Here is a 230,686-nt window from a genome sequence, read left to right as displayed (position 1 = left end):
GAAAACGCAAAGACGGAATCGAGAATCAATATCAATGAAAATACCCTTCATTCCTGAAGATGCACCGTTTAACGGTGAACAGAAATCCTGGCTGGCGGGGTTTCTCGCCGGGCTACACTCGCGGTTGTTAGTTATCGAAGGCACCCAACCGGCCGCAGGCAGCGCCGGCACGGCTAATGCGGCGCAGCTTCATATCCTGTTCGGTTCCCAAACCGGCAATGCCGAAGCGCTGGCGCAGAACGCCGCCGCCGCGGCACGGGCCAAGGGGATGGTGCCGGTGGTTCAGGCGTTGGGGGAAGTCGATCTTGACGTCTTCGCAACCATGCGTCACGTGCTGATCATCACCTCGACCTACGGCGAAGGTGAAATGCCGGACAACGCCCAGCTGTTTTGGGATGCGATTTCCGCCAGCACGGCACCGCGCCTGGAGCAGATGCACTTCGCCGTGCTGGCGATTGGCGACACCAGCTATGACGGTTTTTGCCAGGCGGGCAAATTCATTGATATGCGCCTGGAGCAACTGGGCGCCAAGCGGCTGACAGATCGCGTCGACTGCGACGTGGAGTACGAGCAGCCGGCCAGCGACTGGATCGGCAGCGCGATCCCGCAGTTTTCCGCCAGCGCGGGCGGCAGCGGCACGGCGCTCGCCAGCGCCCCAGAGGCCCCGGCGATCCCCGGCAGCAATAAACATAACCCTTATGCGGCGGCCCTGGTCACCAACCAGCGCCTGTCCGGCGAGCTCTCCGGCAAAGACATTCGCCACCTTGAGTTTGATCTGGCCGGCAGCGGGCTTCGCTATGAAGTCGGCGATGCGTTAGGGGTGATCCCGGTGAACGATCCGGCGCTGGTCAATCTGCTGCTCACCCGCCTGAACGTGGCGTATGACACGCCGGTTCCCGGCCATGACAGCAGCCTGGGCGATCTGCTGACCTACCAGTTTGAAATCAGCGAACCGTCACGCAAGCTGATTAAATGGGTCGGCCAGTATACGGCCAACGAAGAGCTACGCCATATTCTGCAGCATGATGATAAAGACACGCTGGCGGTCTGGCTGTGGGGCAAAGACACGCTCGATCTGCTGCAGTTGGATCCCAGCCGTGCGATCGGCGTGCAGGAGTTTGTGGCGCAGTTGCGCCCATTGCAGCACCGCGCCTACTCCATTTCCTCCAGCCAGAAAGCCCACCCCGATCAGGTGCACCTGACGGTGGCCGCCGTGCGCTACCACAGCGCCGGCCGGGCGCGCGGCGGCGTATGCTCGACCTATCTGGCCGATCGCGTCCGGCGCGGCGAAAAACCGTCCATCTTCATTTCGCCGAATAAAGCCTTCCGTGTGCCCGCCGACGGCGATGCGCCGCTGATCATGGTCGGCCCCGGCACCGGTATTGCGCCGTTCCGCGCCTTCTTGCAGGAACGCCAGGCCAGCGGCGCCAAAGGCAAAAACTGGCTGTTGTTTGGCGATCAGCATCATCAGCACGATTTCATCTACCAGGATGAACTGGCGCACTGGCAGAAAAATGGCCTGCTGACCCAGCTCGATCTGGCCTTCTCACGCGATCAGGCCGAAAAGATCTACGTGCAAACGCGGATGCGCGAACAGGGTGCGGAGCTTTACGCCTGGCTGCAAGAAGGCGGCCACTTCTATGTCTGCGGCGATGCAACCCGCATGGCGAAGGATGTCGATAAGGCGTTGCACCAGGCGATCGCCCAGCACGGCGGCCTTTCAGAAGAAAAAGCCGCGGACTACGTCAACCAGCTCAAAAAGGAAAAGCGCTACCTGCGCGACGTATATTGAGTGGTGACCACATCAATGGCAGCTCCGGCTGCCATTTTTTATGCCGTCTGCAACTTGAAGTATGAAGGGTATAGAACAGTATAATGGCGGATAACATTAACCATTACCTACCGTTCGCCAATCACAAACGAGGTCGATCCCCCATGAAACTTTTCATTTACGAACACTGCCCGTTCTGCGTCCGGGCCCGGATGATCTTTGGGCTGAAAGATATTGCCTATGAGCAGGCAGTGATTATGGAAGGCGATGCAGAACCCCCTATCCGCATGGTCGGGCGCAAAGTGGTGCCGATTCTGGCCAAGGATGACGGCAGCTTTATGCCGGAAAGCATGGACATCGTGCATTACGTTGATGCGCTTAAGGCGCCGTTAATCGCCGACCAGCCGGTCGATCCTGCGATCGAAGCCTGGGGCAAAGCCGCATCGGGCGCGATCTTCAAGCTGGCAGTGCCCCGCTTCACCCGCGGCGATTTTCAAGAACTGGCCACCCCACAGGCACGCCAGGCCTATCTGGAGCGGGAACAAAAAGCCTTTGGCGATCTGGACGCGCTGACGGCGGAAACCCCAGCGCTGGTCGCGCAAGTGCAGCAAAAACTCGCCGAACTGGAGCCGCTGCTGGCAGGAAAAACCGAGGTCAGCACAACGGACTTTATCCTGTTCCCGCTGCTGCGCTCGTTGAGCATCGTCAAAGACATCAGCTTCGGCCCGAACGCCAGCGCCTATATCACGCGCCTGAGCGCGCAAAGCAAGGTAGATTTGCTTAGCGGGCAGGCAATGTAACCCCCTGATGGCGGCCAGCGCACCGGCCGCCGTTATTCCTCGCCGTATGCCGCCTCTTCCAACAACCAACGGCAGAACAGGCGAATAGCACGCTCCTCCTTGCGCTGCGCATGCACCATCATCCAGGTGGCGCGATCCACCTCCACAAAGCCCAATGGGGCAACCAACGTCCCCTGCTGGATGTCTTTCTTGACCAACATTTGCGGCGTCATGATGATGCCAAGCCCGCTGCGCGCGGCCTGAATAGCCAGCATCAGGTTTTCAAAATGCCGGCCGGCCCAGAAGTCCCCCTGGGCGCCGGTTTTCCTGGCCCATTCGGCCCAGGCGTGAACCTTGGTGTCGGCGTGCAATAGGGGCAGCGTGGAAAAGTCCGTCGCGTAGGTAAAGGCCTGCGTGAAATCGGGCGCACACACCGGGCCGATGTAATCCACACTCAGCAGCGTGGTTTCGATATCCGGATCCACCGGCCGTTCGTGGCTCAGTAACAGCACATCGCTATAGCCGCTTTTCAGTTGTTCAATATCGGTACAGGTTTGAAACGTCAGGGGAATATCCGCATACCGCTCCGAGAAACGGCCGATGCGCGACAGCAACCATTGGGCCAGAAAGCTTGGCGCGCAGGCGATGGTTAGCGGGCTTACGCCCTGGTTTTTAATTTCATGGCAGGCGCGTTCAAGCTCGCCAAAAGCCTGCAAACAGCTTTTTTTCAGCCGTTCGCCGGCCGGGGTGAGGAATACCCGCCCATGGCTGCGGGTAAACAGTGGCGTGGCGAGCTGTGCCTCCAACTGCCGGATTTGGTGGCTGATGGCGCTATGAGTCACGTTCAGCGATTCAGCCGCCAGGCTGAAGTTTTCAAAGCGCGCCGCCTGCTGAAAATAGTGCAGCGCCCGCAACGACGGTAGATCGGCCATACCTCACCCTGTTAGAAAATCTCACATTCAGTGTGTGATTATATCATTACAACCGCAAGCCGAAACGTTTTAGTCTGATTACCAGCAACGGGCCAACGGAGTGACCCAATGCCGTTTTCACACGGGTTCCCGCTCCTCATTTAACCGAAGCACAGCAACATAGACGTGGTAATTATGAGTTCCTCACAGATACAACCCCAGTTAGTTATGTTCACCGGTGGCAGGGATAGCACCCTGGCAGCCTGTTATCTGATGTTACAAGGTATCCCGGTGCATTTATGGTCGGGCAACAGCGGTTGTTCACTACACCGCGGGATTTTGGCGCACCGAGTGGATGAACTGAAGGCCCGGTTCGGCGATCTGGTCTTGGGGCATACCGTTGCAGACATCAGCGGCGCCTTCCGTTCGATCGCCATCGAAAACCTGGAACAGGATATCCTCAACTACCGCAAAAACCTGGTGCTACTCGGCGAGAAGCTGGCGATCCACGCGCACTTGGTGGATTTCTGCCGTCACCATGGTATTACCACCATCAACGACGGCATCACCCATTACCAGAGAGAGTTCCCAGAGCAGCGGTTGGTCGCCAAAGAGTACCTGGTCGCACTGATGGCGGAATTTGGCATTCACTATCATTCGCCGATTTACGAATTCGCCCACTCGGCGGAAGACGTGAAATACCGGCTTTTGCAGCTCGGCATTTCGACTAAATCGCTGGAAGGCATCAGTATTTTCGCCGATAGCTTCACTACCCCCAGCGACGAGGTGATCCTGGCTTATTTACAGGAAAAAACCCCGCGGGCGATAGACATCATCAACTTCCTCTCCGGCAATACGCTTGTCGATATGGCGGCCAGCCCTCAGTTGACGGCCGTATAAGCAGGAGCATCCCGTGAAAGTTATTGTGAAATGCGCCGCGATTATTTTGCACCAACGTGCATTGCTTCTGACGCGCAAGCGCGGCACCCAGATTTTTATCTCACCGGGGGGCAAGCTGCACCCTGGGGAAGATCACCTCAGTTGCCTGCGCCGCGAACTGCGGGAAGAGTTAGCCGTCGGGGTGCGTGACGTCCGCCCTTTCGGCCTGTTCCACGGCCACGCCGAATTTGAAGATGTGATGATTGAAAATCACGTTTATCACGTCGAGATCGTCGGGCAACCACGCGCTAGCGCAGAAATCGAAGAGATCGCCTGGGTCAACTACCGGCAGCCGGCGAACGAGATCGCGGTGGGTTCGATCTTCCGCGACAACATTCTGCCCCTGCTCTATCAACAAGGGATTATCGATTGATGGATGCCTCCTCGTTATCGCCACTGCTACAGCAGGCCCACGGCGATCGGTTTTATAAACGGGCCGGCCAGTACCGCGATGAGCTGCGTACTGCGCTAACGCGCCTGTATAAACTGGACGAGTACGATGTCTTCTTTGTCCCATCCGTCCGGATCGGGATGGTGATCCTGTCGCACTTGTTCCGTAAGCAGAACGTTACGCTGTGCCTGGCCCGCCACGAACATTATCAGCCGATCAACCTGCTGTTCCCCGATGCCACGCTGAACGCCGCCTGGCCTGGGGAAATGCACATCATCACTCACGTCAACCCGTATACCGGCGCGGTGAATGCCATCCATCCCGGCCCCGGCAACGCGGTGGTGGACGCTTCGCACAGCTTTGCCACCGGCCTGCACCAAAACCTGGTGGCGCAAAGCAACGTTTTTATTGCGCCGTTGCATAAGCACGCTTCGCTGACCGTTGGGCTGGCGATCGTCGCGATGCGAACAGCGCAGTTCAGTACCCTGCTGCGCAGTGAGCTGCGGCTGTTTGAAGAGGCTACCGCGTCTCTCTGCCCACTGCAGGAAGCTCTGAAAAACGTGCATAGCAACCAATGGCAACCCTACAACGTGGCGCAGGTGGGCGCCATCCGGCTAACGACTCCGGGCGGCGCCGAGTGTGCCTCGGTCAGCGATCCCGGCCTGCCGTTCAGTTGTCTGGCGCTGCCGGCGCTTGATGCAGCGCAGCGCCAGCGGGCTAAAGCCCTCGGCGGCAGTTGGTTCCCGGAAACGCAAACGCTGCGGCTTTCCGGTTGGGCGCGCGGCCAGGCCGGCGAGCACCACGATGCCACCGACGAAATCATTTCAACACTAACAACACTCTGGAGTACACCATGAAACAAAACCCCGGCAACCTGATTGGGATAATAGGGGGAATTATTCTCAGCACCGATTCCGTGTTTATCCGCCTGATGTCCATCCCAAACTCCTGGCTGATTGTCGTGCTGCGCGGGTTGTGTATGTGGGGAATGTTCTTCGCCGTCTGGCTGTTGTGGAAGCGCAGCCGCAGCACCATCGGCACCCCTTGGTTAACGCGCGACAACTGGCTGTCGGCGCTGTTCTTCTGCGTGGCCTCGGCCTGCTTCGTCAATGCACTCAACCGCGGCAATATCGCCACGGTGCTGGTCATCATCTCCTCCACGCCTTTTATTTCCGCGCTGATCTCACGCTTGTTCTTCGGCGTGCGTATCGATCGTAGCCTGATGGCGGCAGCGCTGGCGGGGATTATCGGGGTGGTGATTGTGATGTTCGGCAAATCCGGCGATCAGAGCGCGGTGGCCAACGCCTTCGCGCTGGCGACGGCGGTATCGATGGCGCTGGCGTTTATCTTTTCCTCAAAGGTCAACAGCGGTACGGTCGGCTTGCCGTCTCTGGGCGGCGTGCTGGCATCGCTGCTGATCATGGCGTTCAACGGCAAACAGATGTTCGACACATCGCTGCTGCTCAGCGATACGCAATGGCTCTGGGTGGTAGTGGAAGGCGCGCTGATTATGCCGCTGGCGATGGGGCTGATTGCCTTGTCCACGCGCTTTGTTTCACCGGCGAACGCTGGGCTGTTTCTGCTGCTTGAAACCGCATTGGCGCCGCTGTGGATTTACCTGTTCCTGGGGGAAGCGCCGGCACCGCACGCTCTCGTCGGCGGGGTGATTATCGTGGCCGCGGTGATATCGCAAAGCCTGTATAGCCGCCGCCAGCAGAACACCGAGCGTTATGCCGATGCCGGTTAAGCGGGGTTACATCACAGCGCGCCGTTTTTTACCGGTGTGCCGATAACCCATCGCCAAGGGTGGCGTGTCCTTTTTATACGCAAGTAATAAGCAAGGAGCATGCCGCCTAAGGCGCAGAGGTTGTTGTTAGCTGTCTACTTGGCAACATGGCGTTATCGATTAAATTGAAATTCAGTTCCTCATCCTAGCTATAAATCGTAATGACATCAGCGTTACGCATATTGTATAATTAACATCCAGCGGAACACCCGGAGAATCACAATATGCCCGTTACGAATCACGTTTCCGGCAAGCGCGAAACATTGAATTTACGCATTAAACCCGCCGAACGCGATCTTATCGATCGAGCGGCGAAAGCCAAAGGCAAAAACCGAACCGATTTTGTTCTGGAAGCGGCTCGCGCCGCCGCAGAAGAAGCATTAATCGAACAACGCATTATTATGGCAGATCCTGAAGCCTATCAGGAATTTCTTACCCGTCTGGATCAGGCTCCTGCGCCAAACGCCGCGCTGCGAAAAACCATGCAAACGCCTGCGCCTTGGGATCAGAAAAAATGATCTCCCCCCCGGAGCCGCTTCATGCTGAACATGTACTCGGCCCGTTTTGTTGCGGCGTGGATTCTATGGATAACTGGCTGAAACAACGGGCGATGAAAAATCAGTTAACCGGTGCATCAAGAACATTTGTCTGCTGCGACGGTGCGAAAGTGCTGGCGTATTACTCACTGGCATCCAGTGCGGTAGTGGCAAACGCGGCGCCTGGCCGCTTTCGCCGTAATATGCCTGATCCAATCCCGGTGGTCATACTGGGGCGTCTGGCGGTAGACAAATCATTGCACAGTCAGGGTATCGGACGGGCACTGGTGCGAGATGCCGGCCTACGGGTGATTCAAGTGGCGGAAACTATCGGTATCCGGGGGATGCTGGTTCATGCCTTATCTGATGAAGCGCGGGATTTTTACCAACGGGTGGGGTTTGAGCCCTCGCCGATGGATCCGATGATGCTGATGATAACGCTGGGGGATTTGCTTGCCAGTGCTTAATATATATCCCCCTCATACTGCAAGTTGCAGGTGTGTTGGCTTTATTACTCGGCCCATATATGGACGCTCCGATAATGCCAATGTTTTTTTCTGAAAACGTGAACAGGTATTGCAGCCATATATCCGGTTTCTTTCGGGGTCTTACTGTGACCCGAACCATGATGAAATCCGCCAGGTGAGCGCCTAACCATCCCTACGGGCTACATTGCCCTGGCCGATTACGGTATGTCTCACCTGCGGTCTTACCTGTTTCGCCATCTTCTTGATTACACGAGCAACTACCGGACTGCGTTTACGCTTGCTGCCCCGACGCACTCATTGAGCTAGCCTCAATGGGCGCAGCGGGGCGATATTCTGTTCCCTTCACCAGCATCGACCACAGAATGCGGGCCGTTTTGCTCGCCTGGGCCACCACTGCCACGTTGTAGTTTTTCTTCTGTAGCAAGGCGAACAACCACGGCATCGTTTCCTTGTGCCGTTCAATCACCGCTGCAACGGCACGCGCACCGTGCATCAGCAGATAACGGAAGTATCTGTCCCCCCGCTTGCTGATACGCCCCAGGCGTTGCTTCCCGCCGCTGGAGTGCTCACGCGGCGTCAGCCCCAGCCAGGCAGCAAACTGCTTTGCACAATGAAATTGTTGCCCATTGCCTACCGACGCCACCAGGTAGGTCGCGGTCATCAGTCCCACTCCCGGCACTTTCATCACCCGCTGACAGGCTGGCTGGCTTTTCGCCCACTGACTGAGTTCTTGTTCAATCAGGGTAACCTGGTCTTCGAGCGCAAGGATATGCTCAAACTGGCGCGCAACGCTGCGGCGAACAAAGGGGGACAGGGTAATATCTCCGTTTTCCAGGATATCGGGAATGCCCTGATGAAAAGCACAATGTCCGGTTGGCATAATGAGACCAAACTCGGCCAGCATGGCGCGTAAACTGTTCACGCATGCCACCCGTTCCCGAACCAGTATGTCACGCTCGGAATGCAGAGCGAGTATCGCCTGCTGTTCGGCCGTCTTGACCTGCACAAAACGCATGTTGGGGCGAGTGACTGCCTCGCAAATGGCTTCGGCATCAGCCGCATCGGTCTTGTTGGTTTTCACGTAGGGCTTGACGTATTGCGGCGGCATCAGTTTGACCTGATGACCATACTGGCTGAAAAGCCGGGCAAAGTGATGGCTGGATGCGCAGGCCTCCATCCCAATCAGGCAGGGGCTGAGTTGCATAATGAAAGGCACCAGTTTGTCCCGGTTCAGTTTTTTCCTGAGCACCGTGTGGCCGGTGTGATCGATGCCATGAAGTTGGAAAACATTTTTTGCCAGGTCGATACCCAAAGTAGATACTTGCATTTGGACGCTCCTTCTGCTGAGTTTACGCTCGTATTTTGGCACTTGGATGCCGTCAACGTTGGAGCGTCCATCTCATTATCCCTGGTCCTCGCCCCGATGGGGCCGCTGCCCGCAGCCTTCAAATCTGCTCCCGACGAATTTGTCGCTGCGTTGCCGCCTACCGGCTCGCGGGATAGAAGCCCTGGTAGAGCTGTTCCGCCGCCTGGGCGATTCGCGGCCCCATGCCCAGGATCAGCGCCTGATCGATGGTCACAATATGGTTATTGCGCCACGCGGCCGTCTGGGCAACGCCGGGAATATTGCCCAGCAGTTTTTTCCCGCCGCCCCCGGCCAGGCTTTGCGTGGTAACCACGATGACATCCGGGTTAGCGGCAATAATCGCTTCACCGCTGTAAGTCCGATACTGGCTATGGTTGGCGACATTGCGCCCGCCGGCCAGGCGCAAAACGCCATCGGCCACCGTCCCGCTGCCGGCAATCTGCGGCGAACCGCCGCCTACCGATAACATGAACAACACCTTCACCGGCGCAGGCTGTGTTGCCGCTTTACGCGAGACGGCGGCCAGCCGCTGGCTGATATCGTTAACCAGCGCCTGGCCTTTTTCCGTGGCCCCCAGCGCCGTCGACAACGTTCTTATGTTGCCGAGTAACTGTTCCGCCGTGGCGGGCGTACGCGGTAAGGCAATAATATCCACGTGCTGCTGGCGCAGCTGTTCCAGCACGCTGCGCGGTTCGGCATCCTGCCAGGTAATCAGTTTATCGGGGCGCAACGCCAGCAGCCCTTCAGCGCTCAATTGCAGCCAGTAGCCAACGTGCGGCAGCGCCTGCGTTTGCGGCGGATAAGACGTTGTTTGATCCACCCCCACTACCCGATCCCCGGCGCCGAGCGCATACACAATTTCCACCAGCGAGCCGCCGACCACCACCAGCCGTTCCTGAGCCTGCGCCGCGGCGCACAGCCAACCGGCCAACAAAGCAATAACCAGACGTTTCATCATCAGTCCTTAAAATTGCACGCCAACGCCCAGGGCCGCATTAAAGCCCGCCGCCGGAATAGACTCATGCGCCGTCTGATAACGTTTATCCGTCAGGTTGTTCAGCGCCAACGTGGTTTGGTATTGATTGTCGTCGCCAAATTGCGTGGTAACGGCGAAATTCAGCGTCGCCCAACCGGGGTAACGCACCATTTCAGAGCCGGTGCTGTCTTTCGCCTGGCTAGCCGCGCGAATAAACAGATTGGACTCGACATCAAACGCGTTCAGCGCCAGCGTATGCTTAACCCCGGCACGCCCGGTCAACATCGGTTCGCCGGAATCATAGGTTTTCATCGTCGGCGTCTCGAACTGGCGGCGCATCAGGTTACCGCTGACGTAAGGCACAAACGACCAGCCGTTATATTCCGCAGTCACTTCCATCCCGTAGGTTTTGGCTTTATTCACATTGGCGTAATACTGATATGCCGTATTGCTGGTGTTGCTGTTGCCGTTACATATTGCCTGCCCGGTGCAGGCCAGGCTGGCGATGTAGTCTTTGGCCTCGGCATAGTAAACCGCGCTATCAATCAGCCACGCATGCCCTTTATAGCGGGCGCCAACCTCATAGTTATTGGAGTGTTCGGCTTTTAAGTTCGGGTTGCCGTACGTTGTACCGCCGCCCGCTGAGGTTTCAATATACAGATTCGACAGCGTCGGGAAGACATATCCCTGAGCGAAGGACATCCGCAGTTGCAGATTGTCGAAGCCGGAATAGCGCAAACTCGTGGCCGTGACAAAGGCGTTGTCGCGCACGGAATTATCGCTGAACGCGGTATAGCTTGCGCCGCCGAAGGAATCGGTAACCTGCTTATCGCCGCCGATTGATTTTGATTCCATCCAGTATTGGCGTGCGCCGACAATCCAGGACCAATTATCGGCAAATGCCCATTCATTCTGCCCGAACAGCGACCAGCTGGTTTGTTGCCAACGGTTATTGGCATAGGTCTCGGTGGTCTTATTGGCCGCAGACGGGAAGCCGGTGGTGGTAGAAGTCACCACATTGCCCCAGGCGTTTTGTTTCACCCGATCCTGCTGATACTGCGCGCCTAGGATCAACGCATCACGCTCAAATAAAGCCCAATCGCTCTGCAGGGTAAGGCCCTGGGTATTTTGCGTGTCATGGATCTGGGTTTGGTTGGCAACGTTCACCGTGCCAATCATTGGGCTCGACGGTGTGCTGACGGCAATCTCATTTTCAAATTTGCGCTCCAGCACCTGATGATAGGCATTCAGATGAACCTTTTTGAGAAAGTCGCCACCAGCATCATAGTCATAAAACAGGCCGATTTTCTCACGTTCAAGCTTCGGCAATTTAACGCTGAAGCTTTGATAGCCGGGATCGTTGAAGTAGGTTTGGGTATCCAGGCGGTAGCGATCCACCGACAAGCCAAACTGGTGCCGCCCTAACGTATAGCCCAGCCAGGCGCTCTGGCTTTGATTGCCATAGTTGGTATTCGTTAAACGGCCGTCCGGCGTTTTACGATCGCCATGATCGGCATAACTGCCGCTCAGGCGGTAGCTGAAGTTTTCTACCGTGCCATACACCGAGCCTGAACTGTTCCAGCCATTGGTGGCGCTGTCATAAACGGTTTTAATACTGCCGCCAAAAGGTTTGTCGCCCCCTTTGCGGGTAATAAAATTAATTATCCCGCCGATCGCCTGCGAGCCATATAAAACAGAGTTTGGCCCTTTTACTACCTCAATTCGCTCAATCGCCGATTCATCAATCAATAACCCTGGGCCGGAACCCATGCCCGAGCGCTGATATGTCACCTCTTGCCCATCAATTAATACCAATACCCGCGAGGCATCCTCACCGCGAATACGGATCTGTTTTCGACCGGCCAATGAATTATCGGAAACCTCAACGCCGGGAACATCACGCAGCAAGTCAGCAAGTGATTCGCTGGTAGACTTCCCCAATTCGTCGGCGCCAATAACCTGAACAGAAGCCGGGCTTTCCCATACTGATTTTTCAGAACGGCTGGTGCTCACCACCATCGTATCGCTGCTTTGCGCCGCATCCTCGGCGGTAGTCACTGGTTGAGCAAAAGAATAACCCCCTGATATCAGGAATAAACCACAAAATGAGATCGCATTTTTGCATGGCATGGCAATCAACCCCGAAGGCAAGTGAGAATCATTATCAATTGAATTGTGGTTTTACAGAAAACGGCGGGTGCGATCGAGAAATATTATCGGAAATGAAATGCACGTTGATTAAAATCAAAATGCCAAGAATTATTCTTAGTGGCATTCAAAGAAAAATATACTTACTATGAATGCCAAACTAATGTTAATAAAACTTATGTATGAGTATTATTGTTAAATTCCCATAAAAATAGACAAGCCAGGTTAATTAATCGCATCCCAGTGTTACTCTTTTTTCCCTATAACGTTTTATTTTCGTGATCGCGACACTTTTTATTTGATAAACGAGTTTTATTATCATTTAATTCCGTGAAATTGACCGACCGCAAAGGCGTTATATGGGCTCCCCGCTGATTGATTTCACCCCACACTATGCGCAAGCCGGTGCACAGCCATTTACAGATCGCCACGCCACCATGCCCTGGCGCCCCACGGCGCCCATACCGCCAGAACAGGTGCAGGCACAATGGCAATCACTGGTCAGACAGGCGGCCCCGGCGCGCAAGAGGCTGCTCTATTTGCATGTGCCGTTTTGCGCCACCCATTGCAAATTCTGCGCGTTTTATCAAAACCGCTATAAACCAGAAAGTTGCGAGCAATATACGCAATATCTGCTGCGGGAAATCGACATGGAATCCGGCAGCACACTCCACCAGTCCGCACCCATTCATGCGGTTTATTTTGGCGGCGGCACCCCTTCCGCGCTGGCGGCGAAAGACTTGTTCCGCATTATTCAAACCTTAAGAGCCCGGCTGCCGCTGGCGCCGGACTGCGAAATCACCATTGAAGGGCGCGTACTGGATTTTGATGATGAGCGCATTGACGCCTGCCTGGACGCCGGCGCCAATCGGTTTTCCATCGGCATCCAGACCTTCAATAGCCGCATTCGCAAACAGATGGGGCGAACATCCGACGGGCCGCAGGCCAGGCGTTTTATTGAAGGGCTAAGCAAGCGCGATCGCGCCGCGATCGTCTGCGATCTGTTGTTCGGCCTGCCCGGCCAAAACGCGGAAAACTGGGCGGAAGATTTAACCATCGCCCAGGGCATCGGCCTGGACGGCGTGGATCTCTACGCGTTGAACCTGTTGCCCGGCACGCCGTTGGCGAAAGCGGTCGAAAACAAACGGGTCACAATCCCCACCCCGCTCGAACGGCGCGATCTTTACCTGCAGGGCTGCCAGATGCTCGACGACGCCGGTTGGCGCCATATCAGCAATAGCCATTGGGCATGCACCACCCGCGAACGCAACCTATACAACCTGTTGATCAAACGCGGTGCGGATTGCCTGGCGATGGGCGCAGGCGGCGGCGGTTCGGTTAACGGCCGAACCTACATGGTCGAGCGCCAGTTAAGCAAGTACTACCAGGCGATTGAGCAACAACAGAAGCCGTTGATGATGATGATGCACAGCACGGCAGATAATCAGTGGCGCCATATCCTGCAGGCAGGGGTTGAAATCGGCCGCATTCCGTTGCCTGAAATTACGCCGCATGCGCAGCGGCTGGCGCCATTATTAAGCCAGTGGCACCAGGCAGGCCTGACCAAAGACGCCGGCACCTGCATACGCCTGACCGACGAAGGCCGCTTTTGGGCCAGCAATCTGCTGCAATCGCTGCAACAGCTGATCCTCCAGCTCAATCCCGAATCCCCTACTTCATTACCACAAAGGAGCACCCTACTATGACACCTTCGGATTCATCCTTATCTCTGGCCGAGTTTATGCGCACAGAGCCCGATGGCACGCTGGAAGACATTGCCGAAAAATATCAAACCTCGCTGCTGGCCGTGGTTAAACAGGTTCCGGTTCACCGGGTGGTCAGCGGGGAGCAATTTGACGCCGTGTGGGACGCCATCACCGGCTGGGGGAAAGTGACAACGCTGGTGCATAACCACGATGTGATTTTAGAGTTTTCCGGCGATCTGCCTTCCGGCTTCCACCGCCACGGCTACTTTAATCTGCGGGGTAAAAATGGCATGAGCGGCCATATCAAGGCGGAAAACTGCGCGCATATTGCCCTGATTGAGCGCAAGTTCATGGGGATGGATACCGCTTCAGTGATCTTTTTCAATAGCGAAGAAAAAGCCATGTTCAAGATCTTCCTGGGCCGCGACAGCCACCGGCAACTCCTGGCGGATCAAGTGGCGGCATTCCGGCAGTTGGCGGCAACACTACAGGGCTAAAAACTGCGCGCGCAAGCATGCCCCTGGTCAGCCGGGGGCGGCTCAGCCCAGGCAATGCAAATACAACTGGTTAAAGTTATTGAACCTGAGCTTTGCCACCAGGTTTCTCCGGTGGCCGTAAACGGTTTTTATATCGCAGCCGCACATCTCCGCTATCTGGTGCACGTTTTTCCCCATCATTAACCCTCTGAAGACATCCTTCTCTTTTACCGTCAATATCGGCCTAAACAGATCCTGGGTTTGCGCCATGCGTATTCTCCCGGCATCTTCCACCATTGCCTTAAGCAGGCTGGCGCGCACAGCACCAAGAGAAAGCGACATATCAATGCAAATATATTTTTCCTGCCAACGTTCAAGCTCGGCGGAAGAAAAACACAAGATAACAAAATGGCCATCGGGCCGTTCATACAACAGTAATTCCAGTTCCCACCGCGCCACTCTGGCATCAACAATAAACAGACATGCCGCATATTCGCTGTGCTTGCGTTTCAATAACGGATGATCAACGCCTTCATCCAACAATAGCGTAGACAATCCGTTGAATAGCATATTGTCATCAGAAACCAGATAAAAAATCACCGTTACACCTTTTCAGATGAGAATAATAAAATCAAAGATGCATTTATAATACCATTTATATGATAATGAAAAATTGTCGTGATCACATTGTTGAGGAAGTATTTACATCAGGCGCGGAGAAAAGGGGCAGAGAAAAGGAACAAAGAATAGGATAACGCAGGCATTGTGAGGAAAAGATTCACAGGGGATAGTATCGGCTACCCCCTACTGGCGCATTAGAAAGTCAGGCCGGCGCCGGCGTAAACCCCGTCGAACAAGGTATGGCCAGGGCGGCCATCTTTACCGTCAACGCCCGCATAGCGGTAACCCACTTTCACCGTCAGCGGGGTGAATGGCGCCCAGCTGACCCCACCGTTGGCTTCGGCGTAATTTTTAACGCTGTTGCCCAATCCTTGCGGCGCAGAATAACCTTCGCCGTAAATGGCGATGCTGTCGGTTACGTTGTAGGTAACGCCACCGCCGATCGGGAATACCATCCCGTTATCGCCCTTTTTCGGGCCGATGTAGAGCGCTTTGGCGCCCGCGTTCAGCATCAGCGGCCCCAGCGCCAGGTTATAACCGGCGCCAACGCCGCCAACCTGCGCACCGTCTTTGACGTTTTTAACCCAGTTGCTCTGCAGATACAGGCCGGAGCTGCTTTTCCCCAGTTCCATATCGAGGTTGGTGTAATCTTTGCCGACTTCACTGGTAAAACCCAAAGCAAAAGCGGAACCGGATGCGGCAATCAACGCAAGTGGGGCAAATTTTGCAATTTTCATAACGTATGGCCTCAAAATAAAACATAAATAATTAAACATGCGTAATACATGTAAAAGATGATCTTTGCGGAGCGTGCGGCCGTATCCAATAATGCCCGACTCTTGTCTTCAGGGCCAAAGTTCCGTAACCCCATACCTATATTGTGTAATAGACGGAGACATAAAAAATCACTATGTGACGACCACACCTCATAACTTAGAGGCATATTAACAACAAAACAAACCAGCGCCAAACCGATAATGGGTATTGTTTATCCGTTATTTATGTTAACCAACGCTAATATATCTTCTATTTTTTATCGGGGGGAAAGCGCTCAAAAGAGAAAAAAGAGGGAATGTGACGTTGCCGTGTAATGGAAATCCACGGCAGGTAGCCGGAATATTCATCTTCCTGCTACCTGCCGTATTTTAGCCAGCGATAAAAGATACGCCCATCAAAATCATCATCTTCAACCCGGCTTTATTCCGGGTTTGCGCTATCCACCTTCTCAGGATGCATGCAACTGTATATCACCGGCAGCACCAGCAGCGTCAGCACAGTGGCAAAGCCAAGGCCGAACATAATGACCACCGCCATGCTCTGGAAGAAGACGTCCAGCAGCAGCGGCGCCAGCCCCAGCACGGTGGTAAAGGCCGTCAACAGGATCGGCCGCAGGCGCGAGGTAGCCGCGTCGATAATCGCCGCCGTCTGGGGTTTTTCCCGTTTTTGCTGGTTGATCTCTTCCACTAGCACGATGCCGTTACGGATGAGCATCCCGCTCAGGCTTAGCAGCCCGATCAACGCCATGAAGCCAAAGGGGATGCCGGTCAACAGGAAGCCCAGAGTCACCCCGATCATCGCCAGCGGTACGGTCAGCCAGATGGCCACGGCATTTTTCAGCGAGCTGAACATCAACACGGTAATGATAAACATCACCAGGAAGCCCAGCGGCAATGTGGTGAACAGCCCCGATTGCGCTTCGCTGGAGCTTTCCGCGTCGCCGCCCCATTCGATGCTGTAGCCGAAAGGCAACGCCAGCGCCGCCACTTTTGGCTTGATGCGCGCCAGCAGATCGCCGGACGTTTCGCCGCTCAGCGGGCTGGGATCGGTTTGTACCGTCAGCACCCGGATGCGGTCGCGCCGCATGATCAGCGGCTCTTCCCACTCGGTGGTAAAGGCGCTCACCACGTTGTTTAACGGGATAAACTGCTGCTGCGACTGGCTCCAGACCATGATATTGGCCATATGGTCGGCATCAAGCCGTTCGTTGGCCGGCGGGCGCATCACGATCGGCAGCAAACGCGAGCCGTCACGGTAGATCCCCACCACGCCGCCTTCGAAATTCATCCGCAACGCGCTGTCCACCTCACGCTTATCCACCCCCAGTTCACGCCCCAGGTAAGTGGAAAACTGCGGGCGGATGACCTTGCTGCGCTCTTGCCAATCGTTGCGGCTGCCATCGGCCCCACCGTCGGCCATGATGATGTCATCGATTTGGCTGGCGATGTGCCGCAGCACGTCCGGATCCGAGCCTCTGATCCGCGCCTCGATGGCGCTGTCGTTGGAAGGCCCGAACATGATGCGTTTAATGCGCTCGTTCACGTCCGGATGGTTGGCGTGGATGTAATTCTGGATCTGCTGCGCAATGCCGCCGATGCGGCGCTGATCGTCCACCCGGACCATGATTTGCGCATAGTTGGTGTACTGGCGCTGCGAATTGTAGGTCAGCATAAAACGCATGCTCCCCTGGCCGATGGTGGTCACGGTGGTATCCACTCCGGGTTGCTGGCTGACGTTCTGCTCGATGTTTTTCGTCACCGCCGCGGTGTAGTTGATATCCGTGCCATAGGGCAGCCACAGATCGACAAAGAAAATCGGCGTATTGGCAGACGGGAAGAAGTTCTGCCGCACGTGACCAAAACCATAAATTGAAGCGCCCAGCAACCCAGCCAACACCACCAGCGTCACCGCCCGTTGGCGCAGCAGCCCGCTCAAGATCCCGCGGTAAATGCGGAACACCCGGCCGCTGTACGGCGATGCCGGCTCGCCGCCGGTCTGCGCTTTCAGGCTAAGATCCACCTTGCCGAACGCCCACTTGATAAATACCGGCGTCAGCGTCAGCGCCGTCAACCAACTCAGCATCAGGGAAATCAACAGCACCTGGAACAGCGATTTACAATATTCCCCAGTGGAATCCTGCGATAAACCAATCGGCGCAAACGCCAGCACCGCAATCACCGTCGCCGCCAGCAGGGGCAAGGCCGAGCGCCTGATGATATACCGCACGGCGTCGAGCGGCCGTTTACCACGCTGTTGCTCAACCAGGGCGCCCTCCACCACCACGATGGCGTTATCCACCAGCATGCTCAGTGCGATAACCAGCGCCCCCAGAGAAATGCGCTGCAGTTCGATCCCCAGCAGATACATGATTAACAGCGTACCGAGCACATTGATGGCAAGCGAGGCGGCAATAATCACCCCGCTGCGCATCCCCATGAAAATCAGCAGAGTGCCGATGACAATCACCAGCGCCATCAGGAAGTTAAGGATAAAACCGTTCACCGAATGCTTAACTTCGGCCGCCTGATCGTAAAACACCTTCAGTTGAATGCCCGCCGGCTTCTCCGCCTCCATACGTTTGAGCTGGGCTTCGATGGCATTGCCCACCGTGATGACATTCACGTTAGGCACAAACGAAATACCCATGGTCAGCGCATTGTGGCCATTGGCATGGTAGATATTGGTCGGTTTGTCATTCAGGCTGCGCGACAGCGTGCCGATATCACGCAGGTAAACGCTGTGCGTGCTGCCGGGTGGGCTGATCAGCAAGTTGCCCAGTTCCTCGATGCTTTGGAATTCGCCGGTGGGGTGCAGCCGAATAGATTCGCTGCCAACCGTAATGCTGCCCGCATCGGAAACGATATTCTGGCGGCTCAGGATATCCGCCAGCCGCTGCAGGGTGATGCCGTATACGCTCATTTTGGCGCGTGAGATCTCAAGGTGGATTTCCTCCGGGATCACGCCGCCGATCGCCACTTTGCCGACGCCGGGCAGCAAGACTAGATCGCGCCGCAGCTGTTCTGCATAGTTACGCAGTTCCTGGTTGTCGTAGTTGTCGCCGTAAATCGCAAAGAAAAAGCCGTACACATCGCCGAAATCATCATTCACAAAGGGGGCGGCGACCCCAGGCGGGAATTGCAAGGCGGCATCGCCGACGCGGCGGCGCAGTTCGTCCCAAATCTGCGGCAGCTCGGCGGCGCCGTATTGCGAACGGATATTGACGGTGATCTGCGACAGGCCAACGCTGGAAATAGAACTGACGTTATCCAGGTAAGGCAGGCGCTGGAGCGCGTTCTCCAGCGGCAGCGTCACTTCCTCTTCCACCTGCTGCGTGGAGGCGCCGGGGTATTGCGTGATCACCACCGCCGTTTTCACCGTGAACGCCGGATCTTCAAGGCGGCCAATATTAAAAAAAGCGATGATGCCGCCCACGCCCAGCAGCAAAATCATCAGCCAGGCACGGGTGCGATTATTAATGATGCCGTCAATCATGCCCATCATCACAGACCCCTTTCCCGCGTCCAGATGCGCACCGGCTGCTGCGCGCGCAACTCCCCGACGCCGGCGGAGACAATCCGATCGCCGGGCTGTAAGCCGGCGGTGATTTCAATGCCCTGCGAGGTTATCTGGCCAACCTTGACCACGCGGTCCTCCACCCGCAAGGCGCCGTTCTCCTCTTTAATCACCCAGACGTGCGCCTGGTTCAGTTGGCTTTTATCCGGGTTGAACACGGCTTCGACCGGCACCACCATGGCGCTGGCCTGCGCAGCGGTCGGTAAATTGCCCAGATTAATGGAAACGGTGCCGCTCATGCCGCCGACCACCGGCAAATCCGCCGGGCGCGGCATGGTCAAGGTGATCTGGTAGGTCAAGGTGCCGGAATCGGTATTGGTGGCATGCTCTTTATAGCTGGCGATAAACTCGCGATCCGGCAGATTATTGATGCGCACCCGCGGGCGATAATTGACGTTGCGCACGTCCAGGCTGGTAAACAGGCTTTCCGGCACATTGAACACCACGTCCAGCGATTGCAGGCTGCTCAAAGTGGCGATCGCCTGCCCGGCGGCAACCACCTGGTGGTTGCGCACGTTGAGTCTGGCGATCACGCCGTCAAACGGCGCGCGCAGCGTCAGGTATTGCAGCTCTTCCTGGGCTATTTTCAGCGCCGCGGAAGCTGAATCCCGATTGGCCCGTTGCACGTCCAGCTCGGCGCGGGAAACCACATGCCGCTGCGCCAAGGTGGAAAAACGTTCGAATTGACGCTGCGCCAGGTTAAACGCACTCTGGCGTTCTTTTACCCGCAGGCTGGCATCGCTCGCATTGAGCTGCGCCAGGATATCCCCAGCCTTGACCTTGGCCCCTTCACGTATATTCAACTGTTGTAATTGGCCGGCGCGCTTGAAAGACAGCGTGGTATCATCCCCGGCCAACACGCGGGCCGGAAAAACGCGGCTATCAAGGCGGTGCGTTTCATCGACGGTAAATACTTTTACCTGGCGTGGAGGGGAATTCACTTCCGGTTCGGAACGATCGCAGCCCGCCAGCAGCAGGGCGGAAAAAATGACAAGCAGAAAATGGATTTTCAACACTTCACCTCATTACGTACAGTACGGGGTATAGTTTTTTTGGCCCCAAAGCGCAAACGCTCGCCTTTTTCCTGTTAGAGCAGGCAAGAAGCCACCTGAAAATGAATGGCAAAGAGCAATATTCCCTATATTCAGCAGTGCTAACCTATATTGCTGCTTACCGCTGCCAGATTGAAGACAAACGGTTGACCCACGCAAATTCAGCGCGCAACAGGGTATGTATTCATTATTAACACACCATCTTTAACTATTGCGCGCCCGTAGGGAAATCGCCACATTTTGCGTTCAAAAAATTATAACTAACTGTTTTGAAAGACTATAAATTTGATTATAAGCTAAAAAACATCTGAATGTGGTATTTAATATATTATGGTTTAAGCTTGATTTATATTTTGATTTAGAAAAACCGTAAAATGCCTATTTATCGGATAAAAAAACTAATAAGAAAGTTATTCAAAATTCCCATACCGTTTTTTAACATTTTTTATATGAAAATTAAGGTTGTCCCCATGATGTCTAACCGGATTAACCGGAACAAACAGGAGTCAGACGTATGAGTGATATAAAGCCACCTGTCGTGGATCCTATTTCACCCCAGGAAGAATGGTATCAGCGCAGTGTTGAAGAAAGCCTGTCTGCACTCAACACCACACCCAGTGGCCTGAGTGCCGCTGAAGCACAGCAACGTTTAACGCAATATGGGGCGAATGTCTTACCGCAGGCACAATCCAAATCATTATTTATTAAATTTATTGCGCATTTTAAAGATGTGCTGATCTATATCCTGCTGGCGGCCGCGGTTGTCACCGCCATTATGGGCCACTGGGTCGATACGCTGGTGATCCTCGGCGTTGCGGTGATTAACGCACTCATCGGCTTTATCCAGGAAAACAACGCGGAAAAATCGCTGAAAAGCATTCAGAATATGTTGTCCAACGAGGCGCAGGTATCGCGCGATGGACAGCATATGACCCTCGGCACCGAACAGCTGGTTCCCGGCGATATTGTCCTGCTGCGCCCTGGCGATCGTATTCCCGCCGATCTACGCCTGATCGAAGTGCATAATTTGCGGGTGGAAGAAGCCATCCTGACCGGGGAATCCACCGTCGTATCAAAGAAAATCGATCGGCTCGAAGGCGAAAAATCACTGGGCGATCGTAAAAACCTGGCGTTCTCCGGCACCACCATCAGCTCCGGTACCGCCGTTGGGGTGGTGATCGCCACCGGCGGCAATACGGAACTTGGGCATATCAACGAAATGATCTCCTCGATTGAGGAGAACAAAACCCCGCTGCTGGTGCAGATCGATAAGCTGGGCAAGGCGATTTTCGTCATCATCCTGTTCATGATGGCCGGCCTGTTGATTTTTGGCTATATGCTGCGCGACATGCCGTTGCCGGAGCTGCTGCTGGCCGTGATCAGCCTGGCCGTAGCCGCCGTGCCGGAAGGCTTGCCGGCAATCATCTCGATTATTCTTTCGCTCGGCGTACAGGCCATGGCCCGTTCGCGCGCCATCATTCGCAAACTGCCGACGGTTGAAACCCTGGGCGCCATGTCGGTGATCTGCTCGGATAAAACCGGCACGCTGACCATGAATGAAATGACGGTGAAAGCGGTGATCCTGGCAGATAAAACCTGGCGGGTGGAAGGCAACAGCTACGAGCCGCAGGGCGATTTCTATATCGATGGCGAAACCACCGCAACCGCCCCAGACAGCTCGACGCTGTTGAGCCAGTTCCTGCGCGCCGTGGATTTGTGTAACGAAAGCCAGCTGCGGCAGGATAAACAAGGGCTGTGGTCCATCACCGGCGGCCCAACCGAAGGGGCGCTGAAGGTACTGGCGGCGAAAGCCAGGCTGCCGGCCACCCAGAATGAAATCACCACCAAGATCCCCTTTGATTCGCTGTACAAATATATGGCGATCGCCTGTAAGGTCGACAACCAACCGCAAATTCTGTTGACCGGCGCGCCGGACGTCCTGCTGAACCTGTGCCAATTCCAGCAAACGGCGTCTGGCGCCGAACCGCTGGATAAAACCTACTGGGAAAACGCCATTGCACGCTACGCACGCGAAGGCCTGCGTATGGTGGCCGCCGCCTGGAAAGCGCCGCAGGAGGTGATCGACAAACTCGATCACCCGATGCTGCACGACGGCATGATCCTGATCGGCATCGCCGGCATGATGGATCCGCCGCGCCCGGAAGCCATCACCGCGATCGACGAATGCCAACAGGCCGGCATCCGCGTGAAGATGATCACCGGCGATCACCAAGAGACGGCGATGGCGATCGGCAAAATGCTGGGGATTGGCAACAGCGCGGATTCCGTTACCGGCTATCAGCTTGAGCACATGGACGATGAAGAACTTAAAGGCGTCGCCCAGAAATACGACATCTTTGCCCGCACCAGCCCGGAACATAAACTGCGCCTGGTGAAGGCACTGCAGAAAACCGGTGAAATCGTCGGCATGACCGGCGACGGGGTGAACGATGCGCCGGCGCTGAAGCAATCCAACGTGGGCATCGCCATGGGGATTAAAGGCACCGAGGTAACCAAAGAATCCGCTGATATGATCCTGGCGGACGATAACTTCGCCACCATCGCCAATGCCGTCAAAGAAGGCCGCCGGGTTTACGATAACCTGAAAAAAACCATCCTGTTCATCATGCCCACCAACCTGGCGCAGGGGTTGTTGATCATCATCGCCATCCTGATGGGCAACCTGTTGCCGCTGACGCCGGTGCAAATTCTGTGGATGAACATGGCGACCTCCGCCACCCTCTCCTTCGGCCTGGCGTTTGAAGCGGCGGAAAGAAACGCCATGCGGCGCCCGCCGCGCAATGTTAAAAGCCATGTGATGGACGGCTACGCAATTTGGCGCGTGGTGTTTGTCGGGCTGCTGATCTCAATCAGCACCTTTATTCTGGAAGCCTGGCTGCAGCCGCGCGGTTACAGCCCGGAATTTATCCGCACCGTGCTGCTGCAAACGCTGGTCACAGCCCAGTGGGTGTATATGATCAACTGCCGTGATTCCGAGCACTTCTCACTCAACCGAGGCCTGTTGCAGAACAAAGGGATTTGGATCGTCACCGCCGCGTTGGTCGCGCTGCAAGCGCTGATTATCTACGTACCGCTGATGAACACGCTGTTCGGTACCCAACCGCTGCCGTTCCGTTACTGGCTGATTGCGTTAGGCATCGGCGTCGCGCTGTTTATCATTGTCGAAATTGAAAAACGCCTGACCCGCCGCTGGCGCAAGGCGTAACCGCAGCCGATAAAGGCGGCGCCTGCACACGGGCGCCGCCCCTTTCCCGCTTAAGATCAACGGCAGTAAATACGGAACAGGCGCGCCAGATGCGCCCCCACCGGCGTCAGCGTCGTGTCCTTACGCTGCACCAGGTAAAACGTCGCCATCGGCAGGCTTTCCGCCAAATCCAACGCCACCAGATGGCGCCCCATGATCGGATCCGAAATCACATCCACCGACAGGATGCTGACGAAATCGCTCTGCGCCACCAGACTGGTGCAACTCATGAAGGTTTCACAGGTCACGCTGACCGCAGGCAGTATTCCCATATTGCCGAACAGTTCATGTAACAGCCGGTAGTAGCTGCCCTGCGGCGTCGGCATGGTCCAGTCGCAATGTTGCAATTCTTGCAGCGTTGTCGCCCCTTCCAGCGGGTGCCCCTTGCGTACCACCACCTTGTACTCTTTATCCATCAGCCGTTCATAGCTCAATTCATTATCCTGGCCGCAGGGATAATAGGTATTGACGGTAAAATCCAGCTCCCCCTGGCGCAGCGCCGGGATCATCGAAACCAACTGCCCCTCGACGATACGCACCTTCACGTTGGGATACTCGCGGTGAAATTGCGTGATCACCTGCGGCATCACCGTGCGCGCAATGCTGCCGCCGATGCCGATGTTCACCGTGCCGCCGGCAAGCCCCAACCGCTGTTGAATATCCTCCTGCGCCACGCGCAGCTCTTCCAGAATCAGGCTGGCGTGCTGGAAAAAGTTATCCCCGCAGTCCGTCAACACCACCCCCTCGCGGCGGCGGATAAACAGCCTGGCGCCCAAAAACGCTTCCAGTTCCTGAATCGATTTGGTCAGCGCCGGTTGGGAAATATGGCAAATGCGGCTGGCGGCACGAATGCTGCCGTGGCGGCTAACGGCCACAAAGGCGCGCAGCTGATGCAGTTTTATTGCGGCGGGCATAGGCAATGGTGATAACCGTTGTTTATCAATAACAAGATATTGGCATCTTATTTATCCGGTTTCCATTGTGTACATTCGAGAAAAAGAATAATAAATAACCATCCGTTATTTTACACATTTATCAAAATTTTCCGCTTTTTCCACGGAAATAAGCAACATTTAACGCTTTTTCTCATGCAATTTATCAGAGCTTCAATGCTGCCTGCCTTTTGCGCAGGCGCGATAACTACGGAAAATCACGATGGATACACTCTCAACGTTAATCGCCGAACTTTCGCCCCAGCTCCAGGCCTGGCGCCGTGACTTCCACCGCTATGCGGAATCCGGCTGGTTTGAATTCCGCACCGCCACGCTGGTGGCGGAACAGTTGGATCGCTTAGGTTACCGGCTACAGCTTGGCCGCGAAGTCATCAAAGCCGATGCGCGCATGGGCTTGCCTTCGGCCGAAGCACTGCTGGCGCAAGAGCAACGCGCGCGCGAACAGGGCGCGCTGGAGAAATGGCTGCCGTACTTTTCCGGCGGCTTCGCCGGCATTGTCGCCACGCTGGAAACCGGCCGCCCCGGCCCGACTATTGCCTACCGCGTCGACATGGATGCCCTCGATCTGGACGAACTGCTGCAACCGGCGCACCTGCCGTTCCGCGAAGGTTTCGCCTCTTGCAACAGCGGCATGATGCATGCCTGCGGGCATGACGGCCACACCGCCATCGGCCTGGGGCTGGCGCACGTCTTCAAACGCCTGGAGGCGCAGCTCAGCGGCACCATCAAACTGATTTTCCAGCCGGCGGAAGAAGGCACGCGCGGCGCGAAATCCATGGTGGAAGCCGGGGTAGTGGACGACGTCGATTTCTTTACTGCCACCCATATCGGCACCGGCGTGCCCGCCGGTGAACTGGTGTGCGGCAGCGACAGCTTTATGGCCACCAGCAAGCTGGACGTCACCTTTCGCGGCACGGCCGCCCATGCCGGCGCCAAGCCGGAAGACGGCCGCAACGCACTGCTGGCGGCGGCGCAGGCCACCCTGGGGCTTTATGCCATCCCGCGCCACAGCGAAGGCGCTTCGCGCATCAACGTAGGGGTGCTGCAGGCCGGCAGCGGGCGAAATGTGATTGCCGATCGAGCGTTAATGAAGGTGGAAACCCGCGGCGCCACCAATGAAATCAACGAGTTTGTCTATCAACAGGCGCTGAACGTGATTCAGGGCGCCGCCCAGATGCACGGCGTCACCTGCGATATCGCCCTGATGGGGGCCGCGCAAAGCAGCAAACCAACGCAACCGTGGGTGGAATATATCCAGCGCCAGGCCCAGGGCATCAGCGAACTGCGCTCGGTGGTGCAACGCCGTGAACAGGCGGCCGGTTCGGAAGATGCCACCTACATGATGGAGCGGGTGAAAGCGCACGGCGGCCAGGCGTCATACGTGATTTTTGGCACCGAACTGAGCGCCGGCCACCACAATGAAAAGTTTGATTTCAATGAACAGGTCATGGCCGTAGCGGTGAAAACCCTGGCGACCTTGGCGCTCAACCTGCCAAGCTTTGGCGAGACACGATAAGCCCCCCCCGGCGGGGTAAACCCTCGCCGCTGTAGGTATAACCGCCCCCAGCCCAGGCGCCGGCTGGGGCGGCGGGAACAAGCACAACACAAAATAATTATAAATAAATCAAATAATAATAATTTCCCACGGCAAAAAACGGCGCAACGCCAACTATGGGATATCACAACAGGACAAACACCGAGGGTAGAATATGAATGAGGCGATTCACACAGCCGACAAAAAACCCAGCCGCATTTTTTACTGGGTTGAACGTATCGGGAATAAAATTCCCAATCCGTTTTTGTTATTCGTTTATCTGATTATTATTCTGATGCTGGCCACCGCGCTATTCTCCTGGCTCGGGGTCGTGGTGAAAAACCCGGCCAACGGCGCACAGATCCAGGTGAAAAACCTGTTGAGCGTGGAAGGGATCCAGTGGATTTTCCCCAATATCATCCACAACTTCAGCAGCTTCGCCCCGCTGGGGGCGATTCTGGCGCTGGTGATCGGCGCCGGGCTGGCGGAAAAAGTTGGGCTGTTGCAGGCGCTGATGTACAAAATGGCCTCGCACGTCAATGCCCGTTACGCCAGCTATATGGTGCTGTTTATCGCCTTTTTCAGCCATATTTCCTCAGATGCCGCACTGGTGGTCATGCCGCCGCTGGGCGCCCTGATCTTCCTGGCGGTTGGCCGCAACCCGATCGCCGGGCTGCTGGCCGCCATCGCCGGCGTCGCCTCCGGCTTTACCGCCAACCTGCTGATCGTGACCACCGATGTGCTACTTTCCGGCATTAGCACCGAAGCGGCCAAAGCGGTGGACGGCGCGCTGCACGTCAGCGTGATCGACAACTGGTACTTTATGGCCACCTCGGTGATCGTGCTGACCATCGCCGGCGCGCTGTTGACCGATAAGGTCATTGAACCCCGCCTGCCGGCCTGGGAAGGCGGCGCCGAAGACAAAATTGAAGCGCTGACCCCGCTGCAAAATCGTGGCCTGATGATGAGCGGCATTGCCGCGCTGATCTTTATTGCGGCGATCGCCGCGCTGGTGGTGCCGGAATCCGCGCCGCTGCGCGATCCGAAAACCGGCTCGATCATCCCTTCGCCGTTCATCAAAGGCATCGTGCCGATCATCATTCTGTTCTTTTTCGCCGTCGCCATTACCTATGGCGTGGTCACCAAGCAGATCCGCCGCGCAGACGACGTTCCTAATCTGTTGATCGATCCAATGAAAAATATGGCGGGCTTTATCGTGATGGTGTTTCCGCTGTCGCAGTTTGTCGCCTTTTTCAACTGGAGCAACATGGGCAAGTTCATGGCCATCGGCCTGACGGATATGCTCGAAGCCGCCGGCATGAGCGGCGCCCCGGCGTTTCTTGGCCTGATGTTCCTTTCCGCCTTCCTGTGCATGTTTATCGCCAGCGGTTCGGCAATCTGGTCGATTCTGGCGCCGATTTTCGTGCCGATGTTCATCCTGCTGGGCTTCCACCCGGCGTTCGCCCAGATGATTTTCCGCATCGCCGACTCCTCCGTCTTGCCGCTGGCGCCGATGTCGCCGTTTCTGCCGCTGTTCCTCGGCTTCTTGCAGCGCTATCGCAAGGATGCGCAGTTGGGCACTTACTACATGCTGATCATCCCCTACCCGCTGGTATTCTTCAGCGTCTGGATCCTGTTGCTGCTGGCCTGGTATGCGCTTGGCCTGCCGATTGGCCCGGGCATATACCCAAAACTGGGTTAATCTGCAATGCTCCCCGGCGCTTTACCGGGGAGAAAAGCAACTATTGCAAAAAAATGGCCCGATGACGGCTCACAATTTTGATCTGGTTAACATCTCTCAGATAATTTGTTGCATTGCTAAATCGGTTCTTCTATTTTAGCACCCCATCTATCTACGTTAAAAAAGCAGGGATTAATCATGGCTAATCGCGTGTGGGTTCTGGGTGACGCCGTCGTCGACCTGGTGCCAGGAAATTCAAACAGTTACCTAAAATGCCCCGGCGGCGCACCGGCCAACGTTGCGGTAGGCATCGCGCGTCTGGGGGGCAATAGCGCCTTTATCGGCCGCGTGGGTAACGACAGTTTCGGTTCTTTCCTGCAGCAGGTGCTGTGTGACGAAGGCGTCAACACCCAGCATATGACGCAAGACAGCGAATACCACACGTCGACCGTGGTCGTGGATCTGGATCAGCAAGGTGAGCGCTCATTCACCTTCATGGTCAGCCCCAGCGCCGATCTGTTCCTGCAACCCAGCGATTTGCCAACCTTCCAATCCAGCGAATGGCTGCATGTGTGTTCTATCGCGCTTTCTCAGGAACCCAGCCGCAGCACCACGTTTACCGCGATGGAAAACATCCGGGCCGCAGGCGGCTGGGTCAGTTTTGATCCCAACATCCGCGAAGACATCTGGAAAGACCCGGAAGAACTACGCCGGAATCTGGAACAAGCGCTGATGCTGGCCGACGTGGTAAAAATCTCGCAGGATGAGCTGAGCTTCATCAGCAAGATTGATGAATTGGAAAGCGCGGTTGACTGGATGATGGCCCACTTCCCGCTGAAGCTGTTGCTGGTGACCCTCGGCGGCAAAGGCGTTTGCATTCACGATGGCAAACAGCATCATCATTTCAACGCCATGTCGATCACCCCAGTGGATACCACCGGCGCGGGCGATGCCTTCGTGGCCGGGCTGCTGGCCGCACTGGCGGTGCTTGGCCGCCTGCCGAATGACGACGAATGGGCAGCGGTGATCGCTCAGGCCCAGGCCTGCGGCGCGTTAGCAACCACGGAAAAAGGCGCCATGACGGCGCTGCCGCGCGCCAACGAACTGATGGCCTTCCTGAAAAAACACCTGCATCAGCAAGCCTGAGCACCATATAGGCTTGCGCGGCAGGCCCGTGCGACAACGCCATTCATGTTTGTTGCGATGAATGGCGTTATGGCGAGTTCCTTTAGCGCTTATGTGTTTGGTCAATAAACAATCACATTTCGAGCTAAATTGGGCGCTTGATCACATTAGCGGGATCCTATTCGTCAACTTCGTTGCCAAGTTACACGGACATTTATTATCTTACGGCCAAGAAAAATCGGTTTAGCAATTTAGCAAACATCATAATGCGTTCATATAACGCATCAGCATGGTGAAAACCCACGCTATCTGGCTGGCATAACGGGGTTCCCCCCGTTTACCTGGCCCGGCATTTTGGTTTCGGCCGCAACCGTCTTGCGCGCGCTGCGACGCACAGACAAACCGGCGCCTGAACCGGGCTTTCAGTACGTTTCTCACGCTGACCGACTCATTTCCGCTGTGGCAAAGCCAACAGCGGCGTTTTTGTATATATAGGGGATAACATGGATATTACTGCAACCGCCAAGGCGTTGTTACCACTGCTCGGTGGTAAAGATAACATCGCTAGCGCGGCACACTGCGCAACCCGTTTGCGCCTGGTGCTGGTCGACGACAGCAAAGTAGACAAGGCGGCCATCGGTAAACTGGAAGGCGTAAAGGGCTGCTTTAGCAACGCCGGGCAAATTCAGGTGATCTTCGGCACGGGGCTGGTGAACAAAGTCCATGCGGAATTTATCAAAGCCGCCGGCGTCAGCGAATCCAGCAAATCAGAAGCCGCCAATATCGCCGCGAAAAAACTGAACCCGCTGCAACGCATCGCCCGCCTGCTTTCCAACATCTTTGTGCCGATCATCCCTGCCATTGTGGCATCCGGCCTGCTGATGGGCCTGCTCGGTATGGTGAAAACCTACGGCTGGGCCGATGCCGACAGCGCCCTGTTCATCATGCTGGATATGTTCAGCTCTGCGGCGTTCATCATCCTGCCGATCCTGATCGGTTTCACCGCCGCGCGCGAATTCGGCGGTAACCCTTATCTGGGCGCCACGCTCGGCGGCATTATGATCCACCCGGCGCTGACCAATGCCTGGGGCATCGCCAGCGGCTACCCGACCATGAATTTCTTCGGTCTGGATATCGCCATGATCGGCTATCAGGGCACAGTATTCCCGGTATTGCTGGCGGTATGGTTCATGAGCCTGCTGGAAAAACAGCTGCGTAAAGTGATCCCGAACGCGCTCGATCTGATCCTGACGCCGTTCCTGACGGTGATCATCTCCGGCTTTATCGCCATGCTGTTCATCGGCCCGGCCGGCCGCGCCCTGGGCGACGGCATCTCCTTCGTGCTTAGCAACCTGATTGCCCACGCCGGCTGGCTGGCAGGGCTGCTGTTCGGCGGTTTGTACTCCGTGATCGTCATCACCGGTATCCATCACAGCTTCCACGCGATTGAAGCCGGCCTGCTGGGCAACCCGAATATCGGCGTTAACTTCCTGCTGCCTATCTGGGCCATGGCCAATATCGCACAGGGCGGCGCTTGCCTGGCCGTGTATTTCAAAACCAAAGATGCCAAGATTAAGGCTATCGTGGTGCCTTCTGCGTTTTCCGCCATGCTTGGCGTGACCGAAGCGGCGCTGTTCGGCATCAACCTGCGCTTTGTGAAACCGTTCGTGGCCGCACTGATCGGCGGCGCGCTGGGCGGCGCCTGGGTGGTTGCCAACCACGTAGGGATGAACGCCGTCGGCCTGACCGCCGTTCCCGGCATGGCGATTGCGCAAGCCAGCTCACTGATGAACTATATTATTGGTTTGGTTATCGCTTTCGGCAGCGCCTTTATTGTTTCCCTGCTGCTGAAATACAACACGGCGGACAGTGAATAATGGAAGAATTGAGCTTGATGAAACAGGCGGCGCTGGCCCTGATGAATGGCCAGCAACGTGCCGCAAGCGATCCGCACCGCCCGGCCTGGCACCTGGCGCCAAGCGTGGGTTTGCTGAACGATCCCAACGGTTTTATCCAGCATAACGGCACCTTTCACCTGTTTTACCAGTGGAACCCCTTGGCCTGCGATCACACCCGCAAGTGCTGGGGCCACTGGCAATCGCGCGATCTGGTGCACTGGCAGCACCAGCCGGTGGCGCTGCTGCCCGGCAACTGTTATGACAGCCACGGCTGCTATTCCGGCTCCGCGGTGGCGCAAGACGGCGCCATCGTGCTGGTGTATACCGGCAACGTAAAGTTCCCGGACGGCTCCCGCACCGCCTACCAGTGCTTGGCACGGGAAGGCGAACTGGGCGAGTATGACAAACTCGGCCCGGTGTTGCCGCTGCCGGAAGGCTACAGCGGCCACGTGCGCGATCCCAAAGTCTGGCGCCACCAAGGCAGTTGGTACATGGTGCTGGGCGCACGCGATTTGCAAGATCAGGGCAAAGTGCTGCTGCTGCGCTCCGACGATCTGCGCGCCTGGCAACTGCTGGGCGAAATCGCCGGTTCGCGGCTCAACGGCCTAGGCGATTTCGGCTACATGTGGGAATGCCCAGATCTGTTCAACGTTGATGGCCAGGACGTGCTGATCTGCTGCCCGCAGGGGCTGGCGGCGCAAGAGGAATGCTACCTTAACGTTTATCAGGCCGGGTATTTTAGCGGCAGCCTGGATTATCAGGCCGCGCGTTTTGCCCATGGCGCTTTCCATGAGCTGGACGCCGGGTTTGAGTTCTACGCGCCGCAAACAACCCTGGCCGAAGACGGCCGCCGCCTGTTAATCGGTTGGATGGGCGTGCCGGAACAGGATGAAGACGACCATCCGACGGTGGGCTACGGCTGGATCCACACCATGACCTGCCCGCGCGAACTGACATGGAACAACGCGAAGCTGTACCAACGGCCGGCGCGCGAACTGCAGCAACTGCGCGGCGAACTCACCCAGTGGCAAGGCAAAGCCGGCGACGCCCCGGCGCTGGCGATCGGCAGCGCCGAGCTGCAACTGGCCCCAAGCGGCCCGTTCAGCGCCCGCTTCGGCGATGGCATGACTCTGGCCTGGGACGGCGAACGCCTGCAGCTCACGCGCGCCAACCTGCACAGCGGCAAGCCAGAGCACCGCTACTGGCGCGGCCAGGTGACGCACCTGCAGATACTGTTTGACCGTTCCAGCGTGGAAATCTTCATTAACCACGGCGAAGCGGTGATGAGTTCGCGTTACTTCCCAACGCCAGCGCCGCAGTTGGCATTGGCCGGAGATGCTACAGTCACGTTACAACACTGGCCGATGGCGTCATGCATGCTAGAATGAGTCACCCTGTGACGAATTCAGATGCTGTCAGTGAAAAAAAATAAACGCATTACCATCAGTGATATCGCAGCCTTGGCTGGCGTGTCGAAGTCGACCGCCAGCCTGGTGCTCAACGGCCGCAGCAAGGAATATCGCGTTTCGGATGAGACCCGCGATCGCATTATGGCGTTAGCCAATGAGCACCACTACCAACCCAGTTTCCATGCCCGCTCGCTGCGCTCTAGCCGCAGCCATACCCTGGGGCTGGTGGTGCCGGAAGTGACCAACTATGGTTTTGCCGTTATCTCTCGCGAGCTGGAAACCCTGTGCCGCGAAGCAGGCCTGCAACTGCTGATCGCCTGCACCGATGAAAACCCCAGCCAGGAAATGATGGCGGTTAACAGCCTGGTGCAACGGCAGGTCGACGGGCTGATCGTCGCCTCCAGCCAACTGAACGACACCGAATACCAGAAGATCAACGCCCGACTGCCGGTGGTGCAGATGGACCGCCTGATCGCCAATTCAGATCTGCCGCTGGTGATCACCGATTCGGTATCCGCAACCGCCACTCTGGCGGAAAACGTCGCCCGCCAGCACCCGGATGAGTTCTATTTCCTCGGCGGGCAGCCGCGGATTTCCCCCACCCGCGATCGCCTGGCCGGCTTCCAGCTTGGCCTTGAACGCGCCGGCGTGGCATGCAAACCCGAGTGGATCATCAACGGGCACTATCACCCCAGCGCCGGCTACGAGATGTTTGCGCAGCTGTGCGCCCAGCTTGGCCGGCCGCCCAAGGCGGTGTTCACCGCCGCCTGCGGCATCCTGGAAGGGGTGTTGCGCTACCTGACGCAGCATTCGCTGATGGAAAGCGACATCCACCTGTGCAGCTTTGACGACCATTACCTGTTTGACTGCATGACGCTGAAAATAGACACCATTGCCCAAGATTGCCAGGGCCTGGCGCAGTTCAGCTTTGACATGGTCACCGCGCTGATTGACGAGCGTGAGCCGGCCAACCGCAGCCTTTACCTGCCCGGCACCATCCACTGGCGCCACCCCGGCTCACAGGCACTGAACGCCTGATGCCGCCCGCCGGGCCCGCCCGGGCCTGGCGCAGCGCCAGCCAATAATGCACATTTGTGCCATTTCATTATTCCCTGCCAAAATAAAACTGTGATGCATCGCCGATTTTCGCTCACACGTGCACGCCTTTCCCTCTGCCACAAAAGTAAGTGCGATCAACCAAATAGATGAAAATGCACATTAGTGCATTATTTCATTCTGTATTTTTTTATTTTATAGAAAGTTAATGCCGGGAAATGGATAAATATTCGCGTGCGCTGTTTTGACACTGCCGGAGGGAAATGCTTATATCAAATCAGAAACAGCCTAACGCCATTTGCACATTTGTGCAAATTAATCCGGGGTAATATATGGAAAGCAATAACGATCTGCGCCTGTTGATAAAAGTTGCCCAAATGTATTATGAGCAGGATCTGACGCAGGCGCAGATCGCGAAATCGCTGGGGATTTACCGCACCACCATCAGCAGGATGCTGAAAAAGATCCGCGATCAGGGCATTGTGACGATCGCCATCAATTACCAGTACCATGAAACCCTGCAACTGGAACAACGCTTAAAACAGCGTTACGGCCTGAAGGAGGCGATTGTTTCCCCGGTGGGCGCAGAGCAATCGCCGCAGGAGAAACTCGACAGCATCGGCCTGCTGTGCGCCAACTTTCTCAATAATATCATTGAGGATCGTGATGTTATCGGCTTCTCGTGGGGCAGCGCGCTGGCGGCCACCGTGGAGCATATGGCTGATGGCTGCGGTAAGAAAAGCGCTATCTGCGTGCCGATGGTCGGCGGGCCTTCCGGCAAGCTGGAAAGCCGCTACCACGTCAACACCATTGTCTACAGCGCGGCGGTAAAAATGCGGGCGGAGTCTAAACTGATTGATTTCCCTGCCATTCTTGAACAAAAGTTGATCCGCGACGGCATTATGGAATCGCAGCATTACCGTACCATCGCTGAATATTGGGATCGGCTTGATATTGCCGTGTTCGGCATCGGCTCGCCAAATATCACCGGCCAGTCCACCTGGCGCGCCTTTTACGGCAATGACGCCATCGCGCATTTTAATAGCGCGGCGGTGGCCGGCGATATTTGCTCACGCTTTTACGATGCCGCCGGCAAGCGTATTGATACCTATCTTTCAGAAAAAACCATCAATATCACACTGGATAAAATCAAGCGTGCCAATTACGCCATTGGCGTGGCGCATTCCTATGAAAAATTATCCGGTATTATCGGCGCACTGCGCGGTGGCTATATTAATTGCCTGGTGACAACCAAGGAGACAGCAGAAAAACTATTAACCATTAATGAATAAGTAACAGACGGTAAAAACCACAAAGCGGTAATACACCGCTGACGGTCCCCTTTTGCCCAAAATAAATATCCGCGATGGAGAACACTATGCACGACTGGTTAAATATCAAAGACAAGGTGATTATCGTCACCGGCGGCGCTTCCGGCATCGGCAAGGCGATTGTTGAAGAATTACTGGCTAACGGCGCACGGGTGCAATTGGCCGATGTTAATCACAGCCAGGAAGAATTCGCGCCGCACCCGCAGTTGCGGTTTGTTCAAACCAATATCGCCGATCGCCACAGCGTGGCGAACCTGGTCGACCAAACGCTGGTTACTCACGGCCGTATTGACGCGCTGGTCAACAACGCCGGCATCAACCTGCCGCGCCTGCTGGTCGATCCCGCCCAGGAAAACAGCGACTACGAACTCAATGACGACGCCTTCGAAAAAATGACCGGGGTGAACCAGAAAGGCGTTTATCTGGCCTCACAGGCGGTGGCGAAAACGATGGTGAAGCAAGGTAGCGGCGTGATCGTCAATATCGCCTCGGAAAGCGGGCTGGAAGGCTCCGAAGGGCAAAGCTGCTATGCCGCCACCAAAGCCGCCATGTACAGCTTCACCCGCTCATGGGCGAAAGAGCTGGGTAAGTACGGCATCCGCGTGGTGGGGGTGGCGCCGGGCATCCTGGAAAAAACCGGCCTGCGCACGCTGGATTACGAACAGGCGCTGGCCTACACCCGCAATATCAGCGTTGAACAACTGCGCGCCGGCTACAGCAAAAACGCCATCCCGTTGGGGCGCGTCGGCCGGCTGAGCGAAATCGCCGATTTCGTCACCTATCTGCTTTCCGAACGCGCCAGCTATATCACCGGCGTCACCTACAACATTGCCGGCGGCAAGACGCGCGGCTAGGAGGATAGCGATGCCAACCCCCATCATCCTGTGCGCCCACGGCGAACTTTCCGCAGCGCTGCTCGATTCGGTACAGATGGTTTACGGCGCCACCGGCCCTATCTACCCGCTGGCCTTCCGCCAGGGGCAAAACGCCGAAGATATCGTGCACGCTATGCAGCACTGTATAGCGCAATTGCCACCGCAGCCCTGGCTTATTGCGGTCGATCTGTTCGGCGGCAGCCCCTATAACGCCGCAGCGGCGCTGGCCCAGCAAGATCCCACGCTGGAGGTGGTGACCGGTATTTCATTACCGCTGTGCCTGGAAATTGCCGATAACCAGCATGACATGAGCGCCACACAGCTTGCCGCCCATTTGCTTGAGGTGGGTAAAGCCAGCGTGTGCTCTCTGCGCGCCCTGCAACAGAACCTGGAACAAGAAGAGGCGGATTTCTTATGATCATTAACTTAGCCAGAATCGACGATCGCCTGATCCACGGCCAGGTCAGCACGGTCTGGGCCAAAGAGGCCAGAGCCGATCGCATCATTATTTGCAATGACGATGTTTATAACGACGAACTGCGTAAAACATTATTAAAACAGGCCGCGCCGCCGGGAATAAAAGTCAATATTGTTAATATTGAAAAAGCCGTTGCGGTTCACAATAACGAAAAATACGCCAACGATAAGGTTTTTTATTTATTCACCAATCCGACTGATGTACTGCGTATGGTTAACGCCGGTGTCGAGATAAAGAAAATTAATATTGGCGGCATGGCGTACCGTATTGGAAAAACGCAGGTCACCAAAGCCGTTTCGCTGGACAAGCAAGACATAGAGGCCTTTCAACAGTTGGCCGCCGCCGGTGTGGAATTGGATCTGCGCGTGGTGATCTCCGATCCGAAAATAGATTTTATCAGCAAAATTAATGCCGTTGAGTTCAGTTAAAAAAACAAATAGTCATTTTATTTAATCATTAATCGCATTTCATGCCCCGCATGAAACATGGGGTTGTTTTACACAAAAAACGTAAGGCGCACCATCATGGAAATAAGTATCCTACAAATCATCTTTATATTTCTCTTTGCCTGTATTGCCGGCATGGGCAGCGTGCTCGATGAGTTCCAAACGCACCGCCCGCTGATTGCCTGCACCATCACCGGTCTGATTCTGGGCGATATGACTTCCGGCGTGATTTTAGGCGGTACGCTGGAGCTGATCGCCCTGGGCTGGATGAATATAGGCGCCGCGCAGTCGCCCGATTCGGCGCTCGCCAGCATCATCTCCACCATTCTGGTGATTGTCGGCCAGCAAAGCATTCCCACTGGCATCGCCATCGCACTGCCGGTCGCCGCCGCCGGCCAGGTGCTCACCGTCTTCGCCCGCACCATTACCGTGGTATTCCAGCACGCCGCCGACAAGGCGGCGGAAAAAGCCAACTTCGGCCTGGTTGACCTACTGCACGTCTCTGCCCTTGGGGTACAAGCGCTGCGGGTGGCGATTCCGGTGCTATTGGTGGCGATGTTCGTCAGCGCCGACACTGTCAGCCAAATGTTGAACGCCATCCCGGAAGTGGTCACGCGCGGTTTGCAGATCGCCGGGGGCTTTATCGTGGTGGTCGGCTACGCCATGGTGCTCAACATGATGGGCGTTAAGTATCTGATGTCGTTCTTCTTCCTCGGGTTTCTGGTCGGCGGCTACCTCAACTTCAGCCTGTTAGCCTTTGGCGGCATCGGCCTGATTATCGCGCTGATTTATATCCAGCTGAACCCGAACTACCACCAATCGAACAACGCTGCCGCCCGCGGCAATAGCCAACGCATCGACGAGTTGGAAGACTAGGAGCATCGCCATGAACCATTCCCCAAAACGCCTGACCAAATCCGATCTGTTCCGCATGTTTCTGCGTTCGAACCTGCAGCAGGCGTCATTCAACTATGAACGGATCCACGGCCTGGGTTTCTGCTACGACATGATCCCGGCGATCAAACGGCTGTACCCGTTGAAAGAAGATCAGATCGCGGCGATGAAACGCCATCTGGTGTTCTTCAACACCACCCCGGCGGTGGTCGGCCCGGTGCTGGGCGTCACCGCCGCGATGGAAGAGTCGCGCGCCAATGGCGCCGACATTGACGAAGGCGCCATCAACAGCCTGAAGGTCGGCCTGATGGGCCCGCTGGCCGGCGTGGGCGATCCGCTGATCTGGGGCACGCTGCGCCCGATCACCGCCGCGCTGGGCGCTTCGCTGGCGCTAAGCGGCAATGTGATGGGCCCGATTTTGTTCTTTTTCTGCTTCAACCTGGTGCGGCTGGCGCTGAAGTGGTTCGGGTTGCAGTACGGCTTCCGCAAGGGCGTGGATATCGTCAAGGACATGGCGGGCAACCTGCTGCAGAAACTGACCGAAGGCGCTTCGATCCTCGGGCTGTTCATTATGGGGGTGTTGGTCACCAAGTGGACCAGCATCAACGTGCCGCTGGTGGTCTCGCAAACCCCCGGCCCGCAGGGCGAACCGGTGGTGATGACGGTGCAAAACATCCTCGATCAACTCTGCCCCGGCCTGCTGGCGCTGGCGCTCACGCTGCTGATGATGCGCCTGCTCAAACGCAAGATAAACCCGATCTGGCTGATCTTCTCCCTGTTTGGGCTGGGCATCTTCGGCTACGGGTTCGGCATTCTTTCCTGATTTTCTACCTGACAATACAGAGGGCCCTATGAAAACAACCGCATTACGCCTGTATGGCAAAAACGATCTGCGCCTTGAGCAGTTTGCACTGCCGGACATGGCGGAGGATGAAATCCTGGCAACGGTAATGACCGACAGCATCTGCCTTTCCTCCTGGAAAGAAGCCAACCAGGGTGCCGACCATAAAAAGGTACCGAATAACGTGGCGGAAAACCCGATCATTATTGGCCATGAGTTCTGCGGCGAGATCCTGCGCGTCGGCAAAAAATGGCAGCACAAGTTCGCCGCCGGTAGCCGTTACGTGATTCAGGCCAACCTGCAACTGCCGGATCGCCCCGATTGCCCGGGGTATTCCTTCCCGTTCGTGGGCGGTGAAGCCACCCATGTGCTGATCCCAAACGAGGTGATGGAACAGGACTGCCTGCTTAGCTACCAGGGCGACTGCTATTTTGAAGGCTCGCTGGTAGAGCCGTTGTCGTGCGTCATCGGCGCGTTCAATGCCAATTACCACCTGGCCGCCGGCGGTTATAACCACACCATGGGCATCAAACCCGGCGGCAACCTGTTAATCCTCGGCGGCACCGGCCCGATGGGGCTGCTGGCGATTGACTATGCGCTGCATGGCCCCGTGCAGCCGCAACGGCTGGTCGTGACCGATCGGCAGGAAGAAAAACTGCGCCATGCACAGCGCCACTATCCAGCCGATAACGGCGTGCAGGTGCATTATTTGAACGCCCACACGTTGGCAGATCAGCGCAGCCATTTGCTTGGCCTGACGGAAGGCGCCGGCTATGACGATATCTTCATTTTTGTGCCTTCGGCCGAATTAGTCACCCTGGCCTCTTCGCTGCTGGCGCCGGACGGCTGCGTCAATTTCTTCGCCGGGCCGCAGGACAAGGCCTTCAGCGCGCCGATCAATTTCTATGACATACACTATGCGTTTACTCACTATGTCGGCACCTCCGGCGGCAATACCGCCGATATGCGCGCCGCGGTGAAACTGATTGAAGAGAAAAAAATCGATGTCCGCAAAGTGGTTTCGCACATCCTCGGCCTGGACGCGGCGGCACACACCACCCTTAACCTGCCGCAGATCATTGGCGGCAAGAAAATGGTGTACACCCAGAAGGCGCTGCCGCTGATTAGCCTCAATACGTTGTTGCAGGAAGAGCCGGAAACGGACTTTCTGCGCCAACTGAAGCAGCTACTGGTGGCAAACGGCGGTCTGTGGTCGAAGCAAGCCGAGGATTTTGTGCTGAAAAACGCCCCCGGCATCTGAATCCTCTAACATTTGGCGTAAGCTGAATGGGTCAACCTTGTGTGAAAGAGAAGGACCAACCATGAGCCGTGAAATCAATAAAGACACCCAACTGTGCATGTCGCTGTCCGGCCGCCCCGGCAACTTCGGCACCCGCTTTCATAACTACCTGTATCAGGAACTGGGGCTGAACTTCATTTACAAGGCATTCACCACCCAGGATATTCAGGCCGCGGTGGGGGGCGTCAGGGCGTTGGGGATCCGCGGCTGCGCGATCTCCATGCCGTTCAAGGAGAGCTGCATCCCGTTCCTGGACGAACTCGATCCTTCGGCCAAAGCCATAGACTCGGTGAATACCATCGTCAATGACGCGGGATATCTGCGCGCCTACAACACCGACTATATCGCGATAGCCAAACTGCTGGCGCAATACCAGGTGCCGCCGACCACCCGCTTTGCCCTGCGCGGCAGCGGCGGCATGGCGAAAGCGGTGACGGCAGCATTGCGCGATGCCGGGTTCGCCGACGGCCATATCATCGCCCGTAATGAAGCCGCCGGCAAAGCGCTGGCGGCGCAGTACGGCTACTCATGGCAGCCCGAATTGGGGGATCTGCAAGCGGCGATGGTGATCAACGTCACGCCGATCGGCATGGCAGGCGGCGCGGAAACGGATCAATTGGCGTTTCCGCCTGCCGCTATCGATGCCGCCAGCATCGTCTTTGACGTGGTTGCATTGCCGGCGGAAACGCCGTTAATTCGCTACGGGCGGGAAAAAGGCAAACAGGTGATTACCGGCGCCGAGGTGATAGCGCTGCAGGCGCTGGAACAGTTTGTGTTGTACACCGGGGTACGGCCAACCGATGCGCAGGTGGCGCAGGCCGCCGCACATGCCCGCGGCTAGGCCACAATAAAAAAGCCAGCCAGGGAAACTGGCTGGCTTGATAGCCGCGGCGGCACCCTACCGCGATACCCTTCATACTTCAAGTTGCAGGTGTGTTGGCTTTCCTCGCTCACCCCAGTCACTTACTTATGTAAGCTCCTGGGGATTCGCTGCGTTGCCGCCTTCCTGCAACTCGAATTATTTTGGGTAGATACTATTTGCTGACGCTCTCCATCCCCACCAGCCCAACTTTCAGATAGCCCGCGCGACGTAAGGTATCCATTACGCGCATCAGGGTTTCATAGTTCACGCTCTTGTCAGCCTGGAAGAAAATGGTGGTTTCTTTATCGAAATTGGTCTGTTGCTCCAGCACGGAAACCAACTGTTCATAGGTGACCGTCTGCTCGCCGATGTACAGTTGCCCATCGGCTTTTACCGACAGGAATACCGGCTTTTCTGGGCGCGGCTGCGGCTTGGCGGAAGACGCAGGCAGATCAACACGGACATCCACCGTCGCCAGCGGCGCTGCGACCATAAAGATAATCAGCAGCACCAGCATAACGTCGATAAACGGCGTGACGTTGATGTCATGCATTTCACCCGCGTCGTCGATATCTTCATTCAAGTGCATCGCCATAACTCAACCCACCCGCAGTTGATGTGCGTGCTGAGAGCGCTTTGCTTCTGCCGTGGCCTCCAGATCCAGATCGCGGCTGAGCAACAGCAGCACCTGCGCCGCCACATCGCCAACCTGGGCACGGTGGCCGCCAATCACACGGGCAAAAATGTTGTAAATCACCACCGCCGGGATAGCCGCCACCAGGCCCAGAGCGGTAGCCAACAGCGCTTCGGCGATCCCCGGCGCCACAACCGCCAGGTTGGTGGTTTGCGAATGGGCGATGCCGATAAAGCTGTTCATGATGCCCCACACGGTGCCGAACAGGCCGACAAACGGCGAGATCGCGCCGATGGTGGCCAGGAAGCCGTTGCCGCGGCCCAGATGCCGGCCATAGGCCGCCACTTTGCGCTCCAGGCGGAACCCGGTGCGATCTTTAATCCCGCCGTTATCGTTAGAATCGGCAGACAGCTCCAGTTCGTTTTTCGCGTCGTTCAGCAGGGCGGCGCTGATGCTTTCCGCCGAGAATTGCTGCGCCAGTTCAGCAGCCTCATCCAGGGAACGCGCTTCGGCCAGCGCCTGCTGCTCGCGGCGTAAACGGCGTTTGGCGCGGAACAGTTCGCTGCCTTTGGCAAACAGAATGGTCCAGGTCACGATAGAGGCCAACACCAAGCCAATCATCACCGTTTTCACCACGGCATCGGCGTGCTCATACATGCCCCAGACCGACAGATCGGTGCTTAGCATTTCAGCCGGCGCATTGGCCGGTTGCTGCGGCGTCACCGGCGCCGCTGCTGCGGGCGCAGTAACCGGCGGTGCTGCATTTTCAGGCGCGGAGGGCGCGGGCGTTGCCGCCGGCGCAGCGCTTTCTGCAATGCCCGGTGCCGTTGCCGGCGCAGCATGCACATAGCCTGCCAGCCCCATCATTAACACCATCGGCGCAATGACACTGCGCCCGATTGCATCCCATACTCCCCGGCCAGTACCGTGAGATCCTTGATTCATCGCTTTGCCAGCCGTTTTCACGCTGCGCCTCCACCCATTACCGAAAATTAGAGAATGTACCGAATAAAAAACCAGAGAATAAATCAGCCTGCGATCATATCAAACCGACCGTGAATTGATAGTAGTTATCATTATTATTTGCGCAATAATGCATCTGTGGAAAAAAAATGATGCTTCCACAATAAAAGCAGGGAAATACATCCCCTTACCATGCAACATCAGCGCCTAAAAAGGTTAACAAAAAACCGCTATAACGGCGCCGACGCTTCACATTCCCGCAGGCTAACGGGCCACATCTTGCAGCTTGAAACAGCATGATGCTGCGCTACTGTGCCCCAGCGTAGCAGATTATAGCCACTTGCCACCATAGCAGTTAAAACGTCTGGATGGCTATTCTTGACCATGTTAACGTAAAGGCCATCAACATGACCAGCAGTGAAGCGTAACCAAGGTGAGCCACAGATGAAATCAGAACATATCGAAACCGCACTGATCGGCGCAGGCCGTACAAAACGCTATACCCAGGGCGCCGTTAACCCGGTGACGCAACGCGCCTCTTCACTGGTGTTCGATTCCGTGGCCGCCAAAAAGCACGCCACCGCCAACCGTGCGAAGGGCGAGCTGTTTTACGGCCGCCGCGGCACGCTCACCCATTTTGCCTTTCAGGAGGCAATGACCGAACTGGAAGGCGGCGCCGGCTGCGCACTTTACCCCTGCGGGGCGGCCGCGGTATCCAACGCCATTTTATCATTCGTCAGCGCCGGCGACCATGTACTGGTCACGGGCTCGGCGTATGAGCCTACGCAGGATTTTTGCACCCATATTCTCGGGCGCATGAACGTCAGCACCACCTATTTTGATCCGCTGATTGGCGCCGCCATCGGCGATCTGGTGCAGCCCAATACCCGGGTGGTGTTTCTGGAATCCCCCGGTTCCATCACCATGGAAGTCCAGGATATCCCGGCCATCGTGCAAGCGGTGCGGGCGGTTAACCCCGAAGTCGTCATCATGATCGACAATACCTGGGCTGCCGGCGTGCTGTTCAAGGCGCTGGAGTTCGATATTGATATCTCCATCCAGGCGGGCACCAAATACATTATCGGCCATTCCGACTATATGCTCGGCACCGCCGTTGCCAACGCTCGCTGTTGGGATCAACTGCGTGAATACTCCTACCTGATGGGCCAAATGGTGGATGCCGATACCGCCTACATGGCCAGCCGCGGCCTGCGCACCTTGGGCGTGCGCCTTAAGCAGCACCAGCAAAGCAGCATCGCGGTGGCGCAGTGGTTGGCGGCACGGCCGGAAGTGGCGCGAATGAACCACCCGGCGCTGCCCGGCAGCAAAGGGCATGAATTTTACCAGCGTGATTTCAGCGGCTGCAGCGGGCTGTTCTCCTTTGTGCTCAAGCAGCGCCTAAGCGACCAGCAGCTTGCCGACTATCTTGATAATTTCCGCCATTTCACCATGGCCTATTCCTGGGGTGGCTTTGAATCGCTGATCCTGGCCAACCAGCCGGAAGAACTGGCGGCTATCCGCCCGGCAGGCGGCATCGACTTCAGCGGTACCCTGGTGCGGTTGCATATCGGCCTGGAAAACATCGAAGATCTGATTGACGATCTGGCGGCCGGCTTCGAACGGATCAACCACTAAGCGGCAACCTCAACGATTTGTGCAGTAATTTTGTTTCCTGATACATATTTCTGCACGTCGTTTAATGTTCGCAACCGCGAATAGCGTTACACTGTGGGCAGTTTTGTTAATCGCGATACCCATAGTGATTGGCACGGCGGCAAAGCCGTAAACGCGTAAATCCTCAGGTGCGTTACCACCCGATACCGGTGTGCCTTCGCCCGCCAGCGGTTAGCTGCGGCGCCGAAGGCGGGCCGCCGCCGTGCCAAAAGCAATGGGTATAGACCAAATAGCCTCCAGAAAGTGACCAGGCGCAACGGGACAGAGAATGGAAGTATTAAAAGAGATTGTTCACGCGCTTTGGCAACAGGATTTTGCGGCCCTGGCCAATCCCGGCGTGCTTTGGGTGGTTTATGCAGTGCTTTTCGCCACCCTGCTGTTAGAAAACGGTTTACTGCCGGCGTCTTTCCTGCCCGGCGACAGTCTATTGCTATTATCCGGGGCGCTGATCGCCAAAGGGGTGATGGGCTATGTGCCAACGCTGCTGATCCTGACCATCGCCGCCAGCCTGGGTTGTTGGTTGAGCTACCTGCAGGGCCGTTGGCTCGGCCACACCAGTGTAGTTAAAGGTTGGCTGCTGCAGCTCCCCGCCCAATACCACCAGCGGGCGCATATGCTGTTCAACCGCCACGGCCTGACGGCGCTGCTGATCGGCCGCTTCCTTGGCTTTGTGCGCACTATTTTGCCGACCATGGCAGGCATTTCCGGCCTGAACAGCGCGCGCTTTCAGTTGTTCAATTGGCTAAGCGGGCTGATTTGGGTTACCGCCGTGGTCAGCCTGGGTTATGCCTTCAGCCAGATCCCCCTGGTTAAACGCTATGAAAGCCAGGTTATGACCGGGCTGATGATCCTGCCCCTGGCGTTGCTGACCATCGGTTTGCTGGGCGGCATGCTGGTGATCTGGCGTAAAAAACGCGCCTAATCCTAACGCGCGTCTCCTCAACCGGCGCAGCAGCACGCCGGTTGGGCGCTTCCGCTTTCTGCTTTAATCAACCACCACGGTGCCATTGCCGTCGCGCTGGCGGGCAAGTTCATCACTGGGCGTAATGCCAAAGAAACGCTTGAACTCCCGGCTAAACTGGGAGGCGCTTTCATACCCCACGCGGTTGGCGGCCGTACTGGCATTCAGGCCATCAAAGACCATCAGCAACCGCGCCTTATGCAGCCGGTAGGATTTCACATACTGCAACGGTGACGTATTGGTCACCGCTTTGAAATTATGGTGGAACGCCGACACGCTCATGTTCACTTCGCTCGCCAGCGTTTCGACGTTCAGGTTTTCCGCATACTGGCGCTCAATACGCCGCAGCGCCTTGGCGATCTGGCTAAAGTGCGTCTGGCGGTTAACCAGCTCCTGCAAGGATGCGCCGCAACGGCCCAACAGCACATAGTACAGGATTTCCCGCACGATCTTTGGCCCCAGCACGCGCGCATCCAGCGGGCGCGCCATCACGTCCAGCAAGCGCTCGGTGGCGCACAGCATCTCATCGGTTAAGACGGCGCAGCTCATCCCGGTGCTCTCGGCATGTGGCTTCATCAGGAAATCATCGTCGCCGATGTCGATCAGCAAATCCTGCAGCATCTGCGTATCGATATTCACCGCCATCCCCACCAGCGGTTGCTCCTGGCTGGCAAAGGTTTCGCATTCAAGCGGCAGCGGCACCGTCATCACCAGGTAATTACGCGGATCGTACCGGAACACCTTATTGCCGCAGTAGCCCACCTTATGCCCCTGGAACACGATCACGATACCTGGCTCATACATCACTGGCTGGCGCGGGCGGTGCTGATCCACGTATAAAATCTTCACCTGCGGCACCGGTGATGGCGTGTAGCCGTTGCCCCTGGCAAAGCGCGCCGCCTGGCTTGCCATACGGCTGCGCAGCGCATCAATGTCTGTCATCGCCCCCCCTATAAACTTCAAGAATAACCTAGCATCAATCATAATAAAAAGAATCACATTCCTACAGACAAATGTAGGAATAGGCAAGATACCAACAGGAATGTGCATTGCGATACCGGCCCGGCTTGCTGACAATAAAACCATTGAGAATGCCCGGCGCTGCCAAAACACGCCGGCCTAAGGGACCTTCAACTCAAAGGCAGGAACGTTATGAACCAGACTATAGAACTGCTCACCAGCCACCGCAGCGAACGTAGCTACCTGAATAAACCGATTGCCGACGATATCCTCGACAACATCATCGCCGCCGCGCACCTGGCGCCGACCTCCGTCAACTCACAGCAGGTATCGCTGGTGGTCACCCGCGACGCCAAACAGCGGGCGCGTATCGCCGAACTGGCCGGCGGCCAGCCGTGGATTGCCCAGGCGCCGGTCTTTATTACCGTGGTGCTGGACATGTACAAAACCCGGCTCGGCATCGAAATGAGCGGCAAACAACAGGTGGCGCATCAGAGCATCGAAAGCCTGATTTCCGGCACCACCGATGTGGGTATCGCGCTGGGCGCGTTAATGACCGCCGCCCGCTCTTATGGGCTGGGCATCGTGCCGATTGGCGGTATCCGCCGCAACCCGCAGGCGATGATTGAACTGCTGCAACTGCCGGAGCTTACGTTCCCGGTGGTGGGTCTGGTGCTCGGTTACGTTGACCAACCGGCGCACCAAAAGCCGCGCCTGCCTATCGCCAGCTTCCGCCATGACGAACATTACCACCCGGAAGCGCTGCCGGCGGCAATCAACGCCTATAACCAAACGCTGGCGGCTTACTGGCAGAAAATCGGCCGCAGCGACGGCGATGACTGGGGCCACAATACCGCCAGCTATTATCAGCATGTTTATTACCCGGATGTGCTGCCCGCGATTCAAAAACAAGGCTTTAAACTGGATAAATAACCCATGCAAAACTTTATTCTCCATACCCCGACCAAGATTCTGTTTGGCCAAGGGCAGATCGCCGAAGTGAGCAAACAGATCCCGGCCGATGCGCGCATCCTGATCACCTACGGTGGCGGCAGCGTGAAGAAAAATGGCGTGCTCGATCAGGTCTATGCCGCATTGGCGGGCCGCGACGTGCGTGAATTTTCCGGCATTGAGCCAAACCCGACCTATGAAACGCTGATGAAAGCCGTCAACATCGTGCGCGATGAAAAGATTGATTTCCTGCTGGCCGTAGGCGGCGGCTCGGTGGTCGACGGCACCAAATTCATCGCAGCCGCAGCGCATTACACCGCCGCCAGCGATCCCTGGCACATCCTGCAAACGCTGGGCCACGAGGTCACCCACGCGGTGCCGCTGGGCTGCGTGCTCACCCTGCCGGCCACCGGCTCGGAATCCAACAGCGGCGCGGTGATCACCCGCAAAGCCACCGGCGATAAGCAACACTTCCATTCACCCTATGTTCAGCCGCTGTTTGCCGTGCTCGATCCGGTCGTCACCTATACGCTGCCGCCGCGCCAGATCGCCAACGGCGTCGTTGATGCCTTCGTGCATACCATTGAGCAATACCTGACCTACCCGGTCGATGCCAAGGTGCAGGATCGCTTTGCCGAAGGCCTGCTGCTGACGCTGATCGAAGAAGGTCCGCGCGCGCTGGCGGAGCCGGAAAACTACGCGGTGCGCGCCAACGTGATGTGGAGCGCTACCTTAGCGCTTAACGGCCTGATCGGTGCCGGCGTGCCGCAGGATTGGGCGACCCATATGCTTGGCCATGAGCTAACCGCGATGCACAACCTGGATCACGCCCAGACGCTGGCGATCGTCCTGCCGGCGCTGCTGGTAGAGAAAAAGGCGCAAAAACGCGAAAAACTGCTGCAATATGCCGATCGCGTTTGGGGGCTGCGCGAAGGCAGCGAAGACAGCCGCATTGACGCGGCGATCGCCGCCACCCGCGCTTTCTTCGAAAAAATGGGCGTTGCCACCCGGATGGCCGATTACCAGCTCGACGGCAGCAGCATCCCAGCGTTGCTTAACAAGTTGAAAGAGCACGGAATGACCGCGCTGGGCGAGCGCCAGGACATTACGCTGGCTGTCAGTCAGCGCATTTATGAAGCCGCACGCTGATCACGATCCGCGATTTCCTGCTAGGCTTTAGTTTCCAGCTCGTTATCGCAGCCGGCTCCGCGCCGGCTGCACTCCCCGCACCACGGCGTTTCTGCCATATTCTGTTTACTTTTTCATTCTTCGCCAGTGGGAACGCGGGGCACCGGCAAAACCGGCAGACGGCCATTTTGCCATCTAAAATATAACGAGAATCTTTCCGGCATTTACCACGCCGGCAATCAGGTTAAAAGGAGAGACGCATGACAACGCAATCCATCATCAAACTGCACGATGGCAATCTGATGCCGCAGTTAGGCCTTGGCGTTTGGCAGGCGAGCATTGAAGAAACCACCAACGCGGTAGCCTGCGCGCTGGAGACCGGTTATCGCTCGGTCGATACGGCGGCAATCTACAAAAACGAAGAAGGCGTCGGCCGCGCCCTGCAAGCCACGGCAATCCCGCGTAACGAACTGTTTATCACCACCAAGCTGTGGAATGACGATCAGAGCAACCCGCAGGCGGCGCTGGAAACCAGCCTGAAAAAACTGCAGCTCGATTATGTTGATCTCTATCTGATCCACTGGCCACAGCCGGCGCAGGATCAATACGTTAATGCCTGGCGCGCGCTGATCAAACTGCGCGAACAGGGGCTGACGAAAAGCATCGGCGTGTGTAACTTCAACATGCCGCATCTGCAGCGCCTGCTGGACGAGACCGGCGAGATCCCGGTGGTGAACCAGATTGAGCTGCATCCGCTGATGCAACAGCGCCAGCTCCACGCCTGGAACGCGACCCACAAAATCGCCACTGAGTCCTGGAGCCCGCTGGCGCAGGGCGGCGCCGGGGTATTCGATCAACCGATCGTCAAACAGTTGGCGAAGAAATATGGCAAGACGCCGGCGCAAATCGTGGTGCGCTGGCATTTGGATAACGGCCTGATCGTGATACCAAAGTCCGTTACGCCATCGCGCATTCGGGAAAACTTCGACGTGTTTGATTTTAAGCTGGATAAGGATGAGCTAAGCCAGGTAGCCAAGCTGGATATCGGCAAGCGCCTGGGGCCGAATCCAGATACGTTTTAAGTCATCGCCTTCCCTTTTCCCTCACCCCAACCCTCTCCCAAAGGGAGAGGGAGCCGATAGTGCAAATCCTCAGCTATGACTCCCCCCTGCACTTTCTAACACAGTCTCGTCATCAATATGCACGTTCTAACAGAGAGCGAGAGTTAGTCACTTAACATGAATACGGCCGCGGGCTGCTCCCTCTCCCTTTGGGAGAGGGAGCCGATAGTGCAAATACTCAGCTATGACTCCCCCTGTACTTTCTAACACAGTCTCGTCATCAATATGTACGTTCTAACAGAAAGCGAGAATTAGTCACTTAACATGAATACGGGCGCGGGTTGCTCCCTCTCCCTTTGGGAGAGGGAGCCGATAGTGCAAATACTCAGCTATGACTCCCCCTGTACTTTCTAACACAGTCTCGTCATCAATATGCACGTTCTAACAGAGAGCGAGAGTTAGTCACTTAACATGAATACGGGCGCGGGTTGCTCCCTCTCCCTTTGGGAGAGGGAGCCGATAGTGCAAATACTCAGCTATGACTCCCCCTGCACTTTCTAACACAGTCTCGTCATCAATATGCACGTTCTAACAGAGAGCGAGAGTTAGTCACTTAACATGAATACGGCCGCGGGCTGCTCCCTCTCCCGTTGGGAGAGGGAGCCGATAGTGCAAATACTCAGCTATGACTCCCCCCTGCACTTTCTAACACAGTCTCGTCATCAATATGCACGTTCTAACAGAAAGCGAGAATTAGTCACTTAACATGAATACGGGCGCGGGCTGCTCCCTCTCCCTTTGGGAGAGGGTTGGGGTGAGGGCAGGCTACGCCGGCTGAACCACAAACTGGCCGGCAGAACCGCGATCGGCCATTTCCAGCGTCTGACTGTAGTAAAGGAACGGGAAGTGCTCTGAAGACACCTGCGGGAAATACACCAACAGCTCGACATCGCCGTCAACCCACACCGTATCTTTCCAGCCGCGGTCTTCCGCCATCGGCTGTGCGCCATTCACCCGTTTAATCAAGAACTGCACGCCCTGGATATGGAACGACTGCGGCGTATCGGCGTGGATCGTCCAGCGCTCCCAGGTGCCCTGCTTCGCCTGCACGTCAATACGGTTCATGTCCCAGATCGCGCCGTTGATGCCAGCCAGACTATCCCCCAGGCGGAACTCGCGCGAACGTACCGCGTTGCCATCCAGCAACTGATCCGCCATCAGGCGCATCGGCAGATTATCAGTCACCAGCGGCAGCAGCCCGGTGGGCTTCAGCGTCAGCACCTGCGTCGACACCAGAATACTCGATGGCTCGAACAGGCCGCGCAGGCGATCCATAATGCCCGCCGACTCGCCGGCGCTGATCGTCACTTCATCGCCCGTCGACATATCAAGCAGCACTTCACGCCGTTCCCCCGGCGCCAGCATCAGCGCCTGCACCACCACCGGTGCAGGCAGGAAGCCCTGATCGCTGGCAATCACATGGAAAGGCCGGCCGTCGCTCAATTGCAGCGTATAGCGCCGCGAGTTGGACGCATTCAGCAAACGCAGGCGCACCCAGCCACGCGACACTTCAACGTAGGGGTTCTGCACGCCATTGACCAACAGCGTGTCGCCGACGAAGCCGCCCTGCCCCGGCGGATCGTATTCCGGCATACCGAAGTTATCCAGGCGCTTGTCCTGAATAATCAGCGGGAAGTCGTCCACGCCGTAATGGTTCGGCAGCGGCAACGCCTTGCTGACGGCGTCTTCCACCAGCCACAGGCCCGCCAGGCCGTTATACACGTGCGGGGCCATACGGTTGGGGGTATTCGCGTGATACCAACAGGTGGCCGCCGCCTGCCGGATGGGGATCACCGGCGCCCAGTCAACGCCGGGGGACATCATGCGCGCCGCGCCGCCGGCCAGAGTGCCTGGCACCTGCAGGCCGCTAATGGTCATGGCAACCGGTTCCAACAGCCGGTTGCTATAGATGAGCTTAACGTCATCGCCGCTGTATACCCGCACCGTTGGCCCAAGATACATGCCGTTAATGCCCCACACGGAGGCTTTGCGGCTATCCATAAAGGCCCAATGGGCACGCTGCAGGGTTAAGAACAGCGGCTGGCCCCGGCGTGATTCCAGCAACGGGGGAACAGGTAAAGGGGTCTGCGTTCCTTTCGCTTCAGCCCTCAGCGGCACGCTACCCGCACACAGCGCCAGACCCGATGCCTGAATAAACCGACGTCGACTGAGTGACATAAACTCTCCATTAAAAAACAAAGATTGACCATGTGCAAAAAAGCCAGCCCCCAGGGATCATCAGGGGGCCTAAGCGTTAACAGCATCCAGTGCTGTTTAAAATACCTGTTTTAACGCCAGCGGATAATGTTATTTTTTAGCCGCTTCAAGCTGGGCGACTTCGGCATCCAATTCGGCGATTTTTGCCTGCATCAGATCGTGGCAATGCGCCGCCAATTCGCGCACGTTTTCCTTGCCATACTGGCTGATATCCACCGGCTCCAGCATTTCAACAATCACGTGGCCGTTATTCCAACGGTTCAGACTGATTTTATTGCTGGTATTGGAGACGCAGATCGGCACAATCGGCACCCCGGCGGAAATGGCCGCGTGGAAAGCGCCGGTTTTGAACGGCATCAACCCACGCCCGCGGCTACGGGTACCTTCCGGGAACATCCAGATTGAAATGTTCTTTTTCTTAATCTGCTCAACCACCTGGGCAATGGTGCCATGCGCCTTGGCACGGTTATCCCGATCGATCAGCAAGTTACCGGCCAACCAATACAGCGGCCCAAAAAAAGGGATCCACGCCAGGCTTTTCTTACCGACGGTCACCGTCCGCGGCTGCACTACATTCGACGCCGTGACCATATCGTAATTATTCTGGTGGTTGGCAATATAAATGCAGTTGCCGTAACTAGCCGCCGCCGCGGGCTTGCGTACCAGAACCTTCAGCCCCAATACGCGTGACAACCGGCCAAACAAATGCCCAAAGGTAGCGACATGGCGGGGGTTACGCGGGCTAAATAAACAATAAATAGAACCGAAAACGCACACCAAAATACAAAACAGAGTGACGAAAACGGCACGTAAAATTAATAACATAACAACCTCTTTAGCACACTGCCGGCACAGCGATAACTGCTGCGCCGCTCTTTGCTTATTTATACCCCGTGGGTTCGGGCTATTTTCCTGCCGGCCGCCGCCGCGCACAATATATTTATGCGTTTCAACGTCATTGATTTAACTATACCCTTCATACTTCAAGTTGCAGGGGTGTTGGCTTTCCTCGCTCACCCCAGTCACTTACTTATGTAAGCTCCTGGGGATTCGCTGCGTTGCCGCCTTCCTGCAACTCGAATTATTTTGGGTATATACCGGCACCCAAGGGAAAACGGGCGCAGCATGCAGCCGCGCCCGGGATTGTATTACTCCTCGCTGGCATCCGCACGCGGCGGCATATCCAGCTCGACGCGATCGATCCGCTGTAGCCCGCGCGGCAACAGCGTGCCCTTGCGGCCACGTTCGGCGCGGAACTTCTGCAAATCTTCCGGCCGCAGCGTCAGCTTGCGTTTACCGACGTGCAGGGTAACGGAAGTCTGCGGCGGCAGCACGAACAGCCAGGCAAGAATATCCTCGCCGGAAGATGCCTGCGCCGAAGGAATAGAAACGATTTTATTGCCCTTGCCCTTCGAGAGCTGCGGCAGATCGGCCACCGGGAACATCAGCATGCGCCCCGCCTTGGTGATCGACAGCAGCATATCGTCGTCGCTATAAATCTCCAGCGGCGGCAACGCCTTGGCGTTATCCGGCAGGGTGATGATCACTTTACCGGCGCGGTTGCGCGCCACCAGATCGCTGAAGGTACAGACGAAGCCATAGCCGGCATCGGACGCCATCAGCAGCCGCTGCTCGTCCGGCGCCATGATCACCTGTTCAATGGTGGCACCCGGCGGCGGCGTCAGCTTGCCGGTCAGCGGTTCGCCCTGCCCACGGGCAGAGGGCAACGTCAGCGGATCAAGCGCATAGCTGCGCCCGGTTGAGTCGATAAACACCACCGGTTGATTGCTCTTGCCGCGCGCGGCGGCGCGGAAGCTGTCGCCGGCTTTGTAATTCAGGCCAATCGGATCGATGTCATGGCCTTTGGCGCTGCGCACCCAGCCCATCTCGGACAGCACGATGGTCACCGGCTCGGACGGCACGAAATCGTGCTCACTCATCGCCTTGGCTTCGGCGCGCTCGGTAATCGGTGAGCGGCGATCGTCGCCATAGGTTTGCGCATCCGCCTGGATCTCTTTTTTGATCAACGTATTCAGCTTGCGCTCAGAGGCCAGCAGCGCCTGCAAATGATCGCGCTCTTTCGCCAGCTCATCCTGCTCGCCGCGGATTTTCACCTCTTCCAACTTCGCCAGGTGGCGCAGTTTCAGTTCCAGGATCGCTTCCGCCTGGGTATCCGTAATGCTAAAGCGCTGCATCAGCACCGGCTTCGGCTCGTCCTCGGTACGGATGATGTGGATCACTTCATCTATATTGAGAAACGCAACCAGCAAACCTTCCAGGATATGCAGGCGCCTGAGCACTTTTTCCAGCCGGTAGTTCAGGCGGCGGCGCACCGTCTCGCGCCGGAAGGCCAACCATTCGGTCAGGATTTCCACCAGCCCTTTCACCGCCGGGCGGTTGTCCAGGCCGATCATGTTCATGTTGATGCGGTAGCTGCGCTCCAGATCGGTGGTGACAAACAGGTGGCTCATCACCTGATCCAAATCCACACGGTTCGAACGCGGCACAATCACCAGCCGGGTCGGGTTCTCGTGATCGGATTCGTCACGCAGATCTTCTACCATCGGCAACTTCTTGGCACGCATCTGGCTGGCGATCTGTTCCAGCACCTTGGCGCCAGAAACCTGGTGCGGCAAGGCGGTGATCACCGCGCTGCCGTCTTCTTTTTTCCAGATGGCGCGCATACGCACCGAACCGCGGCCATTCTGGTAAATTTTGCGCAGTTCGTCGCGCGGCGTGATGATCTCGGCTTCGGTCGGGAAATCCGGCCCTTGCACAAACTCCAGCAGTTCGTCCAGGCCGGCGTTGGGTTTCTCCAGCAGCGCCACCGCAGCGGCGGCCACTTCGCGCACGTTATGCGGCGGGATATCGGTCGCCATCCCCACGGCGATGCCGGTGGTGCCATTGAGCAGCACGTTAGGCAGGCGCGCCGGCAGCATTTTCGGTTCCTGCATCGTGCCGTCGAAGTTCGGCACCCAGTCCACCGTGCCCTGGCCCAGCTCGCTCAGCAACACCTCGGCGTATTTCGACAGGCGCGATTCGGTATAACGCATCGCGGCGAAAGATTTGGGATCGTCCGGCGCGCCCCAGTTGCCCTGGCCGTCAACCAGCGGGTAACGGTACGAAAACGGCTGCGCCATCAGCACCATGGCTTCATAGCAGGCGCTGTCGCCGTGCGGGTGGTATTTACCTAACACGTCACCCACAGTACGGGCGGATTTTTTGAACTTGGCGCTGTTAGTCAGCCCCAGCTCAGACATCGCATAGATGATACGGCGCTGTACCGGCTTGAGGCCGTCACCAATGTACGGTAACGCCCGATCCATGATGACGTACATGGAATAGTTCAGATAGGCGTTTTCAGTGAATGTGTGCAGCGGTAAACGCTCTACACCGTCATGAGTCAGGTCGCTCATTACTCAAATATCCTCAGACCGTGGCTTGGCAATGCTTGTCGATTCTTGCCCGCGATAGTACCCCATCTGCGGGTCACTGTCACAATTGGTGCATTTCTCGTTCACCGGCGCCGGGCAAAATTTTATTTTGTGCAAAATGGCGCTACTGCCGGGCGCTTTTATTGATTTTTAGTCAAGACTGTTGTGCGCTGGATCTCATTTTCCCTTTTCTTGCTAAGTATTACACTGGCAGTCAGCGTAAGTTCTGTACGGCATGTGCAGGGAAAAATTCTTTTTATCGGACAGGAATGACAGACGATGAGCAACATACTGATTATCAATGCAAAAAAACAGTTCGGCCATTCTGAAGGCCGGTTAAACCAAACCCTGAGCGATGTGGCGGAAAACGTGCTGCGCGCCGCACAGCACGACGTTAAAGTCACCGTTGTCGATGATGGCTACGATATCGCCGCGGAAATCGAGAAATACCAGTGGGCCGATACGGTCATCTACCAAATGCCCGGCTGGTGGATGGGCGAGCCTTGGATCCTGAAAAAATACATCGACGAAGTCTTTACCGTTGGCCACGGCAGCCTGTATGCCAGCGATGGCCGCACCCGCTCCGACGCCAGCAAAAAATACGGCTCCGGCGGCCTGCTGCAAGGCAAAACTTACATGCTAAGCCTGACCTGGAACGCCCCGTTGGAAGCTTTTACCGATCCGGATCAGTTCTTCCATGGGGTGGGCGTCGACGGCGTGTACTTGCACTTCCACAAGGCAAACCAGTTCCTGGGCATGGAAGCGCTGCCAACCTTCATCTGCAACGATGTGATCAAAGATCCGCAGATCGAAACGTTCATCGCCAACTATAAGGCGCACCTGGGCAACGTGTTTGCCTGACCGCACATGCCCGCCCGCACCGCGGGTGGGCGTTGCCGCTACAGGTGCTGGGCGTCGATATGGGCGCTTACGTAGTCCAGGAAACAGGTAATTCGCGCCGCCAGCGGGGTATTGTGATAATACACTGCGTTAATTGGCCGGTGCCCACCCTGGGTTTGCGCTTTCAGCAGCGGCACCAGCCGCCCGGCGCGCTGATCTTCCCGCGTCATGAAATCCGACAGTTGCACGATCCCTTCCCCACACAGCGCCAGTTGCCGCAGGGTTTCCCCGCTTGAAGCCGAAATGGTCGGCGTGATGGTGAAAAATTCCGCCTGCTCGTCGCGCAGCGCCCATTGATTCAGCGATTCCGGCTGGCTAAAGCCCAGTAAGCAATGGTCATGCAGGTCGCTCACGCGCTGTGGCGCGCCAAAACGGGCAATGTATTCCGGACTGGCCAGGATGCGCAGCGTGCTGTAGCCCAGCAAGCGTGCGTGCAGGGTAGAATCGCGCAGGGTGCCGATGCGAATCGCAATATCGGTGCGCTTTTCCAGCAGATCGATAAACAGGTTATCGGTATTCAGCTCCAGCGTGATCTGCGGAAACTGACGGCGGAACCCGGCCACCAGCGGCACAATCACGTGCTCCATAAACGGCGCTGCGGCATTGACCCGCAGCCGGCCGGCCGGCAAGGTGCGCCGTAACGCCATCTGTTCCTCGGCATTTTCAACCGAGCGGATGATTTCACGGGCGTGGCTCAGGAAAGTTTGCCCTTCTTCGGTCAATTCAAGGCGGCGGGTCGTGCGGCGCAACAACGTGGTGTCGAGCTTTTTCTCCAGCCGGCTAAGGGCGCGGCTGATGCCGGAAGCGGTTTGGCCAAGCTGTTCGGCTGCCGCGGTAATCGAGGTGCAATCCACCACCGCGGTGAATGCCAGGAGTTCTTCAAGGGTGATTTTCATGCATTCCGCCCTGTTCAAGCGCAGAAAACCAAGCCCGGCAACCACCGGGCCTGGCCGGGGTTAGACCGACAGTTCTGCCATATCGCCCTTGTCTTGCAGCCAGTTACGGCGATCTTCCGACCGTTTTTTCGCCAGCAGCATATCCATCATGGCCAACGTCTGATCGACGTTGCCGTCATCCACCGTCAGTTGCACCAGCCGGCGAGTGTTGGGATCCAGGGTGGTTTCACGCAGTTGCAGCGGGTTCATTTCCCCCAGCCCTTTGAAACGCTGGACGTTAGGCTTGCCTTTCTTGCGTTTCAGTTGCTCCAGCACGCCCGCTTTTTCTTCCTCGTCGAGGGCATAGTAGACCTCTTTGCCAAGATCGATACGGTACAGCGGCGGCATCGCCACATACACGTGCCCATCTTTCACCAGGGCGCGGAAATGGCGCACAAACAGCGCGCACAGCAAGGTGGCGATATGCAGGCCGTCGGAATCCGCATCCGCCAGGATACAGATCTTGCCGTAACGCAGTTGGCTGAGATCGTCGCTGTCGGGATCGATACCTATCGCGACGGAAATATCATGCACTTCCTGTGAAGCCAGCACCTCATCCGAAGACACTTCCCAGGTATTGAGGATTTTGCCCTTCAGCGGCATGATCGCCTGATATTCACGATCGCGCGCCTGCTTGGCAGAGCCGCCTGCAGAATCCCCTTCCACCAGGAACAGTTCGGTCATGCTCAGGTCCTGCGCCGTGCAGTCCGCCAGCTTACCCGGCAGCGCGGGGCCGCTGGTCAACTTTTTGCGCACCACTTTCTTGGCCGCGCGCAGGCGGCGCTGGGCGCTGGAAATCGCCAGTTCTGCCAGCTGTTCCGCAGCCTGCACGTTCTGGTTCAGCCACAGGCTAAAGGCGTCTTTCACCACGCCGGCGACAAACGCGGCGCACTGGCGCGATGATAAACGCTCTTTGGTCTGGCCGGCGAACTGTGGATCCTGCATTTTTACCGACAGCACGTAAGCACAGCGATCCCAGATATCCTCTGCGGAGAGCTTCACGCCGCGCGGCAGGATATTGCGGAATTCGCAAAACTCGCGCATCGCATCCAGCAACCCCTGGCGCAAACCGTTAACGTGGGTGCCCCCCTGCATGGTGGGGATCAGGTTGACGTAGCTTTCGGTCAGCAGTTCGCCGCCTTCCGGCAACCACAACAGCGCCCAATCCACGGCTTCGGTATCGCCGGAGAAAGTACCGACGAAAGGCGCTTCCGGCAGCGTAATCAGGCCGTTGATCGCTTCCATCAGGTAATCGGTTAGCCCATCCTGATAACACCAACGCTGTTCGGTGTTGTTGAGCTTGTCGAAGAAATAGATTTCCACGCCCGGGCACAGCACCGCTTTGGCTTTCAGCAGGTGCGACAGGCGCGTGACGGAAAAGCGCGGGCTATCAAAGAACTGTTCGTCCGGCCAGAAGTGGACGCTGGTGCCGGTGTTTCGTTTGCCGCAGGTCCCGGTCACTTCAAGATCCTGCACTTTATCGCCGTTTTCGAAGGCCATGCTGTAGACATTGCCGCCACGACGCACGTTCACCTCAACGCGTTTTGACAAGGCGTTGACCACCGAAATGCCCACGCCGTGCAAGCCGCCGGAGAACTGGTAGTTTTTGTTGGAGAACTTGCCGCCGGCGTGCAGCCGGCACAGGATTAACTCCACCGCCGGCACGCCCTCTTCCGGGTGGATATCCACCGGCATGCCGCGGCCGTCATCAATCACTTCCAGTGACTGATCGGCGTGCAGGATCACATCGATGCGTTTTGCGTGGCCAGCCAACGCTTCATCGACGCTGTTATCAATCACCTCTTGGCCAAGGTGGTTCGGGCGCGTGGTATCGGTATACATACCGGGACGACGGCGCACTGGTTCTAGACCGCTGAGTACTTCAATGGCATCAGCGTTATAGCTGGATTGAGTCATCGTTGATTATTTTTTCGTGGTTAAAGGAAGGTGCCGGAACCGCCTGCTCAGACAGCGTTGAGCCCTAAAAAATCCACAATCTGGGGAAAATAGTGCTCGAAACCGACAAAGGCATGGTTTCCACCGGCCTCTACCGTTTGCCGGCAGGCAGTGTAATACGCCACAGCCTGGCCGTAATCGAGTATTTCATCCCCTGTTTGCTGCAGCAGCCAGATTAAATCTGGCGACTCCAAAGGATCGATCTGCATCACCTTCAGATCGTAAATGTGACGAGACTCTAACACATATTGCTGGCCGGTGTAGGGGTTCTCATTTTCCCCCAGGTAATCAATCAGCAATTCAAACGGTTTTACCGCGGGATTGACCACCACGGCGGGCAGGGAGAAACATTGCGACAGCCAGGTGGCGTAATAGCCGCCCAGCGAAGAACCGACGATCCCCATCTGCCGGCCGGCGCGCGCCATCACCAGGCTTTCGAGCATTTCCGCCGTTTCCGCCGGGTAGGCCGGCAGTTGCGGCACCAGCATTTCAACGCCCGGATGATGTTCGGCCAACCACGCCTTGAAGGCGGCCGCTTTGGCCGACTGGGGCGAGCTGTTGAAACCGTGCAAATAGAGTAGCGTTGACATGAGGCGGTATCTCGTCGTTGTGCGTGGGCCGTTGATGGCTATTTTAGGGCAAAACAGCGCGCGGGCGTAGCCAGGTGAATGAACACGGCAAGGAGCACCGCCCTAATAGCCATCGGAATTCATATCAGGGCGAAAATCGTCGTTATCCAGGCGATACACCTGGGTTTCCACCCGCCCGTCCGGCAGCAGATCCAGATAGCGCCAGCCGGGGGAAAGATCGTCAATGGCAAAGTTGGTGCAATGCGGTTTGAACTGCACGCAGGTTGAAGGGCTTGCCAACAGCCGCCGCCCCTGCCAGGCGATATCCATCTCCTGATGAATGTGCCCGCACAGCAACGTATTGACCTTCGGAAAGCGCAATAGGATCTCCCCCAGCGTATGGGGGTTGCGCAGGCTGTGTTGATCCAGCCAGGTGCAGCCGGAAGGCAGCGGATGATGGTGCAGCAGCAATAGCGTATAGCGCTCAGGGTGGGCCTGCAGGCAGCGCTCCATCCATTCAAGCTGATATTCGCTCAGTTCACCGTGCGGCACGCCGAAAACCTGGCTGTCCAGAAGGAGCACTTGCCAGTTATCGCCCAGCAGCACGTGTTTGGAAGGCGTGATGCCGGCAGCGGCCAATGCGTCCACCATCGCCGGCTGGAAATCATGATTACCCGGCAGCCAGACACAGGGCGCCGGCAGTTGCAAAATGCCCTCGGCGAAATGCCGATAGGCGGCCTGGGAATGATCCTGCGCCAGATCGCCGGTCGCGACGATCAAATCAACCCCCCGCTGCTGTGCCTTAATGGCTTCCAGCACCGCGAGGTAGCTGCGATAGGTATTAATGCCGAGCAGGCTTTCATCCTTGCCGGCAAAAAGGTGGGTATCTGTTATTTGCAGGATTCTGACCTTGGCCCCACTCGCCACGGGCAGTTTAAACAGGCTTTCCAAATGGTGTCCTTTGCTATTTCAGTCTGTCTAACAAACCGGAACCGCCATCGCGCCATGCGCTAAACAGTAGCGCAGCCAATCAGCAAGAAACTGGTTAATTTGATGCTTTTCGTCGCGTTGATGCAACTTTTTGTTCGGATAATCATAACGTGCTTTAAAACGGTAGATCTGCTGGCTGGAACACACTTCCGCAACCATGGCGTCGTGGTACAGCCGCACCGTCATTGCCGGCAGGCTCCAGTAGCTGACCGCCGGGAACACCTGCTTGATCTCCACCAGCGAGGTATAGCGCGTGGACTCAATAATGGTCAGACGATAACTGGCGCCGTTCACCTGATAAGTCACCGTTTCACCCACTTCATCATTACGCGGCAATAAGCGGCGCAATTGTGCGAAGTTGGTTTCACACAGCCTCATCATTTCCGGGAAATCAGGGGTATAGCGTTTTGTCATGAGTTGACCCATTCTTTTCTGAGCGATTCATGGTGCAGCGCCAACCACTGCAATGCAATCACTGATGCGGCGTTATCAATTACGCCCTCTTCTACCCAGCAATAAGCCTGTTCGCGGCTAACCACATGGACACGAATATCTTCATCTTCGGCCGCCAGCCCATGAATCCCTTCTGCGGTAGTGGCGTCAACTTCCCCCACCATAATCGATAGGCGTTCGCTGGTGCCGCCGGGGCTGGCCAGATAGCTTAGCACCGGTTTGCAACGCCCGACCGCAACGCCGGCTTCTTCCTGAGCTTCACGCCGGCAGACGTCTTCCACGCTTTCGCCCGTTTCGATGATACCTGCCACCATTTCCAGTAGCCAGGGGGAGTTACTGCTCTCCAACGCCGGGATACGTAATTGCTCAACCAACACAACTTCATCACGCAGTGGATCATAAGGTAGCAGCACTGCGGCATGCCCGCGCTCAAAAACCTCACGTTTCACTTCCCCGCTCATTTCACCATTGAATAAACGATGGCGGAACCGATATAAATTAAGCGAGAAAAAACCACGGTACAGCGTCTCTCGTGCAATAATTTCTACATCATCTTTACCGAAAGTAACGGGTGTGGTTTTGAGCTGCTTCATCGGTGGCATTCTCCTGCGTGAATGGAGTGGTAGTATAAAGAACCGGGGCTGATAGCGGAAACAGTAAGCCTGCCGCCATCCTCTTTGTGATAGATTGTGATACATCATAATATCAATTGAGGCGTGAGCAGCCAGCGCCATATGGCCCGTACTTAGGCCAGCAAGGCAAAAAAGTTGCGCCAGAGGGCACATTCAGCCACCTGATGCGCAGCCTGGACTCTGCTAAAATCGGCAACTATTCGCCTATCGTCAGCGCTAACATAGCAATATTGCTGCACAACAAGGAATGCAAATGAAGAAACTGCTCCCCCTTCTTATCGGACTGAGCCTGGTCGGGTTCAGTGCCATGAGCCAGGCAGAGAACCTGCTGCAAGTTTATAAACAGGCAAGGGAAAACAACCCGGATTTGCGCCAGGCAGCCGCTGTACGTAATTCCGCTTTCGAAAAGATCAATGAAGCGCGCAGCCCATTACTGCCGCAGTTGGGCCTGACCACCGGTTATACTTATAACAGCGGTTACCGCGATGCCAACAACATTAACAGTAATGTGACCAGCGGCTCGATCGCGCTGTCGCAGGTTATCTTCGACATGTCTAAATGGCGTGCGCTGACGTTACAGGAAAAAACCGCCGGGATTGCCGACGTGACCTTTCAAACCAGCGAACAGTCGCTGATCCTGAACACCGCCACCGCCTACTTCGATGTGCTGAACGCGATCGACACCTTATCCTATGTGCAGGCGCAAAAACAGGCGGTTTACCGCACGTTGGATCAAACCACCCAGCGCTTTAACGTCGGCCTGGTTGCCATTACCGATGTGCAAAACGCCCGTTCCAGCTATGACACGGTGCTGGCGAACGAAGTGACGGCCCGCAACAATCTGGATAACGCGCTGGAAAGCCTGCGCCAGATAACCGGCAATTTCTACCCGGAACTGGCTTCGCTGAATACCACCCGTTTCGCTACCCAGCGCCCTGAAGCGGTCAACAACCTGTTGAAAGAAGCCGAAAACCGCAACCTGACCCTGCTTTCAGCCCGTCTGAACCAGGATCTGGCGCGCGAACAGATCCGCTCGGCGCAAAGCGGCCACCTGCCGACGATCGACATGAGCGCCTCCAGCGGCATCACCAACACCAAATACAACGGTTCCGCCACCAGCGCCGGCAACTACAGCGACAGCGACGCCGGCCAGAACAAAATCGGCGTGAGCCTGAACCTGCCGCTCTATAGCGGCGGCCAGACCAGCTCGGTGGTGAAGCAGGCGCAGTACAATTTTGTCGCCGCCAGTGAACAGTTGGAAAGCTCACACCGCAGCGTGGTACAAACCGTTCGTTCTTCCTTCAATAACATCAATGCCTCCATCAGCAGCATCAACGCCTATCAACAGGCGGTGGTTTCCGCACAGAGCTCATTGGATGCCATGGAAGCCGGCTACCAGGTGGGCACGCGCACCATCGTCGACGTGTTGGACGCTACCACCACGCTCTACAATGCCAAACAACAGCTTTCCAGCGCACGCTATACCTACCTGATTAACCAGTTGAACATCAAATCCGCACTCGGGACGTTAAACGAAAACGATCTGCTGATGCTCAACGGCGCGCTGGGCACCCCGATCTCCACCTCGCAGGATGTGGTGGCGCCGCCAACCACCGCGCAGGATGCCTATGTAGATCGCAACAGCAGCAATACGGCTGCGCCGGTCGCCGCCGTTTCTGCCCCGGCCCCCGCTGCCGTGGCGCAGCCCGCCACCACCACGCAACCGCGCAACCCGTTCCGCAACTGATACGGGCCATTAAGCATCCAGGGCGGGTATTTACCCGCCCTGATTATTTCCCCCTTGCCCTGCAGGCTTCACATTCCCGTTCGGCATTCAGTGATATTATTCCCGGATACGTTCCTCAGCCCGAGCAGGATTGGATGGAGAATACTTCACGCTGGCAGCAGTTAATGGCAACCGGGGCACTCCCGGCGGAGCAGCGCCCTGCGTCTGCAATCTACGCCTCCTGGCTGCGTTGCTGTAACCTGATGCGCCCCGCCCCCTGGAAAGCCCCGCACTGTGCGCTTGGCACTACTTTCCACTCCATCTGCAAACGTAAGAACGATCTGCTGACGCTTGGCCAGGCGGCGCTGGAAGACGCCTACGAGTTTATGGAAAACCGCCTTTGTGTGTTGTTCATCCTCGATGAAAGCGGCTGTATGCTGTGGCTTTGCGGCGCCCCCGATACGCGGGAGCAGTTGCAACGGCTGGGGTTCAAACCCGGCGCTTACTGGGCCGAAGGAGATATCGGCACCAATGCGCCGGCGCTGGCCGCCGCAGAGGGCCACCCGATGCAGGTCTGCGGCAGTGAGCACGTGCGCCAGGCGCTGCACAGCTGGTCATTTTGCGCCACGCCGATTTATGACAACGGCGGGCGGCAACGCGGCGCCATCGCGTTGGGGTGCCTGCTGCAAGAGCGGGCAGCGGGCGATCTTTCCCTGACGCTGGCGATCGCCCGTGGCATCAGTAATTCGCTCAATGCCGACAGCCTGCTGGCTGAATCCAACCGCCACCTGAACCAGCTCTATGGCCTGCTGGAAAGCGTGGAAGACGGCGTCATGGCCTGGGATCACCACGGCAACCTGCAATATATCAACCAGCGGGCGGCAAACATGCTCAAGCTCAACGGCCAGCATAGCCAGGGCAAGCCGCTGGCGCAGTTGCTGACGTTTCCCGCGCTGCTAAGCCGGGCGGTCGCCCAGCGTCAGGCGCTGCACCATGTCGAAGTCACCTTTGAAAGCCAGCGCCAGTTTATCGCCGTCCTGCTGACCTTAAAGCCGATTCCCGACGGGGAGCGCTGCGGTTTTATCGCGCTGCTGCACCCACTGGAGCGTATGCATCAGTACGTCAGCAGCCAGCTCGGCCGCGTCAGCCATACCTTTGAACAGATGCCTTCGGCGTCGCTGGAAATGCGCCGCCTGATCCGCTACGGCCAACAGGCGGCGAAAGGCCACCATCCGCTACTGCTGTGCGGCGAGGAAGGAATAGGCAAAGAGTTACTCGGCCAGGCCATCCACAACGCCAGCGAGCGCGCCGCCGGGCCTTATATTTCGCTCAACTGCCAACTGCTGCCGGAAGCTCAGGGGCTGAGCGAACTGCTGGGCTGCGATGCCAGCGAAGAACAGGCCGGCCTGCTGAGCAAATTCGAGCTGGCCAACGGCGGTACGCTGTATCTGGATCAGATCGAATATCTGCCGCCGGACATGCAGGCCGCGCTGCTGCAGGTGTTGAAAACCGGCGTCGTGATGCGCCTGAATTCCAGCCGGGTGATCCCGGTGGACGTGCGCATCATCGCCACCAGCTCCGCCAATCTGCCTTTGCTGGTGCAGCAAAACCGCTTCCGCCGCCAGCTGTTTTATAGTCTGCAGGCCTTTGAAATCCAGATCCCGCCGCTGCGCCAGCGCGTCAGCGATATTCCGCTGCTGGTTAGGCACCATCTGCGCGCGCTGGAACAGCACTTCCAGTGCCGCTTTCGGGTGGATGATGAAGTTATGGCCCAGCTCAGCCTGTATCTGTGGCCGGGCAACGATCTTGAGCTGAAAGGCGTGGTCGAGCGGGCGGCGATGATTTGCCGCGGCCACCACATTCAGTTGGCCGACCTGCCCGCGCACCTTTTGGGGCATCAGCCCCTGCTGGAAAACGAAACGCAGCCAGGATCGCCGCCGTTGACGTTGGAGGAAACCGAACGCCAGGCCATTATCCGTGCGGCCAATACCCGCAGGGGCCAACTGAATGAGATGGCGCAGCTGCTGGGAATTGGCCGCACCACGCTGTGGCGAAAAATCAAGCAATACCAGATCGATATCAGCCAGTTCAAGCCGCACGCTTAGTGGCTAAGCTGCAGCACCCCGCGGGCCGCATCCAGCATCACCTTTTGGCCGCTGCGGGTTTTTTCCATGCAGCCGCTCAGCCCCACTACCATCGGGATGCCCATCGCTTTGGCCAGAATGGCGCTGTGCGAAACAACGCTACCGCCGCTCAGGCAAATGCCGAGCACCATGCGCCGATCCAGCATCACCACATCAGAAGGCATGATCTCATCCATCATCAGAATCACCGGTTCCGCCAGCGGGATCGGCGGGATCGTTTGCTGTTGCAGGTGGCACAGGGTGCGGCGCAGCAGATCGCGCACGTCCAGTTCACGCGCCCGCAGGTAGGCATCGTCCAGCGCCAGATAGTCATCGGCCACCGCCTCAAGCACTTCCCGCCATGCCCGTTCCGCACAGTAAAGCCGCTGGGCAATGCGGGCATAGGCCTGCTGCTGCAGATCCGGATCGTCCAACAGCATGCTGTGCGCACCGAAAATACCGGCCTGCGGCTTACCGATCAGCGTCGCCGTTCGCTCCGCCAACTTGTTTAGATCGCTCAGCGTATGTTGCAGGGCTTCCCGCAGCCGTTGTTGCTCGTTAATCACGTCATCGGCGCCGATCAATTTTTCAGCCACCGCCGGCCAGAAACTGGCGGCTTGCAACACCGGGCCGGTGCTGACGCTTTCCGCCACCGGCATGCCGTGCAGCGATGGCTGCTGCTGGGCCGATATCGTTTCGCCAAAATGCTGTTCCGCCAACGCTTTAAACGCCGCCAGCGCCTGATCGGCCTGTGTGCCGTTAGCGATCAGGCGGATGGTATCGCCGTGGCGCACCTGCAAGAGCGCCAGTTGGTTCAGGCTGCGCGGGTTAACGCATTGCCCGTTTTTTTCCAACAGCAGTTCGGCGTCGAAGGGCGCCAGGGTTTCCGCTAGCCGCGCCGCCGGCCGGGCATGCAGGCCGTGCGGGTTTTGCACCAGCCAACTGACGCTTTTCCCCTCGGTCAACGGCAGGCCGACGTTTTCCTCGGCGCCCGGCGCCTCGCCGAGCTGGGCCTGTTTGGCCTGCAACGCCCCCTGCGCCTCAGCCAGCACCTGCGCCAGCGGCGCACCGGCATTGGCGGCCACCACCGCCGCCAGAGTGCCTTCCACCAGCGGCGCCGAACACAGTTTGACTTTTGCCGCCACCGCCGGCTCCAGCAGTTCCAACGCCGTTTCCGCACTTAATAACGCGCTGCCCAAATCCATCAGCACCACAATTCCGTCGCCCTGGGCAACGCTGTTGATCGCGTCCATCACTTTGACGGCATCCGTGCCGATAGGGTGTTCTTCATCATCCACCCCGGCCGCCAACGCCAGTTGGCAACCATCGGCGCGCATCATCTGCTGCGCTAATTCCTGCACGCCGCGCGCCAATTGCGCACTGTGCGAAACCACCACGATATTGATCATCTCACCTCCCTGGGGTTGCCTTAACCAAGCCAAACGCCACGGTATACGCACCGCGGCAGGCATGGCTTAGCCAACCACCTGCGCCAATGTTTTTATCATCAGCATTACCGAGGTCGCCCCCGGATCCTGATAGCCAATGCTGCGTTCCCCCAGGTAGCTGGCCCGCCCCTTGCGCGCCTGCATGGTGATGGTGCTTTCCACGGCTTTTTCCGCCTCGCCGACGGCGATATCCAGCGCATCGACCAGGTTAAGCTGCTGCCGGGCGGATTGCCCCAGGCTCGCCACCACCGGCCACCAAACATCACACATGGTTTTATCGCCCGGCTCGGCTTTGCCGCGCATCACCACGCCTTCCACCCCTTGCTGCATCACCTGGTGCAATTCTTCCAAATCCAGGCTTTGCTTGGCATTGGCCGCCTGCGCGGCGCGGATGAAAAACGTACCGAACAGCGGGCCGCTGGCGCCCCCGACGCTAGACAGCAATGTCATCCCGGTATTTTTCAGGATAAAACCGATGTCCTTGTCCGCCACCGAAGGCAGTTTTTCCGCCACTTTATTGAAGCCGCGGTTCATATTCAGGCCATGATCGGCATCGCCAATCTCGGTATCCAGGCGCGTCAGAAAATCACGCTGTTCGGCAAACACTGCCGCACAGCGCATTAGCCAATCCACCACCTGCTGTTTCGTTAATGCCATGTTTCCTCCTCAGGCCATGACTTGCTGCGGGCTTAGCGCGGCAAGCGCCTCGCCGTGGGCCTTAACCCGGCCCACAGCCCTACGTTTACCTAACATCCCCAGCGTAATGCGGGCGTTTTTACCGGTGCATCCCACAACGACAGCACCTCGTCATCGGCTTTCAGTAAGGTGATGGAAACCCCCTGCATATCCAGCGAGGTGCAATAAGAGCCCACCAGATCGCGTTCAATGATAATGCCGGCCTCGGCGCAGAGCGCCGTCAGGCGGTGGTAAACACCGTACAATTCGGAAAGCGGCGTGGCCCCCAGGTTATTCACCAGCGCAATCACGCGATCGCCGCGTGCCAGCGGCTGCTTCTCTTGGATCTCTTCACGCCATTCGCCATGTTGGCGATCCCACACCCGCAGGGTGCGTTTGTAGTGGCCGTGTTCAATCAGGGTTTTGAACATGTCGTCCACTGCCTGGTTCAGGGTGGTGAACGGCCGCCGTGCGATGCCCGGTTCGCCGTGGATGCCCACGCCGAACTCCATTTCATTCTCCGCCAGTACAAACGACGGTTTGCCGGCCGCCGGTACCGTGCACGCCCCCAGCGCGATGCCGATTGAATGCCCCTGGTTGTTGATCTTGTGGCCGAACGTCACCAGCGCATCCAGGCTATCGCCACGCGCCGCCGCCGCCCCCAGCAGTTTTTCCATCAGCACCGTGTTGGCAACGCCACGGCGCCCGGCGGTAAACAGGCTGTCTTTTACCGCCACATCGTCATCAACCAACACCGTCGCGACCTGCACGCCGCTGTCGTGCAACAGCTCGGTGGCCGTTTCAAAATTCAGCACGTCGCCGGTGTAGTTTTTGACCAGAAACAACACCCCGGCGCCGCCGTCGATGGCCTGGCCGCACTCATACATTTTATCCGGCGTGGGTGAGGTAAAGATTTCCCCCGGGCAGGCGCCATCAAGCATCCCCTCCCCGACAAAGCCGCAATGCATTGGTTCATGGCCGCTGCCGCCGCCGGAAAGCACCGCCACCTTGCCCGGCACCGGCGCATCCGCACGCACCACAAACAGCGGATCCTGATGCACCTGTAGCTCGGGGTGAGCCTCGCCCAGGCCCCGCAACTGTTCCTCCAGGACCGATTCAACCTCATTGATCAGTTTTTTCACGGTTCATTCCTCTGTCTGGCATAGCGAGCGCGGCATGCCACGCCCGCGATGGTAGTTATGCGTGCTGTTGCAACCAGGCACGCCCCAGCCGATCCATGGTCAAAATGGCCGCCTGTACGCTGGCCGGCGTGACTTTGAACGGCATGTTATGAATGGTTTCGCCTTCCGCGCAGCTTGCTTCGGCAACCGCCTGGATTTTCGCCGGCAGATCTTCCGTCACGCCCATCTCGGCCAACGTGATCGGCAACCCCAGCCGGTGGCAGAAGCGCATCACCGTTTCGATCTGCTCTTCGGAGCTGTTTTGCAGCACCAGCTGCGACAAGGTACCGAACGCCACTTTTTCACCGTGGTAAAGGTGGTGGGTCTCTTTCAGCACGGTGAACCCGTTGTGGATGGCGTGAGCCGCCGCCAGGCCGCTGCTTTCAAAGCCCAGGCCGCTCAGATAGGTATTGGCTTCGATCACGCGCTCAACCGATTCGGTCACCACGCCGGCCTCAACCGCCAACTTGGCCTTGAAGCCCTCTTTCAGCAGGGTTTCATAGCACAGGCGCGCCAGGCTCAGTGCCGCCAGCGTTGATTTACCGCCGGCCATGCTGGTTGCCTGGGCATCAAAGCAGGCCTGTGCTTCAAAGTAGGTGGAAAGCCCATCGCCCATCCCGGCCACCAGCAAACGCACCGGGGCTTTGGCGATGATCGCGCTGTCCATGATCACCATGTTCGGCGGCGTGGGGTAAATCAGGTACTCTTCAAACTGGCTTTGCTCGGTATAGACCACGGAGAGCGCGCTGGTCGGCGCATCGGTTGAAGCGATAGTCGGGATCAGCACCACCGGGACTTTCTGGTAATAGGCAATGGCTTTGGCGGTATCCAGCGTCTTGCCGCCGCCCATGCCAATAACGCCGTTGCACCCCTGGTCTTTCAGTTCCTGACCAAGGCGATCGATCTCTTTATGGCTGCATTCGCCGTTAAAAACGCAGGCATGATGTTTAACGCCGTGCTGTTGCAGGCTACCCATCACGGTGTCGCCCGCCAGTTTCATCACAAAGTCATCGGCGATAATAAAATAGTGCTCAGCCAGTGATTTCGCATATTGGCCAACGGAGGCTAACGCGTTCAGGCCCTGGATATATTTACTGGGTGATTGGATGATTCTTAACATAACCGGCTCCTTCTGGGTTCATTGGCGATGTTCAGATTTCAGGTGAGGTTGTTGCCGGTCTTCCGCCGGCTGGTTGTTACCAATGACTATACGGCCGCCCACAGGCATTACGAGCCTGGCGATTTTCGTTCCATTGCGAAACGGTCAGCCCGGCAAAACGTTCCAAAACGGAACATTCAGGACAACGTTTTCGCGATTAAAGAGAACTGGCGCACACCGCCACGTAATCCTGCGTAAAGAGTCGATTTTCCGCGCGTTTCAGCTTTAATTTTGCACATCTTTCCCCTATTCTTACGCCACCTACTGGGAAAAGGCCGCATGGCTAAAATAATGAATAATGGAATTTAATGCCGATGAAACGGACAAAAAACATCAATAGAGAGACGTTCCGCAAATCCTGGCGTAACTACCGCATGGCCCCCGTCGCGCTGGCCGTCAGTGCGGTATTTATGTTGGCCGGTTGTGAAAAGGCCGATGAAACCGTATCGCTGTACCAAAATGCCGATGACTGTTCACGCTCCAATCCTTCTATGAGCGAGCAGTGCTCCACGGCTTACAACAATGCCTTGAAAGAAGCCGAAAAAACCGCGCCGAAATACGCCACCCGCGAAGACTGCGTGGCGGAGTTTGGCGAAGCGCAATGCACCCAAGCGCCGGCGCAAGCGGGCATGGCGGCAGAATCGCAAAGCAGCGGCAGCTTCTGGATGCCGCTGATGGCGGGCTATATGATGGGCCGGATGATGGGCGGCGCTGGCTTTGCCCAACAGCCGCTGTTCACCTCCAAAAACCCCGCCAGCCCGGCCAACGGTAAGTTCGTTGACGCCACCGGCAAGAACTATGGCCCGGCGACGGCCGGCGGCCGCACGATGACGGTGCCGAAAACCGCCATGGCGCCAAAACCGGCGGTCACCAACACCGTTACCCGCGGCGGTTTTGGCGAATCCGTCGCCAAGCAGGCCACCATGCAACGCAGCAGCGCCACCTCCAGCTCACGCACCATGGGCGGTTAATCGATGAAACGCGTTGCTATCACCGAACGCCCAGACTGGCGTGAAAAAGCCACCGAGTTCGGTTTCAATTTCCACACCATGTATGGCGAACCCTACTGGTGTGAAGATGCCTATTATCAATTTACGCTGGCACAGATCGAAGAGATCGAAGACGCCACCGCCGAACTGCACCAGATGTGCCTGCAGGTGGTGGAAAAAGTGGTCGCCAGCGATGCGCTGATGGCGAAGTTCCGTATTCCGAAGCACACCTGGGAATTCGTCCGCAGCGCCTGGCGCACTAACCAGCCCTCGCTCTATTCACGCCTCGATCTGGCCTATGATGGCGTCAACCCGCCAAAGCTGCTGGAAAACAACGCCGATACGCCAACGTCGCTGTACGAGGCCGCCTTTTTCCAATGGATTTGGCTGGAAGATCAGCTTAACGCCGGCCGCCTGCCGGAACAGGCCGATCAGTACAACAGCCTGCAGGAAAAACTGATTGAGCGCTTTGCGCAATTAAAGGCGCACCACGGGTTTAGCCTGCTGCATATGGCCTGTTGCCGGGATAGCGTGGAAGATCGGGGGACGGTGCAATATCTGCAAGACTGCGCGCTGGAAGCCGATTTGGCGACCGAGTTCCTGTTTATGGAAGATATCGGGCTGGGGGAAAAGGGCCAGTTTACCGATCTGCAAGACCAGGTGATCGGCAATCTGTTTAAACTGTACCCGTGGGAATTCATGCTGCGTGAAATGTTTTCCACCAAGCTGGAAGATGCTGGCGTGCGCTGGCTGGAGCCGGCATGGAAAAGCATTATCTCCAACAAGGCGCTACTGCCGCTGCTGTGGGAGATGTTCCCCAACCACCCGAACCTGTTGCCCGCCTATTTTGCCGAAGACGAACATCCGGCGATGGAAAACTACGTCATCAAGCCGCTGTTCTCACGCGAAGGGGCGAATATCCAGATCGTGCAAAACGGCCAGATCGCCGCGCAGGCCGATGGCCCGTATGGTGAAGAAGGCATGATCGTGCAGCAGTTCCATCCGTTGCCGCAGTTTGACGGCAGCTATACCTTGATCGGCAGTTGGCTGGTGAACGATCAACCCTGTGGTATCGGTCTGCGGGAAGATCGCGCGCTGATCACCCAGGATCTGTCGCGCTTCTATCCGCACATCATTCTGGATTAAAGCGCGCGGCCAATGCCAAACGGCAGAAAACCCGGGCACGTTGCCGTGCCCGGGCATTCCCTCCGGTTATTTCAGGGTCACATCAATGATTGGCGGAATATAACCGTAGTCATATTCTTCCACCACGAAGGTGCGATCGCCCACCAGCTTGATGCCCACCGTTGGCGCTTCAGTGCCGCCGACGCGGAAGCCGGCATCGGCATCATTGTCATCAAGCGGCACGTTGTCGATAAACGAGGTGACCAGCCCGTTCGGCATCACATAGTGGGAATAGGTCTGGAACGGCTGGCTTGACGGGTTACCCAACACCAGGCCGGAACCGTTCAGCGGCACGTAAGGGCCGAACAGTGAATCCGCGACAAAACCGTACACACCATCCGGGCCGGTCAGGCCATCGGCATAAGTGTACTGATGGCTGATGGTGAACAGGTAATATTTGCCGTCCTGGAACAACAGGTGTGGGCGTTCCGTCTGGTCATTAACGCCAACCGCTGTAATCAATGGCGGCAGCAGTTCCCAGTCATCGCCGTCTTCATCACGCGCAACCGCAATACCGACGCAGGCGGTCTGGTAACGCGAGTTGCCTACATCTTCGTAGCCCGGTGGCACGTCGCCGATTTCCGCTTCACCCACTTTGTGCGAACCTCGTTCCCCGGCCACATTGCCTTCAAACAGCATATACAGCTTGCCACTCTCCGGATCGCGGAACGGCCATGGGTCGCGGAAGCCCCAGTACGGGTTTTGCGCTTCGGTTTGATACATTTTGCCGTCGGCTTCGAACAGCGAAGACACTTTTTTGAAGCCAACCATGTCAACGCCGTGTTCAGTAGTCACCACGCGGCCACGCACTTTCACAATGGTCGCGCCAGGGGTAACGGCAGTGTAGTACAGATCCACATCGCCCTGGTCGTTGAGCAAAATCGGCGAGCCGGCCCATTCGCGGGTGGTCGGTGACACACCGTCCGCCATCACACGGCCGCCATATACCCAGTCTTTGCTGGTGCGGGAGAACCAGTAGCACATTTTTGCCCGGCCATGACGATCGTTCCAGTCGAGGTTGATGTCATAGTTGCCGTTTTCATCCAGGTAATCAGGATTGGTCGGCTGGCGGTCTGCCGTCAGGGTGAAAATCACTGACCAGCCGTCAACGGAAGTGACGTTACCGTTGATATCACGCAGCGGCATGGTATCCCAAATAAACACCGTATCGCTCAGCACCGGGAAATCAACGCTAACCAACGGTTGCGTGGTGGTCGGGTCATCGGCACGCACTTTCAGCGCGTCGGCACGGGTCCAGATGGTGGATTGATTCGGCTGTTGGCCGAACTTGGCAGTGGCCGCTTTCAGGGGTTGTTGGCCGAAATTCGTGGTGGTCGTTTTCATAGGAAATACCTCGTTAATCAATCAATTAAAATATGACTTTTGTTAAACACTGTATGTTTGTACAGTGAATTCACTATAGAGCGAGGTGATTTCCGGATCAAGACCAAAACCCCCTTTCCAGGCGGGTGCCGGCTTGCTGGCCGCTGACACAACGTCAGCGGCGATAAAAAGCTGAAAAAACGACAAAAAAATGCCAGTCAGCGACTGGCATTCAGAAAATTAACCCACCTGAACCGAGAGCATACTGAGCGCCCCCATTTCAATCCCATCTACCGGGATGCCGATCGGCTCGTTACCATCCCATGCGCCAAGCACGTACAGCAGCGGCAAGAAATGTTCCGGCGTTGGGTTGGCGAGTGCGGCCCCTTCATGCTGCATAAAGTTCACCAACGGGTGGTCATCCCCGCGGTAGGCCAGGTTGTCATGCACGTACTGGTTAAATGCCTGTGCCCAAGGGTATGGGCTGCCGTCCCCTTCCCACTTCACCTTACGCAGGTTATGCACCACGTTGCCGCTGGCGACGATCATGATCCCTTCATCACGCAGCGCCGCCAGTTTTCGCCCAAGCTCGAAGTGATAAGACGCAGGCTGCGTCCCGTCAACGCTTAGCTGCACGACCGGGATATCCGCCTGCGGGTACATTTTGATCAGCACGCCCCAGGCGCCGTGATCCAGCCCCCATTCACGGGTGTCGGCAATCACCGGCAACGGCGCCAACTGTTGCTGTATCCGCGCCGCCAACGCCGGAGAGCCCGGCGCCGGATATTGGGTATCAAACAGCGCCTGGGGAAAACCGCCAAAATCATGGATGGTTTTCGGGTTTTCCATCGCCGTTACCGCCGTGCCGCGGGTATACCAGTGGGCAGAAACCGCGATAATCGCTTTCGGCCGCGGCAGTTTCACCCCCAGTTCGCGCCACGCCTGGGTATAACGGTTGTCTTCCAATACATTCATTGGGCTGCCGTGCCCTAAGAACAGCGCAGGCATGCGGGACGTGGTCATCATATTCTTCTCCAGAGAGGTTAGCCGGTTTATGCCAACCACCTTACGCCCTTTGCCGCACCGGCACAGCCGGATAACCATGATGATGATATTCAATAATTTTGAATGGTGATATACCCAAAATAATTCGAGTTGCAGGACAAAAACGCAAAAGCGTTTTTGAACAGCGCTAGCGCTGGCCCCGTAGGGGTGAGGCCGTATGGCCGAATCACGCGGCAACGCAGCGAATCCCCAGGAGCTTACTTGAGTAAGTGACTGGGGTGAGCGACAAATCTGCCGGGAGCAGATTTGAACGCTGTTAACAGCGGCCCCTTTGGGGCGAGGCTCAGGGATGGGCCGAGTAACCAAGCCAACACACCTGCAGCTTGAAGTATGAAGGGTATAACGATGAGAACAATCAGCCAGATCCACTCGATTTATACTACTACTCTGTTAGTATCAGAAAATGCGAAATATTGATGAGATACCGAGGAGCCCACAATGTCTGTACCGCTGATCCTCACCTTGCTGGCTGGCGGCGCAACCTTTGTTGGCGCCCTGCTAGGCATTATTGGCCAAAAACCGTCTAACCGGGTGCTGGCCTTTGCGCTTGGCTTTGCCGCCGGGATTATGCTGTTGATCTCACTGATGGAAATGCTACCTGCGGCGCTACACACCCAAGGCATGTCGCCGATATTGGGCTATGGCATGTTTATGGTTGGCCTGTTGGGCTATTTCGCGCTGGATCGCATGCTGCCGCACCAGCATCCGCAGGATCTGGTGGATGCCCCGATTACCCCGCACAACCTGAAGCGCACGGCGCTGCTGCTGACACTGGGCATTAGCCTGCATAACTTCCCGGAAGGCATCGCCACCTTTATTACCGCCAGCGCCGATCTGGAGCTGGGCATGGGGATTGCGTTGGCGGTGGCCATTCACAATATTCCGGAAGGGTTGGCGGTCGCCGGCCCGGTGTATGCGGCTACCGGTTCCAAAACCAAAGCGTTGCTGTGGTCGGGGATTTCAGGCATGGCGGAAATACTTGGCGGCGTGCTGGCGTTCCTGCTGATTGGGCCGATGATTTCCCCGGTGCTGATGGCGGCGATCATGGCGGCGGTCGCTGGCATTATGGTGGCGCTGTCGGTGGATGAACTGATGCCGCTGGCCAAAGAAATCGATCCCAACAACAACCCGAGCTATGGCGTGCTGTGCGGTATGGCGGTGATGGGTTTCAGCCTGACGTTGCTGCAAAGCGGCGGCATCGGCTAAGAAAGGAAAAGCGCCTGTGGGCGCAATGCGGAAGAACCTAATGAACAACACCCTCCAATGGAGGGCGTTGGCGTAAATCAGCTGGCCTTTTGCTCATGCTGTTGGCGGTAAGCCACCAGATCTTCAATCGTCAGCACCAGCATATCGTGCTGTTTGGCAAATTCGATCACTTCCGGCGCATGGGCCATGCTGCCATCATCGTTGGTCAACTCGCACAGTACGCCGGCAGGTTTAAAACCGGCCATGGAAACCAGATCGATCGTGGCTTCCGTATGGCCGCGGCGGTTCAGCACCCCGCCCGGCTGCGCGCGCAGCGGGAAAACGTGGCCAGGGCGGTTAAGATCGCTCGGCGCGGCGTTGTCGGCGATGGCAGCGCGGATGGTCGTCAGGCGATCCGCGGCGGAAACCCCGGTGGTCACGCCCTGCGCGGCTTCAATGGTTACGGTGAACGCCGTTTGGAAATGGCTGGAGTTGTTGGCCACCATCATCGGCAGTTCAAGCTGCTGGCGACGTTCTTCGGTAATGCACAGGCAGACAATGCCGCTGCCGTGGCGAATGGTCAACGCCATTTGCTCAACGGTCATGTTTTCTGCGGCAAAGATCATATCACCTTCGTTTTCACGGTTTTCATCATCGAGCACCATCACGCCGCGCCCGTTGCGCAAAGCGTCCAGCGCGCGTTCAACGCGTTCTGTTGGCGTACCGAAATCTGAAAGTAGCGTCTGATTCATGGTAAAAAAACCTCAATTAACTGTATTGGATTACCAGAACCAGGGCGATCTTGAGGAGTAGCTGGATAGCTAAAAAATAACGCAAGCGAGCGCAAGCCCGACAGATGTCGTTACCCTCTCCCATCCGGACTATAACCGTCGGCCCCGGAATTACACCGGATCTGCTGACCTCTACCCAACCCAAAGGCTGGATGAGCGCTCGCGGGCTTTCATCATAGAAGATGATTTACCGCCGGTGGGGACTTTCACCCCGCCCTGAGAATAAGCTTAACGACTATAGCGCTAATGATTAATCAGGGCAATTAGCAAAAATTGCGATGCTAATACATTTAGCGTAAATACACTGAATCGGCCTCACACCGAGTACAAGATCCTGCGCCGAAGAGTGCCTTGTTGTTTATCCGCTGGGCAACTCGCATTACACTAATGCTATCGCCACCCAATATCAGAAAGGGATATACCATGATAGACCCGAAAAAAATTGAACAGATCGCGCGCCAGGTTCATGAGTCCATGCCGAAGGGTGTCCGTGAATTCGGGGAAGACGTCGAAAAGAAAATCCGCCAGATACTGCAAGCGCAGCTTACCCGCCTGGATCTGGTCAACCGCGAAGAGTTTGATGTGCAAACCCAGGTGCTGCTGCGCACGCGGGAAAAGCTGGCCCTGCTGGAACAGCGCCTGAACGAGCTGGAAAGCAAACTGAATGCGGCCCCACAGGCCAAGCAGGAAGACGAATAAGTTTATGTTAAGGGCGCAAGGCGCGCCCTTAACGTTGCCGCTCGCCACTCACGCGGGACGGTTACTCATGCCCGTTTTTGATGGCCTTGATGATGTTGGTTGTTGATAACCCGTCTTCAAAGTTCAGCACCTTCACATCACCGCCGTTGGCCCACACCTCGGCACTGCCGGCAATCTCTTCCGGTTTATAATCCCCGCCCTTCACCAGCAGATCCGGCAGGATACCGGCGATCAGCCGCTGCGGCGTGTCTTCTTCAAACGGCACCACCCAGTCCACGGCCTCTAGCGCGGCCAATACGATCATACGGTTTTCCAACGGATTGATCGGGCGGGTTTCGCCTTTCAGACGTTTGGTGGACGCATCGCTGTTGACCGCCACGATCAGACGATCGCCCAGCTTGCGGGCGTTCGCCAGATAAGAAACGTGGCCGGCGTGCAGGATGTCAAAAATGCCGTTGGTCATCACGATCTTTTCACCACGCTGGCGCGCCTGCGCAACGGCCGTTTTCAGCTGTTCTTCGCTCATCACGCCGAACCCGGTTTCGGCGCGGCCGCGAATGGCATTTTCCAGCTCGATCGGGGAAACGGTGGAGGTCCCCAGTTTGCCCACCACCACGCCGGCGGCGGCGTTAGACAGGAAGCAAGACTCTTCCAGCGTATTGCCGGCGGCCAGCGCAGCGGCCAGTACGCCGATCACCGTGTCGCCTGCGCCAGTCACGTCAAACACTTCCTGCGCCTGCGTCGGCAGGTGCAGCGGCTCGCGATCCGGTTGCAGCAACGTCATCCCGTGTTCGGAGCGGGTCACCAACAGGGCGGAAAGCTCATAATCCGCCACCAGCTTCATGCCCCGCAGCACCAGTTCCTGTTCGTCTTTGCAATGGCCGACCACGGCTTCAAACTCGGACAGGTTCGGCGTCAGCAGCGTTGCGCCGCGATAACGTTCAAAATCCGTGCCTTTGGGATCGATCAGCACCGGCACCTTGGCGGCGCGCGCCAGTTGGATGATGTCCTGCACCTTGCTCAGCGCACCCTTGGCGTAATCAGACAACACCAGCGCGCCAATCTGCGGCAGCGCCTGTTGAACGCGCTCCAGCAACGGCTGAGCATCCACGTTGGCGAAGCCCTCTTCAAAATCCAGGCGTATCAACTGCTGGTTGCGGGACAGCACGCGCAGTTTGGTAATGGTCGGGTGCGTCGGCACGGAAACAAAGTCACAGCGCACGTTAACTTCATTGAGCCGGGCGCTTAATGCACGCGCGGCGTCATCAATGCCGGTCAGCCCCACCAGGCGCGAGCCGGCGCCCAGAGAGGCAATGTTCATCGCAACGTTAGCCGCACCGCCGGGACGCTCTTCGATGGTATCCACCTTCACCACCGGCACCGGGGCTTCCGGTGAAATGCGGCTGGTCGGCCCATACCAATAGCGATCCAACATGACGTCACCAACCACCAGCACACCGGCGCGGCGAAAATCAGGCAGTGTAACTTTCATTCGATAACTCCAAACAGGTCATAAATTTAGTTGCGCCGATATTACCACAGACACCGATAATGCCGGCAAAAAGGTGAGCTATGCGCCCGCTACGCCCAGCCATTTTTCCCAGCTGCGGCGCACCCGATCGCGCTCGGCGACAAACAGTTCGCTGCTCACCTTGCCGGAGTGCTCCTGCAAGGCCTGCCGGTGAACTTCATCGCGCATCGTCACATAGGCACGGGTCAACGCCTGCGCTTCTTCGTCCGGCATAATACCGTAATGGGCCATCAGTTCGAAGATGCGCACGTTATCCGACCAGCGCGCCAGCCGCGGTTCGCTGCCGGCATAGCGTAAGACCAGATATTGCGCGATAAATTCGATATCGGTGATGCCGCCTTCATCGGTTTTGATATCAAACAGCTCACGCTGCTTGTTGCCCAGATGGTGGCGCATTTTTTCCCGCATTTCGCGCACCTCTTGCTGCAATGCCTCACCGGCGCGCGGCTTGCACAAAATATCGCGCCGGATCTCATCAAAACGCTGATGCAACGCCGGATCGCCATAGACAATGCGCGCCCGCACCAACGCCTGATGTTCCCACGTCCAGGCCTCATTTTGCTGGTAGTCGGTAAAGGCCTCGATGGTGCTCACCAGCATGCCGGCCGCCCCGGAAGGCCGCAGCCGGGCATCCACTTCATACAGAATACCGGAGGAGGTGCGGGTGCTGAACAAATGCATCACCCGCTGCGCTAGCCGCAGGTAGAACTGGCGGCCGTCAATGCAGCGCGCGCCGTCGGTCATCACTTCCGGCGGGCAGTCGATCAAAAACACCAGATCGAGATCGGAACTGTAGCCCAACTCCCAGCCGCCCAGTTTGCCGTAGCCGATCACGGCAAACCCGTGCCCCTGGCGCTCATGCAAATGCGCCGGCTGGCCGTAACGCGCCACCATATCGTGCCAGGCCTGCTGCACCACCGCATCGATGATCGCTTCGGCCAGATAGGTTAAGTGATCGCTCACTTTCATCACCGGCAGCACTTTGGCGATATCCGCCGCGGCGATGCGCAGCTGTTGCGCCTGTTTGAACTGGCGCAGCGCTTCCACCTGCTGCTCCTCATCGTCCGCCGGCACCCGCAGCCGATACTGGTGCAACTCGCTGCGGTAAGCGCCGGGTTCAACCGGCCGGTAGAGCGTCGCCGGATCAAGCAGCTCATCGAGCAGCATCGGGTAGCGCGCAAGTTGGTTCGCCACCATCGGCGAGGCGGCGCACAGGCGAATCAGGTGGCTGAGCGCCGCCGGATACTCCAGCAGCAACTCAAGGTAAGTGGTGCGGGTGACAATGCTAAGCAGCAGTTGAGTCAGGCGGGCCAGCGCCGTGGGCGCGTCGCTGCGCGGGCAGACTTCAGCCAACAGGCGCGGCATCAGTTGATCCAGCACCTCGCGCCCGCGCGGACCAATAGTACGCTTGCCCACGTCCTGGCGGAAATCGGTGATGATACGCAGCACCATACGCTGTTCTTCTTCCCCCAGATGCGGCAACAGCGGCGCCATGTCTTTTTCTTCCAGCGCGTCATGCCACAGGCCATAGTAGCGCTGACAGTCACTATCTTCGCCCACATCGGGGGTATCGTCGCCGATCATGTCGTCAAACACCGCCCGCACCGCGCGCATATGGGCATCCAGCACGGCCAGCAGCGCCGGCCAGTCCGCCAGCCCCATGCCCCAGACCAGGCGCGCCTGATCGAGCGCATCCTGCGGCAGGGTTTGCGTTTGCTGATCGGCAATCGCCTGCAGCAAATTCTCCAGCCGGCGTAAGAACAGGTAGCTGGCGCTCAGCGCCGCCACCGGTTGCGAGCCAAGCAGCCCCAGTTGGCCAATCGCCTGCAGCGTCGGCAGCAATGCGCGCCCCTGCAGGCTAGGCTCGCGCCCGCCGCGGATCAATTGGAACACCTGGGTGATAAATTCAATTTCGCGGATACCGCCGGCGCCCAGCTTGATGTTGTCTTTCAGGCCGCGCCGCCGCACTTCGCGCGCGATCATGCCCTTCATATTGCGCAGCGACTGGATCACGCTGAAATCAATATAACGGCGGAAGACAAACGGCCGCAGCGTGTTGCGCAGTTCCTGGCTATAGGGATCTTCCGCCCCGCCCATCAGCCGCGCCTTCACCATGGCGTAGCGTTCCCAGTCGCGCCCCTGTTCCTGATAGTAATCTTCCAGCGCGGCAAAGCTCATCACCAGCGGGCCACTGTCGCCAAACGGGCGCAGCCGCATATCCACCCGATAAACAAAACCATCAATGGTTTGCTGATCCAATGCTTTGATTAACCGCTGGCCGAGGCGGGTAAAGAACTGGGCGTTGTCCAGCTCGCGCCGCCCGCCCTGGGTTTGCCCGTTTTCCGGGTAGGCAAAGATCAGATCGATATCGGAAGAAAAATTCAGCTCTTCCCCGCCCAGCTTGCCCATGCCAAGGATCAACAGCGGCTGCGGAACCCCCGCCGCATTGCTCGGCGTGCCCCACTCGCGGCAGCAGGTTTGATACAGCCAGTCACGGGCGCGGATAATCAGCGTTTCAGCCAACCCACTTAGCTGACGCAGCGTTTGCTCGGTTGTGGCGCTATTCAGCGCCTGCGCCCAGGCAATACGCACCAGTATCTCGCGGCGGAACAGGCGCAGCGCGTGCATCAGCGCCGTTTCATCCTGCACGGCTTCCAGTTCTTCCTGCAGCCATGCGCCGTAGTGGCGCCACTCATCGGCCGCCGGCGGCTGGCTGCGCAGTTTCGCCAGCCATTGCGGGTGCGCCAGCAAAGCCTCGCTGACAAAATCGCTCGATGCCAGCACCGCCTGCTCCTGGCCGCTAAGCAGCACATCGGCGCCGTGGGTTTCCTGGAAACGCTGCACAATACGCTGTGCCTGCGCCTGTAACGCTGCAGAGAGTCGCGACATAATCAATCATCCGTGCGATGGCCCGCCGCAGCGGGCCGGGTATCATTAACGAACGGCGCCGTTTAACCAGAACGGCGCCTGGGACAGGGCCAGTTTACGGCTGTTTTCATAACTCCCCTGGCGCCGTTCCGCCACCGCCCGCAGCAGCTCACGCCAAGCGCCGATATAGGCGCCGCTTTCAGCGTCGGCATAGGCGCCGGAAAGCAGCATAAAGGCGGCCACCTGGCGCGTCAGGCGCGGCAATTGCCCCTGATAGTCTTCGTCGGTCAGCGGTTGGTTGAACGCGTCTTTCAACTCGGCAGCGCAGCGCCCCAACATCACATCGCTAAAACGTTTGAAGGAGCCATCCAGTTTCGCCTGGGCTTTGGCGTCGATAAACGGCCGCCAGGCACCGGTCAGCAACCAAGATGTGAGCACCAACTTACATTGCAGATACTCCGCGCTGTAACACAGGCTCTGCGGTTCGGCGTTGTGGTCTTCCAGTTGGGGCTCCAGCGCCGCCAGGCGGGCACGCAGATCGGTGCTGGCCTTGCGCGGCACCAGGCCGCCGAAAATCACCAGCGCCTGGCGCACCAGCACCATCGCGTCAAGCACGGCCGGGCGCGCCGCGGCGTTGCCACGCAGCCATAGCTCCTCATGATACTGCCAGTGGCTGAGCGCCAGCTCCAATGCCGCGATCATCCCCTGTTCCACGCTGGATTTCGCCGCTGGCTTCAGCACTTTGAGCGGGCGCAGTGCGAAAGGCGCATTGCCCTGCGCCAGGTGGTAACCACGCGCCGCCTTGCTCAGGCTGCCCTGGCGCAGGCCGCCGTGCTGTGCCAGCTGCTGCGCCAACGCCAGTAGATCCGATGTATTGCCCTGTTTCAGTTCCAGTTCGATCTCGCCTATCGGCTCGGCCAGCTCGCCGGCGCGCACTTCGCCCTGATCCAGGCCAATCTCGATTTCGCTTTCCCCCAGCGCGATCAGCCAGGTTTCACGCACGAAATCCGTGCGGAACAGCGGTTGCAGCGCCTGTTGCAATGCGCCGATATCGCACCCCTGCGGCCAGATATCGGCCGGAAATTCAGCCAGCGCCAGTTCAGGGCTGGCGATCGCCACATTGTATTCCGGGCGCTGATGCACCCCGCCCACCACCCGGCCGGCGGTTTTGATGGTCATCTCATACTGCTGATTACAGCCGCGGATACGTAGCCCGATATCGTGGCGGCGCAGGAAGTTATCGGCCGTCTCGTAGTAAATATTGGTGAGTTTCTGCGGCGCGGTATGCTGATGGGGCCAAGCGGCCAACTGTGCGGACAACCCGGCGGCAGCCTGCGCGGAGGCAATAAATTTCAGTTCTATTTCAACGGTCATATGTCTTTTACACCAATAAGTTACAAATTTGCAGCCAGAGCCTTGCCCTGGCCGAATGCTGCCTGAAAAGGCACCGTTGGCACTATAGTAGCGCGATTCGTTGGCGCTTAAGCCTGCAAACTGTAGAAAAAACCTGTTACGCTGTAAAACGCGGCGTAACGCACAGAATCCGCTACAGTAAGACAGTTCTCATTCCGGTTTTAGCGTTGCGTCGTCACACTGAAGTCTCTACTATCGTTCCATAAATTCACACAGAAACGATGAACTAATGCAGAAATTACGCCTAATTTGCCTCGCTGTGCTGAGCTTCAGCATCACTTGGGGTGCACACGCCGAAGAGAAGCGCTATATCTCTGATGAATTGAACACTTACGTCCATAGCGGCCCGGGCAATCAGTACCGCATTGTCGGGACGCTGAACGCTGGCGACGAAGTCACGCTGTTAAGCGTAAATAATGAAACCCATTACGGCCAGATCCGCGATGCCAAGGGCCGCAATATCTGGATCCCGTTGGATCAGCTTAGCGAAACGCCAAGCCTGCGCACCCGCGTGCCTGAACTGGAACAACAGGTAAAAACCCTGACCGACAAGCTGACGAACATTGATAACAGCTGGAACCAGCGCACAGCGGAAATGCAGGAAAAAGTCGCCGCCAGCGATAGCATCATCAGCGGCCTGAAGCAGGAAAATCAGGATCTGAAAAACCAACTGGTGGTCGCGCAGAAAAAAGTGAATGCGGTTAACCTGCAGCTTGATGACAAACAGCGTACCATTATCCTGCAATGGTTTATGTACGGCGGCGGCGTTGCAGGCGTCGGCCTGCTGCTGGGGCTGCTGTTGCCACACCTGATCCCGCGCCGTAAAAACAACAATCGCTGGATGAACTGACTGGCCTGTGCTGGCCAGGGGCATGGTTCGGCGCCCTCCTTGTTCAGGCCAGCATCAATCCCGCTTTCGCATTCTGAGCGCCAGGCCGTTACCCACGGCTGGCGTTGCGGCGTTTTTATCCGTGCGGATAATTGAGGTAAGCTGTGGCGCAGAGCGGCGATAATTTCAGGAGTGCAACAGTGCAGATTTATCTGGTTGGCGGCGCAGTCCGCGACAGCCTGCTTAAGCTATCGGTGGTAGACCGCGACTGGGTTGTCGTCGGCGCCACGCCCGCGCAACTGCTGGCGTTGGGCTACCAACAGGTGGGTAAAGACTTCCCGGTGTTCCTCAATCCGCAAACCCATGAAGAATACGCACTGGCGCGCACCGAGCGTAAATCCGGCCAGGGTTATACCGGCTTCACCTGCTACGCCGCGCCGGACGTCACGCTGGAAGAAGACCTACAGCGGCGCGATCTGACCATCAACGCCATTGCCCAAGCGCCGGAAGGCGAACTGATCGATCCTTACGGCGGCGTACAAGATCTCAACGCACGGGTGCTGCGGCACGTTTCCGATGCTTTTAGCGAAGATCCGCTGCGCGTTCTGCGCGTGGCCCGCTTTGCCGCACGCTTTGCCCATCTGGGCTTCACCCTGGCGCCGGAAACGGCGGCGCTGATGCGCAGCATGGCCGATGGCGGCGAACTTTCCGCACTGCCCGCCGAGCGCGTGTGGAAGGAAACGGAAAAAGCATTGCAGAGCCAAAGCCCGCAGGTTTACTTCCAGGTATTGCGCGCCTGCGGCGCTCTGCAGGTGCTGTTCCCCGAGATCGACGCGCTGTTTGGCGTGCCGGCACCGGAAAAATGGCACCCCGAAATTGACACCGGTATCCACACGCTGATGACGCTGGCAATGGCCAGCCGCCTCAGCCCGGAAGTGGACGTGCGTTTTTCCGCCCTGTGCCATGACGTGGGCAAAGGGCTGACGCCGAAGCAGTTTTGGCCGCACCACCATGGCCACGGCCCAGCCGGGGTGAAACTGGTCGAGGCGCTATGCCAGCGGCTGCGCGTGCCAAACCCGATTCGCGATCTGGCGATGCTGGTGGCGGAATACCACGATCTGATCCACACCGTGGATAAGTTGCGGCCGGAAACCCTGTTAAAACTGTTTGATGTGATTGATGTATGGCGCAAGCCGCACCGGCTGGAGCAGATGATCCTGACCAGCGAGGCGGATGCCCGCGGCCGAACCGGTTTTGAAGAGAACCCGTACCCGCAGGGTGACTATCTGCGCGCGGCCTTTCAGGTTGCCAATGCGGTTTCAGTGAAAGAGGTGGTAGCCAGCGGCCTGCAAGGGCCGGCGATCCGCGATGAGCTTAAGCGCCGGCGCCAGCAGGCGTTGGCCGCCTGGAAAACTAATCAGGCCTGACGGCGGCGCGGCCCCAATGGCCTGAATGCAAAAAAGCCAGTCAGCTAACCTGACTGGCTTTTTTTACCGCCAACGCCACCTTGCGTTGCCGTTTGGCCTTACATAAACACCACGTAGACCGCAGCCGCCACGATAAAGCGGTAAATTGCAAACGGCACAAACGAAATACGCTTGATCAATTTCAGGAAGGTTTTAATGGCGATCAGCGCCACCACGAAGGCGGTGATAAACCCAACGGCAAACATTGGCACGTCGGCCAGCGAAAGGAACCCCAGGCTCTTGTACACATCCAACGCGCTGGCGCCAATCATCATCGGCACCGCCAGGATGAACGAAAACTCAGAGGCCGCATAACGGCTAACGCCCACCAGCATCCCGCCGGAAATGGTGGCGCCAGAGCGCGAGAACCCAGGCCACAGCGCCAAACACTGGAAACAGCCGATCATGAACGCCTGGCGGTAAGTAATGTCATCCAGCCCAACAGCACGTGGCTTTTTAGGCTTCAGCCATTCCGCGGCCAGCAGCAGGAAGCCCCCCACGACCAACGCATACATCACGTTGCGCGGCTCAAACAGCGATTTAATCACCGAGTGGAACACCAACCCCAATACCACCGCCGGGATCATCGCCAGCAGAATGTGCCCCAGCTTCAAACGCCCTGCCGTATGCCCTTCATGCGCTACTGGCTTGCCGCCGAAATGAATGCCGATCAGGCCGAACAAACGGCGCCAGAACATCACCACGACCGCCAGGATCGAACCCAACTGGATAATAACTTCAAAGGTTTTCGCTTTGTCGCCGGTAAAGCCAAGCCATTCACCGACGATGATCATATGCCCGGTAGACGATACCGGCAAAAACTCCGTTAACCCTTCAACCACCCCAAGAACAAATGCCACAAACAGTGAATGCATGTCTGCCATGTGTGCGCCTACCCCATAAATTTACAGCTAGAAACATAAAATCCGCCCCCGAAGAAGGCGGCATTACTTTCCCATCACGGGAAAAAACCGACGGCCCCCCCTTGCGCACCTTAAACCGCACGCCCACAGGGCCGCAAGCTGGCGCTACGCGCCAGCCACTAACACAAGCATAGTAACGGCTAACAATAAAAAAGCGGCAGTATTCAATACATTGCCGCTAAACAATTCTCTATTCAGAGCAGAATAATTACCGTTAGTTGCACATTCATGACAGGCCATCACGCTGGGCGGGTGCCCCGTTCGATGATCACGCCCACGCTGCGAGCGTGCGCCACTGCCCCTGGCTTGCTGACCTTAATACGTACCCAGGGGGAATTAAAGCGCTGAAGCAATATTTCAGAAATTTCCTCAGCGACGCGCTCCACCAAAGCAAAGCGCCCGCCCTCAACGTGTTGGACAACGGCATCGCAGATATCGGCATAGCTCAAACAGTCGTTTACGTCATCGCTGGCGGCCGCCCGGCGATTGTCCCACCCCATTTCGATATCGAAAACCAGCTTCTGGCGGATGGTCTGCTCCCAGTCATAAACGCCAATGGTGGTGATTACAGTAAGTTCTTCAATAAATACGATATCCATCACGTCGTTCTCTGTTTTTAGCCTTGCCGGATACCACTTCCAGCGGAATATGCGTATTATCCATAGATATTACGAGCAAAACGACCATTATTAAACGGAACCGCGTTATGAGTGCTACCGCGCTTGGCATGATTATCTTCGCGTATCTCTGTGGCTCTATTTCCAGCGCGATCCTGGTATGTCGGATCGCCAGGCTGCCCGATCCGCGTTTACATGGCTCAGGGAATCCAGGGGCGACTAACGTCCTGCGCATTGGCGGCCGCCTGGCGGCGGCATCGGTGCTGGTGTTCGATATATTGAAAGGCATGTTGCCGGTCTGGCTGGCATATGAGCTTGAAATACCGCCGATGTACCTTGGCCTGACGGCCATCGCCGCCTGCCTTGGCCACATCTACCCGATATTTTTCCACTTCCGCGGCGGGAAAGGCGTTGCCACCGCCTTCGGCGCCATTGCGCCAATCGGTTGGGATCTGACCGGCCTGATGACCGGCACCTGGCTGCTGACCGTGTTGCTCAGCGGCTATTCCTCGCTGGGGGCGATTATCAGCGCGCTGATCGCCCCCTTTTATGTCTGGTGGTTCAAACCGCAGTTCACCTTCCCGGTGGCGATGCTCTCCTGCCTGATCCTGATGCGCCATCACGATAATATCCAGCGCCTGTGGCGTGGGCAGGAAGGAAAAATCTGGAATAAGCTGCGCAAGAAGAAGCCAGAAACGCCGGAAGAAGAAACCAAGAAGTAAACGGCAGGGCCGGCGCTCGCCAGCCCTGCATGGCGGCTTATACCGCAGGCAGTTCGGCCAGCGGCCAGCGGGGGCGGACGGAAACGCCAAGCGTGGGGCTGATGCCGCCGCTTTTCAGGCGCACCAGCCCGGCGTAGGCGATCATCGCGCCGTTATCGGTACAAAACTCCGGCCGGGCGTAAAACACCTCCCCACCGCGTTTTTGCATCATTTCCGCCAGTTTGCCGCGCAGCGTGCGGTTGGCGCTCACGCCGCCGGCCATCACCAGCCGGGTAAACCCGGTTTGATCCAGCGCGCGTTTACACTTGATCGCCAGCGTATCCACCACCGCATCCTCAAACGCGCGGGCGATATCGGCGCGGGTCTGCGCATCGCTGCCATTGCCGCGAATGGTATTGGCGGCAAAGGTTTTCAGGCCGGAGAAGCTGAAATCCAGCCCGGGGCGATCGGTCATCGGGCGCGGGAACACAAAGCGCCCGGCGTTGCCCTGCTGGGCCATTTTGGACAGCATCGGGCCACCGGGGTAATCAAGCCCCAGCAGCTTGGCGGTTTTATCGAAGGCTTCGCCGGCCGCATCGTCGATCGATTCCCCCAGCAGGGTATATTGGCCGATGCCGGTCACGCTGATCAGTTGGGTATGGCCGCCGGAAACCAACAGCGCGACGAACGGGAAGGCCGGTGGGCTATCTTCCAGCATCGGTGCCAGCAGGTGCCCTTCCATATGGTGCACCGGCACTGCAGGCACATTCCAGGCAAACGCCAGCGCGCGCCCAACGGTGGCGCCCACCAGCAACGCCCCCACCAGGCCCGGCCCGGCGGTGTAGGCGACGCCATCGATATCCGCGGCAGACAGGTTAGCTTCTTTCAGCGCCGCCTGAATCAGCGGCACAGTTTTGCGCACGTGATCGCGCGAAGCCAGCTCCGGCACCACGCCGCCGTAGTCCGCGTGCAGTTTCACCTGGCTGTACAATTGGTTAGCTAACAAACCGGCCCGATCGTCATACACTGCGATTCCGGTTTCATCGCAGGACGTTTCTATACCCAGTACTCGCATCACATTTCCCATCATTCACAGGCGGCCGCCAGTTTAGCACAACCGCGCCCGTTTACCGCCCCTAGCGCAACGGGCCAGATGCGTAGCCGAGATGTTTTTCCGATTAAAAGCGAGCAATTTTTTCTGATTAGTCTATAATCGGCGGCCATTGCAAAATTGCGTGCGCCAGTACGGTATGGGCTGGTAGGAATTTGTCATGGTGCTTTACAAAGCAGCACTCATTGGAGTAAAATTCCGCACCATTTTGAAAAGGCTGGCGCTTGGCCAGCAACAAACCGAATTCTATTGAGGTGAGAGGCACATGCCGGTAATTAAAGTACGTGAAAACGAGCCATTTGACGTTGCACTGCGTCGTTTCAAGCGTTCATGCGAAAAAGCAGGCGTTTTAGCTGAAGTTCGTCGTCGTGAGTTCTATGAAAAACCGACCACCGAACGCAAACGCGCTAAAGCTTCTGCTGTTAAACGCCACGCGAAGAAACTGGCTCGCGAAAACGCACGCCGCACTCGTCTGTATTAATTCCCTGGGGGTAACCCCACCGCGTGTTTTATAAGCGCAGACCGAGTAGTTGTATACGAAGGCCGTGCTTTCCGTAAGGAATGCGCGGCTTGTTCTCGTTTATAGGCAGTCGAATAAGGGCTTATGGCTGGACGAATTCCACGCGTATTTATCAATGACTTGCTGGCTCGCACCGACATCATCGATTTGATCGATGCCCGCGTGAAGCTGAAAAAGCAAGGCAAGAACTACCATGCGTGCTGTCCGTTCCATCATGAGAAAACACCTTCATTCACCGTTAACGGCGACAAGCAGTTCTACCACTGTTTCGGATGTGGCGCCCACGGTAACGCCATCGACTTTCTGATGAATTACGACAGGCTGGATTTTGTCGAAACCATCGAAGAGCTGGCCACCATGCACGGGCTGGAAGTGCCGTACGAAGCAGGCACCGGCCCCAGCCAGATAGAACGCCATCAGCGCCAAAGCCTTTACCAGTTGATGGAACAGCTAAGCGCATTCTATCAGCAGGCGTTGGTTCAACCCAACGGCAAGCAGGCGCGTGATTACCTGCAACAGCGTGGATTGAGCGAAGAGGTTATCCGCCATTTCGCCATCGGCTTTGCCCCGGCCGGTTGGGATAACGCCTTAAAACGCTTTGGCCGTGATGCCGAAAACCGCAGCGCACTGAACGACGCGGGCATGCTGGTCAACAACGAGCAGGGCCGCACCTACGATCGCTTTCGTGAGCGCGTGATGTTCCCTATTCGCGATAAGCGCGGGCGGGTTATCGCCTTCGGCGGGCGCGTGCTGGGCGACGGAGTGCCGAAATACCTGAACTCGCCGGAAACCGAGGTTTTCCACAAGGGCCGCCAGCTTTATGGCCTGTATGAAGCGCAGCAGAGCAACGCAACGCTTTCGCGCCTGTTGGTGGTAGAAGGCTATATGGACGTGGTGGCGCTGGCGCAGTACGGCATTAATTACGCCGTTGCTTCGTTGGGCACCTCAACAACGGCAGACCATATCCAACTGCTGTTCCGCGCCACTGATAACGTCGTCTGCTGTTACGACGGCGACCGGGCTGGCCGCGAAGCCGCCTGGCGCGCGCTGGAGACCGCACTGCCCTACCTGAACGACGGGCGGCAGATGCGGTTTATGTTTTTGCCCGACGGCGAAGACCCGGACACATTGGTGCGCAAGGAAGGCAAAGACACTTTCGAACAACGGATGGAGCAGGCGCAGCCGCTTTCCACCTTCCTGTTCGAAACGCTGATGCCGCAGGTGGATTTGAGCAGCCCCGACGGCCGCGCCAAGCTGAGCGCGCTGGCGCTGCCGCTGATTGGCCAGGTGCCGGGTGAAACGCTGCGCCTGTATTTGCGCCAACAATTGGGCAGCAAACTGGGCCTGCTGGATGACAGCCAGCTTGACAAGCTGATGCCCAAACAGACGGAAAATGCGAATACTTATCAGGCGCCCCAGCTAAAACGCACAACCATGCGTATACTGATAGGGTTGTTGGTACAAAATCCGCGCTTGGCTACACTTATTCCTTCACTGGAAGGTTTAGGGCAAGCCAAGCTGGCGGGTTTGCCGTTATTTGTTGAGCTGGTGCATACCTGCCTGGCCCAGCCCGGCCTGAATACTGGCCAGTTGCTGGAGCTGTATCGCGACAACAAATTCAGCCAACAGCTTGAAACCTTGGCGACATGGAACCATATGATCGTCGAGGACATGGTCGAACAGACCTTTTTGGATACGTTAGCCAGCCTGTATGACTCCGTGCTGGAGCACCGGCTGGAGACACTAATCGCGCAGGCAAGAACGCGCGGCCTGAGCCCGGAAGAACGTGAAGAAGTCCGTTCGCTAAACCAGGTTCTGGCGAAGAAAAACTGAATATTAAACGGCTTAAGTGCCGAAACGTGTGCGGGCCGAGCCCCACAAAATGCCGCTAGGGTGGGCCGCGGCTATAACAAAAACGCCCCAAATGCTATTGTTGGCGGTTTCGCCGACCGACACCAACCCAAATACTCTGAAGTGTGGATACCGTCTTATGGAGCAAAACCCGCAGTCACAGCTTAAGCTACTTGTCACCCGTGGTAAGGAGCAAGGCTATCTGACCTATGCTGAGGTCAATGACCATCTGCCGGAAGATATCGTCGACTCCGACCAGATCGAAGACATCATCCAGATGATCAACGACATGGGCATCCAGGTGATGGAAGAAGCACCGGACGCCGATGATTTGATGCTGGCCGAGAACACCACCGATACCGATGAAGATGCGGTAGAAGCGGCCGCCCAGGTGCTTTCCAGCGTTGAATCCGAGATCGGCCGTACTACCGACCCGGTGCGCATGTACATGCGTGAAATGGGTACCGTTGAGCTACTGACGCGCGAAGGCGAAATCGACATCGCTAAACGTATCGAAGACGGTATCAATCAGGTGCAGTGCTCCGTCGCCGAATACCCGGAAGCCATCACCTATCTGCTGGAGCAGTATGATCGCGTTGAAGCAGGTGAATCGCGCCTGTCCGATCTGATCACCGGCTTCGTCGATCCTAACGCGGAAGAGGACATCGCCCCCACCGCCACCCATATCGGTTCGGAACTGGCGACCGAAGATCAAGATGACGACGAAGAAGAGGAAGACGACGACGACGATGCTGACGACGATAACAGCATCGATCCGGAACTGGCGCGCCAGAAGTTCGCCGAACTGCGCGATCAGTACGAAGCGACTCGCCTGGTCATCAAGAAAAACGGCCGCAGCCACGCCAGCTCCGCAGAAGAAATTCTGAAACTGTCGGAAGTGTTCAAACAGTTCCGCCTGGTGCCAAAACAGTTCGACTTCCTGGTCAACAGCATGCGTACCATGATGGATCGCGTGCGTACCCAGGAACGCATCATCATGAAGATGTGCGTTGAACAGTGCAAAATGCCGAAGAAAAACTTCGTCAATCTGTTCGCCAGCAACGAAACCAGCGACGCCTGGTTCGAAGCGGCGCTGGCGATGGCCAAACCGTGGTCTGAAAAGCTGAAAGACGTTGAAGAAGACGTTCAGCGCAGCCTGCAGAAACTGCGCCAGATCGAAGAAGAAACCGGCCTGACCATCGAGCAGGTAAAAGACATCAACCGCCGTATGTCCATTGGCGAAGCGAAAGCGCGCCGGGCGAAGAAAGAAATGGTTGAGGCTAACCTGCGTCTGGTTATTTCGATCGCCAAGAAATACACCAACCGCGGCCTGCAGTTCCTGGATCTGATTCAGGAAGGCAACATCGGCCTGATGAAAGCGGTCGACAAGTTCGAATATCGCCGTGGCTACAAGTTCTCCACCTATGCGACTTGGTGGATCCGCCAGGCGATCACCCGCTCCATCGCCGACCAGGCGCGCACCATCCGTATTCCGGTGCATATGATTGAGACCATCAACAAGCTCAACCGTATTTCGCGCCAGATGCTGCAGGAAATGGGCCGCGAACCGACGCCGGAAGAGCTGGCTGAACGTATGCTGATGCCGGAAGACAAAATCCGCAAGGTGCTGAAGATCGCCAAAGAGCCAATTTCGATGGAAACGCCAATTGGTGATGACGAAGATTCACATCTGGGCGATTTCATCGAGGACACCACCCTCGAGTTGCCGCTGGATTCCGCAACCTCTGAAAGCCTGCGCTCGGCAACGCACGATGTGCTGGCCGGCCTGACCGCGCGTGAAGCGAAAGTGCTGCGCATGCGTTTCGGTATCGATATGAACACCGACCATACGTTGGAAGAAGTCGGTAAACAGTTCGACGTTACCCGTGAACGTATTCGCCAGATCGAAGCCAAAGCGCTGCGTAAACTGCGCCACCCAAGCCGTTCGGAAGTGCTTCGCAGCTTCCTGGATGACTAAACGCGTTTAACGCACGAAAACCCCGGCCTGCACCGCACGCCGGGGTTTTTTATGGCGGCCGCCCTGCCCCCAATCACTCCCGGCGATGCTTTATTGCCGGCTTTCCAGCGCGGTGGCCAGTTGGCGATAACTTTCGCTAAGCTGCTCCAGCGTGGCGCGGTTAAGCCCGCTGGGGTTCGGCAATACCCAGACCTCGGTTTTGCCTATCGTCAGCGCCTGGCGCCCCCAGGGCACCTGACGGACGCCAAAGGCACTGCTGAACGCCTGTTTGCCCAACACTGCCAACGCCTGCGGCTGATACTGCAACATCTTGGCCTTTAGCGCCTCGCCGCCGGTACGCAGCTCGTTGCGCGCCAGTTCACTGGCTTCCACCGTCGGGCGTTCCACCAGCATAGTAATGCCGCAGCCGGTGTCCAACAGGTGCATTTCCTCTTCCGGCGCCAGCTGCCGCTCGGTAAAACCGGCCAGGTGAATCACCTTCCAGAACCGATTATTAGCATTAGCAAAGTGGTAACCGTGGTGTGCCGTAGAAAGGCCGGGGTTAATGCCGCAAAACACCACGCGCAGGTTGTTCGCCAGAATATCGGTAATCATTATTCTTCCCATTGATACGATTTATACCCAAAATAATTCGAGTTGCAGGCAGGCGGCAACGCAGCGAATCCCCAGGAGCTTACTGGAGTAAGTGACTGGGGTGAGCGAGGAAAGCCAACACACCTGCAACTTGAAGTATGAAGGGTATATCGTGGTTATCGCAAAATCAGCCTGCAATTACAACAAGCTAGAAATGCTCATAAAAGCAACATCCGATAGCGCTACTGTAGACCTGTACCAAAAGATTACCGTATAATCACGCCCGCACGGCCCCTTAGCTCAGTGGTTAGAGCAGGCGACTCATAATCGCTTGGTCGCTGGTTCAAACCCAGCAGGGGCCACCAAATATCAAGGGCTTAGACAGGAAACTGGCTGAGTCCTTTTTGTTTTCTGGCATTACAGGTGATGTAGTGGGTGATGCATCCACATGCTGCATCATCCCTGCTATCAGGAAATTGAGCACATAAACCTGTTTGACAGATATCGACAAGAAAGTTAGTTAGCGGCGAGGCAAAGAAGCTGAGTTTGTCGGCCTTAAACAAATTAGCCTGTACATAAAATCCGTTAAACAGTCAGCTTCATGACAAGATCTCGCACATGGTTTTGTTACTACGCTCCTTGCTCTACCGGAATCCCCTATAATTGTATCGATCGGAAAACGGGTCATTGTTCGATATATCCATCGTTAATGCTTCACTACCACTGCATCTTTTGTGGGCGCTAGCACGACACCAGACGACGCAGCAGCGACTTGAAAGGCAGGATCACTCGGCCATACTGAGATGGTTTGAAGTCATCACGAAGCAGGTCAGCTACCGACCAGATAAAGGCAGCGGTTTGCGAGGAATTGTTGTCAGACAAAATAGTTCAGCGAATGCGTTGAATGAGTGATCCACCGTTTGCGTTCGACAACCCAGTCGAAACAGCAAACGCCATATGCAAAAAAATACGATGGTCAAAATCATACAACGCGTGAGTGTGAGGACAAGAAACAAATGTATTAAGATACACCGCTTAAACACGGGTAAAACGCAGAAAAACTAATATTTTTTCAACCTCATCACTCTTTGATAACACCAGAAAAACTTAATGTAATGATTTTTTATAAGTTAATTAATTCAGATAAAACTGATTATGTCACCAATGCGTGATGATAGATAAGATCAGTAAAATCCATTAGAGTAATCTCAAAAGAAAAATCTCCCCTCCTTCTCGTTAGTTATGGTGTAAATATGGATTCACTGCTGCTTCCCGGCGTGCTTGTTCGTAACGGAATTTTGTATATAGCTTCGCTTTTGAAAAACGATGCAGCTCCGGGCTACGTGACTATTCTGCTAGTCGCCACGCTTTGTTTTGCAGTTGTACGTTGGCAAAAGCTGGTTAAACGCCGCCGTACTGCACTTAGCAGCATCCATACCATTATTGCCAAAACTCCTGAAAATGAATTTAGCCCGCAAGTTACCGACGTCGATGCCGATATCGCTGGCTTAAACGTGACCGAAGAACAGCAAAATGTGGCCGAGGCATGGAAAGAGTATCGAGAAACCCATGTGATCGACGATCAGGACGGCACCTTAGTGGTACGCAATGCTGTTCGCCCCAGTCAGTTTTTCAATCTAGATGATTTGCACTTCACGCAAGGTTTCTGGCGCATCGTTCCGGGACTATTTGTAACTGTAGGCCTGTCTCTGACCTTCCTGGGCCTGATTTCTGCACTCAATTCGATGAGCACCTCGCTGAACGATGGCGGCAGTACAGCATTAGAGGGTTTGCTTACCATTGCATCCGCAAAGTTCATCATGTCCCTGACTGGCCTGTGCTGCTCCATCGTCTTTACCGTGTCACTGCGACGCGGAACCTCACGATTGGAAAAAGCAGTTCACAGCCTCAACAGTTTGATTGAGAAGCGCCTGACATTTATCAGTCTGGAAGATTTATCCAGTCGCCAGCTTAAAGCGACTATTGAAAGTCGCGAACATTTCCGCAAGCTTGGACTGGAGATGGTGGCAGAGATTGGTCGCCCACTGCGCGAAGATCTGCCAAGAGCGATATCGGAATCGATCAGCTCGGCTATTACGCCAGTCATCGAACAGGTCAGCCGTTTGGGTAATGATGGCGTAGGCGAGATGGTCCAAAACCTTTCCTCACGTTTTTCTGAAGATGTCGGTCATGCTTTAGCGCAAGCCAGTGAGCGTATTTCGCTGGCTGGTGACCAAATTAAACTGCTGGCGGAGCGCATGGATCAAAGCTCCGGGAAAATGGGTAGCGAGATGGAAAGCGCGATTGGGCGTTTGGGCCAGGCGGTGGAAACGCTGCGTGATGGCATGCAGCAAACAGCAGATACGGCTACATCAGTCTTTAATCAGGGTGCCGAAAACCTGCTGACCACCATGAATTCGACCTTACAAGGCATCAGAGACAATACCAGCGATGGTGCGCGTGCCATGGGCGAAGCAGCCGCCGATATGAAAGCCGCCGCATTAGGTATTCGTACCGAACTGGAAACTGCCGCAAAACAAGGTGCCGAAGCGGCGCAGGCTCGCATGTCTGAATCAGCGTCACAGGCCAGCGACGCCATTGGACAGGCTGCTACTCATGTGCTGGGCGCATTCAGCAATGCTGCGGGAGAGATAACGAAAGCAACTCAGGCGATGACACAGGAAGCCAGTAGTGAACTCCTTTCCCCTCTTTCCACCATTGCGGAAAAACTGGAGGGCATGATTGGCATGCTCACAGAAACCAGCACCGCACTGCGCCGCGCTTCTGAAGGGATTAAAGAAGGTGCCGCCGCCTCTGAAAATGCATCGGGCAGCTTCCGCACATCTGCTCAGTCTCTGGCAAATGCTGCTGACCCTATTCGGGCGATGATGGAGCGAATCGAGGTCAGCACGCGCCAATTGCGTGAGAGCAGTGAAAATAGCCTTTCAGCCATTGCCAATGCGGCTAAAACCAATGCCGAACAATCTGCAATGACGCTATCAGCTGCGCAAGAAACGCTGGGCGGTCAACATCGCGCTGTTGAATCCACGCTGACCAATCTTCAAGCTTTGATTACGGCGTTACGCGGTCAGGGTGAACGACTGGATGGCATTGACGAAAAGCTGGGCAAGGCATTCGATATCTATCAACAGCAAGTTGCCACATCGGTAGAAACGCTCTTCGATCATGTTAAAACCATGCAGGCTGAGCTGATGCCTGCGTTAGATACGATGCAGAGTATTGTCGACCAGGCTGAGAACTTCGCACCGAAACAAGGGCGAATGTCATGAGAGCCAGCGCCAGCCGTAAGCATTCCAATGAAGAGGAAGAAGAAGGAGAATCCGTTTTTGTCTCAATGACAGATATGACAGTCAGTTTCCTGTTTATTGTCATGGTGCTGCTCGCTTTCTTTGCTAGCCGCTACAACGATAAAAATACAGTTCCGCGTGACGAGTACGAACAGGCAGTGCAAACGCGGGATAAAACCATCGAAGATTTGCGCACCGAAATTGCATTATTAAAGCAAGTTGATCCGCTGGAGCAATATATGTCACAGGCGGCAGCTGCCCGCCTCAATTTACTTTATCAGTTGCGCAATAATCTTAAGCGATCATTTCCTGAATTACCTGTCGACGTGATTCCCGAGGAAGGCACGCTGCGTTTTCAAGGCGAGGGCTTGTTTACCAGTAATAGCTACACATTGAGTGACGACAAACGAAAAATTGTCGAAACACTGGCGAAAACCCTCGATTCGCTCTTGCCCTGCTATACCTTCAGCCAAAATATCGCTTGGAACAAAAGCTGTAACCCTTCATTTGCCATTATTGAAGCGGTGCAGATTGAGGGGCATACTGATGCCAAAGGTGAAGATGTTTATAACCTGAACCTTTCAACTAATCGCGCCATCACAACTTTCATCAGCATGCTCTCCGCAGCACCGGATTTGGTTGCACATTACAATATGCGCAATCAGCCAGTACTCTCCGTGGCAGGCTACGGCAAAATGCGCCCGGTTAAGCCCAATGATACGCCGCAGAATATGGCGATGAACCGCCGTATCGATCTACGTATCATTATGCATACCCCCGTGAATGCAGCGGAAATTGAAGGCATTCGCAAACGTCTGATCGAGCCTTTGAAGAAGAGTACGCCATGAAATTGAGCGATGTTTTTCTTAACCCCCTATCTCTATTCAAGCCTGCATTACCGATTTCAAAAGGCTTGTCAGCCAAGGTTCAGGCTATTCACGCGCGCTGGCCTGATGTCGTTAGGGAAATTGCCGAGCGCGATCGTGAAAAGGTATTACGCAAGCTGCTTAGCTACGTAGAGAGTTGGCAATGGGATGAAGTAAAAATGTCCTTCATCTGCTCTGGCGCACCGATTGTTTTTGATAAAGAGTTCAGAACTCAGGATGACTTTGCTGCGCTGCAGGAGTTTTATCTGCGGGAAACCATTGTTACGGATTCATCGTCCTTTATTTCCGCAATGATTTCGGCCTATATTCGCAGTTACGAACCGGGTTCAACGCACACAACAAAAATTAAAAACTGTCTTGATATCGCCAGTGTATACATGAGCGATAAGTGGAAAGAGATTCTCGAGCAATTACCTGAATTCTTTGACGCTAACCAGGCGCATCAAGCGCTGGCCGAAAAGATGATAACTATGGATTCACCATGGAAAGAGCTCAAACAGTTTGGCATAACACGCCCGCACGATCCGGGTCTAATGTCACACACCCACTTGGCTTATATAGCGTTGCTTGCACCTGAATTACATGAAAGACCAGCCATTGAGAAACTGTTTGCTTGGTTAAAACCGGATGGCCGAAGTGGTGCGTTAATGAATGGTGCCGCTGAAGCTATCAACGCGCTGTTGTCACACTGGCTGCATAAACAGCCCGATGAAGAACTTTCACGCTATCTGACCGAAACGCTGGTAGCCTTTTACGAAGACCCGCGGCTGAGTCGTGGTGGCGTATGGGGCAGTGTGGATGAACACTGCCGGAACCTAATCATCAGTTGGCTGACACGCGAGAACATTCTGTTCTTTTTGGATGTGGTCTCTGACGTTGAAGATAGTCATATGTGGGAGCCTCGACGCAAGTTTTGGCTCAATTTATACCATCAGGGCAAGATTGATTCGGCATGGGTTGCTTTTAGTGCAGAAGCGGATATGCGAGCCAGATCGATAAAAAGAACTATGCGGGAAGGTGCCACGTTGACATTTGGACGTCAGGTCGCTGGTGGCAGAAAAAATACGTCGCTGCTCATTCTGAAAATCGGGAGATGCATTGTGATTGAAGGTTCGCATAATTATAAAGTACACATTTTTAGTGGTGATAATAAAAAAGCACCAGAACTGTTTAAATTATCCTATGACTGTGAACAGATTCGAAACCTGCCAAATCCTGTTGCCATTCCGCATCTTAGCAGTTGGCAGGATAAAGTGCGTGAGCAAATTGAGTATCTGTCATGACATTTACCTTCAATCATAATGCAGAAGCGATTACCCTCAATATTACTGAAGAAAAACAGAGCTTCATTAATCGCCTGTTTAAAAGACAGCAGCCCGCGACTTTGTCTGGCCTAACGCATAACGATCGCGCCTTAGCTTTCGCCATTGCCGATCTGAAAGCGCTGGCAGAAGAATTTGAAGAGTCCTTACACATCAGTGATGACGTTATCGTAATGAGTCATCATCTGGCAGGCCGACTGGACGCCGAAACGGCGCAAACTTTGGGTCTACCGCCTCTCGTCGATCTGACATTGAAAACTGATATTGAAGGCTCACTCGGAAGCGATACCTTTCGTCTACAGCATGAATGGCTACGCAACGGTGTTCGCCAAATACCACACCGAGCCGGATCAATTTTAGCCACATCCCAAGGGCTACGCCGGTTGCCATTGTGGATGATGGAGGCTGTTGAAGTTGCCGAAAACTTTACACCAGGCGGCGGAGAAGTATCGGACTGGGAATCGCTGGCGCGCTTCCGACAAGCTCTCGATCCTGGTGTCCATATGGGCAATGAGATCAATGCTGTTCGTGTCTCGATGACCGACTTCATGCAAGGTTTAGAAGTCCGTATCGCCGATCGTTTTTCTATTTCCACCAGCTCAAATGGCACTGACGATTTCGAAATCGTCCCTTTCTCTGCCAAAAACGTGGAGGAACTTGAAAACAACGGAGAAGCTGTCAGCGAAACTGCAGGTGAATTAAGTGAACAAACGCTACGTCGTTTCCAGCAGCGAGTCAGAACTCAAGGCGCGCTTTCCGCTTATCGTGTTGGCGAAGGCAATTATCTGGTCATTGACCGAAGTGCTCGCCCCATACTTGACGTCATGGTACAGAAGCAAAAGTCTTCACCTGAAGAACGGCGTGCTTTTATCGAAAACCCGCGACCAGCAATTACCGATGCTGTAGAAAAGTCTCTGAGACAGTCAGGTAAGCTGGAAGGGCTCGACGATGTTGGCGAAGAAGAAGCGATTGAAGCTGCAGCCGGTCCAGCATTTATCGAAACCGTCGAATATTCCGAACGCGTTAAAGGTATTTTACATTACCGCAAAGGCGCTGTTTCCGCGCCCATGACTGGAGAAACGATTTGGTTGCCTGAGATAATCCCTGATGCCCTGGCCAAAATTATTGATGCGATGGATAGTCAGGCGCTGGCAGGCGTCTGCAAGCAAATGCGTGATGCCATAGATGCATTACAGGTGGAAGTTGAGGTCGCTTCTCATCCGATTAAAGCCACAGAAGACACATTGCGCGCGCTTGAAAAGCGTTTGTCTGGTCTTAAAGAGATGGAAGACACTGCGGAAACAACCGAAAAAGAAGACGCTCCTGCAGTTGATGAGCTATCTCCCACTACGGTTATTTTGGATACCAAAGACAACTTTGAAGAATTATCCTGGCAGCCTGACCGTATAGAACGCCCCGTGTTTATTGATGAACAACTACCCTCTGGCGTTAGCACTGCATTACGACCGCATCAATTAGAGAGCTTTAGCCTGCAAATTTTATCATGGAAATCAGGCATGCCCGGCATTTTGAACGCAGATGAACAAGGATTGGGTAAAACACTACAAACCATTGCATTTCTGCGCTGGTTAAAAGAGAACAACCTCGTCAGCACTGCCAGCAATAAAGATCGTGGGCCGATACTTATTGTTGCCCCCACATCATTGCTGGAAAACTGGAACGCAGAGGTCACGCAGCATACAGATAGTGAAGGGCTCGGTCATTTGCTTCGCCTATATGGTTCATCATTAAGCCAATATAAGAATTTCGATGCTAAAGGTATTGAAACTAAAGATGGCAATACCCTGCTAAATTTTGAGCAGTTGCATAAAGCAATCAATGAAGGAAAAGGCCATCGCTTCTGGATATTAACAACCTATACAACGCTCACCAATTACCAACACTCCTTTGCGAAGATCCATTTCTCGGCCGTGGTGTTTGATGAAATACAGGTAGTCAAAAATCCTGACTCGCTACGATCTCGCGCCGCGCGCGCCGTCAATGCTGACTATCGAATTGGCCTGACAGGCACACCGATTGAAAATACCACGACCGATCTATGGGCGGTAATGGACCAATTGGCCCCCGGTTCTTTGGATACATTGCGTAATTTCAATAAACTGTATAGCGAACCTGATGAGCGGAATATGCTTCAGCTGTATCAGCAAGTCTTTGAACCTCGCAATCAGCTACCGCCTTTAGCGTTCCGCCGTTTAAAAGAAGATGTTGCGAAAGAGCTGCCTGCAAAAACACGCTTTCTCCATCCGCGCCTGATGCCTGAAGGGCAAGCTATTGCCTACGAAACAGCTCGGTTAAAACTCTCTCAGGGTGGGCCCGGCGCAGCACTTAAAATGCTGCAGCATATACGTGGCGTTTCAGTACATCCAGCTATGGAAATGAGCGGTGACAATCAGAGTTTTATCGATGCATCTGCTCGTCTGAATGCATGTTTTGAGATTCTGCATCGTATCAAAGCAAAAGGTGAGCGTGCTCTGGTTTTCATCGAACACCGTAAGATGCAGTTCCGATTTATGGAACTGGCTCGCCAGGAATTCGGCCTTGAGCATATTGATCATATTAACGGCGATACGCCCATTCAGCAGCGTCAAGCCATTGTGCGCCGATTCCAGCGCCATCTTAAGCAAGATGGTGGTTTTGACTTGCTGGTGCTCGGCCCTAAAGCAGCAGGAACGGGTTTAACGTTGACTGCCGCAACACATGTCATTCACCTGTCTCGCTGGTGGAACCCTGCTGTTGAAGAGCAATGTAATGATCGCATGCATCGCATCGGCCAACAGCACCCAGTCCAAATTCATATGCCAATGGCCATACATGCTGGATACCAGGAGCACTCTTTCGACTGCTTACTCCAGGGGCTTATGTCACGCAAACGAAGATTAGCGCGAGCTGCGCTCTGGCCGATGGGTGACAGTGCCAGTGACATCTCACAGTTACAAGCCGCTTTAAGAAAAGATAAGTCTGAAGCTAACGGAGATATTTTGGGTATGAGTATCCGAATGATGTTTGAAAGAGATGCAGAGGCTGATGGAACAAGAATGGAAGATGGCTCTTATCGCATAAGCTAGCTTGATCTGTCCTTGATTTAGAGTCCACCTTGCAGGCGCAGAATGCCGGATTGATTGTTCATGCGGCAAAGATGCCGCCCGGAGAGGGCGGCGACAACGGAAAGGGGTAGGCACAACCGACCTACTCAAAAAAATGATGTGAAGAAACTTACCGGGGCATGAAAAACATATAAAACATATGGAAGCTGGTTATTTTTTAATGCCCAAAGAGTATTTGATGCCAAAACATACCCGATTACTGCAACAGTAAAATGATAGCAAGAAAACTTGACGACCTCATCAAAATCCCTTTCTTTTATATATGCAAATGTCGAATACATTAACGAAACAAAAACCATCACAAAACCAAATGACACTATGAGCATGTTAAGAAGCCCAGTTAAATATTCAATGTAGGATAATGAAAGTGTGAACGAGGTAATCGCACTAAACAATCGTCCGTAATAACCTTGATAATAAACCCAAAAATTATCCATATTAACTACAGTGTAAGAAGCCAAAACGCTTATCAGCAAAGTTAGCACTATATAAAAAACATCCAATACACGCCCACCACCATAATTACGAACTGTTATCGCCACCCCGACAAGGAAAAACAACAATGACAAAAATGAGAATGAGTATAAAACCATGCCAAAGCTAACACCCCAAACAGGCAATAAGAGGAACACGATGAAAAAAAGGACATTCCAAAGGTATTTAAAGTTCTTTTGAGTGGTTGCCATGTAATTGTTATACGTAACAGAGTTCCAATCACCATTAATTGTAGGGCTTTGGTTATTGATAACACCCTTCACATTTAACGCTTTGAAACTTACAAGCGAACCGAACACAATCGATATAATAGACTCAAAATTAAAAATATTTTCCAGCATAGCATCACCTTATCCATGGATGCAAAAACACCTTATTATTACACTATCGATGATATGGCAAGCTTTTGAGTATAGATAATGTTCTGTCCTTGATCTAGCGTCCACCTTGTTTTCAAATCAATGGTAATCTCCCCGGAAAACCGGTGTGTCTATAAGTAGAGTTGTCTCGTAATCTGAACCGGGGAGATTTCTATGAAAAAATCACGTTTTACCGATAGCCAGATCATGGCCATTACTGAATGTTATTGATGACTTCAATCGTGAGGCACTGGCCATCGAGGTGGATTTTTCTTTGCCTGCAAATCGCGTAGTGAGGACTTTCGAACAACTCATTGAGTGGAAAGGTAAACCTCAGCAGAATGCTTACATTGAGCGATATAACCGGACAGTGCGTTATGACTGGCTGGGGCAGCATCTGTTTACATCACTGGATAAATTACAAAACTATGCCACCGGGTGGCAATGGTTTTATAATCACGAACGACCCAATATGGCGTTGAATGGCTACACACCGATGCAGCATCTTCAGCGCATGGCCTGATTCTACTTATTTGTATTAGTCGCGACTTGATCTGACATATGGCCTTGAAAGGTTGAGAGTTACCGGTTTTGATATGGGTGCCGAATCCTTATACAAAACACGAGGTAACTCTCATGCTTCATACTACCAATCCCGTTATCAAACACAACGCCGGTTTGCTCAATCTGGCGGAAGAACTCAGCAACGTATCGAAAGCCTGTAAAATCATGGGCGTTTCACGTGATACATTTTATCGTTACCGCGAACTGGCCGATGAAGATGGCGTGGATGCGCTGATAAACCGGAGTCGTCGCGCACCAAACCTTAAGAACCGTATCGATGATGCCACTGAGCGGGCTGTTGTTGATTATGCCGTTGAGTTCCCGGCTCACGGCCAGCACCGGACCAGTAACGAGCTGCGCAAACAGGGCGTTTTTATCTCCGGTAGGTTTGGTTACGTCATAACCTTGAGAACTTCAAAAAACGCCTGAAAGCGCTGGAAGAAAAAGTGGCCCGTGACGGCATTGAACTGACTGACAGCCAGATCGCAGCGCTGGAACGTAAAGCCAGTGATGATGAAGCCTGTGGTGAGATTGAAACCGCTCATCCGGGTTATCTGGGTTCACAGGACACGTTCTACGTGGGCAACCTGAAAAGCGTCGGGCGTATCTATCAACAGACGTTCGTTGATACGTACTCGAAGGTGGCTCACTGCAAGCTTTACGTCACCAAAGCGTCGATTACAGCGGCTGATTTGCTGAATGATCGTGTACTGCCATTTTATGAGTCTCAGGGCCTGCCGATGCTGAGAATACTGACAGACAAAGGTACAGAATATTGCGGCAAAGTGGACCACCATGATTATCAGCTTTATCTGGCGATAAATGACATCGGACACACAAAAACTAAGGCGATGTCACCACAGACCAACGGCATCTGCGAGCGGTTCCATAAAACGATACTGAACGAGTTTTATCAGGTGACGTTCCGCAAAAAGTTATATGGCGATCTTGATACATTACAATCGGATCTTGATGAATGGCTGGCTCACTATAATAATGAGCGAACTCATCAGGGGAAAATGTGCTGTGGGCGGACGCCAATGGAAACATTACTTGATGGAAAGCGCATCTGGGCCGAGAAAAATTTAAGCCAGATGTAATCTGACAGATACCTGTATAAATAACCGGTAACTGTCAGATCAGGTCTGAGCTAATACAACTTATTACCTCCGTTAAAAATGGGGGGATTACCGCACGACGGATGCATCAGTAAAATTCTGCTTAGTAATATATTTCATCGCTGCCAGCAAATAGGAGGCTTTGAAAGTCACATCCTGATAGTCCTTGGGCAACGAACTCTCATTTTCTTCAAACCGTTCAATAAATGCTGCGACCTCTTTGGGAGTGATAAGGCTGATATTACCTTTTCCGTTTCGAACAAACAGCTTTTGCTCTTCAGCATACAGAGTAAAAGGCAACTTCCTCGCCCCTGTAAACAACTCAACTGGTTGGTAAAAATACTCCAACATTAAATGATAGAAATCTTTATAAACCATGATTACTGCTCCCTTCCCGCTTTATCATTCAAGAAATGCATGATGCAGTTGATTATCCGGTTGATCATTATGAGCCGCTATAGCCTCATTACCAGGGAAACAGTGGAAAGAAATTTGCCACTCACCTTTCACTAATCCACCAGATTCAAGATCAAAGGGCACACACCAAAGAGATAAATGTTCATCAAAACGGAATACCGGCAGCGGAGTATTAAAGTACTGATGACGTGGATAAATCAGCATCATATTCCCTTTCCCTTGCAGATACTTTTGCCCATAGGCGAACATCTGATACAGATCAGTCTGGCTGATTTCATACTTTCTCAGGCTATCATCAGCCCGGCTGTCTAATAGCTTCCATTTGGCATCCAGCACTATCACCTGCTCACCGGTGATAAGAAAGTCAGGTTTAAGCATGAACCATTGTTGAGATGTCCTTTCGCCAACTGGCACATGCTTTAACAAATAATGACGTTTTGCCTGATTAATGAACTGATAATCGCGATGCAAAGCTAAAGCCAAACAACTTCCCACCCAGCATTCATATAATTTTTCCATCGGGAACAGCAGAGAAATTCCCTGATGCGACCCATGCTGAAAATCTGGATTCAGTTTTTCCAGAATAAGTTGGCACCATGGTTTAATGGCACGATAGCCATAGAGATATTTACCGTCGCTCCATTGCCGCATTGGCTGCGTTGCACTACCATAAATCGGTTCGATCCCATCCAATTGGTGACTAAGTATATTCGCCTGCCGCCAACTCTGACCCTCTTTGGTCATTTTAAGCACCCAATCCAGTGCCGTACGTAACAGACGGTTTTCGATACGCTGAGGTGAGAACTCCGCATAGCGTACATGAAAATGGGCGCCCCTACCCGGAGGCTGTCTCATTTGTGCCGTTACATTCAATTGACCACGGATAAAAGCGCTGTGTTCGTCTTCAACAAGATGATAGTCGAAACGTAACCCTTTGCGCACCAAGTCGGTAAGATGCCGCAAAAACTCGCTGATAATCCACTCATGTAAAGGCTGGTTGCTTCGTTGTAATGCAGCCTGGTTAGCCTCTCGGGGTGTAATCCCCAAAGAGGCGCTGAGCATCCGCCGTAAAAGCACACGCAGTGATACTGTCTCATTTGGGGCTTCAAATGCGGTTTTTGGCAGGATTTCGATGGACTCGCCATTCGGAGATTGTAGATAACCGACATAGCTCCCCAGGCGCAAAAACTGCTTCCCTTCACGGCTGAGTATTTGAGCGCTGCCACCCCACTTCTGTTGCAATTGCTCAAGCCAGGAAAAGGTTGCCTCAGAGACAATCCCCAAATCCATACTGGCTGGTTGAGAAGTATCACAGGTTAACAAAGCATATTCCCGAACCTGAATCATCATGCGACGATACCCTGATAAGCTTCCGCCGACATAAATGCACGTTCATTGATGCGAAAACGCCTGTCAGATAAACTGTCTGCAATATCTTTCGGGAATAGTTCAGAAAATGACGGTAATTGCGCTGCCCGTTGTAACAGGATAAAACGGTTTTCTTTGGCTTTCACTGAATCATTAAGCACCCAACCAATGCGCTCATAGTCATCAAAGAAATACTCTCGCAGCAATGGAATGATTTTTACTTGGAATATGCTAGCAAGACAAGCCTCGCGCTCAGCGTTGCCTTCTATATTTTTTAAAGGCATAAAGTAAGCGTGGCCAATCATATGCTCACTATCCAGCAGCGCTTCAATACGCTGATTAATACGTGTTAATAACTGTTCGACGTCGACTCCAAATGCGCGAACCCCAGCCAGAAACTCCGGTTGCGCAGGCATTTCGATAAAGCTGAAACGGCGCCTTAAAGCCAGGTCCATTTGAATGAGCGATTTATCAGCGGTATTCATCGTTCCAATGACATACACATTTTGTGGTACTGAAAATGTTTGTTTCGAGTAGGGGAGCATCAGCGACCGTTCATCGTCTGCCCCTTGCCGTTTGTCCGACTCCAGAAGAGTGATAAGCTCACCAAAGATACGGGCAATATTGCCGCGATTGATTTCGTCTACAATCAGAACATGTGGAAGATCCTGACTATCGGCATCGTCAACAGGGGCTAACAGTTGAGTCAATTTTTCACGATCAATCGTTGTATCCTGCAGCTCATAAAGTGTCATCTGAGATAACGACTTAGTGAATATCTGCTCTTTAGGAAGGCTTGGGGTATACGTTCTTAGCCATTTAACCGAACGCATTTGATGATAATATTTACGCTCATCATTAGGTAAATAACTATATCCCCCCGTAATTTCAGCAATCGCACGAAACTTATGATTCCCATCAGATACAATAATTACATCGCCGTTCTTAATAATATTTTTAAACGTATTCACGGCAACACCCATATAATTACTGGTGCCTTCCGATGATTTTTGCTCTGATACTATTCGTGCTTTAACTGATTTATAGGTTGAGCAATTACTGAAATCAATATCCTCTCCCCAACCTAACAGGACATAATTGTTCGCCAGACACTCCTCATAAACATCCCCTTCTCCCTCCATGGTATTCCCCAAAGACATTTTCCAGATACGTCGCCCTTCGAGGGAGATAGGTTGCGTTGCACTCCCCTGAACCTTTACCCTGGCATTCAGGCACAGCTGTTTAAAAATACCATCGACAACTTCGTAGCGAAGCGTACCCGAGCTTTCATCAGTGGTCGCGCGGATCCCTTCAATAAAGTCTTCATAGGAGAAGCTCTGGTGGAAAGTAGTAAACATAATGCGCTGCTTTTCTACCAACTTCTGATAGCGCTCTTTCACCCGTTCCCGTAAGTCACTGCCATGAGGCTCCTGCACAGCCTGCTGGTACCACGCATTATCCGCAATTTTGACCGCCATTTCGGTGGTAGCGTAGGTTTTACCTGTGCCTGGTGGCCCAAAGAGGATCTGGTTTAAGGGAAATATCATGGGCTGTTCCTTATTTTCGTTATCTTGTTTCATATCGGAAAAGGCTGCTGATGACGGAGCACCGCACAGTAACGTCATTAATTTTTGCAGAGCCTCTGGCGATTCAACATCGGTTGCAAAACCATATTGCGACATCCCATTGTCTTTCGGGTAACGGCGGTAACTGGTGCTTTTTACTTTTTCCCAAAGACAGTGAATCCCTGCAATACGATCGATTTCCGCCCGTAAGGCAAGGGTTTCTGGCGCAAGAACCAATGGGTTTTTACTAACAACGCCATCCTGCTTACGTTTGACATACAGATACTTTCCGTTGCCAAGCGCATGCTCGGAGGCATAGCTTGGCTCGAATTTTCCAGCCTCCAGCCGGTAACCCATTTCATTTAATACCTGGTAAATTTCCAGAGAGTTAAGCATTTCCTACACCACTCCTTGATGAATAATTGTTAAGCCCCTTTCAACATATCAAACACCACACGGGCAAAGCCTTTCGCCAGTTCAGGGTTAGAGAGGTACTGAATCATCATCTCCTGCTGGGCATCGTTGCTGTCCATGACGGCATCATCAATGGCTTTCGGGAAATCCCCCAACATCGCCTGCTCGCGTGTATTGTTGGCGATCTGGGTCATCACAGCCTGATTTTCTGACAGCTTGTCGCGCACCGCGAAGGCATAATTAATCATGTCCTTATCGGTGAGATTATCGGTGACGAACAGCTCGTTCAGGCGAGCCAGAATATTCGACAGAAACTCTTCTTTTTTGTCCTTTGGCTTCGCCGTACCCACATCATTACCCGGTTTGATTTTGTATTCTTCAGCATCTTCCTGCAGCTTAAGGTGCTGTTCGTGGAGCTTCGATAAACGGTAATGGCTCATCTCCACGTTGCTTAAATCAATCTCATCTTCTTCGATACGCTGCTCATGCAGCAACGGGCGCAGGTGACGCGCAAACAGGCTCAGCTTTTCTAAGTTTTTGTCATCGTAATCCACGAGTTGCGACATAAACTCGTAAAAACGGACAAAGCTGCCGAGATCTTTCTTGAAGATATCCAGTTTGCTTTTTTCTTTCTCGCAGTCCTTAAAGGTATTTTCCGCATTAGTGATCAACACTACATCGCCGGTCTTTCTGGTACGTTCCAGCATCTCTTTAGCCAGTACATAGGCATCAATTGCCGACGAATAACGTTGCTTCCAGCGCTCCACCGCAGGTTTGCAGATATTACTGATGGCCGCATTCGATTTGTTTTTGTTGAAGAACGCCTCGCAGAATTGCTCCACTTCGCTCCACAGGAAAATACCGCTGGTACGCAGTTTTTCAAACAGCTCAAAGACCTGCTGCGGGTCACTGACATCGGTCAGTTCCGCCGTCTGGTAATACGGCTGGAAAGCCCCCAGAATATCGTCCGGCTCGTTATAAAAATCGAGCACAAAGGTGCCTGCCTGTGCTTTGCCAGGATAGGTGCGATTCAGGCGCGATAACGTTTGCACACACTCCACTCCACCCAACGCTTTATCGACATACATGGCGCACAGCTTGGGCTGATCAAAACCTGTCTGGAATTTGTTGGCCACCAGCATGACCTGATAGTCATCGGTATCGAACGCTTTGCGCATATCTCGGCCTTTCAGCCCGGGGTTCATATTGATTTCAGTAAACTTCTGGTTGAGCAGCGCCAGGCTATTGTGGTCATCTTCATGGAACTCCACTTCACCGGAGAACGCCACCATTGCGCTGATCTTGTCGTACTTTTTATCGGTGATGTATTTATCAAACGCTAGCTTGTAGCGCACCGCCGCTTTTCGTGAGCTGGTGACAACCATCGCTTTGGCCTGCCCACCCAGCAGATGCATCACATGCTTGCGGAAGTGCTCGACAATCACTTTCACTTTCTGCGAAACATTATGATCGTGCAGCGTGACCCACTGATTCAATTTGATCTTAGCTTTTTTACTGTCCACTTCCCGGTCAGGGTCGCCCAGCTTTTGTAGTAGTTTATAAGCCACTTTGTAGTTGGTGTAGTTCTTCAGCACATCGAGAATAAAGCCCTCTTCGATGGCCTGACGCATGGAATAAACGTGGAACGCTTCCGGCTTATTGGTTTTTGAAGCCGGTTCAAGCGGGTTAGGCCGACGGCCAAACAGCTCCAGGGTTTTGGCTTTCGGTGTCGCGGTAAAAGCATAGTAGTTAAGGTTATTGCTGCCTTTACGCGCGGCGACGGTGGCATCCAGAATATCTTCTGAAGACATCACCGCATCGTCATCCGTCTCTTCGGTCATCAGCACTTCTTTCAGCTGACGCGCCGTTGACCCACTTTGCGAGGAGTGCGCTTCGTCGGCAATGACCGCATATTTACGCAGTTTGAGGCTGACGCTGTTTTCAATCGCCTTCAATACAAACGGGAAAGTCTGAATGGTGACGATAATAATCGGCTGCGAGTTTTCCAGCGCAAAGGCAAGCTTGTCCGATTTAGAACCATCACCTTCTTTATTGTTAATACGCCCAACAACGCCATCCTGATGCTCAAACTGATAGATAGTGTCCTGCAACTGATCGTCGAGCACGGTACGATCCGTCACCACAATCACCGAATGGAACTGCTTCTCGCCTTTCTCATCGTACAGGCGGGAAAGCTGATGGGCCGTCCAAGCGATGGAGTTGGATTTACCCGACCCTGCGCTGTGCTGAATCAGGTATTTATTGCCGGTGCCTTCCACCGTAGCGGCAGTGATCAACTTGTTCACCACATCCCACTGATGATAGCGCGGGAAGATCAGGCTCTCTTTTTTGTACTTCAGGCCATTCCAGTCTTCTTTTTCTTCGATTTGCAGATGCACAAAGTTGGCGAGAATTTTCAGCAGATTGTCCCGCAGCAGCACCTCATTCCACAGGTAGCTGGTGGCATAGTCGTTTTCGTCTTCCGGGATGTCGTTCCCCGCACCGCCGTCATGGGTGCCTTTGTTAAACGGCAGGAAGAAGGTTTTATCACCATCGAGTCTGGTGGCCATAAAGACTTCGTACTGGCTGACGGCAAAGTGCACCAGCGCCCCGCGTTTGAAGGTCAGTAGCGGCTCGGGTTTATTGGTGCCTGGGTCCTTCGGCAAACGCGTTTTCTTATATTGGGTGATAGCGTTTTGCACCGTCTGCTTAAACTCTGACTTCAGTTCCATCGTGGCCACCGGCAGGCCATTTACAAACAGCACCAGATCGATACGCCATTTTTTGGTTTTTATGCCCGACTCTTCAAACACATCTTTCGAGGCGTGTGGGCTGTAAACCAGCTCCGGCACAATGCGGCAGATATTCTGCTGATAGCGCGCAAGGGTTTCCGGGTTGAGGTTATGCTCCGGTTTGAACTGGCACAGGGAAAAACGGGCGTTATGGCTTTTTATGCCATGCCGCAGCACGCCGAGGGTGCCGTAGGTGCGCGACAGCATGTCGGTGGCGTTGATATCCGCTTTTTTAAGCTGCGCCACCAGCGCATCGAGGAAATGACGCTCGGTATCAGTAGGGTAAATTTTGGCAAACTTCTCCCATTCCTGCGGCTGCGTGGTCTGCACAAAGGTCAGGGCATCCTGCGAGTACAGCGCACGTTCACGATCGTAGCCGTCCGTTTTGCCACGAACCCAGCCTCGAACGATCATCTGAGCGATCATTTCATCCTGGAAGATCAGCTCTTTGGTGCTGTCCATGCTCATGCGGTAGCCTCCTGTGGTTCCTCAACGTCCTGCGTGTCGGGGGTAACCCAGTCGCGGACGTCAATTTTGCCGGTGACGGCGGCGGAGATTAAGGCGGTTCGGCGTTCTTGGAGGTATTTTATTTGCTCCTCACCAAGTAGTTGAAGCTGATCAAATTTCTCGGAGATATTATCTAATAATTCGGCAATTTTTTCCTGTTCATCCACTGGAGGGATAACTACTGGCATCATCTTTAATAAGTCCTGACTAAGTGATGCTCTGGTAATCAGATTCATTTCCTTAGTGAAGAAGATCCTAAGTAGTTGGTTTGAAAAATAATACTTTGAATACTCAACACACAGATCAGAGGATTCAGGGCGAAATCTAATAAGGAAACCGGCAAAACAAGCATTTTCTATGCTTTTAATACAAGCAGATGCAAAACCAATCTCTTCAATTGTTTCTGACGTTCGAGTAAAGAGTACATCACCTCGTAAAAGTGAATATTTTTTTCTATCCTCAGCAGTTGACTGTACCAATCCACTACCGTTATCAGGTAAAACTCTATTTTTATAGGCATCACCATAGCTAACAAATGGAAATCCAGAACCAAATGCTTCGGCTCCAATATTTATTCCATTTTGGCAATCACCTAAATATCTTAATGGTTTGATAGCCCAATGATCCGGCACTTCCCCCAACCACTCAACACCAGAATCTTTCATTGGCACATCAGGGTTTAGCCCTTTGGTAACGGCATGGCTAATCACTGCCTGACATTTTTCTTTCAGCAGTTCAATCAGTTGCTGTTGCTTCTCGATCAGGTTGTCGATTTTTGCGGTTTCGTGATCGAGGAAAAAAGAAATTTTATCCTGTTCATTTCTATCGCAATAACGGATATTTATATTATCCATATCAGATTGATTGAGTTTATCTCGAGTGCTACCTGATATATGTAGGGAAAAATCTGTGCAATTTATTGCATATGCAAGAAATTTAGCATTAGTTAAATCAAGTTTCGGGCGGAGAACATGAACATGGTTATTAGGCCATATCTTTCCAGTAATATGGAAAGCTACATCTTTATTTTTATCAAAAAATGGAGCCCCATCTTCGCCAAGCAAAACCAGTTCCTCATCAAATAAATATGCATTAACATAATCCACAATGTTGTTTGCACCCCAATAAGGAATTACACCTTGCATTTCACCACGCTGGGTTGCATTTAAGGGTATACGGCTTCCATCTAAACATTTTGTCAAATGTTTTAATTTCTTCAACTCCCAATGCGTTGGAATGACCCCAATATTCGAATCCCCAGAATCCTTATACTCTGGATACGCCTTATACTTAGCCATCAGGAATGCACCTCCTGCAGCAGCTTCATAATCTCGGCGCTGACCGCATCCAGATCGGCATCAATCTCTTCCAGCGGGCGCGGCGGCTGATAGACATAGAAATGGCGGTTAAATGGGATCTCGTACCCCACAATCCCCACCTCGTTATCTTTCGCATCACGCTTATCGGCATTGATCCACGCATCATCCACATGCGGCAGTACTTCTGCTTTGAAGTAGCTCTCAATCAGGTCACTGGTGGACACTGACGGGTTCAGCGGCACGTTCTCGTTATCACGCAGCTCGCCGTCCTGCTCAAACTCAACAACCTTGCCTTTGTACTCAAACGCACCGTACAGCGGCTGAGCAGTTTCTTTCAGCGCTTTCTTCACCACCGGCTCGGCATCCGGGTTTTTAGTGGTGATGGCATCGATAAACTGCTTGTTCTCTTTGGTATCCAGCTTCACGCCTGCGGTTTTGATTGCGCCCTTCAGGGTTAACTGGAACTGATTGAAATCGTTGCTGATCTGCGTTTTACCGCCAGCCTGTGCGCCCAGAGCCGTCTGAATCTGCTGCGCTTTGGTCATTAACTCGCGCTGTGCCAGCCACAGTTTGCTGTCGAGCAGGTCTTTAATCTGCTTCTCTTTCAGTTCAGCAAATTCTGCCTTGATGATGGCGCGGGCTTCCACTTCAGTCTCTGAAAAATCGCCATAATTATCGTCCTGCCACTGCGCGGCGAACGCTTCATACAGGCGTTCCATCGGCGCGTTAAACGGCTTCGGCGCAAAGCGCAGGCTGGCAATCGCTTCATCCGTCACCTGGGCGGACAAACGCAGCGGTCGCTCAATGGTCAGGCGGCGATAGCCAAAGTCGGTGCTGTTAAAGATTTTGCTAGCGAAGGTTTTCGGCGCTTCGGTTTTAGCTGTGGCGGACTGACGGCCACGGTTAGATTTTTGCTCAGCAGCCTTTTCCAGCCCTAATTCTTCCAGCGGTGTGGCATCCACGATTTCAAAATTACCAAAAGTGCGAGTGATAAGCTTAATATCGTCCTCGCCCATCTGGTTACGTTTAGAGCCTAGCGATTTGCGCATCTTGCCGCACAGGTTGGTACCGTCAATCAGTTGCACTTTGCCTTTACGCACATGTGCTTTCTTGTTTGACAAAATCCAGACATAGGTCGCAATGCCGGTGTTGTAGAACATATCCGTTGGCAGCGCGACGATGCCTTCCAGCAAATCAGCTTCCAGAATGTAGCGACGAATTTCGCTTTCGCCGCTCCCCGCACCACCGGTAAACAGTGGGGAACCGTTAAGGATAATCCCGATACGCCCGCCGTTGTTCACTCTGCCATCCACATTATGGCTGTCGCGCATTTTGCTGATCAGGTGCATCAGGAACAGCAGCGAGCCGTCGGAAACGCGCGGCAGGCCCGGACCAAAACGGCCATTAAAACCTTTCAGCGTGTGTTCGTCGTTAATCTCGCCTTCAATCTTTTTCCAGTCCACACCAAACGGCGGATTAGAGAGCATGTAGTCGAACTGATCCTGCGGCAACTGGTCGTTCGAGAGGGTGTTACCCAGCTTGATGCGGCTGACGTCCTGGCCTTTAATCAGCATGTCGGCTTTACAGATAGCGTAGGATTCCGGGTTAAGCTCCTGACCAAAGGCACGCATCACCGCATTAGGGTTAAGCTCGTGCACATATTCCATACCGGAAGAGAGGAAGCCACCGGTTCCGGCAGTCGGGTCGTAAATGGTGCGGATAATGCCGTCCTGCGACAGGGCTTCATCATCTTCCATAAACACCAGCGAAGTGGTTAAACGCACGATATCACGTGGAGTGAAGTGCTCACCGGCCGTTTCGTTAGAACTTTCCGCAAAACGGCGGATTAACTCTTCAAACACCAGCCCCATTTCATAGTTGGATATCGCTTTTGGGCTCAGATCGGTGGTGGCAAATTTCTTCACCACTTTGTATAGCAGATTGGCGTCTTCCAGCAGGCCGACAAACTCACTGAATTTAAAGTGCTCGAAGATTTCACGCGCATCGGCTGAAAACGCCTGCACGTAGCTTTCCAGGTTGGCTTTGATGTCATTCTGCCCCATCTTGCCAAGGTCCATCGCGGAGGCGTTGAAGAACGTCAGGCCGCTGGCACGTAGCAGAAATTTCTCTTTGGCTTCTTCCGGCAGTGTGCTGTTTTTTAATTCCTCAGCTTTTGCTACAACCGCCTCTTTGGTATCAGCCAATACACACTCAAGACGGCGCAACAGCGTAAAGGGCAGAATTACACGCCCATATTGAGACTGTTTAAAATCACCGCGCAGCAGGTCAGCTACCGACCAGATAAACGCAGCCGTTTGAGAGAAATTAGTGTTAGTCATGAAGCCCTCGGAAGATCTCGTAGCCATAGAGCAACATGCTCAGGCAAAAATTCAGTTTTGGAATGCAGTACGCAAAATAATACCTGCCACAAGGACTATCGCAAACGATACAGAACAAAGAAATGAACAGAGGGTTGAATGATCGCCTTATCTGCGCCCTTGCGGGGGTGACTGGCTACAATTCAACTGATAGGATATGTATTCACCTATCTATTCATCGAGTGATTCAACATGATGCCTACGCGCTCCGACACGATACGCCAGTTGCTCAGCCAGGGGCCAATGCCAGCCAGGCAACTAATTGAAAGATTAAGCATTAGCCAGCCAACGATGTCCCGTGCATTGAGGGTTCTTGGCGATGACGTCGTTCGAATCGGGGCTGGTCCATCTATTCAATACGCCTTACGTGATACCTATCGCGGATTCAGGTCTGCACCTATTTACCGCATCACCGATGAAGGGCGCATTACGTCTCTTGGCGAGCTCATTCCGGTTCGTCCGAACGGATTTGTCATGATGCAGACCGACAACGTGAGTCTCTATAGCGACGGGCTGCCGTGGTGGCTGTTTGACATGCGACCACAAGGATATCTCGGGCGAGCCTACGCATCGGCGTATGCGGCTGAGCTCGGCCTGCCGGCAAATCCAGATGAATGGGCAGACGCAGATGTGGTTAGGGCGTTGCTCGCACACGGTCATGATGCTATCGGCAACCTACTGATAGGGGAGCAGGCACGAGACCGTTTCCTGGCGATGCCGGAACCCACCCCAGTTGAGCGCGCCACAACGTACCCCGCGCTGGCGCTGGCGGCTGGTGCCGGTGAGGCGCCAGGATCATCTGCAGGAGGTGAACAGCCGAAATTCTGCACCTATACAGAACGTGGTCATGTGTTAGTGAAATTCTCGGCCCCGGACGATAACCCGGTTAGCGAACGCTGGCGCGACCTTCTGCTGGCCGAACACCTGGCGCTGAGGATGCTTGGTGTGGAAACAGAGGTATTTGATTTTGGTGGCCAGCGATTCCTTGAGGTACCCCGATTCGATCGCGTTGACCAACTGGGGCGTATCGGCGTCTTCTCGCTGCGGGCACTTGATGCGGAGTTTGTTGGCAATGCCAGAGCCTCCTGGCCTGTTCTGGTCAAGAACCTTATTACGCAGGGGCATGTCCATCCTGAGGCCGCCGCCGGCAGCGCTCGGCTTTGGGCATTCGGAGCGCTGATCGGCAATACCGACATGCACCACGGTAACCTGTCGTTCATCAGTCGCCACGGTCGCCCATATCACCTCGCGCCGGCCTACGACATTCTACCTATGGGGTTTGCTCCCAGAACGGGTGGCGCAATCGTAAACGAGCTTCGACCAGCATCACTGCCGGAAGTGATCAGCGGGGATACCTGGAGGGAAGCGCTAAACTTGGCTGAGAACTTCTTTGCTATAGCCAGCGGTTGCGACCGCTTCTCCGCCAGGTTCGCCCCATGCCTTGAGGCATTACATCGCCACCTTGACGAGGCCAGATCGCGCATCGCCCGCCTGGAATAAAAGACATATTCAACTTTACTGATTCTCACATTTTTCAGACTTATATAATTCCAGGCATACCGGTATATAAACGGTGTAGCTTCAAGTAATAGGTCAATTTCTCCATCAGCAGGGGTGGCATATCTGAGCTGATGGTCTTACTGATAATGTGCTCGGACCTTACCTTGATGCACTGTTTACTGCCGATGTAAATGCCTTGTAACAGTCAATTGACGAGCAAGTGGTGAAGTTGCGGTTCAACCCGCCACCGCTGTTTTACTCACAACCAAATACCCCAAATGAGGTATTCCCGTGTTCAAGTGTATCTTGATACACTTACCTTATTGTTACGTTATAACATACTCATTGCTATCTCTTCTGCCGATGCCTATCGCAGGCCGGGCGAGATAACGGCTACCCAATGTTGCCAGGGAGTGAGGCCCAGGCAAGTAGTATGCTGCGCGATAGAGTACACGTAGGCATCAGCGCAGCCAGGCAGAGCCTGAAAAACAGCAACATTTATCTGGCGCGGAAATGCGGAAAATAAGCCATATAAATAAACGGGTTAATTACGGCTACGAAAAAACATTCATGGTATTTATAACTGAAAGAAAAACGGTGAGCGAATTCCAGAATTCGCCCCAGCAGGGTAATATTTTTCTCACTTAAGAATAAAATATTATGTTTACTGATCTGCGTATACATCCGCCATTAAAACAGGTTTTCACTCATGATAACTTGCGGTTATATCAGTATGTTAAGAGATATATTTATGCCTTAAAGAAAAGTGAGGAAGATATTAACCAAACGGTTTATTGACGAGCATGACAACGCTAAAACCCTTAATAAAAGCATTGAATTAATCAATAAAAATACAATAAAAACAATGAAATAACAAAACCATTCATGATGGTTATTTATTTTTTACCGCACCAATAAATTTCAATTTAAATATAAAAACAACACCAAATGGTTATTACTTTACTGGCGTTAATCTTGCTATTTTCCGTATTACCCCACGGAGCTATGGCGTTGCAAAATTTATTTTCACCTCGGGAAACGACAACGATGAAATTACCCCTGCTTTTGGTAGCAGTTACTGTTGCAACCAGCCTGGCACCGAATGCTTTTGCTGACACAGCCAAAGAAACACTGGTGGTCACCAGTACAGAGGCAAGCAGCTATCCAGCCGCTTCTGATTCAGGCTTGCTGGCCGTGGGGTCCAGCTCCAGGCTGGAATTAACGGATAAAGAAATACCGCGCCATACCGAAACCATCAGCCAGAAAACCTTCGCGGCGAAAGGTAAACGCACACTGACAGAGATTGTCGAAACCGCCCCAGGGTTATCCGGCACCACCTCCCCCACCCAGTCAAACAGCGTTTCCCTGCGGGGGTTTATGCCAGTCTCCTGGCTTTATGATGGCGTGGAAGTCCCTGGCAGCACCATCCAGGGCGGCGATCCGGTGCATTATGAAAATATCGATGTGCTGTACGGCACGGGTTCGGTCATCAACGGCCTGAGCTCGGCCGGCGGCAGCATTAACCTGATCCCCCGCCGGGCATCGTTCAGCGCACAGCCCGTCGAGCTGGATTACGCCTGGTCAAGCTTCGCCAGCCATCGCGCCCATCTCGGGGCGGGCGGTGCGCTGATAGATAAACTGGCGGCCGGCCGCGTGGATATCAGCGCAGCCAGCATGGGTAGCCAGGTTGAAGGCGATCGCCAGCGCCCGCAGCGGGTAACCGCCGCCCTGCTGCTAACGCCGACCAGCAATACCCAGTTGGCGTTTAACCTTGATCGCATGCTGAGTGACACACATAACCCCTATTTCGGCACGCCGCTGATCGATGGCAAGGTTGATGAGAATTTACGCCACACCAACTACAACAACCTGGAAGACGCATGGATCCGCAGCCAGGCAACATCGTTCCAGGCAACACAGTCATGGTTCGCCACGCCGGAACTGTCGTTTGAAAATAAATTCTATTATTACAAAGGGTTTCGTGAATGGCATAACGCCGAACGTTATTATCCGTCAGCGGCGCAGCCGGGTTATATCACCCGTGATTCCTTCGGGGATATCGCCCATGATGACAAGCTAACGGGCAACCGCACCACGGTTACCCTTGCCAGGCCCCTCGGCGCCATGGAAAACCGTGTGGTGGCCGGCGTGGATTTCAACAAGCGCGAGTTTCAATATTACTCCAACGGCTTTGCTGGCGAAGATACCGTGCCGCTCATCGCCCCACCGAAAACCCCGTTTAGCAGCGGCAATGCCCCGGGCCGCGCCCCTACCCGCCATATCACGCAGAATCAGTATGCGCTGTTTATTGAGGATAAGCTGTACCTCACGGAAGCCTTCGCCCTGCTAGGCCAGGCCCGTTATACCCACCTGGACATGGACTGGAATTTTCAACAGCAAAACCAGAGCGTTAATCATCGCTACAGCTTTCTCACCGTGGCTGTTGGCCCAAGCTGGGACATCACCGAAAACATCACGCTGTACGCCAACTACGCCACGGGTAAAGAACCGGGCAGCGATCTGTTCTTTATCAGCGCGGCGCAAACCGCGCTGCCGCTTACCGCAGTGCAACAGTATGAGGCCGGTGTGAAGGGCAGCTTTTGGGCCAAACGCGGCGAAGTCAAGCTGGCGGTGTATAACCTGCAGAAAAAGAACCTGTATCAACAGGATGCGCTACAGACCGATGTCTGGCACGCGGTCGGCAAACAGACATCTAAAGGCGTCGAGCTAAGCGGTTCACTTCAGCCGCTTAGCGGCTTAACGCTGGCGGGCAACCTAGCCTATACCCATGCCCGCTTTGGTGAGTATCAGCAAGGCACGCAGAACCTTTCCGGCAAAACGCCGCGCTATGTGCCGCAATGGACGGCAAACCTGTCAGGCCGCTACATGGCGACGCAACGCCTGGGCCTTGGCACACAGCTCCACTACGTGGGCAGCAGCTATAACGACGATACCAACAGCAACAAAATGGGCGAATACATCACGGTTGATTTGGCAACGGACTACGTACTGCTGCCAGGCGTTACCGTGGGCGCCCGGGTACGTAACCTCACCGATCGCTTCTATAGCTGGCAACGCACGTATTCCACGCAGAGGCTGATCGCACCGGGCCGCACCTATGAAGCATTCGTCAATATGCGCTTTTAATGATGTGGCATCTGATCTTGTGCATGGCGTTGCTGGCAGCAAGCGCTGCCAGCCCGGCACGTTCTCTGGTGCTGACAAATTGCGGCCAGCAATGGCACTTTGACCGTGTGCCCGAGAGAACGATTGTTTACTCCCATTCCACACTGGAGAACCTGTTGGCCCTGGAGCTGGATGCCTCCATTATCAGCGTGGTCGGGTACAGCAAAGAGCAGGACATTGCGCCTTCTCCATGGACGGCGGCGGCAAAGCTGAAAGCACGCTTTGACAGTGCGCCCTGGTCGGGCGAAGCCTTGCTGGCCGCACGGCCGGATTTCATCTATTCCGGCAGCTTCTATTGGTTCAACAGCCCAGAAACCCCCAACCGGCATCGCCTTGCCGGCTGGGGGATTGCAACCTGGCTTAGCGAGAGCGTCTGCCACGGGCTGCAAAGCGGGCTTCAAACGCCACTGACCTTCGCCGGCATCTTTGCTGAAGTGCGCAACATCGCCCGCATCTATGGCGTTCAGCCACGCGCTGAAAACCTGATCCAGCAACTGCAACGGCAGGTAGACACCGAGCGGCAAAAGGCCCGCCAACTGCCCGCCCAACGCATCCTCTGGTGGTATTCCGGTATCGGCACTCCCTTTGTCGCGGGCAGCCACGGTGCGCCAGCGCTGCTCACCGATGCCATCGGCAGCCAGAACGTCTTCGCCGACAGCCCAGAGCTTTGGCCCGCCATTTCCTGGGAGGTTATCGCCGAGCGGGATCCCGATCTGCTGATCATTGGCGATCTGCGCCGGGCCCAACCGGGCGACAGCGCGCAAGAAAAAATCGCCTTTCTTGAAAACAACCCGTTAACCGCCGGCATGAAGGCCGTGCGGGAGAAACGCTACATCATTTTACCTGGCTACGACATGGATCCCTCCGTCAGATCCATTCTGGCCCTTAAACGCCTGGTATCGCAGATGCGATCATTGACCGAGGAAGATGAAAATGGCTTTTCCAGCCCGTGAGCTACTGAACAATTGGGATGCGCAGCAAAGCGCTTACATTGCACATCGTGAGGCGCGTTTTGCCTCGGTGCTTGACGTATTGGCCATGACGTTTGGCGATGATTTCCACGTCATAGATATTGGCTGCGGCCCAGGCTCCTTCAGCCTGCGTTTACTGAACCGCTTCCCGCTGGCGCGCGTAACGGCGATAGATCTCGATCCGCTGCTGCTGAAGGTGGCCGAAGAAGCCTTGAGCGAACATCGCCAGCGCATTGATTTCATCCGTGCGGATATTGCATCGCCGGCCTGCTTCAGCGCCATCACCGATAAGCCGCAAGCCGTGGTCTCCAGCACCGCCATTCACTGGCTGATGCCGGAGCAGCAGACCGCACTTTACCGCGCCATCGCCCATGTGCTGGCCGCAGGCGGCATCTTCATGAATGCCGATCATCAACGCTTTGATGCGCGTAATCCCCGCCAGCAAGCCCTGGCTGAAATGCACGACAAACACACCCAGCAACAGGCCTGGCAACAGGGGACACCAGACTGGGACACCTGGTTTGATGATGCGCTGAAATACGCCCCGCTACGGGCATTGCATACGGAGCGCGAGCAGGCGTTTGCCGGCAGGCCAATGCCAGAGCCGACCGGCGTTAACTTCCAGCTTGCCATCCTGCAACAGGCGGGCTTTGCCGAGGCGGGCACCGTCTGGCAGTTCCTTGATGACTACGTGATTGCCGGCTGGAAGTAACGTGAACCGGCAATGGTTGAACTCCCTCTCCTTGCGCCTTTGTTGCCTGGCGCTCTGCCTGCTGCTGGCACTCTGTTTGGCAGTGATGCATGGCCCGGTCGTCTTTTCGCTAAAGGACGTGGTAAAGGCGGTTCTGGCAGGATATTGGCAGAGCGATACGGAAGGCACGTTGCATCAACGCATTGTCTGGTCTTTACGGTTGCCCAGAACCTTACTGGCGGCGCTGGCGGGCGCCGCACTGGCGCTCACAGGCACGGTATTGCAATCGCTGACGCGCAACGCACTGACCGATCCCTGGGTGCTGGGGATCTCCTCGGGGGCTGGCGCGGGAGCCGTCGTGGTCATCGCGGCCGGCTGGAGCATTGGCTGGGCGGCGGTTCCCGCCGGCGCCTTCTGCGGCGCAATGATGGCCTTCGCGCTGGTGCTGCTGTTGGCGCGCCGTTCCCTGTCTGGGCAATCAAGCCACGTCGTCTTAACCGGCGTAGCCGTAACGCAATTGCTTTCGGCGTTCACATCGTTAATCACGCTCTGGAAAACCGACGCGGATACCACACGGGGTGTGATGTTCTGGCTATTGGGATCGTTTGCTCAGGCCGACTGGCTGCAGGTCGGCCTTTGCGCACTGGTGCTGGTTGCGGTTTTTCTGCTGTGCGGCTGGCACGCGATCGCGCTGGATGTGCTGTCTTTCGGCAGCGTCACGGCGCAGTCGCTGGGGGTGGCAGTGGGGCCGCTCAGGCTGCTGATGTACTGCCTGACGACACTGCTGACCGCCGTTATTGTTTCCTGCTGCGGCGCCATCGGTTTTATTGGGCTGACGGTGCCGCATATCGCGCGCATCGTCATCGGCCACCGCCATCGCTGGCTGCTGCCGGGTGCGATGCTTTGCGGGGCCATCGTGGCCGTGATGGCGGATACCCTGGCGCGCACGATCTTTGCACCGCGGGAACTGCCGGTTGGGATTTTAACGGCATTGCTGGGCGTGCCGGTGTTCCTGTTGCTGATCGCCCGTAGCCAACCCAGATAATGCCCCCTGGCGCCGGGCTGAATGCCCGGCGATACCGCTTAGCGATACGTCATGGTAAAGGTCGCATTCCCGTTTGCCACCCCAGGCGTAATCGTCGCCAGGGTTTGGTAATAGCGCGCCACCATCGGTATGCTGAACGCACCGGCGGTAGACACCGTACCGGCGCTGAACGCCGTGCCCAGGGTTATCGGGCTGCTGTTGTATAAAAGCTGGATACCCACGCCGGTTGCCGCACTGCTGGAACCCGCCGCGGAGGACAGCGCAAGAACCCCCTGCGCATTGCTCGTATCCTTGGTGCCATCGATTTGAATATTCACTTTGGTGCTGGCGTCGCAGTTTAAATCAACGCTGAAGTTCTTGCTCCCTTCCGCAGGCGTGGAGCCGACCCCGGTAAACAATTGCTTCTTAACATCGCCCATGTTGACCGTGATATTGGTGTTGTTAACCGAGCAGGCAACGGCTTTTACGCTGCCCCCGGTAATGTTGGTGACCAGGCCGTCGAAGTAGCTGCCGGAACTGGTCATAAACTGCATTTTGGCTGCTGTTCCGGTTGCCAGCGCACCGGAGGTGATCGGCCCGGTTTTTATCAACTCAAGCGTCACGGTTGCGGCATCAACAATCGACAACGTCGAACTGGCCGAATAGTTTATCGGCTGGGCCGGGTTGGCATAGTAGGTGCCCGCGCGGTTTACCCTGATCCCCACCCCGGCGAGGTTAGTGGGATAGATATTGTTGCCCAGCGCGGTGCCAGAGCCATAAGCCAGCACAAATTTACGCACATAGGTTGATACAGTACATACAGCCACTTGCTGGGATGTATTTGTGGTGTTCGCCGTGGCGATAACCGAGCCAACGGCCGCATCACGCTGTACCAAAACGCTGCCAAAATTGACGGATTGATTGAGCGGGGTTGCGGTCCCTGTCGTGCAGTTCGCCGCCAGGCTATCGCCGGCGTAGCCTAAAAGCAGAGAAAGCGGTAATAAACAACGCAACAAACCCAAAGCTTTAAAATGACGCATTATCCCTATCCTATTTGCAAGTAGCGGTTAGACGTTGCACGGATGAGGCGTTCTTTTTCTCCGTAGGCAACACAATATCGGCAATACACCGCTGGCTTTCGCCTTCTCCCCAAATGACTTTCAACTTGCTCTTTTCCGGCATCCCACTTAAATAAACCTGGCTATTAGCATCAACGATACCGCTGCTGGCGCTATCCTCCGGCGCGATCAGGCTGACCATGGCGCCAAAGGGGATATTTCCGCCATCGTGTTTTAAGGTCAGCATAATTCGGCTGCCCAAACGCGTTTGGAAATCAGCCAGCACAACGGCCCCCTGCGTTGGGATCACCGTGCGCGTATTGGTATCGATATCAACGTCTTCCGCTAATGTCTCGGTATCAATAGCAATACGGTTTTTGCGGTAGGTGGTCACATACGGCACCACGGTATAGCCACGCCAGTCGGTGTATACCCCGGTATTATTTTGCACGTGTACGCCGGCAGCCCCCGGCGCCCTGACCAATGACAGCGTTTCGCCTAATGCCTGGGACAGGGTTACGCCATACGGGTGAACCAACAGCCCACCTTGCAAGCCATAGTTGATTTGCTGTGAATATTTGTTGTAGTTGTAACCGGCGTTAACTTCGCCATAGGTGCTCTTGTAGCTGGCGGAAGCCAGGCCGCTGGCGCCTGCCCCGCGGTTGCCATAGCTTTGCTGCACGTTATAGCTCAGGTTGTTATCCGCCAGTGTGGTGCCGCTTAGCCCAACCGACTGCTCGGCCTTGCCGTGTTTATCGACGTTGGTGGTTGAGGTTGCCCAGCTGTTTGGCAACCACTTGCTTAATGGGATCTGCACTGCGAAGGAAAATATCTGATCGTTACCGTCGCCGCTCGGCGCTTGCGTATAGCTATAGCTAAGGCTGTAGTTGATGCCGTCATGGCCGAAGTTATATCCGGCGCCCAGGTTGCGTTCATAACCGCTCTGCCGCCAGAAATCCTGCTGATAGCCGGAAATATAAATATTCCCCGCGTCGCCAATGGACTGGCTGACGTTAAGCTGCACACGGCTTCTTTTATTGTAATTCACCCGCCAGGCTTCACCTTTCGTCGCTTCCAACTCATTGGATTCGGTGAAGTCATAATAACCGCTGGTCGAATAGCGATAGCCCGCCAGGGTAAACGAGGTGCCGCTTTCAGCAATATCTTTGGAATATTGAAAACGCAGCGATTGCCCCTGGTGATTGCCTTCGTGCTGCAGCCGGGTGCGCGCCTCGGTGACATCGAAAGACAATGACCCCAGATCGCCAAAGCCGTGGCCCACGCCAAGCAAGAAAGAAAGATAGTCTTTGGAGGATATCTGCCCGGCATACACGGAGGTGTCGCCCGGCAGCCCGTAGATCAAGCTTGCCTGGGTAAAATTGGGCTCCCGGGCGCCGTTCAACAGCGAACGGTATTTACCCACGCTCACGCCATATTTCAACCGGCCTTCACGCTGCATGATCGGCACCGCGGAATAGGGTTGAATGAATTTTCTTTCTTGGCCGCTGGCTTCTTTCACCGTGACTTCAAGGTTGCCGCTCGAGGAGGTGGGGTAAAGATCGCTGATGGCAAAAGCGCCGGGGGTCACGTAAGTCTGATAAATGACATAGCCATTTTGCCGTATCGTCACCTGCGCGTTGCTTTGGGCAATCCCACGCACCACTGGTGCAAAGCCACGCAGGCTGTCAGGCTGCATATTGTCATCCGAAGCCAACTGCACGCCACGGAATTGTACGCTGTCGAAGACATCGCTCGGTGTGTAGGCATCACCGGCGGTAAACTGCCCTTTCACGCGTTCAACGTCATGCTGCACATAGGTGTTGATGCTTTTCCACTGTGAGCCGGAATTGTCGCTATTGATATAGGTCGAGTAATTACGCAGTCGCCATCCCCCCAGGTTCAGGCCGCTGCGCAGGTTAAGATAATAGTTGTTGGTACTATTATTCTCTTCACCGCGGTTTTTCTTATCGTAACGGCTATTCGCCCCGGTGAAGGCATAGTTCAGCATTAACGCATTAATCCCCTGATCCCAGAGTTTGGCATCAACATAGCCACGGGCCTGCTGATCCATAAAAATTTGGGGAACGGTGATGTCCAAACGTTGCTGCCCAAAATTCAGCTTGGCATTGGCATCGGGAATATAGGTGCCAAGGTCGGTGATTTTCTCTTCGCCGGCCAAACCCAGCAGCTTATCGGAAGCCGAGGTGCGCACCCCCAACTGTTTTAATCGGTCCGGTGTAAGTACAGGCTTCAAGCCCTTATCGGTGTCAACGAATGTCACATCCGCCACATCCATAATTTCCCCATTGAGGTAGATATCAACGCGGTAAGTACCGGGTGCCTGCTCCCCTTCCTGGCTAAAATGGTCAAGGCTGACGTTTTGCACGCCGGGGTGATCGCTGTACAACGCATCGGGATTAAAATAGTCTTGAGAGAAAGAATCCGCGGTATAAGTACTAAGAACCACTGAAACAATCAGTGCTATTGGTCGGATTCGGTACAAATTTTTATATTTGTTCGTGAAACACCCTCCTTTGCGCTGCATCACCTGCTCCTTATGAAATCCTATTCAAAAAATTAAATACCCGCTTCAGCGACAGACGAAATCCCGCCAAAGTCGTTGATCGCACTCCAGCTCACTTTGCCGTTGGCCGCTGCATTCTCATGCCATTGCCGGGTTGATTTAGGCGCGATCATTCCGGGTTCAGAGACTTCCCTGCCGTTTATTTTCAGGCTATAAAAAGAGATGTAATACGGCGTATCATTGCGTGCCTGTAGTTTCCCCTGGGCCGAACTGAACTTCAGCGTTTTAAAGGCCTCATCGGCATTGCCAGGTAATTTCGCCGGGCGATAAAACATCTTAATGCGCGTATTTACAGTAATTTGAAGTTGGTTCAGCGCATGTGGATCGGATGAGGGAATTGATTTCACATTTACGATATAGGCTGATTCTTTATCATCCGGTATAGCACCGCCGACGCGGACTATCCTGACGATATTTTCCTGCCCGGCATCAAGGCGAAACAAAGGTGGAGTAATAATGAAAGGAACCTGGCTTTTATCATTGTTATCAACATTATCAAACCAGGATTGGATCAGGTAGGGTTTACTTTTATCAGGGTTGCTGATTGATAAGGACGCTTCTCTTTTACTTGCATCATAAACAACCCGCGTTCCCCCAACGACGATGCCTGCCTGCGCCTGGGCAACGCCTAACAGGCCGATCATAATAATAAGGTTATTTTTCCAGAGGCTCACGAGACTCTCCCTATCATAGCCATTAAGTTAACCCGCCTAAATTTATATTCTTAACTAAGCAGTTGGCGTAATGAGCCAACTGCTTAGGCTACAAATAAAACTTAGTTATAATTAACGGTGAAGTTGGTTACCGCATTTGCAGTACCGGTACCGACGGATGCAGTCGTTGCCATGTATTTAGCAACAAAATTCAACACGTTCGGGCCTACGGTAGTGATAGTTTGCGATGCAGAAGCGGAAGCAACCGGGATTGGCGTGGTGCTGTCGGCTTCATACAGGGCAACCCCTACGTTGGTTGCGGTTTGGCCGCTGCTCAGCGCCAGGATGGCCTGATTGGTGGAGTTGGTGGTGCCGTCAAATTTAACGCGGGCCTGGGTAACGGTCAGCGGGCAGTCGGTCAAATTGATTGAGAATTTGGTTGGGGCTGCAACGTCACCCGCAGCAGCAAAAGCCTTGGAGCTTACATTGCCCAGGTTTACGGTCTGATTTGCTGATGCAGTATCTACAGTACATGCCTGATCGGTAATATTACCGGTGAAGTTAATAGTCCCGTCTGCAGCTTGTGCGATGTTGAATAATAACGCCGCGCTTGCAACTGCTGCTGCTGTAAATTTAATTTTCACAATATATCTCCTTGATAACGATCTTATTCATAGCCATGAAGTGAGAATTTCCTGAAGAGACGCGATTTATGCTCCAATAAATATTGCATCACAATCTGCATCGATTAATAGCTTAGCCGACACGATAAACATATGTTCATCAATAGAGGAAAAGTGAAATATTCAGAATGATAAGACCAATAACCAAAAACAAACAAATTAAAAATTCAACTTTAGTCAATAATCCGAAAACAATATCTTAGGAAAATGCATCGGAGCATCATTGTCAATGTGAAAAATAAAAAAATAATCATGGGCAATATTCTTAATAAATAAAATTTATCATGTTTTATTTATGGTAAATATCCTAAAAGAACTTAACATGCATAAAATATAAAAGTGAAACATATCCCTATTAAATAGTTTATTTATCGCATCATATAATTATCAATAAAAGTAAAACGCACTGCGGCAACGAAGGATTTATTGCTATACCCGGCATACTTCAAGTTGCAGGTGATAAAAAGCCGCCTGGTCACCAAGGCGGCTTGTTTACTGATGCTTCACATCGTGGGATTACTTGATGCCGCAACCGGCGCATTTATCATTTTGGATCTGTTGGAAAAAGTCGTTGCCTTTATCATCCACCAGAATAAACGCCGGGAAGTTCTCAACTTCAATTTTCCAAATCGCTTCCATACCCAGCTCTGGGTATTCCACACATTCCAGGCTCTTGATGCTCTGCTGCGCCAGCACCGCCGCTGGGCCGCCGATGCTGCCCAGGTAGAAGCCACCGTGTTTGTGGCAGGCATCGGTCACCTGCTGGCTGCGGTTGCCTTTCGCCAGCATGATCATGCTGCCGCCGTTGGCCTGCAACAGGTCAACGTAGGAATCCATACGCCCCGCCGTGGTTGGCCCCAGAGAACCTGAAGCATAACCTTCCGGCGTTTTGGCCGGGCCGGCGTAGTAGATCGGGTGATCTTTCACATACTGCGGCAGCCCTTCACCGTTATCCAGGCGTTCTTTCAGCTTCGCATGGGCGATATCGCGCCCGACGATGATGGTGCCGCTCAGCGACAGGCGGGTGGAAACCGGGTATTGCGAAAGCTGCTTGAGGATCTCGCTCATCGGGCGGTTCAGATCGACACGCACCGCTTCCCCTTCGCCCGCCTGGCGTAACGCTTCCGGAATATAGCGGCCCGGGTTGCTTTCCAGTTTTTCGATCCAGATCCCTTCGCGGTTGATCTTCGCTTTGATATTGCGGTCAGCCGAGCAGGAAACCCCCATGCCGAGCGGGCAAGAAGCGCCGTGGCGCGGCAGGCGGATTACGCGGATATCGTGGGCGAAATATTTGCCGCCGAACTGCGCGCCTAACCCCAGGTTCTTCGCTTCTTCCAGCAGTTCCTGCTCCAGTTGCACGTCGCGGAACGCCTGGCCATGTTCGTTGCCTTCGGTTGGCAGCCCATCATAATAACGGGTGGAAGCCAGCTTGACGGTTTTCAGCGTGGCCTCTGCCGACGTACCGCCGATCACGAAGGCAATATGGTATGGCGGGCAAGCCGCGGTGCCCAGCGTGCGCATTTTATCCACCAGGTAGTTTTTCAGTTTGCCCGGCGAAAGCAGAGCTTTGGTTTCCTGGTACAGGTAGGTTTTGTTGGCGGAGCCGCCGCCCTTCGCCATGCACAGGAACTTGTACTCGTCGCCGTCCACACTGTAGAGATCGATCTGCGCCGGCAGGTTGGTGCCGGTATTCACCTCTTTATACATATCCAGCGCCGCGTTTTGCGAATAGCGCAGGTTATCTTCGGTGTAGGTGTTGTACACGCCGCGGGTCAGCGCTTCTTCATCGCCGCCGCCGGTCCAGACGCGCTGGCCTTTTTTACCCATGATAATCGCCGTGCCGGTATCCTGGCAGGTAGGCAGAATGCCTTTGGCGGCGATTTCAGAGTTGCGCAGGAACTGCAGCGCCACGTACTTGTCGTTTTCGCTGGCTTCGGGATCGTCAAGAATCGCAGCGACCTGCTGCTGGTGGGAGGGGCGCAGCATAAAGGCAGCATCGTGGAAGGCCTGTTGCGCCAGCAGGGTGAGCGCTTCAGGTTCGACTTTCAAAATCGGCTGCCCTTCAAATTCACCCAGCGATACGTGTTCGCGGCTCAGCAGGTAGTATTCCGTTTCATCTTTCGCTAGGGGGAATGGCGCCTGGTAATGGAATGGTTTATTTGACATTGTGCTCTCACTTTATTATCAGTGGCCGCCGTGGCTTGGCTTATTCACCGGGAAGCACGCCGGCGGCATCAAGTTTGGATAGCTTAGCGGCCAGCCCATCGCCGGGCTGGCCGCATTAATTCAGAACATCATCGTCATCCACGGATAACCGATCACCAGCAGGCCAATCAGGAAGATTGCGCCAAAGATAGTGCCCAGGCGCCAGTAGTCGCCGGTAGGCAGGTAACCGCTGCCGTAGTAAATCGGGCTTGGGCCGGTGCCGTACGGGGTGATGATCCCCATAATCCCCAGCGACGTCACCATCATCAGGCAGAACACCGGCATATTCATGCCAGGGATAGTCGCGCCGATGGTCAGAACGGCCGGCAACAATGCCGTGGTGTGTGCGGTGTTGCTGGCAAACAGGTAGTGCAGCAGATAGAAGGCCACCACCAACACGATGCACGCCGTTCCAGGGGCAATACCGCTCAGCAGCGCGCCGCCCTCTTTGCCCAGCCAGGAGATAAAGCCGGTCGATGACAGGCCATCAGCCAACGCCACCAGGGTGGCGAACCATACAAAGGTATTCCAGGCGGCTTTGTTGCCGGTAATATCGCTCCACTCCAGTACCCCGGTCCACAGCATCAGGCTGACGATCAGCAATGCCGCCATCGCCGGCTCAATCCAATTGGCAGCGAAGATCCACATCACTAGCGCACAGCACACGAACACCAACAGCAGGATTTCATTGCGGGTCAGCTTGCCCAGCTTGATCAGTTCCTGTTGCGCCCAGCGCGGCACTTCGTCGTTAAATTTTACTTCCGGCGGATAGAGCCAGTAAGCCAGCAGCGGCATACCCAGGATCAGGATCACGCCCAGCGGCAGGAAGGCCAGGAACCAGGTGCCCCAGGAAATGGTGATGCCGACAATGCTTTTCACCAACGCCAGCGCCAACAGGTTCGGCGCCAGCGCAGACAGGAACATGGAGCTGGTGATACAGGCCGAGGTAATGGCAACCCACATCAGGTAAGAACCAATCTTACGGGCGCTCGGATCGTTCGGTTTGGAACCGTACAGCGGCGGCAGGTTGGCGATAATCGGGTAAATCGTCCCGCCGCTGCGCGCGGTGTTGGAAGGGGTGAACGGCGCCAGCAGCAGATCCGCAAAGGTGATGGCATAACCCAGCGTCAGGCTGCGGCGGCCGAGATATTTCACCAGGATCAACGCCAGACGGCGGCCGAAACGGGTTTTATCGTAGCCGGCGGCAAACATGAAGGCGCCGAAGATCAGCCACACGGTAGAGTTGCTAAAGCCACTCACCGCCCATTTGAAGGATTGGGTCGCCAGCTTGAAGTTGGGCGCGGCCATTTGTTCGGGGCTAAACAGCACCCATTGGCTAGCCAGCGCGATGATCACCACGCCGCTTAGGCCAATAACGGCGCCGGGCTGCGGTTCAAAGATCAGGCCGATAATGACCCCCACGAAAATAGCGAAAAAATACCACGCATGCGGCGCCAGCCCCGAAGGAACCGGCACCAGCAACAACAGCACGGCAACCACTATCGGCAACAGTGTAAAGATCAGGCGGTTTTTCTTGCCACCTGATACTTTGTTGGCCGCGTTAGGATCGGCCGTTTTGCTTTTCGATTTCATCGTCATTGAAATAGTCATAGTCATTGTCTACAAGTAGTTAAGAATCTTTTTTCTGCCCAGCGCGCTTTGGCGGTTTGCTTTGATAAAGCATCAGGCAAAGCGCCCCGGGGGAATACATTCTGGCTTCTTTAATTTTTTTACTTTTTTTAGTTTTTTAATGCTGACAAATTAATTATTCCCGACGCGCATATTTTGCCATCGGAAGAAATAAATGATCTAAATGTTATTTATTAGTATAACCATTTTTCGATATTTACAGCAGTTGATCTTGATCAAGAAACAACGGTATAAAATAAAAATTAGGTAACTTGAAAATATGATGGTCCTTTTTTAGTGGGTTGTCATCATCGAGATATTTTTCGTTACATCAAAGTAACCATTGTGGCTAAAAGTGCCGAAAACAGTGGGGATGACACATTTCGATCATCTAAACACATTACATAAAATGCTGACAAACCCAGTAATGATGCGGGTTCGCGCCGTCAGACAAAATACATTTAGCCCGCTTTTGGATAAGTAATTAAAATGTTAATCGTTATTAAATATGTAACCTTTTTATTTTAAAACTGATAATAATTAATCTCACTGCGTGAATCACCCTCCGTAAATAGTTATTTAACTAATGTAATCAATTTTGAAACTAAAAACACAATACTATTAGTTGTATGAGATCGACGAGAAATAAAACGAAAAATAGACGTCCGATAACGAATTTAAAGAATTCTAATTTTTAAATTTTGGAGTTGATGAGTATGAACAGTCACGATCAATTACTGAGCCCATTTACCCTTCCCAACGGTACTCAGCTTAAAAACCGTATTTTAATGGCACCCATGACGACCTGCACCGGTTATTTTGACGGCAGCGTCACCAGCGAGTTGGTGGAATACTACCGCGAACGCGCCGGCAGCATTGGGACGATCATTGTTGAATGCGCCTTTGTCGATGATAAAGGCCTGGCGTTCCCGGGCGCCCTCGGCATCGACAACGACGACAAAATCGCGGGGCTGCGTAAAATCGCCCAAGCGATTCAGGCCAAAGGCTCCAAAGCCGTGCTGCAGATCTATCACGGCGGCCGCATGGTGGAACCCACGCTGATCGGCGGCCGCACGCCGGTTGGCCCAAGCGCCATCGCCGCCCCGCGTGACGGCGCCGCAACGCCCAGCGCCTTGACCACGCAGGAAGTGGAAGAGATGGTCGGTAAATTTGGCGAGGCGGTACGCCGCGCCATCAAGGCCGGCTTTGACGGCGTGGAAATCCACGGCGCCAACACCTACCTGATTCAGCAGTTCTTCTCGCCAAACTCCAACCAGCGTGACGATGAATGGGGCGGCAGCCGTGAGAAACGCGCCAGGTTCCCGCTGGCGGTGCTGGAAGCCACCCATAAAATGGTGCGCCAATATGCCGATCCTTCCTTCATCATCGGTTACCGCTTCTCACCAGAAGAAATCGAAGTGCCGGGCATCCGCTTCGACGACACCCTGTATCTGCTGGAACAGCTGGTGGAACTGGGGCTGCACTACCTGCACTTCTCAATGGGCTACACCCTGCGCCCGTCCATCGTTGATACCAACGACGCAACGCCGCTGATTAAAAAATACGTGGCCATGCGTTCAGAAAAACTGGCGCAGGTGCCGATTATGGGCGTCGGCGGCGTGGTCAACAGCATCGACGCGGAAGAATCCCTTGAGCACGGTTACGATCTGGTGGCGGTGGGTAAAGCCTGCATCGCCTACCCAGACTGGACCGATCGCATCAGCCAGGGCGAAACGCTGGAACTGTTCATCGACAGCACCCAACGTGAAGCGCTGACCATCCCGGAACCGCTGTGGCGTTTCTCGCTGGTGGACGCGATGATCCGCGATATGAGCATGCCGACCGGCAAATTCAAAAGCGGCGTATTTCAGGAAAAAGTCCAGGATGAAGCCAACGAACTGCTGATCAACGTCAGCCTGGAAACCGATCGCATCGCCGATATCGAACTGGCCGAACAGCCAGAGCTGGATGTGTCTTTCGTTTCCAGCTTTGAAGTGATTCGCTCACGCATTCTTGACGCCAACAGCCCGCACGTGGACGCCGTCAGCGGCGCCACCACCCAGAGTGAAGCGGTGAAAAAAGCCGTCACCAAGGCCCTCGCCAAATCCTGCAAAGCCATGGCGCTGGAAGAAGGCACCCTGGAGCCGCCATGCTACGACGTGGTGGTGATTGGTAGCGGCGGCGCCGGCCTGGCGGCAGCCATTCAGGCCAGCGACCACGACGCCCGCGTGCTGATTATCGAGAAAATGCCGACCATAGGCGGCAACACCATCAAGGCTTCGGTGGGGATGAACGCGGCGGAAACCCGCTTCCAAAAACTGAAAGGCATCGCTGACAGCAAAGAGCTGTTCTATCAGGAAACCCTGAAAGGCGGCAAAAACAAAAACAACCCGGCGCTGCTGCACCGCTTCGTTGAAAACGCGCCGGAAGCCATCGAATGGCTGGCAGACCGCGGCATTGTGCTGAACGACATCACCATCACCGGTGGGATGAGCATCGATCGTACTCACCGCCCGGCGGATCGCTCTGCGGTGGGCGGCTTCCTGATTAGTGGCCTGGTGCGCAATATCAACCAGCGTGAAATCGACGTGATGATGGATACCGACGTAAGCGAGATCCTGATGGAAAACGGCGCGGTCAGCGGCCTGCGCGTAGTGAACGATGAGAACGAAACCCAAACGGTTTACACCAAAAGCATCGTCATGGCCTCCGGCGGCTTCAGCGCCAACCAGGAAATGGTGGTGAAATACCGCCCGGATCTGGCAGGCTTCGTGACCACAAACCACCCGGGTGCGACCGGTAGCGGCATCGCCCTGCTGGAGCACATCGGCGCCGGCACCGTGGATATGGGGGAAATCCAGATCCACCCGACCGTGGAACAAACTACCTCATACCTGATCTCCGAAGCGATTCGCGGTGGTGGCGCCATCCTAGTCAACCAGAAGGGTGAGCGTTTCTTCAATGAAATGGAAACCCGCGACAAAGTCTCCGCGCAAATCATCGGGCTGCCGGAAAAATACGCCTATATCGTCTTTGATGAGCAGGTGCGGATGAACAACAAGGCCGCCGACGAATACATCAGCCGCGGGTTTGTGATCAGCGCAGACAACCCACGCGAACTGGCGGACAAGGTGGGGCTGGACATGCACGCCTTCCTGGCAACGCTGGAGCGCTACAACCTGTTTGTTGAAAAACAGGATGACGAAGACTTCGGCCGTAAAACCGCATTGCGCCACCCGCTCAATCAGGGGCCGTTCTACGCCATCCGCATCGCCCCGGGCGTGCACCACACCATGGGCGGGGTGACGATTAACACCAACACCGAGGTGCTGGATGTCAACCAACGGGTGATCCCTGGCGTTTACGCCGCCGGTGAAGTGGTGGGCGGTATCCACGGTGGTAACCGTATCGGCGGCAACGCCGTTGCCGATATCATTATTTTCGGTACCATGGCTGGCCGTAACGCCGCTTCCTGGGCGCACCGTTAATCACTGGCCGCCAGCGCCCCGCCAGGGGCGCTGGCTTCGCACCGCTCCCTGGGCCAAAATGGGTCAGGCTCTTTACGCCGTCAACCAGCCAGGATCCCGCTATGCCACCTGAAGTCCGCGTCTATTCCTATTCTGCCGTTTTGATGGGCTCCCCCATCCTGCTCAAACTGTTCGAAGATAACCAACCGGTTGCCGCCGCCGTTTTTCGGCTGATTAAACAGCAGGAAGATCTGCTGACGGTAAACCGCGCGCATTCCCAGATCATGAGCATCAACCAGGCCGCCGGCCGGCATCCGGTCGTGGTCAGCCCGCCGGTTTTTCGCCTGATTCAGCGCGCCAGAGCCGTCAGCCTGCTGGAAAACAGCAGCTTTAACTTCACCATCGGCCCGCTGGTAAAACGCTGGAAAATCGGTTTTCAGGGCAACAGCGTGCCGCCGCCGCACGAACTGCAGGCGCTGCTGGCGCTGACCAACCCGGCCAACGTGATCCTCAATGCCAACGAAAGCTCGGTGTTGCTCGAAAAGCCCGGCATGGAAATCGATCTTGGCGCCATCGCCAAAGGCTACATTGCCGATTTAGTGCGGGATTTATTGCAACAACAGCAGATCCGGCATGCGCTGATCAACCTGGGCGGCAACGTACAAACTCTTGGCGCGCCGCCGCACGGCGAACAAAACGCCTGGGCGATTGGCCTGAAAAAACCTTTCGCCGACGCGGAGGCGATGATTGGCGTGATCAATGTGGCCGGTAAATCAGTGGTGACATCGGGCATTTACGAACGTTACTTTGAGTTGGACGGGCGGTTGTATCACCATATCCTCGATCCACGCACTGGCTACCCGCTTGATAACGAGCTGCTGAGCGTCACCATCATTTCAGAAGACTCGATCGACGGGGATATTTACACCACCCTGCTGTACGGCATGGGGGTTGAACAAGGGCTGGCCTACGCGGCAAGCCTACCGCACATTGAAGCGATCTTTGTCACCCGGACGAAGCGCGTGCACCTCTCCTCGCAGCGGCAGTTCCGTTTTACCCTGCTTGACGACAGCTACACGCTGGCGTAAACCGCGAAAACGCGCCGCCAGGCCGTAATTTCCGGCAACCAACAAAAAAGCCGCAGCGTGATCCGCTGCGGCTCTCTGCACCGGCTTAACCGGCGGTTACTGGCAGTACTGCTGTAATAATGCGATGTGTTCCGCCTGCACACGGTAGCGGTATACCGGCCGGCCGGTGGCGCCATAGTGGATACTGGTGAACAGAATATTGATTTCTGTAAGCCAGATCAGGTATTTACGGCAGGAAACGCGCGAAATATTCACCGCCGCCGCCAGTTCATCCGTGGAAAACTCAATCCCCGGGTGCGCATCAATCCACAGGCAGATGGTGCGCAGGGTTTGCGGCGTTAAGCCTTTCGGCAACCGCTTGGTGTCCGGCGCCGCCGGCTGATTGCCGTGGATCAGCCGGTCCAGATCCGATTGCTCATAGTACTGCTGGTTATCCATCAACGCCCTTTTCTGCTTCCAGGCGGTTAGCGCCTCTTCAAAGCGGGCAAACTGGAACGGCTTAATCAGGTAGTCAACCACCCCATAGTGCAGCGACTTTTTGATCGTCTCCACGTCCGCCGCGGAGGAAATCATAATCACATCAATCGGGCGGCGCGAACTGCGCAGCACCGGCAGCAGATCCAAGCCGTTATCCTGCTGCATATACACATCCAGCAAAATCAGATCAATCGGGTGTTGCGGGTTTAACACCATCGCCTTGGCCTGCTCAAGCGTTGAGGCAATACCACAGCATTTGAACCTGGGGATCTGAGCGACATAGCAGCGGTTCAGCTCTGCGACCATCGCATCATCATCGACTATTAAAACATTGATCACGTGCCTGTCCTCTCACTATCCCAGGGGAGTTGTACATAGAATTGGGTATACACGCCCGGTTCGGATTCCACGGTAATGGAACCGCCCAGGCTCTCTAATTGCTGCTTGGCCAGAAAAAGCCCCACGCCGCGGTTTTCGCCTTTTGACGAGAAGTCCTTTTCAAAGATGGCCTGCAGGTGCGCCGCCGGGATCCCCGGCCCATCGTCGCTCACCTCACAGGTGAGCCATCCATTCTGATAATGCAACAACACGCTCACTTCGCCATCGGCCTGCCCCTGCATGGCATCCAGCGCGTTCTCGGTCAAATTCCCCAGTGCGGTAATCAGCACCGCCACCTGCTTTTCATTGTCGTTATCCGGCAGGTGGGAATCTTCCATGAGGGTTAAGTGCAGCCCGCTATCCCGGGCCCGGTTGATTTTGCCTAATAAGAAGCCGGCAATCACGGGTGACTTGATTTTTAACTGCAGGGAGCCGATTTCTGCCTGGTAGTTATTGGCGGTTTTAATGATGTAATCTTCAAGCTGGGCGTAGCTTTTCATATGCAACAGGCCAAGAATCACATGCAGCTTGTTCATGAATTCATGCGAGCGTTCACGCAGCGCATCCACGTAGTTTACCATGCCGCTTAGGCGCTGCATCAGTTCGCTGACCTCCGTTTTATCCCTGAAGGTACAGATCGCGCCGATAATCTTGTTGCCGCTGCGCACCGGGACGGTATTAATCAACAGCAGCCGCTCCTTAAAATTGATTTCCTCATCCTGTACCGGCAGGCCGGTGCGCAACACCTCACGCAGCGAAGCGAGCAGGCCGGCGGAATCGCCGCTGCCGTCGGCCAGTGTGCCAGGGGCGCTGCTGCTGCCCAACAGCATTTGCCGGGCCGCCTGGTTGGTCAGGGTGACGCGCGCACTCTCGTCCACCGCAATCACCCCCTCTTTTATCGACAGCAGCATCGCCTCATGCTGCTCAAAAAGCTGCGAAATATCATAGGGCTCTAAGCCGAAGAGGATCCGCTTGAGCACCAGCACAATCGCCCAAATGCCCAGGCTGCCGACCAGAGCGCCGAATAATACCGTCCAAAGGATGCTCCAGCGGCTGGTGTTAATCTGCTGGCTGACCTGGCTTAGCGAGATACCGACCACCACCACACCGATCTGCCGCTTCTGGCTATCATAAACCGGAGTGAAAACCCGCAGCGCCTCCACCAGTACCCCGTGGTTCACCGCCACGTTCTCACGCCCCCGCAACGCAGAATCAATATCACTGCCGATAAAACGGCGATTAATCAGGTTGGGGTTGGGATGGGAGTAGCGAACGCCGTCCATGTTGGTGACAACCACGAACAGCAGGCCATTACGTTTTCGCACCGCACTGGCTATCGGTTGAATAATGTTGCTGTCGACAGGCTGCGTCAGCCCGCGCTGTATTTCCGGCGAGTCCGCCAGGGTGCGGGCGAACGCCAGCGCCACATCCTTGACGCCGTCACGGGTCACATGGCTTATTTGAAAGAAATACAGCGTATGAACCACCAGCAACACCGAGACGATCACAGCACTGACCATCAGCGTGACAAAGAGGCTAAATTTCATCGGGCGCTTACGCACCGGCAGGAGTTCTTGCGAGTCGCTCATTAGTGCCCAATAAAGTGAAGGCCAAGCGGCTATTATCACCGATGCCGCGCATTTGTAAAAGACAGAGCGTAAAATGTGCCGCTCGGCGGCATGCCGCACCAACCAGCAAGGAGCACCACCATGACTACGGATAGCAGGCATTCACGCTATACACTGCGGCCCTATCAGCTAACGGATTTGGACGCGGTGCTGAACGTATTTATCGGTGCCGTGCGCGAAGTGGCCGCCAGGGACTATACGCCGCCACAAATTAATGCCTGGGTTCAGGTGGATCGCCACACCTTTGGGCAGTGCTGCCTCAACCCGGTAACCTGGGTGGTAGTAAGTGGGCACACCCTTGTCGGCTTTACCCACCTTGAACCGCAAAACCATCTGGATATGCTGTTTGTTCACCCGGCCTGGCAAGGGAAGGGGATCGCCACGCGCTTATTGGCCTGCGCCGAGCAGGCCGCCGGCGCCGGCGGGGCAACGCAACTGTTCACCGAAGCCAGCATCACCGCCCGGCCCTTTTTCGCCAGACGCGGTTTCCAACTACTGGAACAACAGCAGGTCGTGCGTCATGGCCAGTCACTGACCAACTTCCGCATGGTAAAAGCGATAAACGTTAGCCGCTAAACGTTAGCAGCCCCCACACCTTAATAGCATTACGCCCCCAAAGAGGGGGCGTAATGGGTCGACGTATGGCTAACGGTAAGGATTATTTACCCACGTCGATACACAGGTATTTCATCTCGACATACTCTTCGATGCCGTAGCGCGAACCTTCACGCCCCAGCCCAGACTGCTTCACGCCGCCGAACGGCGCTACTTCGTTAGAAATCAAGCCGGTATTCACGCCCACCATGCCGTATTCCAGCGCTTCCGGCACCCGCCATTGGCGCGCCGCATTCTGGGTGAACACATAAGCCGCCAGGCCAAACTCGGTGTCGTTCGCCAAGGCAACGGCTTCGGCTTCGTCCTGGAAGCGGAACAGCGGTGCAACCGGGCCGAAGGTCTCTTCTTTGGCGAAACGCATCTGCTGCGTCACGTCGGTGACCACCGTCGGCTGGAAGAAGGTGCGGCCCAGCGCGTGCAGTTGGCCGCCGGTGGCGATCTTCGCCCCATTTTCCAACGCATCAGCAATGTGGCTTTGAACCTTATCGACCGCCGCCTCATCAATAAGTGGCCCTTGAGTGGTGCCTTCCGCCGTGCCATCGCCCACTTTGAGCTTTTCAACCGCCGGCACCAGCTTTTCCACCAGACGATCGTAGATACCGTCCTGTACATAGATCCGGTTGGCGCACACGCAGGTTTGGCCGCTGTTGCGGAATTTGGAGGCCATGATGCCCGCCACTGCCGTATCCAGATCGGCATCGTCGAACACGATCACCGGCGCATTGCCGCCCAGTTCCAGCGACAGCTTTTTAATCGTTGGCGCGCATTGCGCCATCAGAATACGCCCCACCTCGGTGGAACCGGTAAAGCTCAGCTTGCGCACCACCGGGCTGTCGCACAACACCTTGCCCACTTGCGCGGCTTCGCCGGTAACGATTTGCAGCACGCCGTCCTGGATGCCGGCATCCTGCGCCAGTTTTCCCAGCGCCAGCGCGGTCAACGGCGTTTGCTCCGCCGGTTTCACGATCATCGTGCAGCCGGCGGCCAGCGCCGGCGCCGCTTTGCGGGTAATCATCGCCGCCGGGAAGTTCCACGGCGTAATGGCCGCACAAACGCCGATCGGCTGTTTCAGCACCACCAGGCGCTGGTTAGCCTGCGGCGCCTGCAATACGGCGCCGTCCACCCGTTTCGCCTCTTCGGCAAACCAGGTGATAAACGAAGCGGCATAGGCCACCTCGCCACGGGATTCCGCCAGCGATTTACCCTGCTCGGCGGTCATCAGCTGCGCCAGATCCTCCTGCGCAGCCATAATGTTGTCTGCCCAGCGTTGCAGCAGCGCGGAACGCGCTTTGGCGGTCAGCTGCTTCCAGCCGTTTTGCGCCTGCTGCGCCGCATCAATGGCCTGTTGCGTCTCTTCACTGCTCACCAGCGGCACCGTAGTCAGCGTGGCCCCGGTTGCCGGATTGATTACCGCTTCACGTTTGCCGCTCAGCGCATCGCGCCATTCGCCGTTAATCAGGCACTGGCTACGCAGCAAGTCGGCATTGTTCAGTTTCATGCACATCGCTCCTCAGTTGGTCAGCGCGCGGCCCAGAATGCCCAGAGCCTTGTTGAACTGGTCGTCAGGAATAGTCAGCGGGTACAGGAAGCGGATCACGTTGCCGTTCACGCCGCAGGTCAACAGCAGCAAGCCCTCTTCCAACGCCTTTTGTTGCACCTTGTGAGTATAGGCGGCGGAAGGCTTGCCGGTTTGCGGATCGTTAAATTCAACCGCCACCATCGAACCTAAAGCGCGAATATCAACAATCGCCGGGCAGGTGCTGCGCGCCTGCTGCAGGAATTCCACCAGGTGTTGCCCCAGGCGCTGCGCCCGCTGGCACAGTTGTTCTTCTTCAATCACATCCAATACGGCGTGCGCAGCGGCCACCGCCAATGGGTTACCGGCATAGGTGCCGCCTAGCCCGCCAGGCCCCGGCGCATCCATCACTTCGGCGCGGCCGGCAAGCGCAGAGAGCGGAATACCGCCCGCCAGGCTTTTCGCCATAGTGATCAGATCCGGCTTAACGCTGTAATAATCCATGGCAAACAGCTTGCCGGTACGGGCAAAGCCGCTCTGCACTTCATCCGTCACCAGCAGGATGCCATGCGTGTCGCACAGTTCGCGCAGCGCCTGCATAAATTCAGCCGGGGCAACGTTAAAGCCGCCCTCACCCTGAACCGGTTCCAGCACAATGGCCGCCACCTGTTTAGGATCGATATCCGCTTTAAAGATACGCTCCAGGCTATGCATCGCATCTTCAGTGCTGACGCCATACAGCGCGTTCGGGTACTGGGCGTGGAAGACGGAACCAGGGAACGGACCGAAGCCCAGCTTGTACGGCGCCACTTTGCCGGTCAGCGCCATGGTCATGTAGGTACGGCCATGGAAGCCGCCGCCAAAGGTGATGATGCCAGGGCGGCCGGTATAAGAACGGGCGATTTTAACCGCGTTTTCAACGGCTTCTGCACCGGTGGTGAAAAAGGTGGTTTTACACGGCCCTGCAATCGGCGCCACTTGGTTGATACGCTCGGCCAGCGCCACATAGCTTTCATAAGGGACGATCTGGTAAGCGGTATGGGTAAATGCCCGCAGTTGTTTTTCAACGGCAGCGATAACTTTTGGGTGGCGGTGGCCGGTATTGAGCACCGCAATCCCGGCGGCAAAGTCAATCACCTCTCGCCCTTCCACATCCCACAGGGTGGCGTTTTCCGCACGCTCGGCGTAAAAACCGCACATAACCCCCACCCCGCGCGGGGTAGCATCCTGACGACGTTGATCCAACTCTGCATTTTTCATGGTGTTCTCTCCGCTTACTGCCATCTGTACGATTTGCCCACATGCGAGGCCCAATACCCTTTATTTACACGGGATGTGGCCCTATAATCGAGTGCCAGTTACGAATAATTTAGGGATCCAATTGCGCTCTCTGTGTGGTGACCTGTTGTTGCAGCGTCTGGGCGAACAGACCGATGATAAGCTGCACAAGCGGTTATATAATGCGATCCGCACCTCTATTTTGGATGGCAGCCTGCCGCCATCCAGCCGCCTGCCGCCCACGCGCGATCTGGCGCAGCAGTTGCGCCTGTCCCGCAACACGGTCTTGACCGTCTATGAACAACTGCTGGCCGAAGGCTATGTGTTTTCACGCCAGGGTAGCGGGACGTTCGTGGCCGAAACCGTGCCGGACAGCTATCTGTCCGCCATCAGCATGCCGCTGGGCGAAAACGGCGCCGAACGCCCGGCCGAATTTTCCACGCGCGGCGCCAATCTGTTGGAACACGCCAGCGCCAGCGCCAAACAGTGGGGCGCCTTTATCCCCGGCGTGCCCGACGTCAACGTGTTCCCGCATCAATTATTCAGCAAGATCCAGGCCCGCATCAGCCGCCGCCCCACACCGCAACGCCTCACCTACAGCAATCAGGGCGGCAGCCCGGAACTGCAGCAGGCGCTGGTGGATTACCTGCGGGTCGCGCGCTCGGTGCGTTGCCAGCCCGAACAGATTCTGATCACCGAAGGCATCCATCAGGCGATCGATTTGGTCACGCGCATGCTGTGCAACCCCGGCGACAGCGCCTGGATAGAAGAACCGGGCTACTGGGGGATCCGCAATATCCTGCGCATGAACGCGGTCAATCTTTGCCCGCTGCCGGTGGATGAAGCCGGCATGGTGCCCCCCGAACAGCCGACTACGGCGCCGCGGCTGATATTCGTTACCCCATCGCACCAATACCCGCTCGGCTCGGTGATGAACCTGGCACGCCGCCAACGGCTGCTGGCGCTGGCACGCAACAGCAGCAGTTGGATCATTGAGGACGATTACGACAGCGAATTCCGCTTCTCCGGCCAGCCCATCCCTGCCCTGCAAGGGCTAGAGGCGGATGCGCCGGTGATTTACATCGGTACCTTCAGCAAAACGATCTATCCCGCGCTGCGGCTGGGCTACGTGGTGTTGCCCAAACCACTGATGCACGAATTGAAAACCGCCCACGCCGAGCTGTACCGCGGCGGGCACCTGCTGATTCAGGCAGCGCTGGCGCAGTTTATCGACGAGGGCCATTACACGGCGCACATCCGCCGTATGCGCCTGCTGTACGCCAGGCGGCGCGCATTCCTCACCGGCCTGATCGAACAGCACTTGGGCCCGCACGCGTTGAATGCGTTCAACAGCAACGCCGGGCTGCACCTGGTGCTCAACCTGCCGGACGAAGCCGACGACGTCGCCATCGCCAGCGCCGCCGGCGCGCGCGGCGTGCTGGTGCGCCCGCTCTCCCGTTATTACATGCTGCCGAACCGCCGCCGCGGCCTGCTGATGGGCTTCGCCTGCGTGCCGGAGCAGCAAATGGCGGCAGCGTTCGCCATCCTGCTGGAATGTATCCGCGCCTAGATCGCTCATCAACGGCGCCACAGATTCATGACCCCCATCACATTCAGCGCAAGCGCCGCGCCTAACCCCGCCCACAACGGCTAGATTTATCTCATCCGACCACTTAGCCATGGCCGTATATAACAACAACAAGCGCACTTTTTTCACCCGCTGGAGGCAACCATGAGCGCATATCCCCACCTGCTGGCACCGCTGGATCTTGGCTTTACCACCCTGAAAAACCGGGTGCTGATGGGATCGATGCATATCGGCCTGGAAACGTTGCCTGACGGGCCGCAGCGCATGGCGGCATTTTATGCCGAACGCGCGGCGGCCGGCGTCGCGCTGATCGTCACCGGCGGCATCGCCCCCAATGAGCAGGGCGTGGTCTACCGCGGCGCCGCCACCCTGTGCCAGCCAGAGCAGGTGGCGCACCACCGGGTTATCACCGACGCGGTGCACCAGGCCGGGGGCAAAATCGCGCTGCAAATCCTGCACGCCGGCCGCTACAGCGCCCAACCGCATCCCGTCGCCCCCTCCGCATTGCAGGCGCCAATCAGCCCGTTTATGCCGAGCGCCATGAGCGAACGCGAAATCAGGCAGACCATCGCAGACTTCGCCAACTGCGCCGCCTTGGCCCAACTGGCGGGCTACGACGGGGTGGAAGTGATGGGGTCGGAGGGATATCTGATCAATCAGTTCCTGGTGGCGCGCACCAATCAGCGTGATGATGCCTGGGGCGGCGACATCGAAAAGCGCATGCGTTTTGCCATTGAGATCGTCCACGCCGTGCGCCAGACCGTCGGCCGGGAATTTATCCTGATCTATCGGCTATCTATGCTCGATCTGGTGGAGAACGGCGCCAATTGGCACGAAATCGAACTGCTGGCGCAGAGGGTGGAACAGGCGGGCGCGACGCTGATCAATACCGGCATCGGCTGGCATGAAGCACGTATTCCCACCATCGCCACGCGTGTGCCGCGCGCGGGCTTTAGCTGGGTTACACAGCGGCTGATGGGCAAAGTTCGCATTCCGCTGATCGCCACCAACCGTATCAACCTGCCGGCGGTGGCGGAGCAGGTGCTGGCGCAAGGCTGCGCCGATATGGTCTCAATGGCGCGGCCATTCCTGGCCGATGCCGAATTCGTCCGCAAGGCCGCCGAAGGCCGGGCCGATGAGATCAACACCTGCATCGGCTGCAACCAGGCCTGCCTGGATCAGGTGTTCGCCGGCCAGCCCGCCTCTTGCCTGGTCAACCCGCGCGCCGGCCGGGAAACCGAGCTGCCGCTTCACCCTGCGGCAGCGCCGAAACGGCTGGCCGTGGTGGGCGCCGGCCCGGCCGGGCTGGCATTCGCCACCGCTGCGGCGCGGCGTGGGCACCGGATTACGCTGTTTGACGCCGCCGGCGAGATCGGCGGCCAGTTCACCATCGCCAGGCAAATCCCCGGTAAGGAAGAATTTAATGAAACGCTGCGCTATTTCCGCCGCCAGTTGGCGCTGTTGGGCGTTACGCTGCAATTGGGCCGGCAGGTGCAGGCACAAGATCTGGCGGCGTTTGACGAAGTGATCCTGGCGTGCGGCATCGTGCCGCGCACCCCGGCGATCCCCGGCATCCACCACCCCAAAGTGCTGAGCTACCTGGATGTGCTGCGCGACAAACAGCCGGCCGGCCGGCGTGTGGCGATTATCGGCGCCGGCGGCATTGGCTTTGATACCGCGGAATACCTGAGCCAGCAGGATACGGCCGCCAGCCAGTCCCGTGCGGCGTTTAACCGTGAATGGGGCATTGATGAACAGTACCGCCACCGTGGCGGGCTGGCGGCCGACGGGCCGCTAAACATGCCGCCGGCGCGTGAGATTTGGCTATTGCAACGCAAAGCCAGCAAGGTGGGCGAAGGGCTGGGCAAAACCACCGGCTGGATCCACCGCGCCAGCCTGGCAAAGCACGGCGTAACCATGCTGAGCGGCGTCAGCTATCAGCAGATTGACGATCGCGGCCTGCACATTATCCACGCCGGCCAGGCAAGCTGCCTGCCGGTGGATAGCGTGGTGATCTGCGCCGGGCAAGAGCCACGCCGCGAGTTGCAGCAGCCCTTGCTGGCGATGGGGAAAACCGTGCATCTGATCGGCGGCGCAGACGTTGCCGCCGAGCTTGATGCGCGCCGCGCCATCGAACAAGGCACCCGGCTGGCGTTGGCCCTATAGCTTAGTAACGCCGTGCGCCGGTTTTCACCGATTTCAGCACCAGGAATTTCTGGTTGGAGGCCACCGTGGTGCAGTTGCCGAACAGGCGTTTAAGCTTCTGGTAGTAGTCCAGATGGCGATTGCCGACGATGCGCAGTTCACCGCCCACCTTCAGGCAGCGCTTGGCATCCAGGAACATTTGCCAGGCGGTGTGATCGGTAATGGCATGTTGCTGATGGAACGGCGGGTTGCACAACACCGCCTGTGCGCTGCCGCCGTCAACCCCGGCCAGGCCATTGTTCACATTGAACTGGCAGCGCGCCAAATCCTGCGGCAGGTTGTGGGCCACGTTCAACTCGCTCGACGCCACTGCCATATAGGATTCATCAACAAAGGTCACCTGCGCCTGTGGGTTTTGCACCAGCGCCGTCAGGCCGATAATGCCGTTGCCGCAGCCCAGATCGATAATCTCGCCGTCCAGATCGCTCGGCAGGTGTTCCATAAACAGGCGAGCGCCAATATCCAGCCCGCCGCGCGAAAACACGTTGGCATGGTTGTGGATCAGCATATCGGTGCCGTCCAGCAGCCAGTCGGTGGTTTGCGCTGCGGCCGGCGGCACGATATCCGCCACGTCGCAGTGAATCAGCCGCGCCTTTTTCCACGCCAGGCTGGTGCGCGTTGGCCCGAGCACGCGCTCAAACAGCTGCAGGGTAGAGGTATGGACATCGCGCGCTTTGGCGCCGGCGACGATCACGGTATCGGCCGCCACCACATTGCGCAACGCTCGCAGTTGCTGCTCCAGCAGCGCCAGGGCTTTGGGGATCTTGATGATCACCAGCGCCGGGGCGGCCGGCAGCGCCGCCAGGCTGCTGAGCAGCGTAACCCGCTGCGGATCCAGGCCGTTAAGCTGCAGATTGTGCTGCGTGGCCAGTTGGCTCATGTAGGAATCGCTGATGCTGTAAGGCTGGTGTTCGTGCAAGGCGCAGGCCAGCGTGCCGAAGGCATCGTTAAAAATCAGCACGGGCCGATCGCCGGCGCCGTGGCTATCAACCTGTTGCAGCAGGTATTCATCCGCCGCTTCCCATGCCTGCAACTGGGTTGCTTCTTCCTGTTGGGGATAACGCTCCAGCTCAAGTTGCCGTGTTCCCAGATCGAGTTGGCTCATTGCCCCTCCTGACTGATAAAATTTGGGCTGTTTATCCCCTAAAAACGCCCGGCAGTAAATGTTTTTCGTCAATTCCCGCGCATCTTTACGCCTGTTGGCCCACGCCGGCATGCAATCTGCCGCCCAGGGCGGGACTTGCGTGAGAAAACCGCCTACAATAATCCGCCTGATTGCCCGCCAAGAGCCGATACGCATGCCCGAACTCGCTTACCTGCAAGGCTACCCGGAACACCTGCAAAGCCAGGTGCGCCAATTGATTTACCAGCAACGGCTGGGGGAAGTGCTGCTGCAGCGTTACCCGGACGTCCACGCCTGCACGACCGATAAATCGCTCTACCAGTTCACCGTCGAGCTGAAAAACCAGTATCTGCGCAACGCCCAGCCGTTGAGCAAAGTCGCCTATGACGGCAAGATCCAGGTGATGAAACATGCGCTGGGCCTGCATACTGCCATTTCACGCGTGCAGGGGGGCAAACTGAAAGCCAAAGCGGAAATCCGCGTGGCGACGGTGTTCAAAAACGCGCCGGAAGACTTTCTGCGGATGATCGTGGTGCATGAGCTGGCGCACTTGAAAGAGAAAGAGCACAACAAGGCGTTTTACAGCCTGTGCTGCCACATGGAGCCCAGCTATCACCAGTTGGAATTCGACACCCGCCTGTACCTGACGCACCTGTCGCTGTTCGGCGAACTCTATATATAACAACCACGTTCTCATCACGGTTCGCCTGGCGGCCATCGCATGATAATCTGCTATCTTCATGGCTTGGGAACCGGAGTTATCTATGATTCGCTTTGCCGTTGTCGGCACCAATTGGATCACGGAACGCTTTATCGACGCCGCCCATGAGTGCGGCAAAATGAAACTGACGGCCATCTATTCACGCCGGCTGGACCAGGCGCAGGCGTTCGGCGCCAATTACCCCGGCGCCGCTTGTTTCGATTCGCTGGCGGCTCTGGCACAGTCTGACACGATCGACGCCGTGTATATCGCCAGCCCTAACGCCCTGCACTGCAGCCAGTCCCTGTTGTTTCTGCGCCACAAAAAACACGTCATCTGCGAGAAACCACTGGCCTCCAATCTGAACGAGGTGGAACAACTCCAGGCCTGCGCGCGGGAAAACCAGGTGGTGCTGTTCGAGGCGTTCAAAAGTGCCCACTTGCCCAATTTTCTGGCACTGCAACAGGCGTTGCCGAAGGTGGGGCAACTGCGCAAAGCCTTTATCAATTACTGCCAGTATTCCTCACGTTACCCGCGCTACCTGGCCGGTGAAAACCCCAACACCTTCAACCCGCAGTTTTCCAATGGTTCAATCATGGACATCGGCTATTATTGCGTCGCCAGCGCCGTCGCGCTATTTGGCGCCCCGCAGTCCGTGATCGCCAATGCGACATTGCTCGGCAGCGGGGTAGACGCACATGGCACCGCCTGCCTCAACTACGGCGATTTCGATGTGATCATCAGCCATTCCAAAGTCAGCGATTCGGCGATCCCAAGCGAAATCCAGGGTGAAGCAGGCAACCTGATTATTGATAAAATCGCCGAGTGCCAAGGGGTGGTGCTGGCGCCGCGCGGCGGGAATAAACAGGATCTGACCCAGCCGCAGCATATCAATACCATGCTGTACGAAGCAGAAGTCTTCGCCAGCCTGGTGGAACAACGCCAGGTAGAGCACGCCTGGCTTGCACATTCACGGATAGTTGCCACGCTGCTGACGGAGATCCGCCGCCAGACCGGCGTCGCATTCCCTGCCGACAAGGAAATAGCATGAAGCCACTGTTACTGATGCAAACCGGCGATGCGCCGGAAGCCATTCAGCGTGAACGCGCCAACTTCACGCAGATGTTTGTACAACAAGGCAATATCGCCGCCGAGCGCCTGCAAACGGTTTTTCTGCCCGCCGGCGAACAACCGCTGCCGCCCGAAGCATACTGCGGCGTGATCATCACCGGCTCGGAGGCCATGGTCACTGAACGCTTGCCGTGGAGTGAACAAGCGGCCGAATGGCTGCGCCAGGCGATGCGCATTTCCCTGCCGATTTTCGGCGTGTGCTACGGCCACCAGCTGCTGGCTCATGCGCTGGGCGGCAAAGTGGACTATCACCCGCAAGGAATGGAGGTCGGCACGCTGGACGTCACGTTGCTGCCAGCCGCCGCCCACGATCCGCGCCTGGCGGGCCTGCCGACGCGTTTTAAAGCCAACCTGATTCATTCGCAAAGCGTGTTGGAGCCGCCAGGCAGCGCAGAGGTGCTGGCACACTCGGCGCAGGATCCTTATCAGATCCTGCGTTACGGGCCTTATGCGTTAACCACCCAATTCCACCCCGAATTCGACGGCGCCACCATGCAGAGCTACCTCAACCTGCTGGCGGAAAGCCATCCGCAACGCCAGGCGGCATATCAGCACAAGCTGCACCAGGCCGGCGATACCCCCTTCAGCCAGCAGTTGCTGCAGGGGTTTGTCGCCGGGTTGGGTGCGCAGCTTAAATGTTAGCAAAAGTTGACCGCTGACATATTTTGCATTACTTTCTGTTAAGCAAAGGGGAGTAACTTCATTGCCGGTTAATCGTCATTACGGTGCTTAGGCACCCGGTTACCGGGCAACCTGGTGTTCAAGGTATCTACCTTCATCAATGTTGTAAGTGAGACCTTGCCGGAAGGCGAGGTTTGCTTGCAGCGTCACATAGCGGCCCGCGTCTTCCGACGCCGGCCGTTTTTGTTTTTTAAGGATACACTGATGATGAATACCGTAGGCACGCCGTGGTTGTGGGGCAGCTTTGCCGCCATTATCGTTGTGATGCTCGCCATTGATTTACTGTTGCAGGGCCGCCGCGGCGCGCAGACCATGACGCTCAAACAGGCCGCCTGTTGGTCGCTGGTGTGGGTTAGCCTGGCGCTGCTGTTTAACCTCGGCTTCTGGTACTACCTGAATGAAACCGCCGGGCGGGCGGTGGCCGATACCCAGGCGCTCGCCTTCCTCACCGGCTATTTGATTGAAAAAGCCCTGGCGGTGGATAACGTTTTTGTCTGGCTGATGCTGTTCAGCTACTTCGCCGTGCCGGCCAACCTGCAACGCCGCGTGCTGATCTTCGGCGTGTTGGGCGCGATTGTGCTGCGTACTATCATGATCTTCGCCGGCAGTTGGCTGGTTACCCAGTTCGACTGGCTGCTGTACCTGTTCGGCGCATTCCTGCTGTTCACCGGTATCAAAATGGCGCTGGCGAAGGAAGACGATGCGGCTATCGGCGATAAACCGTTAGTGAAGTGGCTGCGTGGGCACTTGCGCATGACCGACAATCTGGAAGGCGAGCGTTTCTTCGTGCGCCGCAACGGCATACTGTTCGCCACGCCGCTGGTTTTGGTCTTGATCCTGGTGGAATTGAGCGACGTTATCTTCGCCGTCGACAGTATCCCGGCGATTTTTGCCATCACCACCGATCCGTTCATCGTCCTGACCTCCAACCTGTTCGCCATTATGGGGCTGCGCGCCATGTACTTCCTGCTGGCCAGCGTTGCGGAACGTTTCTCGATGCTGAAATACGGCTTGTCGGTGATCCTGGTGTTTATCGGCGTCAAGATGCTGATTATGGATTTCTTCCATATCCCCATCGCCATTTCACTGGGCGTGGTCGGCGGTATCCTGGCGATCACGCTGCTGCTGAATGCCTGGGTGAACCAGCATAATGCCCGCCTGAAAAAATAAACGCTTAGTTTTCAGACACCAGGCGCCGCTTCGGCGCCTGTTTTTCTATCGCGAACGGATCGATACCGCGGCGCAACAGGCGGCGAAAACGCAAAATATTAAATGCGTTCATCACCAGGAAACTGCCCTCAATCAATGAACCACCGATGGAACCCAGCCAGATATTATGGGTCACCCAACAGGCGGTAGAACACCACATCACGCAACGCGTCGTCAGCCCACGGGTACGAAAGAGCGCCCAGGTACTGATCGAGGTGCCGAAAATCGGCAACAATTCGATCCAGTGGTGAAAACGCGACAGCCCCATCACCAGCGTTAACGCCAGGAAAATCCACATCACCCACAGGCTGCAGGTGCGGATGGCGACCAGGTTGCGGCAAGCGCTAAGCACCGCGCTGCTGCCGGCGGCGCTGGCGCCCATCAGGAAGTAATGGATGCCAATAACCAGGCTATAGGCGGAAAGCTGCAGCTTAAAGCGCCGATCATCACGATTGAAGAAACTGGTGATGCCCACCAGAAAGGCCAGCACGCCAATAGACTGCGCAAACCAATAGAACGCCATGAACGACCCTGGAATGGAAAATGGAAATAAAATGAAACAGAATGGACGTTTTATGCTACTCCTGCTCACAGGGCTTTACAATGTGATCCAGCGCATAAAAATCAGCCAGTGCAAAAAAAAACGGTCAAGAAACCACGGCCAATGTCAGGTAATGTAAAAACGGCTTAATCCCTGCCAGGATCGCCGGTTGCCGTGTAATATTCCTGCGGCGGCCGCTGATATTTCCCTGTTGCAAAACAAGCAATTTTGATACAGTTAGGCCACTTTTTTTACCCTTTTTAGCTTTAGGGCGGAACACGGATAGATGCGTTTGTTGTTTGCCATGCTAATAGCTGTTTTTTGCTGGGCCGGTTCGGCTTCCGGCAAAACGCTATGCACCACGCAAACCAAACAGGCGCCTGCCGCATTGGGTATTTTACTGGCGGCCAACGAGGCAGGGCTTTCCCCGTTCGATCCGGCCTACCGATCGCCGCATACGGATTTGCGCCGTAAGGCGCCCGGCAAACTGCCGCTGCTATTACCACGGGTTCACTCCTACCCCAGTTCTCTGTCCGCTTCCGGGTTCCGAACGCCGGCCTATTGCCTGACGGCAGAGTTGGGCCTGTGCGGCGCCGCGCCGCGCCAGATCGCCCCGGCGCCCAGCCGGTTGGCCCTGGCCGATTGGACGCTGCATATCGGCAATCAGAACAACAGGCTCGGCGGTTGGAAAGAAAGTAATACGCTGTACCGGGGAATGCTGACGTATCACTCATGACGGTGTCGCACTAACAGAACCATTAGAAAGCAACACCGACGCTTCATTCTCAGCAATTTGGAAAACCCGCTTGGCCTGCGACCATTCGCGTTCTCGCTGGGGAAAGACCCAATAATGACGTTTTAGGAACACCCGATGGATATCATCAAACAATTGTTGGATGCCTTATGGCAGCAGGACTTTGAAACGCTGGCAAACCCTTCAATGGTGTGGACCCTCTACGCCATTTTATTCATGATCCTGTTTCTGGAAAACGGCTTGCTGCCCGCAGCCTTCCTGCCCGGCGATAGCCTGCTGATTCTGGTTGGCGTGCTGGTTGCCAAGGGCACCATGAACTTCCCGTTGACCATTTTCATTTTAACCGTGGCCGCCAGCACCGGGTGCTGGGTCAGTTATATACAAGGGAAATGGCTGGGGAATACGCGAACGGTGCAGGGCTGGCTCTCTCACCTGCCAGCCCACTACCACCAGCGGGCGCACCAGTTGTTCCATCGCCATGGGCTCTCCGCCCTGTTGATCGGCCGCTTCCTGGCGTTTGTACGCACTCTGCTGCCGACCATCGCTGGGCTTTCCGGGCTGGACAACCTGCGCTTTCAGTTCTTCAACTGGATGAGCGGCCTGCTGTGGGTCCTGATCCTGACCTCATGCGGTTTTGCGCTGGGTAAAACCCCTATGTTCCGCAAGTATGAAGATCAATTGATGTTTGGCCTGATGCTGCTGCCGCTGGTGTTACTGGTCGCCGGCCTGGTCGGCTCGCTGTTCGTGCTGTGGCGCAAGAAACGGGCGACCAGCCAGGGGAAAGGCGTGTGATAAGCCGACGCCCACGCTGGAAACACGTGCTCATCATCTCATTAGCCCTGGTGCTGCTGGCCGGCTTCCTGTTGCCGCGCATGATGCGTACCGAAAGCGAACTGCACATTCGCGCCAACCATCAGGGGCTTTCGTTGCCGGACGGTTTTTTTGTCTATCAGCGCCTGGACGAACGCGGCATTCGCATTAAGAGCATTACCCCAGAGGGGGATGGGCTGGTGGTGCGCCTGGACTCCCCGGAACAACAGGGGTTAGCCCGTGAAACGCTGCAGGCCGTCCTGCCCCCAGGCTATACCATTGCCCTGAGCAAATCGCCGGTGCCGCCGCTGTGGGTGCGCGAGTTTGCTCGGGCACCGCTGAATCTGGGCTAAGCGGCAGCAATATTTTGCAAGCTGCGCCTCATTCAGAATGAAAATTTTGGCGTCTGCGCTATTTATGGCTATGCTGAATTTAGCCTGGCCGATGAGCTAAGTTTTACTACCCTGCCTAACGGCAGTAGGAACCCGGTGTGAATCTTCGCACCCTTTTAATAAGGAAATAAAATCATGCAGTTGCGTCATTCCCTGTTGCTAGCACTCCCTTTACTTGCCTGCTCTTCTGTGTCTTTTGCCGCACTGGAAGGCGGCTGTGCCAAGAAAGCGCAGGACATTCAGACACAAATCGATTATGCGAACCAGCACGGCAATACCCATCGCGTCGCCGGCCTGAAAACGGCGTTGAGCGAAGTGCAGGCTAACTGTACCGAGAGCGGCTTGCAGGCTGAGCGTCAGCAAGACATCAAAGACAAGCAGCATAAGGTAAGCGAGCGCCAACGTGAGCTGGCAGAAGCTGAGCAAAAGGGCGATAAAGACAAAATCGCCAAGAAACAGAAAAAGCTGGCCGAAGCGCAAGAAGAGCTGCAACAGGCACAGGCGAAATAATTTTTTACTCCAGCGGATTTATCGATGAGAACCCCATTTCACGGGATTTTCAGGGAAAATAGAAGGGCTGATTAGAGAGATCAACCACCTCACGCCTTTGCCCCACCGAATAAAATCCGCTATGTTGAAAGTCTGTCTCAGTTAAAGGAGTTATCGAACATGGCACACGATTCAAATGCAGAAAACTTACGCGCTGAACTGAAATCCTTAGCCGATACGCTGGAAGAAGTGTTGAACTCCTCCACCGATAAACCGAAAGCTGAGCTTGATAAGCTGCGTTCAAAAGCAGAAGGCGCGCTGAAAGAAACGCGCGCGCGTCTGGGCGATGCCAGCGACAAAATCGCTTATCAAACCAAACAGATCGCCGGCCAGGCCGATGAATACGTGCGTGAAAACCCGTGGACGGGCATCGGTATCGGTGCTGCCGTCGGGGTGGTGTTGGGTGTGCTGTTGGCGCGCCGCTAATGGCGGAGTATCCACAACAACGTGCTCAGGGGCCCGCTAAAGGGCTCCTGGACGCTGGCCAGCGTATCATTACCATTCTGGTCAGCATGGTAGAAACGCGGTTACGCCTGGTCGCCATCGAGCTGGAAGAGGAAAAAGCGAATCTCATCCAGTTGATTTTGATGGCGGGTTTAACCCTGTTGTTTACCGCGTTTGGCCTGATGAGCCTGCTGATCCTGATATTCTGGGCCGTTGAGCCGGAGTACCGCCTGATTGCGTTAGGCTCCACCACCGCCGTGCTGCTGTTCCTGGCCTTGGTTGGCCTGATCTGGACCTTGGTCAAGGCACGCCGCACTACGCTGTTGAGCAATACGCGCAAACAGCTGGAGCTCGATCGCGCCAAGCTTGAAGGTAAAGCAGAATGAACAACCGCCAGTACCGCGAATGGCGAAAGCAAAGGCTGCTAAGCCAGATCCAGCAACAGCGTGTGGATCTGGCGCAGAACACCGCCGTGCTACTGGAAAAAACCGAACGTATTGATCGCGGTTGGCAAGCCTTGTTTGGCATGCGCAAAGTGATGGCCATCGGCGCCAGCGTGGTGGCTATCTATGGTATCCGCCACCCCAGCAAGCTGATCCTGTGGTCACGCCGTGCGTTCGGCGCCTGGGGCACGCTCCGCCTGCTGCGCAAAACCCTTTCCACGAAATAACGTGCCGGCCAGGCCGCACATGGCCGGCCCTTTTCGCCTTTCCCCCTGCCGCCGGTGGTTCCCGCCTCTTCTCTTGTATTCCCCCGTTATTGCCACCTTTATCATTAGCAGACTACATGTCCATTTTTTTTGAAGAAATACAACAGTTTTACTTGCTAACAACTCAGCACATTGCCGTTTAACATTCACTCCATCAACCAACCGCGGCCATTATCGGGCGGAAATACCGGTATATCACCGGACCAACAGTCCCTAACACATTTGGAGTGAATGATGAAAAAATTAGAAGATACCGGCCTGCTGGTCGCACGTATTCTGATGCCAATCCTGTTTATCGTTGCCGGCTACGGCAAAATGGGCGATGCCTATGCGGGCACCCAGCAATACATGCAGTCGATGGGCGTGCCGGGATTCTTGCTGCCGCTGACCATTCTGCTGGAGTTTGGCGGCGGCTTTGCCATCCTGTTCGGCTTCCTGACCCGCACGACGGCGCTGTTCACCGCAGGCTTCACCGTGCTGACCGCGCTGTTGTTCCACACCAACTTTGCCGAAGGTGCTAATCAGTTGATGTTCATGAAAAACCTGACCATTGCCGGCGGCTATATCGTACTGGCGGTTGCCGGCCCCGGCGCATTCAGCCTCGATCGGCTGCTGAATAAAAAATGGTAAGCTAAACTCAGATGACTGACAAAGCGTGGCAGCAGTACCCTACGTGAACAAGGAGAACCAATGGGACAGTTAGTGGATGGCGTTTGGCAAAACACATGGTACGACACCAAATCAACCGGGGGCCGCTTCAAACGCTCCACTGCGCAGTTCCGTAACTGGGTGACCGCCGACGGGCAACCCGGTGAGCACGGCGCCGGGGGCTTTAAGGCAGAAAAAGATCGTTATCATCTGTACGTCTCCCTCGCCTGCCCGTGGGCGCACCGAACGCTGCTGATGCGTAAGCTGAAAGGGTTGGAGCACCTGATCCCGGTTTCTGTCGTGCACCCGCTGATGCTGGAAAACGGCTGGACATTCGCCAGTGATTTCCCGGCGGCAACCGGCGATCCGTTGTACCACGCGGACTTTCTTTACCAGATCTATCTGCATGCCGATAGCCAATACAGCGGCCGCGTCACCGTGCCCGTGCTGTGGGATAAACAGCAGCAAACCATCGTCAGCAACGAGTCCGCAGACATTATCCGCATGTTCAACAGCGCGTTCGACGCCCTGGGCGCACGCGCCGGCGATTACTACCCCAGCGCCTTACGTGGCGAGATCGACGAACTCAACGGCTGGATATACAGCAAGCTGAACAACGGGGTCTATAAAGCCGGCTTCGCCACCAGCCAGGTGGCCTATGACGAAGCGGTCAACGGGGTATTTGAGGCGCTGGCGCGGCTGGAGCAGATCCTCAACCGCCAGCGCTACCTGACCGGGGCGCAACTGACCGAAGCCGATCTGCGGCTGTGGACCACGCTGGTGCGTTTTGATCCGGTGTACGTCACCCATTTCAAATGCGATCGGCGCCGCATCAGTGATTACCCGAACCTGTATGGCTTCCTGCGCGATATTTACCAGATGCCGGGTATCGCGGAAACCGTCAATATGGCGCATATCCGCAATCACTATTACCGCAGCCACAGCACCATAAACCCGTACGGGATTATCTCGATTGGGCCGGCCCAAAACCTGGATGAACCGCACGGCCGCGACCAGCGCTTCCGCTAACCCGCAGGCGCTTACCCTTCCTGGCGGGCCAGCAGGCGTGGGATTTCACGCAGAAACCAGGCCTTGGCTTCGCCCATGCTGTCGCGCCGCCAGGCCATGATGATATCGGCTTCGCTGCTGTATTCCGGGCTCACTACGCGCAGGCGCCCCTGCGCAATATCCTGTTCCACCATGGCATATGGCATGGTCGCCACACCAAGCCCCGCCAACAGCGCCAGGCGTTTATCCTCAATGCTGCTGACCGTCAGGCGCTGCTGCTTATCCAACAGTTGCACCGTCAGCACCGGCCGTTCGCGCGCGGTGTCCGCCACCGCAATACCGCGGTACTTCACGCGCGTGGTTTCCGACAACGGCTCCGCCTCTTGATGGATTGGGTGATCCGGCGCCGCGACATACACGTTCATCACCTTGTACAGCTTGCGGGTGTTAACCTCGGACGAGGAGCGAAAGTGCATATCAGGCGCAATCACGATATCGGCCCGCCCTTGCTCCAGCCGTTCCCAGGCGCCGGCCAGCACCTCGGTCAGAATCGACACTTGAGTATTGGCTTTCTGCGCCAGCTTATCGATTAACGGAAACAGCTTGCTGGCCGGCGACAGTGCCTCACAAACGATGGTCAGGTGCGGTTCCCACCCACGCGCCAGCGCCTCGGCATCGGTCGTCAGCTTATCCGCCGCCTCCAGCAGCACGCGCCCGCGCTCCAGCAACATGCGGCCAACGTTAGTGAATTTGGTGCGATGCCCGGAACGATCGAACAACACCACATCCAGTTCTTCTTCCAATTTTTGCATGGTGTAGCTGAGCGCCGAGGGCACACGCCCCAATTCATCAGCCGCCGCTGCAAAACTGCCACGCCGATCGATGGCGTCCATTACCCTTAGTGCTTCCAGCGTTAATGCCCGATCTCTGGCCATCGCGTCTCTCTGTCAGGAAATTTGAATATGCCAACCAGATTAACTGGCTAACAATCCGCCGTCCAGATGCTTACCATTAACTTCATCCTTTTAGAGAGCCGATCGCCATGATTACATGCAGAACAGCACAACAATGCGGGCAAGCTGACTTCGGCTGGCTGCAGGCTCGCTATACCTTTTCCTTTGGTCATTATTTTGATCCCAAACTGATGGGTTACGCCTCACTGCGGGTGCTGAACCAGGAAGTGTTGGCGCCGGGCGCCGCCTTCCAGCCGCGCACTTATCCCAACGTAGATATCCTCAATCTGATCCTGCAGGGCGAAGCGGAATATCGCGACAGCAACGGCGAGGCCACGCGGGCCAAAGCCGGTGAAGCCCTGCTGTTGAGCACCCAGCCGGGGCTTAGCTATAGCGAACAGAATGTGGGCAGCGAAACGCCGCTGACGCGGCTGCAGCTGTGGCTTGATGCCTGCCCGGAGCGCAGTAATGAACGCATCCAGCGTTTGTCATTAGGGGAGCGGCGGCACACGCTGCTGGCCTCGCCGGATAGCGAACAGGGCAGCCTGCAACTGCGCCAGCAGGTGTGGATCCATCACCTGATGCTGCAGGCGGACGAACAGCTCACGCTGCCGCTGCATGGGCCACGGGCCTATCTGCAGTCGATCCACGGCACGATCCAGGCTACCGGCGAGCGCGATGGCACCCACCGCCTGACCTGCGGCGACGGGGCATTTATCTGCGAGGAACCGTGCCTGACCCTGCATGCACAAACCGACCTGCGCGCGCTGCTGATCGATTTGCCGGTGTAACACCGCCTGCCGGCGGCGCTGAAAAAAGAAAACCCCGCGCGGCGCGAACCGTGCGGGGTTACTTATATATAGAGGGAGTTGACCGGTAAGCCAGCTCAAACTAACAATACATCGCGTGCGCTCTGGCGCTGCGTTAGTCATATGTAGCGTACTGTATCCCATTCTGTATCACATTGGCAAATCCGCCCGACCTCTTCTTCTTCCGATATCACTTACTGAGTAATCGCTATTTTCAGTACATATCTTCATTGCCACTTGATCGCTTTTATCGATCGATAATAAAATATTGATCGTTTTTATCGATCATATTGACATTTGAGAACACCGGGGATAAATCCCTGCATTTTATGTAAAAGGAAGTATAATGAGAAAAATCATAGTATTGACTCTGGGGCTTTTGACCATTTCATTCAATGTGCTGTCAGATGACGGTTCTCCCGAGATGAAGGCAGAAGCGAAAGCTCTAATTCAGGCAGCGGATTACCAATGTGAAAAAGTGAATGGAGTTTACCCTGCCCACTTTAGCAACTCGTTTACTGTGTTCTGCGATGATGTCTACGAGTACACCATCAAAGATCGTGGCGGTCGCTGGGTTGTCGAAGTAAACGATTGAGGCGTGAATATGGCAATGAAAAAATGCCGGGAATGTGGGCATAGTGTTTCGAGCAGTGCGAAGAAATGTCCCTCTTGTGGAGTAAAGGAACCTTACATCTCACCGTTCAAAGGCATACTTTTTTTAGTGGCGATAGGGTGGGCTACGTGGGTAGTTTTTATTGAAGACAAGTCGTCTGACAGTAGTTCAAGTAGCTCGTATCATTCGAATGACATCGCCAGTAGTCGCACGCCAACAAGTGCACCATTCGTATCTCCGGATGTTGCCAGGCTAAAGAAGGCTGCGCCCGTCAATTTGGCACCGGCGGACACTCGTCCTTTTTCAGCTTCTCAGGTCTGTAAGGCGGCGATCGGCGGGATGCTCGGACGTGAGGTTAGCATTATCAACGCTGCGAAGACGAATACCGCAGGCGTGTTTGCCATTTCATATCGTCGTCCGTCGGACAATCAGCGATTTACATTTGACTGTAAACTATCAGATGACCACGTGATATGGCGGGAATCAGGGCAGTATTCTAATCGTTGGAGCGGAACAGGCAACGTAGAGTCCAATGTGGTATTCACCGTCAAAGGTTCCAGTCTTACCATCACTGAATTGCACGCTGCCGCTGACGACGTATCATACAAATATACACTGAAAGACTTCCACTAAAAATGGTGTTTGGGGTAGTAGCTTGCTATCCCAACCCCCCCGTACCCCCAACGGATTTACCGAGCCTCTAACGCCTATGACTGGCGGGAACAAAATATCCCTGAGAACTTGGTGATCTGTTAGACAGACACTCGCCCCTCTCGCAATTTTTCATGGATGAAAAGCATGAAACTTTATATGCAACTTGTAATGACTCAACGTTTTCCGAGCAGTACAACACCAATATCATCCAGACTTACAGTGGTAGATAATCCAGCATCCTTTCTCATAGCAGCAGCCATAGCTATAAAGGCACGTCGCTGTTCTTCAGTTCCCATTGATGCACCTAACTTTTCAAATTCAGCAAAAGAATGCACGACCTTATCAGCCCCGTAAAGGCAAATTCTGGCCTTGGCATCAGCAACTATGGTAAATGCTTCAGTCAGTTTTTCACGTGCTTGCTTGGGATCTTCAATTCTGGAAACTTGTGCCTGTTCGCACACTCCTTTCAAATAATCCATATAGGCTTTAGTTTTCATTTCTCGCTGCGCTCTAATCTGTTCGATATGGCGCGTAAAGAGATATTGAAGGCTGGCACCTACAATAGCGGCTGCGATAGCTAAATACGGTGTCAATGCTGCTAACATTTGTATTCCTTACTGTGTCAGGGGATACTTAATCAATATTGTAACACTCGCTTTGATTGTAACCGTAAACTACCCGTCCCAACCTATATTACACACCGTTCCCTGCTAAAATTTGCGCTGACCGGGAAATATTTCAATGTCGCCTACGGCGATCTGTCTGACTGATCATTACAGACTAATACCTCAACTCGCGTAATTCTCAAATATCTGGCGGTATTGGCCTATTGTCTGAGTCTCTAGCGGGAATCCGGTCTGGTTTAGGTATACCTAAAGAGGTACTGGTTTATTGAACCAGTCAGGCAGGGGAAAACATTTATTGAACCACTCTTAATAGACTGTTATTATTGAACCACTAAAAACAGACTATTAAGGTACACCGCCATGACATCGCGTGTTTATGCTTACCTCAGAGCCTCCACCAAAGAGCAGGACGCATCACGCGCCAGAGAGCAGCTTGATGAGTTTGCTAATTCTAAAGGTATGACTATTGCCACCTATTTCACAGAGAACGAGTCGGGAGCGTCTTTACAGCGTCCTGAATTGTTCCGGTTGCTGGATATCGCACAGAAGGATGACGTATTGCTGGTGGAGCAGGTAGACCGCCTGAGCCGCTTAAAGGCGGACGACTGGCAGGTATTGCGGCAGACCATCAGCAGCAAGGGGATCAGGGTTGTAGCGTTAGACCTACCGACCAGCCACCAGCTAATCCAGTCCGGCGATGAGTTTACTAATCGAATGCTGGAAGCATTGAACGGGATGATGCTGGATATGCTCGCCGCCATTGCGCGTAAGGATTACACCGACCGTAAGCGCCGTCAGTCTCAGGGGATCAGCAAGGCAAAGGCGGCAGGTAAGTTTAAAGGCCGCCCGGAAGACGCCCAGCGCAACGAGAAGATCGCCAGACTGCTGAAAGCAGGTATGTCGTACACCGATATCATGGGAACGGTGAACTGTTCCCGTGCGACGGTTGCCAAAGTGAGCAAGAGTCTGAAAGAGACCGGCATCACGGGCTAACCCGCCTTCCACAATCCAGAGTGCCGACCTGAGACGGTCGGGTGTATTGAGATCCTCGCCATGTGCGGGGATTTTTTTGTTTTAAGAAGGGTTATTCACGCATTTAATCTGGGAAAACCGGCGTCATGTAGATTGCTGCGGGCATTGCTGTGCCTGCTGGCGACAAATTTGTCATGGGAATATGCTTTGTAGCAATTTTTCGTGTGAGTAAGGCTGGCCCGGTGGAGTCGAACCCGGTTAAGCATTGGCCTTTATTCTCAGCTTTGAGGCCGAAAACATTCGCTGCCCGTCCCCAGTGGAATATTTTCCACGCGCCTTAGCCAAGTATGAGACCCGCTCAACCAGTTCTACCAGCGATGAGTGATCTTCACGGCTTATAGTGTACGAGTCATCACATAGGTGTGACGCGACCAGCCTGGGTTGTCAGTTCACTCCAGAGTGTGCTTATCAGTCCGAATGTACCCTCATTGCCGAATCCGGCAGCTCTGACCTGAAAGTGCGGCAAGGCGAGCCAGCAGTGGTAATGAACCTGTTTTGCCTTCTCTTTTTCCCTAACCCAACCGTATGCAAATTTCTTGATCGGCTGTCCATTCCAGCGCTTGGCGGTAAACTTGCCACGCAATCGGGTAAACAAGTCGCTGATTAATTTGTTGCTCTCTGATACGGGCATTCCTGCCGGGACTGACAGGTCGAACCGGAAGGCGAATACTTTGCTGTAATGGGACTGCATCGCGCAGATCTGGGTAATGAAGGTGTCCATTATCTCCTGGCGGATCGGCGCGTGACGCTTGCTGTCAGGTTTGAAATTCAGGTTGTATTCTTTGTTGTTGAAGGTGTAGCTATCTGAGTGGATAAGATGATATCTGCCGTTGTCATAATGGCGGGTTACTGCATGAGTCAATGTTCCTCCAGTTGATGGTTGGTATGTACAGGTATTAATAAAAACCAGTACGTTTATCGAATGGGTAAAATCGTCCTATGCCGCGCCACTACTGACGCGGAGATATACTTATTGCCAGATTTTTTACTCAGAAAAGTTTCGGCTAGACAGGTAAGGATTTATATCTGTCTGGGTTGGCTTCCCGGATTTTGCGAGCGGCGGCGATAGCCTTTTCCAGCGCGTCCGGGTCGAGATGTGCGGGCGCTGGTGGCCCGCTTTTTATCCTGGTAACTTTCATACGGTCGCCCCGGTCAGGAGCATCTCTTTGAGGCGCTGCCGCATATCGGCCTGTTCTGCTGAGACTGCCTCCTCTGCACGGCGCAGTGCCTCGTTGGCGGCGTCCTGCACCAGCTTATCAACCTCGCGTTCCAACGCGGCGGCGAGTTCGTTGTGGTAGCTATTTTCGACCTGGTGCTTGAGGTCAGCAATTTCCTTTTCCACCAACATCTCTGGCTTGCGAAGCGTGATACTCATATTCCCCGTACCGGCAACGTAAACGGATTGGGGAATGCCGATATCATATCGCCACCCTTCCAGAATCCGTTCCTGTAGCTGCTGCATTGCCAGGGGCGCGGGCGCGTTGAGCCGTTGGGTTGTGCTGGTGGCTGTATAGCGTTGAACGGCGGTATCAATACGCGCGGCCAGCGCGGCGGCGTCGGGTTTAAAACGTTCTGCTGCCTCAGTCATAAACGCCTGTAAATCGCTGTCAGCAGCGGTCTGAGCGGTCTTCTTTGTCATTGGGTATCCTCTGTAATCGGTTTAAAAAAGGGCATAGCGGCCTGCTGGCGCTCCCTGGTGAGCGTCATTTGATGTGACCGTTAGTGCGGCCATCTCGTCAGTGTTTGTGTGGTGTGTGTCCGGTTGCTGTTCCGGTGTGGTGCTGCCAGGGGGTCAGGCGTATTCGCCGTAAAAACTCTGCCCGCACGCCGAGCAATGCTGGGGAGTATCCGGGAGGAACCGGAACCAACGCGTAACAGCGGCTCGACTAAACGTCACTCCGGCCAGGTGGTTGATCTCCAGCGCGGTGAGCGCCCTGTATGTCGTAGAAAGCGGCAGGCCAACGCAGCGGCTTACTGTTTCGGCTGGCACTGGTACATCTGCGATATTCAGATAGTGGAGAACGTTAATTCGCGGGGTCGTTGCGCGTAGGTCAACGGAATTTAAAACTGTTGCCAGATTAAGGCGTTCGGCGTCAGTGGGAGGTACGAAAGCGGCTGGCAGTGATGTTACATTCAAGGTGTCCTCTGTTTTGTCTAATTTATTGGCCTATAATGATTTTATCACAAAAGGCACAAATTGAGAATATTTTCATTTGCATTAATGTTGTTTTTGTGATTTACCATCCCGCTCATTGCCAGTTGATGGCGTCGGCGATAGGTAGCAGGTCAGTCACGGTAAAGCTGTTCAGGTGAGTATAGCCCTGAGTCTGTCCTATGTTTGATAGTTCATGACCGACGAACCGCTGAACGAGCGGCGTAATATGCTTTTTACTAACTGCTGTAATGAAAGTATGTCTCAGGGAATGGATCACCCGGCGCTCTTTAAAATCATTCAGGTAAGGAATTTCCAAATCGTCACGGATGCCATGAAAAACCTTGGACAGTTGGTTAGCGTAGGTGATCTCAGGGAAGATTTTTTCCTGCTTCCGCCGGCCTTCCAGATAGGTCAGAAATCCCATATCCAAAATACACTTGGACAAAGGCACCCGCCGTATTCCGGCATCAGTCTTGCTTTGCCCAATCATGATGTAATGGCGATTTGAATCCTCGTCTAACCGAACATCCCCAACCGTCAAGGAAGTAATTTCACTCCGACGTGCGCCGGTGTAGGCCAGCAGGAGTAATGACCATTTTTTCCAACCGTCTAACGTCATAAAATGCGACACTAACCTACGCATTTCCGCCAGGCTATAGTCGCCATAACGGGTGCTGTTCGCCTCATAACGAACATTGTTAGTCGGTGAAGCGGGAAGTACGTTCTGATCACCGGTTAGGTAAGTAGAGAACAGCCCCTGACAGATCTTCAGATAGTCTTTAACTGTTTTGGACGAGATCAAATCCCCACTCGGGATATCATCAAGCTCGATAAGCTGCCTGGCGGTTTTCCCCTTATAGGCGGTCTTGTTTTGCCGTGGTAGCCCTTCCACGACTTCAAGAAGGTTTTTGATATCACGCCGCGTAATCTTCGTTACTGGCGTATCAGTCCCCAGCACTTCTTTAATGATTTCCAGATATTTTTCGTTGTTCTGCCGGATCTTGGGTTTCCAGTCAGATTTAAACTTCAAGAATCCCTCTATCGCTTGCGCTAACGTCAACTCGGGCGTTTCTGGTTCACTGTACGCCGAGGCGGAAATGGTTGGCGCGACAGGTACAGCAACTGGTTTCATGGCGCTGAGAATTTGCCGGTATCCGGAGATATCCCGATCGAGAAAAGCGAGGTGGGCTTCCTGAGATTGATGGAGAAGGACACTGTATTTTGACGCGGCGTCCGCGATCGCTTTCTCCATACCGGCGATGTCAAAGGCCGTCGCCAAGGCTTTCTTGAAATAGACCTCTGTCGCGGACTCATCACCGTTGAAGAAGGTATTCTCATAGTAGTTCTTGAAGAATGAGGCTGAGCCATGTTTCATCGGAACCGGCGTCGGCGTCGTTTCCCCCTCCAACACCTCGAGCCGTACATCAGCCGGGATTGACTCTACATAGTCGTAAATTTCCGCGTTCAGCCCGGTTACAAACTCATCGATATCATGCTGGGTCAGTTTCTTCATTCTCAAAACAATCCGTTGAAGACGTTCGCGATTTATCCTACCAAGTTTCAGTAACGAAATGTAAGGCTCAAGGCGCGAAACCATAAACCGACCGCGCCGGGGGCTGTCTGTTCCCAGCGAACACCGAAAGAAACGGTCATTTTGCAACCTGATATGGAGGTAGTAAATCCCATTGCGCCGGGCGGTATAAGGGAGGGAACAACCGTCGGCGTGTCTCAAACTGTATCCCACTTTGTATCCCATTTAGCTCAGGACGCAGTAGAAACACACCAACGCATTGTTTTATAAAGGAGTGGAGTTGACCGGTAAGCCGGGTTCTGTCGTGGACAGTCATTCCTCTAGGCCAGCAATCGCTCACTGGCTCAAGCAGCCTACCCGGGTTCAGTACGGGCCGTACCATGTGAACCCCTATTTGGCCTTGCTCCGGGTGGAGTTTACCGTGCCACGAACTGTTGCCAGCCGCGCGGTGCGCTCTTACCGCACCCTTTCACCCTTACCTGATCCCGCTTGCGCGGGCCATCGGCGGTTTGCTCTCTGTTGCACTAGTCGTGGGCTTGCGCCCCCCAGGCGTTACCTGGCACCCTGCCCTATGGAGCCCGGACTTTCCTCCCCTCCACCTGTCTCCCCCAAAGGGACGGCAGTGAAGCGGCGACTGTCTGGTCAACTCCGGCGCGGATTATAGGCGGTTTACCGCGGCTTGTATACCTGCCGCTACCGCATTGTGGCCGTCTGCCGATTAATTATCCGGCTGCTGCGCTAACGCGTGCTTATATAAGGCGTTTTTCTTCACGCCGTGGATCTCGGCCGCCAGTTGGGCCGCCTTCTTCAGCGGCAACTCCTGCTGCAACAGCGCCAGCGTGCGCAGCGCCTCCGGCGGCAGTTGATCTTCCGCCGCCTTGTGGCCTTCAACAATCAGCACCATCTCGCCGCGGCGGCGCATTTCATCTTCCTGCACCCAGGCCAGCAGTTCCCCCACCGGCGCGCCGTGGATCGACTCCCAGGTTTTGGTCAGCTCACGCGCCAGCACCACGTAGCGTTCTGGCCCCCAGACGGTGACCATGTCCTGTAAACTTTCCAGCAGGCGATGGGTGGATTCATAGAAAATCAGGGTACGAGGTTCCTCTGCCAGCGCCAGCAGAGTATCCTTGCGCCCCTTGGTCTTCGCCGGCAGGAAACCTTCATAGCAGAAGCGATCGGAAGGCACCCCGGCGGCGCACAGTGCGGTTGTCGCCGCGCAGGCACCCGGCAGCGGCACCACGCGCACGCCGGCCTCGCGGCAGCGCCGCACCAGGTGATAACCAGGATCGTTAATCAGCGGCGTGCCGGCATCGGAAACCAGCGCAATGCTCTGGCCCTGCTGCAGCTTGGCCAGTAACTGATCCGCCTTTTGTTGTTCATTATGATCGTGCAGGGCAAACAACCGCGCGTTAATCGCGAAGTGTTGCAGCAACAAACCGGTGTGGCGCGTATCTTCCGCCGCAATCAGATCAACGCTTTTCAGCACCTCTAATGCACGATGGGTGATATCCCCCAGATTGCCGATGGGCGTGGGCACCACGTACAGCGTTGATGCAGAAATGACTGATTGTTGGTGTTGATTCATTGTTTCATCCGGATTGCCGATTTAATATTGAGCATCTTGAAAAAAACATCACTGGATACAGTATGCTTTCATCAACATTCGTTCGTACCAAAGCAGGGCGTTTTGTGCCTGTTATCGTGGCAGCCTTCTTACTGGCCGGCTGCCCGGGCCAGGCCCCGCAGTCGCCGCCCGCCAATATCCAGGACGCCGCGAGCGCCAGCTCTGATTATTATCTGCAACAGCTGCAGCAAAGCAGTGATGATAACAAGGCTGACTGGCAATTACTCGCGATTCGCGCATTGTTACGCGAAGGCAAACTGCCCCAGGCCAACGCGCAATTGGGCGCATTGCCACAAAATCTTAGCGCCTCACAGCAAACCGAACGCCAGTTGCTGACCGCCGAAATGCAGTTGGCCAATAAAGATCAGGCCGCCGCTATCGCCACACTGGGCGGCATCGACAGCAGTAAGTTATCCCCCAACCAGCGCGTGCGTTTTTATCAAGCGCAGATTGCCGCCAACCAGGGTAAAGCCTCGCTGCCGCTGATCCGTGCCTATATCGCGCAGGAACCGCTGCTGGCCGACAAAGCCCACCAGGACAACCTGGATCAAACCTGGCAGGCGCTGCTGGGGCTAAGCACGCAAGAGATGAACAGCCTGGTGATCAATGCTGACGAAAACGTGCTGCAAGGCTGGCTGGATCTGCTGCACGTCTATCAGGACAACCGGCAGGATCCGGATCTGCTGAAGGCCGCCATCAAAGACTGGCAAAACCGCTATCCGCAAAACCCGGCGGCGAAAAGCCTGCCGACCGCGTTAACCCAGGCGATGAACTTCTCGCAGGCATCAACGGCGAAAATCGCCCTGCTGCTGCCGCTGAACGGCCAGGCCAAAGTGTTTGCCGACGCCATTCAGCAAGGGTTTGAAGACGGGAAAAACGGCGTGGCCCTTTCTGCGCCGGCCCAAGCGCAACCGCAGCCGGCGGCAACCCCGCAGGCGGCGCCGGGCAGTACGGCCGATGCCAATGCCGACGGCGCGGTGAGCCCTTCTGCGCCGGCGGTGGATAACGCCTCCGCGCCGGTGGCACAACTGGCCGCCGCCACAGCGCCAATCACGCCGCCGCAGGCCGCCAATGCCCAGGTGAAAGTGTACGACACCACCAGCCAGCCGCTGCCTGCCTTGCTGGCACAGGCGCAGCAAGACGGCGCCACGCTGGTCGTCGGGCCGCTGCTGAAAAACGAAGTCGATCAGATTTCCACCGCCGCCACCAGCCTGAACGTCTTAGCGCTGAATCAGCCGGAAACGCCGAAAGACGCGCCGAACATCTGCTACTTTGCCCTGGCGCCGGAAGACGAAGCGCGCGACGCTGCCCACCACATCTGGGAACAGCAAAAACGCCAGCCTCTGCTGCTGGTGCCGAACGGCACATTCGGCGATCGGGTTGCCAACGCCTTTGCACAAGAGTGGCAGGCGCTGGGCGGCCAGAGCGTATTAAAACAAAGCATTGGTTCCACCAGCGATCTGCGCCAGATGGTCAACAGCGGCGGGATCCGCATGACCGGCACGCCAGTGACCACCAGCGCGCCAGCGGCGCAGTCGGTGACCATTGCCGGGCTGACTATCCCAGCGCCGCCGAGCGAAGCGCCAACCACGGACGGCAACGTTGACGCCGTGTATATCGTCGCCAGCCAGGCGCAGTTGACCCTGATTAAACCGATGATCGACATGACCACGTCATCACGCAGCAAACCGGCGATGTATGCCAGCTCCCGCAGCTACCAGGCCGGCGCAGGCCCGGACTTCCGCCTGGAAATGGAAGGGCTGCAGTTCAGCGATATTCCGCTATTGGCTGGTGCCAACCCGCAGGCATTGCAGCAGGCCAGTGCGAAATTCCACAGCGACTATTCGCTGGTTCGTTTGTACGCCATGGGCATAGATGCCTGGACATTGGCCAATCACTTTGCTGAAATGCGCCAGTTGCCGGGGTTCCAGGTTTCTGGCACTACCGGCGTGTTGACCTCTTCGCCGAACTGCGTCATCAACAGGAAACTCCCTTGGCTGCAATACCGTCAGGGAATGGTCGTTCCGGTCTCCTGAGCCAACGCGCCAAGGGGGCGGGCTATGAATTACAGGCCCGCCGCTATCTGGAACGCGCCGGGCTCACCTTCATCGCCGCCAACGTGGCGCTGCGTGGCGGTGAGCTCGATCTCATTATGCGTGATGGGCAAACCTGGGTCTTCGTTGAAGTGCGTTACCGCCGCAATGCCGCATTTGGCGGCGCGGCCGCCAGCGTGACCTATCGCAAGCAACAGCGCTTGCTGCACGCCGCCGCCGTTTGGCTGGCAGGGCGCGGAGCCAGTTTTGACACATCAGCTTGCCGTTTTGATGTATTGGCCTTCACCGGTAACCAGTTAGAATGGATACCCAATGCCTTCAATGCGGATTAATACCGGTGCCGGTTGGCCCTTTGAACTCGTGGATTAAAACAACGTGCTGGATAGAATCAAAGTCTGTTTTACCGAAAGCATCCAAACCCAGATAGCGGCAGCGGAAGCGCTGCCGGATGCCATCTCCCGCGCGGCGATGACGCTGGTTCAATCGTTGCTCAATGGCAATAAAATCCTGTGCTGCGGCAACGGCACCTCGGCGGCCAACGCCCAGCATTTTGCCGCCAGCATGATCAACCGTTTTGAAACCGAACGCCCCAGCCTGCCGGCTATTGCGCTCAACGCCGACAACGTGGTGCTGACCGCCATCGCCAACGATCGGCTGCACGATGAAATCTACGCCAAGCAGGTTCGGGCGCTGGGCCATGCCGGCGACGTGCTGCTGGCAATTTCCACCCGCGGCAACAGCCGTGATATTGTGAAGGCGGTCGAAGCCGCGGTAACGCGCGATATGACTATCGTTGCACTTACCGGTTACGACGGCGGAGAGTTGGCGGGGTTGCTCGGCCAACAGGATGTTGAAATCCGTATCCCGTCACACCGGAGTTCACGTATTCAGGAAATGCATATGCTAACCGTGAACTGCCTGTGTGATTTGATAGATAACACGTTGTTTCCTCACCAGGACGATTAAGGAACTGAGATGAAGCTTAAAGCCACATTTGCAGTGCTGTTCAGCGCCCTGCTGTTACAAGGTTGTGTCGGCGCAGTTGTCGTCGGCAGCGCCGCCGTTGCCACCAAAACCGCGACCGATCCCCGCAGCATCGGCACGCAGGTCGATGATGGTACGCTGGAAGCGCGGGTTGAAAACGCACTGAGTAAGGACGAACAACTGAAGAAAGATGCCCGAGTGGTCGCCACCGCCTATAAGGGCAAGGTGCTGTTGACCGGGCAGGCGCCGACGACGGATCTTTCAAGCCGTGCGAAACAGATCGCCATGGGGGTTGATGGCGCAACCGAAGTGTATAACGAGATCCGCCAGGGCACGCCGGTTAGCCTGAGCACCGCATCGTCAGATACCTGGATCACCACGAAGGTTCGTTCACAGTTGCTGACCAGCGACACGGTGAAATCTTCCAACGTGAAGGTGACGACCGAGAATGGCGAAGTGTTCTTGCTGGGCCTAGTTACGCAGCAGGAAGGGCAGTCCGCGGCCCAGATCGCCAGCCAGGTGAGCGGCGTGAAGCATGTCACGACTGCGTTTACCTATGTGAAATAGCCCTCACCCCAACCCTCTCCCGCAGGGAGAGGGAGCAGTCCGAAGCCGTCTTTACAGTAAGTGACTCACTCTCGTCTTCTGTTAGTTCATAGACAAAAGTTCAATAATATCAATAGTCGATCTTCGCAGGGAGAGGGAGCAGCCGGAAGTCGTCTTTACAGTAAGAGACTCAATCTCGCCCTCTGGTAGTTCATAGACAAAAGTTCACTAATATCAATAGTCGATCTTCGCAGGGAGAGGGAGCAGCCGGAAGCCGTCTTTACAGTAAGTGATTCACTCTCGCCCTCTGGTAGTTCATAGACAAAAGCTCGCTAGCATCAACAACTGAGCTTCATTGGGATGGGGAGAGTGCCTTATCAGGACGTGTTTAACGGGTCAATCCAGTTTGTTTTCCTTTAAGAACCCTTCGCCGCCTAGTTGCCGCATCTGGCGCAGTATCCACTGCTGGCGTTGGATCACGTAGCCTGAAGGCGCCGCGGCGTTAAAGCGGTGCGGGTTGGGCAAGACCGCCGCTAGCAGCGCGGCTTCCGAGGCGGTAAGGCGCTTGGCCGGTTTGTGGAAAAAACGCTGTGACGCCGCTTCCACGCCGAACACGCCGTTGCCCAGCTCAATGATATTCAGGTATACCGTCAGGATCCGCCGCTTGGTCCATACCAGCTCAATACCGCTGGTGACGCCCGCTTCAAGCCCTTTGCGCAGCCAACTGCGGCCGTCCCACAGGAAAAGGTTTTTTGCCGTCTGCTGCGACAGCGTTGAAGCGCCGCGAATACGCGCCAGCCGGCGTTCGTTATGGCTAAACGCCTTTTCAATCGCTTCGATATCAAACCCCCAGTGGTCGGGGAATTTTTGATCTTCAGCGGCGATCACCGCCAGCGCCATGTAAGGTGAAATGTCATCCATCGGCACCCAGTCGGAATGGGCGACATAGCTGAAATCACCGCGCAGCCAGGCGCTCACCTGCCGCTCAACCATCACAGCGGAAAACGGCACCGGCAGGAAGGCGAAAAGCACGATCCCGACCAGCCACAGGCCGACAACGGCGATAACGCCGCGCTTCAACCAGCTCAAAGCGCGCGTAACCAGGCCACGAGAAGAGTTACGCATTCGCCAGTTCCACTATCCGCGCGACCAGCTTATCCACCCCTTGCGCCACTTCGCCAATGGATTGGGCCAGCATATAAGCCGGCGTTGTCACCACGTTATTCTCATTATCAATGACAATATCACCCACCGGGCAAGTCACCGGCACACCGCCCATGGCGTCAATCACCTCACCCAGATCGGGATCGTTACCTATGGTTAAGCGCACCGGCCGATCGAGCAACTTCGGCAACAGCACCGGGGCGATGCATATCAGCCCAATTGGTTTATTCAACTTATGCATTTTTTGCACGAGCTTTGCCAAATCGGGATCGACATGACATTCTTCTGCCGCACTGGCAAAAGTGCTGAGATTGTTCGCCGCACCGAAACCACCGGGAACGATCACCGCGTCCAAAAACGCGGCATCGGCCTGGGCCAGCGGTTGGATTTTGCCCCTGGCGATACGGGCCGATTCCACCAGCACATTACGCACTTCCGGCATAGCCTCACCAGATACATGATTAATAACAATATGTTGCGGCTTATCGGGCGCAAAACACACCGCCTGCGCCCCGGCCCGATCCAATGCCAGCAAGGTTAATACCGCTTCGTGGATCTCCGAACCGTCATAAACACCACATCCACTGAGTACCACTCCAACCTGTTTCATGCCCCATTCTCCCCATCAAGACCGGTGCCTGGCGCGCCAGTTAAATTTACAAATGCCAATCCACATCACACATTTTAATGAATCAACTTACAACAAGACTTACATTTACCCCGCCGTTAGCGGTATGATGGTAGCCAACTTATAGTGGCTTGCGAGATGAAAATAGAAAAAACAACTACGCAGGTTAATGATTTCCCTGGTGTTGGCGCAATATTCGCGCACCCCGGCTTAGGCCGGGGTTATTTTTTTTCAGCGTTCTCAACCCACACTCGCAGCACCGCCACGTCGTTACGCCACTCCTGTTTGAGTTCATCAACCCATTCCTGCACATTATCCCACCATGCCGGCAATGTTGGCGTTTGTATCTGTTGTGCCAGTTGTTGCAGGTGACTCAGCCCGACCGATCCCGCGGCCCCTTTGATCTTATGGCCCTCTTCAACGATGCCTTTCTGATCGCGTGCCGTCATATTGGAATCCAGCACCGCCAGGTAGCCAGGCATCATCTGTTCGAAAACTGCCAGGCTCTGGTGAATCAACTGCGGCCCAACCAGCTCCATGTACTGCTCCAACATCGTGGTATCCAGTAGCGCTTCATTAATCTGCATCGCCTTGTGCTCCGTATTTTGAGGGGGGATCTGCGCCGGTTGATGATCCCAATAGTGTTGAATCACCCGGGTAAGCGCCGGCACAGACAGCGGTTTGCTCAGTACGTCATCCATTCCAGCTTCAAGATATTCTTTTTTGTCTTTCAGCACATTGGCGGTCAGCGCAATCAACGGCGGCAACGACTGCCCGGCGTAGCGTTGGCGCAGTTCGCGCGCGATATCCAGGCCGGTCATATCCGGCAGTTGAATATCCAACAGCACCAAATCGAATTCGTCTGGATCGAACATCGCCAGCGCGTCGCGGCCGTTCATCGCCACTTCAACGCTGTTGCCGAGTTTTTCCAACACCGAGCGCGCCACAATCACATTCAGCTCAATGTCTTCCACCAGCAGGATATGCAGCGCCGGCAGCGGCAAATCATCCTCTTCCTGCGCGTCATTCACCTCTTCCTCCACGGCCGGCGCCTTGATAGCCAGCGTAAAGCATGAGCCGTGGCCGGGTTCGCTTTTCACCGTGATATCGCCGCCCATGCTTTGCGCCAGGCGCTTAGAGACCGCCAGCCCAATGCCGGTACCGGTCGCCGGGTGCCCGCCGCGCTGATCCTTCACCTGATAATACATGGCGAAAATCTTTTCCTGCTCATCCGCAGGGATCCCCATGCCGGAATCCTCGACCTCAAACAGCAGAATATCCGGCTGCTCGCAGCGCACGCGCACCACGATCCGCCCCTGCGGGGTAAACTTCACGGCATTGCCGATCAGGTTCCACAGGATCTGGCGCAGGCGCGTGCCGTCGGTGATCACCTTATGCGGCAGCGGCAACTGCGGCTCCATCACAAACTGCAGGCCTTTCGGCTGGGCCAATAGCCCGGAGAGATTTTCCAGATCCGCCAGGAAGCCGGTAAAATCAATCGGCTGGTTATCCAACTGCACCTTGCGCCGCTCCAGCCTATCCATCTCAATGATGTCATTGAAGATGTTGCCAAGCGTGATGGCGCTAACGTGAATCGTCTTCAGGTATTTCTGCTGTTCCTCGTTCAGATCGGTATCCAGCAGGATGCGGCTAAGCCCAACGATGCCGTTAAGCGGCGTGCGCAGCTCGTGGCTGATCGTTGAGATAAAGGTGGTCTTGTCCCGGCTGGCGTTCTCCAGCGCGTCCTGGTAGCGCTTACGCTCGGTAATATCGCGGCCAAAGCCCATCAGCCCGTGGCGTTTGCCAACGCGATCGTAAAACGGCACTTTGCGCAGTTCAAAACAGGCTTTACGGCCATCGGGATAGACCAACCACTGTTCATAAGTGAGCGAAACGTTATGGCGGAACACTTTTTCGTCAGTTTCGACCACTTTATCGGCGATATCCTTGCCGTAGACGTCGTTCGGCGTCAGGCCGATCAGCTGTTTTTCGCTCTTGCCGGTTAACAGCTCCATCGCCCGGTTGCAGCCGGAAAACTCTTTGTCTTCATTGCGGTAATACACCAGGTCCGGCGAGGCATCCAGGAATGAGCGCAGCAGCGCCGACTGTTGGCCCAGCTCAATCTGCGTCATCTCGCGCTGTTCCATCTCTTCCTTAAGCTTATCCATCACCTGCAGGCGCTCTTCTTCCGCCTTCACGCGGTCGGCGATTTCCTGATTGAGCTGGGTAATGTTGTCTTGCAGCTGTTGATTCAGTTGCAGATCGCGGTTGCGCATCTCTTCAAGCTTATCCACCAGCCTGGCCAGCCGCTGGCGCGACTCTTCCAGTTGCTCGACCACGACCGACAGAAAATAGACCGCCCAGGGGGTTATCAGCAGGCCGAAGAAAATAGAGCGCACTACGTCGATGCTTTCGACCTCGCCACGCAGCAGCATGGTCACCGCCATCTGTACCAGCATGGCCAGCACCACCAGCGCCGAGGCCAACAGTAGCGAAAAACGCACTAGCCCCAGTTTCACCATCAGATCAACGTAATACTGGGCTAATACCCGGATTTGCTTCATGAGCGGCTCCCCAAAAACATAATGACTGAATCATACCGCAAAATACGGGGGAGATAAGGCGCCAAACGCCGACGGATAGAGAAAGATTGTGCGCCAGGCCGCGCTCACGGGCGGTAGTGCAACGGCGCGTCCAGCGCCGATCCCTGGCCGCCGTATTGCTGCAGGTAGTGCCCCACCGCCTGCATGCCGTTCCAGCGGTTTTCGCACCATAATGGTGCCAGCAGGGTTGGCCGCCGTGCGCTGGCGGAAATGCGGTGATAAACCACCGCACCGGGTGTATGGCGGATCATTTCGCCGGCGCTGGCTGCATATTCATCCAGCGGCAGTTCGGCAATGCGCCCGGCCTGCCAGGCGCGCGCCATGGTGCTGCCGGCCACAATATGCAAAGGGTGCAGCTTGATGCCATCCACGCCGCAGGCCACCACCGCCTGGAGCGTCGCCAGATGGTCAGCGCGCGTCTCACCAGGTAGCCCGACAATCAGGTGGCAGCACACTTTCAGGCCCCGTTCACGCGCCCGCTGCGTGGTTTGCTGGTAACAGCAGAAATCATGGCCGCGATTGATGCGTTTCAGTGTTTTATCGTGCGCCGTCTGCAACCCCAGCTCGAGCCACACTTCATAACCGCGATCGCGGTAGCCCGCCAGCAGATCGAGCGCTTCCACGGGCACGCAGTCCGGCCGGGTGCCGACGCACAGCCCCACCATATCCGCCTGCTGCAACGCCTGGCGATACATCGCTTCCAGTACCGCCACTTCTGCATAAGTACTGGTATACGCCTGGAAATAAGCCAGGTAGCGTTTTGCCCGGTTAACCTTGTGCGCCTGCGCCGCCAGTTGTTCGCTGATGCTCTGCTGCTGCATCTGTTCATCGGCGAACGACGCCACATTGCAGAACGTGCAGCCGCCCCGCCCCAGCGTGCCGTCGCGGTTGGGGCAGTTAAACCCGCCGTGCAGCGTGAGTTTATGGATCTTTTCGCCAAAACGGCGTTGAAGATCCGCACCAAACGTATTGACTAATTCCGGCAACTGCATAATTTTGAGCGCTCTTTATATTCAAAGCCGCCGATGCTAATGACAAACGGCTTTTCCCGCGATGACAGAGATCAACCTGCCTTACCGCCGAAAAATGCGAATGAATAATCATTCAATGTAAATGCAAATAAACGCATTTAACGCGCAATGATTTTTTTAATTTTGCGTGGGGTATGGCGGCCAATATGACAACGGCATTAAAAACAGTGACAAAAATCGTCCAAATTGAGTTTATCAGCATAAAACGCCACCATTCCCATTCGCACTAGCATGGTGCAGAGATTCAGGGCTTGCACTATAGTGATACAGTTCACATTTCCATCTACTTGTACCAATAACTCATAAGCATAAAACAGGTGGTAAATAATATAATTTTCAATCCATTAACTGCCATTCTTCGTCTGCAAGCGCCATTTACCCCTATATTTGACCTGCGTAATCTTTCTCGCTAAGTTGGAAGTCCACTGGAAGCTTTCTAGACGGACAAAGATCACGTCGTCTCGTCATATTTATGCAGTAATTTAAGACTCCCTCTGAAAACAAGTCATTAACCACTTGTGATAGCCGTCACGAGAGGCTGCTAACGAAGGGCAAACGTGCTGATGGGCGTTAGAAATAGCGCCGCCTGACAGCCGCCCGGATATAAGAAGGCAGCTCGTAAACCGGCTATGGGAGTCGCACAGAGCCTGGGGAGGTTCACTGATTATGTTGTACGATAAATCCCAAGATAGGGACAACTGTGGTTTTGGCCTGATCGCCCACATAGAAGGCGAACCGAGCCACAAGGTAGTGCGCACTGCCATTCACGCACTGGCCCGTATGCAGCACCGTGGCGCAATCCTTGCCGACGGCAAAACTGGCGACGGCTGCGGCCTGTTATTGCAAAAACCCGATCGTTTCTTCCGTATGGTTGCGGAAGAGCGCGGCTGGCGCTTGGCCAAAAACTACGCCGTGGGCATGCTGTTCCTTAGCCAAGATGAGGAAGAAGCCCGTGCCAGCCGCCGCATTGTGGAAGAAGAGCTGCAGAACGAAACGCTGTCGATCGTGGGCTGGCGCGAAGTGCCGACCAACCCGGACGTTTTGGGCGAAATCGCTCTATCTTCCCTGCCGCGTATTGAGCAGATTTTCGTCAATGCCCCTGCTGGCTGGCTGCAAAGTGATATGGAACGCCGCCTGTTTATGGCACGCCGCCGCATAGAGAAACGCGTCACCGATAAAGATTTCTACGTCTGCAGCTTCTCCAACCTGGTGACGATCTATAAAGGCCTGTGCATGCCGGCGGATTTGCCGCGCTTTTATCTCGATCTGGCCGATCTGCGTTTGGAATCGGCAATCTGCCTGTTCCACCAGCGCTTTTCAACCAACACCGTGCCGCGCTGGCCGCTGGCGCAGCCGTTCCGTTATCTGGCGCACAACGGTGAGATCAATACCATTGCCGGTAACCGCCAATGGGCCCGCGCCCGCGCCTACAAATTCAAAACCCCGCTGATCCCAGATCTGCGCGACGCCGCGCCCTTTGTGAATGAAACTGGCTCGGACTCCAGCTCGTTGGACAACATGCTGGAGCTGTTCCTAAGCGGCGGGATGGACATCATCCGCGCCATGCGCCTGCTGGTGCCGCCGGCATGGCAAAACAACCCGGATATGGATCCGGAGCTGCGCGCCTTCTTCGATTTCAACTCAATGCACATGGAGCCGTGGGACGGCCCGGCCGGCATCGTGATGTCCGACGGGCGCTATGCGGCCTGTAATCTGGACCGCAACGGCCTGCGCCCGGCGCGCTATGTCATCACCAAAGACAAGCTGATTACCTGTGCTTCCGAAGTCGGCATTTGGGATTATCAGCCGGATGAAGTGGTGGAAAAAGGCCGCGTCGGCCCTGGCGAACTGATGGTGATCGACACCCGCGCTGGCCGCATCCTGCACTCGGGCGAAACCGATAACGATCTGAAAAGCCGCCACCCGTATAAAGAGTGGATGGAAAAGAACGTCAAACGCCTGGTGCCGTTCGAAGAGCTGTCTGATGAGCAGGTGGGCACCCGCGAGCTGGATGAGGCGCAGCTGGAAACCTACCAGAAGCAATTCGGCTACACCAGCGAAGAGCTGGATCAGGTGATCCGCGTGCTGGGCGAAAACGGCCAGGAAGCCACCGGCTCAATGGGCGACGATACCCCGTTTGCCGTGCTCTCCAGCCGCCCGCGCATCATTTATGACTATTTCCGCCAGCAGTTCGCCCAGGTGACCAACCCGCCGATCGATCCGCTGCGCGAAGCGCACGTGATGTCGCTGGCCACCTGCATCGGCCGCGAAATGAACGTCTTCTGCGAAGCCGAAGGCCAGGCGCACCGCCTGAGCTTCAAATCGCCGATCCTGCTGTATTCCGATTTCAAACAGCTGACCTCGCTGGAAGGGGAACACTACCAGGTCGAAACTCTCGATCTGACCTTCGATCCGGCACAGCAGGATCTGGAACAGAAAGTCCACGCGCTGTGCGAAGAAGCGGAGCAAAAAGTCCGCGCCGGTGCGGTGCTGCTGGTGCTGTCCGATCGCGCCATCAGCCCGAGCCGCCTGCCGGTGCCCGCGCCGATGGCCGTTGGCGCCCTGCAAACCCGCCTGGTGGAAAAGAGCCTGCGCTGCGACGCCAACATCATTGTCGAAACGGCCAGCGCGCGCGATCCGCACCACTTTGCGGTGCTGCTGGGCTTCGGCGCCACCGCCATCTACCCATATCTGGCCTACGAAACGCTGGCCAGTCTGGTGGATGCCCAGGCGATGGGCGATAAAAAATACCGCGACGTGATGCTCAACTACCGCAACGGCATCAACAAGGGGCTGTACAAGATTATGTCCAAGATGGGCATTTCTACCGTCGCCTCTTACCGCTGCGCCAAGCTGTTTGAAGCCGTCGGCCTGCACCGCGATCTGACCAACCTCTGCTTCCAGGGCGTGGTCAGCCGTATCGGCGGCGCCAGCTTCAGCGATTTCCAGCAGGATCTGCAAAACCTGGCCAAGCGGGCCTGGCTGAAACGCAAACCGCTTGAACAGGGTGGCCTGCTGAAATTCGTCTACGGCGGCGAATACCACGCCTACAACCCGGACGTGGTCAGTACGCTGCAAAAAGCGGTGCACAGCGGCGAATACAGTGATTACCAGGCCTATGCCAAGCTGGTGAACGAACGCCCGGTGGCGATGTTGCGCGATCTGCTGGCGATCAAACCGCAGGGCACGCCGATCCCGGTGGATCAGGTGGAGCCGGCGGAATCGCTGTTCAAACGCTTTGATACCGCGGCGATGTCCATCGGCGCCCTCTCCCCGGAAGCCCATGAGTCACTGGCACTGGCGATGAACAGCCTCGGCGGCTTCTCCAACTCCGGCGAAGGCGGTGAAGACCCGGCGCGCTACGGCACCAACAAAGTATCGCGCATTAAACAGGTAGCCTCTGGCCGCTTTGGCGTCACCCCGGCCTACCTGGTTAACGCCGACGTTATCCAGATCAAAGTGGCGCAGGGCGCCAAGCCGGGCGAAGGCGGCCAACTGCCGGGTGATAAAGTCACCCCGTATATCGCCAAGCTGCGCTATTCGGTACCGGGCGTAACCCTGATCTCGCCACCGCCGCACCATGACATCTACTCGATCGAAGATTTGGCTCAGCTGATCTTTGACCTGAAGCAGGTGAACCCGAAGGCGGTGATTTCGGTGAAACTGGTCTCTGAACCGGGTGTCGGCACCATCGCCACCGGCGTGGCCAAAGCCTATGCCGATCTGATCACCATCGCCGGCTACGACGGCGGCACCGGCGCCAGCCCGCTCACCTCCGTCAAATATGCTGGCTGCCCGTGGGAACTGGGCCTGGTGGAAACCCAGCAGGCGCTGGTGGCCAACGGCCTGCGCCACAAAATCCGCCTGCAGGTGGACGGCGGCCTGAAAACCGGCGCCGACATCATTAAAGCGGCGATCCTCGGCGCGGAAAGCTTCGGCTTCGGCACCGGCCCAATGGTGGCGCTGGGGTGCAAATACCTGCGTATCTGCCACCTGAACAACTGCGCGACCGGCGTCGCCACGCAGGATGAGAAGCTGCGCCGCGACCATTTCCACGGCCTGCCGGAACGCGTGACAAACTATTTCCGCTTCATCGCGCGTGAAACCCGCGAGCTCATGGCGGAGCTGGGCGTGAGCCAACTGGTGGATCTGATTGGCCGCACCGAGTTCCTGAAGGAGCTGGAAGGTATTTCAGCCAAGCAACACAAGCTGGATCTGGCGCCGTTGCTGCAAACTGCCACGCCGCATCCGGGCAAAGCCCTGTACTGCACCGAAGGCAGCAACCCACCGTTTGACCAGGGGCTGCTGAACAAGGAGCTGATGGCGCAGGCGGAACCCCATATCGAAGCGAAGCAAAGCAAAACCTTCTACTTCGATATCCGCAATACCGATCGTTCTGTCGGGGCAACGCTGTCCGGCGCGATTGCTGCGGCGCATGGCGATCAGGGCATGGCGGCAGATCCGATCCGGGTGCACTTCTCCGGCACCGCGGGCCAGAGCTTCGGCGTCTGGAACGCCGGCGGTGTGGAAATGACCCTGACCGGCGACGCCAACGACTACGTAGGCAAAGGCATGGCCGGCGGCCGCATCGCGGTGCGCCCACCGGTGGGCTCGGCCTTCCGTAGCCATGAAGCCAGCATCATCGGCAACACCTGCCTGTATGGCGCCACCGGCGGTAAACTGTTCGCCGCCGGCCGGGCGGGCGAGCGCTTTGCGGTGCGTAACTCCGGCGCCATCACCGTGGTGGAAGGCATCGGCGACAACGGCTGCGAATACATGACCGGCGGCATCGTCTGCGTGCTGGGCAAAACCGGCATCAACTTCGGTGCCGGTATGACGGGCGGCTTCGCCTATGTGCTGGATGAAGACGGCGAATTCCGTAAACGCGTCAACGCAGAGCTGGTGGAAGTGCTGGACGTCGATCAACTGGCCATTCACGAAGAGCACCTGCGCGGCCTGATTACGGAACACGTGCAGGCGACAGGCTCTACGCGCGCGGAAGAGATTTTGGCCAACTGGCCGGAATGGGCGCCGAAGTTTGCGCTGGTCAAGCCGAAGTCCAGTGATGTCAAAGCATTGTTGGGTCACCGTAGTCGTTCCGCAGCCGAGCTGCGGGTTCAGGCGCAGTAAGAGGTTATTAATGAGTCAGAATGTTTATCAATTTATCGACTTGCAGCGCGTTGATCCGCCGAAAAAACCGCTGAAGATCCGTAAAATTGAATTTATCGAGATTTACGAACCGTTTTCAGAAACCCAGGCGAAAGCACAGGCCGACCGTTGTCTGGCCTGTGGCAACCCTTACTGCGAATGGAAATGCCCGGTTCATAACTACATTCCAAACTGGCTGAAGCTGGCGAACGAAGGCCGCATCATGGAAGCGGCCGATCTGGCGCACCAGACCAACAGCCTGCCGGAAGTCTGCGGCCGCGTGTGCCCGCAGGATCGCCTGTGTGAAGGCTCCTGCACCCTGAGCAGTGAGTTCGGCGCCGTGACCATCGGTAATATTGAGCGCTATATCAACGATAAAGCGATCGAGATGGGCTGGAAGCCGGATATGTCCAACGTGCAGCCCACCGGCAAACGCGTGGCGATTGTCGGCGCCGGCCCGGCCGGCCTGGCCTGTGCTGACGTGCTGACCCGCAACGGCGTAAAAGCGGTGGTCTACGATCGCCACCCGGAAATCGGCGGCCTGCTGACCTTCGGCATCCCGGCGTTCAAGCTGGAAAAAGAAGTGATGGTAAAACGCCGCGAGATCTTCAGCGAGATGGGCATTGAGTTCCAACTCAATACCGAAGTCGGCAAAGATATCGCCATGGAGACGCTGCTGGCCGACTACGACGCCGTGTTCCTGGGCGTGGGCACTTATCAGTCGATGCGCGGCGGGCTGGAAAACGAAGATGCGCCAGGCGTGTACGATGCCCTGCCGTTCCTGATCGCCAACACCAAAAACCTGATGGGTTACGCCTCGCCAGAGCACGAACCGTACGTCAACCTGCAAGGCAAACGCGTGCTGGTGCTGGGCGGCGGCGATACCGCGATGGACTGCGTTCGCACCTCGGTGCGCCAGGGCGCCACCCAAGTGAGCTGTGCCTACCGCCGTGATGAAACCAACATGCCGGGTTCCAAGCGTGAGGTGAAGAACGCGCGCGAAGAAGGCGTTGAATTCAAATTCAACCTGCAGCCGTTGAGTATCGAACTCAACAGCGCCGGGCGCGTATGCGGCGTGAAGATGGTGCGCACCCAGTTGGGCGAGCCGGATGCCAATGGGCGCCGGGCGGCGGAACAGGTGCCCGGCTCGGAACACGTGCTGGATGCCGATGCGGTTATCATGGCGTTCGGCTTCCGCCCGCATAAGATGGAGTGGCTGGCCCAGCACGACGTACAGCTCGATAAACAAGGCCGTATCGTGGCGCCGGAAGGCTGCGAAAACGCCTTCCAAACCAGCAACCCGAAAATCTTTGCCGGGGGCGATGCGGTGCGCGGTTCGGATCTGGTAGTGACGGCGATCGCCGAAGGGCGCAAAGCCGCCGACGGCATCATGAACTACCTGGAAGTCTGAGCCGGCAAAGCCTGCCTGCGCTAACGAAAATGCCAGTCAGTTGTGCTGACTGGCATTTTTTTATCGCCTGGCAAACATGGCCGCGTTGGCTTACACCGCGTTGAGCGCCGCCAGCGATTTATCCAGCGCCCCGACCAGCCAGTCGATATCCTCGCGCTGGAAAGCCAACGGCGGGCGCAGTTTCAGCACGTTGCCGTACGGCCCGGCAACCGAGGTCAGCACCCGGTTTTCACGCAGCTTTTCGATCAGATCCAGCGCCAGCTGTTTGTCCGGCGTTTTCGTTTCACGATCGCTGACCAGCTCAAAGCCAATGAACAACCCGGCGCCACGCACATCACCCACGCATGCATATTTGTCCATCAACGTACGCAGTGCCGCCAGCAACTCTTCGCCGACAACCCGGCTATGCTCCTGCAAACCTTCGTCTTTAATCACCTGTAGCACGGCCTGCGCAGCGGCCATCGCCACCGGGTTGCCGCCAAAAGTATTGAAGTAAGGGATTTGATCGCTAAAAGCCGAAAGCACGGTATTTTTAGCCAGCAGCGCCGACACCGGAATGCCGTTACCCATCGGTTTACCGGTGGTCACAATATCCGGCACCACGCCGTGGCGGGCAAAACCCCAGAAGGCATCACCGGTACGGGCAAAGCCCGGCTGCACTTCATCAGCAATGAAAATACCGCCGTTTTTATGCACCACGTCCACCGCCTGCTGCAAGAAGCCTTTCGGGCCCGGCAGCACGCCGTCGGAAGAGAAAATGGAATCCGCCAGGAAACCGGCGAACTTGATGCCGTGCGCGGCCATATCGTCAATTTGCTTTTGGATCTCATTGGCAAACCATGCGCCCAAATCCGCGGCGCCAACGCGGTAACGATCAGGCGGCGGCACCAGGCGGGTGGTGGGCGCCAATGCCTGGCCGCTGCCCAGCGCCGGTGAAGCCCCGGAGGTTAAATCACTGGTGCCGTGGTAAGCCTCCTGGCTGACGATGATGCCGGTGCCGCCGCTGTAAGCGCGCGCAACACGGATCGCCAGATCGTTGGCTTCCGAGCCGGTGCACATATACATCGCGCGATCGATCTCTGCCGGCATGGTGGCCAACAGCGCTTCTGAATAATCCAGGATGCGCTCATGCAGATAACGGGTATGGGTGTTGAGCTGCATCATTTGCTGCTGCACCGCCTCAATCACCGCCGGATGGCAGTGGCCGATACTGGCGACGTTGTTATACACGTCAAGATACTGATTACCGGCGGCATCCCACAGATACTGGCCTTTGCCGCGCACCAGGTGCACCGGGTTACGGTAAAACAGCCGATACGATTCCCCCAGAACCTGCTGGCGCTTGTCGGTCAATTTGCGAATGTCAGCATCCAGTTCGTCCGCATGCTCGGCGCGAAAACTGTTGGTATCCATGATGGTTGAACGCGTTGCCATGGTCACTCCCATTCAAAGTGGTGTAAAGCGGATTTGAGAACAAAGGATCGTCAGTACCCTCATCTGCCCACTATCATGGCGTATTTTTATTAAAATGCAATAAAATACACAACTACATATTAATGCACAAAAGCAGGGCGTGGCATTGCACTTTTTTGGATCAGTGCCACCGCTGGCAGCGCGGCAAAGCGGCTAAAAAAACCTTTTGCAAAACAGCAACAAAAAAGCACAAAATCACCCAATACCCCGCAAAGGGCAACGCGCGCTCACCAACTGAAGAAGAACTATGCTGCAGGAAACCCGATTGCATCGCATCCGTGCCCTACTCACCACGCTCAACCAGGTGAGTACGGAACAAATTATCAAAGAGCTGGGTATTTCACGCGAAACCGCCCGGCGCGACATTATTGAGCTTGAATCGCAAGGGGCAGCGCGGCGCGTTCACGGCGGGATCGTGGCGGTAGATACGGCGCCGGAGCTGCCGCTTAACGTACGCAGCACCGTGCAGGCCAAAGAAAAGCGCGCCATCGCCAGGGCGGCGGCGCAGTTACTGCACCCAGGCCAGACGCTGTTTATCGATGCCGGCAGCACCACCACCATGCTGGCCGAAGAACTGCGTTCACTGGCCGGCATCACCATCATTACCAATAGCCTCAATGCGGCGCTGGTGTTGAGCGCCACCGAAGAATATGAAGCGATGAAAAACACGGTGATCCTGCTCGGCGGCAGCATGCAGGCCGGAGCCAAAGAAACGCGCGGCGATCTTACAGTCAACGAGATTTACCGCTACCGCGCCGACGTAGCGATGCTTTCCCCGGTAGGGATCGACGCCCGCAGCGGCGCCACCAGCTTCCACCCATATGAAGCCGCCATTGCACGGGCGATGGCGCAACAGGCAAACCAACTGGTGCTGCTGGCCGATCACAGCAAGCTCGGCGCAACCAGCCGAATGGTTTACGCCACGCCGAGTGAGATCGCGCTATTGATTACCGATAGCAACGCCGACAAGCAGCCGGCTTTCGCGGCGCTCAAGCGCGATTTGCCACGGGTATTGATCGGCTAAACCGCCGGCCTGAAGGCAAAAAAAACGGCCCCGTGTTGGGCCGTTCTGTCGTCTGGAAAAACGAGCGGTAGCAAAGCGTTACTTCACCACGCGCAGCGCCGGGCGGCCATCACGCGGCGGCTGCGGCGGCTCATCATCCGGGCCATTGTCATCGCCAGTATCCGGGCGATCGCCATCGATAACCGAGAGATTATCAGCCGGCGCGCTATCTTCAGCGCTGCCTTCGGCTTCGTTACCCGCCTCATAGGCCGGCTCCGATTCGAACAACGTGCCCGCGCCGTTTTCACGGGCGTAGATCGCCAGCACAGCGGCCATCGGTACCGAAACCTGGCGCGGCACGCCGCCAAAGCGGGCGTTAAACAGCACGCCGTCGTCGCCCAGTTGCAGATTGCCCACCGCACGCGGCGCAATGTTCAGCACAATCTGGCCATCGCGGGCAAACTCCATCGGCACCATTACGTCAGGACGCGTCACATCAACCACCAAATGCGGCGTCAGGTTGTTATCCAACAGCCAGTCATAGAAGGCCCGCAGCAGATACGGACGGCGCGGGGTCATCTGAGACATATCCATAACGCTTAGCCCCGGGTCTGCAAGCGCATTTCACGCTCGGCTTCGGTCAGGGATGCCAGGAACGCATCGCGTTCAAAGACGCGGGTCATGTAGCCTTTCAGCTCTTTTGAACCCGTACCGCTCAGCTCAATACCCAACTGCGGCAAACGCCACAGCAGCGGCGCCAGATAGCAATCCACCAGGCTGAACTCTTCGCTCATGAAATACGGCGTCTGGCCGAAGATCGGGGCGATCGCCAGCAGTTCTTCGCGCAGTTGGCGGCGGGCGGATTCTGCCTCCTGGCCGTTGCTCTGCTCGATTTTGTACATCAGCGAATACCAGTTTTTCTCAATGCGCAGCATCATCAAACGGCTTTCACCACGCGCAACGGGGTAAACCGGCATCAGCGGCGGGTGTGGGAAGCGCTCATCAAGGTATTCCATAATGATGCGGGACTCATACAGAGTGAGCTCGCGATCAACCAGGGTAGGCACCGTTTGGTAGGGATTGAGGTCAATCAGATCCTGCGGCAGGTTATCCAGATCAACCTGCTCGATCTCGACGCTAACACCTTTTTCCGCCAGTACAATACGTACTTGATGGCTAAAAATGTCGGTCGGGCCAGAAAACAGCGTCATTACCGAACGTTTGTTGGCAGCGACAGCCATGAAAACCTCCAAGTTATTTAGAAAATACTGCGAATAGCCAACGCTCCCCGCCAGCTTTCAGACTGCAGTGGCGCTTTCGCTTGCCCTTTGCTGCACGTGAAATCTATCGGGTATACCCGTCATACTTCCAGTGCGGGTATTTCAGGCTGCTATCCTGAATGTTCTTGACCGCAGGCCAGCAGCTGGCAGATAAACCTTGGGTCTGGGGAAACCGGCCTCGGAGGTAAACTGACGGCAACTGCTCGGCGAACAGGCGCAAAAGTGGATAATAGTTTACCAGATTTTGTCTGTTTTGTGGGGGCCGTGCGGCCATTTCGTGCTGAATTGTTTCGCCCGCCATCGATTCTGGCGGTGCGCGCCGAATGCCAGGCATAAAAAAACCCGGTGAAACACCGGGTTTTCGCGTAAACCATACTGCCAGGGCAGTAAAAATTAACGCTTGGAGAACTGCGGACGACGGCGTGCTTTACGCAGACCGACTTTCTTACGTTCAACTTGACGAGCATCACGAGTGACGAAGCCAGCTTTACGCAGTTCAGAACGCAGAGTCTCATCGTACTCCATCAGTGCACGGGTGATACCGTGACGGATAGCGCCCGCCTGACCGGAAATACCACCACCTTTAACGGTGATGTACAGATCCAGTTTACCAACCATGTCAACCAGTTCCAGCGGCTGGCGAACTACCATGCGGGCAGTTTCGCGACCGAAGTACTGTTCCAGGCTGCGTTGGTTGATAACGATGTTACCGTTGCCCGGCTTGATGAAGACGCGAGCGGCGGAGCTTTTGCGGCGACCAGTGCCGTAGTATTGATTTTCAGCCATTGCCATTAATCCCGATTAAATGTCCAGAACTTGCGGTTGCTGTGCCGCATGATTGTGCTCAGTGCCCGCGTAAACTTTCAGTTTACGGAACATTGCACGACCCAGCGGACCCTTTGGCAGCATGCCTTTAACCGCGATTTCAATCACACGCTCAGGACGGCGGGCAATCATCTCTTCAAAGGTCGCTTCTTTGATACCACCGATGTGGCCGGTGTGGTGGTAGTACATTTTGTCATTACGCTTGTTGCCGGTTACAGCAACTTTTTCAGCGTTCAGAACGATGATGTAATCACCGGTATCAACGTGCGGAGTGTATTCCGCTTTATGCTTGCCGCGCAGACGACGAGCCAGTTCAGTAGCGAGACGGCCCAAAGTTTTACCGTCCGCATCAACAACGTACCAGTCGCGTTTTACGGTTTCTGGTTTAGCTGTAAAAGTTTTCATTAAAAGCTTACCCAATAATTAGTTACACGTTGGTGAACACCCAAACGCTCGAAAACAGTTGAGGCTCACACGACCATCAAGTCCAGCAAACCTACCCCTTCGAATAGCCATTGCCGGCACTATAAAGTTTTTGGGAAAAAAACTTTGTTGTAACGTGGGGTCGCAAGATTATAGAGAAGTCGTTTGCAAAGATCGAACAGTTTTTGAATTGAAAAAGCATTTATCGCCGAAACGGGCCCGGAGAAGCGGGCCCAGCATGCGATCACGGCAAATGCGGGCGCTGCAGGTACGCTTCGCTCTGCATCTCTTGCAGGCGCGACAGGCAGCGTTGATATTCAAACTTAAGCTGCGTGCCCTGATAGATTTCCGCCATCGGCGCGGCCGCGGCGATCACCAGCTTAACGTTGCGCTCATAGAATTCGTCCACCAACGCCAGGAAGCGCCGCGCGGTGTTTTCCGCCTCCGTGCCCATGATCTGCACATTGTACAGCATAACGCTATGGTACAGCCGCGACAGCACAATATAGTCGAGCTGGCTGCGCGCCTCTTCGCACAGGGTATGGAAATCAACCGCCAGCACGCCATCTACCGCGCGGATCGCCTGTAACGGGCGGTGGTTAATCGTCAGCACCGGGGCATCGTCGCCAGGCCGGCCCGCCAGCCGCAGGAACATTTGATCCATTTCCTGCCGCGTTTGCGCGTTCAACGGCGCCAGATACAGGTGCGCCTGCGTTAGCGTACGCAGCCGGTAGTCAATGCCCGCGTCGACGTTCATCACCTCACAGAATTCATTGATCAACGCGATCGCCGGCAGAAAACGGGCGCGCTGCAAACCGTTGCGGTACAGATCGTCGGGCGGGATGTTCGAGGTCGCCACCAGCGTAATGCCGCGGGCGAACAGCGCCTGCAACAGCGTTGCCAGCAGCATGGCATCGGTAATGTCCGAGACAAAAAACTCATCGAAACACAACACGTCGGCCTGCGCCTTAAAGCCGTCGGCGACGATCTCCAGCGGGTTTTCATGCCCTTGTAACTCGGCCAGTTCCTCATGAACCCGCAGCATAAAACGGTGGAAATGCAGGCGCAGCTTGCGATCGCCCGGCAGGCTATGGAAAAACAGATCCATCAGCCAGGTTTTGCCACGCCCGACGCCGCCCCACATGTACAGCCCCTGCGCCGGGCGGGTTACCACCGCCGGGGCGCCCTTGCCCAGCCAGCGGCTGAGCGCGCCGCGCAGCCCGGCGGCCTGTGCCGGTGCGGCCGGCGTACGCTGTAGCAACTCATGGTAAATCCCCTCCAGGCGGGTAACGGCCTGGTGCTGAACCTCGTCGGGCTGATACTCGCCCGCCGCCAGCGCCTGCTGGTAACGTGCTAACGGTGACTGTGCCTGCATCTGTTCCCTATTTCCCTTTTATCGTTCAAGCTGCGGCCTGCATGCCGCCCTCCGCCACATCTTGAAATCTAATTACGGCTAATATTTATTTTGCCAATTTTCGGCGCTTATCGGCGCTGCTTCGCACCGTTATCGCCACCGTTATCGCCACTGCGATAACCACCATGCCCCGCCGAGCCGCGGGCAAAAGCGCATCAGGATTCCACTTGGACAAGGTTAACGGTTATAGTGGACATTATTAAATGAAAAATCCCTGCGGAACAACGAAGTCAAAATAGGAGTCATCATGACCTGGGAGTATGCGCTGATTGGTTTGGTGGTCGGTATCGTCATCGGTGCGGTAGCGATGCGTTTTGGTAACCGTAAATTACGTCAACAACAGGTTCTGCAAAACGAACTGGATAAAAGCAAAGCCGAGCTTGAAGAATACCGCCAGGAGCTGGTTGGCCACTTCGCCCGCAGCGCCGAGCTGTTGGATAACATGGCGCGCGACTATCGCCAGCTGTACCAGCACATGGCGAAAAGCTCGAATAACCTGCTGCCGGATCTGCCGATGCAGGATAACCCATTCCGCTATCGCCTGACCGAGTCCGAAGCGGATAACGATCAGGCGCCGGTCGAGATGCCGCGCGACTACTCTGAAGGCGCCTCCGGCCTGCTGCGCGGCGAGCCGCGCCGCGACTAACCTTCCGGTTTCAGCCCGTGGGCTCGCTCCCCCACGGGTTTTACCTTCCGCCCGCCTGATTATCCCCCGCCCGCAGTCACGCTATCCTTTACGGACCTTTACGGAACCCGGTGAACTTTTCACGCAAATTCACGGTCTTAGAGTTCACCAGCATGTCGTCTGTATTCTATTATCATTATTACACCAGCAAGTATTGAGAGAGTTATCATCAATGAATAAAAAATCTTTAATCCTTAGTACATTAGCGATGGCTATCGGTTTATCCACCGCCGCTGTGCCGGCCGCCAACGCCACGCTGCCGGTCGCCGTACAGGGGCAACAGATGCCGAGCCTGGCGCCTATGCTGGAAAAAGTCTTGCCTGCGGTGGTCAGCGTCCATGTTGAAGGCACCCAGGTACAGAGCCAGCAGGTGCCTGAAGAGTTCAAACGCTTCTTCGGCCCGAATTTCCCCACCCAGCGGCAGAACGCCCGCCCGTTTGAAGGGCTGGGTTCCGGCGTAATTATCGACTCCGCCAAAGGCTATATCCTCACCAACAACCACGTGATCAACAACGCCGACAAAATCAAGGTGCAATTGAACGACGGGCGCGAGTTTGACGCCAAGCTGATCGGCCGTGATGAACAAACGGATATTGCCCTGCTGCAGGTGAGCGCCACCAACCTGACCGCCGTGAAGATGGCCGATTCCGACCAGCTGCGCGTCGGCGATTTCGCCGTCGCCGTAGGTAACCCTTTCGGCCTCGGCCAAACCGCCACTTCCGGCATTATTTCAGCGCTGGGGCGTAGCGGTTTGAACCTGGAAGGGTTGGAAAACTTCATCCAGACCGATGCGTCAATCAACCGCGGTAACTCCGGCGGCGCGCTGGTCAACCTCAACGGCGAGCTGATCGGCATCAATACCGCCATCCTGGCGCCCAGCGGCGGCAACGTCGGCATCGGCTTTGCCATCCCAAGCAACATGGCGCAGAAGTTGAGCCAGCAGTTGATTGAGTTCGGCGAAGTGAAACGCGGCCTGTTGGGCATCAAGGGCAGCGAGATGACCGCAGAAATGGCGAAAGCGTTTAATACCACCGCCCAGCGCGGCGCCTTTGTCAGCGAAGTCATGCCGAAATCCGCCGCCGCGAAAGCCGGCATCAAGGCCGGCGATATCCTGATCTCCATCGACGGCAAGCCGGTGAGCAGCTTCGCCGAGCTGCGTGCCAAAGTGGGCACCACCGCGCCGGGCACCACCATCAAAGTCGGTCTGCTGCGCGATGGCAAACCGCTGGAAGTGGCCGTTACGCTGGAAAACAGCGAAAGCGCCAGTACCAATGCCGAAACCCTGTCGCCGGCCCTGCAGGGCGCATCGCTTAGCAACGGCGCGCTGGCGAGCGGCGATCCAGGTGTGAAAATCGACAACGTGACCAAAGACAGCCCGGCTGCGCAGGCCGGCCTGCAGAAAGGCGATGTGATCATCGGCGTTAACCGCCAGCGGGTGAAAAACGTCACCGATCTGCGTAAGGTGCTGGAAGCCAAGCCGCCGGTGATGGCGCTCAACATCGCCCGCGGCGGTGAAACGCTGTATCTGCTGTTACGCTGATTTGGGTTAAACAACCGGGCACGGTAACATTACTGTGCCCGGTTAACTCATGTTATCCTCCGTGGATAACTTCTCTCACATACTAAAACCCCATGTTCGCTAATCTGTTACGTTCTATCGTTATTGGTCTGATCGTCGCCGGGCTGCTGCTGGTCGCCCTGCCCATGCTGCGCCACACCAATAGCCTGTTTGCAGAAAAGCGTGAAAACACCAGCAGCGAAGAGCCACTGAGCTTTAATAAGGCGGTGCGCCGCGCCGCGCCTGCGGTGGTCAATATTTACAACCGCAATGTCGACGGTTCCGTCAATGCCCTCTCGCTCGGCTCTGGGGTGATCATGAACGAGCGCGGTTACATCATCACTAACCGCCATGTGATCAAAGACGCCCAGCAAATCACCGTGGTGCTGCAAGACGGGCGCAAGTATGAAGCTTTACTGGTCGGCTCTGATGGCCTGACCGATCTGGCGGTGTTGAAAATCGCCCCAGGCAATTTACCGGTCATCCCGATCAATGCCCAGCGCGTCGCACATGTTGGCGACATCGTGCTCGCCATCGGCAACCCCTATAACCTGGGGCAAACCATCACGCAGGGGATCCTTAGCGCCACCGGGCGTATCAGTATGAGCACCACCGGCCGCCAAACCTTCCTGCAAACCGATGCCTCGATTAACCACGGCAACTCCGGCGGTGCGCTGGTGAACTCCGTGGGCGAACTGATTGGCATCAATACCCTCACCTATGACAAAGTCACCGACGGCGAAACCCCTGAAGGGCTGGGCTTTGCCATCCCGGTCGCGTTGGCCACCAAGATCATGGATAAACTGATCCGCGATGGCCGGGTGATCCGCGGCTATTTCGGCATCAACGGTGCCGAAACCCTGCAGGGCGGCATCATGGTCACCAAAATCGAACAAGACGGCCCGGCGGCCAACGCGGGGTTGCGCATCAAAGACATTATCATCAAGGTCGACAATAAACCGGCGGTGTCGGTGCTGGAAACCATGGACCAGGTGGCGGAAATCCGCCCAGGCACCGAGATCCCGGTGGTGGTGGTGCGCAACGGTCAACCGATGACGCTGAAAATGGTGGTGGGCGAGTTCCCTGAATACAGCGATTCCAACAGCTAACGACCGGCACCGGCCACTTGTCGCCATAAAATAAAACCCCTTCTCACGCTTGGCGAGAAGGGGTTCTGCAATTCGCCGTTGGGCAGCGATTACTCGTCGGTTTCTTTCACACGCTCGATATTGGCGCCCAGCGCGCGCAGCTTGTCTTCAATACGCTCATAGCCGCGATCGATGTGATAAATACGATCGACCGTCGTCACGCCGTCGGCGATACAGCCGGCCAACACCAGGCTGGCGGAAGCGCGTAAATCGGTCGCCATCACCTGTGCGCCGGAAAGCTGCTCAACGCCGTGGCAAATCACCGTGTTGCTTTCGATTTCCGCTCGGGCGCCCATACGAATCAGCTCTGGCACGTGCATGAAGCGGTTTTCAAAGATGGTTTCAGTGATCACCCCCGTGCCTTCCGCCACCAGGTTCAACAGGCTGAACTGCGCCTGCATGTCGGTCGGGAAGCCGGGATGCGGCGCCGTGCGCACGCTGACCGCCTTCGGGCGTTTTCCATGCATGTCCAGGCTGATCCAGTCTTCGCCGACTTCGATATCCGCCCCCGCTTCGCGCAGTTTCGCCAGCACCGCATCCAGCGTGTCCGGGCGCGTGTTGCGGCAAATCACTTTGCCGCCGGAAATCGCGGCGGCCACCAGGAAGGTCCCGGTTTCGATACGGTCCGGCAACACGCGGTACACGCCGCCGCCCAGGCGCTCTACGCCTTCGATGGTGATTTTATCGGTACCCGCGCCGCTGATTTTGGCGCCCAGGGTGTTGAGGAAGTTCGCCGTATCGACGATTTCCGGCTCACGCGCGGCGTTTTCGATGATGGTGGTGCCCGTCGCCAGCGTTGCTGCGCTCATGATGGTCACCGTCGCGCCCACGCTCACTTTATCCATGACGATATGCGCGCCCTTCAGGCGGCCATCGACAGAGGCCTTGACGTAGCCTTCTTCAAGCTTGATCTCGGCACCCAGTTGTTCAAGGCCGGTAATGTGTAGATCGACCGGGCGGGCGCCAATCGCGCAGCCGCCGGGAAGGGAAACCTGGCCACGGCCAAAGCGCGCGACCAGCGGGCCAAGCGCCCAGATGGAAGCGCGCATGGTTTTCACCAAATCGTACGGCGCACAATACTCATCAACGCCGCTGGCATCCACATACACGGAACCATTGCGCTCAATTTTGGCACCCAATTGATTGAGTAGCTTAATGGTGGTGTCGATATCCCTCAGTTTGGGAACATTCTGCAGCTCGACCGGCTCTTCCGCCAGCAAGGCGGCAAACAGAATTGGCAGGGCGGCATTTTTCGCCCCGGAAATAGCCACTTCCCCACTCAGGCGGGTCCGGCCCTGCACACGAAATTTATCCATTTGACTACTCTCAGTTATTCATTCAACAAGCCGCTAGCCGAAGGGGCGAGCCGCCTTAAAATCCATTGAGTTTGCGATCCCGCTGCCACTCTTCCGGCGTAAAGGCCTTGATCGACAAGGCATGGATGCGGTTATCTGCAATATACTCCATCAGCGGCGCATAGACCGTCTGCTGTTTTTTTACACGGCTCATCGCGGCAAACATTTCACCCACAACGATCACCTGAAAGTGACTGCCGTCACCCGAAACGTGTACTTCATCCAGTGCCAACGCGTTCATCAGCACGTCTTTAATTTCATTATTTTCCATAGTATCCAGTTCTGCTGCAAAAGGATCATAAACAGCCTGACATCTTAGTGGAATACGGCGCGTTCTTAAACCAAAGAAAAACGCACAAAGGCAGGCACCTGGGTTTTTATTTGCCACAGGGCGGGAGCGGAACAAGCGATAAAAAAATGCCGGTCATGCATAGCTGACCGGCATGAGATTGCCAGGCGATGGGGCGTTACGCTTCTTGCGCGGCGCCCACCGGCATGATATCGCGCAGATTATAGAGCGTAATCAGGGTGTTGAGCTTATCGGTGACCCCGTCGATACGCAGATCTATGCCGCGCTGCCGCTGCTGTTCGCGCAGGTGCAGCAACAGCGCCAGGCCGGAGGAATCAACGCGCTGCAGCTGCGCCACGTCGATGGCCGTTTTGCCGGCCAGCAACTTATCGCGCTGCTGCCACAGCGGCAGCAGGGTATCGCGATCCAGGTGGCCGCTTAGCACCAGCCGATCCTGCTGTTCCTCAAAACGCAGTGCGTCCGCCATTACTTCTTCTGATCCAGCGTAATCGGCTGCTGTGCCGCGGCCTGCAATTGCTTCGTTAGCCCGTCCACACCGGCGGTGCGCAGGGTGGAAGCCCATTCGTTCTGTTTGGTGGTGATCATGCTGACGCCTTCGGCAATCATGTCATAAGCCTGCCAGTAGCCCGTGCGGGTATTTTTGCGCCACTGGAAGTCCAGACGCACCGGCGGACGGCCGCCGTTATCAATGATGGTAACGCGGATAGCGATAATGCTGGCATCGCCCAACGGTTGTTCCGGCGCAATCTGATACGTTTGCCCATGATACAGCGCCAGCGCCTGGCCGTACGCCTGTTCCAGATAAGACTGGAACGCGGTGAAGTAGGCTTCACGCTGCGCCGGGGTCGCGTCTTTGTAATAACGGCCCAGCACCAGTGCGCCTGCATATTTCACCTGTACATAGGGCATCAGTTCGTCATGCACAATAGTGCGCAGATAGTTGGGATCCTGTTTGATTTTCGGCTGTTCATCTTTCAGGCGATCGAAGGTTTTCTGCGCCGCCTCGTGCATCATGCTGTAGGGGTTGGTCTGATCTGCCGCCATTGCCAGCGGGGCAACTACGGCCAGCAGAGCAACCATCATTAAACGTTTAAACATGCAGGCTTCCTCTCTCAGTGTTCAGGGGTCGGTTGCGGTGCGCGACCGTCGGTGGGTGCCGCGGCCGCATCTTCCGATTTGGCTGCGCTGTCCTGGCCGCCACTTTTATACAGGAATTGGCCAATCAAATCTTCCAGCACCATGGCGGATTTGGTGTCTTGAATAGAGCCGCCGTTCTTCAGAATGGCCGTGCCCATTTCCGGATCCTCAAACCCCATGTTCAGCGCCAGATACTGCTCGCCCAGCAGGCCGGAGGTGCGGATCGCCAACGAACTGGTGTCGGGAATGTGGTTGTATTGCTCTTGAATATCTATCGCCACCCGTGGGGTATAGGTATTGGGATCGAGCGAAATATCCGCCACACGCCCAATCACCACGCCGCCGATCTTCACCGGGGAACGCGCTTTCAAACCGCCGATATTGTCAAAGGTGGCGTAGATGCGATAGGTGTGTTCGCTACCGATTGATTTCAGGTTGGCCACCTGCAGGCAGATAAAAATGATGGCGCCCAGCGCAATCAGCATGAATAGCCCAACCCAGATTTCACTCTTCTTCGTTTGCATCGAATCAATTCCCAAACATCAGTGCTGTCAGCACGAAATCCAATCCCAGCACCGCCAGCGACGAGTGCACCACGGTACGGGTCGTTGCCCGGCTAATTCCTTCGGAGGTCGGAATGGCGTCGTAACCGTTAAAGATAGCAATCCAGGTAACGGTAATGGCAAACACCACGCTTTTGATCAGGCAGTTAAGCAAATCCTGCCGCCATTCGACCGCCCCTTGCATCGCCGACCAGAAAAAGCCGCTGTCGATGCCCTTCCAATCCACGCCCACCACCGAACCGCCCCAGATGCCGACGGCCACGAAGATGATCGTCAATAGCGGCATGCTGATAAGCCCGGCCCAAAAGCGCGGGGAAACAATACGGCGCAGCGGATCGACCGCCATCATTTCCAGGCTGGAGAGTTGTTCCGTCGCCTTCATCAGGCCGATTTCCGCCGTCAACGCCGAGCCGGCGCGGCCGGCGAACAACAACGCGGTGACCACCGGCCCAAGCTCGCGCAGCAGCGACAGCGCCACCATCATGCCCAGACTGGCTTCCGCACTGTAAGTGGTGAGCACCAGGTAGCCCTGCAGCCCCAGCACCATGCCGATAAACAACCCGGAGACCATGATAATCAATAACGATTGCACGCCGACGTTGTATAGCTGCTTGATCAAAAGCGGCCATTGCTTACGCGGCTCAGGCCGCCCAACCAGCGCGCCGAACAACATCAAACCGGCACGCCCAAAGGTGGTGCTGGTATGGATGCCGCGGCGCCCCAGGGCCGCTAACGCCTGTAATAACATAAGGATACTTACTCCCTCTTACCTAGCAGATCGGCCTGATAATCGCCGGCCGGATAACGAAACGGAACCGGCCCATCGGCAATACCATCCAGGAACTGACGCACGCGCGCATCGGGGTTGCTTTGTAATTGCTGCGTGCTTCCTTGTGCAATCACATGGTGATCGGCAATCAGATAGGCATAGTCGGCGATGCTCAGCACCTCCGGCACATCGTGCGAAACCACAATGCAGGTGATGCCCAGCGCATGGTTCAATTCATCGATAAGCTTCACCAGCACCCCCATGGTGATAGGATCCTGGCCAACGAACGGCTCATCAAACATGATCAGCGCCGGGTCCAGCGCAATCGCGCGCGCCAGCGCCGCACGCCGGGCCATACCGCCGGACAGCTCATTGGGCATCAGGTTAGCCGCCCCGCGCAGGCCCACGGCCTCGAGCTTCATCATTACCGTGCTGTGCAACAGCGGCGCCGGCAAACGGCTGTGCTCCCGCAGCGGATAGGCAACGTTTTCAAACACGCTCAGATCGGTAAACAGCGCGCCCGACTGGAACAGCATGCTCATTTTTTTACGTGCGTGATACAGCTGGTGGCGCGAGAGCGCCGGGATATTATCGCCATCAAACCAGATTTCACCGCGATCGGGCACCAACTGGCCGCCAATCAGGCGCAGCAGCGTGGTTTTGCCAATGCCGGACGGCCCCATGATCGCCGTAACCTTGCCACGGGGAACCACCAGGTTGATGTCTTCAAATATCAGCCGACCGCCGCGAGAAAAATGCATCCCGCGCACTTCGACCAGATTTTCTGCCTTTTGCTGCATATTAATGAGCCCTTTGCGGCTTTTACTTATCCGTATGTTAAAACAATGCGCCCGATACGTCTCATTTTTACAAAAACTTACCTTCTGCCGTGCGCCGAATAACACCCGGTAAGCCAGGCGCAAAAGCGCCTATTGCAGGCCCAGCGACGGCGCGATTCTGCTGCACCAGCACGGCGCGATGACTGATTTTACTTTTGCCCCGCACACGGTCAAAATTAGCCGCATAAATGAAAAAAATGAAGCTGTTCAAATGTTAGCCGGCAACGCTTTTATGCACCACCGCGGCCCACAACGCCGCGCATAAAGATAGCCGGGCAGTGATTTTTAACCAACGAACCGGGATGATTATCCACTAAAGGGCTCTGCATGTTTCTCGCAATCGCGTTATTGATCGTTGGTTTATTTTTACTGGTGTATGGCGCTGACCGTTTAGTTTACGGTGCGGCCGTGATTTCCCGTTCGCTCGGCGTGCCGCCGTTGATCATCGGGATGACCATTGTCGGTATCGGCACGTCGCTGCCGGAGTTGATTGTTTCCGTCACCGCTGCGCTGAACGGGCAGATAGATATGGCAGTGGGAAACGTTTTAGGTTCCAACATTACCAATATATTACTGATTCTTGGCGTAGCCGCGCTGATTCACCCGCTTTCAGTTCAATCCGAAATCCTGCGGCGCGAACTCCCGCTAATGTTGGCAGTCACAGTGCTGTGTGGCTTCGTGTTGATGAATAACACCCTCAGCCGGCTGGACGGCCTACTGCTGCTGGCTGCAGCGGCCGGGTTTATTCTGCTGATGCTGAAGATCGCCCGCCGGGCCCAGCAACAGGGCAATGACAGCCTGACCGTCGAACAACTGGCCGAATTGCCGCAGGACAGCAGCAGCACCGTCGCCATCCTGTGGCTGGTGTTGGCGTTTATCATTCTGCCGCTCTCGTCGAAGATGATTGTCGACAACGCCACAGTGATCGCCCACTACTTCGGCCTCAGCGAACTGGTGGTGGGCCTGACGATTATCGCAGTCGGCACCAGCCTGCCGGAACTGGCCACGTCTATCGCCGGCGCACTGAAGGGCGAAGATGACATGGCGATCGGCAACATCATCGGTTCGAATATTTTCAACACGGTGATCGTGCTGGGCGTGCCCGCCCTGCTGTCGCCAGGCAGCGTTGATCCGGCCGCATTCCACCGCGATTACTGGGTCATGCTGGCGGTCAGCATCATATTCAGCGCACTGTGCATCGGCCGCAAACATCGCATCGGTCATCTGGCGGGCGCTCTGTTATTATGTGGCTTTATTGCGTACCTGGCGGTGCTGTTCTTTACGCCACTCAGTACGTTCGGCTTCGGCCAATAGTCTGCGGCAACAGGCCAACGGCAACCGTGCGTGCGCCGGCCCGCTGAACTGCCAGAAAAACAACGCTGTTGTAGCGTCAAGCATGGCGCATACAAACCGATGGGAATGACGTATGTCAAACATTCAGTTGCAACCCGGCTTTGATTACCAGCAGGCCGGCAAAGAGGTACTGCGGCTCGAGCTTGAAGGCCTGACCCAGCTCGATCAATATATCAATGCAGACTTCACCCGCGCCTGCCAGACCATCGCCGCCTGCAGCGGCAAAGTGGTGGTGATGGGCATGGGCAAATCCGGCCATATCGGCTGTAAAATTGCGGCGACCCTCGCCAGCACCGGCACGCCATCGTTTTTCGTGCATCCGGCAGAGGCCAGCCACGGCGATCTCGGCATGGTTTCCCGCCAGGACATCGTGTTGGCCATCTCCAATTCCGGTGAATCCGCTGAAATTCAGGCGCTGATCCCGGTGCTTAAACGCCAGCAAATCACGCTGATTTGCATGACCAACAACCCGGAAAGCACCATGGGGAAAGCGGCGGATCTGCACCTGTGCATTAAAGTGCCGCAGGAGGCTTGCCCGCTGGGCCTGGCGCCAACCACCAGCACCACCGCCACTCTGGTGATGGGCGATGCGCTGGCGGTGGCGCTGCTGCAGGCACGTGGTTTTACGCCGGAAGATTTCGCCCTGTCGCACCCCGGCGGCGCGCTGGGCCGCCGCCTGCTGCTGCGCGTTAGCGATATCATGCACAGCGGCGATGAAATCCCCTATGTCAGCGCCGGGGCCTCGCTGCGCGACGCCTTGCTGGAAATCACCCACAAAAACCTGGGCATGACGGTTATCTGCCGCGAACCGATGAAAATCGCCGGTATTTTTACCGATGGCGACCTGCGCCGCGTGTTTGACATGGGGATCGACCTCAACAATGCTAAAATCGCCGATCTGATGACCCCCGGCGGCATCCGGGTGCCCCCGAATACCTTGGCGGTCGATGCGCTGAACCTGATGCAACAGCGGCACATTACCGCCCTGCTGGTTGCCGATGGCGACCAATTGCAGGGTGTGGTACATATGCATGACATGCTGCGCGCCGGCGTCGTTTAAACCGAGCAGCATTTGCCCGGCCGACCGGCCCATGGCGACAAGCGCGCATGCATTTATCTTTTTTGAGGAAATTCAATGAGTCTGATTGAGACCTGTTACGGGCCGATAGCAAACGACGTCATGGCCCGGGCCAGGAAAATCCGCCTGCTGATTTGCGATGTCGACGGTGTGCTGTCAGACGGCCTGATCTACATGGGCAACAGCGGCGAAGAGCTGAAAGCCTTCAACGTGCGCGACGGATACGGCATCCGCTGCCTGAAAACGTCGGGCATTGAGGTGGCGATCATCACCGGCCGCTCGGCGCGGCTGCTAGAGGATCGGGCGCAAACGCTGGGCATCAGCCACCTGTATCAGGGGCAGTCAGATAAGCTTTTGGCCTTCCGTGAACTGTTGGATACACTGTCGCTGGCGGCGGATCAGGTGGCCTATATCGGCGATGATCTGATTGACTGGCCGGTTATGGAACAGATCGGGCTGGCGGTGGCCGTGGCCGACGCCCACCCATTGCTGCTGCCGCGCGCCCATTACGTTACCCGGATTGCCGGCGGCAAAGGCGCCGTGCGTGAGCTGTGTGACATCATACTGCTGGCGCAGAACAAACTGGAGGGCGCCAAGGGGCTGTCGATATGAGCAAAACCAAACTTTGGATCACCATTGTGCTGGCGGTGATCGCGCTGTCCCTGATTGGCTGGAACATGGCGGATTTCGACGATGACGCCACGGCGCCGGTGGTAAATGATAAAGACCCCACCTATCAGAGCCAACATACGGTCACGGTAGTGTACAATCCCACCGGCAAACTGAATTACAAACTGGTGTCGGAAGACGTAAAGTATTACACCACGGATGAACTGAGCTGGTTCACCGCCCCCGTGATGACGCTGTTTGATGACAACGCGGTGGCCATTTGGTCGGTGCGCTCCGATCGCGCCAAATTGACCAAAGACCGGATGCTGTACCTGTATGGCCACGTCGAGGTGGACAGCCTGACCACCACGTCGCAATTGGAAAAAATTAAAACGGACAATGCTCAAGTGAATCTGGTGACCCAGGACGTGATGTCCGACGATGAAGTGACGTTATACGGCACCAATTTCACCTCTAACGGCATGAAAATGCGTGGGAACCTGCGGGCCAAAACCGCTGAGTTGATTGATAAGGTCAAGACCAACTATGAAATCCAGAACCCAAAAACAAATCCGTAATCTGTTGATCGGAAGCCTCATCCTGGCGGCAAGCGGCCCCGTGTTCGCGCTCAAGTCTGACTCCAGCCAGCCTATCAATATTGATTCGCTGCAGCAGTCCCTGGATATGCAAAACAACGTCAGCACCTTCACCGATAACGTGGTGATCAAGCAAGGGACGATCGAAATCAAAGCCGATAAAGTGGTGGTCACCCGCCCTGGCGGCGACCAAAACAAAATGTATATCGAAGCGTTCGGTAAGCCGGTCACCTTCTATCAAATGCAGGACAACGGCAAACCGGTGAAAGGCCATGCGCAGAAAGTCCGCTATGACGTGGCGCCGCAGCTGGTCACCCTGACGGGCAACGCTTATCTGGAGCAGCTCGACAGCAACGTGAAAGGCGATCGCATTACCTATCTGGTGCAGCAGCAGCAAATGCAGGCGTTTAGCGATAAAGGCAGCCGCGTAACGACGATCCTGGTACCGTCGCAGTTGCAGGATAAAAACGGGCAAACGAAGAGTAACTAATCACTTATGGCAACACTCATCGCAGAAAACCTGGCGAAAGCCTACAAGGGCCGCAAAGTCGTTGAAGACGTCAGCCTGAAAGTGAACTCTGGCGAGATCGTCGGCCTGCTCGGCCCGAACGGCGCAGGCAAAACCACCACCTTTTACATGGTGGTGGGCATCGTGCAGCGCGATGCCGGGCGCATCGTAATCGACGAAGAAGACATCAGCATTTTGCCGTTGCACGCCCGTGCGCGCCGCGGCATCGGCTACCTGCCGCAGGAAGCCTCGATCTTCCGCCGCCTGAGCGTGTATGACAACCTGATGGCCGTGCTGCAAATCCGCCAGGATCTGACCAGCGAACAGCGTGAAGACCGTGCGGTGGAACTGATGGAAGAGTTTCACATCAGCCACCTGCGCGACAGCCTGGGCCAATCGCTGTCAGGCGGCGAACGCCGCCGCGTGGAGATCGCCCGGGCGTTGGCCGCCAACCCGAAGTTTATCCTGTTGGATGAGCCGTTTGCCGGGGTTGACCCCATTTCCGTTATCGATATAAAAAAAATCATCGAGCACCTGCGGGACAGCGGTCTGGGCGTGCTGATCACCGACCACAACGTGCGCGAAACGCTGGACGTATGTGAACGCGCCTATATCGTCAGCCAGGGCAAATTGATTGCTCATGGCACGCCGGATGCTATTCTGGCCGATGAACAGGTGAAACGCGTTTATCTGGGTGAGGAATTCCGCCTGTAAGCACCAGCGCGTCCTTAGAGACGACTGTTAACGGAAGTAGTGAAGATATGAAGCAAGGTTTGCAACTCAGGCTCAGCCAACAGCTAGCCATGACCCCGCAGCTACAGCAGGCCATCCGTCTGCTGCAGTTGTCCACGCTCGAACTCCAGCAGGAGATCCAACTGGCGTTAGAGAGCAATCCGCTGCTTGAACAGACCGATCTGCACGACGAAGTCGACGCCAAAGAAAACAACGAAACCGAAGGGCTGGATACCCGCGAGGCGCTGGAGCAAAAGGACATGCCGGAAGAGCTGCCGCTGGACGCCACCTGGGATGAAATTTACACCGCCGGCACGCCTTCAGGCACCGGCACCGACTACAGCGATGACGAACTGCCGGTGTACCAGGGTGAAACCACCCAAACGCTGCAGGATTACCTGATGTGGCAGGTCGATTTAACGCCGTTTTCCGACACCGACGCCGCCATCGCCACCTCGATCGTCGATGCCGTCGATGACACCGGCTACCTCACCGTCCCTCTGGAAGACATTCTGGAGAGCATGGGTGACGAGAATGTGACAATGGACGAGGTGGAAGCGGTGTTAAAACGCGTGCAGCGTTTTGATCCGGTCGGCGTTGCCGCGCGCGATCTGCGCGACTGCCTGCTGGTTCAGCTTTCACAGTATGCCAAAGACACGCCGCATCTGGCCGAAGCGCGGCTGATTATCAGCGATCACCTCGATCTGCTGGCAAACCACGATTTCCGCAGCCTGATGCGGGCAACGCGGTTAAAAGAAGATACACTGAAAGAAGCCATGGTGCTGATTCAGTCGCTCGATCCGCGCCCCGGCCAGTCGATCAATACCGGCGAGTCGGAATATGTGATCCCGGACGTGCTGGTGCGCAAGGCGCACGGCAAATGGACGGTGGAGCTCAATACCGACAGCGTGCCGCGGCTGAAGATCAATCAGCAGTACGCCGCGCTGGGCAACAGCGCGCGCAACGAAGCGGACGGCCAGTTTATCCGCAGCAACCTGCAGGAAGCCAAATGGCTGATTAAAAGCCTGGAAAGCCGTAACGAAACGCTGCTCAAGGTCACGCGCTGCATCGTGGATCAACAGGAGGCGTTTTTCGAGCAGGGCGAAGAGTTCATGAAGCCAATGGTGCTGGCCGATATCGCCCAGGCCGTCGACATGCATGAATCGACCATTTCGCGTGTCACCACGCAGAAGTTCCTGCACAGCCCGCGCGGCATTTTCGAATTAAAATATTTCTTCTCCAGCCACGTGAATACCGACAGCGGCGGCGAAGCCTCCTCGACGGCGATTCGTGCCCTGGTGAAGAAATTAATCGCGGCGGAAAACCCCGCCAAACCACTGAGCGACAGCAAGCTGGCAACCTTGCTTTCCGATCAGGGGATCATGGTTGCCCGCCGTACCGTCGCCAAGTACCGAGAGTCGTTGTCCATCCCGCCGTCAAACCAGCGCAAGCAGTTGATTTGACCTCAACAGAGAAGGAAGACACTATGCAACTCAATATCACCGGCCACAATATTGACATCACCGATCCCCTGCGCGAGTTTGTGAACACCAAGTTCGCCAAGCTTGAGCAGTACTTTGATCGCATCAACCAGGTGTATGTTGTTCTCCGCGTGGAGAAAGTGCAGCAGATTGCCGAAGCAACGCTGCACGTCAATGGCGGCGAGTTGCACGCCACTTCGGAAGACGAAAATATGTATGCCTCTATCGACAGCCTGATCGACAAGCTGGCGCGTCAATTGAACAAACATAAAGAAAAGTTGAAACAATATTGATATGAAGGGGCATTCTGTTAATGGGTGCTCCCCCAACGTAGCCGCTGGGCTACCGGGTAACCATCGGCGCGTTATTCTTGCGGATAACGCGCCGATAAGCCATCAGGGCCAAAATGCGAAAAAAACCGGTTCATCAAGCCAGGCAGCGCAGGCCATTGCAGCGCGGCCAGCGGGCAACAATCCACGCGGCCTTCGGGTTCGCCACCTGCCGGCAAAACGGCTTCATGATGGTTTTTAAGTGAAAATAAAATGAACAACGAACCTATGCAACTTAGCACGGTGCTCAATATGGAGTGCACCAAAGGCGCGGTACACTGCACCAGTAAAAAACGGGCTTTGGAAATTATCAGCGAACTGGCGGCCAAACAGCTCAACCTGCCGTCGCAGGTGGTGTTCGACGCGGTTCTCACCCGTGAAAGAATGGGCAGTACCGGCATTGGCAACGGTATCGCAATCCCGCACGGCAAGCTGGAAGAAGATACCCTGCGCGCCATCGGCGTATTTTTGCGCCTTGAGCAGCCGATTGCGTTCGACGCCGTTGATAACCAGCCGGTCGATCTGTTGTTCGCCTTATTGGTGCCGGCCAATCAGTGCCAGGCGCATTTGCACACCCTGGCGCTGGTCGCCAAACGCCTGGGCGATAAAACCGTCTGCCGCCGCCTGCGCGCGGCGCAAAGCGATGAAGAGCTTTACCAAATTATTACCGAGTAAGCCGCCCGGCGGCGTGACTTCACGCCGCGGTAGCGATACTGTTTCAGGGAATGGATCCCGGCTAATGCCAGGATAATCATGTTTCTAACGGTGGCGATGAATGCCACTCCGATGCCAGGGGAGTTGCCACATGGTGCTGATGATAGTCAGCGGCCGTTCCGGCTCAGGAAAATCCGTCGCTCTACGGGCGCTGGAAGACATGGGTTTTTACTGCGTTGACAACCTGCCGGTGGTGCTGCTGCCGCAGTTAGCCCAAACGCTGGCGGAACGCAATAGCTCCGCGGCAGTCAGTATTGACGTTCGCAACATGCCGGAATCGCCGGAAGTCTTTGAATACGCGATGACGCAGTTGCCGGATTCCTTCTCACCACAGCTGCTTTTCCTCGATGCCGACCGCAATACCCTGATCCGCCGTTACAGCGATACCCGCCGCCTGCATCCCCTCTCCAGCAAAAACCTGTCGCTGGAAAGCGCGATCGACGAAGAGAACGATCTGCTCGAACCGTTGCGTTCACGCGCCGATCTGATTATCGACACTTCGGAAATGTCGGTGCATGAGCTGGCGGAAATGCTGCGCACGCGCCTGCTGGGCAAACGCGAACGCGAGCTGACCATGGTGTTTGAGTCCTTTGGCTTTAAGCACGGTATCCCGATCGACGCCGATTACGTGTTCGACGTGCGCTTTCTGCCGAACCCGCACTGGGATCCTAAGCTGCGCCCGATGACCGGGCTGGATAAACCGGTCGCCTCGTTCCTCGATCGCCACACCGAGGTGCACAATTTTATCTACCAGACGCGCAGCTACCTGGAGCAATGGCTGCCGATGCTGGAAACCAACAACCGCAGCTACCTGACGGTGGCCATTGGCTGTACCGGCGGTAAACATCGCTCGGTGTATGTGGCCGAACAACTGGCCGACTATTTCCGTTCACGCGGTAAAAATGTGCAATCGCGCCACCGCACGCTGGAAAAACGCAAACCATGACGGTCAGGCAAACGGTAGAAATCAAAAACAAGCTTGGCATGCACGCCCGCCCGGCGATGAAGCTGTTTGAGCTGGTGCAGAGCTTCGACGCCGAAGTGATACTGCGCAATGACAGCGGCACCGAGGCCGAAGCCAGCAGCGTGATTGCGTTGCTGATGCTGGATTCCGCCCAGGGGCGGCAGATCGAGGTAGAAGCCAACGGGCCGGAAGAAAAAAAAGCCCTGGCAGCCGTGATCGAACTGTTCAACGCCGGGTTTGATGAGGATTAGCGCCACTCACGCCCTTTTCCTTCCTTTTCCCTCACCCCAACCCTCTCCCAAGGGGAGAGGGGGTAGTTCAGAGTCGAAGGAAGGTTCACTCCAAAAGCACTAGCCTTACAGCGTACGCCCCCTCTCCCTATGGGAGAGGGCCGGGGTGAGGGTGAAGGGCATTAAATCCGGCTCAGGCAATCCAGCGCCACCGATTTAAAACTGTCGAAATCCTCACTGCCCAGCAGACGGCTCATCGAACGTTCGCGCACAAAAGTCACGAACAGCTCGTAAATCGCCATCGCCTCTTCGTAATCACTTTTACTGATCGCCAGCAGGAAAATCACATACGCCCGCTCGCCGTCGCCCCAGGCGATGCCCTGCGGCGCCAGGATGGTCACCACCACGGTTTTCTTCGCCAACAGCCCGAGTGAGTGCGGCAGCGCAATCCCCTCGCCCAACAAGGTGGAAACAATCGCCTCACGCTCCACCACCGAAGGGTAAAAATCATCGCCGACGTAGCCTTCCTGCTCCAGCAGATCGCACACTTTCTTGAACAGGCTTTTTTGATCGAGCGGCTCATTGATCACCATAAAATGGCCGGCGTCGAAAAACTTCTCCAGCATATACGGCTTGGTGCGATCGACCAGCACCAGCTTGCCGAGCTGCTCCAATTGGTAGTCCGTCGGAAACGGCGACATCACCACCACCGGCTTGTTCTTCTCGCTGACGCGGGCGTTGGAAATCACAAAATCTTCTTCGATCTGCGGCAACACTTCGTAGTCGCGCAGCGAAACAATGCGCGTCATCACCAACTGCGGGAACTTGCGCGCGATCTGCGCCTGGATCATCCGCACCGTCGAATTGCCGGTATCGCATACCAGCATCACCTGCGGATAGCGCTCGTAGCCAATGTTGTAGTGCCGTTCCAGCCCCACGCCGATATGCAAAACCAGATAGCCGATCTCGTTCTCGCTCAGGGTATAGGGCGTGTACTTGCCCCAACTGGTGACCGCCGCCAGCGTCACGTCGTAGGCCATCGGGTAATGTTGTTTGATATTGACCAACAGCGGATTGGGGATATTGATCTGGTATTTCACCCGGGTAATCATGGTTTTGATATGGGTGAGCAAATCGGCGCGCAGCTGCTTGTCCCCTTGCAGGTTGTAGTTATAGTGTGCGTTGATGTACGCCAGAATGTAATCCCCCAGCGCTTCTTCATCGTCGGCGTTGATTTCCGTCGGCCGCACCTCCTGCACCCGGCGCGCGGCGATATTCACCCGCAGGTAGGCTTCCTCCGCCGGTGAGATCTCTTTGCCGGCCAGCTTGCGCAATTCCCCGGCCAGCCAGACAGATACCTTACGCACGGCTTCATCGCCGTCCTCCACGTCGAAATCCGGCAGTGGGTAACCGTCGCGAATGCGGCGCAGCGCCACCGCGCAGTAAAAAATCAGGTACTGCTCGCCTTCGTCGGTCAGGCGGATGGCGTATTGCGACATCAGCGGGTGCAGCAAGCCGGCAAAGGTCGCCACCTGCGGCTGGTGCAAAATATCGTTCTCCAGCAGCGGGTTTTCCGGATCGTCCAGGTGCAGTTGAAATAACAGGTCCGTCAGGCAGTCGCGAATTGCTTTTTCAGGCCCGAACAGTTTCATGCCGTAGCGCGGCCTGGCCTCAATGGTTAAAGCGTATTGCGCCAGCCGCTCACGCACCTCCGCCATATCGCTTTGCAGCGTGCCGCGGCTGACGAACCATTCATCAGCCAAATCCTCCAGCTTCAGCGAGAAGGCCGAGGTCAAAAAACGAATCAGCAATGCATGCACCCGCTCCTGGGCGCTGCGCGGCGTGGCGCGCCGTTTTTTTTCCTGCTGCAGGGTACCGAACAGGGCGGCGTCATTCACCTGCAGCCGGTAGCCCTCTCCGCGGCTGTGCGCAAAGCGCGCGCCGTATTGCTCCAGAATATCGTTGAGCGCGGCAATATCAGCGCGCACCGTACGGGTCGATACGGAAAAACGCTTCGCCAGCTCATCCTGCGGCAGGGTTTCAGCCTGCAGCGCATCAAACAGATAAGCCAAACGCGGATACGGAAATCTCACCATGCTCTTTCCATTGTCTAAGTGCCCGCCAGGTTGCCCGGCGGGCGGCTGATTATTTTACGCCAGGCACAAACACCATCTGCGAAGGACTGCCCACCGGTGTGTAACCCTCAATAAAATGCAGTTTGCCATTGTGTTTATCCACGCTAAAGCGGGTCACGTTATCGCTGCGCTGGTTTAGCACATACAGATAGCGCCCGCTGGGATCCAGCGTGATAGTGCGCGGATAGTCACCGCGCGTCCACGCCTCGCCCAGCAGTTGCAGCTCGCCGCCGTGGCCGATGCTAAACTGCGCCACACTGTTATGCAGGCGGTTCGCCACGTACAGGTTTTTACCGTCGGTGCTCAGCGCCAGCCCGGCGGTAAAGTTGGTGCCTTTATACTGCGCCGGCAGCGTAGACAGCGTCTGCAATGGCGCCAGCGTGCCCTTTTTTGCATCGAAACGGTAGCGAGTCAGGGTCGAGGCCTCCTCATTCACCAACAGCACGGTTTTACCGTCCGGGTGGAAGACGAAATGGCGCGGGCCGGCGCCGGCGGAAGACGCGGCGATCCACGGCGGATCGTTTGGCGTCAACTTCCCGCCGGCCGGATCAAACCGCCATTGGTAAATACGATCCAACCCCAGATCGGTTGAAAAGACAAATTTCCCGCTAGGATCGCTGGCGATCATATGCGCATGCGGGCCATCGTGATCGCTAATGGCAAAGCTGCCTTCCACCGCCACCGCCGGTTTGCCGGCCCCGGCCGGGCCTTGCTGCTGTTGCACCGCAACCGCGGCGCCCAGCGTGCCGTCCGCAGCGATCGGGAACACGGCAATGCTGCCGCTGACGTAGTTGGCGGCCAGCAAATGGCGGCCGTCCGGCGTTAAGGAAATAAACACCGGGCCGGCGCCCTGGGAATCCACCTGGTTCAGCAGCGCCAGGCTGCCGTCCTGGGCATTGATGCGCAACGCGCTAATGCTGCCGTGCTTGCCGCCGTTGAAATCGGCCACTTCGCTGGCCACATACAGCACCTGCCCCTTGGCATCCGCCACCAGCTGCGCCGGGTTAGGCAAAGTGCTCACCAACGTTTTGCCGCTGAGCGCGCCACTGGCCGGATCAACCTGCACGCGATACATGCCCTCGCCGTTGGGGTTGTATGTGCCGATATAGGCGAAATGCGGCGTTGCCTCTTGCGCATGCAACGCCGGGCTGGCCATCGCCAGCAGCAGGGAAGCCGCGCCCCACAACGGGACGTTTGTTTGCCAGTTACGCATAATTGCCCTTTTCATTCACAGGGGCACGGCAAGCCGTGCCGTTGATATCAGGTGGTTAACCCACCAACCGTTTGACGATCGCCAGTAGGCTTTTCACATCCTGTGGGCGCGTATTGCCGCTGGCCGCGTCGATGATGGAGCTGTAAACGTGCGGGATCACTTGTTTAACGCCGGCCTCGAGGGCGATCTGCAAGATCGGTTCAACGTTCTCCAGATCGATCCCACCGGTCGGCTCCAGTAAAAAGTCATTCTCAGCGCAGGCTTGCGCCACGTAGCGGAACTCATCGCGGCATTTCAGCCCACCCATCGGGAAATATTTGATCGAGCTGCCGCCCATGTCTTTGAGCAACGCGATCGCCGTTTCCACTGGCACAATGCCGTCCGGCGCCTGCGCGCTCAGCGGCCCAGTGGAAATTTTGACGAAGCCGATGCGGCCGGTCGGCGAAACCAGGCCGTTGACCACCGTCTCGTTCTGGCCGAGCAGCGCGCGGGTGGCGCCCACGCCGGTAAAGACCTGGTTCACGTGCTGTGGCTGCACCTGCTGGGCAATCAGGCTGACCATCGCCGATTGCTTCGGATCGCCGGCTCCCAGCCCCACCGACAGGGCGTTATCAATCAGTTGCGCATAGCTCGCCATGTCCGCCACCGCGCTGTCTACGTCCGGGTAGTTTTTGGAAAGCACGCCGACCAGCACATGCCCTTCCGCCGCCTGGTAGATTTCCTGCGCGTTGTCTTTCGATCCCGCCAGCACGTTCAGGCACACGCGGTCACGGTAGTAATTCGGCTTCAGCTTCATGCTTGTTTCTCCAGCAAATTCTTCAGGCAGGTAAATACGGTCATCAGTTGTTGTTCATCAACGCTGCGCACGTCGACTTCGATCTTGCCTTCGTTGGCTTTGTAGCCGCGGAAGTAAATGGCGATCGCGCCCTCTTTCAGCGCCTGGACGATCTCGCCGGTCGAGATGCCGATCGCCGCCTCATCAAAGGCGATCTCGGCCCGGGCGATATCGCGCCCGGCGCTGTCCCACACCACGCTGGCGCTCACGCCGTTCAGGGTATTGAGGCTGTCGATAAACGCCGCCATGCGCTCTACCATCTGCGCCCCGCTGGTTTTTTCGCGCTGCAGATAGCTTTCAATCGCCTGCGTCAGCCCGAGGATCCCTTCTTTACCCACTTTCATCGCGCGCCCGATGCCGGCGGACTGCTGCTTCACCCATTCCACGTAGCGCTTTCGGCCAATCACCAGGCCGCTGGTCGGCCCTTCGATCGCTTTGGCGCCGCTGTAAATCACCAGATCCGCGCCCATTTGGTAGTAACACATCAGATCTTCTTCCGCGGCGGCATCGACGATCAGCGGCAGATCATGCTGGCGCGCCACCGCCACCGCCTGCTCTACAGACAGGATGCTTTTCTGCACGCAGTGGTGGGATTTGATATACAGAATCGCCGCCGTCTGCGGCGTGATGCAGGCCGCCAGTTGCTGCGGCGAGCATTCGTTGGCGTAGCCGGCCTCCACCACCCGGCCGCCGCCGAGCGCCACCATGGTGTCCACCGGAGCGCCGAAGTTAACGTTGTGCCCACGCGGCAACACGATCTCGCGCGGCTCGTTCACCGGCGCACGGTGCAGGTTGACCAACAGGTTGGCGTTATCCTTGACGATGATGCCCGCCACCGCCTGGGCAATGCCGGCGGAAGCGCAGGAAACCACCACCGCGCTTTCCACGTTGAGCAAATCGGCGATATAGGCCCCGGTCTTGTTGACCAGATCCTTGATTTCAAAGTAGTGATTCAGGCCGTAATCCACGGCATCAATCACATCCTGGGCCGGCGTGGAAACGCCAAGGATCGTCATGCGGCCAGAGGTATTAATGACCGGTTTTAAATCGTATTTTTCATAAATCGAAGACATGAGCGGCTTTCCCTTCATCGGTTAACAGGACATCCCCGGCCACCACCGCGGCCAGCGGCACCAGCAGTTGTTCGCTCTCGGCGGTCTGCCCTTCGGAATCGGTAAACACCTGCGGCTCCCGGCGGATGTCGAACAGCGTCAAATCGGCGTCAAAACCTGCGCGCAGCTGGCCCTTGCGCGCCAGGCGCAACGCCGCCGCCGCGTGGCGGGTCACGCAGTCGATCACCTGCGGCAACGACAGGCCGCAGACAAAAAATTTCGACATCACCGCCGCCAGGCTGTACACCGGCCCGTTGATCCGGTTGCGGCAGTAGATATCGGAGCTGATGGTATAAGGCAGGATGCCCAGTTGGATCGCCTGGCGCGCCACCTCGAAGCTGAAGCTGGCGCTGCCGTGGCCGACGTCCAGCAACACGCCGCGTTTCAGCGCGCGCTGAATGGAAGCCCGCAGCTCGCCGGCCGGCGTCAGGATCCGGTTGGGTTTGCCGTTGTAGCAGTGGGTGATGATGTCGCCCTGGGTCAGCAGATCGGCGATCTCATCCAAATCAGGCGGGTTATTGCCGATATGCACCATCAGCGGCAATTGGTGGTTTTGCTGCTGGATCGCTTTGGCGCGCACCAGCGGCTTGATGCCGTTCTGGCCGACCACGCTGCTGCTCATGCGCGCCTTGATGCCGACGATGAAATCCGGGTAATCGGCCACCGCCTGCTGCACGCCCTGCGCATCGATCTGCGCCATATCGGCCAGCTCATTCTGGGCCGAGATACCGGTGCGGGAAATGTTCAGGAAAGCAAACACGTTGGTTTTGGCGCTGCGCGTCAGGGTATAAAAATCATCAATATCGTTGGCGCCGGTGCTGCCGGCGTCGATCACCGTGGTCACGCCGCTGGCGATCCCCACCCGATCCGGCTCGTCATGGTAGATCGGCGAGGCGGGATAACAGTGCACGTGGCTATCGATCCAGCCGGCACTCGCATAATAACGGCCGGCCAGATCCAACTGGCGTTTGGCGCCGGCCGCCGTTGGCAGCGCGCCCACCGCCACGATCTCGCCGGCGCGGATCGCAATATCGGCCAGGCTATCGTCCACCAGCCTGGCGCGCCGGATAATCAAGTCATACATCATTCGTTACTCCGTATTCATCGGCGGCGCCGGCAACGGCGCCGCCTGGCCTGGCGATCGCGGCTTAGCCGATCGCCACCGGGAAAAACGCCCCCAGGATCATCGCGCCGAGGATCGCGCCGCCGGTAATCGGCTTGCCCCAGACATAGAACAGCAGCGCGCCGAGCAGGGAGCCCAGACCGATAGGGATCGACGCCGTCATGGCCGACAGGATGATCAACGGCCCGAGGAAACGGCCGGATGAGTTGCCGGCCCCCATCATCACATCGGCGCCGTAGGTGGAATTGCTTTGGTTAATGGTGAATTTGCGCGCCAAAATGATCACATAGCCGATGGCCAGGCCGATGATCAGGCCGGTCGCCAGCGAGGCGGCAAAGTTGGCCACCGGGAAGACGATCCCGGCCCCCAGCAACAGCGCCGGTACGCCCAGCCCCACGCCGGTCTGGATCGCCCCGCCGATGTCCAAAATACCCACCAGCGAGCCTTCAATGATGCGGGCAAACAGGAAGCTGGCGCCGAACGCCGCCACCGCGCCATAAACGCCGGTATCCATGCCGGCCCGCAGCATAGAAACGAAGGCCACTTCGTTGAAGGCGCCGATGCCGTACAGGTAGTACATGTGCGTCCCGGCGAAGACCCCGGAAGACAGCAGGCCGACAAAAATCGGGAACGACCAGTCGGCATACCAGAAGCCTTTTTGGGTTTGTTCTTCCATCATTGCGCTCCTTATTTGCCGCTCAGGCTGTTATGGATGATGTTCAGCCAGTCCGGCACGCCCAGGCTGAAGGATTCGAGAAGTTTCATATCAAAGCCGCGGAAGAAGCCGCTCAGCACGAACAGCAGGACGATCGCCGCCATCATGATTTTGGTGACGCGGTTCCAGCCGCTCTCTTCAACGCCTTTGCCGATCAGAATGCCCAGCACCAGGCCGGGCACTGCATTGCCCATAATCAGCTGCGCCAGGCCGCCGAAAATGGTGCCCCAGAAGCCGGAGCGCTTGCCCGCCTCAATCGCCGCCAGCCAGAAGATCACCGGCATAACGGTATTCACCAGCAGGTTGGCGGCCGGTACCAGCACCTTGATCGCCGTCACCTGCAGTGCAGCCGGCACGGCAGACGCGGTGGTATTGAGGAACGCCACCACCAGTGCGCCGATAATGCCGCAGGCAATGGCCATTTTTTTCGGATCGTGCAGGGTTTGCGCCAGGTTACGGTTTTTGATCATCAGCGCCGCCGCGCCCCAGTTGGGGATAATGCGGTGATCGACATCCTGCGTGAAGGCGCCGGCCGCCACCGAGGACGCCCAGGCGTTAAAGAAAAAGCCCAGGCCGAATGAGAAGTGTGACGCGGGATCGCCTTCGCAGGAGTTCAGTTCGCCCAGCGTGCGGAAGGCCCCCATGCCCTGTGTGGTTGGCGCATGAAACATACGTGCCGCACCGGCGCCAACGCCCACGCCGACCAGCCCGCCGATAATAATCGACTTAAATAAGATAATTAGAAACATCAGTCGCCCCTTGCTCCCCTGCGCTTTGCAGGTTGCAGGCGTGTTCGCGTTGCTGCCCGGCCCAGCCGCTCGTGATGCAAGCGCTTACGGGTTCGCCTCGCCACTTTCCTGTAACGTACAACCGCCGGAGATATGCCAATATATTATTTCGTGGTGAAGACAACCTTTTCGGTATTGATGATTGTTACACTCACGGTTATTTCCAGAGAAACGGCATAGCTTTTTCTTACACGCGGCAGAAAGAAAAAAAGGAATTTCTCTTTAATTATTCTTTCTTCCGCGCTTAATACGCTGACATCCTGCGGCTCAATGCGCAGCAGAATATTATTGGTAGACTTTAATACCGCACCCTGCACATTCGCCAACGCGCTGGCAAAAGCCTTTGCTTTGCTGTCGCCCCGGCCAGAAACCATGACTGATGTGGTATATTGTTCTTTCATCATGCGTTACCGTATTTTTTTAGGTAGGCTTCCACCAGTTTTTTACCCAACTCTTCCTTATCCATAAAACCGAAGCCCAGCACATTGCAGCCTTCATTAATTGCCGTAACGCCCTCTTCGATCGAGCGCATGCCGTATTTTGACTTATAGCCATATTTCGTCTGGGCGGTAATGGCGCCGGCACCGCCGCTGCCGCAAAAAGAGATACCCAGCTGCGCGTTTTCGGCTTTCATCACGTCACCCAGCTTCATGTCCGCCGCCATACCGGGGATCACCACGGCCTTGCCGCCGGCGCTTTCCACACCCAGGCCCACTTTCTGCCCCTTCCCCAGACGATCGCCTATCACTACGGTAATATTTCCCACGGTATTCTCCTGATTAATTTGTTGATGATGCGTTATTATCTTTTGCCACTTCAAAATGCACGGAAAGCAAATAGGCCTCTTCTATAGGCAGCGTTTTAAGCTGATCCACCACGCGCTGGGCCATTTGCATGGAATGCGCCGAAATTTCATCAAATAACGATTTATCCACCTCGGGTAAGGGCTCGCCGGTAATAGAACGCTGCACCATGGCGCGAACATGCGATTCCAGCATTTGTTGCTGCACATTGTTGGTATAAATATTCTCTGCGTTTAACATCGCGGTAATATCGGCCAACAGCTGCGTGGTGATTACCGCCACCTGCGCGTCATCCGCCGGCGGTATATTTACCTGTTCAGATCCTTCATTCACTTTTCAGTACCCCTAAGTGCCGCGAACCATCGCCCTATGACAAAACCTATGCATAACTGATGGCTAAACCCTACCGCCGGGGGCATGTGCTGTGTAGCCTGTTTTTTTCCAGTTCAAAGTGGAAATCGCGTGACCAATAGGGATCTGTTTCGCAAAAATGGCCGATGGCAGCGCAATGAGGTGAATATCAGCAGCGCTCCCCTGCAATCACTCGGCAAAACCGCATAATTGCAGTGTAGGATTCGTGATCGGCTTCTCGTTTTACCGACGATGGAAATACCCCGTGCAACTCGGGGTAGCGCTTTCCGGCGGCGTACTTTAAAGAGTGAATCGCTATGCACTAAAACGGATGATGGTCAGTTTCCGCACCACCTTGTGGCCACTTTTTAATATTTACATGGCATATTCACTTTGCTTAGATGACAACTCACAAAGCGGTGACATCCTTAAGCGGAGCCTGGCAATGATGAAGGGGCTGACTGAGCGGCAACTGAATATAATGCGGCAGCTTATCTCTCACAACAGCTATGTGAGCCTGCGTTGCATGTCTGAGAAAATCCAAATATCAACGCGCACACTCAGACGCGATATCGCCGATATTAACGATAAGCTATCAGCACAGGGGATAACTCTGTGTGGAAAAAGCGGGCGCGGAATCACCATTAAATTTGCCGATGCGCAATCGGAAATATCCGCCCGCCGTATTTTCTCTTCGGAAAGCGACGAGTTTAAGCGTAATTTCCGCATGTTGAAAATCGCCTCTGACCTATTAATGTTATCGCCGCGTGGCTCTTCCATCAGTGAGATGGCCGATAAATATTTTATCAGCCGGGCATCCATTGTGAACGATCTGAAAACGCTGGAAAGCTGGTTACATAAATTTGATTTAACATTAATGAAAAGCCGGAGCGGCACCAGTATTAGGGGCAGTGACCATAATATCCGTGTAGCCATGAAAGCACTGGTATTAAAATCCATTTATAATCATCAGGACATGCTGGAAAGCCGGCTTGATGAAGGCACGCTGCATGAACTGGCAGAGAAATTTGGCAAACAGGCCGTCCATTTTACCCTGCAATTAATTAACTTTATTGAACAACAGCTTCAGTACACGATCAGCGATCCTTACTACATCAATTTATTCACACATATTCTGGTCCTGATCCACCGTAGCCATTCCCCGTTGCAGAGAACCGATGCACGTGCCGTGCGGGTGAATACGGTGCATGACCAGCACGCATGGCAGGTTTCGCTGGCAGTGATTGAACGTATTGAAGCGGCTTACAGCACCGTATTGGTAGCGGAAGAAGCATACTCGATTTATCAATATCTGGTTTCTTCAGGCAAGACGGGCGGCGATGCTGCGCCTTACGATCGGCCACGGGTTTCCCAGCGTGAAACCCGCTTTGCCGAAGCGCTGATCGGCCGCGTCGCCAAGCGAATTCATGTCGATATAACCGGCGATGAAAACTTACTGGCTTCGCTGTCTTCGCATATAAAACCCATGCTGAACCGGCTGACCTACCGCATTCGCATTAAAAATCCGCTGTTGCATGATATTCAAACCGAGCTGGGCGGCGTGTTTGCTGCGGTGAAAAGCGTGATCAACCAGTTGGCGCAAGAAGACGGTTTGGATGAAATCAGTGATGATGAAGTGGCCTATCTCACAGTGCATATACAGGCGGCGATTGAAAACAGTATCAAGGTAAAACGGGTTTTATTGGTCTGTTCCAGTGGGCTTGGCACATCGCAGTTGCTGTATGGCCGGATTATCCGCGCATTTCCTGACTGGAAAATCATCGATGTGGTGCCGGGGAAAAACATTGCCGCATCGCTGCAACGGCATGAGTGCGATGTGGTGATTTCCACCATCAGGCTGGAGCCACTGGAAAAGCCGGTGGTGTATGTGTCAGCGCTGTTCTCGGCGAAAGATATTGCAAGAGTGACCGAGTGCCTGGTCGCCAATTCGATTAATTAATCACAATGGGATGGGATGTATTATGAACACAACCGTTGCTATTAACGATGTATTGCAACAAGAGTGCATTATTCTCGATGCGGATTGCCAAAGTAAGGAACAAATTATTGCCAAGCTGACGGATCTGCTCTGCCAAACCGGCGCCGTGACGAATAAAGAAACATTTCTGAACGACGTTTATCTGCGCGAGGAGCTGGGCTCCACCGGTTTTGAAAATCATATTGCAATCCCGCATGGCAAATCGGTGGCGGTCGCTAAAACACGTATCGCCGTGGGCCGCTTACGCCGTGACATCCCTTGGGAAACCATTGACGGAACCAAAGTACGGCTGGTTATTCTGTTTGCCGTGAAAGAATCGGATAAGGATGTCGGCCATATAAAAATGTTGGCAAAAATATCTATCGCATTAGGCGATGAAGACGTCGTCGATCAACTTCTTCATGTTAAAAACAGGGAGGAGATATTTCATTTGCTGTTATCACATTCTGGCGCCTAATTTATATCTTCTGGCGCCATAAATAATACGGTGACGTAAAAAGTCACAATGATAGCTTTATACGCTACTTTGCCGTAGCTATCTCAGTAAAAATAAAAACACATCAAATCGTTTCCTGATTACTGGAGAACGTTTATGAACATTATTGCCATTACCGCTTGTCCTACGGGGGTCGCCCATACTTACCTGGCCGAAAGTAATTTAAAGAAAGCGGCTAAGAAAATGGGCATCCATGTTTTAGTTGAAACACAAGGTGCCGTTGAAAGTGAATATGTCTTTAGTGATGAAGATATTCATCAGGCTGATATTGTATTAATTGCCGCCGACAAGAAAATCGAACTGTCGCGCTTTCAGCATAAAAATGTCATTGAAGTTCCCGTCACCCGCGCGGCAAAAGATGCCGAAGGCCTGCTTAGGGCAATTATCAGCGGTGAATTGGCACCGCGGCTACTCCAGGATACCGCCGCGGCTGCGCCCGCAAACGCGGAAAAAGATGACGTAAATTCGCGTTCCTTTATCTCACAAATCTACGTGCACCTGATTACCGGCGTTAACCTGATGATTCCGTTCGTTATCGCCGGCGGTATCCTGATCGCCGTGAGTTTTTCCTTCGGGATTACCGCGGCCACGCCGGGCGATGTGCACTTCAGCCCCATCGCCAAAATGCTGTCCGACATCGGCGGCGGCTCCGCCTTCGCACTGATGCTGCCGATCCTCGCCTTGGGGATCAGCCAGTCAATCAGCGGGAAAATGGGCATTGCCGCCGGGGCCGTGGGCGGCATGATGGCGATTCATACCGGCTCGGGCTTCCTTGGCGCCTTAATCGCCGGTTTTCTGGCGGGCTATATCACCCTGCTTATCGTCAATCACATTCGTTTGCCGAAAGCGATCGCCGGGTTAAAGCCGATTTTAATTGTGCCCCTGCTTAGCGTGCTACTGACCGGCGCGTTAATGGCCTTGCTGATCGGTGAGCCGATCAAGATGCTGCTGGGATGGCTGACCGATTTCCTCAATTCGCTGGGAAACGCCAACTCCGCCATTCTGGGCCTGCTGTTCGGCATGATGGTGGCCTTCGATATGGGCGGGCCGCTGAATAAAACCGTCTGTATGTTCGCTATCGGGCTGATGTCGAGCGGTATCTACGGGCCGATCGCCGCCTGCATGGCGGCGGGTATGGTTCCGCCGCTGGGTATTGCTCTGGCAACCACGCTCTTTCGCCGCAAGTTCACCGAGCAGGAGCGTGAAACCGGTAAAGTCACCTACATCCTCGGTTTGTCCTTCATTACCGAAGGCGCGATCCCGTATGCCGTAGCCGATCCGTTGCGGGTGATCCCCGCCATCGTCGCCGGTTCCGGGCTGGCGGGGGCGCTTTCCATGATCCTCGGCTGCGCCTCCCGCGCACCACACGGCGGCATATTTGTCATCTTCATTCCTAACGTCATCAGCAATGTGCTGGGTTACCTGTTGGCGATCGCCGCGGGCAGCTTACTGACAGCGCTGATCCTGCGGGTGATTAAAAAAGACGTTCCCGTTCCTGCTAACCAAGGATAAATACCATGCTGTACACCATGAAAGATCTGCTTAGCGTCGCTCAACACCACCAGTTTGGCGTGGGCGCATTCAACATCGCCAGCGCCGAATTTGGCCGGCTGGCCGTCGAAACGGCGGAGCGGCTTGATTCCCCGCTGATTCTGGAAATTCACCCTGATGAGATGGCCTTTACCGGGCCAGAATTCATCGGCTACCTGCGCACGCTGGCCATTCAGGCGCGTGTACCGGTTGTTATTCATCTTGACCATGGCCGCACGCTGGAAGAGGTGATGAAGGCGATTTACGCCGGTTTTACCTCGGTAATGATTGACGCGTCTTCCCAGCCTTTTGAGCAAAACATACTGCTGACGAAAAAAATCGTCGACATCGCCCACGCGATCAATGTCTCCGTCGAGGCTGAACTGGGTACCATTGGCGTGGCGGAAGGCAGCGCGGAAGGCGGCAGCAACGAGATTCTCTATACCGATCCGCAACAGGCCGAAACCTTTGTGCGGGAAACCGGTACGGACACGCTGGCCGTCGCTATCGGCACTTCCCACGGGCTGTACCCAAAAGGGAAACAACCCAGGCTCGACATTGAACGCTTACAGCTAATCCGTAAACGGGTCGAGATCCCGCTGGTGTTGCATGGCGGTTCCGGCAATAAGGACAGTGAGGTGGCGGAGTCTATCCGTTATGGCGTGGGGAAAATCAATATTTCGAGCGATATGAAAAAAGCATTTTTTGTCGCACTGGAAGAAGAGCTGAAACAGGGCGGGCATGAGCCTAACGCATTGTTCCTCAAACCCATGCAGGCGGCAAGCGAGGTGGTAGCGGCGAAAATGGCTTTGTTTGAATCGGTAGGTAAAGCCGCGTTGTACCGTTAAGGCACAGGCCAGGCTGTGATGGATGCAGGTGCCCCCGCCGCGGCGGGGGCGCCGGTATCATTAGCGGTATTTCTTATGGTAGGTGCTGCGGGTTTGTTTAAACTCTTCAGCCAAGCGTTTGGCGTCGGCCAACTTGCCCTGCTTCGCCAGCGCCAATGACTGATCGATCTGGCCCACCAGAATATCGAAGCCGTGGCGGTAATCCTTCATTTCCGGGCTGTCGTCGGCTTTGCCATCCAGCGACGGTGGCGTTTGTTTCTGGGAATCCAGCGCCGCCGCGCGCATTTTTTCCAGGCTCTGCTGGAACACATCGGCGCTATCGGTCTTGAGCGCCGTGTCGTAATTGTCGGCGATAATATCCATATCATCCGCGATATCGGCCATCGCCAGCGAACTGGCGCCCAGCAGCGTGACCAACGCCAACGCTTTCAGTGTTTTATTCATGCTCACCCTTCCAATTATTGAATGTTAACCACGAGAAATATCACTCACGCCAAGGCTTATAAAAATTATTCAGGGCACATACGCCACTACGCCATGGTGTGATACAGCCTAACCATAGAGGATGAAAGGGTAAAGCAGCTTCAGATGTTTGTAAGGAAGGTTAAAGAGTGGCGCGGCCGGCAGAACACCGGCCGCATCCGGGCTTATTGCCCGGCGATTTTCATTTCCGGCAGCAGCACCGAGCCGCACTGGATGTTACTGCGGGTTTCGATATCGTTACCCACGCTGACGATATTGCGCAGCATGTCTTTCAGGTTGCCGGCGATGGTGATCTCGCTGACCGGATACTGGATTTCACCGTTTTCCACCCAGAACCCGGCGGCGCCGCGGGAATAGTCGCCGGTCACGCCGCTAACGCCCTGCCCCATCAGCTCGGTCACCAGCAGGCCGGTGCCCAGTTGCCGGAGCATGCCGTCAAAATCATTGTGCTGGCCGGCAATGCGCCAGTTGTGGATGCCGCCCGCATGGCCGGTGCTGTGCAGGCCCAACTTGCGCGCCGCGTAGCTGGTCAGCAGCCAGGTTTGCAACACGCCGTCTTTCACGATGTCACGGCGCTGGGTGCGCACGCCTTCGCTGTCGAACGGGGTGGAGGCCAGCCCTTTCAGTAGGTGCGGATGCTCTTCGATGGTCAGCCACGACGGCAAAATCTGCGTGCCGAGCGCGTCGAGCAGGAACGTGGATTTGCGGTACACGCTGCCGCCGCTGATGGCGCCAACCAGGTGGCCAAACAGCCCGGTCGCCACCTCACGGCCAAACAGCACCGGCGCTTTCATGGTCGACAGCTTACGCGGCGCCAGGCGCGACAGCGTGCGGCGCGCGCACTCCTGCCCCACCCATTCCGGGCTTTGCAAATCGTCCATTGCACGGCCGATGGTGTAGGCATAATCACGCTCCATATCGCCTTCATGCTCGGCAATCACACAGCTCGACAGCGAATGGCGGCTGGAGCAGTAGCTCTGCAGCATGCCATGGCTGTTGCCGAAGACTTTTATGCCGTAGTGGCTGTTGAAGCTGCCGCCTTCGGTATTGGTGATGCGCTTATCCGCCGCCAGTGAAGCCTGCTCGGCGCGCGCGGCCAGTTCAATACCGCGCTCGGCATCCAGCTCGGAGGGGTGAAACAGATCCAGATCCGGCGCTTCAAACGCCAGCAGATCTTTTTCTGCCGGCCCGGCGCAAGGATCCGGCGAGGTATAACGGGCGATATCCAGCGCGGCCTGCACGGTGCGGGCGATAGCGTCGGGGGAAAGATCGGTGGACGATGCGCTGCCTTTACGCTGCTGGTAATACACGGTGATGCCCAGGGCGCCGTCGCTGTTGAATTCGACGTTTTCGACTTCGCCAAAACGGGTGCTGACGCCGATGCCGGTGGTTTTGGTCACGGCGACTTCCGCCGCATCAGAACCGGCGCGCGCCAGTTCCAGGGCCTGCGAAACGGCCTGTTCCAGCGCTTTACGCTGTTCTGCAACTTGGGTGACTACTTTCATCAATCTGCCATAATTTAGAATCGTTGAGAAAAGTGCCGTGGCGGCGTTGATTGTGCGCGTGCTGGCGCGCGAAAATCTTATACCCAAGATAATTCGAGTTGCAGGCAGGCGGCAATCAAAGGACAAATTCGTCGGGAACGAATTTGACCAACCAACGGTTGGCCTCCGGTGAGAGACAGGATGTCTCTCATTAATCCCGAGGAGCTTACGCCGGTAAGTGATTCGGGTGGCTGCGTGCAGCCAACACACCTGCAATTTGAAGTATGACGGGTATTTGATTAATGCCATTGAGTCTAACAGGAACTGCGTGGAATTTCGCATAAAGACGGCAACCTGTTAGGATTAGCCTCTTTTTAACGGAGCCTACCATGAACAAACAGCCTGAAGATTGGCTCGACGATGTCCCGGGGAGTGAAGACGAGGACGATGACGAGATTATCTGGGTCAGTAAGAGTGAAATTAAACGTGATGCGCAAGCGCTGAAAGATCTGGGCGTTGAGCTGGTCGAACTGGGGAAAAATGCTCTGGAGCGCATCCCGTTGGATGACGATCTGCGGGCCGCCATTGAGCTGGCGCAGAAGATTAAGAAAGAGGGCCGCCGCCGCCAACTGCAGTTAATCGGCAAGATGCTGCGCGCCCGCGACGTCGAGCCGATCCAGACCGCACTGGACAAGCTGAAGAACCGCCACAACCAGCAGGTTGCGCTGTTCCACAAGCTGGAAACGCTGCGTGACAACCTGGTGGAACAGGGCGACGATGCGATCCCAACCATCCTGGAACTTTATCCACAGGCCGATCGCCAGCAGTTGCGCGCGCTCGTACGCAACGCGCAAAAAGAGAAAGCCGGCAACAAGCCGCCTAAGGCTTACCGCCAGATCTTCCAGTATCTGCGCGAACTGGCCGAAGCCACCGACTGATCCCCTGCCGCACTGCCGCTGCGGGATGAACGCTGCCGTTCATCCCCGGTGGTGAGCCGGCTCACGGCTTTCATGCATATTAAAATGCAGGCTGCCGTCCAGCTCTTCTTCGGCTTCTTCAAACAGCAAAATGATCGCGCCGAAGCGGCGTTTGCTACGGGTGCTCAGATTGGTGAACTCGATCTCCACCGGCAAACGGATCTCCCCGGTCACCACGTCCCACAGCGCATCCAGATTAGCGCCAAAGCCTTCATCCAACGCGAATTTCTGCGCAAAGGCACGGTAGAACGCCGGCAGATCGGCTATCTGATTAAAATCGAACTCTACTTTTGCCATCAGACTTACTCCACCCGAATGAAGTTTTTATAATGGTCATGCGTGACGAAAATCAGCCCGTCATTAGAGAACAATAGGCGTTCTGCGCCGCGCCGGCCACAGCGGTAATTGATATCCGCTTCACGCCAGATGCGGTTACTGGCCGCCGGCAGTTGCCCTTCGCGGTTGGAGAAACGATCGCCGCCAATGGCTTTGCCTGGCAACACCGAGCACAAATTGCCATCACGCGCATCCCATCCCTGCTCACGCGCCTGCTTTTTGCTAATGTAGTAATCCGGCAAGCGCTGGCGCTGTTTCAGATAGCTCACCACCCGCTCCTGCTGCGTTAACCCATCGATACTTTCCGCCGCTGCCGTAGCCGGCACGTTGGCCGGCGCTGGCTGCTGGGGCGCACGCAGCGCGCTGAAACCGGCTATCACCACAGCAATCGCCATCGCCACCAGGATCCGCTTGTTCATAAATTCCCTGAAAATAGTTACCGCTGGCTATGGCACCTGCCAGATATATAGCCAAAACTGATGAATGAATGATTAACAAAATATAACGTTTTTACTGCAGGCTGGCACCCGGCAATATCCGAAAGCGCACGGCAGGGTTAGCGGGGCCGCTGCCGTGCGCCACGGTGGCTAGTCAATCAGGGCGTGGCGATAGCGGTGCAGCATTTCCGCCAGACGCCTGACCGGCCCGGTGACGCTGAGCGGCGCCTGGCTTTCCACCAGTTTTTGCTGGTATTCGTTCATTTCGCCCAGCAGGCGATCGTAGTAATACGCCCGTTTGACGTCGTTTTTCGCACTCACCACGCTGTCGGCGGTTTTGCGGATCTGCCGGTGAAAGGCGGAAAGCGCTTCGCTGGCCGGGATCTCCGTGCGCTGCATACGCTGGTGCGCGATGATCAAGTTCAGCGCCAGGCGGTACTTGGCAATGTCGTTGGGGAACATCATCAACAGTTGGTTCAACTGCTGATATAGCGCCGGCAGGTGGTTTTCCCGGCGTTTGGCCGCCTTGGTGGTCAGCGCCGACACCGCCCGGCTGACCAACTGGTTCAACAACGTGCGGCCGGTGCGTTCACGCGAATTATCACGAATTAGCAGCAGCACCATCAGCCCCACACAGCTGCCGATAAACTGGCCGAAGGCCGAATCCAGGAACAGCGGTACGTTGAACACCATCGGATTGCTCAACACCAGGATATTGATGGTGCCGGCCAGCAGCCCCAGTGTGCCTAGCCGCCGTTTTTGCACTTCGATACCGATAAAAAACGCCATCAGCCCCAGACTTAAACAGAGCAACAGCAGGCTCTGCTGCGTCGCCGGGATGATCACGGTAAAAAACAGCCCGCCCACCGGAATGGCGACCATCATGCCGATCACAAAGTCCATCGCCACCATGCGCGGATTAGGGGTGCGCATCGCCAGCGAGGTGATCACCGTGATGATCACCATAAACGCGCTGCCGGCGGTCCAGCCGCTCCACAGCCACAGCGCGCAGCCGAAGGCGGTGGCGACAAAAGTGCGCAGGCCGTTGATCATCGCGTGGTGCCCTTCCGCCGAGGTGGGTTTCACCACCACCTCGGCGCGCAAGATATCCTCTTCCACCGCGCTGATGCTGCTGTTGGTCTGCGCGCCCTTCGCCAGCAGCAGATAGCGCGTGGCGTTGCCAATCCAGCCGGTGACGGTCGGCAGCGTTTCCTGCGTGCGGTGGGAAGCCAACACCTGGCGCAGTAGCTTCAGACGCTGGTGAACCTCTTGCGGCGTTTGCGCCGGCGCCAGCAACAGCTCGCGCAGCCTTTCCGGCACGGCGCCGGGATGATCCTGCAAAATCAGGTAGCTTTCACACGACTGGGTAATCAGCGTCAGCGACAGGGTATGCAGCGCCCGCACCCGGCGGTTCATCTTGTGCCAACGCGAGGATTCCAGCATCAGGTTGTTGCGCATGCCGTTGAGCGCCGTAGTGCCCTTCACCAGGTTGCTCCAGGCGCGATCGATATCGTCTTTCGGCGCGTTGCTCAGGCACATCTGCATCAGTTGGTAGTGATCCACCAGCAGTTTATCCAGCAGCCGATCGATATCCTGTTTGATCGAGCGCGGGGAAAACAGCAAATCCGCCAGCACGGCGCTGACAATCCCCAGCACAATCTCGCTGCAGCGCTCAATGGCAAAGCGCGGCGCTTCCAACAGGTGGGATTCGCTGGTGGCGACGGTCACAATGATGATCAGCGCGGTATAGCCCGCCAGGCCCCAGGCGTAGGAGTTTTCGACGCGGATTAATGAAGAAATCCAGCTACAGAAACCGGCCCAGGCGCAGCACAAAAACAGCATCACCACTGGCGCACGCGCCGTAGTGACGATGATCGCCAGGCCGACGAAACAGCCGATAAAGGTGCCGATAATCCGCAGCCAACCGCGGTAGCGGATCGCGCCGGAGAAGGGTTCGCCGCCGGCGGCAAACGCTGGGCCGGCCGCGACGATGGCCGCGGTCATTACCGACCAGCGTGGGGTTTCCAGGTTGAGATGAAAGCCGACAAACAGCGCGAACACGATCGCGAAACTCAGCTTGCAGGCAAATCTCAACCGAATAAAAGTAGCGCCGAACATAACAACATCCTTTCGGAAACGGGCGAGCGCGGCCTTAACCGAACTCGCGCAGCCGATGCATCAAGCGGGTAAACGGCGAGCCATCATTGGCGGGACGATCCTGTTTGCCGGTAATCACCACCGTAGCGGTGGTGCCTGCCGGGTATGGGTGCTGCTGGTCTTTATCATCCAGCACGATTTTAACCGGCACGCGCTGCGCCAGGCGCACCCATTCCAGGTTGCTGTCAACGGAAGCCAGCCCTTTACTGTTGCTGGTGCTGCTGCTGTTATTCACCGCCACCGCCACACTGTCCACAGTGCCGTGCATGATGCGGTTGCTGCCCAACGGGGTAATTTCCGCGCGGTCGCCCTTATTCAGGCCATGCAGCTTGGTTTCTTCCAGGTAGGCCAGCAGGTAGAAGCTGTTTTTCTTCACCAGCGCCACGGCCGTGGCGCCGCGGGTAATAAACTCGCCGGTATGCACGTTAAGGTTGGTCACCCAGCCGTCCGCCGGGGCACGCACCACGGTGCGTTCCAGATCGAGCCGGGCCAGATCGCGCACTGCAGTCGCTTTCGCCAACTGCTGCTGCGCGGTCAGCAGCGCATTGCTCGCCTGCTCAATCTCTTCGCGCGACATGGCATCCGGCCCCAGATTCACACGGCGGCTTGCTTCACGCTTTTTCTCCGAGACCAGCGCCTGATAGTAGGCCACATCGGCATTCGCCTGATCCAACGCCTGCTGATAGCGCGGCTGATCGATAACAAACAGCGTCTGCCCTTTCGCCACCAGTTGGTTATCCACCACCGGCACATCGGTCAACAGGCCGCTGACGTCCGGGGCGATCGCCACCACATCGGCAGAAAATTTGGCGTCGCGCGTCCAGGGCGATTCGGTATAGAACATCCAGACCTTAAACACGGCAACGATCCCCAACAGCACCAGGAGCAGCGTAATCGCGATGCGGATTATTTTTATTAATAACGTTTTCACAGCGGCCTCAGAAAAAAAGACATGAAATCAAATAAAACAGGCAGCAAAACAGCGCGGTATTAAACAGTGCCGGATGCCAGACAACATCATAGATCCCCGTTGGCTGCAGCACGCGGCGCAGCACAAAAAAAACCGCCAGCGAGACCAGCAGCAAAAAAAATACCGGGGGGAACGACAGCCCGAAAATCACGATGACCGGAAGCAAACTCATACCTTTTTCCTTGATTGTTCACAATACCGGGATGCTGCACCTTTTGTATCACATCCTGTTTACAACTTAACACAGACATGCCCTACGCCGTAGCCTGACGGCGCACCGGGCCGCAAAGCGGAAAAGGGGTTAAACTCTTGGGACATGTATCCATGAAAGGGAATACGAGGGCACCGGCAGAGTCGCCTGTGGCGACGCGGCCGCCCTACCTCATGGCCACGCTCAGGCGTACGCGGGGCATCGCCCAGCGAGCATTATATTAGCGTGCTTACTATCACCCAATCAACAAACTGTGATCTAAATCACTTTTAAGCCAGAGTGAATAATGGAAAGACTAAAAAGGATGTCGGTATTCGCGAAAGTCGTTGAGTGCGGCTCATTTACCGCGGCAGCGCGCCAACTGGGTATGAGCGTTTCATCGATCAGCCAGACCGTCTCCAAACTGGAAAATGAACTCCAGGTCAAGCTGCTCAACCGCAGCACGCGCAGCATCGGCCTGACCGAAGCCGGCAAGATTTACTATCAGGGCTGCCGACGCATGTTGCAGGAAGTGAGTGAGGTGCATGAACAGCTGTATGCCTTCAACAATACGCCCACCGGCACCTTGCGCATCGGCAGTTCCTCTACCATGGCGCAAAACGTGCTGGCCACCATGACCGCCGACATGTTGAAAGAATACCCTGGCCTGACGGTTAACCTGGTGACGGGCATCCCGGCGCCGGATCTGATCGCCGATGGGCTGGACGTGGTGATCCGCGTTGGCGCGCTGCAGGATTCCAGCCTGTTTTCCCGCCGCCTGGGCTCCATGCCGATGGTGGTCTGCGCCGCCAAAAGCTACCTGGCGCAGCACGGCACGCCGCAAAAACCGAGCGACATGGTGAATTTTTCCTGGCTGGAATACAGCGTGCGCCCGGACAGCGAGTTTGAGCTGATCGCCCCGGAAGGCATCAGCACGCGCATTTCGCCCCACGGCCGCTTCGTCACCAACGATTCACAGACCATGATCCGTTGGCTGAAAGCCGGCGCCGGGATCGCGTATGCGCCGCTGATGTGGGTGATCGAGGAGATCAAACGCGGCGAGATCGAGATCCTGTTCAGGCGCTATCAGTCGGATCCGCGCCCGGTCTATGCCCTGTACACCGAAAAAGACAAGCTGCCGCTGAAAGTTCAGGTGTGCATCAATTACCTGACCGACTATTTCAAACGGGTCGCCAAGGTGTATCAGGAGTATCGTTGAACGCCGCGATTCAGGCGTTCCCCTCCTGCGCGTAATGGTCCCAGGCCGCCTGCATGGCCGCCCCTTGCACGGTGTTGAAGCCCAGATGGTTCAACACCGCTTCCAGCGCCGCCAGCGTTTGCAACACACAGTCCTTACGCGCGTTGTAACCCATGGTGCCAATCCGCCAGACCTTGCCGATCAGTGGCCCGAACGAGGTGCCGATCTCAATCGCGAAGTCTTCCAGCAACAGCTTGCGCACCTGTTCGCCATCGATGCCCGGCGGGATCATCACCCCAAGCACGTTGTTCATCCGGTGAGACAGATCGCCGAAGGTCGCCAGCCCCATCGCCTGGATCCCCTTGAGCAGCGAGTCGCCATGGCGCTTGTGGCGCGCAATGCTGTGATCCAGCCCTTCCTGCAGCAGCAGCCGGGCGCATTCGCGGGCGCCGAACAGCGCGCTGGTGGCTTCGGTGTGGTGATTCAGCCGCTCCGGCCCCCAGTAATCCATGATCATGCCCAGATCAAAGTAGTTGGAGTAGATCATTTCTTCTTCGCCATCCTGGTGCGCCGCGGTGCGGATGCCGGCTTCCACGCAGCGCCGCCGGCGGATCGCCGCCTCCATCCGTGGGCTAAGGGTGACCGGCGCGGTGCCGGAAGGCCCGCCCAGGCATTTTTGCATGCCGGCAGACACCGCATCCAGCCCCCAGGCGTCGGTTTCCAGCGCGTTGCCGCCAAACGACGCCGTGGCATCGGTATAAAATAGCACGTCATAGCGGCGGCAAATTTCCCCCAGTTCCGCCAGCGGCTGCAGCATGGTGGTGGAGGTATCGCCCTGCACCGTCAGCAATAAACGCGGGCGCAGGCGTTTCACGGCGTCCTCGATGCGATCCGGCGTGAACACCGTGCCCCATGGCGCTTCAATGGTGTGCACCTCGGCGCGGTAGCGGCGGGCGATTTCACACAACAGGTGGCCAAAGCGCCCAAAGACCGGCACCAGCACCTTATCGCCGGGGCGGATCGCCGACAGCAGAATGGCTTCGATACCGGCGCGCGAAGTGCCGTCAATCAGCATCGTCCAGCGGTTTTCGGTGCGAAACAGCGCGCGATACAGCGCCATCACCTCATTCATATACTGCGTCATCGCCGGATCGTACTGGCCGATCAACTGCGCCGACATCGCACGCAGCACGCGCGGATCGGCATTGATCGGCCCCGGCCCCATCAGCAACCGTGCCGGTGGATTGATTTGCGGATATTGGGCGATATCCATCTGACTTCTCCTTATTGATAGTGATTGGTCTTTCCGCATGGCGGATCAGTGGCGCAGGATTTTCCCGACGAAGTGACGCGTGCGCGGCTGCTGCGGCGCATCGAAAATCTGCTGCGGCGCCCCGGTTTCCACCACTGCGCCATCGGCCATAAACACCACTTTGCTGGACACTTCGCGCACAAAACTCATCTCGTGGGACACCAGAAACAGGGTGATGCCTTCCGATGCCAGCTCGCGGATGGTATCGAGCACTTCGTTGACCATCTCCGGATCGAGCGCCGCGGTGACTTCATCAAGCAGCAGTACCGTTGGCTTTAGCGCCAGTGCGCGGGCGATCGCCACGCGCTGCTGTTGGCCGCCGGAAAGCTCGTCCGGGTAGGCGTGCAGCCGGTGCTCCAGCCCCACCCGGGTCAGCAGGCGCCGGGCGTCGGCCTCCACCTGCTTTTTCGGCCAGCCTTTGATTTTGGTCGGCGTGATCATCACGTTCTCCAGCACCGTCATGTTCTGGAACAGGTTGTACTGTTGAAACACGATGGCGATGGACGAGCGCAGCGCACGCAGTTCGCCCTTATGGGCATAATTCACGGTTTTACCATCGAGCCGTACCGTGCCGGCTTCTGGAGGAAGCAGCCCCATCAGCACGCGCAGCAGCGTGCTTTTCCCCGATCCGGAAGGGCCGATCAGGCTGACGATTTCGCCTTTCTCAACGGAAAGGTTGACCTGCTCCAGGACGCTCTGCTGGCCGTACGAGGCTTTAAGGTTAACGATTTCGAGTTGCGGCAATTTTCTTCTCCAGGCGCTTACCAAAGCGCGATAGTGGGTAAGAGATCAGGAAATACAGGACCAACACCGTGGCGTACACCAACGCGGCGGAAAACCCTTTGTTGGTGAGCACCTTGCTGGCGGAGGTCAGCTCCATCACCCCGATTTGCGAGGCCAGCGCCGTGTCTTTGATGTACATGATGAAAAAACTGAACGTCGGCGGGATCACCACCTTCAACGACTGCGGAATAATCACGTAACGCAGGCTTTGCAAGTAGGTGAAGTTCAGCGTCTGCGCGGCCTCCCATTGATTCTTGTGCACCGAATCAATACCGCTGCGGATGATTTCCCCCAAATAGGCCGCGGCGATAATGCACACGCACACCAGCGCCACCGAGAAGGTGGAAAGCGACAGCCCGACATATTGGCTGATAAAAAACACCAGCATCAGCGTCACCAAAAAGGGGATACGGCGGAACAGGAAGCAGTAAACAAAGGCGGCTGCACGTAGCGGCGCCACGGCTTTCGACCGGGTGGTGCGGATAATGGCGATCAGAAAACCGGCCAGGAAGCCAATCAGGCACCCGCCCGCCGACAGCAACAGCGTACTGAGCAACCCCTCGAGCAGCAGCAGCACGTTATAGTAGGAAAACAACTGTGCCAGTTCAGGCAGATCCAGGTAGTTCATCAGAAGGCCTCTATTTTAGCGCGGAAGAGGAAACGCCCGACGACTGCCAGAGCCAGCGTGGCCATGATAGTAATGATGATGTACAGCACGGCTGCGATAGAGAAAGCTTCAACCGATAAATATGTTTCCGAACTCAGGTTATAGGTGCGCCCCGTCAGCTCTTCCACACCGAACATCGAAGCCATAGAAGTGCCAAGCGTCATCACGATGAACTGATTGGACAACGGACGGAACATCACTTTCATCACGTGCGGTAAAATCACGTAGCGGATGATTTGCATGCGTGAAAACCCCAGCACCTCCGCCGCTTCCACCTCCAGGCGGTGCACCGAATCAAACCCGGCGCGCTGGATCTCGCACAAATAGGCGCCGGCGTTAAAGGTGGCGCCAATCAACACGGCGGTAAAAGGCGACAGCAATATCCCCACTTCCGGCAAGGCGAAAAACAAAAAATAGATTTGCACCAGTTGGGGGGTGTTGGTGGCGAAAACCACATAGGCGTTCACCACCTGCCCCGCCAAACGCGGCCCATAGCGCAGAATGGCTGTGCAGCACAGGGCAATGATCATGCCGAAGGCAAATGCCAGAACAGCGATCTGTAAGCTCACCCACGCCCCACCCAGCAGGTAAGGCAGTTGATCAAGCAAAGGTTGAAAATTCAGGTTCATCTGAGCATTTTTCTCGTCAAATAATTGACGCCGTATACCAGGTATAAGGCGTCATGGCTCATTGCAGAGCAGGGTTATTGTTGCGTTGGCGATTGCGTTGGATCGTGCAACATCGGGTGGCCGAACCATTTGGTCCAACTGTCGGCGATAAAGCCGGACTTATGCTGTTCCGCAATGATTTGGTTGAGCTTTTGCGTCAACGCCGTGTTGCCCTTGCGCACGCCGATGCAGTCATAATCCACCTCTAACGGATCGTCCACCACGCGCCATTTGGTCGGGTAGTTCTTGGTGTAACCGAACATGAAATCGAGCACGTCGATCAGCGCATCGGCCCGCCCCTGGGCAATGGCGCGCACTGCATCCGGATAGTTATCCAGAATCAGCAGTTGAGCCTTGGGAATGTTTTCCTGAATAAACTTGATCGGCGTGGTGCCGCGCACCTGAACCAAGCGCACCGCCG

200 protein-coding genes, 1 tRNA gene, 1 other RNA gene, 3 pseudogenes and 1 riboswitch (1 of these 206 running past the window's edge) are annotated in these 230,686 nt (G+C 56.0%); of the genes and pseudogenes, 104 read left to right on the top strand and 101 right to left on the bottom strand.

The window, feature by feature from the left end; translation table 11 throughout:
- Window positions 1-34 precede the first annotated feature (34 nt).
- Together ACN28Q_RS15915 and grxB are read left to right on the top strand one after the other, a co-directional pair.
- Window positions 35-1,792, top strand: a complete 1,758-nt coding sequence (locus ACN28Q_RS15915; protein ID WP_095847232.1) for a sulfite reductase subunit alpha — start codon at window positions 35-37, stop codon at window positions 1,790-1,792.
- A 143-nt stretch (window positions 1,793-1,935) separates the two neighbouring features.
- A complete protein-coding gene (gene grxB / locus ACN28Q_RS15910) occupies window positions 1,936-2,571 on the top strand; it encodes a glutaredoxin 2 (protein ID WP_095847231.1) in 636 nt (211 codons plus the stop codon).
- A gap of 32 nt (window positions 2,572-2,603) precedes the next feature.
- Here the strand turns inward: grxB and ACN28Q_RS15905 are convergent, their stop codons facing one another.
- Window positions 2,604-3,482, bottom strand: a complete 879-nt coding sequence (locus ACN28Q_RS15905; RefSeq protein ID WP_095847230.1) for a LysR substrate-binding domain-containing protein — start codon at window positions 3,480-3,482, stop codon at window positions 2,604-2,606.
- Window positions 3,483-3,689: 207 nt separating this feature from the next.
- Here ACN28Q_RS15905 and ACN28Q_RS15900 point away from each other — a divergent pair, with 207 nt between their 5' ends.
- From ACN28Q_RS15900 to ACN28Q_RS15875, 6 genes are all read left to right on the top strand, one after another.
- A complete protein-coding gene (locus ACN28Q_RS15900) occupies window positions 3,690-4,361 on the top strand; it encodes a hypothetical protein (RefSeq protein ID WP_095847229.1) in 672 nt (223 codons plus the stop codon).
- A 13-nt stretch (window positions 4,362-4,374) separates the two neighbouring features.
- Complete coding sequence (locus ACN28Q_RS15895; protein ID WP_095847228.1) at window positions 4,375-4,773, top strand: NUDIX hydrolase; 399 nt, start codon at window positions 4,375-4,377, stop codon at window positions 4,771-4,773.
- A complete protein-coding gene (locus ACN28Q_RS15890) occupies window positions 4,773-5,648 on the top strand; it encodes a DUF6024 family protein (protein ID WP_095847227.1) in 876 nt (291 codons plus the stop codon). Before ACN28Q_RS15895 ends, ACN28Q_RS15890 begins: the two co-directional genes overlap by 1 nt.
- A complete protein-coding gene (locus ACN28Q_RS15885) occupies window positions 5,645-6,538 on the top strand; it encodes a DMT family transporter (RefSeq protein WP_413541203.1) in 894 nt (297 codons plus the stop codon). Before ACN28Q_RS15890 ends, ACN28Q_RS15885 begins: the two co-directional genes overlap by 4 nt.
- 263 nt (window positions 6,539-6,801) lie before the next feature.
- Window positions 6,802-7,095: a type II toxin-antitoxin system TacA family antitoxin gene (locus ACN28Q_RS15880; RefSeq protein ID WP_095847226.1), complete on the top strand. Its 294-nt coding sequence runs from the start codon at window positions 6,802-6,804 to the stop codon at window positions 7,093-7,095.
- Window positions 7,092-7,580: a GNAT family N-acetyltransferase gene (locus ACN28Q_RS15875; protein WP_095847225.1), complete on the top strand. Its 489-nt coding sequence runs from the start codon at window positions 7,092-7,094 to the stop codon at window positions 7,578-7,580. The genes ACN28Q_RS15880 and ACN28Q_RS15875 overlap by 4 nt, the downstream gene beginning before the upstream one ends.
- 292 nt (window positions 7,581-7,872) lie before the next feature.
- Here the strand turns inward: ACN28Q_RS15875 and ACN28Q_RS15870 are convergent, their stop codons facing one another.
- The 3 genes from ACN28Q_RS15870 to ACN28Q_RS15860 form a co-directional block, all read right to left on the bottom strand.
- Window positions 7,873-8,928, bottom strand: coding sequence for an IS110 family RNA-guided transposase (locus tag ACN28Q_RS15870; protein ID WP_095847224.1), 1,056 nt, complete (start codon window positions 8,926-8,928; stop codon window positions 7,873-7,875).
- A 157-nt stretch (window positions 8,929-9,085) separates the two neighbouring features.
- The gene (locus ACN28Q_RS15865) at window positions 9,086-9,925 is read right to left on the bottom strand and encodes a heme/hemin ABC transporter substrate-binding protein (RefSeq protein ID WP_230469593.1); all 840 of its coding nucleotides are present in this window, start codon (window positions 9,923-9,925) and stop codon (window positions 9,086-9,088) included.
- A gap of 6 nt (window positions 9,926-9,931) precedes the next feature.
- Window positions 9,932-12,073 carry a TonB-dependent receptor plug domain-containing protein gene (locus ACN28Q_RS15860; protein WP_095849057.1) on the bottom strand — a complete coding sequence of 714 codons (2,142 nt, stop codon included), beginning with the start codon at window positions 12,071-12,073 and terminating at the stop codon, window positions 9,932-9,934.
- Between the two features lie 377 nt (window positions 12,074-12,450).
- Between ACN28Q_RS15860 and hutW the strand changes: the two genes are divergently transcribed.
- Both hutW and hutX read left to right on the top strand, forming a co-directional pair.
- Window positions 12,451-13,797, top strand: a complete 1,347-nt coding sequence (hutW, locus tag ACN28Q_RS15855) for a heme anaerobic degradation radical SAM methyltransferase ChuW/HutW (RefSeq protein WP_095847222.1) — start codon at window positions 12,451-12,453, stop codon at window positions 13,795-13,797.
- A complete protein-coding gene (hutX, locus tag ACN28Q_RS15850; protein WP_230469595.1) occupies window positions 13,794-14,294 on the top strand; it encodes a heme utilization cystosolic carrier protein HutX in 501 nt (166 codons plus the stop codon). The genes hutW and hutX overlap by 4 nt, the downstream gene beginning before the upstream one ends.
- 42 nt (window positions 14,295-14,336) lie before the next feature.
- On the opposite strand, the gene ACN28Q_RS15845 is transcribed toward hutX, so the two are convergent.
- The 4 genes from ACN28Q_RS15845 to ACN28Q_RS15830 form a co-directional block, all read right to left on the bottom strand.
- A complete protein-coding gene (locus tag ACN28Q_RS15845; protein ID WP_095847221.1) occupies window positions 14,337-14,873 on the bottom strand; it encodes a helix-turn-helix transcriptional regulator in 537 nt (178 codons plus the stop codon).
- A 215-nt stretch (window positions 14,874-15,088) separates the two neighbouring features.
- On the bottom strand, window positions 15,089-15,631 hold the full coding sequence (locus tag ACN28Q_RS15840) for a YfaZ family outer membrane protein (protein WP_095847220.1): 543 nt from the start codon (window positions 15,629-15,631) through the stop codon (window positions 15,089-15,091).
- A 460-nt stretch (window positions 15,632-16,091) separates the two neighbouring features.
- A complete protein-coding gene (locus ACN28Q_RS15835) occupies window positions 16,092-19,169 on the bottom strand; it encodes an efflux RND transporter permease subunit (protein WP_095849055.1) in 3,078 nt (1,025 codons plus the stop codon).
- Window positions 19,170-19,171: 2 nt separating this feature from the next.
- On the bottom strand, window positions 19,172-20,257 hold the full coding sequence (locus ACN28Q_RS15830; protein ID WP_165907040.1) for an efflux RND transporter periplasmic adaptor subunit: 1,086 nt from the start codon (window positions 20,255-20,257) through the stop codon (window positions 19,172-19,174).
- A gap of 553 nt (window positions 20,258-20,810) precedes the next feature.
- On the opposite strand from ACN28Q_RS15830, the gene ACN28Q_RS15825 reads away from it, so the two are divergent.
- Window positions 20,811-23,522, top strand: a complete 2,712-nt coding sequence (locus ACN28Q_RS15825) for a cation-transporting P-type ATPase (protein ID WP_095847218.1) — start codon at window positions 20,811-20,813, stop codon at window positions 23,520-23,522.
- A 56-nt stretch (window positions 23,523-23,578) separates the two neighbouring features.
- On the opposite strand, the gene ACN28Q_RS15820 is transcribed toward ACN28Q_RS15825, so the two are convergent.
- Entirely contained in the window at window positions 23,579-24,475 is an 897-nt protein-coding gene (locus ACN28Q_RS15820; protein ID WP_095847217.1) for a LysR family transcriptional regulator, read from the bottom strand.
- A gap of 241 nt (window positions 24,476-24,716) precedes the next feature.
- On the opposite strand from ACN28Q_RS15820, the gene ACN28Q_RS15815 reads away from it, so the two are divergent.
- The 14 genes from ACN28Q_RS15815 to ACN28Q_RS15750 all read left to right on the top strand — a co-directional run bounded on the left by ACN28Q_RS15815 (window position 24,717) and on the right by ACN28Q_RS15750 (window position 40,223).
- Window positions 24,717-26,030, top strand: a complete 1,314-nt coding sequence (locus tag ACN28Q_RS15815; RefSeq protein WP_095847216.1) for a M20 family metallo-hydrolase — start codon at window positions 24,717-24,719, stop codon at window positions 26,028-26,030.
- Between the two features lie 193 nt (window positions 26,031-26,223).
- Window positions 26,224-27,750, top strand: a complete 1,527-nt coding sequence (gene abgT / locus ACN28Q_RS15810) for a p-aminobenzoyl-glutamate transporter (RefSeq protein WP_095847215.1) — start codon at window positions 26,224-26,226, stop codon at window positions 27,748-27,750.
- 177 nt (window positions 27,751-27,927) lie between these two features.
- The gene (locus ACN28Q_RS15805) at window positions 27,928-28,875 is read left to right on the top strand and encodes a fructokinase (protein ID WP_095847214.1); all 948 of its coding nucleotides are present in this window, start codon (window positions 27,928-27,930) and stop codon (window positions 28,873-28,875) included.
- A 482-nt stretch (window positions 28,876-29,357) separates the two neighbouring features.
- On the top strand, window positions 29,358-30,731 hold the full coding sequence (locus ACN28Q_RS15800) for a sucrose-specific PTS transporter subunit IIBC (protein WP_095847213.1): 1,374 nt from the start codon (window positions 29,358-29,360) through the stop codon (window positions 30,729-30,731).
- The gene (locus ACN28Q_RS15795) at window positions 30,731-32,140 is read left to right on the top strand and encodes a sucrose-6-phosphate hydrolase (protein ID WP_095847212.1); all 1,410 of its coding nucleotides are present in this window, start codon (window positions 30,731-30,733) and stop codon (window positions 32,138-32,140) included. The genes ACN28Q_RS15800 and ACN28Q_RS15795 overlap by 1 nt, the downstream gene beginning before the upstream one ends.
- Window positions 32,141-32,161: 21 nt before the next feature.
- Window positions 32,162-33,199 (top strand): LacI family DNA-binding transcriptional regulator, encoded by a 1,038-nt coding sequence (locus ACN28Q_RS15790; RefSeq protein WP_165907041.1) that lies wholly within the window; start codon window positions 32,162-32,164, stop codon window positions 33,197-33,199.
- 350 nt (window positions 33,200-33,549) lie between these two features.
- Entirely contained in the window at window positions 33,550-34,509 is a 960-nt protein-coding gene (locus ACN28Q_RS15785) for a sugar-binding transcriptional regulator (RefSeq protein ID WP_095847211.1), read from the top strand.
- A gap of 86 nt (window positions 34,510-34,595) precedes the next feature.
- Entirely contained in the window at window positions 34,596-35,402 is an 807-nt protein-coding gene (locus tag ACN28Q_RS15780) for an SDR family oxidoreductase (RefSeq protein WP_095847210.1), read from the top strand.
- Window positions 35,403-35,412: 10 nt separating this feature from the next.
- Complete coding sequence (locus tag ACN28Q_RS15775) at window positions 35,413-35,841, top strand: PTS sugar transporter subunit IIA (protein WP_095847209.1); 429 nt, start codon at window positions 35,413-35,415, stop codon at window positions 35,839-35,841.
- Entirely contained in the window at window positions 35,838-36,329 is a 492-nt protein-coding gene (locus ACN28Q_RS15770) for a mannose/fructose/sorbose PTS transporter subunit IIB (RefSeq protein WP_095847208.1), read from the top strand. The genes ACN28Q_RS15775 and ACN28Q_RS15770 overlap by 4 nt, the downstream gene beginning before the upstream one ends.
- Window positions 36,330-36,425: 96 nt before the next feature.
- Window positions 36,426-37,223: a PTS mannose/fructose/sorbose transporter subunit IIC gene (locus ACN28Q_RS15765; protein ID WP_095847207.1), complete on the top strand. Its 798-nt coding sequence runs from the start codon at window positions 36,426-36,428 to the stop codon at window positions 37,221-37,223.
- A 10-nt stretch (window positions 37,224-37,233) separates the two neighbouring features.
- Entirely contained in the window at window positions 37,234-38,064 is an 831-nt protein-coding gene (locus ACN28Q_RS15760; protein WP_095847206.1) for a PTS system mannose/fructose/sorbose family transporter subunit IID, read from the top strand.
- Between the two features lie 28 nt (window positions 38,065-38,092).
- Entirely contained in the window at window positions 38,093-39,343 is a 1,251-nt protein-coding gene (locus ACN28Q_RS15755; RefSeq protein WP_095847205.1) for a zinc-binding dehydrogenase, read from the top strand.
- 61 nt (window positions 39,344-39,404) lie between these two features.
- Entirely contained in the window at window positions 39,405-40,223 is an 819-nt protein-coding gene (locus tag ACN28Q_RS15750) for a shikimate 5-dehydrogenase (RefSeq protein WP_095847204.1), read from the top strand.
- 193 nt (window positions 40,224-40,416) lie between these two features.
- Here ACN28Q_RS15750 and exbD read toward each other — a convergent pair whose 3' ends face one another.
- Window positions 40,417-40,839: a TonB system transport protein ExbD gene (gene exbD, locus ACN28Q_RS15745; protein WP_095847203.1), complete on the bottom strand. Its 423-nt coding sequence runs from the start codon at window positions 40,837-40,839 to the stop codon at window positions 40,417-40,419.
- Window positions 40,840-40,842: 3 nt separating this feature from the next.
- The gene (exbB, locus tag ACN28Q_RS15740) at window positions 40,843-41,844 is read right to left on the bottom strand and encodes a tol-pal system-associated acyl-CoA thioesterase (protein WP_165907042.1); all 1,002 of its coding nucleotides are present in this window, start codon (window positions 41,842-41,844) and stop codon (window positions 40,843-40,845) included.
- Window positions 41,845-42,285: 441 nt separating this feature from the next.
- Between exbB and metC the strand changes: the two genes are divergently transcribed.
- Complete coding sequence (metC, locus tag ACN28Q_RS15735; RefSeq protein ID WP_095847202.1) at window positions 42,286-43,476, top strand: cystathionine beta-lyase; 1,191 nt, start codon at window positions 42,286-42,288, stop codon at window positions 43,474-43,476.
- Between the two features lie 307 nt (window positions 43,477-43,783).
- Window positions 43,784-44,437 carry a DedA family protein gene (locus ACN28Q_RS15730; RefSeq protein WP_095847201.1) on the top strand — a complete coding sequence of 218 codons (654 nt, stop codon included), beginning with the start codon at window positions 43,784-43,786 and terminating at the stop codon, window positions 44,435-44,437.
- A 63-nt stretch (window positions 44,438-44,500) separates the two neighbouring features.
- On the opposite strand, the gene ACN28Q_RS15725 is transcribed toward ACN28Q_RS15730, so the two are convergent.
- Entirely contained in the window at window positions 44,501-45,418 is a 918-nt protein-coding gene (locus ACN28Q_RS15725; RefSeq protein ID WP_095847200.1) for an AraC family transcriptional regulator, read from the bottom strand.
- A 210-nt stretch (window positions 45,419-45,628) separates the two neighbouring features.
- On the opposite strand from ACN28Q_RS15725, the gene ACN28Q_RS15720 reads away from it, so the two are divergent.
- From ACN28Q_RS15720 to dkgA, 3 genes are all read left to right on the top strand, one after another.
- On the top strand, window positions 45,629-46,369 hold the full coding sequence (locus tag ACN28Q_RS15720) for an NADPH-dependent oxidoreductase (protein ID WP_095847199.1): 741 nt from the start codon (window positions 45,629-45,631) through the stop codon (window positions 46,367-46,369).
- Between the two features lie 3 nt (window positions 46,370-46,372).
- Window positions 46,373-47,536: an alcohol dehydrogenase gene (gene yqhD, locus ACN28Q_RS15715; protein WP_095847198.1), complete on the top strand. Its 1,164-nt coding sequence runs from the start codon at window positions 46,373-46,375 to the stop codon at window positions 47,534-47,536.
- 239 nt (window positions 47,537-47,775) lie between these two features.
- Entirely contained in the window at window positions 47,776-48,597 is an 822-nt protein-coding gene (gene dkgA, locus ACN28Q_RS15710) for a 2,5-didehydrogluconate reductase DkgA (protein WP_095847197.1), read from the top strand.
- Window positions 48,598-49,401: 804 nt separating this feature from the next.
- On the opposite strand, the gene ftsP is transcribed toward dkgA, so the two are convergent.
- From ftsP to parC, 3 genes are all read right to left on the bottom strand, one after another.
- A complete protein-coding gene (ftsP, locus tag ACN28Q_RS15705) occupies window positions 49,402-50,814 on the bottom strand; it encodes a cell division protein FtsP (protein WP_095847196.1) in 1,413 nt (470 codons plus the stop codon).
- Between the two features lie 129 nt (window positions 50,815-50,943).
- Window positions 50,944-51,678, bottom strand: a complete 735-nt coding sequence (locus tag ACN28Q_RS15700; RefSeq protein WP_095847195.1) for a 1-acylglycerol-3-phosphate O-acyltransferase — start codon at window positions 51,676-51,678, stop codon at window positions 50,944-50,946.
- Window positions 51,679-52,001: 323 nt separating this feature from the next.
- Window positions 52,002-54,269, bottom strand: a complete 2,268-nt coding sequence (gene parC / locus ACN28Q_RS15695; protein ID WP_095847194.1) for a DNA topoisomerase IV subunit A — start codon at window positions 54,267-54,269, stop codon at window positions 52,002-52,004.
- Window positions 54,270-54,566: 297 nt separating this feature from the next.
- Between parC and ACN28Q_RS15690 the strand changes: the two genes are divergently transcribed.
- A complete protein-coding gene (locus ACN28Q_RS15690; protein ID WP_095847193.1) occupies window positions 54,567-55,148 on the top strand; it encodes an NAD(P)H-dependent oxidoreductase in 582 nt (193 codons plus the stop codon).
- A gap of 38 nt (window positions 55,149-55,186) precedes the next feature.
- On the opposite strand, the gene ACN28Q_RS15685 is transcribed toward ACN28Q_RS15690, so the two are convergent.
- From ACN28Q_RS15685 to nudF, 6 genes are all read right to left on the bottom strand, one after another.
- Window positions 55,187-56,083, bottom strand: a complete 897-nt coding sequence (locus tag ACN28Q_RS15685; RefSeq protein ID WP_095847192.1) for a LysR substrate-binding domain-containing protein — start codon at window positions 56,081-56,083, stop codon at window positions 55,187-55,189.
- Between the two features lie 60 nt (window positions 56,084-56,143).
- Window positions 56,144-58,039, bottom strand: coding sequence for a DNA topoisomerase IV subunit B (gene parE / locus ACN28Q_RS15680; protein WP_095847191.1), 1,896 nt, complete (start codon window positions 58,037-58,039; stop codon window positions 56,144-56,146).
- A gap of 47 nt (window positions 58,040-58,086) precedes the next feature.
- Entirely contained in the window at window positions 58,087-58,668 is a 582-nt protein-coding gene (gene yqiA / locus ACN28Q_RS15675; protein ID WP_095847190.1) for an esterase YqiA, read from the bottom strand.
- 102 nt (window positions 58,669-58,770) lie between these two features.
- Window positions 58,771-59,598 carry a 3',5'-cyclic-AMP phosphodiesterase gene (gene cpdA / locus ACN28Q_RS15670; RefSeq protein ID WP_095847189.1) on the bottom strand — a complete coding sequence of 276 codons (828 nt, stop codon included), beginning with the start codon at window positions 59,596-59,598 and terminating at the stop codon, window positions 58,771-58,773.
- A gap of 27 nt (window positions 59,599-59,625) precedes the next feature.
- Entirely contained in the window at window positions 59,626-60,051 is a 426-nt protein-coding gene (locus ACN28Q_RS15665) for a DUF1249 family protein (protein WP_095847188.1), read from the bottom strand.
- Window positions 60,048-60,683: an ADP-ribose diphosphatase gene (nudF, locus tag ACN28Q_RS15660; protein ID WP_095847187.1), complete on the bottom strand. Its 636-nt coding sequence runs from the start codon at window positions 60,681-60,683 to the stop codon at window positions 60,048-60,050. Before nudF ends, ACN28Q_RS15665 begins: the two co-directional genes overlap by 4 nt.
- Window positions 60,684-60,975: 292 nt before the next feature.
- Here nudF and tolC point away from each other — a divergent pair, with 292 nt between their 5' ends.
- Together tolC and dhaR are read left to right on the top strand one after the other, a co-directional pair.
- Window positions 60,976-62,469 carry an outer membrane channel protein TolC gene (tolC, locus tag ACN28Q_RS15655; RefSeq protein ID WP_095847186.1) on the top strand — a complete coding sequence of 498 codons (1,494 nt, stop codon included), beginning with the start codon at window positions 60,976-60,978 and terminating at the stop codon, window positions 62,467-62,469.
- Between the two features lie 134 nt (window positions 62,470-62,603).
- Window positions 62,604-64,553 (top strand): dihydroxyacetone kinase operon transcriptional regulator DhaR, encoded by a 1,950-nt coding sequence (gene dhaR / locus ACN28Q_RS15650; protein ID WP_095847185.1) that lies wholly within the window; start codon window positions 62,604-62,606, stop codon window positions 64,551-64,553.
- On the opposite strand, the gene dhaM is transcribed toward dhaR, so the two are convergent.
- The 4 genes from dhaM to ACN28Q_RS15630 all read right to left on the bottom strand — a co-directional run bounded on the left by dhaM (window position 64,550) and on the right by ACN28Q_RS15630 (window position 68,995).
- A complete protein-coding gene (dhaM, locus tag ACN28Q_RS15645) occupies window positions 64,550-65,980 on the bottom strand; it encodes a dihydroxyacetone kinase phosphoryl donor subunit DhaM (protein WP_095847184.1) in 1,431 nt (476 codons plus the stop codon). The two genes, dhaR and dhaM, sit on opposite strands and share 4 nt — an antisense overlap.
- A 66-nt stretch (window positions 65,981-66,046) precedes the next feature.
- Window positions 66,047-66,676 carry a dihydroxyacetone kinase subunit DhaL gene (gene dhaL / locus ACN28Q_RS15640; RefSeq protein WP_095847183.1) on the bottom strand — a complete coding sequence of 210 codons (630 nt, stop codon included), beginning with the start codon at window positions 66,674-66,676 and terminating at the stop codon, window positions 66,047-66,049.
- A gap of 89 nt (window positions 66,677-66,765) precedes the next feature.
- On the bottom strand, window positions 66,766-67,836 hold the full coding sequence (gene dhaK, locus ACN28Q_RS15635) for a dihydroxyacetone kinase subunit DhaK (protein WP_095847182.1): 1,071 nt from the start codon (window positions 67,834-67,836) through the stop codon (window positions 66,766-66,768).
- A gap of 55 nt (window positions 67,837-67,891) precedes the next feature.
- Window positions 67,892-68,995, bottom strand: a complete 1,104-nt coding sequence (locus tag ACN28Q_RS15630; RefSeq protein WP_095847181.1) for a glycerol dehydrogenase — start codon at window positions 68,993-68,995, stop codon at window positions 67,892-67,894.
- A gap of 353 nt (window positions 68,996-69,348) precedes the next feature.
- Here ACN28Q_RS15630 and ACN28Q_RS15625 point away from each other — a divergent pair, with 353 nt between their 5' ends.
- Both ACN28Q_RS15625 and ACN28Q_RS15620 read left to right on the top strand, forming a co-directional pair.
- The gene (locus ACN28Q_RS15625) at window positions 69,349-70,005 is read left to right on the top strand and encodes a DUF1190 family protein (protein WP_095849052.1); all 657 of its coding nucleotides are present in this window, start codon (window positions 69,349-69,351) and stop codon (window positions 70,003-70,005) included.
- A 3-nt stretch (window positions 70,006-70,008) separates the two neighbouring features.
- Window positions 70,009-71,169, top strand: coding sequence for a glutathionylspermidine synthase family protein (locus ACN28Q_RS15620; protein ID WP_095847180.1), 1,161 nt, complete (start codon window positions 70,009-70,011; stop codon window positions 71,167-71,169).
- A gap of 66 nt (window positions 71,170-71,235) precedes the next feature.
- On the opposite strand, the gene ACN28Q_RS15615 is transcribed toward ACN28Q_RS15620, so the two are convergent.
- Window positions 71,236-72,552, bottom strand: coding sequence for a glycoside hydrolase family 68 protein (locus tag ACN28Q_RS15615; protein ID WP_165907043.1), 1,317 nt, complete (start codon window positions 72,550-72,552; stop codon window positions 71,236-71,238).
- 219 nt (window positions 72,553-72,771) lie between these two features.
- Entirely contained in the window at window positions 72,772-73,554 is a 783-nt protein-coding gene (gene ygiD, locus ACN28Q_RS15610) for a 4,5-DOPA-extradiol-dioxygenase (RefSeq protein WP_095849050.1), read from the bottom strand.
- Window positions 73,555-74,034: 480 nt separating this feature from the next.
- Here ygiD and zupT point away from each other — a divergent pair, with 480 nt between their 5' ends.
- On the top strand, window positions 74,035-74,802 hold the full coding sequence (gene zupT / locus ACN28Q_RS15605) for a zinc transporter ZupT (protein WP_095847179.1): 768 nt from the start codon (window positions 74,035-74,037) through the stop codon (window positions 74,800-74,802).
- Window positions 74,803-74,879: 77 nt separating this feature from the next.
- Here the strand turns inward: zupT and ribB are convergent, their stop codons facing one another.
- Complete coding sequence (ribB, locus tag ACN28Q_RS15600) at window positions 74,880-75,533, bottom strand: 3,4-dihydroxy-2-butanone-4-phosphate synthase (RefSeq protein ID WP_095847178.1); 654 nt, start codon at window positions 75,531-75,533, stop codon at window positions 74,880-74,882.
- Between the two features lie 108 nt (window positions 75,534-75,641).
- Window positions 75,642-75,800, bottom strand: a riboswitch (FMN riboswitch).
- A gap of 195 nt (window positions 75,801-75,995) precedes the next feature.
- Here ribB and ubiK point away from each other — a divergent pair.
- Window positions 75,996-76,271 (top strand): ubiquinone biosynthesis accessory factor UbiK, encoded by a 276-nt coding sequence (gene ubiK / locus ACN28Q_RS15595; protein ID WP_095847177.1) that lies wholly within the window; start codon window positions 75,996-75,998, stop codon window positions 76,269-76,271.
- A 61-nt stretch (window positions 76,272-76,332) separates the two neighbouring features.
- Here the strand turns inward: ubiK and hldE are convergent, their stop codons facing one another.
- The 3 genes from hldE to ACN28Q_RS15580 all read right to left on the bottom strand — a co-directional run bounded on the left by hldE (window position 76,333) and on the right by ACN28Q_RS15580 (window position 82,044).
- Window positions 76,333-77,763 (bottom strand): bifunctional D-glycero-beta-D-manno-heptose-7-phosphate kinase/D-glycero-beta-D-manno-heptose 1-phosphate adenylyltransferase HldE, encoded by a 1,431-nt coding sequence (hldE, locus tag ACN28Q_RS15590; protein WP_095847176.1) that lies wholly within the window; start codon window positions 77,761-77,763, stop codon window positions 76,333-76,335.
- A gap of 78 nt (window positions 77,764-77,841) precedes the next feature.
- Window positions 77,842-80,691: a bifunctional [glutamate--ammonia ligase]-adenylyl-L-tyrosine phosphorylase/[glutamate--ammonia-ligase] adenylyltransferase gene (gene glnE, locus ACN28Q_RS15585; RefSeq protein WP_095847175.1), complete on the bottom strand. Its 2,850-nt coding sequence runs from the start codon at window positions 80,689-80,691 to the stop codon at window positions 77,842-77,844.
- A gap of 45 nt (window positions 80,692-80,736) precedes the next feature.
- Window positions 80,737-82,044, bottom strand: a complete 1,308-nt coding sequence (locus tag ACN28Q_RS15580) for a CYTH domain-containing protein (protein WP_095847174.1) — start codon at window positions 82,042-82,044, stop codon at window positions 80,737-80,739.
- 268 nt (window positions 82,045-82,312) lie between these two features.
- On the opposite strand from ACN28Q_RS15580, the gene ACN28Q_RS15575 reads away from it, so the two are divergent.
- Together ACN28Q_RS15575 and ACN28Q_RS15570 are read left to right on the top strand one after the other, a co-directional pair.
- On the top strand, window positions 82,313-82,933 hold the full coding sequence (locus ACN28Q_RS15575; RefSeq protein WP_095847173.1) for a TIGR04211 family SH3 domain-containing protein: 621 nt from the start codon (window positions 82,313-82,315) through the stop codon (window positions 82,931-82,933).
- 179 nt (window positions 82,934-83,112) lie between these two features.
- Window positions 83,113-84,339 (top strand): multifunctional CCA addition/repair protein, encoded by a 1,227-nt coding sequence (locus ACN28Q_RS15570; RefSeq protein ID WP_095847172.1) that lies wholly within the window; start codon window positions 83,113-83,115, stop codon window positions 84,337-84,339.
- 98 nt (window positions 84,340-84,437) lie between these two features.
- Here ACN28Q_RS15570 and bacA read toward each other — a convergent pair whose 3' ends face one another.
- The gene (bacA, locus tag ACN28Q_RS15565) at window positions 84,438-85,262 is read right to left on the bottom strand and encodes an undecaprenyl-diphosphate phosphatase (protein WP_095847171.1); all 825 of its coding nucleotides are present in this window, start codon (window positions 85,260-85,262) and stop codon (window positions 84,438-84,440) included.
- A gap of 278 nt (window positions 85,263-85,540) precedes the next feature.
- Complete coding sequence (folB, locus tag ACN28Q_RS15560; protein WP_095847170.1) at window positions 85,541-85,900, bottom strand: bifunctional dihydroneopterin aldolase/7,8-dihydroneopterin epimerase; 360 nt, start codon at window positions 85,898-85,900, stop codon at window positions 85,541-85,543.
- Between the two features lie 107 nt (window positions 85,901-86,007).
- On the opposite strand from folB, the gene plsY reads away from it, so the two are divergent.
- Window positions 86,008-86,640: a glycerol-3-phosphate 1-O-acyltransferase PlsY gene (gene plsY / locus ACN28Q_RS15555; protein ID WP_095847169.1), complete on the top strand. Its 633-nt coding sequence runs from the start codon at window positions 86,008-86,010 to the stop codon at window positions 86,638-86,640.
- Between the two features lie 37 nt (window positions 86,641-86,677).
- Here the strand turns inward: plsY and tsaD are convergent, their stop codons facing one another.
- Window positions 86,678-87,694 (bottom strand): tRNA (adenosine(37)-N6)-threonylcarbamoyltransferase complex transferase subunit TsaD, encoded by a 1,017-nt coding sequence (gene tsaD, locus ACN28Q_RS15550; protein WP_095847168.1) that lies wholly within the window; start codon window positions 87,692-87,694, stop codon window positions 86,678-86,680.
- Window positions 87,695-87,995: 301 nt separating this feature from the next.
- Here tsaD and rpsU point away from each other — a divergent pair, with 301 nt between their 5' ends.
- The 3 genes from rpsU to rpoD all read left to right on the top strand — a co-directional run bounded on the left by rpsU (window position 87,996) and on the right by rpoD (window position 92,079).
- Window positions 87,996-88,211 carry a 30S ribosomal protein S21 gene (gene rpsU / locus ACN28Q_RS15545; protein ID WP_001144069.1) on the top strand — a complete coding sequence of 72 codons (216 nt, stop codon included), beginning with the start codon at window positions 87,996-87,998 and terminating at the stop codon, window positions 88,209-88,211.
- A 123-nt stretch (window positions 88,212-88,334) separates the two neighbouring features.
- Window positions 88,335-90,083, top strand: coding sequence for a DNA primase (gene dnaG / locus ACN28Q_RS15540; RefSeq protein ID WP_095847167.1), 1,749 nt, complete (start codon window positions 88,335-88,337; stop codon window positions 90,081-90,083).
- A 157-nt stretch (window positions 90,084-90,240) separates the two neighbouring features.
- Window positions 90,241-92,079 (top strand): RNA polymerase sigma factor RpoD, encoded by a 1,839-nt coding sequence (rpoD, locus tag ACN28Q_RS15535; protein ID WP_095847166.1) that lies wholly within the window; start codon window positions 90,241-90,243, stop codon window positions 92,077-92,079.
- Between the two features lie 90 nt (window positions 92,080-92,169).
- Here the strand turns inward: rpoD and mug are convergent, their stop codons facing one another.
- On the bottom strand, window positions 92,170-92,673 hold the full coding sequence (mug, locus tag ACN28Q_RS15530; RefSeq protein ID WP_095847165.1) for a G/U mismatch-specific DNA glycosylase: 504 nt from the start codon (window positions 92,671-92,673) through the stop codon (window positions 92,170-92,172).
- 268 nt (window positions 92,674-92,941) lie between these two features.
- Here mug and ACN28Q_RS15525 point away from each other — a divergent pair.
- Window positions 92,942-93,017, top strand: a tRNA-Ile gene (locus ACN28Q_RS15525).
- A 344-nt stretch (window positions 93,018-93,361) separates the two neighbouring features.
- Here ACN28Q_RS15525 and ACN28Q_RS15520 read toward each other — a convergent pair.
- A pseudogene (locus ACN28Q_RS15520) lies at window positions 93,362-93,534 on the bottom strand (type I restriction-modification system subunit M N-terminal domain-containing protein); the annotation flags it as partial.
- A gap of 371 nt (window positions 93,535-93,905) precedes the next feature.
- Between ACN28Q_RS15520 and ACN28Q_RS15515 the strand changes: the two are divergent.
- From ACN28Q_RS15515 to ACN28Q_RS15500, 4 genes are read left to right on the top strand one after another with little or no spacing between them, the layout of a single operon-like run.
- Window positions 93,906-95,942: a hypothetical protein gene (locus ACN28Q_RS15515; RefSeq protein WP_095847164.1), complete on the top strand. Its 2,037-nt coding sequence runs from the start codon at window positions 93,906-93,908 to the stop codon at window positions 95,940-95,942.
- Complete coding sequence (locus ACN28Q_RS15510) at window positions 95,939-96,808, top strand: OmpA family protein (RefSeq protein WP_095847163.1); 870 nt, start codon at window positions 95,939-95,941, stop codon at window positions 96,806-96,808. The genes ACN28Q_RS15515 and ACN28Q_RS15510 overlap by 4 nt, the downstream gene beginning before the upstream one ends.
- Window positions 96,805-98,130, top strand: a complete 1,326-nt coding sequence (locus ACN28Q_RS15505; RefSeq protein WP_095847162.1) for an EH signature domain-containing protein — start codon at window positions 96,805-96,807, stop codon at window positions 98,128-98,130. Before ACN28Q_RS15510 ends, ACN28Q_RS15505 begins: the two co-directional genes overlap by 4 nt.
- Window positions 98,127-101,255, top strand: coding sequence for a DEAD/DEAH box helicase (locus ACN28Q_RS15500; RefSeq protein WP_095847161.1), 3,129 nt, complete (start codon window positions 98,127-98,129; stop codon window positions 101,253-101,255). The genes ACN28Q_RS15505 and ACN28Q_RS15500 overlap by 4 nt, the downstream gene beginning before the upstream one ends.
- Before the next feature lie 125 nt (window positions 101,256-101,380).
- Here the strand turns inward: ACN28Q_RS15500 and ACN28Q_RS15495 are convergent, their stop codons facing one another.
- Window positions 101,381-102,130 (bottom strand): hypothetical protein, encoded by a 750-nt coding sequence (locus tag ACN28Q_RS15495; protein ID WP_095847160.1) that lies wholly within the window; start codon window positions 102,128-102,130, stop codon window positions 101,381-101,383.
- 220 nt (window positions 102,131-102,350) lie between these two features.
- Between ACN28Q_RS15495 and ACN28Q_RS15490 the strand changes: the two are divergent.
- Window positions 102,351-102,671 (top strand): annotated as a pseudogene (locus ACN28Q_RS15490) (integrase core domain-containing protein); the annotation flags it as partial.
- Between the two features lie 113 nt (window positions 102,672-102,784).
- Window positions 102,785-103,812 (top strand): annotated as a pseudogene (locus ACN28Q_RS15485) (IS481 family transposase).
- 87 nt (window positions 103,813-103,899) lie between these two features.
- On the opposite strand, the gene ACN28Q_RS15480 reads toward ACN28Q_RS15485, so the two are convergent.
- The 6 genes from ACN28Q_RS15480 to ACN28Q_RS15455 are packed head-to-tail and all read right to left on the bottom strand — an operon-like array spanning window position 103,900 to window position 114,551.
- Entirely contained in the window at window positions 103,900-104,208 is a 309-nt protein-coding gene (locus tag ACN28Q_RS15480; RefSeq protein WP_095847159.1) for a hypothetical protein, read from the bottom strand.
- Between the two features lie 24 nt (window positions 104,209-104,232).
- Window positions 104,233-105,597 carry an McrC family protein gene (locus tag ACN28Q_RS15475; RefSeq protein ID WP_095847158.1) on the bottom strand — a complete coding sequence of 455 codons (1,365 nt, stop codon included), beginning with the start codon at window positions 105,595-105,597 and terminating at the stop codon, window positions 104,233-104,235.
- Complete coding sequence (locus ACN28Q_RS15470; RefSeq protein ID WP_095847157.1) at window positions 105,594-107,576, bottom strand: DUF8426 domain-containing protein; 1,983 nt, start codon at window positions 107,574-107,576, stop codon at window positions 105,594-105,596. The genes ACN28Q_RS15475 and ACN28Q_RS15470 overlap by 4 nt, the downstream gene beginning before the upstream one ends.
- Before the next feature lie 29 nt (window positions 107,577-107,605).
- On the bottom strand, window positions 107,606-110,854 hold the full coding sequence (locus tag ACN28Q_RS15465; RefSeq protein ID WP_095847156.1) for a type I restriction endonuclease subunit R: 3,249 nt from the start codon (window positions 110,852-110,854) through the stop codon (window positions 107,606-107,608).
- On the bottom strand, window positions 110,851-112,191 hold the full coding sequence (locus ACN28Q_RS15460; protein WP_095847155.1) for a restriction endonuclease subunit S: 1,341 nt from the start codon (window positions 112,189-112,191) through the stop codon (window positions 110,851-110,853). The genes ACN28Q_RS15465 and ACN28Q_RS15460 overlap by 4 nt, the downstream gene beginning before the upstream one ends.
- A complete protein-coding gene (locus tag ACN28Q_RS15455; protein ID WP_165907044.1) occupies window positions 112,191-114,551 on the bottom strand; it encodes a type I restriction-modification system subunit M in 2,361 nt (786 codons plus the stop codon). Before ACN28Q_RS15455 ends, ACN28Q_RS15460 begins: the two co-directional genes overlap by 1 nt.
- A 234-nt stretch (window positions 114,552-114,785) precedes the next feature.
- Between ACN28Q_RS15455 and yjjJ the strand changes: the two genes are divergently transcribed.
- The 5 genes from yjjJ (at window position 114,786) to ACN28Q_RS15430 (ending at window position 121,983) form a co-directional block, all read left to right on the top strand.
- On the top strand, window positions 114,786-116,090 hold the full coding sequence (gene yjjJ / locus ACN28Q_RS15450) for a type II toxin-antitoxin system HipA family toxin YjjJ (RefSeq protein ID WP_095849049.1): 1,305 nt from the start codon (window positions 114,786-114,788) through the stop codon (window positions 116,088-116,090).
- A gap of 1,047 nt (window positions 116,091-117,137) precedes the next feature.
- Entirely contained in the window at window positions 117,138-119,237 is a 2,100-nt protein-coding gene (locus ACN28Q_RS15445) for a TonB-dependent siderophore receptor (RefSeq protein WP_095847152.1), read from the top strand.
- Window positions 119,237-120,229: an ABC transporter substrate-binding protein gene (locus tag ACN28Q_RS15440; protein ID WP_095847151.1), complete on the top strand. Its 993-nt coding sequence runs from the start codon at window positions 119,237-119,239 to the stop codon at window positions 120,227-120,229. Before ACN28Q_RS15445 ends, ACN28Q_RS15440 begins: the two co-directional genes overlap by 1 nt.
- Window positions 120,210-120,959, top strand: a complete 750-nt coding sequence (locus ACN28Q_RS15435) for a class I SAM-dependent methyltransferase (protein ID WP_095847150.1) — start codon at window positions 120,210-120,212, stop codon at window positions 120,957-120,959. Before ACN28Q_RS15440 ends, ACN28Q_RS15435 begins: the two co-directional genes overlap by 20 nt.
- Before the next feature lies 1 nt (window position 120,960).
- Window positions 120,961-121,983 carry a FecCD family ABC transporter permease gene (locus tag ACN28Q_RS15430; RefSeq protein ID WP_257790435.1) on the top strand — a complete coding sequence of 341 codons (1,023 nt, stop codon included), beginning with the start codon at window positions 120,961-120,963 and terminating at the stop codon, window positions 121,981-121,983.
- A 38-nt stretch (window positions 121,984-122,021) separates the two neighbouring features.
- On the opposite strand, the gene ACN28Q_RS15425 is transcribed toward ACN28Q_RS15430, so the two are convergent.
- The 6 genes from ACN28Q_RS15425 to ACN28Q_RS15400 all read right to left on the bottom strand — a co-directional run bounded on the left by ACN28Q_RS15425 (window position 122,022) and on the right by ACN28Q_RS15400 (window position 130,738).
- A complete protein-coding gene (locus ACN28Q_RS15425) occupies window positions 122,022-123,002 on the bottom strand; it encodes a fimbrial protein (RefSeq protein ID WP_095847149.1) in 981 nt (326 codons plus the stop codon).
- A gap of 10 nt (window positions 123,003-123,012) precedes the next feature.
- Entirely contained in the window at window positions 123,013-125,487 is a 2,475-nt protein-coding gene (locus ACN28Q_RS15420) for a fimbria/pilus outer membrane usher protein (RefSeq protein ID WP_230469542.1), read from the bottom strand.
- Between the two features lie 110 nt (window positions 125,488-125,597).
- Window positions 125,598-126,278: a fimbrial biogenesis chaperone gene (locus tag ACN28Q_RS15415; RefSeq protein ID WP_230469541.1), complete on the bottom strand. Its 681-nt coding sequence runs from the start codon at window positions 126,276-126,278 to the stop codon at window positions 125,598-125,600.
- A 101-nt stretch (window positions 126,279-126,379) separates the two neighbouring features.
- Window positions 126,380-126,904, bottom strand: a complete 525-nt coding sequence (locus tag ACN28Q_RS15410) for a fimbrial protein (protein WP_461628983.1) — start codon at window positions 126,902-126,904, stop codon at window positions 126,380-126,382.
- A 552-nt stretch (window positions 126,905-127,456) separates the two neighbouring features.
- Window positions 127,457-129,106: a class I fumarate hydratase FumA gene (gene fumA, locus ACN28Q_RS15405; RefSeq protein WP_095847147.1), complete on the bottom strand. Its 1,650-nt coding sequence runs from the start codon at window positions 129,104-129,106 to the stop codon at window positions 127,457-127,459.
- Window positions 129,107-129,226: 120 nt separating this feature from the next.
- Window positions 129,227-130,738 carry an anion permease gene (locus ACN28Q_RS15400; protein ID WP_095849045.1) on the bottom strand — a complete coding sequence of 504 codons (1,512 nt, stop codon included), beginning with the start codon at window positions 130,736-130,738 and terminating at the stop codon, window positions 129,227-129,229.
- Between the two features lie 752 nt (window positions 130,739-131,490).
- Here ACN28Q_RS15400 and ACN28Q_RS15395 point away from each other — a divergent pair.
- Window positions 131,491-134,262 carry a flavocytochrome c gene (locus tag ACN28Q_RS15395; RefSeq protein ID WP_095847146.1) on the top strand — a complete coding sequence of 924 codons (2,772 nt, stop codon included), beginning with the start codon at window positions 131,491-131,493 and terminating at the stop codon, window positions 134,260-134,262.
- A 101-nt stretch (window positions 134,263-134,363) separates the two neighbouring features.
- Window positions 134,364-135,329: an FAD:protein FMN transferase gene (locus ACN28Q_RS15390; protein ID WP_095847145.1), complete on the top strand. Its 966-nt coding sequence runs from the start codon at window positions 134,364-134,366 to the stop codon at window positions 135,327-135,329.
- A 96-nt stretch (window positions 135,330-135,425) separates the two neighbouring features.
- Here the strand turns inward: ACN28Q_RS15390 and dcuR are convergent, their stop codons facing one another.
- Window positions 135,426-136,145 (bottom strand): two-component system response regulator DcuR, encoded by a 720-nt coding sequence (gene dcuR / locus ACN28Q_RS15385; RefSeq protein ID WP_095847144.1) that lies wholly within the window; start codon window positions 136,143-136,145, stop codon window positions 135,426-135,428.
- On the bottom strand, window positions 136,142-137,773 hold the full coding sequence (locus tag ACN28Q_RS15380; protein ID WP_095847143.1) for a sensor histidine kinase: 1,632 nt from the start codon (window positions 137,771-137,773) through the stop codon (window positions 136,142-136,144). Before ACN28Q_RS15380 ends, dcuR begins: the two co-directional genes overlap by 4 nt.
- Before the next feature lie 120 nt (window positions 137,774-137,893).
- Between ACN28Q_RS15380 and ACN28Q_RS15375 the strand changes: the two genes are divergently transcribed.
- Entirely contained in the window at window positions 137,894-138,388 is a 495-nt protein-coding gene (locus ACN28Q_RS15375) for a GNAT family N-acetyltransferase (protein WP_165907045.1), read from the top strand.
- A gap of 82 nt (window positions 138,389-138,470) precedes the next feature.
- Here ACN28Q_RS15375 and ACN28Q_RS15370 read toward each other — a convergent pair whose 3' ends face one another.
- Entirely contained in the window at window positions 138,471-139,925 is a 1,455-nt protein-coding gene (locus ACN28Q_RS15370) for an NAD-dependent succinate-semialdehyde dehydrogenase (RefSeq protein WP_095847141.1), read from the bottom strand.
- A gap of 12 nt (window positions 139,926-139,937) precedes the next feature.
- The gene (locus ACN28Q_RS15365; RefSeq protein WP_095847140.1) at window positions 139,938-141,203 is read right to left on the bottom strand and encodes a 4-aminobutyrate--2-oxoglutarate transaminase; all 1,266 of its coding nucleotides are present in this window, start codon (window positions 141,201-141,203) and stop codon (window positions 139,938-139,940) included.
- A 121-nt stretch (window positions 141,204-141,324) separates the two neighbouring features.
- On the opposite strand from ACN28Q_RS15365, the gene pdxR reads away from it, so the two are divergent.
- Together pdxR and ACN28Q_RS15355 are read left to right on the top strand one after the other, a co-directional pair.
- Window positions 141,325-142,791 carry a MocR-like pyridoxine biosynthesis transcription factor PdxR gene (pdxR, locus tag ACN28Q_RS15360; protein WP_095847139.1) on the top strand — a complete coding sequence of 489 codons (1,467 nt, stop codon included), beginning with the start codon at window positions 141,325-141,327 and terminating at the stop codon, window positions 142,789-142,791.
- Window positions 142,792-142,953: 162 nt separating this feature from the next.
- Window positions 142,954-144,975 (top strand): NADPH-dependent 2,4-dienoyl-CoA reductase, encoded by a 2,022-nt coding sequence (locus ACN28Q_RS15355; protein WP_095847138.1) that lies wholly within the window; start codon window positions 142,954-142,956, stop codon window positions 144,973-144,975.
- A 1-nt stretch (window position 144,976) separates the two neighbouring features.
- On the opposite strand, the gene rlmG is transcribed toward ACN28Q_RS15355, so the two are convergent.
- The gene (gene rlmG, locus ACN28Q_RS15350; RefSeq protein WP_095847137.1) at window positions 144,977-146,119 is read right to left on the bottom strand and encodes a 23S rRNA (guanine(1835)-N(2))-methyltransferase RlmG; all 1,143 of its coding nucleotides are present in this window, start codon (window positions 146,117-146,119) and stop codon (window positions 144,977-144,979) included.
- 193 nt (window positions 146,120-146,312) lie between these two features.
- Here rlmG and ACN28Q_RS15345 point away from each other — a divergent pair, with 193 nt between their 5' ends.
- The 4 genes from ACN28Q_RS15345 to ACN28Q_RS15330 all read left to right on the top strand — a co-directional run bounded on the left by ACN28Q_RS15345 (window position 146,313) and on the right by ACN28Q_RS15330 (window position 149,819).
- Window positions 146,313-146,819: a M48 metallopeptidase family protein gene (locus tag ACN28Q_RS15345; RefSeq protein ID WP_095849044.1), complete on the top strand. Its 507-nt coding sequence runs from the start codon at window positions 146,313-146,315 to the stop codon at window positions 146,817-146,819.
- 82 nt (window positions 146,820-146,901) lie between these two features.
- Window positions 146,902-147,888 (top strand): Gfo/Idh/MocA family protein, encoded by a 987-nt coding sequence (locus tag ACN28Q_RS15340; RefSeq protein WP_095847136.1) that lies wholly within the window; start codon window positions 146,902-146,904, stop codon window positions 147,886-147,888.
- Complete coding sequence (locus ACN28Q_RS15335; RefSeq protein WP_095847135.1) at window positions 147,885-148,610, top strand: glutamine amidotransferase; 726 nt, start codon at window positions 147,885-147,887, stop codon at window positions 148,608-148,610. The genes ACN28Q_RS15340 and ACN28Q_RS15335 overlap by 4 nt, the downstream gene beginning before the upstream one ends.
- Before the next feature lie 243 nt (window positions 148,611-148,853).
- Window positions 148,854-149,819, top strand: coding sequence for a TerC family protein (locus ACN28Q_RS15330; protein WP_095847134.1), 966 nt, complete (start codon window positions 148,854-148,856; stop codon window positions 149,817-149,819).
- 4 nt (window positions 149,820-149,823) lie between these two features.
- Here ACN28Q_RS15330 and ACN28Q_RS15325 read toward each other — a convergent pair whose 3' ends face one another.
- Window positions 149,824-150,381: a YgjV family protein gene (locus tag ACN28Q_RS15325; protein ID WP_095847133.1), complete on the bottom strand. Its 558-nt coding sequence runs from the start codon at window positions 150,379-150,381 to the stop codon at window positions 149,824-149,826.
- Window positions 150,382-150,685: 304 nt separating this feature from the next.
- On the opposite strand from ACN28Q_RS15325, the gene ACN28Q_RS15320 reads away from it, so the two are divergent.
- From ACN28Q_RS15320 to ACN28Q_RS15280, 9 genes are all read left to right on the top strand, one after another.
- Window positions 150,686-151,135, top strand: a complete 450-nt coding sequence (locus tag ACN28Q_RS15320; RefSeq protein ID WP_095847132.1) for a hypothetical protein — start codon at window positions 150,686-150,688, stop codon at window positions 151,133-151,135.
- A gap of 135 nt (window positions 151,136-151,270) precedes the next feature.
- The gene (locus ACN28Q_RS15315) at window positions 151,271-151,945 is read left to right on the top strand and encodes a DedA family protein (RefSeq protein ID WP_095847131.1); all 675 of its coding nucleotides are present in this window, start codon (window positions 151,271-151,273) and stop codon (window positions 151,943-151,945) included.
- Entirely contained in the window at window positions 151,945-152,316 is a 372-nt protein-coding gene (gene mzrA, locus ACN28Q_RS15310) for an EnvZ/OmpR regulon moderator MzrA (RefSeq protein WP_095849043.1), read from the top strand. Before ACN28Q_RS15315 ends, mzrA begins: the two co-directional genes overlap by 1 nt.
- Before the next feature lie 174 nt (window positions 152,317-152,490).
- Entirely contained in the window at window positions 152,491-152,865 is a 375-nt protein-coding gene (locus ACN28Q_RS15305; RefSeq protein ID WP_095847130.1) for a DUF1090 domain-containing protein, read from the top strand.
- A gap of 159 nt (window positions 152,866-153,024) precedes the next feature.
- A complete protein-coding gene (locus ACN28Q_RS15300) occupies window positions 153,025-153,330 on the top strand; it encodes an ElaB/YgaM/YqjD family protein (protein WP_095847129.1) in 306 nt (101 codons plus the stop codon).
- Window positions 153,330-153,734: a phage holin family protein gene (locus ACN28Q_RS15295; RefSeq protein WP_095847128.1), complete on the top strand. Its 405-nt coding sequence runs from the start codon at window positions 153,330-153,332 to the stop codon at window positions 153,732-153,734. Before ACN28Q_RS15300 ends, ACN28Q_RS15295 begins: the two co-directional genes overlap by 1 nt.
- The gene (locus tag ACN28Q_RS15290; RefSeq protein WP_095847127.1) at window positions 153,731-154,018 is read left to right on the top strand and encodes a YqjK-like family protein; all 288 of its coding nucleotides are present in this window, start codon (window positions 153,731-153,733) and stop codon (window positions 154,016-154,018) included. Before ACN28Q_RS15295 ends, ACN28Q_RS15290 begins: the two co-directional genes overlap by 4 nt.
- Before the next feature lie 273 nt (window positions 154,019-154,291).
- Complete coding sequence (locus tag ACN28Q_RS15285) at window positions 154,292-154,687, top strand: DoxX family protein (RefSeq protein ID WP_095847126.1); 396 nt, start codon at window positions 154,292-154,294, stop codon at window positions 154,685-154,687.
- Window positions 154,688-154,747: 60 nt separating this feature from the next.
- Window positions 154,748-155,734 carry a glutathione S-transferase family protein gene (locus ACN28Q_RS15280; protein ID WP_095847125.1) on the top strand — a complete coding sequence of 329 codons (987 nt, stop codon included), beginning with the start codon at window positions 154,748-154,750 and terminating at the stop codon, window positions 155,732-155,734.
- 11 nt (window positions 155,735-155,745) lie between these two features.
- Here the strand turns inward: ACN28Q_RS15280 and ACN28Q_RS15275 are convergent, their stop codons facing one another.
- Window positions 155,746-156,648, bottom strand: a complete 903-nt coding sequence (locus ACN28Q_RS15275) for a LysR family transcriptional regulator (protein WP_095847124.1) — start codon at window positions 156,646-156,648, stop codon at window positions 155,746-155,748.
- Between the two features lie 107 nt (window positions 156,649-156,755).
- Here ACN28Q_RS15275 and ACN28Q_RS15270 point away from each other — a divergent pair, with 107 nt between their 5' ends.
- From ACN28Q_RS15270 to ACN28Q_RS15260, 3 genes are all read left to right on the top strand, one after another.
- Entirely contained in the window at window positions 156,756-157,457 is a 702-nt protein-coding gene (locus ACN28Q_RS15270; protein WP_095847123.1) for a pirin family protein, read from the top strand.
- A 364-nt stretch (window positions 157,458-157,821) separates the two neighbouring features.
- The gene (locus ACN28Q_RS15265; protein ID WP_095847122.1) at window positions 157,822-158,070 is read left to right on the top strand and encodes a hypothetical protein; all 249 of its coding nucleotides are present in this window, start codon (window positions 157,822-157,824) and stop codon (window positions 158,068-158,070) included.
- 9 nt (window positions 158,071-158,079) lie between these two features.
- A complete protein-coding gene (locus ACN28Q_RS15260; RefSeq protein ID WP_230469500.1) occupies window positions 158,080-158,721 on the top strand; it encodes a zinc ribbon domain-containing protein in 642 nt (213 codons plus the stop codon).
- 194 nt (window positions 158,722-158,915) lie between these two features.
- On the opposite strand, the gene ACN28Q_RS15255 is transcribed toward ACN28Q_RS15260, so the two are convergent.
- Window positions 158,916-159,347, bottom strand: coding sequence for a hypothetical protein (locus ACN28Q_RS15255; RefSeq protein ID WP_095847120.1), 432 nt, complete (start codon window positions 159,345-159,347; stop codon window positions 158,916-158,918).
- A gap of 381 nt (window positions 159,348-159,728) precedes the next feature.
- On the opposite strand from ACN28Q_RS15255, the gene ACN28Q_RS15250 reads away from it, so the two are divergent.
- Window positions 159,729-160,361 carry a recombinase family protein gene (locus tag ACN28Q_RS15250; RefSeq protein ID WP_095847119.1) on the top strand — a complete coding sequence of 211 codons (633 nt, stop codon included), beginning with the start codon at window positions 159,729-159,731 and terminating at the stop codon, window positions 160,359-160,361.
- 391 nt (window positions 160,362-160,752) lie between these two features.
- Here ACN28Q_RS15250 and ACN28Q_RS15245 read toward each other — a convergent pair whose 3' ends face one another.
- The 5 genes from ACN28Q_RS15245 to rsmI all read right to left on the bottom strand — a co-directional run bounded on the left by ACN28Q_RS15245 (window position 160,753) and on the right by rsmI (window position 165,671).
- Window positions 160,753-161,262, bottom strand: coding sequence for a YagK/YfjJ domain-containing protein (locus ACN28Q_RS15245; protein ID WP_230469499.1), 510 nt, complete (start codon window positions 161,260-161,262; stop codon window positions 160,753-160,755).
- Window positions 161,263-161,535: 273 nt separating this feature from the next.
- Window positions 161,536-162,039 carry a hypothetical protein gene (locus ACN28Q_RS15240; protein WP_095847118.1) on the bottom strand — a complete coding sequence of 168 codons (504 nt, stop codon included), beginning with the start codon at window positions 162,037-162,039 and terminating at the stop codon, window positions 161,536-161,538.
- 610 nt (window positions 162,040-162,649) lie between these two features.
- Window positions 162,650-164,068 carry a tyrosine-type recombinase/integrase gene (locus ACN28Q_RS15235; protein ID WP_095849042.1) on the bottom strand — a complete coding sequence of 473 codons (1,419 nt, stop codon included), beginning with the start codon at window positions 164,066-164,068 and terminating at the stop codon, window positions 162,650-162,652.
- 290 nt (window positions 164,069-164,358) lie between these two features.
- Window positions 164,359-164,736, bottom strand: an RNA gene (rnpB, locus tag ACN28Q_RS15230) — RNase P RNA component class A.
- A gap of 68 nt (window positions 164,737-164,804) precedes the next feature.
- Window positions 164,805-165,671, bottom strand: a complete 867-nt coding sequence (gene rsmI, locus ACN28Q_RS15225) for a 16S rRNA (cytidine(1402)-2'-O)-methyltransferase (RefSeq protein ID WP_095847117.1) — start codon at window positions 165,669-165,671, stop codon at window positions 164,805-164,807.
- Between the two features lie 62 nt (window positions 165,672-165,733).
- Between rsmI and ACN28Q_RS15220 the strand changes: the two genes are divergently transcribed.
- Genes ACN28Q_RS15220 through dolP form a run of 4 tightly spaced genes read left to right on the top strand, consistent with a single transcriptional unit; the run spans window position 165,734 to window position 169,315 of the window.
- Complete coding sequence (locus ACN28Q_RS15220) at window positions 165,734-167,746, top strand: penicillin-binding protein activator (RefSeq protein ID WP_095847116.1); 2,013 nt, start codon at window positions 165,734-165,736, stop codon at window positions 167,744-167,746.
- A complete protein-coding gene (locus ACN28Q_RS15215; RefSeq protein ID WP_183096598.1) occupies window positions 167,743-168,096 on the top strand; it encodes a YraN family protein in 354 nt (117 codons plus the stop codon). The genes ACN28Q_RS15220 and ACN28Q_RS15215 overlap by 4 nt, the downstream gene beginning before the upstream one ends.
- Window positions 168,097-168,139: 43 nt before the next feature.
- Window positions 168,140-168,730 (top strand): DnaA initiator-associating protein DiaA, encoded by a 591-nt coding sequence (gene diaA / locus ACN28Q_RS15210; protein WP_095847114.1) that lies wholly within the window; start codon window positions 168,140-168,142, stop codon window positions 168,728-168,730.
- Between the two features lie 9 nt (window positions 168,731-168,739).
- Window positions 168,740-169,315 carry a division/outer membrane stress-associated lipid-binding lipoprotein gene (gene dolP, locus ACN28Q_RS15205; RefSeq protein ID WP_095847113.1) on the top strand — a complete coding sequence of 192 codons (576 nt, stop codon included), beginning with the start codon at window positions 168,740-168,742 and terminating at the stop codon, window positions 169,313-169,315.
- Between the two features lie 375 nt (window positions 169,316-169,690).
- Here the strand turns inward: dolP and mtgA are convergent, their stop codons facing one another.
- The 4 genes from mtgA to mnmL form a co-directional block, all read right to left on the bottom strand.
- The gene (gene mtgA / locus ACN28Q_RS15200; RefSeq protein WP_095847112.1) at window positions 169,691-170,419 is read right to left on the bottom strand and encodes a monofunctional biosynthetic peptidoglycan transglycosylase; all 729 of its coding nucleotides are present in this window, start codon (window positions 170,417-170,419) and stop codon (window positions 169,691-169,693) included.
- Complete coding sequence (elbB, locus tag ACN28Q_RS15195; RefSeq protein WP_095847111.1) at window positions 170,412-171,068, bottom strand: isoprenoid biosynthesis glyoxalase ElbB; 657 nt, start codon at window positions 171,066-171,068, stop codon at window positions 170,412-170,414. Before elbB ends, mtgA begins: the two co-directional genes overlap by 8 nt.
- A gap of 239 nt (window positions 171,069-171,307) precedes the next feature.
- Complete coding sequence (arcB, locus tag ACN28Q_RS15190; protein WP_095847110.1) at window positions 171,308-173,650, bottom strand: aerobic respiration two-component sensor histidine kinase ArcB; 2,343 nt, start codon at window positions 173,648-173,650, stop codon at window positions 171,308-171,310.
- Window positions 173,651-173,754: 104 nt separating this feature from the next.
- On the bottom strand, window positions 173,755-174,681 hold the full coding sequence (mnmL, locus tag ACN28Q_RS15185; protein ID WP_095847109.1) for a tRNA modification radical SAM protein MnmL/YtqA: 927 nt from the start codon (window positions 174,679-174,681) through the stop codon (window positions 173,755-173,757).
- A 705-nt stretch (window positions 174,682-175,386) separates the two neighbouring features.
- On the opposite strand from mnmL, the gene gltB reads away from it, so the two are divergent.
- Window positions 175,387-179,850, top strand: a complete 4,464-nt coding sequence (gene gltB / locus ACN28Q_RS15180; protein ID WP_095847108.1) for a glutamate synthase large subunit — start codon at window positions 175,387-175,389, stop codon at window positions 179,848-179,850.
- Between the two features lie 10 nt (window positions 179,851-179,860).
- On the top strand, window positions 179,861-181,279 hold the full coding sequence (locus ACN28Q_RS15175; RefSeq protein ID WP_095847107.1) for a glutamate synthase small subunit: 1,419 nt from the start codon (window positions 179,861-179,863) through the stop codon (window positions 181,277-181,279).
- 90 nt (window positions 181,280-181,369) lie between these two features.
- Here the strand turns inward: ACN28Q_RS15175 and ACN28Q_RS15170 are convergent, their stop codons facing one another.
- Window positions 181,370-182,713: an aspartate aminotransferase family protein gene (locus tag ACN28Q_RS15170; protein ID WP_095847106.1), complete on the bottom strand. Its 1,344-nt coding sequence runs from the start codon at window positions 182,711-182,713 to the stop codon at window positions 181,370-181,372.
- A gap of 286 nt (window positions 182,714-182,999) precedes the next feature.
- Between ACN28Q_RS15170 and ACN28Q_RS15165 the strand changes: the two genes are divergently transcribed.
- Window positions 183,000-183,776: a DeoR/GlpR family DNA-binding transcription regulator gene (locus tag ACN28Q_RS15165; RefSeq protein WP_095847105.1), complete on the top strand. Its 777-nt coding sequence runs from the start codon at window positions 183,000-183,002 to the stop codon at window positions 183,774-183,776.
- A 78-nt stretch (window positions 183,777-183,854) separates the two neighbouring features.
- Here the strand turns inward: ACN28Q_RS15165 and sspB are convergent, their stop codons facing one another.
- The 5 genes from sspB to zapE all read right to left on the bottom strand — a co-directional run bounded on the left by sspB (window position 183,855) and on the right by zapE (window position 187,658).
- A complete protein-coding gene (sspB, locus tag ACN28Q_RS15160; protein ID WP_095847104.1) occupies window positions 183,855-184,349 on the bottom strand; it encodes a ClpXP protease specificity-enhancing factor in 495 nt (164 codons plus the stop codon).
- A gap of 5 nt (window positions 184,350-184,354) precedes the next feature.
- On the bottom strand, window positions 184,355-184,996 hold the full coding sequence (gene sspA, locus ACN28Q_RS15155) for a stringent starvation protein SspA (protein ID WP_095847103.1): 642 nt from the start codon (window positions 184,994-184,996) through the stop codon (window positions 184,355-184,357).
- 432 nt (window positions 184,997-185,428) lie between these two features.
- The gene (rpsI, locus tag ACN28Q_RS15150) at window positions 185,429-185,821 is read right to left on the bottom strand and encodes a 30S ribosomal protein S9 (RefSeq protein WP_004937080.1); all 393 of its coding nucleotides are present in this window, start codon (window positions 185,819-185,821) and stop codon (window positions 185,429-185,431) included.
- Window positions 185,822-185,836: 15 nt separating this feature from the next.
- Window positions 185,837-186,265, bottom strand: coding sequence for a 50S ribosomal protein L13 (gene rplM / locus ACN28Q_RS15145; protein WP_004958166.1), 429 nt, complete (start codon window positions 186,263-186,265; stop codon window positions 185,837-185,839).
- Window positions 186,266-186,527: 262 nt separating this feature from the next.
- Window positions 186,528-187,658, bottom strand: a complete 1,131-nt coding sequence (gene zapE, locus ACN28Q_RS15140; protein ID WP_095847102.1) for a cell division protein ZapE — start codon at window positions 187,656-187,658, stop codon at window positions 186,528-186,530.
- Between the two features lie 286 nt (window positions 187,659-187,944).
- Here zapE and zapG point away from each other — a divergent pair, with 286 nt between their 5' ends.
- The 3 genes from zapG (at window position 187,945) to degS (ending at window position 191,049) form a co-directional block, all read left to right on the top strand.
- Entirely contained in the window at window positions 187,945-188,343 is a 399-nt protein-coding gene (gene zapG, locus ACN28Q_RS15135; RefSeq protein WP_095847101.1) for a Z-ring associated protein ZapG, read from the top strand.
- A 211-nt stretch (window positions 188,344-188,554) separates the two neighbouring features.
- A complete protein-coding gene (degQ, locus tag ACN28Q_RS15130) occupies window positions 188,555-189,922 on the top strand; it encodes a serine endoprotease DegQ (RefSeq protein ID WP_095847100.1) in 1,368 nt (455 codons plus the stop codon).
- Between the two features lie 92 nt (window positions 189,923-190,014).
- Window positions 190,015-191,049, top strand: a complete 1,035-nt coding sequence (gene degS / locus ACN28Q_RS15125) for an outer membrane-stress sensor serine endopeptidase DegS (RefSeq protein WP_095847099.1) — start codon at window positions 190,015-190,017, stop codon at window positions 191,047-191,049.
- An 89-nt stretch (window positions 191,050-191,138) separates the two neighbouring features.
- Here the strand turns inward: degS and murA are convergent, their stop codons facing one another.
- From murA to mlaF, 7 genes are all read right to left on the bottom strand, one after another.
- The gene (gene murA / locus ACN28Q_RS15120) at window positions 191,139-192,404 is read right to left on the bottom strand and encodes a UDP-N-acetylglucosamine 1-carboxyvinyltransferase (RefSeq protein WP_095847098.1); all 1,266 of its coding nucleotides are present in this window, start codon (window positions 192,402-192,404) and stop codon (window positions 191,139-191,141) included.
- Window positions 192,405-192,459: 55 nt separating this feature from the next.
- A complete protein-coding gene (ibaG, locus tag ACN28Q_RS15115; protein ID WP_095847097.1) occupies window positions 192,460-192,714 on the bottom strand; it encodes a BolA family iron metabolism protein IbaG in 255 nt (84 codons plus the stop codon).
- Window positions 192,715-192,910: 196 nt separating this feature from the next.
- Window positions 192,911-193,219 (bottom strand): lipid asymmetry maintenance protein MlaB, encoded by a 309-nt coding sequence (gene mlaB, locus ACN28Q_RS15110; RefSeq protein WP_095847096.1) that lies wholly within the window; start codon window positions 193,217-193,219, stop codon window positions 192,911-192,913.
- Window positions 193,219-193,851: a phospholipid-binding protein MlaC gene (mlaC, locus tag ACN28Q_RS15105; protein ID WP_095847095.1), complete on the bottom strand. Its 633-nt coding sequence runs from the start codon at window positions 193,849-193,851 to the stop codon at window positions 193,219-193,221. The genes mlaB and mlaC overlap by 1 nt, the downstream gene beginning before the upstream one ends.
- Before the next feature lie 14 nt (window positions 193,852-193,865).
- Window positions 193,866-194,414 (bottom strand): outer membrane lipid asymmetry maintenance protein MlaD, encoded by a 549-nt coding sequence (mlaD, locus tag ACN28Q_RS15100; RefSeq protein WP_095847094.1) that lies wholly within the window; start codon window positions 194,412-194,414, stop codon window positions 193,866-193,868.
- Window positions 194,415-194,418: 4 nt separating this feature from the next.
- Window positions 194,419-195,201 carry a lipid asymmetry maintenance ABC transporter permease subunit MlaE gene (gene mlaE / locus ACN28Q_RS15095; RefSeq protein WP_095847093.1) on the bottom strand — a complete coding sequence of 261 codons (783 nt, stop codon included), beginning with the start codon at window positions 195,199-195,201 and terminating at the stop codon, window positions 194,419-194,421.
- 8 nt (window positions 195,202-195,209) lie between these two features.
- On the bottom strand, window positions 195,210-196,022 hold the full coding sequence (gene mlaF / locus ACN28Q_RS15090) for a phospholipid ABC transporter ATP-binding protein MlaF (protein WP_095847092.1): 813 nt from the start codon (window positions 196,020-196,022) through the stop codon (window positions 195,210-195,212).
- Window positions 196,023-196,388: 366 nt separating this feature from the next.
- Between mlaF and ACN28Q_RS15085 the strand changes: the two genes are divergently transcribed.
- The 11 genes from ACN28Q_RS15085 (at window position 196,389) to npr (ending at window position 204,676) form a co-directional block, all read left to right on the top strand.
- On the top strand, window positions 196,389-197,375 hold the full coding sequence (locus tag ACN28Q_RS15085) for a calcium/sodium antiporter (RefSeq protein WP_095847091.1): 987 nt from the start codon (window positions 196,389-196,391) through the stop codon (window positions 197,373-197,375).
- A gap of 112 nt (window positions 197,376-197,487) precedes the next feature.
- Window positions 197,488-198,474, top strand: a complete 987-nt coding sequence (gene kdsD / locus ACN28Q_RS15080; protein WP_095847090.1) for an arabinose-5-phosphate isomerase KdsD — start codon at window positions 197,488-197,490, stop codon at window positions 198,472-198,474.
- 75 nt (window positions 198,475-198,549) lie between these two features.
- Complete coding sequence (gene kdsC / locus ACN28Q_RS15075) at window positions 198,550-199,104, top strand: 3-deoxy-manno-octulosonate-8-phosphatase KdsC (protein WP_095847089.1); 555 nt, start codon at window positions 198,550-198,552, stop codon at window positions 199,102-199,104.
- Window positions 199,101-199,679, top strand: coding sequence for an LPS export ABC transporter periplasmic protein LptC (lptC, locus tag ACN28Q_RS15070; RefSeq protein ID WP_095847088.1), 579 nt, complete (start codon window positions 199,101-199,103; stop codon window positions 199,677-199,679). Before kdsC ends, lptC begins: the two co-directional genes overlap by 4 nt.
- Window positions 199,648-200,187 carry a lipopolysaccharide ABC transporter substrate-binding protein LptA gene (lptA, locus tag ACN28Q_RS15065; RefSeq protein WP_095847087.1) on the top strand — a complete coding sequence of 180 codons (540 nt, stop codon included), beginning with the start codon at window positions 199,648-199,650 and terminating at the stop codon, window positions 200,185-200,187. Before lptC ends, lptA begins: the two co-directional genes overlap by 32 nt.
- Before the next feature lie 6 nt (window positions 200,188-200,193).
- Window positions 200,194-200,919 (top strand): LPS export ABC transporter ATP-binding protein, encoded by a 726-nt coding sequence (gene lptB, locus ACN28Q_RS15060; RefSeq protein ID WP_095847086.1) that lies wholly within the window; start codon window positions 200,194-200,196, stop codon window positions 200,917-200,919.
- A 47-nt stretch (window positions 200,920-200,966) separates the two neighbouring features.
- Window positions 200,967-202,400 (top strand): RNA polymerase factor sigma-54, encoded by a 1,434-nt coding sequence (gene rpoN / locus ACN28Q_RS15055; RefSeq protein WP_095847085.1) that lies wholly within the window; start codon window positions 200,967-200,969, stop codon window positions 202,398-202,400.
- 23 nt (window positions 202,401-202,423) lie between these two features.
- Window positions 202,424-202,711 carry a ribosome hibernation promoting factor gene (gene hpf, locus ACN28Q_RS15050; protein ID WP_095847084.1) on the top strand — a complete coding sequence of 96 codons (288 nt, stop codon included), beginning with the start codon at window positions 202,424-202,426 and terminating at the stop codon, window positions 202,709-202,711.
- Between the two features lie 249 nt (window positions 202,712-202,960).
- Complete coding sequence (ptsN, locus tag ACN28Q_RS15045) at window positions 202,961-203,422, top strand: PTS IIA-like nitrogen regulatory protein PtsN (protein ID WP_095847083.1); 462 nt, start codon at window positions 202,961-202,963, stop codon at window positions 203,420-203,422.
- 130 nt (window positions 203,423-203,552) lie between these two features.
- Window positions 203,553-204,407, top strand: a complete 855-nt coding sequence (rapZ, locus tag ACN28Q_RS15040; RefSeq protein ID WP_095847082.1) for an RNase adapter RapZ — start codon at window positions 203,553-203,555, stop codon at window positions 204,405-204,407.
- Window positions 204,404-204,676: a PTS phosphocarrier protein NPr gene (gene npr / locus ACN28Q_RS15035; RefSeq protein WP_095847081.1), complete on the top strand. Its 273-nt coding sequence runs from the start codon at window positions 204,404-204,406 to the stop codon at window positions 204,674-204,676. Before rapZ ends, npr begins: the two co-directional genes overlap by 4 nt.
- 161 nt (window positions 204,677-204,837) lie before the next feature.
- Here the strand turns inward: npr and ACN28Q_RS15030 are convergent, their stop codons facing one another.
- The 10 genes from ACN28Q_RS15030 to ACN28Q_RS14985 form a co-directional block, all read right to left on the bottom strand.
- Window positions 204,838-206,751 (bottom strand): BglG family transcription antiterminator, encoded by a 1,914-nt coding sequence (locus ACN28Q_RS15030; RefSeq protein WP_095847080.1) that lies wholly within the window; start codon window positions 206,749-206,751, stop codon window positions 204,838-204,840.
- A gap of 49 nt (window positions 206,752-206,800) precedes the next feature.
- Window positions 206,801-208,003 carry a lactonase family protein gene (locus ACN28Q_RS15025; protein ID WP_095847079.1) on the bottom strand — a complete coding sequence of 401 codons (1,203 nt, stop codon included), beginning with the start codon at window positions 208,001-208,003 and terminating at the stop codon, window positions 206,801-206,803.
- A gap of 55 nt (window positions 208,004-208,058) precedes the next feature.
- Window positions 208,059-208,799: a 2-dehydro-3-deoxy-phosphogluconate aldolase gene (dagF, locus tag ACN28Q_RS15020; RefSeq protein WP_095847078.1), complete on the bottom strand. Its 741-nt coding sequence runs from the start codon at window positions 208,797-208,799 to the stop codon at window positions 208,059-208,061.
- Window positions 208,796-209,911, bottom strand: coding sequence for a DgaE family pyridoxal phosphate-dependent ammonia lyase (locus tag ACN28Q_RS15015; protein ID WP_095847077.1), 1,116 nt, complete (start codon window positions 209,909-209,911; stop codon window positions 208,796-208,798). Before ACN28Q_RS15015 ends, dagF begins: the two co-directional genes overlap by 4 nt.
- Window positions 209,895-211,034, bottom strand: a complete 1,140-nt coding sequence (locus ACN28Q_RS15010; protein ID WP_095849041.1) for an amidohydrolase/deacetylase family metallohydrolase — start codon at window positions 211,032-211,034, stop codon at window positions 209,895-209,897. The genes ACN28Q_RS15015 and ACN28Q_RS15010 overlap by 17 nt, the downstream gene beginning before the upstream one ends.
- A gap of 64 nt (window positions 211,035-211,098) precedes the next feature.
- On the bottom strand, window positions 211,099-211,749 hold the full coding sequence (locus tag ACN28Q_RS15005; protein ID WP_165907049.1) for a DUF4310 family protein: 651 nt from the start codon (window positions 211,747-211,749) through the stop codon (window positions 211,099-211,101).
- 11 nt (window positions 211,750-211,760) lie between these two features.
- Window positions 211,761-212,537 carry a DUF4311 domain-containing protein gene (locus tag ACN28Q_RS15000; protein WP_095847075.1) on the bottom strand — a complete coding sequence of 259 codons (777 nt, stop codon included), beginning with the start codon at window positions 212,535-212,537 and terminating at the stop codon, window positions 211,761-211,763.
- 143 nt (window positions 212,538-212,680) lie between these two features.
- Window positions 212,681-212,977 (bottom strand): DUF4312 family protein, encoded by a 297-nt coding sequence (locus ACN28Q_RS14995; protein ID WP_095847074.1) that lies wholly within the window; start codon window positions 212,975-212,977, stop codon window positions 212,681-212,683.
- Window positions 212,977-213,342 (bottom strand): glycine-rich SFCGS family protein, encoded by a 366-nt coding sequence (locus tag ACN28Q_RS14990; protein WP_095847073.1) that lies wholly within the window; start codon window positions 213,340-213,342, stop codon window positions 212,977-212,979. Before ACN28Q_RS14990 ends, ACN28Q_RS14995 begins: the two co-directional genes overlap by 1 nt.
- A gap of 13 nt (window positions 213,343-213,355) precedes the next feature.
- Complete coding sequence (locus ACN28Q_RS14985) at window positions 213,356-213,712, bottom strand: PRD domain-containing protein (RefSeq protein ID WP_095847072.1); 357 nt, start codon at window positions 213,710-213,712, stop codon at window positions 213,356-213,358.
- A gap of 544 nt (window positions 213,713-214,256) precedes the next feature.
- Between ACN28Q_RS14985 and ACN28Q_RS14980 the strand changes: the two genes are divergently transcribed.
- The 4 genes from ACN28Q_RS14980 (at window position 214,257) to ACN28Q_RS14965 (ending at window position 218,603) form a co-directional block, all read left to right on the top strand.
- Window positions 214,257-215,690, top strand: a complete 1,434-nt coding sequence (locus ACN28Q_RS14980) for a BglG family transcription antiterminator (protein WP_230469498.1) — start codon at window positions 214,257-214,259, stop codon at window positions 215,688-215,690.
- Between the two features lie 22 nt (window positions 215,691-215,712).
- The gene (locus ACN28Q_RS14975) at window positions 215,713-216,186 is read left to right on the top strand and encodes a PTS sugar transporter subunit IIA (RefSeq protein ID WP_095847070.1); all 474 of its coding nucleotides are present in this window, start codon (window positions 215,713-215,715) and stop codon (window positions 216,184-216,186) included.
- A 135-nt stretch (window positions 216,187-216,321) separates the two neighbouring features.
- Window positions 216,322-217,737, top strand: a complete 1,416-nt coding sequence (locus tag ACN28Q_RS14970) for a PTS fructose transporter subunit IIC (RefSeq protein ID WP_095847069.1) — start codon at window positions 216,322-216,324, stop codon at window positions 217,735-217,737.
- A 5-nt stretch (window positions 217,738-217,742) separates the two neighbouring features.
- Window positions 217,743-218,603 carry a ketose-bisphosphate aldolase gene (locus tag ACN28Q_RS14965; protein ID WP_095847068.1) on the top strand — a complete coding sequence of 287 codons (861 nt, stop codon included), beginning with the start codon at window positions 217,743-217,745 and terminating at the stop codon, window positions 218,601-218,603.
- Between the two features lie 60 nt (window positions 218,604-218,663).
- On the opposite strand, the gene cybC is transcribed toward ACN28Q_RS14965, so the two are convergent.
- Window positions 218,664-219,047 carry a cytochrome b562 gene (cybC, locus tag ACN28Q_RS14960; protein WP_095847067.1) on the bottom strand — a complete coding sequence of 128 codons (384 nt, stop codon included), beginning with the start codon at window positions 219,045-219,047 and terminating at the stop codon, window positions 218,664-218,666.
- 203 nt (window positions 219,048-219,250) lie between these two features.
- Window positions 219,251-220,591, bottom strand: a complete 1,341-nt coding sequence (gene pmbA / locus ACN28Q_RS14955) for a metalloprotease PmbA (protein ID WP_095847066.1) — start codon at window positions 220,589-220,591, stop codon at window positions 219,251-219,253.
- A gap of 368 nt (window positions 220,592-220,959) precedes the next feature.
- Here pmbA and yjgA point away from each other — a divergent pair, with 368 nt between their 5' ends.
- Window positions 220,960-221,508, top strand: coding sequence for a ribosome biogenesis factor YjgA (gene yjgA, locus ACN28Q_RS14950; protein ID WP_095847065.1), 549 nt, complete (start codon window positions 220,960-220,962; stop codon window positions 221,506-221,508).
- Between the two features lie 39 nt (window positions 221,509-221,547).
- Here yjgA and ACN28Q_RS14945 read toward each other — a convergent pair whose 3' ends face one another.
- From ACN28Q_RS14945 to aaeX, 5 genes are all read right to left on the bottom strand, one after another.
- Window positions 221,548-221,844, bottom strand: coding sequence for a barstar family protein (locus ACN28Q_RS14945; protein ID WP_095847064.1), 297 nt, complete (start codon window positions 221,842-221,844; stop codon window positions 221,548-221,550).
- 5 nt (window positions 221,845-221,849) lie between these two features.
- Window positions 221,850-222,302, bottom strand: coding sequence for a ribonuclease domain-containing protein (locus tag ACN28Q_RS14940; protein ID WP_095847063.1), 453 nt, complete (start codon window positions 222,300-222,302; stop codon window positions 221,850-221,852).
- Between the two features lie 168 nt (window positions 222,303-222,470).
- Window positions 222,471-224,438: a p-hydroxybenzoic acid efflux pump subunit AaeB gene (gene aaeB / locus ACN28Q_RS14935; protein WP_095847062.1), complete on the bottom strand. Its 1,968-nt coding sequence runs from the start codon at window positions 224,436-224,438 to the stop codon at window positions 222,471-222,473.
- 34 nt (window positions 224,439-224,472) lie between these two features.
- A complete protein-coding gene (gene aaeA / locus ACN28Q_RS14930) occupies window positions 224,473-225,408 on the bottom strand; it encodes a p-hydroxybenzoic acid efflux pump subunit AaeA (RefSeq protein ID WP_095847061.1) in 936 nt (311 codons plus the stop codon).
- A gap of 7 nt (window positions 225,409-225,415) precedes the next feature.
- A complete protein-coding gene (gene aaeX, locus ACN28Q_RS14925) occupies window positions 225,416-225,619 on the bottom strand; it encodes a p-hydroxybenzoic acid efflux pump operon protein AaeX (RefSeq protein WP_095847060.1) in 204 nt (67 codons plus the stop codon).
- A gap of 325 nt (window positions 225,620-225,944) precedes the next feature.
- Here aaeX and aaeR point away from each other — a divergent pair, with 325 nt between their 5' ends.
- On the top strand, window positions 225,945-226,856 hold the full coding sequence (gene aaeR / locus ACN28Q_RS14920) for an HTH-type transcriptional activator AaeR (RefSeq protein ID WP_095847059.1): 912 nt from the start codon (window positions 225,945-225,947) through the stop codon (window positions 226,854-226,856).
- A 10-nt stretch (window positions 226,857-226,866) separates the two neighbouring features.
- Here aaeR and ACN28Q_RS14915 read toward each other — a convergent pair whose 3' ends face one another.
- The 5 genes from ACN28Q_RS14915 to ACN28Q_RS14895 form a co-directional block, all read right to left on the bottom strand.
- Entirely contained in the window at window positions 226,867-228,108 is a 1,242-nt protein-coding gene (locus tag ACN28Q_RS14915; RefSeq protein WP_095847058.1) for a pyridoxal-phosphate-dependent aminotransferase family protein, read from the bottom strand.
- Window positions 228,109-228,153: 45 nt separating this feature from the next.
- Window positions 228,154-228,891: an amino acid ABC transporter ATP-binding protein gene (locus ACN28Q_RS14910; RefSeq protein WP_095847057.1), complete on the bottom strand. Its 738-nt coding sequence runs from the start codon at window positions 228,889-228,891 to the stop codon at window positions 228,154-228,156.
- Window positions 228,869-229,558 carry an amino acid ABC transporter permease gene (locus tag ACN28Q_RS14905; protein WP_095847056.1) on the bottom strand — a complete coding sequence of 230 codons (690 nt, stop codon included), beginning with the start codon at window positions 229,556-229,558 and terminating at the stop codon, window positions 228,869-228,871. The genes ACN28Q_RS14910 and ACN28Q_RS14905 overlap by 23 nt, the downstream gene beginning before the upstream one ends.
- On the bottom strand, window positions 229,558-230,226 hold the full coding sequence (locus tag ACN28Q_RS14900) for an amino acid ABC transporter permease (RefSeq protein WP_095847055.1): 669 nt from the start codon (window positions 230,224-230,226) through the stop codon (window positions 229,558-229,560). Before ACN28Q_RS14900 ends, ACN28Q_RS14905 begins: the two co-directional genes overlap by 1 nt.
- Window positions 230,227-230,300: 74 nt before the next feature.
- On the bottom strand, window positions 230,301-230,686 hold the 3' end of the coding sequence (locus ACN28Q_RS14895; RefSeq protein ID WP_095847054.1) for a transporter substrate-binding domain-containing protein. It continues 433 nt past the right edge of the window; the window shows 386 of its 819 coding nt (coding positions 434-819); its start codon lies off the right edge, out of view; it ends in the stop codon at window positions 230,301-230,303.

Source organism: Gibbsiella quercinecans (assembly GCF_002291425.1).
Lineage (GTDB): Bacteria > Pseudomonadota > Gammaproteobacteria > Enterobacterales > Enterobacteriaceae > Gibbsiella > Gibbsiella quercinecans.
Note: the sequence above shows the minus strand (reverse complement) of the source record. Positions and strands in the feature narration are given on the sequence as shown.

Excerpts from the sequence above, each read along its gene's own strand:
- ACN28Q_RS15915 (WP_095847232.1), top strand. The coding sequence starts at position 35 with ATGAAAATACCCTTCATTCCTGAAGATGCACCGTTTAACGGTGAACAG.
- grxB (WP_095847231.1), top strand. The coding sequence starts at position 1,936 with ATGAAACTTTTCATTTACGAACACTGCCCGTTCTGCGTCCGGGCCCGG.
- ACN28Q_RS15905 (WP_095847230.1), bottom strand. The coding sequence starts at position 3,482 with ATGGCCGATCTACCGTCGTTGCGGGCGCTGCACTATTTTCAGCAGGCG.
- ACN28Q_RS15900 (WP_095847229.1), top strand. The coding sequence starts at position 3,690 with ATGTTCACCGGTGGCAGGGATAGCACCCTGGCAGCCTGTTATCTGATG.
- ACN28Q_RS15890 (WP_095847227.1), top strand. The coding sequence starts at position 4,773 with ATGGATGCCTCCTCGTTATCGCCACTGCTACAGCAGGCCCACGGCGAT.
- ACN28Q_RS15885 (WP_413541203.1), top strand. The coding sequence starts at position 5,645 with ATGAAACAAAACCCCGGCAACCTGATTGGGATAATAGGGGGAATTATT.
- ACN28Q_RS15880 (WP_095847226.1), top strand. The coding sequence starts at position 6,802 with ATGCCCGTTACGAATCACGTTTCCGGCAAGCGCGAAACATTGAATTTA.
- ACN28Q_RS15875 (WP_095847225.1), top strand. The coding sequence starts at position 7,092 with ATGATCTCCCCCCCGGAGCCGCTTCATGCTGAACATGTACTCGGCCCG.
- ACN28Q_RS15870 (WP_095847224.1), bottom strand. The coding sequence starts at position 8,928 with ATGCAAGTATCTACTTTGGGTATCGACCTGGCAAAAAATGTTTTCCAA.
- ACN28Q_RS15865 (WP_230469593.1), bottom strand. The coding sequence starts at position 9,925 with ATGATGAAACGTCTGGTTATTGCTTTGTTGGCCGGTTGGCTGTGCGCC.
- ACN28Q_RS15860 (WP_095849057.1), bottom strand. The coding sequence starts at position 12,073 with ATGCCATGCAAAAATGCGATCTCATTTTGTGGTTTATTCCTGATATCA.
- hutW (WP_095847222.1), top strand. The coding sequence starts at position 12,451 with ATGGGCTCCCCGCTGATTGATTTCACCCCACACTATGCGCAAGCCGGT.
- hutX (WP_230469595.1), top strand. The coding sequence starts at position 13,794 with ATGACACCTTCGGATTCATCCTTATCTCTGGCCGAGTTTATGCGCACA.
- ACN28Q_RS15840 (WP_095847220.1), bottom strand. The coding sequence starts at position 15,631 with ATGAAAATTGCAAAATTTGCCCCACTTGCGTTGATTGCCGCATCCGGT.
- ACN28Q_RS15835 (WP_095849055.1), bottom strand. The coding sequence starts at position 19,169 with ATGGGCATGATTGACGGCATCATTAATAATCGCACCCGTGCCTGGCTG.
- ACN28Q_RS15825 (WP_095847218.1), top strand. The coding sequence starts at position 20,811 with ATGAGTGATATAAAGCCACCTGTCGTGGATCCTATTTCACCCCAGGAA.
- ACN28Q_RS15820 (WP_095847217.1), bottom strand. The coding sequence starts at position 24,475 with ATGCCCGCCGCAATAAAACTGCATCAGCTGCGCGCCTTTGTGGCCGTT.
- ACN28Q_RS15815 (WP_095847216.1), top strand. The coding sequence starts at position 24,717 with ATGGATACACTCTCAACGTTAATCGCCGAACTTTCGCCCCAGCTCCAG.
- abgT (WP_095847215.1), top strand. The coding sequence starts at position 26,224 with ATGAATGAGGCGATTCACACAGCCGACAAAAAACCCAGCCGCATTTTT.
- ACN28Q_RS15805 (WP_095847214.1), top strand. The coding sequence starts at position 27,928 with ATGGCTAATCGCGTGTGGGTTCTGGGTGACGCCGTCGTCGACCTGGTG.
- ACN28Q_RS15800 (WP_095847213.1), top strand. The coding sequence starts at position 29,358 with ATGGATATTACTGCAACCGCCAAGGCGTTGTTACCACTGCTCGGTGGT.
- ACN28Q_RS15795 (WP_095847212.1), top strand. The coding sequence starts at position 30,731 with ATGGAAGAATTGAGCTTGATGAAACAGGCGGCGCTGGCCCTGATGAAT.
- ACN28Q_RS15790 (WP_165907041.1), top strand. The coding sequence starts at position 32,162 with ATGCTGTCAGTGAAAAAAAATAAACGCATTACCATCAGTGATATCGCA.
- ACN28Q_RS15785 (WP_095847211.1), top strand. The coding sequence starts at position 33,550 with ATGGAAAGCAATAACGATCTGCGCCTGTTGATAAAAGTTGCCCAAATG.
- ACN28Q_RS15780 (WP_095847210.1), top strand. The coding sequence starts at position 34,596 with ATGCACGACTGGTTAAATATCAAAGACAAGGTGATTATCGTCACCGGC.
- ACN28Q_RS15775 (WP_095847209.1), top strand. The coding sequence starts at position 35,413 with ATGCCAACCCCCATCATCCTGTGCGCCCACGGCGAACTTTCCGCAGCG.
- ACN28Q_RS15770 (WP_095847208.1), top strand. The coding sequence starts at position 35,838 with ATGATCATTAACTTAGCCAGAATCGACGATCGCCTGATCCACGGCCAG.
- ACN28Q_RS15765 (WP_095847207.1), top strand. The coding sequence starts at position 36,426 with ATGGAAATAAGTATCCTACAAATCATCTTTATATTTCTCTTTGCCTGT.
- ACN28Q_RS15760 (WP_095847206.1), top strand. The coding sequence starts at position 37,234 with ATGAACCATTCCCCAAAACGCCTGACCAAATCCGATCTGTTCCGCATG.
- ACN28Q_RS15755 (WP_095847205.1), top strand. The coding sequence starts at position 38,093 with ATGAAAACAACCGCATTACGCCTGTATGGCAAAAACGATCTGCGCCTT.
- ACN28Q_RS15750 (WP_095847204.1), top strand. The coding sequence starts at position 39,405 with ATGAGCCGTGAAATCAATAAAGACACCCAACTGTGCATGTCGCTGTCC.
- exbD (WP_095847203.1), bottom strand. The coding sequence starts at position 40,839 with ATGGCGATGCACTTGAATGAAGATATCGACGACGCGGGTGAAATGCAT.
- metC (WP_095847202.1), top strand. The coding sequence starts at position 42,286 with ATGAAATCAGAACATATCGAAACCGCACTGATCGGCGCAGGCCGTACA.
- ACN28Q_RS15730 (WP_095847201.1), top strand. The coding sequence starts at position 43,784 with ATGGAAGTATTAAAAGAGATTGTTCACGCGCTTTGGCAACAGGATTTT.
- ACN28Q_RS15725 (WP_095847200.1), bottom strand. The coding sequence starts at position 45,418 with ATGACAGACATTGATGCGCTGCGCAGCCGTATGGCAAGCCAGGCGGCG.
- ACN28Q_RS15720 (WP_095847199.1), top strand. The coding sequence starts at position 45,629 with ATGAACCAGACTATAGAACTGCTCACCAGCCACCGCAGCGAACGTAGC.
- yqhD (WP_095847198.1), top strand. The coding sequence starts at position 46,373 with ATGCAAAACTTTATTCTCCATACCCCGACCAAGATTCTGTTTGGCCAA.
- dkgA (WP_095847197.1), top strand. The coding sequence starts at position 47,776 with ATGACAACGCAATCCATCATCAAACTGCACGATGGCAATCTGATGCCG.
- ftsP (WP_095847196.1), bottom strand. The coding sequence starts at position 50,814 with ATGTCACTCAGTCGACGTCGGTTTATTCAGGCATCGGGTCTGGCGCTG.
- ACN28Q_RS15700 (WP_095847195.1), bottom strand. The coding sequence starts at position 51,678 with ATGTTATTAATTTTACGTGCCGTTTTCGTCACTCTGTTTTGTATTTTG.
- parC (WP_095847194.1), bottom strand. The coding sequence starts at position 54,269 with ATGAGCGACCTGACTCATGACGGTGTAGAGCGTTTACCGCTGCACACA.
- ACN28Q_RS15690 (WP_095847193.1), top strand. The coding sequence starts at position 54,567 with ATGAGCAACATACTGATTATCAATGCAAAAAAACAGTTCGGCCATTCT.
- ACN28Q_RS15685 (WP_095847192.1), bottom strand. The coding sequence starts at position 56,083 with ATGAAAATCACCCTTGAAGAACTCCTGGCATTCACCGCGGTGGTGGAT.
- parE (WP_095847191.1), bottom strand. The coding sequence starts at position 58,039 with ATGACTCAATCCAGCTATAACGCTGATGCCATTGAAGTACTCAGCGGT.
- yqiA (WP_095847190.1), bottom strand. The coding sequence starts at position 58,668 with ATGTCAACGCTACTCTATTTGCACGGTTTCAACAGCTCGCCCCAGTCG.
- ACN28Q_RS15665 (WP_095847188.1), bottom strand. The coding sequence starts at position 60,051 with ATGACAAAACGCTATACCCCTGATTTCCCGGAAATGATGAGGCTGTGT.
- nudF (WP_095847187.1), bottom strand. The coding sequence starts at position 60,683 with ATGAAGCAGCTCAAAACCACACCCGTTACTTTCGGTAAAGATGATGTA.
- tolC (WP_095847186.1), top strand. The coding sequence starts at position 60,976 with ATGAAGAAACTGCTCCCCCTTCTTATCGGACTGAGCCTGGTCGGGTTC.
- dhaR (WP_095847185.1), top strand. The coding sequence starts at position 62,604 with ATGGAGAATACTTCACGCTGGCAGCAGTTAATGGCAACCGGGGCACTC.
- dhaM (WP_095847184.1), bottom strand. The coding sequence starts at position 65,980 with ATGATCAATATCGTGGTGGTTTCGCACAGTGCGCAATTGGCGCGCGGC.
- dhaL (WP_095847183.1), bottom strand. The coding sequence starts at position 66,676 with ATGGCATTAACGAAACAGCAGGTGGTGGATTGGCTAATGCGCTGTGCG.
- ACN28Q_RS15630 (WP_095847181.1), bottom strand. The coding sequence starts at position 68,995 with ATGTTAAGAATCATCCAATCACCCAGTAAATATATCCAGGGCCTGAAC.
- ACN28Q_RS15625 (WP_095849052.1), top strand. The coding sequence starts at position 69,349 with ATGAAACGGACAAAAAACATCAATAGAGAGACGTTCCGCAAATCCTGG.
- ACN28Q_RS15620 (WP_095847180.1), top strand. The coding sequence starts at position 70,009 with ATGAAACGCGTTGCTATCACCGAACGCCCAGACTGGCGTGAAAAAGCC.
- ACN28Q_RS15615 (WP_165907043.1), bottom strand. The coding sequence starts at position 72,552 with ATGAAAACGACCACCACGAATTTCGGCCAACAACCCCTGAAAGCGGCC.
- ygiD (WP_095849050.1), bottom strand. The coding sequence starts at position 73,554 with ATGACCACGTCCCGCATGCCTGCGCTGTTCTTAGGGCACGGCAGCCCA.
- zupT (WP_095847179.1), top strand. The coding sequence starts at position 74,035 with ATGTCTGTACCGCTGATCCTCACCTTGCTGGCTGGCGGCGCAACCTTT.
- ribB (WP_095847178.1), bottom strand. The coding sequence starts at position 75,533 with ATGAATCAGACGCTACTTTCAGATTTCGGTACGCCAACAGAACGCGTT.
- ubiK (WP_095847177.1), top strand. The coding sequence starts at position 75,996 with ATGATAGACCCGAAAAAAATTGAACAGATCGCGCGCCAGGTTCATGAG.
- hldE (WP_095847176.1), bottom strand. The coding sequence starts at position 77,763 with ATGAAAGTTACACTGCCTGATTTTCGCCGCGCCGGTGTGCTGGTGGTT.
- glnE (WP_095847175.1), bottom strand. The coding sequence starts at position 80,691 with ATGTCGCGACTCTCTGCAGCGTTACAGGCGCAGGCACAGCGTATTGTG.
- ACN28Q_RS15580 (WP_095847174.1), bottom strand. The coding sequence starts at position 82,044 with ATGACCGTTGAAATAGAACTGAAATTTATTGCCTCCGCGCAGGCTGCC.
- ACN28Q_RS15575 (WP_095847173.1), top strand. The coding sequence starts at position 82,313 with ATGCAGAAATTACGCCTAATTTGCCTCGCTGTGCTGAGCTTCAGCATC.
- bacA (WP_095847171.1), bottom strand. The coding sequence starts at position 85,262 with ATGGCAGACATGCATTCACTGTTTGTGGCATTTGTTCTTGGGGTGGTT.
- folB (WP_095847170.1), bottom strand. The coding sequence starts at position 85,900 with ATGGATATCGTATTTATTGAAGAACTTACTGTAATCACCACCATTGGC.
- plsY (WP_095847169.1), top strand. The coding sequence starts at position 86,008 with ATGAGTGCTACCGCGCTTGGCATGATTATCTTCGCGTATCTCTGTGGC.
- tsaD (WP_095847168.1), bottom strand. The coding sequence starts at position 87,694 with ATGCGAGTACTGGGTATAGAAACGTCCTGCGATGAAACCGGAATCGCA.
- rpsU (WP_001144069.1), top strand. The coding sequence starts at position 87,996 with ATGCCGGTAATTAAAGTACGTGAAAACGAGCCATTTGACGTTGCACTG.
- dnaG (WP_095847167.1), top strand. The coding sequence starts at position 88,335 with ATGGCTGGACGAATTCCACGCGTATTTATCAATGACTTGCTGGCTCGC.
- rpoD (WP_095847166.1), top strand. The coding sequence starts at position 90,241 with ATGGAGCAAAACCCGCAGTCACAGCTTAAGCTACTTGTCACCCGTGGT.
- mug (WP_095847165.1), bottom strand. The coding sequence starts at position 92,673 with ATGATTACCGATATTCTGGCGAACAACCTGCGCGTGGTGTTTTGCGGC.
- ACN28Q_RS15515 (WP_095847164.1), top strand. The coding sequence starts at position 93,906 with ATGGATTCACTGCTGCTTCCCGGCGTGCTTGTTCGTAACGGAATTTTG.
- ACN28Q_RS15510 (WP_095847163.1), top strand. The coding sequence starts at position 95,939 with ATGAGAGCCAGCGCCAGCCGTAAGCATTCCAATGAAGAGGAAGAAGAA.
- ACN28Q_RS15505 (WP_095847162.1), top strand. The coding sequence starts at position 96,805 with ATGAAATTGAGCGATGTTTTTCTTAACCCCCTATCTCTATTCAAGCCT.
- ACN28Q_RS15500 (WP_095847161.1), top strand. The coding sequence starts at position 98,127 with ATGACATTTACCTTCAATCATAATGCAGAAGCGATTACCCTCAATATT.
- ACN28Q_RS15495 (WP_095847160.1), bottom strand. The coding sequence starts at position 102,130 with ATGCTGGAAAATATTTTTAATTTTGAGTCTATTATATCGATTGTGTTC.
- ACN28Q_RS15480 (WP_095847159.1), bottom strand. The coding sequence starts at position 104,208 with ATGGTTTATAAAGATTTCTATCATTTAATGTTGGAGTATTTTTACCAA.
- ACN28Q_RS15475 (WP_095847158.1), bottom strand. The coding sequence starts at position 105,597 with ATGATGATTCAGGTTCGGGAATATGCTTTGTTAACCTGTGATACTTCT.
- ACN28Q_RS15470 (WP_095847157.1), bottom strand. The coding sequence starts at position 107,576 with ATGCTTAACTCTCTGGAAATTTACCAGGTATTAAATGAAATGGGTTAC.
- ACN28Q_RS15465 (WP_095847156.1), bottom strand. The coding sequence starts at position 110,854 with ATGAGCATGGACAGCACCAAAGAGCTGATCTTCCAGGATGAAATGATC.
- ACN28Q_RS15460 (WP_095847155.1), bottom strand. The coding sequence starts at position 112,191 with ATGGCTAAGTATAAGGCGTATCCAGAGTATAAGGATTCTGGGGATTCG.
- ACN28Q_RS15455 (WP_165907044.1), bottom strand. The coding sequence starts at position 114,551 with ATGACTAACACTAATTTCTCTCAAACGGCTGCGTTTATCTGGTCGGTA.
- yjjJ (WP_095849049.1), top strand. The coding sequence starts at position 114,786 with ATGCCTACGCGCTCCGACACGATACGCCAGTTGCTCAGCCAGGGGCCA.
- ACN28Q_RS15445 (WP_095847152.1), top strand. The coding sequence starts at position 117,138 with ATGAAATTACCCCTGCTTTTGGTAGCAGTTACTGTTGCAACCAGCCTG.
- ACN28Q_RS15440 (WP_095847151.1), top strand. The coding sequence starts at position 119,237 with ATGATGTGGCATCTGATCTTGTGCATGGCGTTGCTGGCAGCAAGCGCT.
- ACN28Q_RS15435 (WP_095847150.1), top strand. The coding sequence starts at position 120,210 with ATGGCTTTTCCAGCCCGTGAGCTACTGAACAATTGGGATGCGCAGCAA.
- ACN28Q_RS15425 (WP_095847149.1), bottom strand. The coding sequence starts at position 123,002 with ATGCGTCATTTTAAAGCTTTGGGTTTGTTGCGTTGTTTATTACCGCTT.
- fumA (WP_095847147.1), bottom strand. The coding sequence starts at position 129,106 with ATGTCAAATAAACCATTCCATTACCAGGCGCCATTCCCCCTAGCGAAA.
- ACN28Q_RS15400 (WP_095849045.1), bottom strand. The coding sequence starts at position 130,738 with ATGAAATCGAAAAGCAAAACGGCCGATCCTAACGCGGCCAACAAAGTA.
- ACN28Q_RS15395 (WP_095847146.1), top strand. The coding sequence starts at position 131,491 with ATGAACAGTCACGATCAATTACTGAGCCCATTTACCCTTCCCAACGGT.
- ACN28Q_RS15390 (WP_095847145.1), top strand. The coding sequence starts at position 134,364 with ATGCCACCTGAAGTCCGCGTCTATTCCTATTCTGCCGTTTTGATGGGC.
- ACN28Q_RS15380 (WP_095847143.1), bottom strand. The coding sequence starts at position 137,773 with ATGAGCGACTCGCAAGAACTCCTGCCGGTGCGTAAGCGCCCGATGAAA.
- ACN28Q_RS15375 (WP_165907045.1), top strand. The coding sequence starts at position 137,894 with ATGACTACGGATAGCAGGCATTCACGCTATACACTGCGGCCCTATCAG.
- ACN28Q_RS15370 (WP_095847141.1), bottom strand. The coding sequence starts at position 139,925 with ATGAAACTGAACAATGCCGACTTGCTGCGTAGCCAGTGCCTGATTAAC.
- ACN28Q_RS15365 (WP_095847140.1), bottom strand. The coding sequence starts at position 141,203 with ATGAAAAATGCAGAGTTGGATCAACGTCGTCAGGATGCTACCCCGCGC.
- ACN28Q_RS15355 (WP_095847138.1), top strand. The coding sequence starts at position 142,954 with ATGAGCGCATATCCCCACCTGCTGGCACCGCTGGATCTTGGCTTTACC.
- rlmG (WP_095847137.1), bottom strand. The coding sequence starts at position 146,119 with ATGAGCCAACTCGATCTGGGAACACGGCAACTTGAGCTGGAGCGTTAT.
- ACN28Q_RS15345 (WP_095849044.1), top strand. The coding sequence starts at position 146,313 with ATGCCCGAACTCGCTTACCTGCAAGGCTACCCGGAACACCTGCAAAGC.
- ACN28Q_RS15340 (WP_095847136.1), top strand. The coding sequence starts at position 146,902 with ATGATTCGCTTTGCCGTTGTCGGCACCAATTGGATCACGGAACGCTTT.
- ACN28Q_RS15335 (WP_095847135.1), top strand. The coding sequence starts at position 147,885 with ATGAAGCCACTGTTACTGATGCAAACCGGCGATGCGCCGGAAGCCATT.
- ACN28Q_RS15330 (WP_095847134.1), top strand. The coding sequence starts at position 148,854 with ATGATGAATACCGTAGGCACGCCGTGGTTGTGGGGCAGCTTTGCCGCC.
- ACN28Q_RS15325 (WP_095847133.1), bottom strand. The coding sequence starts at position 150,381 with ATGGCGTTCTATTGGTTTGCGCAGTCTATTGGCGTGCTGGCCTTTCTG.
- ACN28Q_RS15320 (WP_095847132.1), top strand. The coding sequence starts at position 150,686 with ATGCGTTTGTTGTTTGCCATGCTAATAGCTGTTTTTTGCTGGGCCGGT.
- ACN28Q_RS15315 (WP_095847131.1), top strand. The coding sequence starts at position 151,271 with ATGGATATCATCAAACAATTGTTGGATGCCTTATGGCAGCAGGACTTT.
- ACN28Q_RS15305 (WP_095847130.1), top strand. The coding sequence starts at position 152,491 with ATGCAGTTGCGTCATTCCCTGTTGCTAGCACTCCCTTTACTTGCCTGC.
- ACN28Q_RS15300 (WP_095847129.1), top strand. The coding sequence starts at position 153,025 with ATGGCACACGATTCAAATGCAGAAAACTTACGCGCTGAACTGAAATCC.
- ACN28Q_RS15295 (WP_095847128.1), top strand. The coding sequence starts at position 153,330 with ATGGCGGAGTATCCACAACAACGTGCTCAGGGGCCCGCTAAAGGGCTC.
- ACN28Q_RS15290 (WP_095847127.1), top strand. The coding sequence starts at position 153,731 with ATGAACAACCGCCAGTACCGCGAATGGCGAAAGCAAAGGCTGCTAAGC.
- ACN28Q_RS15285 (WP_095847126.1), top strand. The coding sequence starts at position 154,292 with ATGAAAAAATTAGAAGATACCGGCCTGCTGGTCGCACGTATTCTGATG.
- ACN28Q_RS15280 (WP_095847125.1), top strand. The coding sequence starts at position 154,748 with ATGGGACAGTTAGTGGATGGCGTTTGGCAAAACACATGGTACGACACC.
- ACN28Q_RS15275 (WP_095847124.1), bottom strand. The coding sequence starts at position 156,648 with ATGGCCAGAGATCGGGCATTAACGCTGGAAGCACTAAGGGTAATGGAC.
- ACN28Q_RS15270 (WP_095847123.1), top strand. The coding sequence starts at position 156,756 with ATGATTACATGCAGAACAGCACAACAATGCGGGCAAGCTGACTTCGGC.
- ACN28Q_RS15265 (WP_095847122.1), top strand. The coding sequence starts at position 157,822 with ATGAGAAAAATCATAGTATTGACTCTGGGGCTTTTGACCATTTCATTC.
- ACN28Q_RS15260 (WP_230469500.1), top strand. The coding sequence starts at position 158,080 with ATGGCAATGAAAAAATGCCGGGAATGTGGGCATAGTGTTTCGAGCAGT.
- ACN28Q_RS15255 (WP_095847120.1), bottom strand. The coding sequence starts at position 159,347 with ATGTTAGCAGCATTGACACCGTATTTAGCTATCGCAGCCGCTATTGTA.
- ACN28Q_RS15250 (WP_095847119.1), top strand. The coding sequence starts at position 159,729 with ATGACATCGCGTGTTTATGCTTACCTCAGAGCCTCCACCAAAGAGCAG.
- ACN28Q_RS15240 (WP_095847118.1), bottom strand. The coding sequence starts at position 162,039 with ATGACAAAGAAGACCGCTCAGACCGCTGCTGACAGCGATTTACAGGCG.
- ACN28Q_RS15235 (WP_095849042.1), bottom strand. The coding sequence starts at position 164,068 with ATGAAGAAACTGACCCAGCATGATATCGATGAGTTTGTAACCGGGCTG.
- rsmI (WP_095847117.1), bottom strand. The coding sequence starts at position 165,671 with ATGAATCAACACCAACAATCAGTCATTTCTGCATCAACGCTGTACGTG.
- ACN28Q_RS15220 (WP_095847116.1), top strand. The coding sequence starts at position 165,734 with ATGCTTTCATCAACATTCGTTCGTACCAAAGCAGGGCGTTTTGTGCCT.
- dolP (WP_095847113.1), top strand. The coding sequence starts at position 168,740 with ATGAAGCTTAAAGCCACATTTGCAGTGCTGTTCAGCGCCCTGCTGTTA.
- mtgA (WP_095847112.1), bottom strand. The coding sequence starts at position 170,419 with ATGCGTAACTCTTCTCGTGGCCTGGTTACGCGCGCTTTGAGCTGGTTG.
- elbB (WP_095847111.1), bottom strand. The coding sequence starts at position 171,068 with ATGAAACAGGTTGGAGTGGTACTCAGTGGATGTGGTGTTTATGACGGT.
- arcB (WP_095847110.1), bottom strand. The coding sequence starts at position 173,650 with ATGAAGCAAATCCGGGTATTAGCCCAGTATTACGTTGATCTGATGGTG.
- mnmL (WP_095847109.1), bottom strand. The coding sequence starts at position 174,681 with ATGCAGTTGCCGGAATTAGTCAATACGTTTGGTGCGGATCTTCAACGC.
- gltB (WP_095847108.1), top strand. The coding sequence starts at position 175,387 with ATGTTGTACGATAAATCCCAAGATAGGGACAACTGTGGTTTTGGCCTG.
- ACN28Q_RS15175 (WP_095847107.1), top strand. The coding sequence starts at position 179,861 with ATGAGTCAGAATGTTTATCAATTTATCGACTTGCAGCGCGTTGATCCG.
- ACN28Q_RS15170 (WP_095847106.1), bottom strand. The coding sequence starts at position 182,713 with ATGGCAACGCGTTCAACCATCATGGATACCAACAGTTTTCGCGCCGAG.
- ACN28Q_RS15165 (WP_095847105.1), top strand. The coding sequence starts at position 183,000 with ATGCTGCAGGAAACCCGATTGCATCGCATCCGTGCCCTACTCACCACG.
- sspB (WP_095847104.1), bottom strand. The coding sequence starts at position 184,349 with ATGGATATGTCTCAGATGACCCCGCGCCGTCCGTATCTGCTGCGGGCC.
- sspA (WP_095847103.1), bottom strand. The coding sequence starts at position 184,996 with ATGGCTGTCGCTGCCAACAAACGTTCGGTAATGACGCTGTTTTCTGGC.
- rpsI (WP_004937080.1), bottom strand. The coding sequence starts at position 185,821 with ATGGCTGAAAATCAATACTACGGCACTGGTCGCCGCAAAAGCTCCGCC.
- rplM (WP_004958166.1), bottom strand. The coding sequence starts at position 186,265 with ATGAAAACTTTTACAGCTAAACCAGAAACCGTAAAACGCGACTGGTAC.
- zapE (WP_095847102.1), bottom strand. The coding sequence starts at position 187,658 with ATGCAGGCACAGTCACCGTTAGCACGTTACCAGCAGGCGCTGGCGGCG.
- zapG (WP_095847101.1), top strand. The coding sequence starts at position 187,945 with ATGACCTGGGAGTATGCGCTGATTGGTTTGGTGGTCGGTATCGTCATC.
- degQ (WP_095847100.1), top strand. The coding sequence starts at position 188,555 with ATGAATAAAAAATCTTTAATCCTTAGTACATTAGCGATGGCTATCGGT.
- degS (WP_095847099.1), top strand. The coding sequence starts at position 190,015 with ATGTTCGCTAATCTGTTACGTTCTATCGTTATTGGTCTGATCGTCGCC.
- murA (WP_095847098.1), bottom strand. The coding sequence starts at position 192,404 with ATGGATAAATTTCGTGTGCAGGGCCGGACCCGCCTGAGTGGGGAAGTG.
- ibaG (WP_095847097.1), bottom strand. The coding sequence starts at position 192,714 with ATGGAAAATAATGAAATTAAAGACGTGCTGATGAACGCGTTGGCACTG.
- mlaB (WP_095847096.1), bottom strand. The coding sequence starts at position 193,219 with ATGGCGGACGCACTGCGTTTTGAGGAACAGCAGGATCGGCTGGTGCTA.
- mlaC (WP_095847095.1), bottom strand. The coding sequence starts at position 193,851 with ATGTTTAAACGTTTAATGATGGTTGCTCTGCTGGCCGTAGTTGCCCCG.
- mlaD (WP_095847094.1), bottom strand. The coding sequence starts at position 194,414 with ATGCAAACGAAGAAGAGTGAAATCTGGGTTGGGCTATTCATGCTGATT.
- mlaE (WP_095847093.1), bottom strand. The coding sequence starts at position 195,201 with ATGTTATTACAGGCGTTAGCGGCCCTGGGGCGCCGCGGCATCCATACC.
- mlaF (WP_095847092.1), bottom strand. The coding sequence starts at position 196,022 with ATGCAGCAAAAGGCAGAAAATCTGGTCGAAGTGCGCGGGATGCATTTT.
- ACN28Q_RS15085 (WP_095847091.1), top strand. The coding sequence starts at position 196,389 with ATGTTTCTCGCAATCGCGTTATTGATCGTTGGTTTATTTTTACTGGTG.
- kdsD (WP_095847090.1), top strand. The coding sequence starts at position 197,488 with ATGTCAAACATTCAGTTGCAACCCGGCTTTGATTACCAGCAGGCCGGC.
- kdsC (WP_095847089.1), top strand. The coding sequence starts at position 198,550 with ATGAGTCTGATTGAGACCTGTTACGGGCCGATAGCAAACGACGTCATG.
- lptC (WP_095847088.1), top strand. The coding sequence starts at position 199,101 with ATGAGCAAAACCAAACTTTGGATCACCATTGTGCTGGCGGTGATCGCG.
- lptA (WP_095847087.1), top strand. The coding sequence starts at position 199,648 with ATGAAATCCAGAACCCAAAAACAAATCCGTAATCTGTTGATCGGAAGC.
- lptB (WP_095847086.1), top strand. The coding sequence starts at position 200,194 with ATGGCAACACTCATCGCAGAAAACCTGGCGAAAGCCTACAAGGGCCGC.
- rpoN (WP_095847085.1), top strand. The coding sequence starts at position 200,967 with ATGAAGCAAGGTTTGCAACTCAGGCTCAGCCAACAGCTAGCCATGACC.
- hpf (WP_095847084.1), top strand. The coding sequence starts at position 202,424 with ATGCAACTCAATATCACCGGCCACAATATTGACATCACCGATCCCCTG.
- ptsN (WP_095847083.1), top strand. The coding sequence starts at position 202,961 with ATGAACAACGAACCTATGCAACTTAGCACGGTGCTCAATATGGAGTGC.
- rapZ (WP_095847082.1), top strand. The coding sequence starts at position 203,553 with ATGGTGCTGATGATAGTCAGCGGCCGTTCCGGCTCAGGAAAATCCGTC.
- npr (WP_095847081.1), top strand. The coding sequence starts at position 204,404 with ATGACGGTCAGGCAAACGGTAGAAATCAAAAACAAGCTTGGCATGCAC.
- ACN28Q_RS15030 (WP_095847080.1), bottom strand. The coding sequence starts at position 206,751 with ATGGTGAGATTTCCGTATCCGCGTTTGGCTTATCTGTTTGATGCGCTG.
- ACN28Q_RS15025 (WP_095847079.1), bottom strand. The coding sequence starts at position 208,003 with ATGCGTAACTGGCAAACAAACGTCCCGTTGTGGGGCGCGGCTTCCCTG.
- dagF (WP_095847078.1), bottom strand. The coding sequence starts at position 208,799 with ATGAAGCTGAAGCCGAATTACTACCGTGACCGCGTGTGCCTGAACGTG.
- ACN28Q_RS15015 (WP_095847077.1), bottom strand. The coding sequence starts at position 209,911 with ATGTCTTCGATTTATGAAAAATACGATTTAAAACCGGTCATTAATACC.
- ACN28Q_RS15010 (WP_095849041.1), bottom strand. The coding sequence starts at position 211,034 with ATGTATGACTTGATTATCCGGCGCGCCAGGCTGGTGGACGATAGCCTG.
- ACN28Q_RS15005 (WP_165907049.1), bottom strand. The coding sequence starts at position 211,749 with ATGGAAGAACAAACCCAAAAAGGCTTCTGGTATGCCGACTGGTCGTTC.
- ACN28Q_RS15000 (WP_095847075.1), bottom strand. The coding sequence starts at position 212,537 with ATGTTTCTAATTATCTTATTTAAGTCGATTATTATCGGCGGGCTGGTC.
- ACN28Q_RS14995 (WP_095847074.1), bottom strand. The coding sequence starts at position 212,977 with ATGAAAGAACAATATACCACATCAGTCATGGTTTCTGGCCGGGGCGAC.
- ACN28Q_RS14980 (WP_230469498.1), top strand. The coding sequence starts at position 214,257 with ATGTCTGAGAAAATCCAAATATCAACGCGCACACTCAGACGCGATATC.
- ACN28Q_RS14975 (WP_095847070.1), top strand. The coding sequence starts at position 215,713 with ATGAACACAACCGTTGCTATTAACGATGTATTGCAACAAGAGTGCATT.
- ACN28Q_RS14970 (WP_095847069.1), top strand. The coding sequence starts at position 216,322 with ATGAACATTATTGCCATTACCGCTTGTCCTACGGGGGTCGCCCATACT.
- ACN28Q_RS14965 (WP_095847068.1), top strand. The coding sequence starts at position 217,743 with ATGCTGTACACCATGAAAGATCTGCTTAGCGTCGCTCAACACCACCAG.
- cybC (WP_095847067.1), bottom strand. The coding sequence starts at position 219,047 with ATGAATAAAACACTGAAAGCGTTGGCGTTGGTCACGCTGCTGGGCGCC.
- pmbA (WP_095847066.1), bottom strand. The coding sequence starts at position 220,591 with ATGAAAGTAGTCACCCAAGTTGCAGAACAGCGTAAAGCGCTGGAACAG.
- yjgA (WP_095847065.1), top strand. The coding sequence starts at position 220,960 with ATGAACAAACAGCCTGAAGATTGGCTCGACGATGTCCCGGGGAGTGAA.
- ACN28Q_RS14945 (WP_095847064.1), bottom strand. The coding sequence starts at position 221,844 with ATGGCAAAAGTAGAGTTCGATTTTAATCAGATAGCCGATCTGCCGGCG.
- ACN28Q_RS14940 (WP_095847063.1), bottom strand. The coding sequence starts at position 222,302 with ATGAACAAGCGGATCCTGGTGGCGATGGCGATTGCTGTGGTGATAGCC.
- aaeB (WP_095847062.1), bottom strand. The coding sequence starts at position 224,438 with ATGTTCGGCGCTACTTTTATTCGGTTGAGATTTGCCTGCAAGCTGAGT.
- aaeX (WP_095847060.1), bottom strand. The coding sequence starts at position 225,619 with ATGAGTTTGCTTCCGGTCATCGTGATTTTCGGGCTGTCGTTCCCCCCG.
- aaeR (WP_095847059.1), top strand. The coding sequence starts at position 225,945 with ATGGAAAGACTAAAAAGGATGTCGGTATTCGCGAAAGTCGTTGAGTGC.
- ACN28Q_RS14915 (WP_095847058.1), bottom strand. The coding sequence starts at position 228,108 with ATGGATATCGCCCAATATCCGCAAATCAATCCACCGGCACGGTTGCTG.
- ACN28Q_RS14905 (WP_095847056.1), bottom strand. The coding sequence starts at position 229,558 with ATGAACTACCTGGATCTGCCTGAACTGGCACAGTTGTTTTCCTACTAT.
- ACN28Q_RS14900 (WP_095847055.1), bottom strand. The coding sequence starts at position 230,226 with ATGAACCTGAATTTTCAACCTTTGCTTGATCAACTGCCTTACCTGCTG.